The sequence below is a fragment of the Bradyrhizobium sp. ISRA430 genome (genome assembly GCF_029909975.1).
Lineage (GTDB): Bacteria > Pseudomonadota > Alphaproteobacteria > Rhizobiales > Xanthobacteraceae > Bradyrhizobium.
Window position 1 is genome coordinate 5,327,232 of sequence record NZ_CP094516.1, and the last position, 226,849, is coordinate 5,554,080.

Consider the following 226,849-nt stretch of genomic DNA (forward strand, 5'->3'; position numbering starts at 1 on the left):
TGGTCGGCCCATTTGGCGAGAACGACATGATTCCGCTGGATCAGTTGGAGGCTTTGTGCCATAGAGCCGCGTCCGGCGAGGGCAGCCTCGCCGACGCGCTTTTGCCCGTTGAGACCGCGCTGGACGACATCCCGGCACTGGCCGTCACTCGGGCTGATGCGGCAAGGCTCCACCGGGGCCAGGCCGTTGTGTTGCGCGGACGGGATGCGCCCAATTGTAGCGGCACAGTCTATGTCACGGTGGCAGGCCGGCTTCTCGCGCTTGCCGAAGTCGGCAATGGCGAAATCATCCCCAAGCGTGTGTTCAACCTGACCGGCCTGACTGCCAGCACCGGTCGCAACGAGAGAAATTGACGATGTCGATTACCGCCGATCGCAAAGCGGAAGTCATCAAGACGAATGCCACCAAAGCCGGCGACACCGGCTCGCCCGAGGTTCAGGTCGCGATCCTTTCGGAACGCATCAACAACCTCACGAACCATTTCAAGACCCACGTGAAGGACAACCATTCGCGCCGCGGCCTCTTGAAGCTCGTGTCGACCCGCCGCTCGCTCCTCGACTACCTGAAGAAGAAGGACGAGGCGCGGTACAAGGCGCTGCTCGAGAAGCACAACATTCGTCGCTAAGTGTTCCTGCGCGCGCCACTGGCGCGCGTTTTTGCGCGTGGTTTCGAACGAAAGCACTTTTTTCAAGGTTTTTGATCGAGGCTCACGCGCACGTCGGGTGCGGGCCAAAGACGATTCGCATCCGGGGCATGATCCCGAAAGCCGCAGTTGGGCATTCGGAATGAAGTTCATGCCGACTGACCAGTCCAGCAGCAATCCGGCGGCTGGGCGCAACGGGCAAGGTGCCCGTATGACCCGAAAGGATGGACGCCATCCGAAATCCAAAAACCATGGCAGGATCGCAGGACGCTGATCACCCGCTCGATCAGCGTCCCGCAATCTTGCGCATGGTTTTTGTTTTTCGAGGCGCACCTCTTTCGTGAACCCATGAAAGAAGACCTCTATGTTCACTAAGCATTCAGTCGAGATCGACTGGGGCGGACGCCCTCTCAAGCTTGAAACCGGCAAGATCGCACGCCAGGCCGACGGTGCCGTCATCGCGAGCTACGGCGAGACCGTGGTGCTCGCCACCGTCGTTGCAGCGAAGTCGCCGCGCGAAGGCGTCGACTTCCTGCCGCTGACCGTCGATTACCAGGAGAAGGCCTACGCTGCGGGGCGCATTCCCGGCGGCTATTTCAAGCGCGAGGGCCGTCCGACCGAGAAGGAGACGCTGGTCTCCCGCCTGATCGACCGTCCGATTCGCCCGCTGTTCGTCGACGGCTGGCGCAACGAGACCCAGGTGATCGTCACCACGCTCTCGCATGACATGGAAAACGATCCCGACATTCTGGCGATGGTCGCGGCCTCCGCCGCGCTGACGCTCTCCGGCGCGCCGTTCAAGGGCCCGATCGGCGCGGCCCGCGTCGGCTTCGCCAATGATGAGTACATCCTCAACCCGACCCTCGACGAGATGACCGACACCCAGCTCGATCTCGTCGTCGCCGGCACTGCGGATGCCGTGCTGATGGTGGAATCGGAGGCCAAGGAGCTCAACGAGGACATCATGCTCGGCGCGGTGATGTTCGGTCACCGTCACTTCCAGCCGGTGATCAACGCGATCATCGAGCTCGCCGAGAAGGCCGCGAAGGAGCCGCGCGAGGTCACCGCGATCGACAATTCGGCGATCGAGAAGGAGATGCTCGGCCTGATCGAGCAGGAGCTGCGCACGGCTTACGCGATCCCGGTGAAGCAGGAGCGCTACGCCGCCGTCGGCGCCGCCAAGGAAAAGGTGCTGGCGCACTTCTTCCCGGAAGGGCAGGAGCCGAAATACGACAAGCTGCGCGTCGCCGACGTGTTCAAGGAGCTGGAGGCGAAGATCGTTCGCTGGAACATCCTCGACACCGGCAAGCGCATCGACGGCCGCGACGTCAAGACCGTGCGCAACATCGTCGCCGAAGTCGGCGTGCTGCCGCGCGCCCACGGCTCGGCGCTGTTCACCCGCGGTGAGACCCAGGCGATGGTCGTGACCACGCTCGGCACCGGCGAGGACGAGCAGTACATCGACGCGCTGTCGGGGACGTACAAGGAAACGTTCCTGCTGCACTACAACTTCCCGCCCTACTCGGTCGGCGAGACGGGCCGCCTCGGCGGCACCAAGCGTCGCGAGATCGGCCACGGCAAGCTCGCCTGGCGCGCGATCCACCCGGTGCTGCCGCCGCATCACGAGTTCCCCTACACGATCCGCGTGGTCTCGGAGATCACCGAGTCCAACGGCTCGTCCTCGATGGCCTCGGTCTGCGGCGCCTCGCTCGCGCTCATGGATGCCGGCGTGCCGTTGAAGCGGCCGACCGCGGGCATCGCGATGGGTCTGATCCTCGAGGACAAGCGCTTTGCGGTTCTGTCGGACATCCTCGGTGACGAGGATCATCTCGGCGACATGGACTTCAAGGTCGCCGGCACCGACCAGGGCATCACCTCGCTCCAGATGGACATCAAGATCGAGGGCATCACCGAGGAGATCATGCGCGTCGCGCTTGGCCAGGCCAAGGAAGGGCGCATCCACATCCTCGGCGAGATGGCCAAGGCGCTGACCGCTGCGCGCGCCGAGCTCGGCGAATACGCGCCGCGCATCGAGACCTTCAAGATCCCGACCGACAAGATCCGCGAAGTGATCGGTACCGGCGGCAAGGTGATCCGCGAGATCGTCGAGAAGACCGGCGCCAAGGTCAACATCGAGGACGACGGCACCGTGAAGGTCGCTTCCAGCGACGGCGAAGCGATGAAGGCCGCGATCAAGTGGATCAAGTCGATCGCGTCCGAGCCGGAAGTCGGCCAGATCTATGACGGCACCGTCGTCAAGGTGATGGAGTTCGGCGCCTTCGTGAACTTCTTCGGATCCAAGGACGGCCTCGTCCACATCAGCCAGCTCGCGGCCAACCGCGTGCAGAAGACCACCGACGTCGTCAAGGAAGGCGACAAGGTCAAGGTCAAGCTGCTCGGCTTCGACGATCGCGGCAAGACCCGCCTGTCGATGAAGGTTGTCGACCAGACCACTGGCGAGGACCTCGAAGCCAAGCAGAAGGCCGCCGAAGGGCAGCAGGCTCCGCGCGAGGCGGCCGGCGAATAAGTCTCGCCGATACATCAGAAACACGAAGGGCGGCCTCTCGGCCGCCCTTTTTGTTTGAAGCTCGCTGATCGTCAGGACCGGACGATGTCGAACCGGTCGAGGTTCATCACCTTGGTCCAGGCCTTCGCAAAATCCTTGACGAACTGCTGCTTGGCGTCCGACGAGGCATAGACCTCGGCGAAGGCGCGGAGCTGCGAGTGCGAGCCGAAGATCAGGTCGACGCGCGTGCCGGTCCATTTGACCGCGTTGGTCTTGCGGTCGCGACCTTCATAGGTGCCGTCAGCGCCGGCCGGCGTCCATTGCGTGCTCATGTCGAGCAGGTTGACGAAGAAGTCGTTGGTCAGCGTCCCCGGCTTGGAGGTGAAGACGCCGTTCTTCGAACCATTCGCATTGGCACCGAGCACACGCAGGCCGCCGACGAGCACGGTCAGTTCGGGCCCGGTGAGCCTCAAGAGCTGCGCGCGATCGACGAGAGCCTCTTCGGGCATCAGGAACTGATGCTTCTTGCCGATGTAGTTGCGGAAACCATCGGCCCGCGGCTCCAGCGGCGCGAAGGACTCGACGTCGGTCTGCTCCTGCGAGGCATCCATGCGACCCGGCGTGAACGAGACCTTCACGTCGACGCCGGCATCCTTCGCGGCCTTCTCGACCGCGGCGGTGCCGCCGAGGACGATCAGGTCGGCGAGCGAAACCTTCTTCGCGCCGGCCGACGCATTGAACTCCTTCTGGATCGCTTCGAGCTTGCCGAGCACCTTCGAGAGCTGAGCCGGCTGGTTCACCTCCCAGTCCTTCTGCGGGCTCAGGCGGATGCGCGCGCCGTTGGCGCCGCCGCGCTTGTCCGAGCCGCGGAACGTCGATGCCGATGCCCAGGCGGTCGAGACCAGCTCCGAGACGGAAAGACCCGAGGCCAGGATCTTCGACTTCAGTGAGGCGATGTCCTGCTCGCTGACCAGCTCGTGATTCACCGCCGGAATCGGATCCTGCCAGATCAGTGTCTCCTTCGGCACCAGCGGGCCGAGATAGCGCTGGATCGGGCCCATGTCGCGATGGGTGAGCTTGAACCAGGCGCGGGCGAATGCGTCCGCGAACTGATCGGGATGCTCGTAGAACCGCCGCGAGATCTTCTCATAGGCCGGATCGAAGCGCAGCGAGAGGTCGGTCGTCAGCATGGTCGGCACATGCTTCTTGGACTTGTCGTAGGCGTCCGGAATGACCGCATCGGCCCCCTTGGCCGTCCACTGTTGCGCGCCCGCCGGGCTCTTCGTGAGCTCCCACTCATAATTGAACAGGTTCTCGAAGAAGTGGTTGCTCCACTTGGTCGGGGTCTGCGACCAGGTGACTTCCGGACCGCCGGTGATGGCGTCGGCGCCGACGCCGGTGCCGTGCCTGCTCTTCCAGCCGAGGCCCTGATCCTCGAGTGCACCGGCCTCAGGCTCCGGTCCGACAAGCGAGGGATCGCCCGCGCCGTGGGTCTTGCCGAAGGTGTGGCCGCCGGCGATCAGCGCGACGGTTTCCTCGTCGTTCATCGCCATGCGGAAGAAGGTCTCGCGGATGTCCTTTGCAGCGGCGATCGGATCTGGCTTGCCGTTCGGCCCTTCCGGATTGACGTAGATCAGGCCCATCTGCACCGCGCCGAGCGGCTCGGCAAGCTGGCGCTCGCCGCTGTAGCGCTCATCGCCCAGCCACGTGCCTTCTGGACCCCAGTAAAGTTCTTCCGGCTCCCAGACGTCGGCGCGGCCGCCGGCGAAGCCGAACGTCTTGAAGCCCATCGACTCCAGTGCGACGTTGCCGGCGAGCACCATCAGGTCGGCCCAGGAGATCTTGCGGCCGTACTTCTGCTTGATCGGCCACAGCAATCGGCGCGCCTTGTCGAGGTTGGCGTTGTCGGGCCAGCTATTGAGCGGCGCGAAGCGCTGCTGACCGGCGCCGGCGCCACCGCGACCATCGGTGATGCGGTAGGTGCCCGCGCTGTGCCAGGCCATGCGGATCATGAGGCCGCCGTAGTGACCGAAGTCCGCAGGCCACCACTCCTGCGAGTCGGTCATCAGCGCATTCAGGTCCTTGATGACGGCGTTCAGATCGAGCGACTTGAACTCCTTGGCGTAATCGAAGTCCTTGCCCATCGGATCGGACAGGTCGGAATTCTTGTGCAGCATCTCGATGCTGAGCTGAGTTGGCCACCAGTCGCGGTTCGCCGGCGTGCGTTTTCCGCCCGAAAACGGGCACTTCGAAGTGTCATCCATGAATACCTCCTCTGGTGGCGGTCAGACTTCGGCCTTTACCAGGTAGAAGCACTCTAAGCTTCACCTCCCATCAGGTGAAGTTGACTTTAATGATCGCTGCGATAGGATTTTCTGATGATCAACGTGACGCTGCGCCAGCTCCGATATTTCGACGCGCTGGCACGTCATGGCCATTTCGGGCGCGCGGCGGAGGCCTGCTCCATCTCGCAGCCGGCGCTATCGATGCAGATCAAGGAACTGGAGGAGGCGCTCGGCGGCCTGCTGCTGGAGCGCAGCGCCCGGCAGGTCGCGCTGACCCGGTTTGGCGAAGAGCTGGCGCAGCGCGTCCGCGACATTTTGCGCTCGGTCGATGAGCTCGGCGACTTCGCGCGGGCCTCGCAGGACCGGTTCGCCGGCCGCCTCCGCATCGGCATGATTCCGACCATCGCGCCCTACCTCCTGCCCAAGATCACCAAGAATCTCACGCGCATGCATCCCGAGCTCGACATCCGCGTGCGCGAAACTATGACGCCGAGGCTGATCCAGGAACTGGTGGAAGGCCGGCTCGACACCGCGATCGTCGCGCTGCCGGTGTCGGAGCCCTCGCTCACCGAAGTCGCACTTTTCGAGGAGAAGTTCCTGCTGGTCCGGCCGGGGGCAGACGAGGGAACACCTGTCCCCTCGCGGGAGATGATGCGGGAGATGCGGCTCTTGCTGCTCGAGGAGGGACATTGCTTCCGCGATCAGGCGCTATCGTTCTGCAACATGCAATCGGCGCCACCGCGGGAAATGCTGGATGCGAACTCCCTGTCGACACTGGTCCAGATGGTCAGCGCCGGCATCGGCGTCACCTTGATTCCGGAAATGGCCGTGCCGGTCGAGACTCGATCGGCCTCCGTCTCGGTCGCGCCGTTCCGCGACCCGCAGCCATCGCGCACCATCGGCATGGTCTGGCGCAAGACCAGTCCGCTGGCACGTCAATTGCTGCAGATCTCCGAAGTGGTCTGCCTGTCGGCCGGCAAGACGCGCGCGCGACCGCCCGTGCGCATTGCGCGGGCCTGAGCCGCCGATGTCGCATCCGATCATCCGCCCCGCCCGCGCCGACGAATATGATGAGATCGGCCGTGTCTGGATGGAGAGCTGGGTCTCGACGGGGCTTGCCGAGGCGAGCAACTTCCTGCTGGCAAACTTGCGCGCGCGCGTCCGGCGCGAGATCGAAGGTGGCTGGAGCCTGTTTGTTGCCGATGATCACGGCACGATCGCCGCGATGCTGGCGCTGCATCTGCCCAAACGTTATCTCGACATGCTTTTCGTCGCGCCCGCCTATCAGGGCCGATCGCTCGGCCGGCGATTGCTCGCCTTCACGCGAACGCAAATGCCGGATGAAATGTACCTGCGCTGCGTGCGTGAGAACGAGAAAGCCTGGCGCTGGTACGAGCGCGAAGGTTTTGTGTTCGAGAAGGAAGAGATCGAGCCATCGAACGGCTTCATGATGAAGTATTACCGGTGGACAAACAAAGGAAACGCACCATGATAAAACTCTACTGGTCGCCCCGCTCGCGCTCGTTCTCCACGATCTGGCTGATGGAGGAAAGCGGGCTGCCTTACGAGCGCGTGCTGACCGACATTACGACGGGGGCGCAAAAGGCGCCGGATTTCCTCAAGGTCAATCCGATGGGCAAGGTGCCCGCGCTCGCCGACGGCGATGCCGCGCTCGGCGAAGCCGCCGCGATCTGCGCCTACATTGCCGACCGCTATCCCAACACGAAGCTCGCACCCGAGGTGACCGATCCGCGCCGCGCGCGATATCTGCAATGGCTGTTCTTCTCGCCGAGTTGCATCGAGCCGGCCATCATCCAGATATTCACCAAGATCGAGGTGCCGACCTCGACCGCCGCCTGGGGCAGCGCCACGCAGGTGTTCGATGTGCTGGAAGGCGCGCTAGCCAAGGGGCCATGGATTCTCGGCGAGGACTTTTCCGCCGCCGACGTCACGATCGGCTCGGGCCTGAACTTCGCCGTGCGCCTGTTCAAGATGGTGCCGTCGCGCCCCGTTTTCGACGCCTATATCGCGCGCTGCATGGCGCGACCGGCATTCCAGCGCGCCGAGAAGATCGCCGCGGGGTGAGGCCGCGAACCCGCAAGAACGCTCTATTCCGCCTTCAGATTCTCCGGCTTCGGCATCAGGATGGTGTTGTAGCCGGAATCGACGTAGTGGATCTCACCGGTCACGCCGCCGGAGAGGTCCGACAGCAGATAGAGCGCCGAGCCGCCGAGCTCATCGAGCGTCACGCCGCGGCCGAGCGGGGAATGCTTCTGCTGGAATGCGAACATCGCGCGCGCCTCGCCGATGCCGGAGCCGGCGAGCGTCCGCACCGGGCCGGCGGAAATCGCGTTGACGCGGATACCGCGCGGCCCGAAATCGGCGGCAAGATAGCGCACGGATGCTTCCAGCGCCGCCTTGGCGACGCCCATCACGTTGTAGTTCGGCATCGCTCGCATCGAGGCGCCGTAGGTGAGCGTGATCATGCTGCCGCCCTGCGGCATCAGGTCCGCGGCACGCTTTGCGATTTCCGTGAAAGAGAAGCAGGAGATCACCATGGTACGCGAGAAGTTCTCGCGGCTGGTGTCGGCATAGCGGCCCTTCAGCTCGTTCTTGTCGGCAAAGCCGATCGCATGGATCACGAAGTCGAGCTGGCCCCATTTCGCGCGCAGCGCATCGAACGTCGCATCGACGCTGGCGATATCCTCGACGTCGCAAGGCAGCACCACGTCGACGCCGAGTGAGTCTGCCAGCGGCTTGACGCGCCTGCCCTGTGCCTCGCCCTGGAAGGTGAAGGCGAGCTCGGCACCGTGGGCATGCAGCGTCTTCGCCATGCCCCAGGCGATCGAATGATCATTGGCAATGCCCATGATCAGACCGCGCTTGCCCTTCATCAAACCTTCCATTGCCTGGCGGCTCCTATCATTCCGACGTCATCGCCCGCGCAGGCGGGCGATCCAGTATTCCGAGACAGTCATGGTAATCGCGAGACCGGGGCGTACTGGATGCCCCGCCTTCGCGGGGCATGACAGCGTCGCTGAAATTACGCGTCCAGCCGGCTGAACACCAGCGTGGCATTGGTGCCGCCGAAGCCGAAGGAGTTCGACAGCACGGTGCCGATCTTGGCGTTGTCGATGCGTCTGCGCACGATCGGCATGTCGGCGAACACCGGATCGAGCTCCTGGATGTGCGCGCTCTCGCAGATGAAGCCGTTGTTCATCATCAGCAGCGAATAGATCGCTTCCTGCACGCCGGTTGCGCCCAGCGAATGGCCGGTCAGCGCCTTGGTCGCCGAGATCGGCGGGCACTTTTCGCCGGTGCCGAACACCCTGCGGAGCGCCTCGATCTCCGGCGGATCGCCGGCCGGCGTCGAAGTGGCGTGCGGATTGATGTAATCGACCTTGGTCTTCACGGTCGACATCGCCATGCGCATGCAGCGCTCGGCGCCTTCGCCCGAGGGAGCGACCATGTCATAACCGTCCGACGTCGCGCCATAGCCGACGACCTCGCCATAGATGCGTGCGCCGCGCGCCTTGGCATGCTCGAGCTCTTCCAGCACCAGCACGCCGGCGCCGCCGGCGATGACGAAGCCGTCGCGGTTGACGTCGTAGGGGCGTGAGGCGGTGGCGGGCGTGTCATTGTACTTGGACGACATCGCGCCCATCGCGTCGAACAGCACCGAGAGCGACCAGTCGAGCTCCTCGCAGCCGCCGGCGAAAATGACGTCCTGCTTGCCGATCTGGATCGTCTCGTAGGCATTGCCGACGCAGTGGTTCGACGTCGCGCAGGCCGAGGAGATCGAATAGTTCACGCCCTTGATCTTGAACCAGGTCGCAAGCGTCGCGGAGGCCGTCGACGACATCGCCTTCGGTACCGCAAACGGTCCGACGCGCTTCGGTCCCTTGGTGCGGGTGATGTCGGCGGATTCAACGATGGTACGGGCAGACGGACCGCCGGAACCCATGATGATGCCGGTGCGGATGTTGGATACTTCGTCAGGCCCAAGCCCGGAATCCTGGATCGCCTGCTCCATCGCGATGTGGTTCCACGCCGCGCCTTGGCCGAGGAAACGCATCGCACGGCGATCGACAACCGTCGCAGGATCAATCGTCGGCGCTCCCTGCACCTGCGAACGGAAGCCGAGCTCGGCATATTTCTCCGCCCGCGAGATGCCTGATTTCGCCTCGTGAAGGCTCGCAAGCACTTCCTGGGTGTTGTTTCCGATGGACGAGACGATGCCCATCCCGGTGACCACAACCCGCCTCATGACAGCCTCGCCTAAATCGTTATCTTCTTCCTGATGTGCCTTAGCCCAGTGTCGTGCCCTGCTTGAACAGGCCGACCTTCAGATCCTTGGCGCGATAGATAATCGCGTCATCGACCGAAAGCCACCCGTCGGCAATACCGAGCACCAGCTTTGACCGCATCACGCGCTTGATGTCGACGTTGTACACAACCTTGCGCGCCTCGGTCAGCACCTGACCGCCGAACTTCAGCTCGCTCAGGCCGAGCGCCCGGCCGCGGCCCTCGCCACCGATCCAGCCGAGATAGAACCCGACCATCTGCCACAGCGCGTCCAGGCCGAGGCAGCCGGGCATGACCGGGTCATTCTTGAAGTGGCAGCCGAAAAACCAGAGGTCGGGTTTCACGTCGAGCTCGGCGCGCACCAGCCCCTTGCCGAATTCGCCGCCGGTGTCGGTAATTTCCGTGATGCGGTCGAACATCAGCATCGGCGGCAGCGGCAACTGGGCATTGCCGGGGCCGAACATCTCGCCACGGGCACACGCCAGCAAATCTTCATATTCGTAACCGTTGCGCCTGTTCAGCATGCGGAAGCCTCTGTTCAAAATGCCGATTGAGCGGCGTTTTTTGGCAAAAATGGGCCCCGTTTTGTTCGGAAAGCAACGTCAATTGCCGTCGTCAGGCGCGAATACCACGAGCCCGAATGGACTGCAGGCCGAGCCTCAATGCCCTGGCTGCGCCAATATCGGTTAAGCGGAACCGCGCGCTCTCTAACACACGCCATTTCGGGTAGCCAAGCATTCTCATGAAGGTAAAATGACGGGGATACGCGCCCGGTTCCCCGGTGACTTAGAACCACTCTAGTTGCGAGAAACTTGCATCTGCATCTATCTCTCCATATATTGCAGAGACATAGTGTTCACGCGTGCCCGAAATTGGAAATGAGCGAGAATAACGCGCCCCATCACGACGACGCCCATTCCGCGGCGCTTCTGTCAGGACGCCAGCCGGCCCTGACCGGCTGCCCGTGGCACGATGTCAACGAAATGCTCCAGGCTGCCGGCCTGCGCCCGACCCGCCAGCGCATGGCGCTGGGCTGGCTGCTGTTCGGCAAGGGTGCACGCCACCTGACGGCTGAAATGCTCTACGAGGAAGCGACGCTGGCGAAGGTCCCGGTGTCGCTCGCGACCGTCTACAATACGCTGAACCAGCTTACCGATGCCGGCCTGCTCCGGCAGGTCAGCGTCGACGGCACCAAGACCTATTTCGACACTAACGTGACGACGCACCACCACTACTACCTCGAGAACAGCCACGAGCTGGTCGACATCGAGGATCCGCATCTGGAGCTGTCCAAGATGCCGGAGGTGCCCGAGGGCTATGAGATATCGCGCATCGACATGGTGGTGCGACTGCGCAAGAAGCGCTGAGATCGTCCTACACGGCTGATTTAATCGTCATGGCCGGGCTTGTCCCGGCCATTTTCGTTGGCGGGCGCCGTCATTCCGGGGCGGCGTTAGTACCGAACTATGGTGCGCAGTTGCGCACCTGAGAATCCCGGGTCTGGCGCCTCGCGCCATCCCGGGATGACGGCCTGCGTCAGTTCACCTGCTCGTCGGCGTAGACGCCCCAGAGGCGTTCCTGCTGGATCCAACCGTCAAAGCCATTGCCAGTGATGTGGCACCAGTTTGCAGTGCACTTCTTCACTTGCGCGACGACGCCGACCTGGAGCTTTGCTGCAACCGCGCTGTCGGCATCCGCCCGATCATAGAGCGGCGCGAGCTCGTCCTTGTGCTTCATGGTGACCACCGCTGTGCGGCGGCCCGACAATAGCGAGTGATAGACCCAGCCCTCTGCGCCTTCGGAGTCGCGCACCCGGCGCCAATTCTCGAATTCGGCGGTGATTTCGACCGGCAGGCCGGCCCGGGTGTAGACCCAGGCCACATCATTGTCCTTGGTCGGGCCGGCGCGGACGTTCACATGATCCGACTTGAGGCTGACATAGCGGGGCACCGGCAGGCCGCTGGCGGTCTGGACATTGTTGTCCTTCGCCGAATGCGAGGGGCTGACCGAGGCGCTCAACCAGCCGCAAACGAGCGCCATCACCGAACAAAAACGCCCCAACGCCATTAACCCGTCTCCCGTCGAAGACCCGGCTGAGCCGGGTCCTCACCCCAAAGTCCAAAACCCTGCCGTGCGCCCTGTCCCGCCCCACGCGGGTGTTCCCGAAGCCTGGTCCGTGGTTCTTGTCTTGGCCCGGCCTTCTGCTAGAGAGGACGGGCACTTGAATAACCAGTTTGTCCCGATTTTCCGGCCGGAAATGTCGGGACAGCTTGGAGGAAACGCCGGGGACGACGCGGCAAGGGCAGTGTCGAACAACCGGGTTAATGAGGCCTGAACGGTCAGCCGCTGACGGCAGAGGCGGGCTGCAATGTCTCATGAGAGCAGGACATGTCGGTGAAGAAAAAGCCCCTCGTCGTCGTGACACGCAAGCTGCCGGACTCGATCGAGACGCGGATGCGCGAACTGTTCGACGCGCGGATCAATCTCGATGACACGCCGATGTCGCCGGAGCAGATCGCGGAAGCGGCGCGCACGGCCGACGTGCTGGTGCCGACCGTCACCGATCACATCACCGCCGACGTCGTCAATCAGCCCGACTGCAAGCTGCGCCTGATCGCGAATTTCGGCAACGGCGTCGACAATATCGATGTCGAGGCCGCCCATGCGCGCGGCATCACCGTCACCAACACGCCGAAAGTTCTGACCGAAGACACCGCCGACATGACCATGGCGCTAATCCTGGCGGTGCCGCGCCGGCTGATCGAAGGCGCCTCGATTCTGACGGAGGGAAAGCCCTGGGCGGGTTGGTCGCCGACCTGGATGCTCGGCCACCGCATCGGGGGCAAACGACTCGGCATCGTCGGCATGGGCCGCATCGGCCAGGCAGTGGCGCGCCGGGCCCGCGCCTTCGGCTTGCAGATCCACTACCACAACCGCCGGCCGGTGGCGCCGAAGATCGCCGATGAGTTAGGGGCGACCTATTGGGAAAGCCTCGACCAGATGCTGGCGCGGATGGACATCATCTCGGTGAACTGTCCGCACACGCCGGCGACGTATCACCTGCTCTCGGCGCGGCGGCTCAAGCTGATCCGCAAGGACGCCTACATCGTCAACACCGCGCGCGGCGAGGTGACCGACGAGGACACGCTGATCAAGCTGATCGAAGCCGGCGAGATCGGCGGCGCCGGCCTTGACGTCTACGAGCACGAGCCCGCGGTCAATCCAAAACTGGTGCGGCTCGCCAAGGCCGGCAAGGTGACGCTGCTGCCGCATATGGGCTCGGCCACGATCGAAGGCCGTGTCGAGATGGGCGAGAAGGTGATCATCAACATCCGCACCTTCCTCGACGCGCACAAGCCCCCGGATCGCGTGCTGCCGAGCATGCTCTGAGATTTATTTTCTGCGCGTCGCGCGCTTGCGCCAGTTCGCGACGAAATCGATGAAGGCGCGTAGCGCCGGCGGCACCTGACGCCGGCGACGACGTAACGGAAGGCAAATCACGTGCGATCGGCGCGGAGGTCGGTCATGACCGGCCCATCGCCGTTGAGCGGATTGGCCGGATCGCGCGTGTAGCGCAGCGTCTCGAAGCGCATCGCGCGCGCATCGATCATCAGGAGGCGGCCGACAAGGCCGTCGCCGAAGCCGACGATCTCGCGGATCGCCTCCAGCGCCATCATCGAGCCCAGCACGCCGGCAAGCGCGCCCATCACACCGGCCTCCGCGCAGGCCGGCACGGTGCCGGGCGGCGGCGCTTCCGGAAACAGGCAGCGGTAGCTCGGGTTGAACTCGCCGGCTTCGTTCCTCTCATGGGCGCGGATGGTGGTGAGCGAGCCGTCGAAAGTGCCGAGCGCCGCGGTGATCAGCGGCTTCTTCGCGAAGAAGCAGGCGTCCGAGACCAGATAGCGGGTCGAGAAATTATCGGAGCCGTCGAGCACCAGATCATAGTCGCCGATCAGCGACAGCGCGTTTTCGGCGTTGAGCCAGGTGGCATGCCCGACGAAGCGCACATGCGGATTGAGCGCCGAAATCCGCTCGGCGGCGCTCTCGACCTTGTGGCGGCCGATGTCAGGCGTCGTATGGATCACCTGGCGCTGAAGGTTGGACAGCGACACCACGTCGTCATCGACCACGCCGAGCGTGCCGACGCCGGCCGCAGCCAGATACATCAGGGCCGGCGCACCGAGCCCGCCGGCGCCGATCACCAGCACGGAGGCCCGTTTCAGCGCGGCCTGGCCCGGCCCGCCGACATCGCGCAGCACGATATGGCGGGCATAGCGTTCGAGTTCGTCCGGGCTCAGCATCGTCTTCGTCCCTTCAAGGTGCTTCCCCTCATGGTGAGGAACCATAGGGTCCGCGCAAAGCGCGGCCCGTCAACAAATACTAGGCGCGTCTCCGAACGATGCTTCGCATCGCCGGGTGAACCATGAGGTCCCACCGGGGCCTTCATCCTTCGAGACGCCGCTTGCGCGGCTCCTCAGGATGAGGCTTGAGGGCGTGGCGTTGCGGCCTCCGTTGCCACCTGAACCACCCTGAGATTGGTCGCGACCAACGAGATGTGCTTCGATGCCATCACGTTCAATGGGGCGGCTGGATTTGTCATGAGATCGATGCTTGCGGCAACACTGATGTTCGCGGCGGCCGCGGGCGCGAACGCCCAGATGGCAACGCCACAGATCCCCGGCGCCAAGCCGAAGACGGTCCAGGCCGTGCCGGTCCGCCCGGCGTTGCAGACGCCGTCGGAAACGGCGGATGCCATGGCGCAGGCGGAACGGTTGTCGCTCCAGTCCGACCTCGCCTGGATCGGCCAATATAACGGCGCCATCACCGGTGACGTCAGCGAGCGCATGGTCAACGCCATCAAGGAATATCAGAAGGCCAAGGGCGGCAAGCCGACCGGGACGCTCAATCCGCAGGAGCGCGCCGCACTCGCAGAGACTGCGCGCCGCAAGCAGGAGAGCGTCGGCTGGAAGATCGTGATGGAGCCGACCAGCGGCGCGCGGCTCGGCATTCCCGGCAAGCTGGTACCGCAGCAGGTGACCGATGCCAGCGGCTCGAAATGGACCTCGCCGAGCGGGACGGTGCAGGTGCAGCTCAGCCGTCGCAAGGAGGCGAGCCCGAGCACGGCAAAGCTCGCCGAGGTGGAGAAGAAGGGGCCGGCAGGACGCAGGGTCGACTACACCGTGGTGAAGCCCGACTTCTTCGTGCTGTCGGGACTCCAGGGGCTGAACAAGTTTTACGTGCGCGGCACCTTCAAGGGCGATGAAGTCCGCATCATGACGATCCTCTACGACCAGGCCATGGAAAACGCCGTCGAGCCGGTGGTGATCGCGATGTCGAGCGCCTTCAATGCATTTCCGTCGGGGCCGCTGGCGGGACCACCGCCACGGAAGACCGTCGAATACGGCACCGGCATCGTCGTCAGCGACGATGGCGCGATCGTCACCGATCGCCTGGTCACGGATAGCTGCCTGGCGATTACGATCGGCGGCTATGGCAGTGCCGACCTTATCGCCGACGACGAGGAGCATGATCTCGCGCTGCTGCACATCTACGGCGCGCGCGGCCTGAAGCCGCTCAATCTTGCAGGCGCCGCGGCGAAGACGAATGTCGATATCATCGGCATCGCGGATCCGCAGAACCAGGGCGGGGCGGCCGGCGTATCGAGCCTCAAGGCGGCGCTCGCGCCGGTCACGGTTAGCGAGTTCGCCCTGTCCCCGCCGCCGGCGATCGGGTTCTCCGGCAGCCCCGCGATCGGCGGCGACGGCAAGTTCGTCGGGATCGCGCTGTTGAAGCCGGCGATGGTCGCCGGACCCGCGACATCGGTGCCGGCATCACAAGCCGTGATGGTCTCCGCGGACGCGGTCCGCGATTTCCTGAAGGCCAATGATGGATGTCACGGCGAACGGCACGTCTATGGACGCGAAAGCCGCCGTCGTGCGCGTGATCTGCGTACGGAAGTAAATCAGCTCAACCTGAACCGTACGCCGCCACGCGCGAGTCCGCCGGATATCCCGACCGGCGTGCCGTCGGCGCGCCAGCAGGCGGCGCCAGTCATGGTGCCGTCCTCGTGGAAGGCGATGCCGTTCATGCCGCCGGCCACCGTCGCGACGACGTCGATCCTGTGGCCGAGGCTCGCGAGCTTCGCGCGCACGCTCTCGGGCACTGCCTGCTCGAGCTCCAGCGCATTGCCCTCGGTCCACACGCGCGGCGCCTCGACCGCCTCCTGCAAGCTCATGCCGTGGTCAATCAGGTTGACCAGCGCCTGCATCGCACTCGGGAAGATGCGCTTGCCGCCGGGCAGGCCGAGCGCATAACGCAGCTTGCCATCGTGCAACGCCATCATCGGCGACATCGAGGTGGTGACGCGCTTGCCCGGCGCCAGCGACAGCGCGTGGCCGGGACGCGGATCGAACAGGTTCATGTAGTTGTTGGCGATGGCCCCGAGGCCCGGGATCAGGATCTTCGCGCCGAACAGGTTGTTAATGGTCTGCGTGGTCGCGACCACGTTGCCGAACGAGTCCGCCGCCGTCATGTGCGTGGTGTGCGCGCCTTCGAGCGGCGACACACCGGCGCCCCACGCCTGCGCCCGCGCCGGATCGATGGCTTGGCGGCGCTCCTCGGCATAGGCCTTTGACGTGAGCCGCTCCACGGGCACGCCAACATAATCGGGATCGCCGCTGGCCGCGGCGCGATCGGCGAACGCGATCTTCAGGACTTCAGCGAGGTAGTGAATGGTCTCGGGTGTTCCGAAGCCGAGACCGCCGAGGTCGTAACCCTCCAGGATGTTCAGCATTTGCGCGATATGCACGCCGGAGGCCGCGGGCGGCGGCGGCCCAAAGATGGCCCAGCCGCGATAATCGGCGCGGATCGGCTGCCGCTCGACGGTCCTGTAATGGGTCAGGTCGGCGCGCCGGATGAAGCCGCCAGCCTCCTCCATGTAGTCGACGAGGATCTCGCCGAGCGGCCCCTCGTAGAGCGCCTTCTCGCCGTGGTCGGCGATGGTGCGCAGCGTCTCGGCATATTCGGCCTGCACCACGCGTTCGCCGACTTTCAAGGGCTCACCGTTCGGCAGGAAGATCGCGGCGATCGGCTTGTCCTTGCGCATCTCGGCCGCGCTCTCGCTGATGCATTCGTGCAGGTAGGGCGTCGCCGCATAGCCGCGCGCGGCGTGCTTGATCGCGGGCTGCATGACATCGGCGAGCGGCATGGTGCCGAACCGGCGCAGCGTCTCGCACCAGGCCTTCAGCGAGCCCGGCACCGCAACCGCCTTCGGGCCGTTGAGATTCTCATTGCCGACGGTGTCGAACACATCATGCGCTGAGCCGGGCTTGGACACGTAGGTGTCTTCGCGCACCGCTAAGGGCACCGTGCTCTGACCGTCGATGAACCGATGGCTGCCGTCGGCGAGGCGAATATGGGCCATGCCGCCGCCGATGATACCGACCATCATCGGCTCGACCACGGTCAGCGTGAACAGCGTCGCGATCGCGGCATCGATGGCGTTGCCACCGGCAGCCAGCATCTCGGCGCCGGCGCTGGAGGCCAGCGGATGGTTGCTGACCACCATGCCGCGGCTCGAAACCGCCGGCATTTTCTGGCATTCAAAGGTGGTTGCCGTCCGGTCCCGCCAATTGGTGCTCATGCCGCTCGTCCCTCTTGTTCGCAGCGGCGAGGACATCATACGTGGGACTACGGGTCCAGTATTGGTACGGATTAGCTGGCATTCCCGATTCCGTCATCATCGCTGGCGTTGATTCGGACATCCGCGATCCCCTTTGGATCGGGCTGGGCACGTCCTGAGCAAGAAGCGCTCAGCATCGAGAAGCGATGCACGTTCGCGTGGCGTATCCAGACCCAAGCACTCCAAAGGAAGCAATTTCCATGCACACGATCGTACTGGCCACCCAAAAGGGTGGCAGCGGCAAGAGCACGCTTGCCATCGGCCTTGCGCTGGCAGCCAGGCATGCCGGCTTCACCGTCCGCCTGATCGAGACCGACCCGCAGGGCACCCTGTCGAGCTGGCAGCGCCGCCGCGGCGATGCGGATCCCGTCGTCGAGCCGATCTATCACGCTGCCGACATCGCGCCGCGCCTGCAGATGCTGGCTGGCAGCGGCCTCCAGCTTGCGATCGTCGATACCGCGGCGGGCCTCAGCGCCGCGACCACCGCCGCGATCCGCCATTGCGATCTCTGCCTGATCCCGGCGCGCCCGAGCGTCGCCGACATCGAGGCCACCGCCTCGACGCTGAGCGTCGCGCGCGCCTGGAAGCGGCCCTTTGGCTTCGTCCTGAACCAGACCCCGATCCGCGGCCAGCGCATCGACAATGCGGCCAACAGGCTTGCCGACGAAGCGGCGCTCGACCTCGCCGACGTGCTCGCACGCCCGCTGATCGTGATGCGCAACGACCACCAGGATTCGCTCGCGGCCGGCCTTGCCGTCAGCGAGTTCGCACCGAACGGCAAGTCGGCGGACGAGATCCGCGGGCTATGGCGCTGGATCGAGACCCGGCTCGAGCTTTCGGCTGCGACCAATCCTCTGATCGACCAGGTCATTCCGGAGGCGGACGGAATGCTGCACGTCGCCGTCACCGAGCTCTCATCGAGCGAGACGACACTGGCGTCCTGAGCGGGGCGATCGCTCGAGACGCCGGCCGGGCGCGCTTCGCTATCCGGTCGCGAAGCACCCAAGCGGCGAAGCAATCCGGCCACCAGCCCGGCCGGATTACTTCGCTTCGTTTCTCGGAAGCTCCATCCATCCCGTCATTGCGAGCGCAGCGAAGCAATCCAGAATCTTTCCGCGGTGACAGTCTGGATTGTCTCGCTGCGCTCGCAATGACGTCCGTGGTGAGCTCGTCACGCTCACGGCCTTTCGGCCGCAAGTCCGATCCTCATTTCTGACATTTCGGACACCAGAAGGTCGAACGGCCGTTCTGGGTGAAACGCTCGACCGTGCCGCCGCAACCGGGCGTCTTGCAGACGCCGCCTTCGCGGTCATAGACCTTGAACGAGTGCTGGAAATAGCCGAGCTCGCCTGAGGTCTGGCGATGATCGCGCAGCGACGAGCCGCCGGCCTTGATCGCATCGTTCAACACGGTGTGGATCGCGCCGACCAGCCGCTTGGCATGATCGCTCGGCTCGCCCTTTTTGGTCGCGAGCGTGGCGGCGATCCGCCGCGGCGACAGATGCGAGCGATGCAGCGCCTCGCAGACATAGATGTTGCCGAGTCCCGCCACCACGCGCTGGTCGAGCAGCGCAGCCTTCAGGCTCGTGGTCTTGCCTGCGCAGGACCGCGCCAGCATCGCAGCATCGAATTCATTGCCGAGCGGCTCGGGGCCGAGTCCGCGCAGCAACGGCTCCTCGTCGAGCGCGTTGCGCGCAATCACTTTCATGTAACCGAAGCGGCGCGGATCGTTGAAGACGACGTCGGCGCCGGAGGACATCCGAAACAGCACGTGGTCGTGCGTGGTGTCCTTGCCGCGCGGATAGTGAAACTCGCCAGGCGCCACGTCGTTGTCGGGCTTGATGACACGGAATGAGCCCGACATGCCCAGATGCATCAGCAGCACATCGCCGGAGACGAGATCGGCCATGAGATATTTTGCGCGGCGGCCGAGCCCGGTGACGACCTGCCCTCGGAGCCGGGCCACGAAATCCGGCTGAAAGGGAAAGCGCAAGTCGGCGCGGCGGGCCTCCGCACTCAAGATCTTGGCACCCTCCATGACGGGCTGGAGGCCGCGGCGGACGGTCTCGACTTCGGGCAATTCAGGCATGGTCAGGCATTCACCTTACGAGGGCAGTGTGATAGCGCCATTGCGGCGGCCGCGCTATGGTCCGCCTCGCGGAGTAGAGTAATGGATCGGCCGGGCGATACCACGCATTTTGGCTTCAGGGACGTCCCGCTAGGGGACAAGCAGACGCTGGTGAACGATGTGTTTCACAGCGTGGCGTCGCGTTACGACCTGATGAACGACCTGATGTCGGGCGGCCTGCATCGGGTCTGGAAAGACATCATGATCAACACGCTCGATCCGCCGAGGGGCGACCGGCCGTTCGCGCTGCTCGACGTCGCCGGCGGCACCGGCGACATTTCCTTCCGCGCCGCCAAGGCGGCGGGCCCCGGCTTCCACGCCACCGTCTGCGACATAAACGCCGACATGCTGGCCGTGGGACGCGAGCGCGCCGCCAAGCAGCATCTGGAGACCCAGATCGACTTCGTCGAAGGCAATGCCGAAGCCCTCGCCTTTGCCGATCGCAACTTCGACGCATATACGATTGCTTTCGGCATCCGCAACGTGCCGCGGATCGATCTCGCCTTGCGCGAGGCCTATCGCGTGCTGAAGCCCGGCAGCCGTTTTCTGTGCCTGGAGTTTTCCACCGTCGAGGTGCCCGGGCTCGACCGGCTCTATGACCTGTTCTCGTTCAAGGTGATCCCGCCGCTCGGCCGCATGGTGACGGGCGACGCCGAGTCCTATCGCTATCTCGTCGAATCGATCCGCAAGTTTCCGAAGCCCAACGCCTTCGCCGACATGATCCGTGATGCCGGCTTCGCCCGGGTGAGCTGGCAAACCTTGTCCGGCGGCATCGTCGCACTGCATTCGGGCTGGCGTTTGTGATCTCTGCCATCCCCCACATTGCGCGCCTGATGCGCGCCGCGTTCGTGTTCGCGCGCGAGGGCGTGTTCGGTTCCGTCGATCCGAGCCTGGTCCCGCCGCCCGGGCAGCTTGCGCTGAAGCTCGCGCGCCTCATCGAGCGGCGCGGCCCCAAGCACGGGCCGCGCGTGTCGCGCGCGTTGACGCGGATGGGCCCGGCCTATCTCAAGCTCGGGCAATTCCTGGCAACGCGCCCCGACGTCGTCGGCGTCAACATCGCGCGCGATCTTGAAAGCCTCCAGGATCGCCTGCCGCCGTTTCGGCAAGAGGACGCCGAGGCCGCCATCGTGACCTCGCTGGAGCGTCCGCTCAAGGATGTGTTCGCAAGCTTCGGTCAGCCGGTCGCGGCCGCCTCGATCGCGCAGGTGCATCGCGGCGAGGTGTTGCGCGACGGTATCCGCAAGCCGGTCGCGATCAAGGTGCTGCGGCCCAATGTGGCCGGGCGCTTCCGCCGCGACCTCTCCGATTTCTTCTTCGTCGCGCACAAGGCCGAAGCCTACTCGGCCGAAGCGCGGCGCTTGCGCCTCGTCGAGGTCATCAACACCATGTCCCGCGCGGTCGCCATGGAGATGGACCTGCGGCTGGAAGCGGCTGCGTTGTCGGAGATGGCGGAGAACACGCGCGACGATCCCGACTTCCGCGTGCCTGCGGTCGACTGGGACCGCACCACGCATAACGTGCTGACGATGGAGTGGATCGACGGCATCGCGCTGAACGATCACGCCCGCTTGCAGGAGGCACAGGTCGACCTGCCCGATCTCGGCCGCAAGATCATCCAGAGCTTCCTGCGTCACGCGCTGCGCGACGGCTTCTTCCACGCCGACATGCATCCAGGCAACCTGTTCCTGGACGATACGGGCCGTCTCGTCGCGGTCGATTTCGGCATCATGGGCCGGCTCGGGCTGAAGGAGCGACGCTTCCTCGCCGAGATCCTGCTCGGCTTCATCACCCGCGACTATCGCCGCGTGGCAGAGGTGCATTTCGAGGCGGGCTATGTGCCCGCGCATCACTCGGTGGAGAATTTCGCGCAGGCGATCCGTGCCATCGGCGAGCCGATCCACAACCGTACCGCCGAGGAAATCTCGATGGCGCGGCTGCTTACGCTGCTGCTCGAGGTCACCGGCCTGTTCGACATGCGCACCCGGCCCGAACTGATTCTGCTGCAGAAAACCATGGTGGTGGTCGAGGGCGTGGCGCGCGGCTTCGATCCCAGGCTCGACATCTGGAAGACCGCCGACCCCGTGGTGCGCGAATGGATCCAGCGCAATCTCGGCCCAATCGGCCGGGTGCAGGGCGCGCTCGCCGGGACCGGCGACCTCGCCCGTGTGCTGGCGAATCTGCCCGACATCGCCGCCCGCTCGGCCAAAGTGCTGGAGCAGCTCGAGACCATGACGCGGGAGGGCCTGCGGCTGTCGCCGGAAAGCATCGCGGCGATGGGCCGCAGCGAGGGCCGCAAGAACCGCTGGCGCACTGTGGCGCTCTGGATCATCGCGGCGACCTTCATCGGCATCCTGATCGCGGTCCGGAATCTATGATTGCACTGCAATCATGTGGGTGATAGCATCGCTATCATTCGGGTGATAGCATCGCTATCATTCCGTGCTGGAGGGCGTCATGGCAAGCCTGACCATCCGCAAGCTCGACGAGAACGTCAAAACCTATTTGCGCCTGCGCTCGGCCAAGAACCGCAGATCGGTCGAGGAAGAGGTCCGGGTTATCCTGCGCGAGCTGATCGAGGGCCGCGAGGAGCCGCTGACGCCATTGGCGGCACCACCCGATGCCGCTCCAGCCCCGGCATCCCAGCGCACCAGCGCGCTTCCCGAGGCCAGCGTCACCCTGATCATCGGCGGCGGGATCGCGGCCTATAAATCGCTCGATCTGATCCGCCGGCTTAAGGAGCGGCGCATCGAGGTCCGGTGCGTGCTCACGAAGGCGGCGCAGCAGTTCGTGACGCCGCTTGCGGTGGGCGCGCTCTCGCATGAGCGCGTCTACACCGACCTGTTCGACCCGCAGAGCGAGTTCGATGCCGGCCATATCCGGCTGGCGCGCGATTGCGATCTGATCGTGGTGGCACCGGCCACGGCCGATCTGATGGCCAAGATGGCAGGCGGCCATGCCGATGATCTTGCCAGCGCCATCCTGCTCGCCACCAACCGGAAGATTCTGCTCGCGCCGGCGATGAATCCGTTGATGTGGAACAACGCGGCGACGCGGCGCAACGTCGCGCAGCTCCAGCGCGACGGCGTGGTGCTGATCGGGCCGAATTCCGGCGAGATGGCCGAAGCCGGCGAAGCCGGCGTCGGCCGCATGTCGGAGGCGATCGAGATCGCATCCGCCGTCGAGCGCATGCTGCGTCCGCCGGTGCCACGCCCGCTCGCCGGCAAGCGCGTGCTGATTACCGCCGGTCCCACGCATGAGCCGATCGATCCGGTGCGCTACATCGCCAACCGCTCCTCCGGCAAGCAGGGCTTTGCCATCGCGGCGGCCGCACAGGCTGCGGGCGCCGAGGTCATTTTGGTGAGCGGCCCGGTCGACCTCGACGATCCCGACGGAGTTGCGGTCAAGCATGTCGAATCGGCGCGGCAGATGCTGGAGCATGTCCAGGCCTCGCTTCCGGTCGACATCGCGATCTTCGCGGCGGCCGTCGCCGACTGGCGGGTTGCCAATGAAGGCGAGCAGAAGCTGAAGAAGACACCGGCAGGCATGCCGCCGCTCCAGCTCGTCGAGAACCCCGACATCCTCGCCACGATTTCGAAACTGACAGACAAGCGCCCGCCGCTCGTCATCGGCTTTGCCGCCGAAACCGAGCATCTCATCGATAACGCCAAGAGCAAGCTCGAGCGCAAGGGCTGCGACTGGATCGTGGCCAACGACGTCTCGCCTGCGACCGGCGTGATGGGAGGCGATCGCAACACCGTTCACCTCATCAGCCGCAAAGACGGCGAGATCGCAGTTGATTCCTGGCCGGTGATGACCAAGGAACAAGTCGCCACCGAATTGATCGCACATGTCGCAAAGAGCGTGGCCGACAAATCCCTGGAGCCCGCGTCTTGAGCACGAAAATCACAGTCGAACTGCAACGCTTGGCCCATGCCGACGGCCTGCCGCTGCCGGCCTATCAGACCCCTGAAGCCGCCGGCCTCGACCTGATGGCGGCGGTTCCCGAGGATGGGCCCCTGACGCTGGCACCCGGCAAACATGCGCTGGTGCCGACGGGACTGGCGATCGCCTTGCCGCCCGGACACGAGGCCCAGGTGCGGCCGCGCTCCGGGCTCGCCGCCAAGCACGGCGTCACCGTGCTGAACTCGCCGGGAACGATCGACGCGGACTATCGCGGCGAGATCAAGGTTATCCTGATCAACCACGGCGACGCGCCCTTCGTGGTCAAACGCGGCGAGCGCATCGCGCAAATGGTGATCGCACCCGTGGTGCAGGCCGCACTGGTTCCTGTCGCTGCGCTGTCGGCGACCGATCGCGGCGCCGGTGGTTTCGGCTCGACCGGCCGCTAACGTACGGCAATTCCAGCCGAACCACCGCAGAATGACATGGGCTGGAACCGCCTGACCGGCATTTTTGTGGGGCCGCCCTTGCGTTCACGATCTGGACTCTTACCGGTCGAGTCACGATGAGGATATTGTCGTTTGATTCGCGTGCGGCGGGGGAAAGTCGTCGCGCGTAAATTCGTGCGGTCTTGGGGCAATTATGTCAGGCGTGATCGTGTCGATGCGTCGGACGCTGTTGTCGTGCACATCGCTGGCGCGCAACGGCCTTATGGGAAGTGCGCTGGCGGCGTTGCTGCCGGCAGCGCCTGCTCAGGCCGCCGACCTCGTCGACGCCCTCTCTACGTTGCTCGACTTCAACCGGCAGGAAGTCGCGGTGCTGACCACCGCGCTGTCTCTGCTCGGCTTCTCGGTCGTGGCCGCGATCCTGTTGATGCGCACGCGCGTGCGCACGGCAAAGAACGAGGCGCGGCTGCGCGCGCGAATCGGCGAACTGCAGCTCCAGGCCGACCGCTTGAGTGCGTTGCTGTTTGCCGAGCCGCAGATCCTGATCTCCTGGCCGGCCGGCGACAGCCGCGCGCAAATCTCGGGCGACATCTCCATGGTGATGCCGCGCGACGCCTCGCCGCAGCGCGTGCTCGCTTTCGGAACCTGGCTGCCGCCAGAACCGGCGCTGTGGATGGACCGTGCGGTCGACGCGCTGCGCGACCATGGCGACGGGTTCCAGCTCACTCTGACCACCGCCAACGGTCACACGCTCGAGGCCATCGGCCGCGCCATCGGCGGCCAGGCCATTGTCAGGATTCGTGAACTGTCGGGCCTGCGACGCGAACTGGCCGAGACCAGCCTGCGCCACAAGGCGCTGCTCGACGAGACCGAGATGCTGCGCGGCTTCGCCGCGGCGGCCCCGTGGCCGATCTGGGCCAAAGCCGAGAACGGCGCGCTGGCCTACGCCAATGCTGCCTATGTGCGCGCGACAGAGGCGACGAGCATCATCGACGCCCAGGCGCGCAAGCTCGAGCTGCTCGACAGCGCCGACCGCACCGCCATGGAGCGGAGCCTGAAGGAGGCCGCTCACTTCGCCTCGCGGCTGCCGATCGTGATCGGCGGTGAGCGCCGCATCTACGACGTGCACGCCGTCAATGTCGGCGGCGGCAGTGTCGGGGTTGCTATAGACGCCAGCGAAGCGGATGCGCTGAGCTCGGCGCTGGTCCGGATGGCGGAAGCGCATCGCCGCACGCTCAATCAGCTCTCCTCGGGCGTTGCCGTGTTCGACGGCCAGCGACGCCTCGCCTTCTACAATGACTCCTATCGGCGCCTGTGGGACCTCGACCGCACGTTCCTCGACAGCAATCCCGACGATTCCAGCGTGCTCGACCAGCTTCGTGCCGCGCGCAAATTGCCGGAGCAGCCGGACTTCCGCGCCTGGAAGGCCAAGCTGCACGAGGCTTATCGCGCGGTCGAAACCGCAAAGGACACCTGGTTCCTGCCTGACGGGCGCGCGCTGTCCGTCGTCACCACGCCGAACCCGGAAGGCGGGGTCACTTATCTGTTCGACGACGTCACCGAGAGCCTCGATCTCGCCCGCCGCTTCGATGGCCTGATCCGCGTCCAGCGCGAGACGCTGGACAGCCTCGCCGAGGGCGTGGCGGTGTTCGGCAGCAACGGCAAGGCGCAGCTATTCAACCCGGCCTTTGCCAGGATGTGGAAGCTGTCGAGCGAGGCGCTGCGCGAGGCGCCGCATATCCAGACGGTCGAAGGCTGGTGCCACCAATTATTCGACGACCCCTTCGTCTGGCGGCAGATCCGCGAGGCCATCACCTCGATCGAGAACCGCCTCGACGTACCGCTGAAGCTGGAGCGAAAGGACGGCAGCGTGCTGGACGGCATGATCCGGCCGCTGCCGGACGGGGCGACCATGCTGACCTTCCAGGACATCACCGACACCGAGAACGTCGAGCGTGCCCTGCGCGAACGCAACGAGGCGCTGGAGGCGGCCGACCAGATGAAGGTGGATTTCGTCCACCACGTCTCCTACGAGCTGCGGGCGCCGCTCACCACCATCATCGGCTTCGCGCATTTCCTCAGCGATCCCTCGACCGGGCCGCTGACGCCGAAACAGGCCGAATATCTCGACTACGTCACCAAATCGACCAACGCGCTGCTCGCGCTGACCAACAACATCCTCGATCTTGCCACCATCGACGCCGGCGCCATGAAGCTGGAGCTCGGCCCGGTGGACGTCAGCAAGACCATTGAGCTAGCCGCCGAAGGCATCCAGGACCGGCTCGCCACCGACCGCATCCGCCTCAAGGTCGAGATCGCGCCCGATATCGGCAGCTTTATCGGCGACGAGAAGCGCGTGGTGCAGGTGCTCTATAACCTGCTCGCCAACGCCGTCGGGTTTTCTCCCCAGGATTCGGCCGTCGGCATCAGCGCGCGACGCACCGAGCGCAGCGTGGTCTTCACTGTGACAGATTCTGGGCCTGGAATACCTGCCGACATGAAGGACAAGGTGTTCAACTGGTTCGAAAGCCGCTCGCAGGGCTCGCGTCACCGCGGCGCCGGGCTGGGGCTGTCACTGGTGCGCTCCTTCGTCGAGCTGCATGGCGGCAAGGTGCGGGTGGATTCGATCGTCGGCAAGGGCACGGTCGTGATCTGCGACTTCCCGACCGACCAGGCGGCGCATCGCGACGCCGCCGAATGACCGCGCCGACCACATTCTCCGTCGCGCTTGCCAACGAGGCGGCCACCGCAAAGCTGATGGCCGATCTCGCGCTGCTGGTTGGTCCGGGCGACCTCATCGCGCTCTACGGCGATCTCGGCGCCGGCAAGACCGCGGCCGCGCGCGCCATGATCCGCTATCTCGCCGACGACGAAGCGCTGGAAGTGCCGAGCCCGACCTTCACACTGGTGCAGAGCTATGAGCTGTCGCCTTTCCCGGTGCTCCATGCCGATCTCTATCGCGTGGAGGACGAGAGCGAGCTCGAGGAAATCGGGCTGTCGCCGCTGCCGGAAGGCACGCTCGTGCTGATCGAGTGGCCGGAGCGCGCGCCCTCGGCGATGCCTGAGGATCGCATCGAGATAGTGCTGACGCACCGGCCGGCGCTGGGCTCGACCGCCCGCGCCGCCGACATCACCGGCTACGGCAAGGGCTCAGCCCAAGTCGCGCGGCTGAAGGCGCTGCGCGAATTCCTCGACGCGTCCGGCTATATCGACGCGACGCGACGGCGGATGGCCGGCGACGCCTCGACCCGCTCCTACGCGCGGCTGCTGCGCGACGACGGAATCGTCATCCTCATGAACTTTCCGCAGCGGCCGGATGGTGCCGCGATCTACAACGGAAAGTCCTATAGCGCTGCGGTGCATCTCGCCGAGAACGTCAAGCCCTTCGTTGCCATCGACGAGGGCCTGCGCGCGCAGGGCATCTCCGCGCCCGCAATCCACCACGCCGACCTCGACCACGGCTTCCTGATCACCGAAGATTTTGGCAGCAAGGGCGTGATCGAAGGCGATCCGCCGCGGCCGATCGTTGAGCGGTACGAAGTCGCGACCGACCTGCTGGCTGTGCTGCATGCCAAGATTCTGCCGGAGACGCTGCCGCTAGCAGGAGATACGACCTACGCCATTCCGGTCTTCGATACCGACGCGCTGCTGATCGAAATCGGATTGATGCCGGAATGGTATCTGCCCGACCGCAACGCTCCGCTCAGTGACGAGGCTCGCGCCGAATTCGTCGCGATGTGGCGCGAGCTGCTGCAGAAGCCGATGGCCGCGCCGAAGACCTGGGTGCTGCGCGACTTCCATTCGCCCAACATGATCTGGCTTGCCGACCGCGACGGCATCGCGCGCGTCGGGGTGATCGATTTCCAGGACACCGTGCTGGGACCGCAGTCCTACGATGTCGTGTCGCTGCTTCAGGACGCCCGGATCGACGTGCCCGAAAGCCTCGAGCTGACGCTGCTGTCGCGCTACATCAAGGCGCGCCGCACCCAGGATACGAGCTTCGATCCCGCCGGCTTCGCCGAACTCTACGCCATCATGTCGGCGCAGCGGAACACGCGCCTGCTCGGCACCTTTGCGCGGCTCAACCGCCGCGACGGCAAGCCGCATTACCTGCGTCACCAGCCGCGGATCTGGACCTACCTGCAGCGCTCGCTGGCCCATCCCGCGCTGGCGCATTTGCGCGACTGGTACCTCGCCAACGTCCCGCCTCCCCAATCCTGACGCGGGGTCCCGATTTACCGGCTGTTAGCCAAGACGCCAGTATTGTGGCGGCGAGGCAGCCGGATAACCACGGGGCTGGAGCAGGATAGATGGCGGTGAAGACGGATCAGCGCGGGAACAACAACCGGGTTGTTTTCGAGCGCGGGATTCCGGCCCACATGATGGGTATCGACGGCACCTGGCGGCGTGACTGCACCATGGAGGACGTCTCCGAGACCGGCGCCAAGCTGACCATCGAGGGCTCCGTCGAAGGCTTGCACCTCAAGGAATTCTTTCTGCTGTTATCGTCCACCGGACTTGCATACCGACGCTGCGAACTTGCTTGGGTGAATGGCGATCAGATCGGCGTCAATTTCCTCAAATTGGGCGACAAGAAGAAAAGGGCACGTTCCACATCCGTCGGCGCGTGACGGCAACACTCGTCGTACAAACGTCACGTCGGGTGATTAAGGCGGTCGATGAACCATACGGTCGGCTACGCTCCGTGATAGGATTGCTGCGACCGCGAATTTCGAGAGTCTGGGAAAGCCAGGAATGTCCGTCAAACCGACCAAAGCCATGGTGCTCGCCGCAGGGCTTGGCCTGCGCATGCGCCCCCTGACGGACAGGATGCCGAAGCCGCTAGTGTCGGTGGCCGGACAGCCCCTGCTCGATCATGTGCTCGACAAGCTCGATCAGGCCGGCGTGGCCGAGGCGGTGGTCAACGTGCACTATTTGCCGGACCAGATCGTCAACCACGTCGCGGGCCGCCAGCATCCGCGCGTGACCATTTCCGACGAACGCGACCAGGTGCTCGGCACCGGCGGCGGCGTGGTCAAGGCGCTGCCGCTGCTCGGTGATGCGCCGTTTTTCCACGTCAATTCCGACACGCTGTGGATCGACGGCGTGCGCTCGAACCTGGCGCGGCTTGCCGAAAACTTCGATCCCGCAAGGATGGACATCCTGCTCTTGATGGCGCCGACCGCCACCAGCATCGGTTACAGCGGCCGCGGCGACTACGGCATGCTGCCCGACGGCGCCCTGCGCAAGCGCAAGGAAAAAGAGGTCGTTCCGTTCGTCTATGCGGGCGCAGCGATCCTGTCGCCGTCGATCTTCGCCGGCGCGCCGAAGGGCGAATTCTCGCTGACGAAAATGTTCGATCGTGCCAACGAGCAGGAGCGGCTGTTCGGACTGCGGCTCGACGGCGTCTGGATGCATGTCGGCACGCCCGACGCCGTGCACGCCGCGGAAGAGGCGTTTCTGGAGAGCGTGGCGTAGGCCACCATCACGGACGTTGTCATGCCCCGCGCAGGCGGGGCATCCAGGTACGCCGCGGCCTCTCCATGGAATCTCCGGCGTCTCTGGAACACTTCATCATCCGCTTTCGCGGATGATGACAGCGGTGAGAAAGGCGCCAGAGTCGCCCATCCTACGAGATGCTGCGAACAACGGGGAACACCTCGCCCGCACGCATGACCATTTGAGGCTCTCTCCCTATATTGGCGCCTGATTCCGAATCAGGCAGCTCATGCGCGTTTTCAGTGTCCCCGTCTCAGTTCCATTCCTGCGCACGGTCGTGTCAGCTCTGCTCGACGGCCGGCTGGTCGAGGGATTCGAGGCGCGGAAGCAGCCGGCGCGGCTTGCGGACGCCACGCTGTACCTGCCGACCCGGCGCGCGATGCGCGTCGTCCGCGAGATCTTCCTCGACGAGATGACGGCTGACGCGGCGGTGCTGCCGCGCATCGTCGCGCTCGGCGATATCGACGAGGATGAGCTCGCCTTCGCCGACGAAGCCGAGCAGTTTTCGGCCGCGGCGCCGCTCGACATTCCGCCGCGACTGGGCGAGCTCGAACGGCGGCTGACGCTGGCGCGGCTGGTCGCGGCCTGGGCCAAGGGCCCGGTGCTGGCTCCGCTGGTGGTCGGAGGTCCGGCTTCGACGCTTGCGCTCGCCGGCGATCTGGCGCGCTTGATCGACGACATGGTGACGCGCGGCGTCGACTGGAGCGCGCTCGACGGACTCGTGCCGGACCAGCTCGACCAATATTGGCAGCACTCGCTCGAATTCCTGCGCATCGCGCGCATCGCCTGGCCAAGTCACCTCGCTGAAATCAACAGGATCGAACCCGCGGCGCGGCGCGATCTTCTGATCGCCGCGGAAGCGAAGCGGCTGACCGCGCATCCGCGCGGGCCCGTAATCGCAGCCGGCTCGACGGGCTCGATGCCGGCCACCGCAAAATTCCTGCATGCCGTCGCTTCGCTGCCGCATGGCGCAGTGGTATTGCCCGGACTCGACACTGATCTCGACGAGGACGCCTGGCGGACCATTGGTGGCGTCCGCGATGCACTCGGCAAGTTCGCTGAGCATCCGGCGTCGAACCATCCGCAATATGCCATGCACGCCTTGTTGCAGCGGTTCGGCATCAAGCGCAGCGATGTCGACATCCTCCGGCCGGCAGCGGAAGGCGGCCGCGATCTCCTGGCATCCGAATCGATGCGGCCATCCGCCAAGACCGAGATCTGGCACGACCGGTTAAAACAGCCCGATGTCGCCGCAAAAATCGCCGCCGGCATGACGAACGTCGCCGTCGTCGAGGCGCCCAACCCCGAGATGGAAGCGCTCGCGATCGCCATCGCGATGCGCGAGGCGCGCCACCTCGGCAAGTCGGCGGCGCTGGTGACGCCGGACCGCGCGCTGGCACGGCGGGTGATGGCCGCACTCACCCGGTGGGATCTCGCCTTTGATGATTCCGGCGGCGATGTGCTGATGGAAACCTCTGCCGGCATATTTGCGCGCCTCGCGGCCGAAGCGACCACGAAGGGATTGGAGCCGCCGACGCTGCTGGCGCTGCTCAAGCATCCGCTGTGCCGGCTTGGCCGTGCACCGGGCCAGTGGAAGGCGGCCATCGAGGGCCTGGAGCTTGCGGCGCTGCGCGGGACGCGACCGCCAGCGGGAACGGCGGGCCTAACCCGCGAATTCAACCGCTTTCGCGAGGAGCTCGCAAAGCTGTGGCAGAGCGAGGTCTCGTCGCTGCACCCCGCGGAACTCCGGGCGCGTCTCAAGGCCGAGGATCTCGATCGCATCCAGGCGCTGATCGCGGCCCTGCAAACTGCGTTGGCGCCGATCGAAAGTCTGGTACCAGCAAGGCCGTACGACTTCGCCGAGCTGGCGCATCGGCATCGCGAGATCCTGATCGGGCTGTCGCGCGACGAGCAGGGCATTCCGCTCGCCTTCGAGGAGCGCGACGGTTTCGCGCTCGCCGCCGCCTTCGATGATCTGCTGCGCGGCGGAACGACGAGTGGATTGATGGTGCCTATGCCGGACTATGCGGATGTGTTCCAGACCGCGTTCGGCGACCGCGCGGTACGCCGTCCGGACAAGCCGGGCGCGCGACTCCAGATTTACGGCCCGCTGGAATCGCGCTTGATGCAGGCTGATCGCGTCATCATCGGCGGACTGATCGAGGGCGTCTGGCCGCCGGCGCCACGTATCGATCCCTGGCTGAGCCGGCCGATGCGGCACGAGCTCGGCCTCGATCTTCCGGAGCGGCGCATCGGCCTCTCCGCCCATGACTTTGCGCAGCTACTCGGCGCGGACGAAGTCATCCTCACCCATTCCGCCAAGACCGGTGGCGCGCCGGCGGTGGCCTCGCGCTTCCTGCACCGGCTGGAAGCCGTCGCGGGCGATGCGCACTGGAAGGTCGCGAAACGCGCCGGCGAGAAGTACGTGCAGTTCGCGGGCGCGCTGGACCAACCCGAAATGGTCAAGCCGATCAAGCAGCCGGAGCCGCGGCCGCCGCGCGCCGCGCGGCCGCTCAAACTGTCGGTCACCGCGATCGAAGACTGGCTGCGCGACCCCTACACGATCTACGCCAGACACATTCTGCGGCTCGACGCGCTCGATCCCGTCGACATGCCGCTCTCGGCCGCCGACCGCGGCTCGGCGATCCACGATGCGCTCGGCGAGTTCACCGAAACCTATGCAGCACACCTGCCCGACGACCCCGCCCGCGTGCTGCACGCGATCGGCGAAAAGCATTTTGCGCCGTTGATGGAGCGACCCGAAGCGCGCGCGCTGTGGTGGCCGCGCTTCCAGCGCATCGCGCGCTGGTTCGGCGAATGGGAGACCGCGCGCCGCAATGTGATCGAGGCGATCACCGCGGAGACCCATGGTGAGATCTCGATTCTCCTCGACAATGAACGCAGCTTCCGCCTCTCCGCCCGCGCCGACCGCATCGAGCGGCGGCAAGGCGGCAGCTATGCTATCCTCGACTACAAGACCGGCCAGCCGCCGACCGCAAAGCAGGTCCGCATGGGCCTGTCGCCGCAGCTCACGCTGGAAGCGGCGATCCTGCGGGAGGGCGGCTTCCCCGACATCGACGCGGGCGCCTCGGTGAGCCAACTCGTCTATGTCCGCCTCAGCGGCAACAATCCACCGGGCGAGGAGCGCATCCTCGAGCTCAAGATCAAGCAAAGCGACACGCCGCAGCCACCGGACACCGCGGCCGCCGAGGCGAGGGTGAAGCTCGAGGCGCTGATCCGCGCCTTCGAGGACGAGAACCAGCCCTACACCTCGCTGAACCTGCCGATGTGGACCAACCGCTACGGCGCTTATGACGACCTCGCCCGGATCAAGGAATGGTCGGCGGCCGGCGGATTGGGAATCGAAGAATGGTGAAGGCGCCGCGTCCCATTCCCGACGCGGTGCGCGCGACGCAAGCACGCGCGTCGGACCCGACCGCCTCGGCCTTCGTGTCGGCCAATGCCGGTTCTGGCAAGACACATGTGCTGGTCCAGCGTGTGATCCGCCTGTTGCTGTCGGGCGTGCCGCCGGAAAAGATCCTCTGCATCACCTTCACCAAGGCGGCTGCCGCCAACATGGCCGAGCGCGTGTTCACCACGCTCGGCCATTGGGTGACGCTGGACGATGCCGCGCTCGACGAGGCAATCCGCGCGGCCGGCATCCCCTACCCCAACGCGAAGCTGCGCCGCGAAGCGCGAAAGCTGTTCGCCTGCGCACTGGAGACGCCGGGCGGGCTGAAGGTGCAGACCATCCACGCGCTGTGCACGCGCCTGCTCCAGCAGTTTCCGTTCGAGGCCAATGTGCCGGCGCGCTTCGCCGTGATCGATGAGCGCGACCAGACCGACATGATGGAGCGTGCCAATCTGAAGGTGCTGCTGGAGGCCGCGCGCGATCCGGAGAGCGTCACCGGCCGCGCGCTGCTGACCGCGATGGCGAACGCCGCCGATGTCACCTTCAAGGAGGTCGTGCGCGAAGCCTGTCTCAGCCGCGACCATTTCATGGCCTGGACCGACGAAGCCGGCAGCGCCCAAGCCGCGGCCGCGCAGATGGCGGCGGCGCTCGGCGTCGGTGCCGCCGACCGCATCGAGGACATCGAGCAGGAGATTCTCGATGGTCCGTTCCTGCCGCGATCGCGCTGGGACGACATCGCGTTTGCGCTGGAGGACGGCAGCAAATCCGACAACGATCAAGCCGGCCGTCTTCGCGAGGCAAAGGTATTCTCCGGCAGCACGCAGGTCGACGCCTATCTCGGCGTGTTCCTCACCGACGACAAGTTGCCGCGCAAGGCGGTGTTGACCAAGAAGTTTTGCGATCACAATCCCTCCGTCGCGCGCCTGTTCGAGGCCGAGGCGCAACGCCTTGGCGGGCTGATCGAGAAGCGCCGCGCGGTCACCGTCCGCGATCGCACCGAGGCCCTCTTGCACATCGCGACCGCTGCTGCAGCGAACTACCGGCGCGAGAAGCAGGAGCGCGGGCTGCTCGACTATGACGACCTGATCGACAAGACGCTGGCCATGCTGAACCGCGTCACCTCGGGTTGGGTGCATTACAAGCTCGACCGCGGCGTCGACCATGTGCTGATCGACGAGGCCCAGGACACGAGCCCGCGGCAATGGGACATCGTCGCGCACATTATCTCCGAGTTCACCGCCGGCGAAGGCGCGCGCGAAGGTCTGAACCGCACCATCTTCGCCGTCGGCGACGAGAAGCAGTCGATCTTTTCGTTCCAGGGGGCCGCACCCCACGAATTTGATGCGCGCCGGCGCGAGCTGCACCGCAAGTTCACCGCCGCGGGGCTGAAGTTCGATCCGGTCGCCTTCACCTATTCGTTCCGCTCGGGTGCAACGATCCTCCACTCGGTCGACCACGTCTTCCGCGCGCCGGAGATCTACAAGAGCATCCATGCGCTCGAGATCGGCCATCCCCTGCACAATGCGCTCGCCGATGCAGGTCCGAGCGTGATCGAGCTCTGGGACCTCGCCGAGGCCGACGACCGCCAGGATATCGAAGGCTGGCGCGCGCCGTTCGATGGCGTCTCCGTCACCAGTCCCGAAGTCAAGCTCGCCCGCCGCATCCAGGCCGAGATCAAGCGACTGGTCGAGAGCGGCACGCTGACCGGACACGAAGGCGAACGCCGGCCGCTGCGCTATGGCGATATGCTGATCCTGGTGCGCCGACGCGGCAACGCTTTCGACGCCGTCATCCAGGCATTGAAGCACGCCAATATTCCAGTCGCCGGCGCCGACCGGCTCAAGCTCACCGAGCACATCGCGATCATCGATTTGATGAACCTCGCCGATGCGCTGCTGCTGCCGCAGGACGATCTCGCGCTCGCGGTGGCGCTCAAGAGCCCGCTGTTCGGGCTCGACGAGGACGACCTCTTTACGCTCGCCTGGGAGCGCAAGGGATCGTTGCGCCGCGCACTCGGCGAGCACGCTGCAACACATGACAAGTTCAACGCGGCGCTGCGGCGCTTGGAAGCCTGCGAGGCGCGCGCGCGCGACGAGACGCCGTTCGCCTTCTATGCCTGGCTGCTCGGCGGCGACGGCGGCCGCGCGCGCATCCTGCGGCGGCTCGGCCACGAGGCCAACGACGCGCTCGACGAATTTCTGGAGCTCGCGCTGAACTATGAGCGCAAGGCGCCGGCCTCGCTGCAGGGCTTCATGGCCTGGCTGCGCTCGGCCGATACCGAGGTGAAGCGCGACATGGAGATCTCGCGCGACGAGGTGCGGGTGATGACCGTGCACGGCGCCAAGGGCCTGGAGGCCTCGGTCGTGTTCATGGTCGACACGACGTCCTCGCCCGCGGACACGCAGCGCCTGCGTCTGATCCATGTGCCGCGCGGAAATGGCCGCGAGGTGGTGGTTTGGGCCGGCCGCAAGGCGGATGATCCGGAGCCGGTCGTCGATGCGCGCAAAGCCATGCTCGAGGAGACCGAGGACGAATATCGCCGCCTGCTCTATGTCGCGATGACGCGAGCGGCCGACCGGCTGATCGTCGGCGGCTGCATGCCCGGCAACATGAAAACGGTCCGCAAGCTGAGTTGGTACGACCTGATCGACACGGGGCTCACCGGCTCCGGCCTGGAGAAGCAAACGGTCGAGACGCCGCTAGGCAAGGTGACCCGCTTCGCCCGGCCTGAAGATGTCGCGGCGCTGGGAACGCCCGCGACCTCGGTGGACCAGGCGATCGCGCTGCCGGCGTGGCTACAGACGCCGGCGCCGCGCGAAATCCTCGACGACGATGCGGTGCGCCCGTCCGGGCAGGCCGCCGACGAAGGCCGCGCGGTTCGGACCGGCGAATCGGTCCAGTCCCGTGCGCTGGCGCTGCAGCGCGGCACGCTGGTGCACCGTCTCTTGCAATCCCTCCCCGACATCGCCACTGAGCGCCGGCGCGAAGCCGCGCTTGGCTTCATGACACGGAACGCGGCGGATTGGACGGAGGCTGACCGCGCCGCACTGGCCGACAAGGTGCTCGCCTTGATTGCCGAGCCGCGCTTCGCACCGGTCTTTGCCGCCGGCAGCCGGGCGGAGGTGGCCATCGCCGGCCGGCTGGAGCGGCCCGGCCGGCCGCCGGCGCTGGTGTCCGGGCAAATCGACCGGCTTGTCGTCGGCCCGAACGAGGTTCTGATCGTCGATTTCAAGACCAATCAAGCGGCGCCCAAGAGCGCCGCTGAGGCGCCGGCGGCCTATGTCCGGCAGCTCGCGCTGTACCGGGCGGTGCTCGCCCGGCTTTATCCCCAGACGCCGATCCGTGCCGTCCTGCTCTGGACCGAGGCTCTTGAATACATGGAGATTTCAGCCCCCGCGCTGGACGCGGCGCTGGCATCCCTTCATGTCGGCGTGAGCATCCTTGACCCGGCAAGGGGCCGTTCATAGGTTGACGCCATGATCCCGGGCGCGATTCCACGTCGCGCCGATTCTCTTTCAACCGAGTGAGGTACTCCAATGGCCGTTAGCAAGGTTTCCGACGCCGATTTCGAAGCCGAGGTGCTCAAGGCGAACGGCCCTGTGGTCGTCGATTTCTGGGCCGAATGGTGCGGCCCCTGTCGCATGATCGCCCCCGCGCTCGACGAGATCGCCGGCGCGATGGGCGACAAGGTCAAGATCGTCAAGCTCAACGTCGACGAGAGCCCGAAGACCGCGTCGAAGTACGGCGTGATGTCGATTCCGACCCTGATGATCTTCAAGGGCGGCGAGATGGCCTCCCGCCAGGTCGGCGCGGCGCCGAAGGCGAAGCTGCAGCAGTGGATCACCTCCGCGGTCTGATCGTTTCGCGAGATACGATTATTTTCGAGAACGGCCGGCGAAATGCCGGCCGTTTGCGTTGAAGGGGCATGTCCTGCGCTGACGCGTTGATTCACGAGTCTCGCCCTTGCCCGCCACTCCCGCAAAACGCGTGCGAAAATCCAACCCCCTGGTTGCGATGGAGGCGCGGTCGGTCGATGCAATCCCGCGCGGCAAGGAATGGCAGTACGAACCCAAATGGGACGGCTTTCGCTGCCTGCTCTCGCGTGATGGCAGCCACGTCGATCTCCGCTCGAAATCCGGCGAGGATCTCGCGCGCTATTTTCCTGAAATTGTCGCCGCCGCTCTGGCGCTCAAGCCGCGGCGTTTCACGCTGGACGGCGAGATCGTCGTGCCGCAAGGCAAGGCCTTCTCCTTTGACGCGCTGCTGCAACGCATTCATCCCGCTGCAAGCCGCGTGAAAAAACTCTCACAGGAAACGCCGGCGCTTTATCTGACCTTCGACCTGCTCGCGACGGCCGGGCAGAAGCAGCTTGCCGAGAAGCCGCTGAGCGAACGAAGGCCGGCGCTGGAAGCTTTTGCGAAAGCCAACCTCCAAAGCAGCCCAGTCTTCCGCCTGTCGTCGACCACGACGAGCTATGCTACGGCCAAAAAGTGGCTGGCGCAGTCAGGCGGCGGCTCGGACGGCATCATCGCCAAGCGCATCGATCTGCCCTATCAGGCCGGCAATCGCGATGGCATGCAGAAGATCAAGAAATCCCGCAGCGCCGATTGCGTGGTCGGCGGCTTCCGCTATGCGACCAGCAGGATTGCGAACCGGAGAGTGGTCGGCTCGCTGCTGCTCGGGCTCTATGACGACAAGGGTCTCCTGAACCATGTCGGTTTCACCTCGGCGATCAAGGCGGAGGAGAAGCCGGCACTGACCGACCGTTTGGAGGCGCTGATCGCAAAACCCGGCTTCACCGGCAACGCGCCGGGCGGCCCGAGCCGATGGTCGACCGAACGTTCGGCGAAATGGTGCCCGCTCAAGCCGAAGCTCGTGATCGAGGTCTGCTACGATCATTTCAGCGGCGAGCGCTTCCGCCACGGCACCTCAATTCTGCGCTGGCGTCCCGACAAGGCGCCGCGGCAATGCACCTTCGAGCAGCTCAAGCAGAAGGTTGCCAATCCGATGAAGATGCTTGAGTGAAATTCGCGCTTACGCAGGAGGCGTGCCGTTGATCCCGAGCACATGGCCAGCCAGATAGAGCGAGCCGGTGATCAGGATGCGCGGCGGCACCTCGTAGGCGAGGATGGACAGCGCGCGTAGGGCGGCTTCGATGCCGGGAGCGATCTCGACGCGCATGCCGAAGCTGCGCGCGGCATCCGCGAGGCGGTCGACCGGCATGGCATTTTCGGTGTCCGGGATCGGCACCGCTATGATGTGACGGGTGAGGCCGGCAAAGTTGGCAAGGAAGCCTCGCGCGTCCTTGTTGGCCATCATGCCGGCGATGACGACGAGCGGCCGCGACACCCGCTCCTCGAGGTCGCCGAGCGCGGCCGCCGCGACGCGGCCGCCCTCGGCGTTGTGTCCGCCATCGAGCCAGATCTCGGAGCCCTGGGGTCCCCAGCCGAGCAGCTCGCCCGAAGTGATGCGCTGCATCCGCGCCGGCCATTCGGCGCCGACGATGCCGGCTTCGAACGCCGCATGATTGATCTTGAACGCGTTCGTCGCACGCAGCGTCGCGATCGCAAGGCCGGCGTTGTCGAACTGGTGGCGGCCGAACAGGCGCGGCGCCGCCAGATCCATCAGGCCGCGATCGTCGGAATAGACCAGCCGCCCGTGCTCGACATTGACGTGCCAGCTCTCGCCTGCAGCGAACAGCGGCGCGCGCATGCGCCTGGCCTGGGCCTCGATCACGGCCATCGCCTCCGGCGCCTGCTCGGCACAAACCACGGGCACGCCGCGTTTGATGATGGCGGCCTTCTCCGCGGCGATCGACGCCAACGTTTCGCCGAGGAAATCCGTGTGATCCATGCTGATCGGCGTGATGACGCACGCGAGCGGTGCATCGACGACATTGGTCGAATCGAGCCGGCCACCGAGACCAACTTCGAGCAGCACCACATCGGCCGGATTTTGCGCGAACAGATGGAACGCCGCGGCGGTCTTCAGCTCGAACACGGTCGCAGGCTCGCCTTCATTGACGCGCTCGACCTCCTGGAGCGCGTCACGCAATTCGTCGTCGCCAACGAGCACACCGCCGCCGATACGGCCAAGCCGAAAGCATTCGTTGATGCGCACGAGATAGGGCGAGGTATAGGCGTGAACGCGCAGGCTAGCCGCCTCCAGCGTCGCCCGCAGATACGCGAGCGTCGAGCCCTTGCCGTTGGTGCCGGCAATATGGATCACCGGCGGCAGCTTGCGCTCGGGATGGCCGAGCCGGTCGAGCAGACGGTGCATCCGCTCGAGCCCGAGATCGATGCGCTTTTGATGCAGGGCCGATAGCCGCCCGATCAGGTCGTCGAGCGACGGCTTTGCACTGGGTACAGAGGCGTTCACGCGTGCGGCGCGGCCGGCGCCACCTCGGGGGCCGATACGATCTGGGCCGGGCTGGCCACCGGCTGCGTCGGCTTCGATGCGCCCTCAAGCGCCGGCGACTTGGTCAGCAGGCGGCAGAGCCGCGCCAGGGTCGGACGGAGATCATGGCGATGCACGACCATGTCGACCATGCCATGTTCCTTCAGGTATTCGGCGCGCTGAAAGCCCTCGGGGAGTTTTTCGCGGATGGTCTGCTCGATGACGCGCGCCCCGGCGAAGCCGATCAGCGCGCCGGGCTCGGCAATCTGCACGTCGCCGAGCATCGCATAGGACGCCGTAACGCCGCCGGTGGTCGGGTTGGTCAGGACGACGATGTAGGGCTGCTTTGCCTCGCGCAGCATCTGCACCGCCACCGTCGTGCGCGGCATCTGCATCAGCGACAAGATGCCTTCCTGCATGCGCGCGCCGCCGCTCGCGGCGAATACGATGAAGGGCGACTTCTTCTCGACCGCGAGCTCGAGCCCGCGCACGATGGCTTCGCCTGCGGCCATGCCGAGCGAGCCGCCCATGAAATCGAAATCCTGCACGGCGACGACGACGGCGGCGCCCTCGAGCTTGCCGTACCCGACCTTGATCGCATCGTTCAAATTGGTGCGCGCGCGGGCATCCTTGATGCGGTCGACGTATTTCTTCTCGTCGCGGAACTTGAGCGGATCAGGGGTGACTTCGGGCAGCGCGACGTCGAACCAGGTCTCGTTGTCGAAGATCGATTTCAGACGCGCCACCGCGCCCATGCGCATGTGGTAGTTCGAGCCGGGGATGACGAACTGGTTGGCCTCGACGTCCTTGTAGAACACGAGCTGCCCGGAATCCGGACACTTGATCCACAGGTTCTCCGGCGTCTCCCGCCGCAGCATGTTGCGGATCTTCGGCCGGACCACATTGGTAAGCCAGTTCATGGTTTGCTCCGATTAGCGATCCCGCGCCGGGATCGCCTGAAGGGATATATGGCCGCCGGAACTTGGCCCGGCAAGCCGCCGTGTCGTCCGCCTTGGCAGCGGAATTATGGCCTACTCCGCGGCCTGCTGTGCGCCCCTGACACCCTGGGCCAGGGATGCCGTCAGCGCGGCCACGGCGCTAACGGTTTTGCCAGTCGCCCGTCCCTCGGCGTCGAGGCTGTTTTTGAGCGCATCGACCAGCGCGGTGCCGACCACCGCGCCGCTGGCATGCGAGGCGATGGCGCGGGCGGCCTCCGGCGTGCGGATGCCGAAGCCGACACAGACCGGCAGCTTGGTGTGCCGCTTGATCCGCGCGACGGCCTCGCTGACAGCCGTGCTGTCGGCAGCCGCCGCACCCGTGATGCCGGTGATCGAGACGTAGTAGACGAAGCCCGAGGTGTTGGCGAGCACGGCCGGCAGGCGCTTGTCGTCGGTCGTCGGTGTCGCCAGGCGAATGAAGTTGAGGCCGGCCTTCATCGCTGGCAGGCAGAGCTCGTCGTCTTCCTCCGGCGGCAGGTCGACGATGATGAGGCCGTCGATGCCGGCGGTCTTGGCGTCAGTGAGGAACTTGTCGACGCCGTAGATGTAGATCGGGTTATAGTAACCCATCAGCACGATCGGCGTCGCATTGTCGTCCTTGCGGAAGCCGCGCACCAGCTCGAGCGTCTTCTTCAGCGTCATGCCGGCCTTCAGCGCGCGCAGGCCCGCGGCCTGGATCGACGGCCCGTCGGCCATCGGATCGGTGAAGGGCATGCCGATCTCGATCACGTCGGCGCCCGCCTTCGGCAGCGCCTTGATGATCTCGAGCGAGGTCGCCGGATCGGGATCGCCGGCCATCAGGAAGGTGACGAAGGCCGAGCGGCCCGCTTTCTTCAGCTCGGCAAAACGGGTGTCGATACGCGTGCTCACTTGGTCTGGCCCTTCAGGATGTCGCCGACCTGCGGCACGTCTTTGTCGCCACGTCCGGAGAGGTTGACGACCATCAGGTGATCTTTCGGCCGCTTCGGCGCGAGCTCCATCACCTTGGCGATGGCGTGCGCGGGTTCGAGCGCCGGGATGATGCCTTCGAGGCGCGACAGAAGCTGGAAGGCGGCGAGCGCCTCATCATCGGTCGCGGAGAGATAGTTGACGCGGCCGATCTCGTGCAGCCAGGAATGTTCGGGGCCGATGCCGGGATAGTCGAGACCGGCGGAGATCGAATGCGCGTCCTGGATCTGGCCATCCTCGTCCATCAGGAGATAGGTGCGGTTGCCGTGCAGCACGCCGGGACGGCCACCGGCGATCGAGGCCGCATGCAGTTGCGTGAGCCCGTGGCCCGCAGCTTCGACGCCAAAAATCTCGACGCTGGCGTCATCGAGGAAGGGATGGAACAGGCCCATGGCATTCGAGCCGCCGCCGATGCAGGCCACCAGCGAGTCCGGCAGGCGGCCCTCGACCTCCTGCATCTGGACCTTGGTCTCGTTGCCGATCACCGACTGGAAGTCGCGCACCAGCGTCGGATAGGGGTGCGGCCCCGCGACCGTACCGATGCAGTAGAACGTGTTGTGGACGTTGGTGACCCAGTCGCGCAGCGCCTCGTTCATGGCGTCCTTCAGCGTGCGCGTGCCCGATTGCACCGGGAACACTTTTGCGCCCAGCATCTCCATGCGGATGACGTTGGGCTGCTGCCGCTCGACGTCGACGGCTCCCATATAGACCACGCATTCGAGCCCGAAGCGCGCGCAGAGCGTGGCAGTGGCGACGCCGTGCTGGCCGGCGCCGGTCTCGGCGATGATGCGCTTCTTGCCCATGCGCCGCGCCAGCATGATCTGGCCGAGCACGTTGTTCACCTTGTGCGAGCCGGTGTGGTTGAGCTCCTCGCGCTTGAGGTAGATCTTGGCGCCGCCGAGATGCTCGGTGAGGCGCTCGGCGAAATAGAGCGGTGAGGGCCGGCCGACATAGTGCTTGAGGTAGCCGTTCATCTCGGCCTGAAAGGCCGGGTCAGACTTGGCCTCGCTGTAGGCCTTCTCCAGATCGAGGATCAGCGGCATCAGGGTTTCGGCGACGAACCGTCCGCCGAAGATGCCGAAATGGCCGCGCTCATCGGGGCCGCTGCGATAGGAATTTGGCCTAGCGATATTCTTGGCAATACTCATCGAACGCTCAACTCTTGGCTAGCGCGCGCCGCGCGAATGAAGGCCTCGATCAGCTCCGGATCCTTGACGCCGGGGGCGCTCTCGACGCCGGAGGAAACATCGACGCCGCCGGCGCGGGTGATGCGCAGGGCGTCCGCGACGTTCTGGGCATGCAGGCCGCCCGAGACCATGTAAGGCAGCGCGAGCTGGAGGTTTTCAAGTAGATGCCAGTCGAAGGGCGCACCCAGTCCGCCCGGCCGCGTGGCATCCTTCGGCGCGCGCGCATCGAACAGGATACGATCCGCAACCGCGGCGTAGCCGGCCAGCGCCGCGAGATCCGCGGATGTCTCGACGGGAACGGCTTTCATCACCGGGCGGCCGAACCGCTGCTTGATGTCGCGCAGTCGCGCGACGCTCTCCTTGCCGTGGAGCTGGAGAATGTCAGGAGACAGCGCGTCCATGATGTTGTCGAGCGTCGCGTCATCGGCATCGACCGTAAGCGCCACCTTCAGCGCACGCTGCTTCACCTGCCGGCCGAGCTCGCGCCCCAATTCCAGCGAGAGGTGCCGCGGCGACGGCGGGAAGAACACGAACCCCACCATGTCGGCGCCCGCGTCGAGCGCCGTTTGAAGCGTCTCGCGCGTAGACAGGCCGCAGATCTTGACGAGCAGGGACATGGTCTCAAAGCAAATCGAGGCCGCGCATCCGCGGCCGGAAAACGGGGTTTTCGGTTGCGGCCGCTTCTACAACGTCGCGCGCTGCTTGTCTCGCCCGATGGGGCCATAGAGGCCGGCCCCGGAGGGGATCGGAAGGCGCTGCGGATCTTTACCCCGATCTTGCCGCGCCGCGGCGGCCTGGGCCCGCAGATCGGCCAGTTCGGCCCTGGCGGACCGCGCCTCAGCCTCGTTCCGGCGCGCCGCACGCCGCCAGCGCCCCTGGCCGAGCCAAACCGCGCAACCGCCCGCCAGCACACCCAGCACAGCGACGACGATCAGGAGCAGGAACAGCGGCAGTGTGACCGACAATGACGGGTCGGCCGAAATGAAGGGATCGAAGGAGACCGTGACGAAGTGCCGGTTGGCGACGGCGAAGTCGACCAGGATCAGGCCCAGCGGAATCACGATCAGCGCGGTCAGGAATTTTCGCATCACGCTTCGCTTGCCTTGAATCAAGAGCCCGGCCGCATCGCTGCGACCGCTGAAAACCCTGACGCCGGCCTCAGTCTGCCGCGCCAGGATCCGGACTGTCGCGGTTCAGCCGCTCGCGCATTTCCTTGCCGGTCTTGAAGAACGGAACGCTCTTCTGATCGACGGGCACATGGGCGCCGGTGCGTGGATTGCGGCCGGCGCGTGCCGGTCGATGTTTCACCGAGAATGCGCCGAAACCGCGCAGCTCGACGCGATCACCGCGCGCAAGGGCCGCGACGATCTCCTCGAGAATCGCATTCACAATGTTCTCGACATCCCGCTGGTAAAGATGCGGGTTGTGCTCGGCGATACGCTGAACAAGTTCGGATTTGATCATCGAGAGATAGGACCCGGGAGCGTGCGGACAACCATTTCCGTGAAAATACGTTGAACTGTCAAGACGCTAAATGAAGTTTGACGGACGTGAAAGTGCGTGACAAATGCCAAAAAAGCGGGCTGCCACGGCACTCGCGGAGCGGGTACATCCCAGAGAACACGCCTGGTTCCCGTCAATTCGACGCCGCCGGCTGCCAAAGGGCCAGCATTCCATCCATTCCGAACCGATCGACCGCCTGGACAACGCCAGTTTGCCCGATCTGGTGCGCAATCGAGCTGAATCCGAGGGCTTCGAGCGTGACAGCCGCCGTCGCCTTGAAGATCGACAGATCGCCAAAGCGCGGCTGCAGCTTATAGTCGCGGACCGGAAGGCCCTTCTTGACGCCCTTCTGCTCGACGAGCCAGTCCACGGCGGTCTTTTCGTCGCCGAGCTGATCGATGAGCTTGAGATCGATCGCCTGCCGACCGGTGAAGACCCGGCCATCGGCGACTTTCTCGAGTTGCGTGTCGTCCATGCCACGCCGTTCCTTCACCAATCCCCTAAACCAGGCGTAGGAGTCCTTCACCAGCGCATCGAGCGCGGCGCGCGCCTCGGGGCTGGTCGGCTCGAAGCCGTTGGGTGCGGCCTTCAACGGCGAGGATTTTACCTCCTCCACCTTGACGCCAAGGGTCTTCAACAGCTCGGCGACATTCGGATACTGGAACAGCACGCCGATCGATCCGACCAACGAGCTCTGCTGGGCAACGATGTGATCGCTCGCGATCGCCGTGATGTAGCCCCCGGAGGCCGCAAGGCCTTCGACCACCACAACCAGCGGCTTCTTGGCTTTCAGTCGCGTCAGGGCATCATAGAGCTGCTCGGAGCCGGCAGTGGTGCCGCCCGGCGAGTTGACATGCACAATGACGGCCGCGGCCTGCGAGTTCTCCAGCCGCTCGAGTGCGCGCGTGCGCTCGGAATCGCTGCGGATGAGACCATCGATCTGCACCCGCGCAATCGAGCCTGCGGATGCGAAGGTGCCACGCGCGCCGGGCGTCGCAATCAGCGCAAAGCCCGCAATCGACGCGATCGCGATCAGCGCGGCCAGGACGCGCCAGAACGTCAGCTTGCGGCGGATCCTGCGGCGATCGACGATGATGTCCGAATCGAGCGACATCGAAAAATCTCCAAATAAAGGTCAGGCGCGTTGTGCCGTCACAGCGTGACCATTTCATTATCTGGATACATCAATTGCGGCGCAATTTGAAGAAATGAAGGCTTGTCCCGGCGCAGACCAGGACCTGTCACACGCACTGTGTCGTCCCCGCGAAGGCCGGGACCCATACCCACAGGATGCAGTTGTGGCGCGAGATACTGGTTAGCAATGTTCGTCAAACCACTCCCTGGGGTTATGGGTCCCGGCCTTCGCCGGGACGACAGGTGATTAGACGCAAACAAAAAAGCCCCGGCGGATCGCCGGGGCTTTGATGCATGCGTAAGCGGTAGTCGGCTTACTTGTTCTCGCCGCGGTTCTTGAGCGCGGTGCCGAGGATGTCGCCGAGCGTCGCCCCCGAATCGGAGGAGCCGTACTGTGCGATGGCTTCCTTTTCTTCGGCGACTTCGAGCGCCTTGATCGACACCTGGACCTTGCGGGCCTTCTTGTCGAACTGGATCACGCGGGCATCGACCTTCTCGCCGACGGCGAAGCGTTCGGCGCGCTGGTCGTTGCGGTCACGGGCGAGCTCCGAGCGCTTGATGAAGGTGGTGAAGTCGGTACCGGCGATCTTCACCTCGATGCCGCTCTCCTTCACTTCGAGCACTTCGCAGGTCACGACCGCGCCCTTCTTGACATCGCCCGGCTCAGCGAACGGGTCGCCTTCGAGCTGCTTGATGCCGAGCGAGATACGCTCCTTCTCGACGTCCACATCGAGCACCACGGCCTTCACCATGTCGCCCTTCTTGTAGTTGTCGATCACCTGCTCGCCCGGAAGCTTCCAGTCGAGGTCGGAGAGATGGACCATGCCGTCGACGTCGCCCTCGAGACCGAGGAACAGACCGAACTCGGTCTTGTTCTTGACCTCGCCCTCGACCACCGAACCGGTCGGGTGACCTTCCACGAAGACCTCCCATGGGTTGCGCATGGTCTGCTTGAGGCCGAGCGAGATGCGGCGCTTGACGGAATCGACTTCCAGCACCTGCACTTCGACTTCCTGCGAGGTCGAAACGATCTTGCCGGGGTGCATGTTCTTCTTGGTCCACGACATCTCGGAGACGTGGATCAGGCCTTCGATGCCCGGCTCGAGCTCGACGAAAGCACCGTAGTCGGTGATGTTGGTGACGCGGCCGGTGAAGCGGGCACCCAGCGGGTACTTGGCTTCGATGCCCTGCCACGGATCGTCCAGGAGCTGCTTCATGCCCAGCGAGATGCGGTGCGTCTCGTGGTTGATCTTGATGATCTTGACCTTCACGGTCTGGCCGATCGAGAGCACCTCGGTCGGGTGGTTGACGCGACGCCAGGCGATATCTGTGACGTGCAGCAGGCCGTCGATGCCGCCGAGATCAACGAACGCACCGTAATCGGTGATGTTCTTGACCACGCCGTCGATGACCTGACCCTCTTCGAGGTTCTGCACCAGCTCCTGGCGCTGCTCGGCGCGAGTCTCTTCCAGCACCGTGCGGCGGGAGACGACGATGTTGCCGCGGCGGCGGTCCATCTTGAGGATCTGGAACGGCTGCGCGTTGTTCATCAACGGCGCGACGTCGCGGATCGGACGGATGTCGACCTGCGAGCGCGGCAGGAACGCCACGGCGCCGTCGAGGTCGACGGTGAAGCCGCCCTTGACCTGGTTGAAGATGACGCCCGTGACCTTTTCGTTGTTCTGGAACGCCTTCTCCAGCTTGCCCCAGCTCTCTTCGCGGCGCGCCTTGTCGCGCGACAGCACGGCTTCACCGAGGGCGTTTTCGATGCGATCGAGGAACACTTCCACCTCGTCGCCGACCTTGAGATCGCTTTCACGGCCTGGGCCCGAAAATTCGCGCAGCGCGACGCGGCCCTCGGTCTTCAGGCCGACATCGATGACGGCCATGTCCTTTTCAATTGCAACCACCTTGCCCTTGACGACGGAGCTTTCCTGCAAATTGCCGCCGGCAAAGGACTCGTCGAGCATCGCGGCGAAATCATCGCGCGAGGGGCTATAGGTATCAGCAGAAATCGAAGCCATTTGTTCTCCAGTTGCGGACGTCTCGCCGGCCAGCGGGTTTAAGGGCGTATCGTGCGTGCAGTGTCGGAAGGTCCGCAAAACCTTCAAGCGACCGCTCGTCGCCTCGGACATTCACCGAGAACAGCAAGAGCGGGCCGGCCAGGCCTGCACGTTCGATACGTGGAAAATCTTGATCCGGAGCCTGGATGTCGGTCCCAAACAGGGAACCGAGACATCGACCTCAAAGAGCGGGAGCGGGCGCTTCCTCCAATGACGGCCGCGGCTTAACCCCGCGGACGGCCCGCTCGGACGGCCTCGATAATGTCGATGGCGGCCCGGACGCCGCCTTCTATATCGAGTTGGGAGTTGTCTAGCAAGTAAGCATCCGGAGCCGGCCTTAAAGGCGCAATGGGGCGGTTCTTGTCGCGCTCGTCGCGCTGGATGATGTCGGCCAGCACCGCGGCCTCATCCGCCTCCTCGCCCCGTGCCTTCGCCTCCATGGTGCGGCGGCGGGCGCGGACCTTGGGGTCGGCGACGACGAAAATCTTCACATCGGCGTCCGGGCAGATCACCGTTCCGATGTCGCGGCCGTCAAGCACAGCACCCGGCGGATCGGCGGCAAATTGCCGCTGGAAGTTGACCAAGACCTCGCGGACCCTGGGGATAGCGGAGACGACGGACGCGCCCTCGCCAACCTTCTGGGTCTTCAGGACGGGATTGCCGAAATTCTCGGGATCGAGCTCCAGGGCGGCGGCAACTGCGGCCGCCTCGTCGCGAAGGTCATGGCCTGACTGCATCAGGGCATAGGCAACCGCGCGATAAATCACGCCGGTATCGAGGTGACGATAGCCGTAATGGTGGGCGAGGCGCTTGCCGAGCGTGCCCTTGCCCGAGGCCGCGGGTCCGTCGATGGCGATAATCATGAAAACTCCGCGCCAATCGAACGCATCATCGGAATGAAATCCGGGAAGCTGGTGGCAATGAAGGCGGTGTCATCGACCTTCACCGGTTGGTCTGAAGCGCAGCCCATCACCAGCGCCGACATCGCGATGCGATGGTCCATATGGGTGGCGACGAGGCCGCCGCCAGGGACATGGCCGCGGCCCTCGACGACCAGATCGTCGCCGGAAATCTCGACCTTCACGCCGTTGACGCGCAGCATGTCGGCCGTGGCCGCCAGACGGTCGGATTCCTTGACGCGCAGCTCGTGCAGGCCGCGCATAATCGTGGTGCCCTCGGCGAAGGATGCCGCCACCGCGAGCACCAGATATTCGTCGATCATCGAAGGCGCGCGCTCCGGCGGCACCTCGACGCCGCGCAGCTTCGATGCGCGCACGCGCAAGCGCGCCATCGGCTCACCGGCATCGCCCCGCACCTCGCTCTCCTCGATCGAAGCGCCCATTTCGCGCAGCGTCGTGAAGAGACCGGTGCGCAGCGGATTGGTCATGACGTCGGTCAGGATGAGATCGGACCCATCGGCGATCAGCGCAGCAACAATCGGAAAAGCGGCCGAGGACGGATCGGCGGGCACCACGACCTCGGCACCGTGCAGCTCGGGTTGCCCGACGAGGGTGATGCGGCGGCCATGCGTGCCTTCGACCGCCGAAGTGATGTCGGCACCGAAATGCTTCAGCATCAGTTCGGTATGGTCGCGGCTCGCCTCGGTCTCGATCACGGTCGTCGTGCCGGGCGCGGCCAGGCCTGCCAGCAGCACGGCCGATTTGATCTGCGCGGAGGCGACGGGGGTCCGGTAGGTGATCGGCAGGGGATCGCGCGCGCCCTGGATCGTCAATGGCAGACGTCCGCCCTCACCGCCGGAGATGACCTTGGCACCCATCTTTTCGAGCGGATCCAGGATCCGGCGCATGGGACGGCTGCGGAGCGAGGCGTCGCCGTCGAACACCGCGGAAATCGGACATCCGGCCACCGCGCCCATCACCAGCCGGCATCCGGTGCCGGAGTTCCCGAAATCGAGGGGCGCCTTGGGCTGGGCGAAGCCGGCGACGCCGACTCCATGCACCTTCCAGGCAAAATCGCCGGTGCGCTCGACCTTGGCGCCGAGGGCCTGCATGGATTTGGCGGTGTTGAGGACGTCTTCCCCCTCCAAGAGGCCGGAAATCCGGGTTTCGCCGACCGCGAGTGCGCCCAGGATCAGGGCACGATGGGAGATCGACTTGTCCCCGGGCACCCGTAGTTTCCCGGTCAGGACGCCGCTGGCGCGAGACTGGAGCGGCCTCGGTTGGTCGGAATGGGTCAAGATTGTGTCCTTGGATGTGCCCCTCGGGGGACAGGGGCGCAGGTACCACATGGCCCGCGCCCCGTCACGGGCATGTCTTTCTTCCGTAATGCGCTATTGACAGCGGGCCGCCAACTAGCCAAGTGAAGCACCGCTTTTCAGACATTCCCAGGATTCCTGCCGTGGCCAAGTCCGAACTCGGAACCAAACGCATTTGCCCGACCACGGGCAAGAAGTTCTATGACCTCAACAAGAATCCGGTGATCTCGCCCTATACTGGCGAGGTGGTGCCGATTGCCCCGGTCGCGCCGGTGCGTGCGACCCGCGGCGCCGAAGCGCGCAGCATGGCCCAGGACACCACGCCGGAGCCGGCGGAGACCGAAGAGATGGTCTCGCTCGAGGAGGCCGATGCCGAGGAGAACACCGGCAAGGTCAAGGCCGTCGTGCCCGAATCGGAGGACGATATCGAGGTCGATGAGACCCTTGACGACGACGATGACGACGATTCGACCTTCATCGCCGACGAGGAAGAGGGCGATGAGGACGTGACCGACATCATTGGTGATGTCGGAGGTGATGAAGAGACTTGAGATAATTCCAGAACTGTGGTTCTGGGTCTCTCCCGACGCGTCGCCCAAGGCGCGTCGGATGGTTAAGGGGCCATAGCTCAGCTGGGAGAGCGCTTGCATGGCATGCAAGAGGTCGGCGGTTCGATCCCGCCTGGCTCCACCAGCCTTCGCTCGCTTCGCGAGCTTCGGCTGGGCAAGCCAGTTCCGCTCCATCATAGCGAAGCTAGCGAAGGCTGCCGCGGCGTAGCCCGAAGGGCGAAGCCGGGCTCTGACGAAACTCCCTACTCCCCGATCACCGCATTGAGCCTGTCGCGCAGGGCGACGATCTCGTTCTTCATGCCGGTCAGCGCTGACACCGAGCAGTCGGACGCAGCGAGGATCGACTGCGGGACGCTGCGCGCCTTGTCCTTCAATGCGTGCCCCTGCGGCGTCAGGGCAATCAGCACCTGACGTTCATCCTCGCTCGAGCGCGTACGCCGGACCAGATGGGCCGCCTCGAGCCGCTTCAGGAGCGGCGTCAGGGTGCCGGAATCCAAGAACAGCTTCTCGCCGATGTCCTTCACCGGCACGTCGTCCTGCTCCCACAGCACCAACATCACCAGATACTGCGGGTAGGTCAGGCCGAGTCGGTCGAGCAGCGGCTTGTAGACGCGGTTGAAGGCATGGGCGGCCGAATAGACCGCAAAGCAGATCTGGTTATCGAGCCGCAGCGGCTGATCGGCCGCCAATTGTTTCCGGACCATGGAGAGCCTCAAGGGATTCGTCTTGGCATTGTGGGACGCGGCAGCCTCCGATTCAATTGCGAACAATTAAATGTGAGGCTGCTTAATTTCAATTGCACGCAATCTAATTGTTTGCAATAAAGATCGCGTCCCAACCGGAACCCCAGGAGACGAAGATGTCCGTGAATGTCCTCTACAAGACCAGCGCGAAGGCCACCGGCGGCCGCGATGGCCATGCCGCAACCCTCGACGGCGCCCTCGACGTCAAGCTCACCACGCCGAAGGAGCTCGGCGGCGGAGGCGGCGCCGGCAACAATCCCGAACAGCTCTTTGCGGCCGGATATGCCGCCTGCTTCATCGGCGCGATGAAATTCGTGGCCTCGCAGGGCGGCCCGAAGGTCCCCGCTGACACCTCCGTCACCTCAACGGTCGGCATCGGCCCGCGTTCCGAGGGCGGCTTCGGGCTCGACATCGATCTGGCCATCTCGCTGCCCGGCGTGCCGCGCGCGGAGGCCGAGGCGCTGGTCGAAAAGGCCCACCAGGTCTGCCCCTATTCCAACGCCACCCGCGGCAATGTCGACGTCCGCCTGAAGGTCGTCTGATCGACGTGGATCGGCCGGCCCGAGATCCCCCTCGGGCCGGCCATTCGCTCGATTTGCCACGCCGCGGGATTGGCGAGCGGCGGCGCATACGCCCCTACGCGGGACGCCATTGCTGGCGTGGGCGAACCTCGCTAGGCCTGTGCTCAACGATCGACACAGGGTTGAAGCGAAGGTTTGCTGCCATGACTTCCGAAGCCGCTAACGGCGCAATGAGCGGACTGCGCGTCATCGACCTCACGCGCGTGCTCGGCGGCCCCTACTGCACGCAGATCCTCGCCGATCATGGCGCCGACGTGATCAAGGTCGAGCCGCCGGCAGGCGACGAGGTGCGCGAGTGGGGCCCTCCCTTCCACGAGGAGGACGCGGCCTATTTCGTCGGCATCAACCGCAACAAGCGCTCGATCGGCCTCGACCTCGCCTCCGAGGGCGGCCGCGCCGTGCTGCTCAAGATGCTGGAGACGGCCGACGTCCTGATCGAGAATTTCAAGCCGGGCACGCTGGAGAAATGGGGCATCGGCAACGAGGTTCTGCGCGAAAAATTTCCGCGGCTCGTGCACTGCCGGATCTGCGGTTTCGGCGCCGACGGTCCGCGCGGCGGCAATCCCGGCTATGACGCCATCATCCAGGCCATGACCGGCATGATCGCGGCGACCGGCTCGCCGGAAAGCGGCCCGATGCGGATCGGCGTGCCGCTGGTCGACATCACCACCGGCCTCTATGCGGCGATCGGCATCCTGATGGCGCTGTCGGAACGGCAGCGCTCAGGGCTTGGCCAGTTCCTCGAGACCACGCTATACGAGACCGGCCTTGCCATCATGCATCCGCACACCGCGAACTATTTCATGCATGGCAAGCCGCCGGGCCTCACCGGCAACGAGCACCCCAATCTCGTGCCTTACGCGATCTTCCCGACCAAGACCGACGACATCTTCATCGGCGTCGGCAACGACGGAACCTTCCGCAAGTTGTGCAAGGAGATCGGCAAGGTGGAGCTCGGCACCGATCCGCGCTTTGCCCGCAACAAGGACCGCATCGCCAATCGCGAGGCGCTGCGCGCAGAGCTTGCCGCGGTGTTCAGCCAGCACGAGGCCGAGCCGCTCTGCAATCGCCTGCTCGCCGCGGGCCTTCCCGCCGGCCCGGTGCAGAAGATCGACCAGGCGCTGACCAACCCGCATACGATCTACCGCGGCGATGTCATCGAGAAGGACTGGTACAAGGGCGTCGCCTCGCCGATCCGGCTCGACCGCAGCAAGCCGAGCCTGCGCCGGCTGCCGCCGAAATTCAGCCAGCATTCCGCCGAGGTGCTCGGCGAGTTCGGATACTCCAGGGCCGAGATCGACGCGATGCTCGCCAAGGGCGTGGTCTGCGGCCCCGAGCGCAAGCGCTGAGGCCCGCACACCTCGCATCCGACAGCCGATGCCGCACTGCGGCGCGAGCACGATAGTGCGGCGCGAACGGCTGCGGCTGCCCCGGACGCGCATTCGCCTATTTGACAGCTTCCCTTTTCCAGCGCTTGCCGCTTTCGTTTCGGCCGCTTACACAGTCATGTGAACGTCATATGGCGCTGCTAGCGCAAGCGATCATTTTTGACGGCCCAAGGGAGGTTTTCTTGATGGCTCTTCGACCATTTGCTGCGGCTGCCGCTTTTGCGGTCACGTTCGGCTTTGCCGCCTCGCCGGCCTTGGCCGCGACCGAAATCCAGTGGTGGCACGCGATGACCGGCGCGAACAACGACGTCATCGTCAAGCTCGCCAACGACTTCAACGCGTCGCAGAGCGATTACAAGGTCATCCCGACCTACAAGGGCAACTACCCCGACACCATGAACGCCGGCATCGCGGCCTTCCGTGCCGGCAACGCGCCCCACATCATGCAGGTGTTCGAAGTCGGAACCGCGACCATGATGGCCGCGACCGGCGCAGTCAAACCGGTCTACAAGCTGATGGCCGAGACCGGCGAGAAGTTCGATCCGAAGGCCTATCTGCCTGCGATCACCGGCTACTACTCGACCTCGAAGGGCGAAATGCTGTCCTTCCCCTTCAACTCGTCGTCCACGGTCATGTGGGTCAACCTCGACGAGCTGAAGAAGGCGAACGTCGAGATTCCGAAGACCTGGCCCGAGGTGTTCGACGCCGCCAAGAAGCTCCACGCCAACGGCCATCCCACCTGCGGCTTCTCGAACTCCTGGGTCACATGGGTCAATCTCGAGCAGCTCTCGGCCTGGCACAACGTGCCGCTGTCCACGAAAGCCAACGGGCTCGACGGCTTCGACACCGTGCTGGAGTTCAACGGACCGCTCCAGGTCAAGCATCTCGAGAAACTGGTCGAGCTCCAGAAGGATAAGACCTACGATTATGCCGGCCGCACCAACACCGGCGAAGGCCGTTTCACCTCCGGCGAATGCCCGCTCTACCTGACCTCGTCGGCCTTCTTCGGCAACGTCAAGGCGCAGGCCAAGTTCAACTTCACCGCCGTGCCGATGCCCTATTATCCGGACGTCAAGGGCGCGCCGCAGAACTCGATCATCGGCGGCGCCTCGCTCTGGGTCATGGGCGGCAAGTCGGCCGAAGAATATAAGGGCGTCGCGAAATTCCTGGCCTTCCTCTCGGACACCGATCGCCAGGTGTATATCCACAAGGCTTCCGGCTACCTGCCGATCACCAAGGCGGCCTATGAGAAGGCCAAGGCCGAGGGCTTCTACAAGGATCAGCCCTATCTCGAGACCCCGCTGCTCGAACTGACCAATAAGGAGCCGACCGAGAATTCGCGCGGCCTGCGCCTCGGCAACATGGTTCAGCTCCGTGATGTCTGGTCGGAAGAGATTGAGCAGGCGCTCGCCGGCAAGAAGACCGCCAAGCAGGCGCTGGATGCCGCCGTCGAACGCGGCAACCAGATGCTGCGGCAGTTCGAAAAGACCGCGGTCAAGTGAGGCAATGAGCGGCAGGCCGCGGATGCGTGGCCTGCCGCTTCTGCTGACATCATGCAAAAGCAGGCCATCTTCCAGTCAAAGCTGTTGCCCTACGCGCTGGTTGCGCCGCAACTCGCGATTGTCCTGATCTTTTTCTACTGGCCGGCCGCGCAGGCGGTGATCCAATCGTTCCTGCTGCAGGATGCTTTCGGTCTGTCGACCAGCTTCGTCTGGGTCGACAACTACCTCGACCTGTTTCGGGAGCCCGCCTATTTCGAGGCGATCGTCCGGACGTTCTTCTTCTCGTTCGCCATCGCCGTCTCTTCGCTGTCCCTCGCGCTGCTGCTCGCCGTGATGGCGGACAAGCCGTTGCGCGGCGGCACGATCTACCGCACGCTGCTGATCTGGCCCTACGCGGTCGCCCCGCCCGTGGTCGGCGTGCTCTGGATCTTCATGCTGCACCCCTCGCTCGGCGTGCTCTCGCGCTATCTTCGCGCCGCCGGCATCGACTGGAATCCGCTGCTCGACGGCAACCAGGCAGCAACGCTGATCATCCTCGCCGCGGCCTGGAAGCAGATCTCCTACAACTTCCTGTTCTTCCTCGCCGGCCTGCAGAGCATACCGAGGAGCGTGATCGAGGCAGCCGCCATCGACGGTGCGCGCCCGATGCGGCGGTTCTGGACCGTGACGTTCCCGCTGCTGTCGCCGACCATCTTCTTCCTCCTGGTCGTCAACATCGTCTACGCCTTCTTCGACACCTTCGGCATCATCGACACCATGACCCGCGGCGGTCCCGGCAAGTCGACGGAAACGCTGGTCTACAAGGTCTATACCGACGGACTCCTGGGCGGAAACCTCGGCGGCTCCGCGGCGCAATCGGTCATCCTGATGGGCATCGTCATCGTGCTGACGGGGATTCAGTTCCGCTTCGTCGAACGCAAGGTGACCTACTGATGGTCGAGCAAGAGGGCTTTCGGCGCTATATCGCCCACATCATCCTCTGGATCGGGATCGCGATCGTCGCGTTCCCCGTCTATCTCGCCATCATCGCCTCCACCCAGGACAACGCGCTGATCGCGAACGGACAGATGTCGCTGCTGCCGGGCGGGCATTTCCTCGAGGTCTACTACCAGACGATCTTCATCGGCACGAGCGGCTCGACCCGCGAGCCGGTCGGCAACATGATGCTGAACTCGCTGGTGATGGCGATGCTGATCGCGGTCGGCAAGATCGCGATCTCGATCATCTCGGCCTATGCGATCGTCTATTTCCGCTTTCCGTTCCGGATGCCGATCTTCTGGATCATCTTCATCACGTTGATGCTGCCGGTCGAGGTGCGCATCTATCCGACCTACAAGATCGTCGCCGACCTGCACATGCTCGACAGCTATGCCGGCCTGTCGCTGCCGCTGATCGCGTCGGCCACCGCGACGCTGCTGTTCCGCCAGTTCTTCATGACCGTGCCGGACGAGCTTCTCGAGGCCTCCCGCATCGACGGCGCTGGCCCGTTCCGCTTCTTCTGGGATACGCTGCTGCCGCTGTCGCGCACCAACATGGCCGCGCTGTTCGTGATCCTCTTCATTCTCGGCTGGAATCAATATCTCTGGCCGCTTCTGATCACCACCCGCGACGACATGCAGACCATCCAGATCGGCATCCGCAAGATGATCACAACCACCGACGCGCTCACCGAATGGCCGGTCGTGATGGCGACGGCCGTGCTGGCGATGCTGCCGCCGGTGTTCGTCGTCGTCGCCATGCAGAAATTGTTCGTGCGCGGCCTGGTCGAGACGGAAAAGTGACGATGGCGAATTGCGAAGGGCGAGTAGCGAATGGGGTCGCTGCGTCTGCCTTGCGTGCTAACCATTCCCCATTCGCCATTCCCTACCCGCTATTCGCCGGTGCAACCCATGGCTAACGTCACCCTGCGCAATGTCCGCAAGACCTATCCCGGCGGCTTCGAGGCGATCAAAGGCGTCGACGTCGATGTCGCCGACGGTCAGTTCTGCGTGCTGGTCGGCCCCTCCGGTTGCGGCAAGTCGACGCTGCTCCGCATGGTCGCGGGGCTCGAGACCGTCACCGGCGGCGAGATCGACATCGGCGGACGCATCGTCAACCAGGTCGAGCCTGCCGATCGCGACATCGCGATGGTGTTCCAGAACTACGCGCTCTATCCGCATATGAGCGTCTACAACAACATGGCTTACGGCCTGCGCAACCGCGGCATGCCGGAAGCCGAGATCAAGACCCGCGTCGAGGAAGCTGCACGCATCCTCGAGCTTGCGCCGATGCTGGAACGCAAGCCGCGGCAGCTCTCCGGCGGCCAGCGCCAGCGCGTCGCCATGGGCCGCGCCATCGTGCGCCAGCCGAAGGTGTTCCTGTTCGACGAGCCGCTCTCCAATCTCGATGCCAAGCTGCGCATCGCTATGCGGGTCGAGATCCGCAAGCTGCAGCGCCGGCTAAGTACGACTTCGATCTACGTCACCCACGACCAGTTAGAGGCGATGACGCTCGCCGACGTCCTGGTCGTGATGAATGGCGGACAGGTCGAGCAGGTCGGCAATCCCCTGGCGATCTACGAGAAGCCGGCGACGACATTCGTCGCCTCGTTCATCGGCGCCCCGCCGATGAACCTTATGTCGACGCGGCCCGACGCGATCAAAGCTCAGCTCGGCAACGGCCGTGCGGCGGAAGCCGGCATCCTCGGCATCCGCCCCGAAGATTTCGCCATCACCGACCAAACGCCGGCCGGCGGCGTCGCGCTTCCGCTGACGGTGGAAGCGATCGAGCGCGTCGGCGCCGAAACCTTCGTCTATGGTTCGCGGCAGCAGGAGGAGCAGCGCGTGGCCGCCAATCCCGGCGAGCTGCCGCCCGGCGAGGTCATCGTCCGCATTCCCGGAACCGAGGCCCCCGCGATCGGCCAGAAAATCCGTGTCGCCGCGGTCCGCGAGAAGCTGCATCTGTTCAGCGGCGACGGCCGGAAGCGGGTCGAGGCCTGAAACTTCAGGGGCCGGTCGATAAAAAATCGAAAACAACCCCATGCAAAGTAGCCAAGGTGGGCTTTCCACCCGCGCGGGCCGCGAAATGACGGCTGTGCACGGTCCCTGCCAGGTGCTTGAACCTGCACGGGGATATGACCATATTGTTGACCAAGGGGTGCCGCTTTCGGGCCCTGAAACGTCAAAGTCGCTTTCCGCGAGGACTTTGTAAACTATGTCTCGTGTTCCCACGCTTTCCAGTCCGTTCCTACTGGGCTTCGACGAGATTGAGCGCGTGCTCGATCGCGTCGTTAAAGGCGCCGACGGTTACCCTCCCTACAATATCGAGAGGTGCGAACGGTCGGACGGCCAGCCCGAACGCTTGCGCATCACGCTGGCGGTCGCCGGATTCACCCGCGACCAACTCGATGTAACCATTGAGGAAAACCAGCTCGTGATCCGCGGGCGGCAGCAGGACGACAAGACCCGGCAATACATCCATCGCGGCATTGCCGCGCGCCACTTCCAGCGCACCTTCGTGCTGGCGGAGGGGATGCTGGTGCTGGGTGCGGATCTGAAGAACGGGCTGTTGTCGATCGATCTTGCCCGGCCGGAACCGGAAAGGATCGTTAAGACAATCGCTATCAATGAGCACGAATAATGGAACGAGTAGCGGACTCGACCGCTTAGTTTCCCAGAGGAGTCGAGACCATGAGTGAAGGTCACGTTGCGTTCGAATACGAAGCCAAGAACGTCTCGCCCGAGACGCTGGCGACCCTCGGCGAAGGCCATATCGCCTATGTGAAGCAGATCCGCTCCGAGGATGTGCCGGATTTGTTTCCCGAAGCCCCGAAGATTGCGCCGGGCTTGAAACTCTTCGCGCTCCATGCCGCCGACGGTACACCGATCATGCTGACCGACAGCCGTGAAGCCGCGATCGCGAATGCCTGGAGCAACGAACTGCAGGCGGTGAGCGTGCACTGAGCGCCACGCGCTTCGTAGCACACGGAATTCAAATGGGCCTGCCCTCAAGCGAGGGCAGGCCCATTTTACTATGTGCCTCGCGGTTGGTAGATCGTCGGCATGAACACGATGGCGCCCATCCCGGTCACCAGCTTCGAGATCTCGCCGGGCGAGCCGCTTTGCGACGCCCTCCTCTCGCTCAACAACAGCCACGCGGAGGAGTTGTCATGGCTTGAGCCCGAGCGGATGAAACATCTCGTCGCGCAAGCCTTCTACGCCCGGAGGATCGGCGACCTCGACGCGTTCCTGATCGCGCTCGATCAGGACGGACAATACGACAGTCCAAACTTTCTATGGTTTCGATCCCGCTACGCGCGCTTTGTCTATGTCGACCGAATCGTTGTCGCGCCATCCGCACGTGGCAACGGATGTGCGCGGCGGCTCTATGCCGACCTGTTCAATCGTGCAGCCGAGGCCGGACACGATCGCATCGTTTGTGAGGTCAACCTGCAACCGCCAAATCCGTCGTCGGATGCTTTTCATGCCGCGTTGGGATTTGTCGAGGTCGGCAGCGCCAGCATCCATGACGGACGCAAGACAGTGCGCTACCTGTCGCACTCGCTGTAGTGGGTGCTGCGGTCGACCTAAGCCGCGGTCGCGGGCGGCAGCGCGAGCACGGAATAGATCGCCTGCGCATCGCGCGAGGCGCGCAGCTTCTTGGCGATGTCCTGGTCGCGCAGCAGACGTGCGATGCGGGCCAGCGCCTTGAGATGATCGGCGCCGGCGCCTTCCGGCGCGAGCAGGAGAAAAACGAGATCGACGGGCTGGCCGTCCATCGCCTCGAAATCGATCGGGCGATCGAGCCGCGCGAACAGGCCGAAGATCTTCTCGAGCTTGGGCAGCTTGCCGTGCGGAATGGCAACGCCATATCCGACCGCGGTGGTGCCGAGCTTCTCACGCTGCAACAGCACTTCGAAAACCGCGCGCTCGTTCTGCCCGGTCAGTTCCGCGGCCTTGGCTGCGAGCTCCTGCAAGGCCTGCTTCTTGCTGTTGACCTTCAATGCCGGGAGAATCGCCTCGGGCGCGACCAGATCGGTAATCGGCATGAAAGTCTTCCGAGGTGAATTAAACCGTCAGGTTCCGAATTGGCCAGCTTAGCGAGAACCGAGCCGGGCCGGCGTCAAGAAGGTGAAGCAGGAGGCGGACTTAGCCCCAGTCCTGATGTGGGGCGCTTCTACTCCAACGCAATCCCGGTGCCAACTCCCGCGTGCGGCTTTGTCCCGGTCATTGTTAAGGGCGGCGGGGGGCGGGCCCGGGCCATCACTTGCCATCCGTCTTGCCCGCCGGCGGGTCGATCCAGCCCACATTGCCGTCTGCGCGGCGGTAAATGATGTTCACCCGGCCCGAGGAGCCGTGCTGGAATACCAGACAGGGGGCCCCGCTCAGGTCGAGTTCCATGACCGCCTCGCTCACCGACAGGACTTTCAGCGAGGTGCTGACCTCTGCGATGATTACGGGGTTGTACCCGGTCACCTCGTCCTCGCCCTCGCCCGGCGCCTCGAGGACGTAGCTCGTGGCATCGAGCGCTTCGAGCACAGCGGCGGCATGGGCCTTGCGGGCGGAACGGTCCTTGAGCCGGCTCTTGTAGCGGCGCAGCCGCTTCTCGATCATCAGCAACGCCTGATCGGCGCTGGCATAGGCGTCCGGCGCGTTCGAATCGGCCTCCAGCGTAATCCCCGAATCAAGATGCAGCGCACAGTCGGTGCGGAAGCCGAAGCCGTCCTTGCTCAGCGTAATATGGCCGGAATAATTGCCGTCGAAATACTTGCGCAAGACCTCGTCGGTGCGGTCGGCAACGCGGCCGCGCAAGGCTTCGCCGACGCTGATGCTTTTTCCCGAAATCCGGAGGGTCATGTGATGCCTCGCTTGGTTGGGGGCCTAGCTTGGACCGGTCTCGATGGAAGATTGAGAGTAGCGCGATTTGGCGCCGACGCAATCAGGCCGGCTCGGTGTTGCGCGAGCGATCGGACAATGCGGTGGAGAGGACGTTACCAAGAGCACTCTGCTTGTCGCGGCGGCGTTGCACCGAGGAGGGAATGCGCATGGCTTCGCGGTACTTCGCGACCGTGCGGCGGGCAATATCAATGCCCGAAGCGCGCAACCGTTCCACGATCGTGTCATCGGACAGGATCGCGGAAGGATCTTCCGAATCGATGAGCTGCTTGATGTGGTGACGGACGGCTTCGGCAGAATGCGCCTCGCCGCCGTCGGCGGACGCGATCGAGGCGGTGAAGAAATATTTCAGCTCGAACGTGCCGCGGTTGGTCGCCATGTACTTGTTGGCGGTCACGCGCGACACCGTGGATTCATGCATCTGGATCGCGTCAGCAACCGCCTTGAGATTGAGCGGCCTCAAGTGCGCCACGCCATGGGTGAAGAAGCCGTCCTGCTGGCGCACGATCTCGGTTGCAACCTTCAGGATGGTGCGGGCCCGCTGGTCGAGCGCGCGCACCAGCCAGGTCGCGTTCTGCAAGGCGTCGGTGAAATAGGATTTGTCGCCGTCCTTGCCGATCTTCTTCGACAGCTCAGAATAGTAAGTCTGGTTCACCAGCACGCGCGGCAAGGTGTCGCTGTTGAGCTCGACATGCCAACCACCATCGGGGCCCGGACGAACATAGACGTCGGGCACCATGGTCTGCAGGCGCGACGAGCCGAACTTCATGCCGGGCTTGGGATCCAGTCTGCGGATCTCGCCGATCATGTCGGCGATGTCCTCGTCGTCGACGCCGCAGAGCTTGCGCAGCCCCGCAATATCGCGCTTGGCGAGGAGGTCGAGATGCTCGACAAGCGCTTGCATCGCCGGATCGTAGCGGTCGAGCTCGCGGAGCTGGATCGCGAGACATTCACTCAGATTGCGCGCGCAGACGCCGGGCGGATCGAATTTTTGCAGCACGGCGAGAACGTCCTCGACATCCTGCTGCGATGCGCCAAGCCGCTCGGCAGCCTGGCCGAGATCCGGCGGCAGATATCCGGCCTCGTCGACGAGATCGATCAGATACTGCCCGATCATGCGCTGCGCGGGCGCGGAGAAGGCCACCGCAAGCTGCTCGGCGAGATGATCGGCGAGCGTAATCTCCGCCGCGACGAAGGCCTCGAGATTGTAGTCCTCGTCGCCGGACGCGCCGCCGCCCCATTCGGTATAGACGCTTGGCGCCGCATCCTGGGCGTTGCGCGCGGCGGCCTCGGCCGGCTCCTCGGAAAAGACGTTGTCGAGGCCGGTGTCCAGAGTCTGCTCGATCTCGGCGCGGGTTCCGAGATCACGGCTCATCCATTCTTCCTGGCCGGGCTCGAAGGCCTCGGCGGTGCCCGTCTCGTCACCAAGACTGCCACCGGATTCATCGGAATCGCTGAACTCACCGGCCTCGGCTGGGGCTTCGCCGCCGGCCGGCTCGTCACTGGCCCGTTCCAGCAGCGGATTGCGCTCGAGTTCTTCCTCGACGAACGTCGTGAGATCGAGATTGGACAATTGCAGCAGCTTGATCGCCTGCATCAACTGCGGCGTCATCACCAGCGACTGCGATTGCCGAAACTCTAACCTCTGCGTCAGCGCCATGAAGCAAGAACCGTTCCCAAAATTGGTCCGATTTTTGCTTATCCTACTCCAGGCCTGATGTACACGCCTTGACGAATGGGAAATTCGGGCTAGAGCCGGAACTCCTCGCCCAGATAAAGGCGGCGCACGTCCGGGTCGTTGACGATCTCGTCCGGACTTCCCTCAGTCAGGATTTGCCCCGCATAGACGATGTAGGCGCGGTCGGTGAGGCCAAGCGTCTCACGCACATTGTGGTCGGTGATGAGCACGCCGATGCCACGGTTGGTGAGATGGCGGACGAGGTCCTGGATGTCGCCGACCGCGATCGGATCGATGCCCGCGAAGGGCTCGTCGAGCAGCATGTAGTTCGGACGCGTCGCCAGCGCGCGCGCAATCTCGACGCGGCGCCGTTCACCGCCGGACAGCGCGATCGACGGCGATTTGCGCAGGCGCGTGATGTTGAATTCGTCGAGCAGGGCGTCGAGCTGCGCCTCGCGTTTCTTGCGTGACGGTTCGACCACTTCGAGCACCGCGCGGATGTTCTGCTCGACCGTGAGACCGCGGAAGATCGAGGCTTCCTGGGGCAGATAGCCGATGCCGAGCCGGGCGCGCTGATACATCGGCAGCTTCGTCACGTCGTGACCATCGAGCTCGATCGCGCCACGATCGGCCTTGATGAGACCGGTGATCATGTAGAACACGGTGGTCTTGCCGGCGCCGTTGGGGCCGAGCAGGCCGACTGCCTCACCGCGGCGCACATAGATGCTGACGCCGCGCACCACCTGGCGGCTGCCAAAGCTCTTTTCCACGCTGTGCACAGCCAGGAAGCCCGGCCGCCTCAGGAGCTGCGGACCGGCCGAACCGTTGGACCCGGCGCTGGCCCTGGCGGGCTGAGCCGGTTGTGGTCGCGGCCGGGGCGGTTCGGCGCGGAACTGGTCCGGCGCCGGGAGCGGCTGCTCGCGCGCAATCGGCGGCGCATCCCGCACAGGGCTGGTCATGAGACCACCTACGCTGTCGCCAAGGGCGGTGATGTCCTGACGCGCGAATCCTGGCCGGCCGCGTTTGGCAGGGCGCCGACGGAACATGCTGAGTATATCGACCATCCCCGCCTTCTAGCCTTTCACGGTGATCCCGCACGGTGATCCCGCGACCTGCCGCCTCGGCCTTGCGATCCGCCGGCGCAGCATGAGTGAAAGGATGCCCCCTGCCCAGTGAGACACCCTCGATAAGCGGCGGATCCCGCCTCGAAGCCCGTTGCGGTAAATACAGTCTTGTCGGGCCAGCTTCAACCTCGGATCGCCTGCGCCCGGTTTAAGTCATTGAATTTACATTCTGAATTTACTTTTGTTTACCTACGCCGGGCAATTGCAGGGGCGGACCAGCCCCGGGCTTGCCTTGGCCGCCGCAATCGCTGCCGCCGCCCTGCGGCAGGAGGGCCTGAACCCTGCCGCTGTCGGATTCGACGCGGGACACACCGGTGGTCATGTCGACCATCAGCCGGTCGCCGCGCAGCACGTTCTTGCACTGCGTCAGGACCACGCCGCCGAGCATGGTGATCAGGTTGGTCTTGGTGTCGAAGATGGCGGTCTCGCCGGTCACCACCTGATCCTTCTGGGTGACGACGACATTGCCGCGCGCCTCCAGCCGCTTGATCGAGGAACTGCCGCCCGGACCCGGCGTCGCCGACTGCATCGGCGCCGACTGTGTTGGCGCGGACTTGGCGCCTTTCGCAGCCGCAGGCTGCGGCGCTGATCCCGCTGATGAACCTTGGCCGCCGCTCGATTCGTAGAACACCACCAGCGTCTTCGAGGTCATGGTGGTGTCGCCCTGCACGACCTTCACATTGCCGGCGAAGGTCGCCTCCTTCTTCTTGTCGCGCATCTCGAGCGAGGCGGCTTCGATCTGGATCGGCTGATCGCGATTCTGCGAAAAGCCCTGCATCGCGTTGGGCACGCCCTGCATGCTGCTCTGCGCCTGCGCCGCACCCGCGGCGAGCAGCGCGACAGCGACGACGCGTGCGGCCGCGCCGGCCGTCACGCCAGCCTTGCCGTCCCTGCGCGGAAAAAACTTCGCCCTGGCAATCATCTTGAATCGGCAATCATCTTGAATTGGCAGACTTGTTCTGCGGCGTACGCGTTTTCGCCGGCGGCGCGGGCTCGACCGGCGCGGGCGGAGCCGCGGCCGGTTCGTCCGTGCTCAGCTTGTCCAGGTTCATGACGACATTGCCCTCGAAGCGGACGACGTCGCCGCCCTCGGTGATGCGCAGCCGGTCGGCGGACAGCGTTCCGTTGGTGAGCTTGACGTCGACATGGTCATCCGAGGAGACCGTGCCCTTGCCCATGTCGACGAAGGCCGAGTTCAGCCGCGCCTCATAGCCGGTCGAGGTGCGCAGGAAGATGTCCTTGTGCAGATCAAGCTGCTGCTGCTTGTTGTCGAACACGCCGGTGCGGGCATCGAGGAACAGGGTCGATTGATCTTCCATCAGGACCTTTGCGCGCAAGGTCGATAGCTCGACATGATCGGGATCGGTGATGTCCTGCGTTGCGGTTTTGGCCCAGAGCTCGTAGGGCCGCTGGTCCGGCGTGTAGCCGGCCAGATGCGGCGATTCCATGGTGATCTTGGTGCCCGACACCACCAGGTTTCCGGAATCGATCGGCAGCTTCGGCATCAGCATGCGAAACGGATTGAAGATCGATACGCCGACGATCGCGGCCATGGAGAGCAGCACCGCGCCCGGCACCGCGATGCGCAGAATCCGGACCAGGCGGCTGTGCCGTGCCGCGCTGGCAAACTTCGCCGCAAGCGCGGCGTCATAGGTTGGATTCTGGGCCGAGTTCACCAATGCTCCGGGACGTCGCTAGCCTTGTCCTGTCCAAGCCTTGTCCAGTAAGGCTCCAATCGAGGACGCCCATTGTATCCGCTAGCTTCGGAATATGCAGCCTGCGACAGGCCGCTACGACTGTGTCCGAAACGGGGCGGCTGGCCGGCCTGACGGCCGGACCGGGCCTTAGGAATGCGCGAAAATGTCCTCGGCCTCCCAGCCCTCGAGGTCGAGCCGGGCGCGCGTCGGCAGGAAATCGAAGCAGGCCTGGGCCAGCGTCGTGCGGCCCTCCCGCACCAGCATGGCGTCGAGCCGCTCGCGCAAGCCATGCAGATGCAGCACGTCAGAGGCGGCATAAGCGAGCTGCGGCTCGGTCAGGCTGTCGGAGCCCCAGTCGCTGGATTGCTGCTGCTTGGAGAGGTCGACATTGAGCACCTCGCGCACGAGGTCCTTGAGGCCGTGGCGGTCGGTATAGGTGCGCGCCAGGCGGGAGGCGATCTTGGTACAGTAGAGCGGCTGCGCCATCACGCCGAAGGCCTGGTACAGCACCGCGATGTCAAATCGCGCGTAGTGGAAGATCTTGGTGATCGCGGGATTGGCGAGCAGCGTCTTCAGGTTCGGCGCATCGGTGTGGCCCTTCGGGATCTGCACCACGTCGGCGCTGCCGTCGCCGGGCGAGAGCTGCACCACGCAGAGCCGGTCGCGATGCGGATTGAGCCCCATGGTCTCGGTGTCGATCGCCACCGCTCCGGTGTAGCGGGACAGGTCGGGCAGATCGCCGCGATGCAGGCGTACGGTCATGGCGTTTTCAAAACCTCACTCGAATCGGTGCCGGATGAAATTAAGGCCGGGAACGGGAACTGGCGAGGGCCGGCCGGACCGAATGCACCGCTCACAGGCTGCGGCCGATCGGCCGGGCTGTGGCCCGCGATGTACCCGCTGGGCAGGACCGGCGCAAGTACGGCCGCAGCCGGATGTCGAACTTTAACAGAGGCTTAAGCCGGGTATTCGGAAGAAACAGGGGCCCAATGCCCATGGTGGACGTCTATAGTCCGTTCTGCTTGACCCTGGCCGATGCAAGCCGGCCAGCCGATCAGGCCGATCCCATCGAGACGGAGCCTTCGCGCTGGAGCGACGTCAGATCGCCGCCAGCATGATGCAGATCATCGCCGCCACCGTGATGCGGCTGGCGCCATCGCGGAAGGTGTAGATGATGGGATCGTCGGGCATCTCGCGGCGATGCGCCATCATGAGGGCGCGGCCGAACCAGTAGAGCAGCAACGGATTCAAGAGCCACAGCATCCAGGGCCGGCTGTACAGCGGCGTCACCGCCGAGGACGACACGTACAGCGAGAAGACCGTCACTGCGTTCATGGCGCTCGCGGCCGCCATGGCAGCGATGACGTGCAGGTCGGTGATCCTGTAGTCGCGGTTGGAGGGATCGGCGAGCCCTGCGCCCTGACGCATGCTGAGCTCGCTGAAGCGCTTGATCAGCGCGAGCGAGGTGAACACGAACAGCGAGAAGATCAGCAGCCATTCCGACAGCACGACGCCGACGCCGACGGCGCCCGCGATGATGCGCAAGCTGTAGAGGCCGGCGAGCGTCACCACGTCAACCAGCATCTTGCGCTTGAGCACCAGCGAATAGGCGATCGTGGTGGCGAGATAGGCGCCGAGCACGCCTAGGAAAACGGCGGAGATGCAGAGGCTGGCGGCGACCGCGAAGCCCCACAGCGCGGGGATTGCGAGCAGCGCGGACGAGATCGGCAAATCACCCGCCGCGAGCGCGCGATGGCGCTTGGTCGGGTGCTGCCGGTCCGCGGCGAGGTCGAGCAGGTCGTTCATCAGATAGGCGCCCGACGCGCAGGCCGAGAACGCCAGAAACGCCAGCAGCGCGTAGCTCAGCGTCGCGAAATTCATCTGATGCGCGGTGATCGCCGGCACGAACACCAGCGTGTTCTTGGCGTATTGATACACGCGCAGCGCCTTCGTCCAAGTCTTCAAACTGGATGTCTTTAGGCTGGCACGACGGCTAGCGCGGTCGCTGATCCGCTCGATCGAGGCGCGATCGAACGGCACGGCGCCCGAGGCGAGATCGGCGGGCGCCACGACGCCATCGAATCCGAGATGCGCGGCGATGCCCCCGGCATGATGGGCCAAGCGGCCAGCGACGAGATAGATCTTCTCGCCGCGCGCCCGCGCCGCCAGAGCCTGGTTCAGCACATCGGCATCATAGGGCAGATGGCCGTAGTCGATCTCGGCCCGCGCCAGCACGTCCCCAAGCGCCGCCGGGCTCAGCGATCCCTTCGCGCGCAGGCGGGCGAGCGACCCACCGACATCGGCGAAAAGCGCCTCATAGGCCAGCTCCGAGCGCAGCAGCGCGCCTTCGAGATCAATGACAAGGGTGCGCGCAGGCGCCGGGGTCACCGACGGCCCGGCCATGCCAGACTCGTACTGCCAGACAGGCTGCTCCATACGAAAACGCTCGATTGAACCGCGACATGACCGGCCCATGGCCGGGGAGCAGGGAAATGGACAGTCAGACTCTAGGGATCATTCGCTAAGGGCGGCTTAATTCGAGCGGAGAGGGCGGGCGGCAGCCGTGCGATATCCGGAGCGACCGCCGCGAAATGGCAGCGAATTCGGACCGATTCGACGTCTCACACAGGCGCGGAGGCTCCGGCTATGATCGGTCCAAAACCGGTTGATCGACAAATATCCGAACGCGGCCGATGGTTTCAACTTCACGATAGTGTCTTAACTCCATTTGAACCTCGGGATCTAAATTGGCCCATGCCAGCCAATCGAACCGAAACATGCTCAGCAGGTAGGTATCCACCAGAATTACGTCCGGGCGACCGTTCCGCAGGTCCGCCAGCAACTGCCGTCGCTCGAAATGTATGATGCCATCCAGTTTTGCCTGTTCATCTTGAGTTGGATGCGAGGTTTGCTCGCGCAAAATTGCGCCGCCGGCTAAGAGTTGCGCGCAAGAGCTGCCCACCCAAGATCCATCGAGTTGACGGACGAGCGGATGCCCCAGACCGATGTGATCGGTAATCGTGAGCAGCCGCGGGTGCTTCACAAGCGCTTGGACACTCCGCTCGAGCGGCGGAAAGCCGGGCGCCGGTGACGATAAATAGAGGCCGATGAACGCAAGGACGGCGACGCCGGCGAGGACAATCGGCGGCCGCAGTGTCTTTGTGCAAAGATGCAGCAGTGGCGCGGCCATCGCAAACAGACAGAGAGCGAAAGCCGTGTATGGCCACCCCTTGCCTTGGACAAGGAAGGTCGCGGCTCCGCCGACCGATGCGGCCAACCAAGGGGTTGCGTCGCTCCACATTTTGAAACTCTCGGGAGCGACGAGGCGCAGGAACACGACAGAAGCGCCTATCACGGCGATTGGAATAGGAATTAAGCTAAGAAGCTCCTGCCTGATTGGTAGGTAGGCCTCGGCGACCATCGGGGCATAGACAAGGAGATAAGCAGGAAAGATGGCAACAAGGATCGCCCCGTAACTGATCGTGGTAGCGGCGGCTGTGAATGCTTCGGAAGTGAACAAAGGCCTAAGAGAACGTTGGCGGATGACGCGCAGGACGATCGGGAGACCAGCCACCAGAACAAAGAAGGGCTTGATGCACATAGCCAGCCCCGCGCCCAGTCCTGCGAGGATCGCGACTGGCCCCGGATCAAGGTCGCGCCAACGTATTGCGGTGATGGCGACAAAGGGCGTCAGGGCAATGACGGCTATGTGTTCACGTTGTCCGAATACGGCACCGGGAAGAATTGCGAGCAAGAGTGCGAGAGACCACGTTGAAACATCACGTTCTCTAACTCCCAGGTTTGCCGCCGCAGCCGCGCGATCGATGACAAAAAGCACGCCAACGATCTCGATAATCACCAAGATTATCACGATGAATTCGGGTGCAACGCCCGTTTCTCGCGCCAGCATCGCTGCCGGCATGTACATGTAGACCGATAAAGGCGGATTGGACTCGAAGAGGTCTACTCCGAGCTTTCGGCCGTCTAGAATCTTCTCATTTGCGGTGAGCAGCCAGCCCAAGTCGGCGTTGAGAACAATGGGTATCTGGACAAGCAAGGCCGTCACAAGGATGGCGGCCACAATGATCCAACGTTGCTTCATGCTGGAGTCGTTTCCAAATATGCGGGCCCGGTTGCTCGGAGCCTATGATCTCGCAGGAACCACGCACAGACGTTTCGTCCGGAACAGAACCTCGCCGCTCGTCGCAGCCGTCTGACAAAGATCGATCACGTAGTCGATCCCGTTACGCGACGCATAGGCCTTTCGCTCGGCAAGCGAGCTCAACTGCTCCGTATCGGCAAAGCGGCTCCACCAAATCTCGTAGTAGGATGATGTCCACATAGTAGCCGCCCCCCGCTTGAAATCGACATAGACCCGCCGATGGGACGCGTATTCGAAAACACCGGTCCGGGACAGCGCAACGTCGGCCGTGCTCGGCGCCGGCACGGCATCGTCGCGAGGCCTCAAGGGGACGAGGAAAATGGCCGTCGGCGGCGTCGAGCTTCGCGCCCAGTGGCCGACCTCCATCCATTCCCCGACGGCGTCCGCGAACGTCGCATTGAACGCGAGATTCTGCCAGGTCGAGTACGGCCAGGCGATCAACACCACGCTCGCCAGCACGAGATAACTCATCGTGCGAAGATAGGCCGGCTCACCGTCCCGTGCTTCCGGGATCGCTCTGGGCAGCAACATGATCGGGATGGCGAGCAAAATCGTCATGCGGCTCACACTCAAGGCGACGATCAGGCTGGCCAGCAGAACTGTTGTCGGCTCCTTACTCCGAAGCCAGTTCACTGCAAGCGCCGCCAGCGCAAGCGCAGCGAGCAGATGCACGATCGTGCTAGATCGGAGCAGGTGAAGGTTGAGCAGGAGAGGTGAGCCGGTCAGGTGGGGAAGAATGACGCCAGCCGCATAAATCAGCGCGACGCCAAGGTAGGCGGCGGCGATTTCCGCGGCTTGCGCTCCGAGCTGCCGGAGCGCAAGCGCGCCGACAAGCGCAACGCCTTCCAGCGCGAAGATCTCGCTGCGCGGGGTCGCATCGATCAGGACATGGCCGCCATAGTACTGATGCAGGTAGGTCACGAAATCGAAGGCGGTGGGCTTGCCGAATTCCGGGTTGCCTAGAACGGCATGAAGCACGGGAAGCGCGAGGGGAATGCACAGGACGGCGCCGAAAGCCACACCCGAACAGACCGCAGCGAGGCTCGTCCCCTGTTTCATCAAGAGGACGACCGCGATGAGCGCCAACAGCGGCGCAAGCCACACGGCGATGAAGGCGTTGACGAAGAAGGTTGCTCCCAAGGCAAGCGTAGCAGCAATGAAGCGCGCCTTCGCGGCGAAGTATATGGCGAGGAGGACCGTGCCGTTGGCGATCTCGGAATGGGTGAAGTATCGGATTAGCAATCCGCCTGCGCCAGCGTAGCTGTCGCCGTCGAGCAGAGAAGTGAAGCAGGCAATCAGAGCAAAGATGATCTTGTCGCGGCGCTCGACCACGCCGAGCAGCGAAGCGCAGCACAGGAACCCCAGAAAGCAGACCAGCCGCGACACATAGTCGAGGCCGAGGAAGAGCAATGCGACGTTGCCAAAATATCTTTCCGTGCTGTCCAGCAAGACCCAGACGCCGGATGCAAAATAGCGCAGCGACTGGATGAAGGAGTCGTCTTGGTACTGCGGCTCGTCGTAGAGCCCGGCAACGATCGGGAGATGAAACAGATTGTTCTCGACGCCGAACACAAAGCCGGAGTGAAGAAGCGACAGCGCGGCCGCGATTGCAGCGATCGCCAGCGTGTCGACCTGAGCATGCGAGAGGCTTAGCGCGCTTCTGCGGGTGTGGGCTTCGGAATTGAGGCTGATTTCTGCCATTCAAACTGCTGCGAATACGGCGCCCATCTTCGCGGCGACGGCGATGCTTCCGCTATTAATCTCTGGCCCATCCGAAATTCCTGTCCACGACTGGCGGAGTATCCGGCTCCATGCCTGGCGCAGCAGGGAAAATGGCCAAGGCAACACTACACGCCAGGTGTCAAGGGAAAGCTAATTCAGGCAGGTCACGTTTAGGGATCGCCGGGCCAGCCGGGGGGACGACATGGCGAAGAACGCCGCCAGTTCGGGCCGATTCGTGGGGACACTCACATCCGGCCGGGCGTCCCGGTCAGGCAGGCGCGGCATGAATGGCAGGGACGCACGGATTCTCTCGCCGCCAGGCTGTTGCATGGATCCCACAATTCGGCGCGAGCTCCATATTCCAGCGCAACTTGTGCATGCGCCCCGTGGAAATCCTCCCGGTCCATCCTATCTGTGGCCAGTTTCTCCGCTCCTTCCTCGTTCACCACATATCAAATGTCATGACCGAACAGACGCTCGCAGCGCCGATTGACGATCAACAGGAACGCCAGCGCGGCTTTTCGCGCTACCAGTCGCTGCTCATCGCGCTGCTCGCGTTCACCCAGTTCACGATCATTCTCGATTTCATCATCATGTCGCCGCTCGGCGCCATCCTGATGCCCTCGCTCAACATCACGGCCGGGCAATTCGGCGTCGCGGTTTCGGCCTATGCGTTCAGCGCGGGAATTTCGGGTATCCTGGCCGCCGGCTTTGCCGATCGCTTCGATCGCAAGCGCCTGCTGCTGTTCTTCTATGTCGGCTTCACGCTCGGAACCATGCTCTGCGCCGTGGCGCAGAATTACCATGTCCTGCTGCTCGGCAGGATCGTGACCGGATTGTTCGGCGGCGTGATCGGCTCCGTCGTGCTTGCCATCATCACCGACCTGTTCCCGTTGCATCTGCGCGGCCGCGTAATGGGATTCGTCCAAACGGCGTTCGCCGCGAGCCAGGTGCTCGGCATTCCGGCCGGGCTGTTTCTCGCCAATCACTGGAACTGGCATATCTGCTTCGTTGCGATCGTCGGTCTGTCGATCGTCGCAATTGCCGTCATCGCGCTGGCGATGGAGCCGGTCGATGCGCATCTGCGATTGAAGCAGGACAAGAACCCGTTCCACCACCTGATCGCGACCGTCGGTCAGCCGCGCTACACGCTGGCCTTCGCGGTCACGACGCTGCTGGCAACAGGCGGCTACATGCTGATGCCGTTCTCCAGCGCCTTTACCGTGCACAATCTCGGCATCGACATCGAGCACCTGCCGACGATCTATCTCGTCTCCGGCCTGTTCAGCATCGTCACGGGGCCGCTGGTCGGCAGGGCGAGCGATGCGTTCGGCAAATATCCGACCTTCGTCTTTGGCAGCGTGGTGTCGGTGATCATGGTGCTGATCTACACCCATCTCGGCCACGTCGCGCTCGCGACCGCGATCCTCGTCAACGTGCTGATGTTCGTCGGTATCTTTTCGCGCATGATCCCGTCGCAGGCGCTGATGTCGGCGATCCCCGACCCCAGTCAGCGCGGCTCGTTCAGCGCGATCAGCGCGTCACTGCAGCAGCTCTCCGGCGGGCTCGGCTCGGTACTCGCCGCAGGGATCATCGCGCAAGAGCCGGATGGGTCGCTGATCCATTTCGACCGGCTCGGATACATCGTCGTCGCGACGTCGATCGTCTCGCTGATCGCGATGTACTTTGTGCAGAAGTCGGTCGCGAACCGGGCCGGGAGGCGGGTCGTTTGACGGCGAGCGGGCCGATTTGGCGCGACAGGGGGCCGGTCGCAACGGCGATGCGTGGATCGCCGCTCGGCTACCGCCGCTGATCGGGCGGAGCCCCATTTTGCGTCGAAATCCTGCAAAATGGTGCCCAGGAAAGGACTCGAACCTTCACGGCCGTTAAGCCACTGGCACCTGAAGCCAGCGCGTCTACCAATTCCACCACCTGGGCATGCCGTCTAGGGCACGGAGGCGGTTACTACGGTTCGGTGACGCCGTTGTCAATTCATGCGTGGGGTTGCGGATTGCGCATTGCAAACCGGCCCGATACAAGCCTGACAAAACGCACTCTTCCCGCAGGAATGGACCGCCATGGCTACCAATCTGGACACGCTCGTCACGGTTTTCGGCGGATCAGGGTTTTTGGGCCGGAGCGTCGTCCGCGCGCTGTGCAAGCGTGACTACCGGGTCCGGGTCGCGGTCCGGCGGCCGGAACTGGCCGGCTTCCTGCAGCCGCTCGGCCGGGTCGGGCAGGTCCATACCGTACAGGCAAACCTGCGCTATCCGGCCTCGGTCGAGGCGGCGCTGCGTGATTCGCATGTCGCGATCAACCTGGTCGGCATCCTCACCGAGGGCGGCGGGCAGACCTTTGACGCCGTCCAGGCCAAGGGCGCCGAAACGGTCGCCAGGGCGGCGGCCGCCGCCGGCGCTGAGATGGTGCATGTCTCGGCCATCGGCGCCGACGAAGAGTCGCCCTCGCGCTACGCCCGGGCCAAGGCCGCCGGCGAGAAGGCGGTGCTATCAGCGGTGCCCTCGGCCACGATCTTCCGTCCCTCGGTAATGTTCGGCCCCGAGGACCAGTTCACCAACCGCTTTGCCGCGCTGGCGCGGATGTCGCCGGTGCTGCCGCTGGTCGGCGGGACGACCCGGATGCAGCCGGTCTATGTCGGCGACGTCGCGACCGCGATCGCGGATGCGGTCGACGGCAAGGCCAAGAAGAGCGCCACCTACGAGCTCGGCGGGCCGGAAGTGCTGACCATGCGCGAGATCATCGAGACCATCCTCCGCATTACCGACCGCCAGCGCATGCTGGTTCCGCTCTCGTTCCCCCTCGCCCGTTTCCAGGCCAACTTCCTGCAGTTCGCGCCGGGCGCGCTGAAGCTGACGCCGGACCAGGTCACATTGCTCGAGCGCGATAACATTGTGTCGGACGCGGCCAAGGCCGCAGGCCTGACGCTGGAAGGCCTCGGGATCGCACCCGATTCGCTCGAGGCGATCGCTCCGCAATATCTCTGGCGCTTCCGCGCCGCCGGCCAGTTCCAGCGCATGATCGTGTAGCGCGTCCTTCACCTCGCCGCGCTTGCGGGGAGCGCAGCTTCAGCGCGACAACGACGTCAGAACTTGAGCTTCTTGAAGATCGCTTCCGGCAGCGCCTTGATGATGAGCATCACGAGGCGCCATTTGCCGCTGACATAGACGACGTCGGTCCGCCGCTGCACGGCGTTGAGGATGGCATCGCCCACCACCTGTGCCTCGACGGTCAGGGGCCCGATCAGCTTCATGCCCTCGGTCATCTTGGTCCGGACGAAGCCGGGCTTGACGGTGACGATGTGAACGCCGCCGCGGCTCGCGCGGGCGCGCAGGCCCGACAGGAACGCGGAAAAGCCTGCCTTGGCCGAACCATAGACATAGTTCGAGGCGCGGCCGCGATCGCCGGCCACGGACGACACGCCGACGATCGTGCCATAGCCGCGCGCCAAGAACTTCTCCGCAAACAGGCCGAGGATCAGCGCGGGCCCCTCGTAGTTCGAGCGCATGATCGTCGTGGCGTGTTCGAGATCGCTCTGCGCGCTCTCCTGCGCGCCCAGCAAGCCGACGATCGAGATGACGACATCCGGCAACGCCGGAAGGCCGCTGGCAAAGGTTTCGAACGACGCCGTGTCCAGCACGTCGAATGTCCAGCGACTTGCCTCGACATTGTAGCGCGCGCGCAGATCCGCCGCGTCAGGCTCCAGCACGGCGGCGTCGCGGCCCGCGAGCTGCACATCGTATCCGGCCTTGGCGAAGGCGCGCGCGGTGGCGCGGGCGATATCGGAGGAGCCACCCAGCACCAGAACGGTCTTGCGCGAAGTCACGGCTGCACCTCATCAAACAGACGCTGCGAGAGCTTTGATCGGATCTTTCCGGCGAGATCGAGCGATTTGCGGATCGCCTTGAAGCGTTGCAGGGCGGGATAGCCGGCCTCGAAAGTCGCGCGCGACTGGCGCGCGTCCTTGGCAAGGTACAGCCGTCCGCCGGCGGCGACGACCAGCCGGTCGATCTCGTCGAGAAAATTCAGGATGTCGCCGCGCATCGGGAAATCCAGCGCTAGCGTATAGCCGGGCATCGGAAACGACAGGATACCGTCGCCCTGGCCGAGCTTCTTCAGCACCGCGAGGAACGAGGCGTCGCCGCGCTTGGTGACACGTTCGAGAATGTCGCCGAGCACGTCGCGCGCGCCGTGTTCCGGGATCACGCATTGATGCTGCAGGAAGCCGCGCCGGCCATAGATGCGATTCCAGGCACTGATGCTGTCGAGCGGAAAGAAATAGGGGAAGAGCGAGACCCGATGGCTTTCGCCGGCGCGCTTCGCACCCATGCGATAATAGAGCTCGTTGAAGGCGCGGATGCTATAGCGGTTGAGCGTGATGGACGGCAGGTCGACGGGCACGGCGAGGGCGGGATCCTTGCCAAGCGGAAATGCATCGGCACCGTCGGGAAGCTCGCCTGCGCGGGCGTGCTCGCCGAGATAGATCAGCGAGCGGCCGAGCTCGCTGCCGCGTGCCACGCAGTCGATCCACGCCACCGAATAGGTCGCGGAATCGCCGGCATCGAGCGCGCGCATGGCAGCACCCAGATCGGATGTCGAGACCACCCGCTCGCGGATCCAGCCGGTTTCGACCGGCCGCAGCCGCATCGTCGCTTCCAGAATGACCCCGGTCAGGCCCATGCCGCCGACGGTCGCGAAGAAGGCATCGGAATTCTCTTCGCGCGAGGCTTCGATGATCTCGCCCTGCCCGGTGCGCAGCAGGATGCTGTCGACATAGCGGCCGAAGCCGCCCTCGCAATGATGGTTCTTGCCGTGGACGTCGGCGGCGATGGCGCCGCCGACCGACACGAACCGCGTTCCCGGAACGACGAAGGGCAGGAAGCCGCGCGGACCAAAGGTGTCGATCAGGTCCGACAGCAGCACGCCGGCTTCCAGGCGAATGCGTCCGGTCACCGGATCGAACGACCTGACCCGGTCGAAACCGGTCATCGCGATGGTCCTGATGGCGCCGATGCCGGCGTCGCCATAGGCGCGCCCGTTACCCCTGGCCACCGTGCCGGACGCACCGGCGACGGCCTCGCCGATCGCCATAAACGACCGCGGCCGCAGGACATCGGTATCGACGACCGGGAAGCGCCCCCAGCCGCTGACGAGGGTCATCGTTCAGCTCCTTTGCCGGGCGTGCCTCGCCCTGGCTATAGAAACTGCCTACCGATCAAAAGCTTATATTACGTTGAGGCGGCGATGCGACTTTTGCGGGTATTACCGGCCAAGCGCCAGCGCGATCAGGCCGAGCGTGCCGACGATGACGCGCCACCAGGCGAACAGCACGAAGCCGTGGCGGGTGACGTATTCCAGGAACGTCTTCACCACGATGATCGCGGTGATGAACGACACCACGAAGCCGATCGCGACGATGTTCATGTGGTCCATCGTCATCTCGGACCGGTTCTTGTAGAAGTCGTAGGCGAACGCGCCGATCATGGTCGGGATGGCGAGGAAGAACGAGAACTCCGCCGCCGCGCGCTTGTCTGCGCCGAGCAGCATCGCCGCGACGATGCTGGCGCCGGAACGCGACACGCCCGGGATCATCGCCACGCATTGCGCGATGCCGATATAGAGATACATCAGCAGCGGAAACTTGGTGGCATCGTGCTCGCGCGGCTTCAGATTGAGCCGGTCGACCCACAGGAGAATGGCGCCGCCGACGATCAGCGTGAAGCAGACGACCCACGGATTGAACAGCACGCTCTTGATGTATTTGCCGGCGAGCAGGCCGACGATGACCGCGGGCAGGAACGCGACCAGCACACCGATCACGAAACGGCGCGCATAGACATCCCCGGTGAACATGCCGATCGAGACGTCCCACAACTTCCTGAAGTACAAGCCGACGATCGCGAGGATCGCGCCGAGCTGGATCAGGACGGTAAACGAATCCCAGAAGGCGCCTTCGCCAAGGCCGAAGAAGCGCTCCGCGAGCAGGAGGTGACCTGTCGATGAAACGGGAAGGAACTCAGTCACGCCCTCGATGATGCCGAGGATCACTGCCCGTATTGTGTCTGACATATTTACGGTCCATTTCGGCTGGAAAAGCGGGGTTCTTCTCGCCTATTCGTCCCGCTGCGGCAATCGCTAAATGCGATATCACGGGTTGTCTTGCGGTTTTGAGGGGCTAGTGTGGCGCCGAAGAAAACATTGATGGATTCTTAAGCACCATCAAATAGTCACAGGCTGCATGTTTACGCTGTTTCATCATCCGTTCTGTCCGCATTCGCGCTTCATCCGCCTGATCGTGGGCGAATACGGGCTCGAGCTGCGGCTGACCGAGGAACGCACCTGGGAACGGCGCGAAGCATTTCTGCTGCTCAACGCGGCGGGCACGACGCCGGTGCTGGTGGACGAAAAGGAGCCGCCGATTCCGGGCGCGGCGATCATCGCCGAATATCTCGACGAGGCCTATGGGCAAGGCATGGGCGTCAAGCGCTTGATGCCGAACACGATCACCGAGCGCGTCGAGGTGCGCCGGCTGATGGCCTGGTTCAACGAGAAATTCTTCGAGGAGGTCTCCCATCCGCTGGTGACCGAGCGCATCTACAAGCGCTTCATGAGCGAGGAGAACGGCGGCGGCCCGCCGTCGGCCGACGTAATGCGCGCCGCCAAGGCCAATGTGCGGTATCATCTGGCCTACATCGGCTGGCTGGCGCAGACGCGCAACTTCCTCGCCGGCGACCGGTTAACCTATGCGGATCTCGCCGCCGCAGCGCATCTTTCGGCGATCGACTATCTGGGCGACGTGCCATGGAGCGAGGACGACGCAGCAAAGGCGTGGTACGCGCGGGTGAAATCCCGCCCGTCGTTCCGCCCGCTGCTGAGCGAATGGCTGGCCGGCGTGCCGGCGTCGCGGACCTATGTGGATCTCGACTTCTGAACTCTGCGTCTGATCTGTCCGATCTGAAGGCTGCGCTTGCGCGCGAGGCGCAGGCGCTCGGCTTCGACTGCATCGGCATCACCGCACCCGGCACGATCGAGAATGCCGGAAAGTACTTCCTCGAATTCATCGCCTCGGGCGGCCATGGCGACATGGACTGGCTTGCTGCGCAGCCCGAGCGCCGGGTCGATCCGCGCGGGCTGTGGCAGGACGTGCGCTCGGTGATCATGCTCGGAGTGAACTACGGCCCCGACCAGGATCCACTGGCGATCCTGCAAGAGCGCACGCGTGCGGCGATCTCGGTCTATGCGAAAGGCGACGACTATCACGACCTGATCAAGAAGCGCCTGAAGGCGCTGGCGCGCTGGCTGGTTGCGACCGCGCCGTCCGAGGTGAAGGTGTTCGTCGACACCGCGGCCGTGATGGAAAAGCCGCTGGCGCAGGCGGCGCATCTGGGCTGGCAGGGCAAGCACACCAATCTCGTCTCGCGCGAATTCGGCTCATGGCTGTTCCTCGGCGCGATCTACACCACGCTTGAGCTGCCGCGCGACGACGCGGAGATCGATCATTGCGGCTCCTGCCATGCATGTCTCGACATCTGCCCGACCGCGGCATTCCCCGCGCCCTACAAGCTCGATGCGCGCCGCTGCATCTCGTACCTGACCATCGAGAACAAGGGACCGATCCCGCGCGAGTTTCGCAAAGCAATCGGCAACCGCATCTATGGCTGCGACGATTGCCTTGCCGCCTGTCCCTGGAACAAGTTTGCCCAAGAGGGCCGCGAAGCAAAGCTCGCAGCACGCGACGTGCTGCGCGCGCCAAAGCTTGCCGAACTGGCGCGCCTCGACGACGCCGCGTTTCGCGCGCTGTTCGCGAAATCGCCGGTGAAGCGCATCGGCCGCGACCGCTTCGTGCGCAACGTGCTGATCGCGATCGGCAACTCGAGTGATGTCGCATTGGCGGAAGAGGCGCGGCGTTCGCTGGATGATGCGAGCCCGCTGGTGCGTGGGGCCGCGGTGTGGGCGTTGGGGCAGTTGTTGTCGCGCGAGGAGTTTGCGGCGCTGGGCGCAAATGCAATCGCAAGCGAGTGCGATGAGAGTGTGTGTGAGGAGTGGCGGGCCGCTTCCTAACACTCCACTGTCATGCCCCGCGAAGGCGGGGCATCCAGTACGCCGCGGCTTCTCCGTACCCGTCACTGTCTCTGGAATACTGGATCACCCGCTTTCGCGGGTGATGACAGCGGAGGATGAGGGGAACGCGTGGCGCTCCTGACCCTCATCCTGAGGAGCGCGCTTGCGCGCGTCTCGAAGGATGAAGGCCGAGCTGCCGCAGCCGGGCCTGCATGGTTCGAGACGGCGCCTCGCGCCTCCTCACCATGAGGATCGGGCACCTTGATTTCCCCGCGCGATGCTTCAAGGTCGCGCATCATGACCAATATGCCTTTCTTCACCCGCGACGGCGACACATTCCATCCGACGGAAGTCGCCAATGGTCCGTGGGATCCGAAATCGCTGCACGGACGCGTCATCGTCGGCCTGCTCGGCTTCGCCATCGAGGAGCGCCATTCGAGCCAGGAATTCGTGCCGGCACGGCTCACCGTCGACATGTTTCGCCTGCCAACCATCGACAAGCCGATTCAAGTGACGACACGGCTGGTGCGCGACGGCCTGCGCATCCGCGTGGTCGAGGCGGAGCTCTTCTCCGGCGGCGTCAGCATGGCGCGCGCCTCGTGCCAGCTCCTGCGCCGGACGCAGAATCCGGATGGCAGCGTCTGGTCGCCGCCGAACTGGGATGCGCCAAAGCCCGCCGACATTCCGCCGCCGACCGACCCGCGGCTCGGCATGAACGGGAAATGGACGACGCGCCCGATCGTCGGCCACATGGGCTCGCTCGGTGCGCGCCGGCTCTGGATGAGCGAGGTGCGCGAGCTGATCGCGGGCGTTGCGATGACGCCATTCGTCCATGTCGCAACCGGCGCCGACTTCGCAAGCCCGTTCGCCAACGCCGGCGACAAGGGGCTCGGCTACATCAACAGCGACGTGACCATCTATCTGCATCGCCTGCCGGTGACGAGGTGGATCGGCTTCGAGGTGGTGAACCACCACGCCACCGACGGCGTCGCGATCGGTGAATGCTGGCTCTACGACGAACAGGGCCCAATCGGCACCGCAACGGTGGCGGCGCTGGCGCAGCGCAAGCCGATGGCGAAGCCACCGCCGCCGTAGCTCTCATCTCAAGTCGTCATTCCGGGGCACGCGAAGCGTGGGCCCGGAATCCATGCTCCCGATGGTGGTTATGGATCCGGGCCTGCGCTTACGGCGCATCCCGGAATGACGATGCGGAGAGAGCTCGCTTCCCACGACAAGAAGGAGCGAGTTACGCCAGATGCCGCTTCATCTCCGGTCTCGCCCTCAGCTCGGCGCCCTGCCTGGCGACGATCTTGGCGATGCGCTCCGGTGCGAACTTCAGGTCGACGAAGGCAGGCGCGGTATTGGCGACCTCGTGATAGCTGGCGATCTTGCCGTCGCGGAGCGTCATGATCGCCACGCCCTCGAACATCGCCCGCGCACCGTTCGCTTCAGGCAATGTCGAGCAATAGCTGAAGGTATAGCGCGCATAGAGCGTGGTGCCGTCGGAGACCGGCTCGTGCATGTCCCAGCGGAAATCCTTGGCCGTTCGATAGAACCAGTCGTCGATCATCCCCGCGATTTTTTCGCGGCCAGCGAACGCGCCGTAGAACACGTCGTGATAGACGCCATCCTCGGTGAACAGTTCGGCAAAAGCCTTGCCGTTGCGCTGCTCGACCGCGTCGCAGAAGGCACGCAGCATGGTGGTGGTCATCGGCGCTTCTCGCTCCCCATTCTCCGTCATGCCCCGCGCAGGCGGGCATCCAGCACGCCGCGGCCTCTCAGTTAGACACGTCCATCTCTGGGATACTGGATCGCCCGCCCCAGTGCGCAAGTGCGCACAAGGCGGGCGATGACACTGGTGTCTAGCAACACTTCACCCGATCTCAGCCACTGCGGCAAGGATGCGTGCGATGTCCTGCGGACGCGACAGGCGGTGATCGCCGTCCTGGATCATGGTCAGCACGACGTCGTCGGCCGGCAGGCGATGCGTCAGCGCAAACGCATGCTGCCACGGCACGTCCGGATCCTTGGCACCTTGCAGGATGCGGACGGGGCAGCCGAGGTCGATGGCGCTGCCGAGCACGAGGTGATTGCGTCCCTCCACGATCAGGTTCCGCGTGATCGGATAGGGCGAGCCGTCACCATACTCGGACGGCCTGAACCAGACGCCCTTGGTCTCGATCTCCTTCTTCACCGCGGCCGAGAAGTTCTTCCACATCAGCTCCTCGGTGAAGTCGGGCGCCGGCGCAATCAGCACGAGGCCCGCGAGCGACGCCTTCGCCTGCTGTTGCTCTGGCTCGTTCCCTTGCGCGTTCCCTTGTCGCTTCCTGATCTCGCGCGCGAGCAGAAGCGCCATCCAGCCGCCCATGGAGGAGCCGATCACAATCTGCGGGCCTTCGCAGAACTGCTCGAACACCGCCACGCTTTCCTCCAGCCAGCGTCCGATGGTTCCGTCGGCGAAATCGCCACCGGATTCGCCGTGGCCGGAATAGTCGAACCGCACCGAGGCGCGGCCGTGATCTTTGGCCCAGCCATCCAGCGCCAACGCCTTGGTACCCTGCATGTCTGATTTGAAGCCGCCGAGCCAGATCAACCCGGGGCCTTGCCCAGCGCGGCTGCGCACCGCGATCTTGCGCGCGGACGGACCTTCGCCCACATCGATGAAGCTCGGCGCGTCGGAAATCGCATTGGTCATGGAACGTTTACTCTGGTTGTGCGGTTTGAGCTGTTCGAGCATGTCCTGCAGCGCAATCCCATGTCGACATTGACCCTTTGGGACGCTTGCGGAACAGAAGCAAGGTGTCTATGTCGAGCACCGTGCCGATGGGCGTGACCAAAATGCCTCGCATTTGAGGGTTTTTCGCTTCTCGCACGAGCGACTTGCTTGCCGGCAAACGCATCTTCCTTCAAAATAGCTGCTTCCTTCACAACTTTGGAGAACCACCCATTCGTCGTCCCAATAGAGCCCCGGCCCCTGCCAGCAAAGACGGGCCGCGCATCAATGATGATATCCGCAATGCGCAGATCCAACTGATCGATCAGACCGGTGAGAACAAAGGCACGGTCGAGACCGTCGTGGCCATTCGGCTGGCCCAGGAAGCTGGCATGGATCTGGTTGAAATTTCGCCGAATACCAGCCCTCCCGTCTGCAAGATCATGGACTACGGGAAGTACAAGTATTCCGCTCAGAAAAAAGCCGCCGAGGCCCGCAAGCGGCAGAAGACCGTCGAGATCAAGGAGATCAAGCTCCGCCCGATGATCGACGACCACGACTATGACGTGAAGATGCGCGCGATGCAGCGGTTCTTCGAAGAGGGCGACAAGGTCAAGATCACGCTGCGCTACCGTGGCCGCGAGATGGCGCACCAGGAGATCGGCACCAAGCTGCTCGACAAGATCAAGAGCGACGTCGCCGAGCTCGCCAAGGTCGAGCAGGACGCCAAGTTCGAGGGCCGTCAGGTCGTCATGGTGCTGGCGCCGCGCTGACGGCAACTCTCGAAGGAATTCAACGGCCCGTCCGGATGTCCGGCGGGCCGTTTGTGTTTCAGGTCCGTGTCGCCTGCCAGGTGCCGCTGCAGCGGTCGCCGGAGATGATGCCGTGCCACGAACCAGCACCGTACACGCGAGCGAGGCGGCCGCCGCCGCTGGCGTGGGATGCGCCGACCGAGACCTGGACCGCGACGGCGCCGGCGCGATTGACCCTGCCGGAGACCCGACCGCCGCCGGCGGACGAGACGCGGCCGCCGATCACGGTGAAGGGAACACTGTAGCCAGAGCTGCAATTGCCGCGGGTGGTGGCGAAGGTGACGTTCCAGACCCCGTCGTAGCTGCCCACACGGGCGTCGGCGGCCGACAGCGGTACGGCCGCGGCGAGCGCGGCAAACAGCAGCAGATGGCGCGGGCGGGTCACGGCGGATAAAAACGAAAGCGATTGCGGGAAGTCGGCCATTTTGGTCCTCCTCTGGGCGGCGAGGCGTGGACATGGTAACCCAGAATAGTCGGCGAGCAGGTTCCGGCGGTTCATCGTTGCCATTTCGCTTCGGCTCTGCCATAAGCCCAGCCTTCATCGCCCGGCTGATTTAAGGGCTGCCGTGGCGATGTCCGTGCGGGTTTCTGCCACTGCGCAAAAACCTGAGCACAATCAACGCTCTAACGAGCATTTTTGACGGCCAGCCGCCTTCGCGGGCGGATTTCTATTGTGGCCATAGGAGAGCCAAATGCCCAAGTTGAAGACCAAATCGGGCGCCAAAAAGCGCTTCAAGGTGACTGCCACCGGCAAAGTGATGCACGCCCAGCGCGGCAAGCGTCACGGCATGATCAAGCGAACGAAGAAGCAGATCCGTCAGCTTCGCGGCACCCGCGTGCTGTTCAAGACCGACGGCGACAACGTCAAGAAGTACTTCTTGCCGAACGCCTGATCGCGTCCACGATCACATCAGCCGAGCCGCGTTTCGCGCGGTGATCCCGAACCTAAGTCATCTCTGAAGGATTTTTGTCATGTCTCGCGTCAAACGCGGTGTGACCGCCCACGCCAAGCACAAGAAAGTCTACAAGGCCGCCAAGGGTTTCTACGGCCGCCGCAAGAACACGATCCGCGCCGCCAAGCCGGCCGTCGAGAAGGCCCAGCAGTATGCCTTCCGTGACCGCAAGCGTCGCAAGCGCACCTTCCGCGCGCTCTGGATCCAGCGCCTCAACGCCGCCGTCCGTCCCTTCGGCCTGACCTACAGCCGATTTATCGACGGCCTCGCCAAGTCGGGCATCACGGTCGACCGCAAGGTGCTGTCGGATCTCGCAATCCGCGAGCCGGCTGCGTTCCAGGCGATCGCCGAGAAGGCCAAGGCTGCTTTGGCTGCCTGAAGCCTTTAGCGCTAGCGGGCCTTCGGGCCCGCGGCCTTGAGCGCCCGTTGCGAGTAACGCTGGGCGACCTCCGCCCGGCAGAACGCTGTGAACGATCGATACATGGTGCCGGATTGATTCCGGTATTTTCGGTCGCAGACGTGCATCTCGCGTTGGTAGGCCTGTTTCCGCGCACTCTTGAGGCCGGACATGAAGTCCGCCTCGCATTTCTTCTCGACGGCGGCGCCAAGCTGGACATCGCCGCTCGCGCCGTATTCGCAATCCTGGAACACCTTCATCGCGCTTTCGCAGCCCTTCTGGGCGTTGATCGTCTCGATGATCTCGTCCTGCGTCATGGATTTCTCCATGCAAACCGCGGCGCGCACGGAGGTCCCGGCGACCGACAAAGCGACGGCCAGAACGGCCAGACAGGATCTTGGAAGCATCGCGAAAGTCTCCTCGTATCCCTTGGTGCCGAGCCGATGCGCGAGGTTCAACCCAGCCGGTCGCAAGCCCGAAATGACCGGCTTTTTGCTTGACGTTACGGCCTTCGGGCGGCGACAACCCAGCCGAATTTTGGCAGCAGGGATTTGACTGTGTCTGACCTCGCAACGCTCGAAACCTCCATCCTCGACCAGATCGCCGGCGCCGGCGACGAAGCCGCCCTCGAGGCGGTGCGCGTCGCAGCGCTCGGCAAGAAGGGCTCGATCTCCGCGCTGCTTGCGACGCTCGGAAAGATGTCGCCCGACGAACGCAAGACGCAAGGAGCCGCGATCAACCAGGCCAAGGACAAGGTCATGCAGGCGCTTACTGCGCGGCGGGACGTCTTGAAGTCGGCCGCGCTCGATGCGCGGCTCGCCTCCGAGACCATCGACGTCACCCTGCCGCTGCGCGACGCGCCGGCCGAGGCCGGCCGTATCCATCCGCTCAGCCAGGTCTGGGACGAGCTGACGACCATCTTCGCCGACATGGGATTTTCGGTCGCCGAAGGTCCCGATATCGAGACCGACGACTACAACTTCACCAAGCTGAACTTTCCCGAAGGGCATCCCGCGCGCGAGATGCACGACACGTTCTTCTTCCATCCGAAGGAGGACGGCTCGCGCATGCTGCTGCGGACCCACACCTCGCCGGTGCAGGTGCGCACCATGCTGAGCCAGAAACCGCCGATCCGCGTGATCTGCCCGGGCCGCACCTACCGCATCGATTCGGACGCGACCCACACGCCGCAATTCCACCAGGTCGAAGGCCTCGTCATCGACAAGAGCTCGCATCTCGGCCACCTCAAGTGGATCCTGCACGAGTTCTGCAAGGCGTTCTTCGAGGTCGACCACATCAATATGCGCTTCCGTCCCTCGTTCTTCCCGTTCACCGAGCCGTCGCTGGAAGTCGACATTCAGTGCCGCCGCGACAAGGGCGAGATCCGCTTCGGCGAGGGTGAGGACTGGCTCGAGATTCTCGGCTGCGGCATGGTGCATCCGAACGTGTTGCGCGCTTGCGGCATCGATCCCGACGAGTACCAGGGCTTCGCCTGGGGCATGGGCATCGATCGCATCGCGATGCTGAAATACGGCATGAGCGACCTGCGCCAGCTCTTCGACGGCGACGTCCGCTGGCTGTCCCATTACGGCTTCAAGCCGCTCGAAGTCCCCACGCTCGCAGGAGGGCTGAGCTCGTGAAATTCACCCTCTCCTGGCTGAAGGAACATCTCGAGACCGACGAGCCGCTGGACAGGCTGGCCGACAAGCTCACCATGATCGGGCTCGAGGTCGAGAGCATCGAGGACAAGGCGAGGGCGCTGAAACCCTTCACCATCGCAAAGGTGATCTCCGCCGAGCAGCATCCGAACGCTGACCGTCTGCGCGTCTGCATGGTCGATACCGGAGGCGGTGCGGCGCCGGTGCAAGTCGTATGCGGGGCGCCGAATGCGCGCACCGGGCTCGTCAGCGTGTTCTCGCCGCCCGGCACCTACATTCCCGGCAAGGACATCACGCTCGGCATCGGCACCATCCGCGGCGTCGAGAGCCGCGGCATGCTGTGCTCGGCGGCCGAGTTGCAGATCTCGAACGACCACGACGGCATCATGGAATTGCCGGCCGATGCCCCCATCGGCGCTGCTTACGCCGAATGGGCGGGCCTCGGCGATCCCGTGATCGAGATCAACCTGACGCCGAACCGCCAGGACTGCACCGGCGTTCACGGCATTGCGCGCGATCTCGCCGCCGCCGACATGGGCAAGTTCAAGGACCCGACCATCAAGGTCGTGAAGGGCGAATTCCCCTGCCCGGTGAAGGTCACGGTCGAGGACGCCACGCTGTGCCCGGGCTTCGCGCTGCGCCTCGTGCGCGGGGTGAAGAACGGCGCGTCGCCGGAATGGCTGCAGAAGCGGCTGACCGCGATCGGGCTCCGTCCGATCAATGCGCTGGTCGACATCACCAACTTCATGACCTTCGACCGCGCGCGGCCGCTGCACGTGTTCGACGCCAAGAAGGTTAAGGGCAACCTCGTCGTGCGCCGCGCTCGCGACGGCGAAACGCTGCTCGCGCTCGACGGCCGCACCTACAATCTCGATCCCGCCGTCTGCGTCATCGCCGACGACCACGGTGTCGAATCGCTCGCCGGCATCATGGGCGGCGAGGCCTCGGGCTGTGACGAGAACACCACCGACGTGCTGATCGAATCGGCGCTGTGGAACGAAATCAACATCGCCCAGACCGGCCGCAAGCTCGGCATCAATTCGGATGCGCGCTACCGTTTCGAGCGCGGCGTCGATCCCGCCTTTATGGTTCCTGGCCTCGAGCTTGCGACCAAGCTCGTGATGGAGATGTGCGGCGGCGCGCCGTCCGAGACCGTCGTGGTCGGCAAGGCTTTTGGCGACGACCGCGTGATCGAATTCCCGCTTGCCGAGGTGAAGCGGCTGTCCGGCATCGAGGTGCCGCAGGTCGAGATGAAGCGCATCCTCAACCATCTCGGCTTCATGATGGCGGGCGCGGGGCCGGTGGTGAAGGTCGCGGTGCCGTCCTGGCGTACGGACGTGCACGGCAAGGCCGACATCGTCGAGGAGATCGTCCGCATCTTCGGCGTCGACAAGGTGCCGGAGACGCCGTTCGAGCGTGGCGAGGACGCGCGCAAACCCGTACTGACGCCGCTGCAGTTCCGCACGCGGCGCGTCAGGCGCGCGCTCGCGAGCCGCGGCATGGTCGAGGCTGTGACCTGGTCGTTCATCACCAAGCCGGCGGCGGAGCTCTTCGGCGGCGGCCAGCGCGAGCTCGAGGTCGCCAACCCGATTGCCGCCGACCTTTCCGATATGCGGCCGAGCCTGTTGTCGGGCCTGATCGCGGCAGCGCAGGCCAATGCCGATCGCGGTTTCGGCGATGTCGCGCTGTTCGAGGTCGGCCAGATCTTCAAGGGCGATCGTCCGCAGGATCAGTTCATGGCGGCAAGCGGCGTCCGCCGCGGCTTTGCCTCGTCCGAAGGTCTTGGGCGACACTGGTCGGGCTCGGCGATAGCGGACGTCTTCGACGCCAAGGCCGATGCGCTGGCGGTGCTGGCTGCGGCCGGCGCGCCGATGCAGGCGCTGCAAATCGTGCCCGGCGGCGCCGCGTGGCTGCACCCCGGACGTTCCGGAACGATCCAGATCGGGCCGCAGAACGTGCTCGGCTATTTCGGCGAGATGCACCCGCGCGCGCTCGAAGCGCTCGGCGCCGATGGGCCGCTGATGGCGTTCGAGGTGATCCTCGAGCGGATTCCCGAGGCTAAGAAGAGGCCGACCCGCGCCAAGCCCGCAATCGAGCTATCGGCATTCCAGCCGGTCTCGCGCGACTTCGCCTTCATCGTCGACCGTGGCGTGAAGGCCGGCGACATCGTGCGTACGGCACAAGCCGTCGACAAGAAGCTGATCGCTGGCGTCAACGTGTTCGACGTCTATGAAGGCAAGGGCATCGAGGACGGCAAGAAGTCGATCGCGATCGCTGTGACGATCCAGCCGCGCGAGAAGACCCTGACCGACCAGGAGATAGAGGCCGTCGCCGGAAAGATCGTCGCCGAAGTGACGAAGAAGACCGGCGGCACCTTGAGAGCATGATGCCGAAAAGTGTGAAGCGGTTTTCGGACAACATCATGCTCCAAGATCACAGAGCATGAGTTTTGGAGACTTTCTCCCCGGCGACGTCAGCCTCACCGTCGCGCTGGCGCTTTGCGCCATCGCTTTCGTTTCGGGCACTGCGCGCGGCTTCTCGGGCTTCGGCGCCGCGCTGATCTTCATGCCGCTCGCAAGCAGCGTCGCGGCACCGCGGCTGGTCGCCGCGCTGCTTCTCGTTATCGATTTCGTTGCGGCGGCGCCGCTTGTGCCAGACGCCTGGCGGAAGGCCGATCGCAGGGCCACTGCGGTGATCGTGCTGGGCGCGCTGATCGGCGTGCCCGTCGGCACCTATTTCCTCAGCGTGCTCGATTCCGTCACCACGCGCTGGATCATCTCCTGCTTCGTTGCCGCGTTGCTGCTTCTGCTGCTCTCGGGCTGGCGCTATCGCGGCAAGGATCACACCTGGCTGTCGGTCGGCATCGGCGGCCTCTCGGGCTTCTGCAGCGGGCTGGCGCAAACCGGCGGTCCGCCGATCGTCGGCTACTGGCTCGGCCGCCCGATTGCCCCGATTGTCGCGCGCGCCAATATCGTGCTGTTCTTTGGAGCGTCGGACTCCTTCTCGATGATCAGCTACGCGACGACGGGACTGATCTCGCGCGAATCGCTGGTGCTCTCGCTCATCGTCGGCCCGGTCTATGCCCTCGGCGTCGCCTTCGGCGCGTCCCTGTTCGGCCGCGCCAGCGAAAAGATGTTTCGCGGCATCTGCTACGTGTTGATTGCCGTGGCTGTGATCACCGGCCTGCCGGCACTGGATGGGATTTTGCGTTGAAAACTATCCAGTGTCGTCCTGGCGAAAGCCAGGACCCACTACCCCAGGATGTAGTTGTGGTGCGAAGTGGTAACCCCGAGTCTTCGTCAAACCACTCCCTGGGGTAATGGGTCCTGGAGCTGCGCTCCGCTTGTCCAGGACGACGAGCTGAGATCGGGGCGCTTGTCCGCGACGACGGCTAACGTTTTTTCCTTCGCTTGGTCGATTGCGTCGGCACGTCGGCGGGTTCGTCCCTGATCGCACCAATCCTGCGCAGCGCGGCATCAGCCGCGCGCTCGCCGCTGTCCCAGGCGCCATCGACCGTGCCCCACAGGGTCTCGTGGGTCGCCTCGCCCGCGAGGAACATACAGCCGATCGGCTCGGCGAGGACCTTTCGCGAGAGCTGGCCGCCGGGCGAGGCGGCCGACATCGCGCCCATCACGAAGGGCGAGGCATTCCAGCGCGTCGCGCTGGTCTTCTTGATCGCTGCAGACGCTTCGCCGCCGAACAGCTTTGTGATCCATTCCCGGGCAAAGGCCGCCATGGCCTGCTCGCCCTGTTCGGAAAGATCGCGGCCGAAGGAGCCGCCAACATCGATCGAACACAGCGAGGAGCCGCCGATATTGGCGAACATGAGCGCCGTGCGCGTCGAATTGCTCTGCTCGATGAGAATGTCGTCGCGCGCGAGCCCGAGCGGATTGCCCGGCAATTCCAGCATGATGTGATCGTAGCTGCCGAGCCCGAGCTTGGCCGCGGCATCGAGCGTCCGCTTCGGGATGTCGGGCGCGAACTTGATTGCTCCCGCGCTCAGCACGTTGGTCGAGACGGTGATGATGGCGGCGCGCGCCGTGATCTTGCCCGCGGGGGTCTCGACGCTGACGTCGCGATTGCTCCACGCCATCCGGCTTGCCGGCGTCGATAACGCGACCGGCACCTGTTCGCCGAGCTTGCTGATCAGCGTGCCCAGGCCCTGGCGGCAGGCGATCGCCGCGTTGCGGTCCTGCGCGCGTGCCTTGTCGATGGCCGAGAGTTCCTTGAGATCCTTGCCGGCGAAACTCGCGCCCAACAGGAACTCGGTAGCACCCGCCCAATCGCCGAGATCTTTTGGCAGTACGGCAGCGCAGGAGGTATCCAGCTTGCCGCGCGATGCCTCGTCGATCGCGCGATTGGCGCGCACCAGCGCCGCCAGAAACTCCTCGGTCTCGCCAGCGCGCGCATTGCGGCGGCCGATGCGCATCTTCTGACTGACAGGCGCAGGCGACACGTCGAGCCCGACGCCGCGCGCCAGGCGGATCATCGGGTTGGTCTCGGGATTGTGCATCCAGCGTGCGCCACGGTCGAACGGCACGCCGAACGTCGTACTATCGGTGATGCAGCGGCCTCCGATCCGGGATGCCGCTTCGACCACCACCACCTTGCGGCCCGTCGCCATGATCCGCCGGGCCGCAGCGATGCCGGCGACCCCCGCGCCGATCACGACAATGTCAGCCTCGCGTGGCAGAGGCGCGGCCATTGCGCGCAGGACCGGCGTTGCGGCAAAGGCCGCCGACGCCGATAGGAAGCTGCGGCGCGTGATCATCATGTCATGGTTTCCGGGGACTTGCGCGTAACGGGAACAGCTAGCGAACCTTGCCGTATCTGATGTTGCGCGGCAACCATCATGGTGAATCAATCGTGCTTGAGCTCACGGAACGATGAACCGAATTGCAACACGTTTCGACCATGATAGAGAAGGGAAAAAGACGGCCGGAAAAGGCCGTGGGGGGAGTTCGACATGGGGACCGTCCTAGACTCAGTCGGCAAGCTGATTGCCGCGTACCTCTCCAAGGAGGTGCCGGGCTACGAGCCGTTCACGCCGAGCGACCCCGAGCACCTGCGCGGCGTCATCCAGCAGGGCGACGTGCTGCTCGTCGAGGGCAACAATCGCATCTCCGGCATCATCAAGTATCTGACGCAGTCGACCTGGTCGCATGCCGCGCTATATGTTGGTCCGATCGAGGGCGCCGTTGAGCCCAGCGGCGAGCCGCATGTGCTGATCGAGGCCAATATCGGCGAAGGCGTCACCTCTGCGCCGCTGTCGAAATATTTCCCCTATCATACCCGCGTCTGCCGTCCGGTCGGGCTGTCCTATGAGGACCGCACCACGGTCTGCCGTTACGCGATCAACCGCATCGGCTTCGGCTACGACACCAAGAACATCGTCGACCTGATGCGCTTCCTGATTCCGCTGCCGGTGCCGCAGCGCTGGCGGCGCCGCATGATCGCGCTCGGCTCGGGCGATCCGACCAAAATCATCTGCTCGGCCCTGATCGCACAGGCCTTCGACGCAGTGCGCTATCCGATCCTGCCGAAGATCACCAAAGCCGGCAGCCGCGCAGCCCGCCGCGAGATCCTGCATATCCGCGACTCCTCGCTCTACATGCCCCGCGACTTCGACATCTCGCCCTATTTCGAAGTCGTCAAACCCACCATCGTGCACGGCTTCGACTACACAGCCCTGCACTGGGCCGACAAGCAAAAGCCGCTCGAGGAGGTGGCGGGCACGTTCAGTGTGTTTCCAGAAGCGATCAGTGCGCCGCCGCTCGTTCCTGAGGCGATTGACGAAGAAGCGCCGGTTGAAATTCCGGCTGAAGAAGTGATGACAGGCGAGGTGCCTGCACACGCCGCAAAAGATTGTCGAGCGCATAACGGCGTCCGAGCGGTTGCTGAAGAAGATCGCGATGTACCGTTCGAGGCGCCGCAGACGCGCGCGCAAGGTGGCGGCGTGAACGCCAGCCCGCGTCGTCCTGGCGAAAGCCAGGACCCATACCGCATGATCTATCGAGTTTGGGCGGTAGGAGTACCGAACGACGAGTCTTCGTCAAACTCCTCCCTGGGATAATCGCGACGAGCGCAAGCGTTCGCGCGGAGGTCCCGGCCTTCGCCGGGACGACGTGGGGGAGATATGTTGCTTGCTCTCCTCCGTCATTGCGAGCGTAGCGAAGCAATCCAGACTATCACCACGGAAAAAGATTCTGGATTGTTTCGCTGCGCTCGCAATGACGGCGAATGCGAAAACCTACCGCTCCGCCCTTCCGATCACCGCCATCAGCTCCGCGATCTTCTCGCGCTGATCTGCCTTGTCGCCGCTCGCGATCGCGTGCTCGACGCAATGGGCGACGTGATCCTTCAATATCTCTTCCTCGACCCGGCGCAGCGCCGCGCGCACCGCCGAGATCTGCGTGACGATATCGATGCAGTAACGGTCGTCCTCGACCATTTTCGACAGGCCGCGAACCTGGCCCTCGATCCGGCCGAGACGTTTTCCGACAGATGCCTTGATGTCCTTGCGCATAGGGTCTAAATACCCCTACCGGGTATAGGTTGCAAGGCCGGAGCACAGCAATGAACAACGCCGAACACAAGCATCATCACGACGCGGAAGGCGGTTCCGGATGCGGGTGCTCCGCGAAGGCGGCTCCGCCGGCCACCAGGCCTGCCGCATCCTCATGCTGCGGCGGACATGTCGATCCTGCCGGTCACGCCCATCATCATCACCACAGCGATGGTGGGGACGAGAAGGTTCGCGATCCCGTCTGCGGCATGACGGTCAATCCCGCGACCTCGAAGCATCGCTTCGAACATCAGGGCGAGACCTTCCATTTCTGCTCGGCCGGTTGCCGCGCCAAGTTCGCCGCCGATCCCGCCAAATATCTCGCCAAGGAAAAGGCGCCCGAGCCCGAAATGCCTGCGGGCACGATCTACACTTGCCCGATGCACCCTGAGATCCGCCAGGTCGGACCTGGAAGCTGCCCGATCTGCGGCATGGCGCTCGAACCGGAGGTCACGAGCCTCGATACCGGTCCCAATCCGGAGCTTGCCGACATGACGCGGCGATTCTGGATCGGCGGCGCGCTGGCGCTGCCGGCGGTGGTGCTGGAGATGGGCGGCCATCTCGCCGGTCCGCACAACTGGATCGATCCGACGCTGTCGAACTGGATCCAGCTCGTCTTTGCTACGCCGGTGGTGCTTTGGGCCGGCTGGCCGTTCCTGGTGCGCGGCTGGCAGTCGCTGATCACGCGCAATTTGAACATGTTCACGCTGATCGCGATGGGCACGGGCGTCGCCTATGTCTACAGCCTGATCGGCACCATCGCGCCCAACCTCTTCCCCGACACTTTCCGCGGCCATGAGGGCGCCGTCGCCGTCTATTTCGAGGCGGCCGCGGTCATCACGGTGCTGGTGCTGCTCGGCCAGGTGCTGGAGCTACGCGCCCGGGATGCGACGTCGGGCGCGATCAAGGCGCTGTTGCAGCTTGCGCCGAAGACCGCGCGTCGCATCGATGCCGACGGCAGCGAGCACGAGGTCGAGATCGAGGCGCTGCATGCCGGCGACCGCTTGCGCGTCCGTCCCGGCGAGAAGGTGCCGGTCGACGGCATCATCCTCGAAGGCCGCTCCTCGCTCGATGAATCCCTCGTCACCGGCGAATCCATGCCGGTCACCAAGGAGGCCGGCGCAAACGTGATCGCCGGCACGCTCAACCAATCGGGCGGCTTCATCATGCGTGCCGACAAGGTCGGGCGCGAAACGCTGCTGTCGCAGATCGTGCAGATGGTCGCCGACGCGCAGCGTTCGCGGGCGCCGATCCAGCGGCTCGCCGACCAGGTGGCAGGCTGGTTCGTACCGACGGTCATTCTCGTCGCAATCATCGCGTTCGCGGCCTGGGCCTGGTTCGGACCGGAGCCGCGGCTTGCTTTCGGCCTCGTCGCCGCGGTCAGCGTGCTGATCATAGCCTGCCCCTGCGCGCTGGGGCTCGCGACCCCGATGTCGATCATGGTCGGCGTCGGTCGCGGCGCGCAGGCCGGTGTTTTGATCAAGAACGCCGAAGCGCTGGAGCGGATGGAGAAGATCGATACGCTGGTGGTCGACAAGACCGGCACGCTGACGGAAGGCAGGCCCAAGGTGGTCGCGATCGTCCCGGCGGCAGGGTTTGCGGAGGACGAGATCCTTCGCCTCGCGGCCAGCGTCGAGCGCGCCAGCGAGCACCCGCTGGCCGACGCGATCGTCCGCGCGGCCAAGGAGAAGCAGCTCGCGCTCAGCCAGGTCGACGCGTTCGATTCGCCGACCGGCAAGGGCGCGACCGGCAAGGCCGACGGCAAGACCATCGTGCTCGGGAATGCAAGGTACTTTGCCTCGACCGGGATCGACACCAAGCAGCTCGATGCCGAGGCCGAGCGCCTGCGCCTGGATGGCGCCACCGCGATCAACATGGCCGTCGACGGCACAGTCGCCGGGCTGCTCGCGATCGCCGATCCAGTCAAGGCGTCGACGCCGGACGCGCTGAGGGCGCTCGCGGCCGAAGGCATCAAGGTGATCATGCTGACCGGCGACAACCGTACCACCGCGGAGGCGGTCGCGCGCAGGCTCGGCATCACTGAGGTGGAAGCAGAGGTCCTGCCGGATCAGAAGAGCGCGGTGGTCGCAAAGCTGCAGACGAGCGGCCGCAGCGTCGCGATGGCCGGCGACGGCGTCAACGACGCACCGGCACTGGCGGCCGCCGAGGTCGGCATCGCCATGGGCACCGGCACCGACGTGGCGATGGAGAGCGCCGGCGTCACCCTGCTCAAGGGCGACCTCACCGGCATCGTGCGTGCGCGAAAGCTGTCGCAGGCAACGATGCGCAACATCCGCCAGAACCTGTTCTTCGCCTTCATCTACAACGCCGCCGGCATTCCGATCGCGGCCGGCATCCTCTATCCGGCTTTCGGCATCCTGCTGTCGCCGATCATCGCGGCGGCGGCGATGGCGCTGTCCTCGGTGAGCGTCGTGGGCAATGCGTTGCGCCTGCGCGCGACGCGACTGTGAGCGCCGCGGAATCCGTGTAAAACGGCCGCGAGCGGCGCCACGCGAGGGAGGAGTCTGATGCAGCGAATTACGATCACGATCGAAGATGATCTCTTGGCGGAGATCGATGCCGCAGCGGAAGCGCGCGGCTACCAGAACCGCTCCGAGATCATCCGCGACCTTGCGCGCGCCGGGCTGCAGCAGAGCAGCGAAGGTACCGCGCAGACCGGCCCGTGCGTTGCCGGGCTCGTCTATGTCTACGATCATGCCGCCCGCGATCTCTCAAAGCGCCTGGTGCAGGAATTCCACGGCCATCACGATCTCGCGCTGGCGACGCTGCACGTCCATCTCGACGACAACAACTGCATGGAGATGACGGCGCTACGCGGCGACGCCGGTGAAGTCCGGCATTTCGCCGACCACATCATCGCCGAACGCGGCGTTCGCTATGGCCGCGTGGTGATGATCCCGACGGGGGAAGGAAGGCAGGCGAGGGCGCGAAAGCATGCGCATCGGCATGAGTAGTCGACGCGCGTGCGGTGCTTGCCCTCTACCCTTGTGGGAGAGGGTGGCTCGCCGCATAGCGGCGAGACGGGTGAGGGGTCTCTCGCCGAGAGTCTCACTCTAGATCTGAACTCGCGGAGAGAACCCCTCATCCGGCGCGCTACGCGCGCCACCTTCTCCCACAAGGGGAGAAGGGAGAGCAGCGCAGGAGTGGGCCCCTAGGCCGCTTTCGCTGCGCTCCCGCACGGCAGGCCCGCCCTCGCGACACCGCCATAGAGCGGCTCGTTCGGCATTTCCTCGCGCAGGATCTTGCGCACGGCGATCAGCTTCTCCAGATCGATCCCGGTGACAAAACCCTTGCTTTCGCAGAGAAACGCGAGGTCTTCGAACACGACATTGCCGGTCGCACCGGGCGCGAAGGGACAGCCGCCAAGGCCGCCGAGCGAGCCGTCGAGGATGCGAACGCCTTCGTCGAGCGCGGCCGCGGCGTTGGCGATGCCCATGCCGCGGGTGTCGTGGAGATGGATGCAGATCGGCTTCGACCCGGCGAGCTTCACCGCGGCGCGCGTCAGCTCGGCCACCTGCTTCGGCCCGGCATAGCCGACGGTGTCGGCGATCCCGACGAAATCGACGCCTGCCTCGAGGCATTTGTCGACCAGCCGCAGCACCTCGACAGGATCGACCGGGCCGGTGATCGAGCAGCCCAGCGCCATCGAGATTGCCGCATTGACGAGCGGCTTGTGCTGGCTGGCGTCGCGCATTTCGCAGAGGCGCCTGACGTTCGCGATTGCGGACTCGCGCGAGCGATGCGCGTTGGCCAGGCTGTGCTCCTCGGTCGCCGAAACAACCGAGGCGATCTCGCCGACGCCGGATTCAAGGGCGTCATTGACCCCGCGCTCATTGAGCGTGAGCGCGACGCCATGGGCGCCGCGCAGGCTCGCCACCGTCGCGATCACATCGCGAACATCGACGAACTGCGGAAAGGTCTTTGCGGGCAGGAACGAGCCGACTTCGAAATGCCGCGCGCCGGCAGCATATTCCTCGCGTACCCAGCGCTGCTTGGCTTCGGTTGAGGGAAACTTTTTCACGAGCTGAAGCCCGTCGCGCAGACCCACCTCGCGCAGGCTGACGCGACCCGAGGGATAAATCTCCTGAATGCGGCTCATGCGCGCCTCCCTGCGGCTTTCGACGTGGTGTCTTCATTGTCGATCTCGGCACGAACGGCCGACGTGTCGGCGCCGAGCGGCGCGACCTTCAAGCCTTCGCCGAGGTTGCGGCCGTTCCACTCGATCGGCAGCGCCGGCACACGGAATGGCTGTCCGTCGGTATTGGCGTTGTTGACGAGCCCGCCCGGCCGCAACACGTGAGGATCGGCGAAGAGATCCTCAGGGCGATTGATCGGCGAGAAGCAGATGTTGAGCGCATCGAGCTTTTGCGACAGCTCCGCCACGCTCCGCTGCGCGATCACCTCGGCAACGCGCGGAATGATCCGTGCGCGCGCCAGGATGCGGTCGGTCGTGGTCCGCAAGGCGGGGTCATCGAGGAACTCGGTGAGACCAAACTCGCGGCAAAAGCTTTGCCAATGGCCTTCGGTGACGACACCGATGAAAATGCGCTCGCCACCGGCGGCATCGAAGATGTCGTAGATCGGCCAGGCGTGCTCGCGCTCCGGCATCGAGCGCGGCTTGTTGCCGGTCATCTCGTATTCGACCATGTGTTGGGCCACCAGGAACAGGCAGTTCTCGAACAGGCCGATGCGGATGTCGGCGCCGTCGCGCTTGCCCGCGCGCTTCTGATAGAGCGCCGCGAGAATCGCGATCACGCCGAACATGCCACCCATGATGTCGTTGGCGGACGAGCCGACGCGCTGCGGTTTCTCGCGCGTGCCGGTCATCGCGGCGAGGCCTGACATCATCTGCACGACCTCGTCGAGCGCCGGGCGATGCTCGTAAGGGCCGGACAGAAAGCCCTTGTGGCCCGCGACGATCAGATGTGGATGGCGGCGGCGCAACTCGTCTGCGTCGAGCCCCTGCTTTTCGAGCAGACCGTCGCGGAAATTTTCCAGGAACACGTCGGCGGTCGCGAGCAGGCGGTGCATGGTGTCGCGATCCTCCGCCTTCTCGAAATCGAGTACGACACTGCGCTTGCCGCGATTGAACAGCGGAAAGAAGGAGGTGCCCATGCCCCCCAAGCTGCGGGTCTTGTCGCCGGCCGGCGGCTCGACCTTGATCACCTCGGCGCCCAATTGCGCGAGGATCATGCCGCAGGTCGGACCCATGACCATGTGGGTCATCTCGATGACGCGCACGCCTGCCAGCGGCAGTCCGGCCGCTGATCCTTCCCTCTCCATGCGCCACTCCCTGTTCGCTGGGCAGGCAGCCTAGGCCTTCACAAGCCTTCTGAAAAATATAATCTGTCGAAGACTCTCTTCACGGTTTTCGAACGCTGACCCCGACCTGATATGGATTCGCGCCAGCTCCGCTATTTCATCGCTGTCTATGAGCAGCGGAACCTGTCGCGCGCGGCCGACCCGGTCAATGTCGCGCAGTCGGCGCTGAGCCATCATATCTCCAATCTCGAAGCCGAGTTTGCGGCGCCCTTGTTCGAGCGCAAGTCGCGCGGCATGGAACCGACCGCTGCCGGAGAGCGGCTCTACGAGCACGCCCGCATCATCCTGCGCGCGATGGCAGAGGCCGAGACCGAGGTGCGCCAGGGCGCGCGCGTAATCGCGGGCGAAATCTCGATCGGCATGGCGAATTCCGGCGTCAAGGCGATCGGGGTGCCCTTGATGCGCACCGTGCTCGCCGACTATCCGAAGCTGAAGCTGTCGCTCACCGAGAGCCTGTCAGGCGCGACGCTGATGCATCTGATGGCCTCCGACGTCGATCTCGCGCTGGTCTACAACCCGCCGTCGGAAAAGGACCTGATCACCGAGCCGGTGCTCGAGGAGCAGATGTTCCTGGTCGGCACGACGAAGCTGGTAGGCAAGGCCAAGCTTCCGATCAGGTTCGAGGAATTGAGCCGGCTGCCGCTGATCCTACTGCGCCACGGCCTCTCGGCCCGAGCCTTGCTGGATGATCCGGTGCTGCTCAAGCGGCTCGAAGCCGGCGCCATCCTGCACGCCAACTCGATCAGCGGCATGACCGGCGCGCTGGTTGCGGGTCTCGGATGCACCATCGCGACCAAATTGTTCGCGCAGGAACAGCTTGCGGCGCGCCGCCTGGTCGCGCGCGAGGTGATCGAGCCGAAGCTGACCCGAACGCTCTATCTCTGCCGCCTGCGCAACCGGCCGATGACCTATGTCATGGAAGAGATGCGGCGCCTGATGCTCAAGCTGATCGCCGAGCAGGTGCGCGGCGGGCACTGGCAGGCGAAGCTGTTGGGCTGAAGGAAGACTGTCGCCGCGGAGACGATGCGCTCCCTCTCCCCGTTCTTACGGGGAGAGGGTTGGGGTGAGGGGCTGCCTTCGCAAAGACGGTAGCAAATGGACTCGTGGAGAGTCCCCTCACCCGGAATTTGCCGTCGTAAATTCCGGCCTCTCCCCGCTTGCGGGGAGAGGCGAAGAACACACGAGTTCGCGTTTCTCGAACGCTTCCATCGATATGTTCGTCTGGATTTCTGGCCAGCCGCCGCCAACATGGCGCGACCCGGCAGAGCTTCGGCAAGAAAGCCACCGGGACCGGCGCCGCGAGATGCGCGCGCTTCACGGGGAGGACATCATGAGCGTCGTGGGCATCGACACCGGCTTTGAGCTCGACACGGCAGCCGCAGCGCCGGACGAGATCTCGCGACGGCTGGAAGCCATGCCGGCCTCCGCCTACGTCTGGCGCCTCATCATCCTGCTTTCGCTCGGCGGCTGCTTCGAGATCTACGACCTGTTCCTGACCGGCTATATCGCGCCGGGCCTGGGCCGCAGCGGGCTATTGACCACGACGACGCAGGCTTTCTTCGGCTTCTCCGGCATCGGCGCCTTCGTCGCCGCGACCTTTGCCGGCCTGTTCGTCGGCACCTTCTTCCTCGGCTTCCTCGCCGACCGCTTCGGACGGCGCGCGATCTTCACCTATGCGCTGCTCGGCTATTCCGCGGCGTCCGTCATCATGGCGTGCCAGACCTCCTCTGAAGGCCTCCTGTTCTGGCGCTTCCTTGCGGGCATCGGCATTGGCGTCGAGGTCATCACCATCGATGCCTACATCACCGAACTCGTGCCGAGCTGGATGCGCGGGCGCGCCTTTGCGGTGAACCAGGCGATCATGTTCATCGCGGTGCCCGTCGTCGCCTTTCTGGCCTGGTGGCTGGTGCCGCTCACGCCCTATGGGGTCGACGGCTGGCGCTGGGTGGTGCTGATTGGCGCGGCTGCCAGCATGATCATCTGGGTGCTGCGGCTGTTCCTGCCCGAAAGCCCGCTCTGGCTGGCGCGGCATGGCCGCAACGAGGAGGCCTTCCGCGTCCTGGCGACGCTGGAGGCGGCAGCCGGGAGTAGGACCGCATCGCGTCCAGGCACCATCCCGGCACACTCCGCGACGCCGCCGGTTGCGGCGGTGGGCTTCGCCGATCTGTTTCGTCCGCCTTACCTCTCGCTCGTCGTGCTGTTCATGGTGTTCAACCTCTGTCAGGCCTTCGGCTTCTACGGGTTCGCCAACTGGGTGCCGACGCTGCTGGTCGAGAAGGGCATCACCGTCACCAAGAGCCTGCAATATTCCTTCATCGTCGCCTTCGCCTATCCGATCGCGCCGCTATTGGCCGCTAGCTTTGCCGACAAATTCGAGCGGCGCTGGATCATCGCGGGCGCCTGCATCGCCATCATCGTCTTCGGCATGGCGTTCGCGCAGCTCAGCGCGCCGGCGCTGCTGATCGTCTGCGGCGTGTTGCTGACGGCCTGCAATACGACGATGTCCTACGCCTACCATGCCTATCAGACCGAAGTGTTCCCGACGCAGATCCGGGCGCGCGCCTCCGGTCTCGTCTATTCGATGAGCCGGCTCAGCGCGACATTCTCGGGCTTCATCGTCGCCTACATGCTGAAGGAGGGCGGCGTCATCGGCGTGTTCGGCCTGATCACTGCGGCGATGCTGATCGTGGTGATCGCGATGGCGTTGTTCGGTCCGAACGTGCGCGGCAAGCCGCTCGACGCGGCGTAGCCGCCACTTGGCTCGTCCCGTTCCGGCTCGATCGCGCTTTACGCCGCAGGCGGCGACGGATCAGCATCCCTTGCCGAAGCAGCTTCTCGTGTCTACCTCTCGCGGGTGGTTTCGTGAGAGGTACTCCCATGCTGGATGCCGCCGTCAAGGCGCTGTCGCAAATGATCTCGCCGCCGATGCGCTCGATCCTGTGGCGCTCGATCGGCGTTGCCCTGGTGCTGATCACCGTGCTGGCGATCGGCTTGCAGCGGCTATTGAGCTGGTTTGCGACCTATGGCGAGGTCTGGCTCGAAGGGCTGCTCGGCCCCGGCTGGCACTCTGCGCTCGAGGTGTTGTCCTGGATTGTCTCGATTGCCGCTGGCCTCGGCGTCGTGTTCGGCGGCATTCTCTTGATGCCTGCGATCACCTCGCTGGTGGCGAGCCTGTTCGTCGACGACGTCGCCGACCATGTCGAGCGCGAGCATTATCCCGCCGAGCGTCCCGGCGTCGCGCTGCCGTTCACGCTCGCGATCCACGAGGGCATCAAGACCGCGCTGCTCACGATTCTGGTCTATCTGATAGTGCTGCCCTTCGTGTTCCTGGCCGGTGCCGGCTTCTTGATCTTCTTTCTCGCCACCGCCTGGCTGCTCGGACGCGAATATTTCGAGCTCGCGGCGATGCGCTTCCGGTCACCGGAGGAAGCCAAGGCGATGCGGCGCGACAACGCGTCGACCATCTTCGCCGCCGGCCTGATCATCGCGGCCTTCGTCTCGATCCCGGTGGTCAATCTGGCGACGCCGATCTTCGGCATGGCCTTCATGGTCCACATGCACAAGCGGCTGTCGGGGTCGCGGCCCGAGCTGATCGAGCCGGCGCGCTCGATGCGGTGACGGCGACTCAGACCGTCTTCTCCGGCCAGCGGCAGAGATCGTTGATCAGGCACACCTCGCAGCGCGGCTTGCGCGCGAGGCAAGTATAGCGGCCGTGCAGGATCAACCAATGATGCGCATGCAACATGAACTCCGCCGGGATCACCTTTTCGAGACCGAGCTCGACCTCGAGCGGCGTCTTGCCGCGCGCAAGCCCGGTGCGGTTGCCGACGCGGAAGACATGGGTGTCGACCGCCATGGTGTGCTCGCCAAAGGCCATGTTGAGCACGACATTGGCGGTCTTGCGGCCCGCGCCGGGCAGCGACTCAATCCCGGCGCGCGTGCGCGGCACTTCGCCGCCGAACTCCGCCAGCAGCTTTGCCGACAGCGCGATCACATTCTTGGCCTTGGTGCGGTAGAGCCCGACGCTCTTGATGTAGTCGCGCAAGCGTTCCTCGCCGAGGTCGAGCATCTTCTGCGGGCTGTCGGCGACCTTGAACAATTCCCGTGTCGCCTTGTTGACTCCGGCGTCGGTCGCCTGCGCCGACAGCACGACGGCCACGAGCAGCGTAAAGGGATTGAGGTGCTCCAGCTCCCCCTTCGGCTCAGGATTGGCCTTGCGGAAACGGCTGAAGACCTCATGGATCTCCGCCGGCGTCCAGGGCTTTGCAGGTTTGGTTTTGGTGGCTTTGAGCGAGGACTTCGCAGGCCGCTTTGGCCCGCCAGTGGCTTTTTTTGCCTTTTTCTTCGGCACGGCCGGTTTGCGCGGAGCCGGCTTGCGGGTGATTTTCGCCATGATCGGGATATACTGAGAGACGATGAGCACAGGCAACGAAATTGAGCGCGAGAGCGAGCCGCTGATCTTTTCCGCGTTGCTGACCCCGCATCGCTCGCTTAACCGCACCGGCTTTCTCGCCGTGATGCTGTTCTTGAGCGTCGTCAGTTTTGCGACCGGCATCGTCTTTCTGATGATGGGCGCATGGCCGGTGCTCGGCTTCTTCGGCCTCGACGTGCTGGTGATCTGGTGGGCGTTCAAGGTCAATTTCCGCAGCGCGCGGGCGAGCGAGGAGATCGTCGTCACGCCGTCGGAATTGCGCGTGCGGCGCGTCAGCCATCGCGGCGATGTCGCCGAATGGGTGTTCAACCCGCTCTGGGTCCGCCTCGACCAGGATGTCGATGAGGAGTACGGCCTCGAACACCTCTATCTGATCTCGCGGGGCCGCTGCCTGTCCATCGGCGGGTTCCTCGGACCCGAGGAAAAGGCAAGCTTCGCCAAGGCCTTAATCCAGGCGCTGAACGCGGCCAGGCGCGGCCTGACCTACAATCCGGTCACCTGATTTGCGAGTCGGAAATCGGGTGGTTTCAAGCGGTCCGCTCTCCTACATTTCCGGTCATGATGACACTCGCCATACATGACCAGCGCCTGGCCAGGCCAGGCTCCCAGAACGCCGCACTACGCGACTATGATTCGGTGCGCCGGGCGATCGCCTTCATTTCGGAGAACTGGCGCGCACAGCCAACCATCGAGGCGATGGCGGATGCCGCGGGGGTCACGCCGGATGAACTGCACCATCTGTTCCGCCGCTGGGCCTCGATCACGCCGAAGGCCTTCATGCAGGCGCTCACCCTCGACCATGCCAAGAGCCTGCTCCGGGATTCCGCGAGCATCCTCGACGCGGCACTCGATTCCGGTCTGTCGGGGCCCGGCCGGCTGCACGACCTCTTCGTCACCCATGAGGCGATGTCGCCGGGCGAATGGAAGAATGGCGGCGCGGGCCTGACGTTGCGCTATGGCTTCCATCCCTCCCCCTTCGGCACCGCGATCGTGATCGCGACCGAGCGGGGATTGTCGGGCCTCGCTTTCGCCGATCCCGGTGAAGAGAACATCGCGCTTGCCGATATGACCCGGCGCTGGCCGAAGGCAACTTACGTCGAGGATCACGAAGGCACGGCGCCACTCGCCCAGCGCATCTTCGACCCAAACCTCTGGCGACCCGACCAGCCGCTTCGCGTCGTGCTGATCGGCACCGATTTCGAGGTGCGGGTGTGGGAGACGCTGCTCAAGATCCCGATGGGGCGCGCGGTGTCCTATTCCGACATCGCCTGCAACATCAACAATCCGAAGGCCTCGCGCGCCGTCGGCGCCGCCGTCGGCAAGAACCCGGTCTCGTTCGTCGTGCCCTGCCACCGCGCGCTCGGCAAGGGCGGTACGCTCACCGGCTATCACTGGGGCATCACCCGCAAGCAGGCGATGCTGGGCTGGGAAGCCGGGCGGCTTGGGGTGCAGTAGATCCACATCGTCGTCCCGGCGAAGGCCGGGACCCATACCGCGCGCTCTATCGGCGGCAGACTGTATAAGTCCGACGCGAAGACAGGATAACTGCAAGTCTTCGCTAAACTTCTTCCTGGGGTTATGGGTCCCGGCCTTCGCCGGGACGACGCTGAATGTTTGGCGCGACCTAACCGCACCTCACGCTATCGAGCTTACCCCGCCAGGTCCAGCTTCGATGCCACCGTCGAATCCGCGTTGAGGCGGTAGATGATCGGCACGCCGGTGGCGAGCTCGCGCTTCAGGATGCCCTCGGGCGAAAGCTTCTCCAGCACCATGATCAGCGCGCGCAGCGAGTTGCCGTGGGCGGCGACCAGCGTGCGCTTGCCGTTGAGCACGGCGGGCAGAATCTCCTGCACGTAATAGGGCAGCGCGCGCGCCAGCGTGTCCTTCAGGCTTTCGCCGCCGGGCGGCGACACGTCGTAGGAGCGGCGCCAGATGTGCACTTGTTCCTCGCCCCATTTCTTGCGCGCGTCGTCCTTGTTGAGGCCGGAGAGATCGCCATAGTCGCGCTCGTTCAGCGCGAGATCCTTGGCTGTGGGCAGGCCTTCCTGGCCGAGCTCGCCGAGGATGAGGTCGAGCGTGTGCTGCGCGCGGGTCAGCACCGAGGTGAAGGCAACGTCGAAGACGAGCCCCTGCGCCTTCAGCTTGCGACCCGCTTCCCTGGCTTCCGCCACACCCTGCTCGGTGAGATCGGGATCCTTCCACCCCGTGAACAGGTTCTTCAGATTCCATTCGCTCTGGCCGTGGCGCACGAGCACGAGGAGACGTTCGCTCATTGACTGCTTTCCGTTACTTATCTTCGTTCAGATGTCGGCAAGACCCAGCACGTCGGCCATCGAGTAGTGCCCCGGCTTCTTGCCGTGCGCCCAGAGTGCTGCTCTCAGCGCGCCATGGGCGAACAGCATGCGGTCTTCGGCATGATGCGACAGCGTCAGGCGCTCGAAGGCTCCAAGAAAGCTGACGCTGTGGTCGCCCGCCGCGGTGCCGCCACGCAAGGAGGCAAAGCCGATGTCGCCGGGACGCCGTGCACCGGTGATGCCGTCGCGGCCACGTGCCGAATGCTTATCGAGCGAGATGCCGCGGCCGGCCGCAGCGGCTTGGCCCAGCATCAGCGCCGTGCCCGAGGGCGCATCGACCTTCATGCGATGATGGGTTTCGACAATCTCGATGTCGAAGGTTTCGTCGAGCGCCTTGGCGACACGCTTGACCACGGCAGCGAGCAAATTGACGCCCAGGCTCATATTGCCGGACTGCACGACGACGGCGCGGTTGGTGACGCTCTTGATCACGGCGTTGTCGGAGGCCGAAAGCCCGGTCGTGCCGATGACATGCACGAGGCCGCGCTCGGCCGCGATCGCGACATTGGCGATGGTCGCCGCCGGCACAGTGAAATCGAGGATGCCGTCGGCATCCTTCGACATCGCCCAGAGGTCGGCGGAGAGTTGTATGCCATTGGCCGGCAGCCCTGCGAGCACGCCGGCGTCCTTGCCGAGCAGTTCCGAGCCCGGCGCTTCCAGCGCGCCGACCAGCACCGCGCCTTTGGTTTCGGCAATCGCCCGCGTCAACGCGCGACCCATCCGGCCGCCGGCTCCTGCAACAATCAAGCGCATGTCGGACATGGTGTGATCCTCTTCGGGGCCGTTGTAGCGGCGGGATGGAGTTCCGGCAACCGAGGGTCATGGACCCGTCATGCCCGGGCTTGTCCCGGGCATCCACAAAGAGCCGTACGTGGGCAAGAAGACGTGGATGGCAGGGACAAGCCCGGCCATGACGATAGCGCCGCCCTAGGGCTGCGGGCCGTCGTAGCCCTCGATGATGATGAGGTCGGCGAGGGAGTGCGGCTGGCGCACCTTGATGTTGGCCTGATATTCCGGCGAGTTGTAGCAGGCGATCGCGGTCTCGTAGTCCGGGAATTCGATCACCACGTTGCGGGTGCGGCTCTGGCCTTCGACGGTGGTGAACCTGCCGGCACGGACGACGAAGCGGCCGCCAAATTTCTTGAAGATCGGGCCGTTGGCGACGGCGTAGGGCTTGTAGCCCTCGTCATTGTGCACGTCGACGCGTCCGATCCAGTAGCCCTTTGCCATTGTTCTTCTCCCTGTTGTGGCTGTCGATCTGAGCATGATCTTGTCGGAAAGCCGTTACACGCTTCGCTAAAGCGATCCTTCGGATCCGGATCATGCTCTAGCCGAGTGCTTGCGCAATCTCGGCCTGGATTGCATCGGCCGTTGCCTTCGGATCAGCGGCCTCCACCACCGGCCGCCCGACGACGAGATAGTCGGCGCCCGCGGCAATCGCGCGCCCCGGCGTCATGATGCGCTTCTGGTCGCCGGTCGCCGAGCCTGCCGGCCTGATGCCGGGAGTGACGAGGTTCATCTGGTGGCCGACGATCTTGCGCAGGCTGCCCACTTCCTCCGGCGAGCAGATGAGACCGTCGATGCCGAGCACCTGCGCCTGCTGGGCGCGCGCTTCGACCAGCTCGGAGACGCCGAGCCGGTAGCCGGCGGCGTGCAGATCGTCCTCGTTGTAAGAGGTCAGCACCGTGACGGCGAGGATCTTCAGGCTCGAGTTGCGGCGGCCTTCGACGGCGCCCTTCATGGTCTGCGGATAGGCGTGCACGGTGAGGAAGGTCGCTCCTAACCTGGTGATGCTCTCGACGCCCTGCATCACCGTGTTGCCGATATCGTGCAGCTTGAGATCGAGGAAGACCTTCTTGCCCCTGTCGGCGAGCTTGCCGACCAGCGGCAGACCACCAGCATAAGCGAGCCGATAGCCGATCTTGTAAAAGGTGACGCTGTCGCCGAGCCGATTGACCATCGCCTCCGCAAGCTCAAGGCTCGGCAAATCGAGCGCGACGATCAAGCGGTCCTTGGGGGCGATTTCAGCAGGCGTCATGTCACCTCACATCATGCGTTGGGAAACGTCGATCAACTGCCGCACCATCTCCTTCAGCGCGTCGATGTCGGACTGGTTCTTCAGCCTGTCCATATCGTCATAGGCCTGGTCGGCAAAGGCGAGCGCGAGCTGGCCGGCGATCACATTGGCGTGGCAGGAGGTCAGGATCAGCCGCAACGCCCCAAGCGCGCGGGACGCGCCGAGCCGGCTCTGCGAAGCACCGGCAAGCGCAAACACCCGATGGCGGAATACGTCGCCGCGCGCCTCGTGCGGATCCTGCACGCGGCTGACCCAGTCGATCGCGTTCTTGAGCAGCGGAGGCACCGAGGCATTGTATTCGGGCGTGACGATCAGAACGCCCTGGTGTGCGCCGATCATGCGCTTGAGATTGATCGCGTGCTTGGGCACCCCTGACTCGCCATCGTAGATCGGCAGCGGAAAATCGGCGAGCGAGATGCGGGTGACGTCGACGCCGGCCTGGGCGAATTCGTAAGCCGCAACCGCCGCCAGTTTCGCGTTGTGCGAGCCGGTGCGCAGCGAGCCGGGAATGACGAGGATCTTGGGTGCGGGCATCCAATCAAACGCGTTCGGCGAAACGAGCCCGCCGCGCATAGAGGAAAGCCGGCGGAATTAATCCTTGCGATACACCCAGACGCGGGCCGGCGGAAGGTTCATCCAGATCCGTTCCGAGGCCTCTGTGGACACGCCGGGGAGCGATTTCGGAATCGGCGGCACAACCGCGTAGGTGAATTGCACGAAGGGCGCGCCGGGCGCCAACGCCGTGAAGGCGTCGCGAATGAGCCGCAGCCGCGTCAGCATCGGTTTGGTCACCAGCGGCAGGCCGGAGACGACCGCGGAAGCCGGCGTGCTCAGCACATTCCAGAGCGTGTCACGCAGGCGATAGGCGTCGCCCTGGACGACCTTGGCCTGCGGATAGCGGTCGCGCAGCAGCGCGCAGAAGCCGGGATTATATTCGACGAGGACGAGACGCTTCGGATCGACGCCGCGCTCGATCAGCGCCGAAGTGATGGCGCCGGTGCCTGGCCCGAGCTCGACCACCGGTCCGTCTGAATCGACGTCGACGTAATGGGCCATGGTCCGGGCCAGCAGCTTACCCGAAGGCATCACCGCACCCATATGCAGCGGCTTTTCGATCCACGATCGGAGAAAACGAACCTCGTCGTCGAGACGGGGCTTCTTCAACGCACGCGCGGACGATTGCAATGGCATGTCAGGACCGGACGGGACCGCGTCGCCGCGGCGTGTCAGAAAATGGTCATAAAGACGTATAGGCCGCGGGCGGTACGGTCAAGCCGAGTCAATTCGCTCGATTGCCGAAGAAGTCCTTGACCTTGGCGAAGAAACCCACCGATTCCGGATGGGTCGCACCGGAAGAGAGCTTCTCGAACTCGGCCAGCAATTCCTGCTGCTTCTTGGTGAGGTTCTGCGGGGTTTCGACCACGACCTGGACGTACATGTCGCCCATCTGGCGCGAGCGCAGCACCGGCATGCCTTTTGATGCAATGCGGAATCGGCGGCCGGACTGGGTCCCGGCCGGGACCTTCACCTTGGTCTTCCCCTTGTCGATGGTCGGGACCTCGAATTCGCCGCCAAGAGCGGCGGTCACCATCGAGATCGGCACGCGGCAATGCAGGTCGGCGCCGTCGCGCTGGAAGAACTGGTGCTGGGCCAGCGACAGGAAGATGTAGAGGTCGCCGGGCGGGCCGCCGCGAACGCCGGCCTCGCCTTCACCGGCGAGCCTGATCCGGGTGCCGTCCTCGACGCCCTGGGGAATGTTGACCGACAACGTCCGCTCGCGCGTGACCCGGCCCTGGCCCGCGCAGGACGGGCAGGCATCCTCGATCATCTGACCACGGCCCTGACAACCGGGACAGGTGCGCTCGAGCGTGAAGAAGCCCTGCGACTGGCGCACGCGTCCGGCGCCACCGCAGGTCGAGCAGGTCTTGGGCTTGGTGCCGGCCTTCGCGCCGGTGCCCGAGCAGGCCTCGCAGGTGACGGAGACCGGGATCTCGATCTGCGCCGTCTTGCCGCCGAAAGCTTCCTCGAGCGTGATCTCCATGTTGTAGCGGAGGTCGGCGCCACGTTCGCGGCCACCGCGGCCGCGCTGTCCGGCCATGCCGAACAAATCCTCGAAAATGTCGGAGAAAGAGGACGCAAAGCCCGCGCCGAAGCCGGCACCACCACCGCCGAAGCCGCCCTGCTCGAAGGCGGCATGACCGTAACGGTCATAGGCGGCGCGCTTGTCCTTGTCCTTGAGGACCTCGTAGGCCTCGTTGATCTCCTTGAACCGGACTTCGCTCGTCTCATCCCCGGGATTGCGGTCGGGATGGAATTTCATCGCCAGCTTGCGGAACGACGATTTCAGCTTGGACTCGTCAGCGTCGCGTTCGACTTCGAGGGTTTCGTAGTAGCAGCGCTTGGTGGACATGTCGGACTCGGTCTATCCAATCGCGATTCAAGTCGGAGCGAAACAGCGTCGCCACGCGACAATATAGGCAGCCTTCCGCCTTGCGGCAGAGGGCAGCACGGCGGTGTTCAGGATAACGGCTGGGAATTGATTGATCGTAACGGGGAGGCGCCCCGCCCGTCCCGACACGAAAGCCTCCCCCCTGAGGGGGGAGGCTGGTAGAGCGTGTGGGGTCCAAGCCGTCCGCATGATGACCCTCTAAGGGCTTCAGGCGGACTTCTTGTTGTTCTTGTCGTCGTCGACTTCGGTGAATTCCGCGTCGACCACGTCGTCCTTCGCAGCGTCCTTGGCCGCGTCGGCCTCGGCCTGCTGCTTGTACATGGCCTCGCCAAGCTTCATCGAGGCCTGGGCCAGCGTGTTGGTCTTGGCCTTGATCGCCTCGGCATCGTTGCCCTTCAGCGCTTCCTTGAGATCGCTGACGGCATCCTCGATCGCCCTGCGCTCGCTCTCGCCGACCTTCGAACCGTGCTCGGCCAGCGCCTTCTCGGTGGAGTGCACCAGCGCATCGGCATGGTTCTTGGCGTCGACGGCCTCGCGGCGCTGCTTGTCGGCCGCAGCGTTGGCTTCGGCGTCCTTGACCATCTTGTCGATGTCGGCTTCCGACAGGCCGCCGGAGGCCTGGATGCGGATCTGCTGCTCCTTGCCGGTTGCCTTGTCCTTGGCCGAGACGTTGACGATGCCGTTGGCATCGATGTCGAACGTCACCTCGATCTGCGGCATGCCGCGCGGGGCCGGCGGAATGCCCATCAGGTCGAACTGACCGAGCATCTTGTTGTCGGCCGCCATTTCACGCTCGCCCTGGAAGACGCGGATGGTGACCGCGTTCTGGTTGTCCTCGGCGGTCGAGAACACCTGGCTCTTCTTGGTCGGGATCGTGGTGTTGCGGTCGATGATTCGGGTGAACACGCCGCCGAGCGTCTCGATGCCCAACGACAGCGGGGTCACGTCGAGCAGCAGCACGTCCTTGACGTCGCCCTGGAGCACGCCGGCCTGGATCGCGGCACCGATCGCCACGACTTCGTCCGGGTTCACGCCCTTGTGCGGCTCCTTGCCGAACAACTGCTTCACGACTTCCTGAACCTTCGGCATGCGCGACATGCCGCCGACCAGAACCACTTCGCCGATCTCACCGGCGGTGACGCCGGCATCCTTCAGCGCCTTGCGGCAGGGCTCGACCGTCTTCTGGATGAGGTCGTCCACCAGCGCCTCGAACTTGGCGCGGGTGAGCTTCATCGTCAGATGCTTCGGGCCGGTCTGGTCCGCTGTGATGAAGGGCAGGTTGATCTCGGTCTGCGTCGTCGACGACAGCTCGATCTTGGCCTTTTCAGCGGCCTCCTTCAGGCGCTGCAGCGCGAGCTTGTCGTTGCGCAGGTTGATGCCCTGCTCCTTCTGGAACTCGTCGGCCAGATAGCCCACGAGGCGCATGTCAAAATCTTCGCCGCCGAGGAAGGTGTCGCCGTTGGTCGACTTCACCTCGAACACGCCGTCGCCGATTTCGAGAATGGAGATATCGAACGTGCCGCCGCCGAGGTCGTACACGGCGATCGTGCCGGCCTTGGTCTTGTCCAGACCGTAGGCGAGCGCAGCCGCGGTCGGCTCGTTGATGATGCGCAGCACTTCAAGGCCCGCGATCTTGCCGGCGTCCTTGGTCGCCTGGCGCTGGGCGTCGTTGAAGTAGGCGGGAACGGTGATGACGGCCTGGTCGACCTTCTGGCCGAGATGGGCTTCCGCGGTCTCCTTCATCTTCTGCAAGATGAACGCCGAGACCTGCGAAGGCGAATAGGTCTGACCGTCAGCCTCGACCCAGGCGTCGCCGTTGGAAGCTTTGACGATCTTGTACGGAACGAGCTTCTTGTCCTTCTCGACCATCGGGTCGTCGTAGCGGCGGCCGATAAGGCGCTTCACTGCGAAGAAGGTGCGCTCTGGATTGGTGACGGCCTGGCGCTTCGCAGGCTGGCCGACGAGTCGCTCGCCGTCATCCGTGACCGCGACGATCGAAGGCGTCGTGCGCATGCCTTCCGAATTCTCGATAACTTTGGCGTTCTTGCCGTCCATTACGGCGACGCACGAGTTCGTCGTGCCGAGGTCGATGCCAATGACCTTTCCCATGGTCCTGATATCCTTCTTTATTGCGGCAGGTTGGTTGGGCCCAGAAGGCACCCGATCCAAAACCCCCTAAGATCAAACATCCGCGATATTGCGATGGTTGAGGCTCATATAGGAGGGGGGGAGGGGCCCGCAAGGACCGAACGCAAGTTTCGGCCGTGAAAACATTGGGTTTTGGAAGATCATATCCGGGTGCCACCGGCCTTGCAGGTGAGGAATTATTAACAGGTCCTGCCCTCGGGGCAGGCTGTCGTCCGGCCCTGTTGCCGGAAGGCCAAACCCGCTAAAAGGCGGGCCGCGGGACCTGCTCGCCATCGAGGCGGCCTGACGCGACAAAGGGGCCCGGTCGCCCACCATCGAACGGCCTCAATGTGAACCAAGTAGAGTGCCCATGAAGCTCATTCGTCCCCTCGCCGCGCTCGCTTTTCTCGTCGCCTCGGCGCTTCCGGCCATTGCCGCCGATGCCGTGTTTCCGCCCGGACTGCGCCTCGGCATGGTGCCGTTGATCGGCCTCAACAAGGCCAAGACCTTTCCGGGCTTCGAGAACGAGGACGGCAGCGTCAAGGTGCTGATCACCGAGCTGCCGCCAGAGGCCTATGGCGAGGTCGTGAGCGCCTTCAACGCCAATCCTGCGGGTACCGGCGGCGTCAAGCAGGACAAGATCGAGACGCCCGCGGGCCTTGCCTATTTCACCACCGAGAGCGGTAAGGCCGGCGATACCCCGGTGAAGCGCTATTCAATGATCGTGCCGGGCGCCGGCTTCTCCGGCTATGTCGCCGTGCAGATCCCGGAAAACGCCACCAAGATCTACACGGACGAGGCAGTGCGGCAGATGTTTGCGAGCGCCGTCACCCGCAGGGAGGTGTCGATCGACGAGCAGATCGCGCTGATGCCGTTCAAGATCACCGATCTCGCCGACTTCAAGAATATCCGCACGCTGGCGCCCGGGGTCAGCATCATCCTCGCCGATGGCGATGAGAGCTCCGGCCTCGAGCCGAAGCCGTTCATGATCCTCGGCTTGATCGGCGCGACGCCGCAGCAGGCCGACGATCGCGCCCGCTTCGCCCAGGAAGCAGCGCTCCAGATCCCCGGCGTGCGCGAATCGCGCGTCACCATGTCCGAGCCGATCCGGATCAACGGCCAGCAGGGCTTTGAGACCCGGATCGACGGCGTCAGCGGCAAGGACAAGACCCCCGTAACGGTAGTGCAGTGGATCCGCTTCGGCGGCAGCACCTCGCTGCGCATCATCGCCAGCGCCCCGCGCGATCAGTGGTCGAGCGCCTTCACCCGCTTCCGCGCCGTGCGTGACGGCATCCAGCCGAAGGGCTAGGATTTCAGGGCCGGCAAGCTCAAGCGCTGGACAGAACCGGCTGCATTTTCGGGCTTCTGTTCGCGCATTGGCGGAACTACGCTTCTCCCTCGTTGAGTTCATCCTGGAGGGAGGCGAACGATGCTGGATCGGCGGCAAATCTTGGCGGCGCTGGGGACGACGGCGCTTGTGGCGCTCGCGTCACATCCGGCTTTGGCGGCGACATCGATCAAGCCGGATGAGGCGTCCGCGCTGCTCGTCATCGACGTGCAGAACTGCTTCCTGCCCGGCGGCAGCCTTGCCGTGAAGGAAGGCGAGCAGGTGGTGCCGGTCATCAACAGGATCGCGAAGGCGTTTGCCAACGTGGTGATGACGCAGGACTGGCACACGCCCGGCCACGTCTCGTTCGCCTCGGTCCATTCCGGCAAGAAGCCGTTCGAGACCATCGACCTGCCCTATGGCAAGCAGGTGCTGTGGCCGGATCATTGCGTGCAGGGCACCGACGGCGCCGCGCTCTCGAAGGACCTCTCGATCCCGCACGCCGAGCTGATCATCCGCAAGGGCTTTCACAAGGAGGTCGACAGCTACTCGGCCTTCCTCGAGGCCGACGGCAAGACCTCGACCGGACTCGCCGGCTATCTCAAAGGGCGCAAGATCAAGCGCGTCTTCGTTGCAGGCCTGGCGACCGATTTCTGCGTCGCCTGGACTGCCCTCGACGCGCGCAAGGCGGGCTTCGAGGTCTATGTCGTGGAGGACGCCTGCCGCGGCATCGATACGCAGGGCTCGCTCGCCAAAGCCTGGGCCGACATGGCCAAGGCCGGCGTGAAGCGGATTCAGTCGAGCGATATCGCGGTGAGCGCGTAGATCGCGCAACACTCTCAACCCTCATGGTGAGGAGGCGCGAAGCGCCGTCTCGTCAGGATGAAGGTCTGCGCCTGTACGCGTACGGGAAGCGCGGCTTACACCGCGCTATTTGGCTCGTTGTTGTTAGCCGCGGGCGCGGCTTTGGCTCCGCCCTTGGCGACACCGACCAGCGCCGGCCGCAGCACGCGTTCGCCAATCGTGTAGCCGGCCTGCACGACCTGCACCACCGTGCCTGATGGCACTGACGGATCGGGCACTTCGAACATCGCTTGCTGGAAATTCGGGTCGAACTTCTGGCCCTGCGGATCGAACTTCTTCACGCCGTGTTTTTCGAGCGCATTGAGCAGCGAGCGTTCGGTGAGCTCGACACCCTCGATCAGCGATTTCAGGCCGGGATCGGCATTGGCGCGGTCCTCGGCCGGAACTGCATCGAGCGCGCGCTGGAGGTTGTCGGCAATCTCGAGCACGTCTCGGGCGAAGCCGGTGATGCCATAGAGACGGGCATCCGCGACCTCCTTGGTGGTGCGCTTGCGCAGGTTCTCCATCTCCGCCAGCGTCCGCAGCATCCGGTCGCGCACCTCGGCCGCCTCCTTCTGCAACGTCTCGACCGAGCCTGGCTCGGGATCGTCGGGCATCACATAGGGCTTCGACACCACGGGCTCGCCGGTCGGCGTGGCCGTGTCTTCGGGTTGCCGGTCTTGATCGGTCATCGGCTGCTGTCTCGAACTCATCTCTAGGGATTTGTTGGCTGGGATATCGTGCCTCGGAGCACGAAAATCAAGCGCCCGTGATCGGCCGAAAACGGGGTCAGCCACCCAGCAGGCGGCTGACGATGCGGGCGGCGTAGTCCACGGTCGGGATCACGCGGGCATAATTCAGCCGCGTCGGCCCGATCACGCCCAAGACGCCGACGATGTGGCCGGCGGCATCCCGATAGGGTGAGATGATGGTGGACGAGCCGGACAACGAGAACAGCTTGTTCTCGCTTCCGATGAAGATCCGCACGCCCTCGGCGGTCTCGGCACGGCCCAAAAGGTCGATCACACCGCGCTTGGTCTCGAGGTCGTCGAACAACAGGCGCACGCGCTCAAGGTCCTCCAGCGCATGCAGATCTTCAAGCAGATTGGCGTGACCGCGCACGATGAGCTGGCGATCCTCGCTCTCGCCGCCGGACCAGCTCGCGATACCGGCCGAAATCACCTTCTGCGTCAGTTGATCGAGCTCGGCGCGGGCCTGCCCCAACGCGGTCTCGAGCTCGAGTCGCGCCTCCACCAGCGTCCGGCCCCGGATCCGCGCATTGAGGAAATTGCTGGCCTCGGTGAGCGCCGAGGATGGAACCCCGGGCGGCAGCGACAGCACGCGGTTTTCGACCTGGCCGTCCTCGCCGACCAGGACCACCAGCGCCCGCTCCGGTTCCAGGCGGACGAATTCGATGTGTTTCAGCCGCGCATTGGATTTCGGCGTCAGCACGACCGCGGCGGCCCGGGTGAGCCCCGACAGCCGCGTCAGCGCCTGGTCCAGCGCCGCCTCGACCGATTGGGCCTGGCCGACGGAGGCAAGCTGGCTCTGGATCGACTGCCGTTCGGCCTCGTTGAGCTCGCCGACCTGCATCAGGGCGTCGACGAAGAAGCGCAGGCCGAGTTCCGTCGGCAGCCGGCCGGCGGAGGTGTGCGGGGCGTAGATCAGGCCGAGCTGTTCGAGATCGGCCATCACATTGCGGACGGAGGCCGGCGACAGCGGAACCGCGATCAGCCGCGAAATATTGCGCGAGCCAACCGGCTCGCCGGTCGCGAGGTAGCTTTCGACAATTTGACGAAAGATGTCGCGGGAACGCTCGTTGAGCTGGGCAAGGCCTGCGCGCGGCGCGATCAGATGGATCGGATCGTGGTGGGCCACAGACGTTAACTCCTCTCAGATACTTGTAATTTGTCTATCCTTGATGGTTCTGACAAGCGCGGCGTTGAGCGGCGGATATCGGGGCGAAAAAACCTTGCCGCCCACCCTTCCCGCTCCTACAAGCACCGCGAACAGCCTTTTCCCGCGAGTTTTGGAGGATTTCCCATGCGGCCAAGCCGCCGTGCGCCCGACGAGTTGCGCCCCGTGACGTTGGAGCGCGGCGTGGTCAAATATGCGGAAGGCTCCTGCCTCGTGAGATTCGGCGACACCCATGTGCTGGTCACCGCCACGCTGGAGGACCGCCTGCCACCGTGGCTGAAGGGCCAGGGCCGCGGCTGGGTTACCGCCGAATACGGCATGCTGCCGCGAGCGACGCTGGAGCGCACCCGCCGCGAAGCCTCCGCCGGCAAGCAGAGCGGCCGCACCGTCGAGATCCAGCGCCTGATCGGCCGCTCGCTTCGCACCATCATCGACCTCGAAGCGCTCGGCGAGCGCCAGATCACGGTCGATTGCGACGTGCTCCAGGCCGACGGCGGCACGCGTACGGCGTCGATTACCGGCGCCTGGGTCGCGCTCGCCGATTGCGTCAACTGGATGAAGGCGCGCAACATGATCAAGGCGAATGTGCTGCGCGACAACGTCGCCGCGATTTCCTGCGGCATCTACAACGGCACGCCGGTTCTCGACCTCGACTATGCCGAGGATTCGGAGGCCGAGACCGACGCCAATTTCGTCATGACGGGCGATGGCCGCATCATCGAGGTACAGGGCACCGCGGAACGCGAGCCGTTCACGGAAACCGAGTTCCTGGCGCTGATGGCGCTGGCACGCAAGGGCGTCTCGCGCCTCGTGGACTTGCAGAAACTGGCAGTGGCGTAGTCAATAGGCCATGCACCGCCGAATCACCGGAAAGCTCGTCATCGCGACCCATAATCCCGGCAAGCTCGCCGAGATGCGCGAGCTCCTGGCGCCTCACGGTGTCGAGGCGGTCTCGGCCGGTGAGCTCGGCCTCACGGAGCCCGACGAGACCGGCCACGATTTCCGCAGCAATGCCGCGATCAAGGCAATAGCCGCAGCGCGGGCGGCCAAGCTGCCGGCTTTCGCCGACGATTCCGGTATCGTGGTCGACGCGCTCGATGGCGCGCCGGGCATTTACAGCGCACGCTGGGCCGGTCCGACCAAAGACTTCACCGCGGCGATGGCGCAGATCGAACGCCTGTTGCAGGAGCGCGGCGCGACCACGGCCGACAAGCGCACGGCACACTTCGTCTCCGCGCTCTGCGTCGCCTGGCCGGACGGTCATCTCGAGGAGGTCGAAGCGCGCGTCGACGGCACACTGGTGTGGCCACCGCGCGGCACAGCCGGCTTTGGCTATGATCCAATGTTCCTGCCCAACGGCTACAGCCGCACCTTCGGCGAGATGACCAGCATCGAAAAGCACGGCGTGCCGCCGCTCGGCCTTGGCCTGTCGCACCGTGCCCGCGCTTTCGTGAAACTGGCGGAGATCTGCCTTGAGACGCGCTAAGGAAGCCTTCGGCGTCTACGTGCACTGGCCGTTCTGTCTGTCGAAGTGCCCCTATTGCGATTTCAACAGCCACGTTCGCCACGTCGCGATCGACGAGGCGCGCTTCGCCGCGGCCTTCGCGCGCGAGATTGCGACCACCGCCGAGCGCGCGCCCGGCCGCGAGGTCACCTCGATCTTCCTCGGCGGCGGCACGCCGTCGCTCATGCAGCCGGCAACGGTCGGCGCTGTGCTCGATGCGATCGGCAAGCACTGGCACGTCGCGGGCGACGTTGAAGTCACCCTGGAAGCCAACCCCACCAGCGTCGAAGCCACACGCTTCGCCGGCTATCGTACCGCCGGCGTCAACCGCGTCTCGCTCGGCGTGCAGGCGCTCGACGATGCCTCGCTGAAAGCGCTGGGCCGCCTGCACAGCGCACGCGAGGCCCTCGATGCGGTCGCTATCGCGCGCCGCTCGTTCGACCGCTACTCCTTCGACCTGATCTACGCCCGCCCCGACCAGACGCCGGCGATGTGGGCTGATGAGCTTCGCCACGCCATCGATGAAGCGGCCGAGCATCTGTCGCTCTATCAATTGACGATCGAGGAAGGCACGCCCTTCTTCGGCCTGCACCAGGCCGGCAAATTGAAGACGCCGGACGAAGCGGTCGCGCGCGCGCTCTATGACGTGACGCAGGAGACCTGTGACAAGCTCGGCCTGCCCGCCTACGAGATCTCCAACCATGCGCGGCGTGGCGCGGAGTGCCGGCACAATCTCGTCTACTGGCGCGGCGAGGAATATGCCGGCATCGGTCCCGGCGCCCACGGCCGCATTGACATCGACGGCATCAGGCACGCGACGGCCACCGAGAAGCGTCCCGAAGCCTGGCTGATGCGGGTTGAAGGCACCGGTCACGGCGTCGTCACCGACGACCTCCTCAACAGCGAGGAGCGCGCCGACGAATTTTTGCTGATGGGATTGCGTCTCGCCGAAGGCATCGACCCCGATCGCTACACCGCGCTCTCCGGCCGGCCGCTCGATCCCCGCCGCATCGCGCTGCTCCGCGAGGAAGGCGCGATCACGGTCGATGCAACGGGGCGGCTGCGCGTCACGAGCAGCGGATTTCCCGTGCTGGATGCAGTGGTCGCAGATCTGGCGGCGTAGGCTGTTCGCCTCGCCCCGCTTGCGGGGAGAGGCCGGAATTCGCGCGAAGCGCGGATTCCGGGTGAGGGGACTCTCCGCGAGTCCAACTCTCACCGCCCTCGTGGAGATTCCCCCTCACCCCAACCCTCTCCCCGCAAGCGGGGCGAGGGAGCGCAGCGACATGCGCGGCGAGAGCTAAGCCCCAAAGCTCTTCGGCGAGCCCGCCACCGCGACGCCGCCGCCTGTTGTCACCTTCATCACCGCAAGCCCGCGTTCATTCGTGCCATCCGCGCGGAAGCGGAATAGGCCGTCGATGCCGGCAAAGCCGGAGGGGTTGGTGAGCACGTCGGACGAGAAGCGCGTGGTGCCTTGCGTGCGCGCGAGCGCCGCGACGAGGGCCACCGCGTCATAGGCGAGCGTTGCGGTGCGCACCGGCTCGCCGCCGAATTTGGTGCGGTACCGGCCAGAGAAGGCGCGGAAGCCCGCAGGATCCGGCGCGGCGTAGAGGCCGCCCTGGAGCGCGGCGCTGGCATAGACCCGCGGATTGTCCCAGAGGCCGGTGCCGAGAAGCTGGATGTTGCGCAGGTTGGCGCCGGCCGCGGTCAGCGCATCCGCGACCGCGACGACGGCATCGCCATCGTCGGCAATGAACAGCGCATCCGCACTGCCGAGCTGCTGCGCCACGTTGCGCGCCGGTGTCGCGCGATCGGAGCCGTATTTCTCGAAAGCAACGAGACGGCCGCCGCGCCGCGGCACCGCCGCCTTCAACGCCGCCTCGACGACATTGCCATAGGCATTCTCGGGCACGAGCGCGGCGACGGAACGCTTTCCGATGCTCGCGGAATATTCGATGATGCGATTGACGTCGGACTCCGGCAGGAAGCTGAGCAGATACACGCCGCGGCCGGCGATGCTGGAGTCGGTCGAGAACGCGATCACCGAGATGCCGCGGGCGCGCGCCACCTGCGCCACCGCCGGGACCGACTGCGCGAACAGCGGTCCCAGAATGATCTCGGCGCCTTCCTCGACCGCCTGCTGCGCGCCCTGTTGCGCGCCTTGCGGGCTACCGTTGTCGTCCTTGATCAGGAGCTGGATGTTGGGGTTCTGGAACTCAGCCAGCGCCATCTCGGCGGCGTTGCGCATGGATTGCGCGGCGAGCCCGGCATTGCCGGCGGCCGAGAGCGGCAGAATCAGGCCGACCTTCACCCCGCCGGTGCCGGCGGTCGTGGCCTGCTGTGGCGGGCCGGCGGGCCCAGCCGGAGGCGACGAACTGCTGGACGGATTGGAGAACTGGCTGAGGCTCTGCTGCACGCCCGTGCAGGCCGACAGCAGGGGCGCGCCGAGCAACAGGCCAAGCGCGCTCCGACGGGTCGCCCCCGGCAACCGGGGTCCTGGAATAGAAGACTGCTCCGACATTTCGGAAGAGAATTTGGGATAACGCGGGCCCACCATGGCAGCTCTTCTTTTGACCGGCCGCTTGCCGCCCAGTCAGAACCAGTCTTGCCGCGACCGAGGCCACGGATTTCTGTATATTCTCGACAATTAGTTAACCAAAACAAAAGGATAATAAACGCCTAACACAGCTCATCCCCCGTCTCGGCCAACTGTTCGCCGTCCGTCGCGCAGCATCAAGGCGGCATTTCCGCCGCGAATATGGCACCAGCGCTTTGTTCCTCTCGAATGTGATCCTGCACGGATCACATTCCCGTCCTGTCTCAGTCGCGATCTTTTTCGGAGGACTGGTTCCCAGCCCTTCGGATCATGCCTAAGTTCACCTCATTATGCGCGCAAAGCCGGTCCCGATAAATACGCCTGAAGGTGCGGTGGACTCCGCCGCGCGCGGTTTCTCTATCGACGCCCACCGCCTCGCCGCGCCAAAGGCGCCGCCCGGGCTGCACCTGGTCGCGACCCCCATAGGCAATCTCGGCGACATCACGCTGCGGGCGCTCGAAACCCTGGCCGGTGTCGATGTGATCGCCTGCGAGGACACCCGCATCACGCGGCGCCTGACCGAGCGCTACGCCATCGCCGCGCCGCTCAAGCCCTATCACGAACACAACGCGGAAGCTGCGCGCCCAAAAATCCTGGAGGCGCTGGCGCAAGGCGGCTCGGTCGCGCTGGTCTCCGACGCAGGCACGCCCCTGATCTCCGATCCCGGCTTCAAGCTGGTGCGCGAGGTCTGCGCCGTGGGCCACGCAGTGTACGCCCTGCCCGGCCCGTCCTCGGTGCTGGCGGCGCTGTCGGTCGCGGCCTTGCCGACGGACCGTTTCTTCTTCGAGGGCTTTCTGCCCGCCAAATCGGTAGCCCGGCGCACGCGGCTCACCGAGCTCGCCCGCATCGATGCGACGCTGGTGATGTTCGAATCCGGCAACCGCGTGCAGAACACGCTCGCGGACCTCGCCGAGATCATGGGCGGCCGCGAAGCCGCAATCTGTCGCGAACTGACCAAGTTGCACGAGGAGATCACGCGCGCCCCGCTGCGTGAGCTTGCGCGCGAGGCAGGCACGCTCGAAACGCGCGGCGAATTCGTGCTGGTGATCGGCCCGCCTGCCGCCGATGCCGAGGTGCTGACGGCGGATGCTCTCGACGACCTCCTGCGCGAGCAGCTCGCCACGCACAGCGTCAAGGATGCAGTGGCGCATGCGGTCGGGCTATCGGGCCGGCCGCGCCGCGAGGTCTATGCACGCGCCCTCGAGCTCGCCAGGGATCTGCGGGGCAAGGATATGCGGGGCGACGATGGCGAAGACTGAGGGGGCGAACACCAATGGTGCCACGCCGACGGAACTAAAAGTCGCCTCGCCCGAGCGCGTCGCCGCGTTCCGCACCGGCATCTCCGCGGAGAGTCGCGCCGCCGCCTATCTGATGGCAAAGGGCTACCGGATCCTGGCCAAGCGTTACCGCACACCACATGGCGAGATCGACATCGTGGCGCGACGACGCAATCTGGTCGCCTTCGTCGAGGTCAAGGCCCGCGCGAGCCTGGATGACGCCGCCTTCGCGGTGACGCCGCGCCAGCAGCAGCGCATCATCGATGCCGCACAGGGCTGGCTGGCCGCGCATCCCGAGCATGCCGAATTCGAATTGCGATTCGACGCCATGCTGATTGCGCCGAAACGACTTCCGCGCCATGTGTTGGCGGCATTCGACGCCTCGACCTGAAAGGCAGCCCATGAAACTGAACGTCGCCGTCCAGATGGACCCCATCGCCCGCATCAACGTCCGCGGGGATTCCACCTTCGCACTGCTGCTGGAGGCGCAGAAGCGCGGCCATGGCCTGTCCTATTACACGCCGGACAAGCTCTCGATGGTCGGCGCCGAGGTGGTGGCTCCGGTCCAGCTCCTGACCGTGCGCGACGAGCCCGGTGACCACTTCACCCTCGGCGAGCCCAAGCGCGAGGCGCTGAATGGCTTTGACGTGGTGTTGCTGCGCCAGGATCCGCCGTTCGACCTCGCTTACATCACCTCGACGCATTTCCTGGAGGGCATCCATCCGAAGACGCTGGTCGTCAACGATCCCGCCTCCGTGCGCAATGCGCCGGAAAAGCTGTTCGTGATGAATTTTCCGCAGTTGATGCCGCCGACACTGATCTCGCGCGATCTCGACGAGATCAACGCCTTTCGCGAGCAGCATGGCGCCGTGGTGATGAAGCCGCTGCACGGCCATGGCGGCGCGGCGGTGTTCCGCGTGATGCCGCAGGACATGAACTTCGGCTCGCTGTTCGACATGTTCTCGGTGACCTTCAAGGAGCCCTGGGTGATTCAGCAGTTCATCCCCGAGGTGAAGCACGGCGACAAGCGTATCATCCTGGTCAATGGCGAGTTTGCCGGCGCAGTGAACCGCGTTCCGGCCGCCGATGACCTTCGCTCCAACATGGTGCGAGGCGGCGCGGCGCAGGCGACCGACCTCACCCCGCGCGAGCGCGAGATCTGCGAGACGGTCGGACCGGCGCTGCGCGAACGCGGCCTCTTGTTCGTCGGCCTCGACGTGATCAACGACCGGCTCACCGAGATCAACGTGACTTCGCCCACCGGCATCCGCGCAATCGCGCGGCTCGGCGGCCCCGATGTGGCGGCGAAGATCTGGGACGTGATCGAGCAGAAGCGGAAGAAGTAACGCTTCAAGCAGCAAGCCGCACGCTACTCCCCAATGTCGTCCTGGCGAAAGCCAGGAGGTGGATTCACACTCGAAGTGCAACAGTTGGGAGAAGGCCTCCGCCGGGGTTCTGAAGTCAAGACATTTGCGCGGCGTGTTGTTGTAGGCGGCGATGGACTGGCGGAGGCGTCGGGTTGGGAGTTTTGCGAGGTCGGTCTTGCGCGGGATGAAGCGGCGCATCCGGCCGATGGCGTTCTCGATACCGCCCTTTTGCCAGGGCGCGTGGGGGGCGCAGAAGAAGGTCTTGATCAAGAGGCTCTGCAAGGAAAGGTGACCGGCGAACTCGGTGCCGTTGTCGAAGGTGACGGTCCGCCGCAGCGGCCGTGGCAGGGCTTTGAACAGGCGCACAAGGTGGCCTGCGACACCGGAGGCGAGCTTGCTTTCGAGACGGACGCCGACCAGGAGGCGGGAGGTGCGCTCGTGGACGGCCAGGATCGCCTGACCGTATTTGGAGAACATCATCAGGTCGGCCTCCCAATGGCCGTGGGTCTTGCGATCGGCGGCCTCGATCGGGCGCTGATCCAAGGAAACACGGCCCTCGATGAAGCTTGCGGGGCTTCCGCCGCGCCTGCCACGACGGCCGCGCTTGCTCTTGCCGCGCGGCAGATAGCGCCGCCAGGCGAAGTCCGTGGTTCGAGCGATCTGGGCATAGATGAAGCGATAGATGCTCTCGTGAGAGATCACCTTGCGCCCCCGTTCGCGCGCGAGCCGGCCGGCGACCTGCTCGGGGGACCAGCCGCGGCTGAGGCCTGCCAAGACCGTGCCGCGCAGGCCGGCGTCGTGCTCGAGGCGAGAGCCTTTCCAGCGCCGCGCCCGCGTCTGTTGCTCGGCGTAGCCTGGCTTGTAGCCGACCTGAACGCCCCGGTTGCGCTTCAGCTCCCGAGAGATCGTTGATGGCGAGCGATCCAGAGCTGCCGCGATTTGCCGGATCGAGCTGCCATTGGCTGAAAGTCTGGCAATCTCGCATCGGTCGTCCAACGATAGCTGTCCGTAAGTCCGCCCCATGGCAACACCCCCTGCTGGAAGTGTTGCACTTCGTTTGTGAACTCAGGGGACCCATTACTTCAGGGAGTGGTTTGACGCGCATTGATAACCGCGAGTCCCTGTAGTCACGACTGCCTGTGGTTATGGGTCCCGGCTTTCGCCAGGACGACACACCGGTAAGGTGGCTGCCTGCACCCGCTTCGGCGACGCGGCTTCGAACTTCGCAAATCCCTAACCACCCATTCACCATGACGCCTCGCGCCGCATCTGCGAGCGTCTGCTGCCGTGCGTGAATCTACGGAGTTCATGGCTCTCTTGAATAACGCGGCGTTCACCATCCGCCCAAAACCCGCACCGTGACCGGCCATCACATTCGGGCCCGCAACACCCCTTATACTTTTACTGCCTACTCATCGACGCGGGGGAACCCGCCACGTGCGGTTCGAGTGTCCCGCGTAAGAGTAGAAGCGTATGAATACCGCACGCATAGTCGTTCTCGTTATTGCGCTGGGCGCCGGTGGCGTCGCCGCGTATCTGGCAAGCGGCTACGACAACAAGCCCGCTCCGGCCCTCCCGGTGGCTGAGAAGCTGCCGACGGTCGAGGTCCTCGTCGCCAAGTCCGACATCCAGCTTGGCCAAGCCTTGAAGCCCGAGGATCTGCAGTGGCAGATCTGGCCGGCGGCGACGGCGAGCGGCGCCTTCATCCGCCGCGACAGCAGGCCCGAGGCGCAGAACCAGATCGCAGGTTCGATCGCGCGCGTGCCGCTGATGCAGGGCGAGCCGATCCGCGAGCAGAAGCTGGTGAAGGCCGAGGGCTCCGGCTTCATGGCCGCAATCCTGCCGACGGGCATGCGCGCCGTCTCCACCGAAATTTCAGCCGAGACTGGCGCCGGCGGCTTCATCCTGCCGAACGACCGCGTCGACATCATCCTGACGCGGCGCCTGAAGAATCCCGACGGCGCCAACGGCAACAACGGCCAGACCAACGGCAACGACCTCATCCTCTCCGAGATCATCCTGACCAACATCCGCGTGCTCGCGATCGATCAGGCGCCGAAAGAAAAGGACGGCCAGAACGCCGTCGTCGGCAAGACCGTGACGCTCGAGCTCAGGCCCGACCAGGCCGCCGCGCTCGCAGCCGCGCGCCAGGGCGGCACGCTGCAGCTTGCGCTGCGGAGCATCGTCGACGCCAACGCATCGGAGGTCTCACTCGAGGACCAGGCAATCAAGCGTCCCGGCGGCGTCAGCGTGATCCGCTACGGCGTGCCGGCGCGGCAATTAACGTCACAGAAGTGATGGGAACACCCAAGATGAACTACGGGGATGATCAGACGTGCATGCGCATTCGGGGGAATGGCGCACGCGCGTTCTGGAGGGGAGCAATGCTAGTGCTGGGGCTCGTCACAGCCCCGAACTGGGCAAGCGGCGCGGACGCGCCGGTCGGCGACCAGGCGCCGATGCAAGCGCCCGATCTCGGCGTCGCGCCGGTCGCGACGATCGCACCGGCCCGGACACGCTTTCTGTCGCTCGGTGTCGGCAAATCGGTCGTCATCGACCTGCCGCGTGAGGTCAAGGACGTGCTGGTGGCCGATCCCAAGATCGCCAATGCGGTGATCCGCTCGGCACAGCGCGCCTATATCATCGGCGGCCAAGTCGGCCAGACCAACGTCGTTTTCTTCTCGGCCGACGGCCAGCAGGTCGCCTCCTATGACATCGCGGTGAAGCGCGACCTCAACGGCATGCGCGCCGCACTGCGCCAGTCGCTGCCGGGCGTGCAGATCGAAGGTGTCGGCGACAGCGTGATGCTGACCGGCTCGGTGTCGAGCCCGGTCGAAGCCCAGCAGGCGGGCGACGTCGCCGCGAAGCTGGTCGGCGGCTCGGAGAAGGTCGTCAACAATATCGTCGTGCGCGGCCGCGACCAGGTGATGCTCAAGGTCGTCGTCGGCGAGGTGCGCCGCGACATCGTCAAGCAGATGGGCGTCGATCTCAGCGCCAGCCTGAACGCCGGCACCGCCGTCGTGCAGTTCAACAATTCCAACCCCTTCTCGGTCAGCGGCGGTCCGCTCGTCAGCAACAACGGACTCGGCGTCGCCGGCCTCGCCAAGGGCGTGGCCACCGTCACCGCCACGATGCGCGCGATGGAAAGTGCCGGCGTGATGCGCACGCTGGCCGAGCCGAGCCTGACGGCAATCTCGGGTGAATCGGCGACCTTCATCGCCGGCGGCGAATTTCCAATCCCCGCAGGCTATTCCTGCGATCCGACCACGCATGTCTGTACCACCCAGATCACCTACAAGAAGTTCGGCATCTCGCTGAACTTCACGCCGGTGGTGCTCAGCGAAGGACGTATAAGCCTGCGGGTGATGACCGAAGTGTCGGAGCTGTCGAGCCAGAACGCAATCTCGGTGACGCAAGCGCTTTCCTCGGGCTCATCGAGCTCCATCACCATCCCGTCGATCCAGACCCGCCGTGCCGAGACGACGCTCGAGATTCCCTCGGGCGGCTCGATGGCGATGGCCGGCCTGATCCAGCAGCAGACCAAGCAGGCCATCAACGGCCTGCCCGGCGTCGACCAGGTGCCGATCCTCGGCGCGCTGTTCCGCAGCCAGGACTACGTCAACAACGAGACCGAACTGATGGTGATCGTGACGCCCTATGTGGTGCGCGCGGTCGCGCAGAAGGAATTGTCGCGGCCTGACGACGGCTTCGCACCCGCCTCGGATGCGCAGTCGGCGCTGCTCGGCCGCATGAACCGTCTCTATGGCATCGCGCGCCGCGCCGATCCCATCAGCGGCTACCAGGGCGATTTCGGCTTCATCATCGACTGAGACGAGCGGGCGGCTCGACGACGACAGCTTGGGGACGAGGGCAAGAGGGGGAAATCGATGGCGAACACAGCGGCCGATCATAGTGGCAGGCTGCGCCTCGCAGTCGCGCTGACGGGGCTTTCCGTCATGCTGGGCGCGTGCAATACCACCGGCGAGATCGTCACCCAGACGGTGCCGGCCGACTATCGCCAGCGTCATCCGATCGCGGTGCAGGAAGGCAAGCGCTCGATCGTGATCTTCGTCGGCAAGGCTCGCGGCGGCCTCTCGGCCGCACAGCACGCCGATGTCGTCGGCATCGCGCGGGACTGGGTGCGGGAAGGCACCGGCTCCGTCGTCGTCGATGTGCCGGTCGACACCGCCAATGCAAGGCCCGCAGCGGCGACCTATCAGGAGATTCATTCCGTGCTGATGGCCGGCGGCGTGCCGTCGCGCGCCATCGTCCAGCACCCTTACCGCCCCGAGGATCCCGGACTGCTGCCGACCATCCGTCTGAGCTATTCCAGGATCGCCGCCGTCGCAGGCCCATGCGGATTGTGGCCGGAAGACGTGGGGCCGTCTCTGCTCAACCCCGACTACAACGAGAATCGGCCGTACTTCAATCTGGGCTGCGCCAGCCAGCGCAACCTCGCGGCGATGATCGACAACCCCGCCGACCTCGAGCAGCCGCGGGCGGAGACGCCGGTCTATACCGCACGGCGCGACATCGCCTTCGACCGCTACCGCAAGGGTACGTCGACCGCGACTAGTTATCCCGAGGCTGACAAGGCCAAACTCAGCGACACAGGCAAATGACAAGCGGCCACGAAGACCAAGCGGACGATCCGCGGCACCCCGAGGAACACATTGCGCCGGTTCCGCGCATTTCGGTGCAGGCATTTTGCGAGACCGAGCAGACGCTCGCCGCGGTGACCGCGGCGGGTCAGGATCGCCGTCTCGCCAAGGCGCATCTCACCGCCAAGAGCGGCGGCCTTGCCGCAGCGATCGAAGCCTACGACTCGATGCCGACGCCGAACGTGATCGTGATCGAATCCGACGGCACGCGCGACATCCTCGAAGGGCTCGACGACCTCGCCGGTGTCTGCGATCCCGGCACGCGCGTGGTCGTGATCGGCAATCCGAACGATGAAGCGCCCTATCGCGAGCTCGTGCGCCGCGGCGTCAACGACTATGTGCTGGGGCCGGTCGAGACCATCGACGTGGTGCGTTCGATCTGCAGCCTGTTCTCGGCCTCGGAAGCCATCATCACCGGCCGCATCATCGCCGTGGTCGGCGCCAAGGGCGGCGTCGGCGCATCCACCGTCGCGCACAACGTGGCCTGGACCATCGCGCGCGACCTCGCGCTCGATTCCGTCGTGATCGATCTCGACCTCGCCTTCGGCACCGCCGGCCTCGACTACAATCAGGATCCGATCCAGGGCATCGCCAACGCGGTGCTGTCGCAGGAGCGGCCCGATACCGCGCTGATGGAGCGCCTGCTCGCCAAATGCACCGAGCATCTCAGCCTGCTTGCTGCGCCGGCGACGCTCGACCGCGTCTATGATTTCGGCGCGGAGGCGTTCGACGCGATCTTCGACACGCTGCGCATGACCACGCCTTGCATCGTGCTCGACGTACCCCATCAATGGTCGGGCTGGACCCGGCGCGCGCTCGTCAGCGCCGACGACATCCTGATCGTGGCCGAGCCCGATCTCGCCAATCTACGCAACACCAAGAACATGCTGAGCGTGCTGAAGGCGGCGCGGCCCAACGATCGGCCGCCGCTCTACTGCATCAACCAGGTCGGCATGCCCAAGCGGGCGGAGATCGAGGTCAAGGCATTCGCCAAGACGATGGAAAGCCAGCCGATGGCGGTGATTCCGTTCGATTCGAAGCTGTTCTCTGCCGCCGCAAACAACGGCCAGATGATCGCGGAGGTCTCCAAGAACCACCGCACCACCGAGCTATTCCAGAACATGGCCAACCGATTAGCCGGGCGCGGCGACGTGAAGAAGCCGAAACGCTCGCTGCTCGGACCGCTGCTGAAGAAGCTGAAGGGCAGGGGTGGGCGCAGCTCCGCGCCGCATCGCAAGGCGTCGTAACCCGAACGGGACGGCGGGCTATTTGTTGTCGGCGCGCTGCTGTTTCTTCGCCAGGAGCTGATGCAGCGCCGTGACCTTGGCTGCGGCTTCGGCCGGCGGCAGGTCGGCTTTCACGATGGCCTCGGCCTCGGACTGTTTTCCCTGCAGCCCCAGCACGAAGGCAAGATTGGTCCGGATGCGGGAATCGGCGGGACTGCGCTCATGCGCGCGGCGCAGCGTCTCCTCCGCCTTGGACAGATTGTTCTGAAGCACGTAGGACAGTCCGAGGTTGGACAGCACCGACGGCTCGTCGGGCACGATCTTGAGCGCGGTCGCGTAATATTGCTGCGCTTCCTCGTTGCGGCCGAGCTGGTCGAGCACCGCGCCCTGCGCCGACAGGATGTGCCAGTCGGGATCCTCGGGCGTATGCGCGCGGCTCAGGACATCGAACGCCTGTTGGAAATTGCCGTTGTCGGCGAGCGCACGGCCGTAGCCGGCGAGCAGCGCCTTGTTGCTGGGATGGGCGAGCACAGCCTGCTCCATCACCGCAACCGCCTGGGCGCGCTGGCCGGTCTCGCGTAGCGCCTTGCCGTATTCGAGCGAAACATTGGGATCGCTCGGCTTGGCGCGATAGCGCTCGCGCAGAGCGTCCATGTCCGGTTTGGCGTCGACCTTGCTCGCGGTTTCCGGCTGGCCGCCGAGCGCGCCGGTCACATCCTCGAGGCCCATGGTCTGGCAGCCGCCGAGGACCAGCACCAAGAGCGCCGGAAGGAGGAATCTCGCCAGGGGAGAGGCAGGGGACGAACGCTTGGACATACTCTGATCTACCGTCGGCGAATGATCAGAGATGCTTTGCCGATTAACCCTAAATTCCCGTTAAGGACGCGCCGTCCTCGTCGCGGCCTAGTCGACGAATTCGGCGCCGAACTCGCAACCGATACGCCAGCGCAGGCGGCATTGGCGCGAATAGTCGGGCGCAAAGATGATGGTGAATTGCGGCGGCACTTCCAGAAACTCCGCCACGACTTTCACGCCGCCATCGGAGATATCCGTGATCGTGCAGTCCCTCGGCAGCGAGCCGGCGCCAAAATGAATCTTGGCGAGCCGACTGCACACCCGACGTTCGCTTCTCCGGCGATTTACAAGCATTTCGATTGTTCACTTGTTAGATCACGGCCCATCCCGCGGCTCTAAACGTAGCGAACATTCGTTGGAATGTGCTGAGCGAAGCCGGTCGCATTCGAGGCGTAGTGTGCGCATCCCGTTTACGATTGGTTAGGGCTTGCCGGGTCGCCAAAATCGTTCCTGTATTGTTCTTGTCAGGCGCGCCGCGTCCTGCTACCCTCGATTGTACGAGGGAGCAGTCTGGGGCGCGCATGGTTCAGCGGGTTTCTACAGTCGCCTTTGAGGGGATCGAGGCGCGCGCGGTCGATGTGCAGGTGCAGGTCGCACCAGGCCTGCCGGCGTTTGCCATCGTCGGCCTCCCGGACAAGGCCGTGTCGGAGGCCCGCGAGCGGGTCCGCTCGGCGCTGATCGCCTCAGGCCTGGCGCTGCCGGCGCGGCGGATCACCGTCAACCTTGCGCCCGCCGATCTGCCCAAGGAAGGCAGCCATTACGACCTGCCGATCGCGCTCGGGCTGATGGCGGCGATCGGGGCGATCCCGCCGGATGCACTGACGGGCTTTACGGTGCTTGGCGAGCTCGGCCTCGACGGCTCGATCGCACCCGTTGCGGGCGTGTTGCCGGCCGCGATCGGCGCCAATGCGCGCGAGGAGGGGCTGATCTGTCCGGCCGCCTGCGGCTCGGAGGCAGCCTGGGCGAGCCCGGACATCCAGATCATTGCCGCAAGTTCGCTGATCCAGATCGCCAACCATTTCAAGGGCACGCAGGTGCTGTCGCGGCCCTCACCGAAGGTGCATGAGACGGCCGCTTCAAAGCTCGACCTGCGCGACATCAAGGGCCAGGAGAGCGCCAAGCGGGCGCTGGAGATCGCAGCCGCCGGCGGGCATCACCTGTTGATGATCGGCGCGCCCGGCGCGGGCAAATCGATGCTGGCGGCGCGCCTGCCCTCGATCCTGCCGCCGCTGTCGCCGGGCGAGCTGCTGGAGGTCTCGATGATCGCCTCCGTCGCTGGCGAAATTCAGGGCGGTGCGCTGACCTCGCGGCGGCCGTTCCGCTCGCCGCATCATTCCGCCAGCATGGCCGCGCTTACCGGCGGCGGCGTGCGCGCAAAGCCCGGCGAGATCTCGCTCGCGCATCAGGGCGTCCTGTTCCTCGACGAGCTGCCCGAGTTCGATCCGCGCGTGCTGGATTCGCTGCGCCAGCCCTTGGAGAACGGTGAGGTCGCGGTGTCCCGCGCCAATCATCGCGTGACGTATCCGGCGCGCTTCATGCTGGTCGCGGCGATGAATCCCTGCCGTTGCGGCAACGCGTTCGAGCCGGGCTATACCTGCAAGCGTGGCCGCATCGACCGCTGCACGGCAGACTATCAGACGCGCATCTCGGGTCCGCTGATGGACCGCATCGATCTGCGCATTGAGGTGCCGGCGGTGACCGCGGCCGATCTGATCCTGCCGCCGTCGGCGGAAGGCTCCGCCGAAGTCGCCGCGCGCGTGGCCGCGGCGCGCGACATCCAGCTCGCACGCTACGCGGCGGCCGGCCTGCCGCATGTCCGCACCAATGCCGAGGCGCCGGCCTCCGTGCTGGAGGAGATCGCGAGGCCCGACGCGCAGGGCCAGAAGCTGCTGCGCGATGCCGCCGAGAGCATGCGGCTGTCGGCGCGCGGCTATCACCGCGTGCTGCGCGTGGCGCGTACGCTCGCCGACCTCGACGGCGCCGAGAAGATCGGCCGGCTGCATCTCGCCGAGGCGCTGTCCTACCGTGCACTCGCGGAGGATGTGCGCCAGATGGCGTGACAGCCTCGCGTATCAACCCGGCGGTAACGAGTTTCCTTTACGCTCTGCAAACCATAAGGCCCGCAAGTGCCCCCGCGTGGCCTGGCGAGTAGCGTGTCATGTTGCGTTTCAAGATCCTGGCCTCGGTTGTTCCCCTCTTGGCGGCTGCGGTGTTCGCCCGCAGCGAGATCCGGTCGGTCTCCCATCCCTGCATTGCCCTTGGCGAGACCTCGGTCGAGCTCACATCCCTGTTCTGGACGGCCGGCATCCAGGTTGCCTTCACCGAAGATCCCACACAAGCCACCGTACGGGTCCAGATGACCGAGAACGCGGATGCCGCGGATTTTGCGGTAGTCGACGACGGCACCAGCGATGAGCCGGGCGCCTGCGAGGCCAACGCCGCGACGCGCCTTGTCGCGATCTCCGCGCACCCGAGCGATGGCCGTTCCGTGATCTATCTCTCCCCCGACGGGCCCGCTGACTACCGCATCTATGTACGCTCGAAGACGTTCTCGCCGCGCGAGGCCGCGGCATTGATCGTCGGGGCCCGCGGCGGCCACCGCCACCTCCAGGCCGCCTCGCTCTGAGGCGTTAACGCCTCGTCAACCCTGTTTGGAGGCGGCTTCCAAACCTCAAACTGTTCGCAACGCCGGCGGGGACATCGTCACTGGTGGCGATCACAGGGTTTCGGAAAGAGTCGGGGTCGGTAGCGATGGGTCGGACGTTCCGGATCAAGGTGCGCATGCGCCGCTTCAGGCGCCGTCATCCGAGGATCGCCTTCGCGATCCGCTCGTTCGTGATCTTCTCGGCGACGTTCGGCGCCGCCTACGGCTTCATCACCGGCAGCCGGGCCGAGCATTCCGGCTATGATCCGAACGCTTTCGCGATCGGTGCGAGCTTCCTGTTCGCGCTCGCCTGCCTCGGCTTGGCGACGCTGAGCATGCGGCTGCGCTTCGTCAACAAGCGCCTGCGCAAGCTGGCCGCGCATAACGAGGCGCTGATCGACCGCAATTGGGAACTCAAGGAAGCCGAGGAACGCGCCCGCAGCCTGTTCGAGTCGCAGGGCGATCTGATCGTGCTGCGCGACCATCAGGGCCGCATCACCTTTGCCAACGACGCCTATTGCGCGCTGGCGGGCGAGGCGCGCGCCGCGCTGGTCGGCACCCGCTTCGATTTCGACGTGCTGGAGCAGGGCGACAGCGCGCGCGAAAGCAGCGGCACGCGCATCCACGACCAGAAGATCGCAACGCATCTCGGCGCGCGCTGGATCGCCTGGCGCGAGGGCTTCGTGCGCCTCGATGCCGGCCAGCCCGCCGAATTGCAGAGCGTAGGGCGCGACGTCACCGACCGGACCGAGACCGAGCGCGCGCTGTCGGACGCGCGCGACCAGGCCGACGCCGCCAACCGCGCCAAATCGCGCTTCCTCGCGATGGCCTCGCACGAGATCCGCACGCCGCTGAACGGCATCATGGGCATGAGCGGGCTGCTGCTCGATACCATGTTGACGCCGGAGCAGGCGACCTATGCGAAGGCGGTGAAGACCTCGGGCGAGGCTTTGATGGCGCTGATCGAGGAGCTGCTCGACTATTCCAAGATCGAGGCCGGCAAGCTCGACCTCGAGCAACGTTCCTTCGCGCTCTCGACCCTCATCGAGGAGATCACCGAGCTGCTGGCGCCCCGCGCGCAGGCGAAAAATCTCGAGATCGCCGCCTATGTCGACGAGCGCCTGCCGCTCGAGGTCGCTGGCGACGCCGCACGGCTGCGCCAGGTGCTGCTCAACCTTGCCGGCAACGCCATCAAATTCACCGCGAGCGGCGGCGTCGCGCTGATCGTCGAGCCCGGCATCTGGCCGAACGAGATCAGCTTCCTGGTGCGCGACACCGGCATCGGCATCGCGCCGGAAGCGCAGTCGCGCATCTTCCGTGAATTCGAGCAGGCGGACGAACGCGTCGCGCGCACCTATGGCGGCACAGGGCTCGGCCTCGCCATCAGCGAGCGCATCGTCAAGCGCATGGGCGGCCGCATCACACTGGAGAGCGAGCCGGGCAAGGGCTCGACCTTCGAGGTCGCGATCCCGCTTGCGCCGTCGCAAGCCGGCGCGGGACAGACGGCCTTCCCAAGCCCCGACCTTTCAAACAAATCGATCCTCCTGGTCGCCGACGGCATCGAGGCCTCGCTGATCGCACGGCGGCTGGAGCGCTGGGGCAGCCAGACCTGCATGGTCGCGGACGCAGCGGTCGCCGAAGCGCTGCTGCCGGAGCGTTCATGGCATGCCGTGTTGATCGATCGTGCACTCGGCGTGGCCGCAGCGGATCGCCTGGGGGAGGTGGCCCGCAAGCATGCGACGCAGCGGCTGGTGCTGCTGACGCCGAGCTCGCGCCACGAAAAGCTCTCGCCCGCCTTCACAGGCTATCTGGTGAAGCCGCTGCGTGCGGCCTCGCTCGCCGCGCGGCTGGCGCTGACGCCGGAAGTCACGTCGCCCGATCTCGCGCCTGAGCCGCCAGTCGAACCGGCGGAGACAGCAGCAGCGCCGATGAAGGGCCTTTCGATTCTTGTGGCGGAAGACAACGAGATCAACGCGCTCTTGATGCGGTCGCTGCTGACCAAGCTCGGCCACCGCGTCGTCATCGCGGTTCATGGCGATGCCGCGCTGGAATCCTGGCTCGCCGCGGCATCTGCCGGCGCGCCCCATGACCTCGTGCTGATGGATATCCAGATGCCGCAGCTCGACGGCATCGAGGCGACCAAGCGCATCCGCGCGCATGAAGCCCGCGCAGGCGGCCGCCGCACGCCGATCCTGGCGCTTACGGCGAATACGCTGGTGGAGGATCGCTATGCCTGCTTCGAGGCGGGCATGGATGGGTTCTTGATCAAGCCGCTCGACCGCGAGAAGCTCGAGGAGGCGCTGGCGGGGCTCGCGGCGTCGCGGCATCTGGCGGTGTAGCGAGCTCTCTCCACTGTCATTGCGAGGAGCGCAAGCGACAAAGCAATCCAGAATCCCGCCGCGCAAAGATTCTGGATTGCTTCGCTTCGCTCGCAATGACGATGTGAGAAGGGCGGTCGTGACAATCGCAGGGTGGGTTAGCCGGTTAGCCGAAGGCGTAACCCACCACTGTTCGTCTCCGCGGAAACGAAAGAGGTGGGTTACGCTTCGCTAACCCACCCCACGAGCTAACCCATCCTACGAAGCCACTACAGCCGCCGCAGCGCCACGGTCTCCACCACATGGTCCGCGCCCTTCTTCAGGATCAGGGTCGCGCGGGGGCGGGTGGGCAGGATGTTATCCTCGAGATTGGCGAGGTTGGTGCGCTCCCAGATGGCGATCGCGGTGGCGGTGGCCTCTTCATCCGACAGCAGCGCGTAGCGATGGAAGTAGGATTTTGGATTGGTGAACGCGGTATCGCGCAGCGCCAGGAAGCGCTTGATGTACCACTGCCGCAGCGCCGCTTCATCGGCGTCGATATAGACCGAGAAATCGAAGAAGTCGGAGACGACCGGCACCGCCTTGCCGTCGCGCGGCAACTTGCCGGTCTGCAGCACATTGACGCCCTCGACGATCAGAATGTCAGGCTGGTCGATCTCGATCCATTGGTTCGGCACAATGTCGTAAGTCAAATGCGAATAGACCGGTGCGCGCACACGGCGGCGGCCAGCCTTGATGTCGGAGAGGAAGCCGAGCAGCAGCGGCAGATCGTAGCTTTCCGGAAAACCCTTCTTCTGCATGATGCCCTGGCGCTCGAGCACGGCGTTCGGATACAGAAAGCCGTCGGTCGTGATCAGGTCGACCTTCGGACGCGGCGACCAGCGCGCGAGCAGGGCCTGGAGCACGCGGGCCGTGGTGGATTTTCCGACCGCGACCGAGCCGGCGACGCCGATGATGTAGGGCATCTTCCGGTCGCGGATGTTGAGGAACTGACGCTGCGCATAATACAGGCGCTGCATGGCATCGACATAGATCGACAACAGGCGCGACAGTGGCAGGTAGATGTCTTCGACCTCCTGAAGGTCGAGGCGGTCGTGCATCGAGCGCAGCCGATCGAACTCGCCAGGCTCCAGCGTCATCGGCGTATCGTCACGCAATCGCGCCCACTGCTCGCGCGTGAAGATGCGGTAGGGATTATAGATCTGCTCGGGTGCGCGGATATCCATGACCGTTCCCACCTTGGCTAGTCGCCCTTGCGCGACGCTTTCTCTTCCAACCCAGACATCGACGTCCGCTTGTCCAGCGCCGCCTCGACCTCTTCCAGCTTTACGCCGCGTGCCTTGAGCAACACAAGGAAGTGGTAGAGCAGGTCGGCGCTTTCGGCGATCAGATGCGCGCGATCGTTTTCGACTGCTGCGATTACGGTTTCGACTGCTTCCTCGCCGAACTTCTTGGCGCAATGCTCCGCGCCCTTGTCCAGGAGCTTGCGGGTATAGGAGCCCTCGCCACCGGACGCCGCGCGGGCATCGATGGTCTGAGCCAGGTCGTGGATCGTGAAACGCGGCATACAGGATACTCGGAACACGCACCGGCTGGTGAGCCGGTCACTGCCAGCTATGTAGCAGTTTTATGAATGGGAGTCGTCAGGCATCGAGGCGCATGGCCAGCCCGCACCGGGCCATGTGCTCCTTGGCTTCGCGGATGGTGAATTCCCCGAAGTGGAAGATCGAAGCGGCCAGCACCGCGGTCGCGTGCCCGTCGCGGATACCGTCGACGAGATGATCGAGATTGCCGACGCCGCCCGAGGCGATGACGGGGACAGGAATGCTGTCGGCGATGGCCCGGGTCAACGGGATGTCAAAGCCCTGCCTGGTGCCGTCGCGATCCATCGAGGTGAGCAGGATTTCACCGGCGCCGAGCGACACCACCTCCTGGGCATATTCGATGGCATCGATGCCAGTCGAGTTGCGCCCGCCATGCGTAAAAATCTCCCAGCGGTCGGAGCCCCCCGGGCGCTTGACGCGCTTGGCGTCGATCGCGACGACCACGCATTGTTCGCCAAATTTCTCGGCAGCTTCCTTGACGAATTCGCGTCGCGAGACCGCGGCGCTGTTGATCGAGACCTTGTCGGCGCCGGAGCGCAGCAGCGTCCTGATGTGGTCAATGGTCCGCACGCCGCCGCCGACGGTGACCGGCATGAAGCAGGCCTCCGCCGTGCGCCGGACCACGTCCAGCATGATGCCTCGGTTCTCGTGGGTCGCGGTGATGTCGAGAAAGCAGAGCTCGTCGGCGCCCGCGGCGTCATAGGCGATCGCCGCTTCGACGGGATCGCCGGCATCGCGCAGGTCGACGAAGTTGACGCCCTTGACGACCCGGCCGTCCTTGACGTCGAGGCAGGGGATCACGCGCACCTTGAACATCTGTCGTCTCCTAAGCGGCGCGCGCGTTGCGGATCAAGGCGAGGGCAGCCGTGGGATCGAGCCTGCCGTCGTAGAGCGCACGGCCGGCGATCGCGCCAGCGAGCCTCGATGCCCGCGGCGTCAGCATCGCCTTAACGTCCTCGATCGAGGCGAGGCCACCGGAGGCGATCACCGGAATGGAGATGGCGTCGGCCAGCGCGATGGTCGCATCCAGGTTCAGCCCCTTGAGCAAGCCGTCGCGGGCGATATCGGTGAAGATGATGGCTGCGACGCCGGCGTCCTCGAAACGCTGCGCGATCTCCAGCGCGGTCACCTGCGAGGTCTCGGCCCAGCCTTCGACCGCGACCTTGCCGTCGCGGGCATCGAGCCCGACCGCGACGCGGCCGGGGAATTTCTTCGCCGCCGCCTTCACCAGTTCGGGATCGCGCACGGCGGCAGTGCCGATGATGACGCGGCTGATGCCCTTGGCGAGCCAGGCTTCGACGGTGGCGAGATCGCGAATACCGCCGCCGAGCTGCACGGGAATCTTGATCGCGTTAAGCATGGCCTCGACCGCCTGCGCGTTCACCGGCTTGCCGGCAAAGGCGCCGTCGAGATCGACGACGTGCAGATATTCAAAGCCCTGCGTCACGAAGCTCTGCGCCTGCGCCGCGGGATCGAGATTGAACACGGTCGCGCGCGCCATGTCGCCTTGCTCGAGGCGCACGCATTGGCCGTTCTTGAGGTCGATGGCAGGAAAGAGAATCACGGCTTCCATCGCAAAAAGTTCGAGATCAGGGCGAGGCCAAAACGCTGGCTCTTCTCGGGGTGAAATTGCGTGCCCACGGCGGTGTCCTTCGCGACGATCGCGGTGACCGGCCCGCCGTAATCGGCGCGCGCGAGCACGTCCGCCTCATTGGCGGGATTGAGGTGATAGGAGTGCACGAAATAGGCGTGCTGGCCCTTGGGGCCGAGCGGCAGCTTGTTCAGCACCGGGTGCTCGCGCAGCACATCGAGCGTGTTCCAGCCCATGTGCGGGATCTTCAGGCTCTCGTCGCGGGGCGTGATCTTCTCGACATCGCCGGCGATCCAGTTCAGTCCTTCGGTGATGACATGCTCCTTGCCGCGGGTGGCGAAGAGCTGCATGCCGACGCAGATGCCGAACATCGGCCGTGCCTTGACCCTGACAGCTTCGGTGATCGCCTCGACCATGCCGTTCACGGCATCGAGCCCGCGCCGGCAATCGGCGAAAGCACCGACGCCAGGCAGCACCAGGCGGTCGGCACCATAGGCCTGGTCCGGATCACTGGTAACGAAGACTTTTTGCGGATTCTCCAGGCTGCGCGCGGCGCGCTCGAACGCCTTGGCGGCAGAATGCAGATTACCGGAACCGTAATCGATGATGGCAACGCTCATCTTGACCCTCCCGGTTCTGGAAACAATCCGATGATGCCGCCCGCCGGCAGCGGCGGCGGGCTGGAGAATTGCTGACCCGGCACGTTGCGGGTCGGGGGCGGGCCACCGCGATCGACCGCCCATTGATCATTGACGATGCCGCGCTGCTTCTGGCTCCAGCGCTCGAAGAAGCGCCGCTCGGCGGTGTCCTCGTCATCGGCGACGACGACATCGAGCTGGCGCCAGTTACCGCGCGACAGGGTCCAGCGGCGCAGGCTCGAGGCCTCAAAGCCCATCAGCAGGGCAATGATAATGTCGGCGAAGAAGATCGAGATGCGGCCGAGTCCGAGGCTGGACAGCCCCGCATAGAACGCGGCGGCGAAGATCAGCCAGCCGATCAGCGCCAGCCAGAGCCGGTTCCAGAGCAGCCACAACGGGCCGAGCACCATCGCCCAGAAGTGAAAGCCGTCGCGCACGAACACGAACTTGTCGATCGCGCGCAGGTCGGCCCCGCCGGGGGAGGGAGCATGAACTGTGTAGACAGGCATTTTGGATGCCCCGTTCTTGAGGATTGAGTAGAAGCCGCCAGCACCGCCTTGGCACCGCCGAACGAAGAGGTCAGCCGCCGAGCGAGCCCTTGGTGGAGGGCACCTCGCCCGCCGCCCGCGGATCGATCACGACCGCCGCCCGCAGCGCCCGCGCCAGACCCTTGAAGCAGGACTCGGCGATATGGTGGCTGTTCTCGCCATATAGGGTCTCGACGTGGAGAGTCACGCCGGCATTCATGGCGAAGGCATGAAACCATTCGCGCACGAGCTCGGTATCGAACTCGCCGATCTTGTCGCGGGCGAAATCGACCTTGAACACCAGGACCGGCCGGCCCGAGATGTCGATCACGACGCGCGACAGCGTCTCGTCCATGGGCAGGTGGACGTCGGCATAGCGGGTGATGCCGGCCATGCTGCCGAGCGCCTGCTTGACGGCCTGCCCCAGCGCAATACCGGTGTCCTCGGTGGTATGATGATGATCAATGTGCAGGTCGCCCACCGCCTTGACCGAGAGGTCGATGCGGGAATGACGGGCGAGGAGATCGAGCATATGGTCGAAAAAGCCGATGCCGGTCGCGATGTTGGACGCGCCGGAGCCATCGAGGTTCACAGTCACCTCGATGTCGGTCTCTTTGGTCTTGCGCTTGATCGTCGCGGTGCGCATTGGTCCACCTAAGCCGGAAACGGCGGTCTTTTAACAGCCAAATGACGCCTTCGCTACTGCGGGAACGACCTAGCAGGGCGGCACTTGCGTCTATGGTGAGCGGAATTTGGGCCCGGAGCGGCCCGTTGTGCCGCCGCCTCCGACCCCCTAAATCAGGCCGGACAACGAGGTATTTCATGCAGGATTCCCGGAACAGCCTGCCGGTGTGGCACGGCACCACGATTTTGACGGTCCGCAAGGGCGGCAAGGTGGTGGTCGGCGGCGACGGCCAGGTTTCGATCGGCCAGACCGTCATCAAGTCCAACGCCAAGAAGGTCCGCAAGCTCGGCAAGGGCGACGTCATCGGCGGCTTCGCCGGCGCCACCGCCGACGCCTTCACCCTGTTCGAGCGGCTGGAGAGCAAGCTCGAGCAATATCCGGGGCAATTGACCCGGGCCGCGGTCGAGCTTGCCAAGGACTGGCGCACCGATCGCTATTTGCGGCGGCTGGAGGCCATGATGATCGTGGCCGACAAGGACGTCTCCCTGGTCCTGACCGGTACCGGCGACGTGCTCGAGCCGGAGGCCGGCGTGATGGCGATTGGCTCCGGCGGCAATTACGCGCTGGCCGCAGCCCGCGCCCTGCTCGACACCGACAAGGACGCCGAGACCATCGTCCGCCGCTCGCTCGATATCGCCGCCGAAATTTGCGTCTACACCAACCGCAACGTCACCATCGAGAGCCTGTCGAGCGGCTAGAGGATGGCGCCCGCCTACACCTTCCGTCCGATGACCCCGGCCGACCTGCCGCTGATCCGGCGATGGCTCGGCGAGGCGCATGTGCGGGAATGGTGGGGCGATCCGGACGAGCAGTTCGCGCTGGTGAGCGGCGACCTCACTGAGCCAGCGATGGATCAGTTCATCGTGTTGGCCGGGATGCGACCCTTCGGCTATCTTCAGTGCTATCGCCTGACCGCCTGGAATACGGGCTTTGGGCCGCAACCGGAGGGCACGCGTGGGATCGACCAGTTCATCGGCGAGAGCGACATGGTCGCGCGCGGCCATGGCTCGGCCTTCATCCGTCAGTTCGTCGACGCGCAGCTCCGGGACGGCCTGCCGCGCATGGTGACCGATCCCGACCCGCTCAATCTGCGCGCGCTATGCGCCTATGAGAAGGCGGGGTTCGTCCGCGACAGCATGGTGGAAACACCTGACGGACCCGCACTCTTGATGGTGCGCGAGCCGTGACGCTGGCGCACATCCACAAGACCAAGGCTGCTTTTCCGCCGCTTGCATGGGTCGCCATCGCGCTGTTGCTGCTGGCGCTGCAGGCCTCGATCCTGTTCGCGATGGGGCGGGTGCCGATCTGCACCTGCGGCTACGTCAAGCTCTGGCACGGCGTGGTGAACAGCTCGGAGAATTCCCAGCATATCGCCGACTGGTACAGTTTCTCGCACATCCTTCACGGCTTCCTGTTCTATGGGCTGACCTGGCTTCTGTTCTCGCGCCAGCCTTTGCTACCGCTCCCTCTTCCAAGTTTGTCTTGGCCGGCGCGGCTGATCGTCGCCATGTTGATCGAAGGCACCTGGGAGATCGTCGAGAATTCGCCGTTCATCATCGAGCGCTATCGCGCCGGCACGATCTCGCTGGACTATTACGGCGACAGCATCGTCAACTCGGTCTCGGACACGCTGTTCATGGTACTGGGCTTCCTTGCAGCCCGCGGTCTGCCGGTCACGGCCACTATCCTGATCGGGCTCGCCTTCGAGGTCATGATGGCGCTGCATATTCGCGACAATCTGACGCTGAACATTTTGATGCTGATCCATCCGATCGATGCCGTGAAACAATGGCAGTCGGGCCCGCCGATCATCTGACGACCAAAAAAGCGGCTTGTCCCGGCCTGCTTCTGACCCTAGCTAAGACCCATGACAGACTTCTCCCCCCGCGAAATCGTTTCCGAACTCGACCGTTTCATCGTCGGCCAATCCGAGGCCAAGCGCGCCGTCTCGATCGCGCTGCGGAACCGCTGGCGCCGCCAGCAGCTCCAAGGCTCCTTGCGCGAGGAGGTTCTGCCGAAGAACATTTTGATGATCGGCCCGACCGGCGTCGGCAAGACCGAGATCGCGCGGCGGCTCGCCAAGCTGGCCAACGCGCCGTTCCTCAAGGTGGAAGCCACGAAATTCACCGAGGTCGGCTATGTCGGCCGCGACGTCGAGCAGATCGTGCGCGACCTTCTCGAGGTCGCGATCACCCAAGTGCGCGAGCGCAAGCGCAAGGACGTGCAGGCGCGCGCGCAACTTGCCGCGGAGGAGCGCGTGCTCGACGCGCTGGTCGGCGCCAACTCCAGCGCCGCCACGCGGGAGTCCTTCCGCAAGAAGCTGCGCGCGGGCGAGCTTAACGACAAGGAAATCGAGATCGAGACGCAGTCGTCCGGCAGCGGTCTTCCGATGTTCGAGATTCCGGGCATGCCGGGTGCGCAGATGGGCGCGATCTCGATCGGCGACATTTTCGGCAAGTTGGGTGGCCGCAGCAAGACGCGGCGGCTGACCGTGGAGGGCTCGCACGAGATCCTCGTCAACGAGGAATCCGACAAACTCCTGGACAACGATCAGTTGACCCTGGAAGCGATCAGCGCGGTCGAGAATAACGGTATCGTGTTCCTCGACGAGATCGACAAAATCTGCGCACGCGACGGCCGCGTCGGCGGTGACGTCTCGCGCGAGGGCGTGCAGCGCGATCTCCTGCCGCTGATCGAGGGCACCACGGTGTCCACCAAGCACGGCACGGTGAAGACCGACCACATCCTGTTCATCGCCTCCGGCGCGTTCCATGTCGCAAAACCGTCCGACCTGCTGCCGGAATTGCAGGGCCGCTTGCCGATCCGCGTCGAGTTGCAGGCACTGAGCCGCGACGACATGCGGCGCATCCTGACCGAGCCGGAGGCCTCGCTGATCAAGCAATACGTCGCGTTGATGCAGACCGAGGGCGTGACGCTCGACATCACCGACGGCGCCATCGATGCGCTTGCCGACATCGCGGTGGCCGTGAACTCGTCCGTCGAGAACATCGGCGCGCGGCGGCTCCAGACCGTGATGGAGCGGGTGCTGGACGAGATCTCCTTCACCGCGCCCGACCGCAACGGCGACACCGTCCGGGTCGACGCGGATTACGTGCAGAAGCACGTCGGCGACCTCGCCAAGAACGCCGATCTGAGCCGGTTTATTTTGTAATTCCGGGCCAGCGCGCTATCTATGCCGCCGTCGTCCTGGCGAGAGCCAGGACCCACTACCCCCAGCGGTCCTTGTTGAATCAGATGGCGGCTCCGATCTTAGCTCGAACTACTTGCTGTGGTCATGGGTCCCTGATCGGCGCTCGCTCCAGACAACTCTGCGCGTTGCCAGGAGTTCGCTTGTCCGGGACGACGATGGAGACCGACGCACGGCAGGTGTGGCGTGCGCACTAGCTTTTGGCAAAATCCCTGGCGGCTCTTGCTTGGCATCAACGCTGTCGTCATCGCCGGCGTCTTCATTCACAAGATCCAGCTCCCGCCTTACGTCCCCTACGTCCACCTCCTCGTCGACTACCATTTCGGCTTCATCAAGCGCGCGCTGATTGGGGCGGTCGTCGCGCTGTTCACGGCGAAGGTGCCGGTGTGGCTGGTGTTCGCGCTCGGCGGCGCAACTTGGCTGGCGACGCTGGCGCTGTTCGCAAAGCTGTTTCACAAGGCCTTCGGCTTTGCCAGGAAGACGCTGCCGCTGTTCGTCTTCATGGCGGGCTCGCCGTTCTTTCTGAAGAACTTCATGCACACGCTCGGCCATTTCGACATCTATGGCTGTGCTCTGGCAATCGTCCTGCTGCTGGTACCTGCGGGCTCACTGCTGTTCGTCGCGCTCGCCGCGCTGTTCTCGATCATTCTCGTGCTGATCCACCACATTCATCTTCTCATGTATGTGCCGACGATCATCACCATCGTCACGATCAGGCACTATCTCGCCTACGGCCTCAACCGCGCCAACGTCGCCGTCGGGATCATCGCTTTCCTCATCATCTCCGTGCTGTTCTTCGCGGCGCAGTTTTTGGGGACGATGCCGATCCCGGAAGCGGATTTCGTGGAGCACCTGAAAACGCGTATGCCCGATCCCTCTCGTACCGATCTCCTGCAGTTCAGTTACATCTGGTATCAGCCGCTGGCGAAGGAGATTTCGGACACCTGGAGGTGGATGCCCCACAACATCCTCGGCGTGCCCGTTTTCGCGCTGCTGATCTGGCTGCACACGCCGCTGTGGCGCTATTTCGCCGGCCTGATCCGCGCGCTGGCAAGCGAGGCGCACCGCCGTCTCGTCGTCGCGGCTTTGATCGGCGTCAGCTTCGCCTACGTCGTGATGTTTGCGATGGTGTTCGACTATTCGCGCTGGATCTCGAACTGGGCGGTCTGCATGTTCCTGATCCTGCATGCGGTGAAGATGCTGCCGGCCAAACATGAAACGCCGCTGATTCCGGCGGAGGATCGTAAGATCAATATTTTCGGCTTGATCGTCACCCTGATCCCGCGCGTCGGAATCGTGCGACCGTTCTAAAATCTAGCGCGACGGATCCGGACATACAGCGCGCCCTCGCCGCCGTGGCCGATATGCGCCTCCTCGAAGCCGACGACGAAGGCGCGAAATTCCGGCAGGCTGAGCCACTCCGGCACCTGGCGGCGCAGCACGCCGCTTTCGCCGCCGCTGCGGCCCTTGCCGGTGATGACGAGCACGAAAGTGAGGCCGTCATGGTGCGCCCGTTGCAGGAAACCCGAGAGCGCGCGATGGGCCCGCATCTGGGTCATGCCGTGCAGGTCGAGCCGCGCCTCGATCTCGCTGCGGCCGCGCGACAGTTTTGTGCGCTCGCGCTTGCCGAGCGGCGCCAAAGGCGGCATGGCCGGTTTGGCCGCACGCGGCGACGGTGCTGCAGCAATGGGCCTCGCCGTCGGGGCAGGCTTGCCGACGGGTGCAGCGGGCGGTGGCTCGGAGCGCGGTGCCGGATGCGCCTTCGCCGCGCGATGCTTCCTCAACGGCTTCACCTGCCGCGCGACGAGGTCCCACAGCTCGCGCTCTTCCTCGCTGAGCGCACGACGGCGCGGCGGGGGACGCTGATCCAACACGGGCGGACGGGACGATCGCTTCATTGCCGGTTGGAACGACGATTCACCTGACGGCGCGGCTCGCGGGCGGGCCTGATGTTGGGACGCGGCTCCGGCAGCGGCACCGGGCTCGCCACCGCGACGGTGGCGTCCTTGGCTTGTGGCACGGCTGGTGAAGCCGCGCCAGCTTTCGCTGATTCAGCCGGCTTGGCCGCGGCCGCAGCGCCCTTCGAATCTGTCGCGGCATCGGTTTGCGGAAACAATTTTGCGATCTTTGCCGATGGCCGCGGATCCGGCACCGGCAACCTTTGGCCGCGCGCGACGGGATCGAGGCTCTTCGGCACCAGCATCACGAAATGCATGCTGTGGCGCAGCCGTCCGGAGACGCGGCCGGCCTCCTGGCCCGCGCCGAAATAGAGATCGGCGCGCGCCGGTCCAATGATGGCCGAGCCGGTATCCTGCGCGATCATCAGGCGATGGAACGGCGTCTTGGATCGTTCCGAATCGATCGGCAGTTCGCCTTCGATGAAGAAAGGCGTTCCGTAGACATGCAGGGATTTGTCGACCGCGATCGACCGGCCCGCCGTCAGCGGAATGCCTTGTGCGCCGACCGCCTCGTCCTTGTCGGACAGGTTGACCTCGCGGAAGAAGATGTAGGAGCGGTTCTGCCGGCGCAACTCCTTGGCGCCGTCAGGATTCTGGGCCATCCACTCCCTGATCTTCTGCATTGACATCTCCTCCTTCGGGATGATGCCACGCTCGATCAGGATGCGACCGACGGCTGTGTAGGGATAGCCGTTATACGCGTCGTAGTTGAGCCGGATGGTCGCGCCGTCGTCGAACTTGATTCGCGCCGAGCCCTGGATCTGCGCGAATAGGAGATCGGTGGGATCTTTCAGCCAGCAGATTTCGAGCCCGCGACCGGCGATAATGCCGTCCTCGATCTCGCCGCGATCGTAATAGGGCACGAGCTTGCGGCGGCCGATCTTGCGGTAGACCGGGCCCTTGTTGGGCAGACTGACCGAGTCCTGCTTGTAGCCGCGCACGAACAGGTTCGAAGGACGGCGATAGACCGGGACGTTGTAGACGTCGGTTTGGGTGCGCGAGCCCTCGAGCACCGGTTCGTAATAGCCTGTCACGAAGCCGTCGGGTTCGCCGAGCCGCGAGATGCGCAGGGGCGAGAAATTGTTCTCGAAGAACGTCTTCGCTTTGGCGTCGTCGGTGAGCTCGAGCGATCTGGCGACTCGGCAGGGTTCGCCCAGCGAGGCACCCAAGGCCTTCGGTTCTACTGTGCCGTTTTGCGCGTTGATCGAGCGGCAGCTCGCGCGAAACGTCTTGTAGGCAGCGAGATGATCATCATTGTTCCAGCCCTTCACGTCAGCCCAGGCCAGCGGCAGATATTGCGCGCCGGTAATTTCGAGCGGAAGGGCGAGCTGCGGATACGGCAAGGCCCGCACCGGCAGTGCGGTTTCGGGAGGTTGGTGGTGATGGCTGCGGTAATGACGTCGCGCCGCCTCGGCGCCAAGCGAAAACGACGATAGCGCGACGACACCTGCGCACAGCGCCGTCGCGCTATTCTTCAGGACAAGCTTAATTCGCGCTTCCGGTGCCAACCAACTTCCAGTTCGGATCGCGAGAGGTGGTGTCGCGGGCAAACGTCCAGATATCGGTGATGTCGGCAACCTTGTCGGGGTTGCCGTCGACGATGTTGCCGGCCTTGTCGCGAGTGACCGAGATCATCTGCGAGACGAAGCGCACGGTGAGCTGTGCAGTGCGGTCGCGCAGCTCGGCGCCCACGAGCTCGGCCTTGTCGATCGAGACGAAGCGTGTCTCGGTCTTCTGCTCGTTCTTCTCGCGCTCCTTGATCGCGGCGTCGAAGCTCTCATAGACCTCCGATGACAAGAGATCGCGCAGCGCTCGGCGGTCGCCATTGGCAAAGGCCAGCACGATCATCTCGTAGGCCCCGCGGGCACCCGACAGGAAGTGCCGGGGATCGAAGGCAGAATCCTTCTCGACGATCGCGTCCAAGCCCTGGGCCAGCGCGGTGCCGGGCTCGGTCAGACCTTTCCAGCGATCGGACGGCGGGTTCGGCTCAGCGGTCGGCGCCAGCGGGGCCTGATCGATCACCTTGCCCGGCATGGTCACGACGTTCTTGTCCTGGGCACCCTGGAGCGCATTGCGGGCGGGGCGATCGAAAGGTGGCCGCTCATTGCCCGTTCGCTGCCCCAGCACACTGCGCAGCCGCAGGAAGATAAAGACCGCCAGCGCTAGGAAGATGATGGTGTAGATATCCACGTGGTATTCGCTTTCTGGTCTGGTCTTCTAGAGAGGTGTTCGCCGGGAAAATCGCTCCGGCCAGTAGACCGTTCCACGCGGGAACGGCAAGATTTCATCGCCATTTTAGGTCCGGCTCTCGAGGGCCGACATCGGGCTCATCGGATGTAGGCACGAAATCTTGCCCGGCCAATGGCGCCTTTTGGCACAGCGCCGATTGTAGCGCGTTTTATGCTCGAGGGGAAACCCGATCCGGCCTGGAAATCGCGCATCTTCAATTGTTTAAGACGCGATTTCACCGCGGCCGGGCCGAGAGACGCTTCTACGAGCGATGTCCGCGACGGGGTATCCGGAGGCGTTCGTCCTTGTGGAACGAGGCGGGCTTATGTTAGCCAACCGCCGCGAAATTCAGCCCATTCGGGTAAGGAGAGACTTTCATGACCAACGGTAACGGCACCCCTCCCGAGGCGGCCCAGGCTCCCCAGCTCAACGTGCTGGCGCAGTATACCAAGGACCTCTCGTTCGAAAATCCGAACGCTCCGAGCTCGCTCCAGCAGCAGAGCCAACCACCGCAAATCAATATCCAGATCAACGTCAACGCCAACAACCTCAGCGAACAGGAATTCGAGGTGACGCTGTCGGTCGAGGGTAAGGCCGAGACCGCAGGCAAGGTGATGTTCTCGTTCGAGCTCGCCTATGCCGGCGTGTTCCGGATCGTCAACGTGCCGAAGGAAAACCTGCATCCGCTCGTTATGATCGAATGCCCGCGGCTGCTGTTCCCGTTCGCCCGCGAGATCATCGCCACCGCGGTCCGCGACGGCGGGTTCCCGCCTCTGATGCTGGATCCGGTCGATTTCGTCGGACTCTACCGCCAGAACATGGAGCGGCAAATGGCCGCCCAGGGTGGTCAAACCGGTCAGGCCTAACCGGCAGGACTGACCACTGGCGCGAGCAGGAATTCGTTCCAGATCGCCTTGTCGCCGAGCGTCGCGATGAAGGCCCGATGGGCTTCGCGCTCGGCGTCGGTAATCCGCGGCGTAAGCGGCGCCGGCCGTTGCCGCCGCGGCGCTTCGCCGCTCACACTGATGCGGATCTCCTCGGTCTCCGAGGCCAGGATGAGCTGCGACTGCCGCGCCCCGATCAGATCGACATAGACTTCGGCGAGCAGCTCGGCGTCGAGCAGCGCGCCGTGCTTGGTGCGGTGGGAATTGTCGATCGCATAGCGCGAGCAGAGATCGTCGAGCCGGTTGGAGACGCCTGGATGCTTGCGCCGCGCCAGCAGCAGCGTGTCGACCAGCCGTTCGCGTGGAATCGCAGCGCGCTTGATCCGGTCGAGTTCGGCATTGATGAAGCTGATGTCGAATGAAGCGTTGTGGATCACCAGCGGCGCATCACCGATGAACTCCAGGAACTCGTCGACGACCTCGTGAAACAGCGGCTTCGTCGCCAGAAATTCGCTCGACAGCCCGTGCACGGCAAAGGCCTCCGCCGGCATGTCCCTTTCGGGATTGATGTAGCGGTGGAAGGTCTGTCCGGTCGGCATGCGGTTGAATATCTCGACGCAGCCGACTTCGACCAAGCGATCACCGCGGAGGGGATCGAGACCGGTGGTTTCAGTGTCGAGAACGATTTCGCGCATGATCCAAGAGGCCGTGTGAGGCGGCGAATCAGGCTCGCCGCTGCGGCATCTTAACGGCCTCGGCCAGAATGTGCTTGATTTGGGCGCGCACCGGCTCGAGTCCGTGGGACGTATCCACCACGAAATCGGCGCGCTTGCGCTTCTCGGCGTCGGGCATCTGCTTTGCGATGATGGCGTCGAGTTTGGCCTCGTCCATCGTGCCGCGGGCGAGCACGCGCTCGCGCTGAAGTTCCGGCGATGTCGACACCACGACCACGGCATCGACTCGCTTTTCGCCGCCGGTCTCGAACAGCAGCGGAATGTCCAGCACCACGACGGGCGCCTTGGCGGCCTCCGCGTCGGCAAAGAATTTTTGGCGCGAGGCACCGAGCATCGGATGAACGATCTGCTCAAGCTGCTTGATGGCGGCGGGATCGTGCACCACGCGCGCGGACAGTTTTGTCCGATCGACCTTCCCGCCCGCGGTGGTGCCGGGGAAAACGGCCTCGATCGCCGGTGCCGCTTCACCCTCATACAATTGATGGACCGCCGCATCGGCGTCATAGACGGGGACACCGGCCTCCGCGAACAATTTCGCGGTGGTGGATTTCCCCATCCCGATCGAGCCGGTCAGTCCCAGGATCCGCATCAGCGTACAGCCATCTCTGCCATTTACACTGCAACTAGCCGCTCGCGCCGCAGGAACGCAAGCAGCGGCAGCAACGGCAGACCGAGAATGGTGAAATGGTCACCCTCGATGCGTTCGAACAGATGGATTCCCAGGCCCTCGAGCTGATAGGCGCCGACGCTGGAGGTCACGGCCTCGCCGGCCGCGTCGAGATAGGCCGAAAGCTCCACCTCGGTCATCGGCCGCATGGTCATGCACGCGACCGAAACGTCTTCGAAGACAATCTGGCCATCATGGGCCACGGCCACGGCGGAATTCAGCTCATGGCTGTTGCCGGCAAGCTCGCGCAGTTGCGCCATGGCCTGGGCACGGCCCGCGGGCTTGTTGAACAGACGCTCGCCCAGCGCCAGCGTCTGATCGGCCCCAATCACATAGGCGCCCGGATGATTCACCGAGACCGCCTTGGCCTTTTCGCGCGCCAGCAGCAACGCGATCTGGCGCGGATTTGAAAGGCTCGAAGCCGCCTGCACGCCGCGCTCGTCGATGTCGGCCAAAATCGCCTGGAAATCGAGGCCGGCATTGGCCAGCAGCATTTTTCGCGCGCTGCTCTGCGACGCCAAAATCAGGGGAGATTTGCCGCGCCAGAGGGCCATCGGACCTATTCCGAAGGTCGGTTGCGTTGCCGGTCTGAGTAGAGCTTCATGATTGCAGCGGCGGTTTCCTCGATCGAGCGCCGGGTGACGTCGAGCAGCGGCCAATTGTGCTTGGCGCTCAGCTTGCGGGCGAATGCGACTTCGTCGGCCACTGCCTGCTTGTCGATATAGGTGTCGTTGCCGGAGCCGGCGCCCATCGTGAGCAGGCGATTCTGACGCACCTGGATCAGCCGTTCCGGCGTCGCGTGCAGGCTGACGACGAGCGGGCTCGTCAGAGTCTCTAACTGACCCGGCACCGGAATGCCGGGCACCAACGGCACGTTGGCGGTGCGGATGCCGCGATTGGCGAGATAAATCGACGTCGGCGTCTTCGAGGTGCGGGAGACGCCGACCAGGACGACGTCTGCCTCCTCCAAGCCTTCGACGTGCTGACCGTCGTCGTGCATCATCGTGTAGTTCAGCGCATCGATGCGCTTGAAGTATTCGGCGTTGAGCACGTGCTGGGCGCCGACACGTCCGGTCGTAGCAGCACCGAGGTAAGCCTCGAAGAGCTGCATCACCGGACCGATGATGGAGAGACTAGGAACGTTGATCCCTTTGCACTTGTCCTCGAGGCGCGAGACCAGATCCTTCTCGAGCAAGGTGAACAGCACGATCCCCGGCGCTTCCTCAATCTCGTCGAGCACGCGGTCGAGCTGCTTCTGGCTGCGCACGAGCGGATAGACGTGCTCGACCGGAGTCACGTTGGCGTACTGGGCCGCGACCGCGCGCGCCACGGTGATCAGTGTCTCACCGGTGGAGTCGGAGACGAGGTGCAGATGGAAATAATTGTTCGAGGTCGGCACAAAAACTCTTTGAATTTCGACGGGGCCATTTGTGGATTTCTGTGGAGCTTAACCCCTCCGAAAGGGATGTGCGACACCAGGGGCGGGACAACGGCCAAGTTTCTTCACACCGCTGCCCAAAAGAACAAGTCGGACGCCGACGCGACCAGGAAGCGGGATTGCGCGGACAAGCCCCTTGATAAGCTGCCGACAGGTCAGCGCAAGCCCTTGACGACGGACGGCTTATCCGGACCGGCGGGATCCGCGCAGGATATGTTGATGGATGTGAACAAGCGCGTGTGAAGCGGCGGACGGCATTGCGTGAGTCCAATCCACCGTCATTCAGACTCAAACCTTAAGAATCTAAGATTCTAGATTTGAGAAGGGCGCTACGGACGGATATGTGTGCGCTGGAAGAACTTAACGAGTTCTTACTATCCCCAGCGACCTCTGCGCTGGGCGGAAATTCGGACGTTGGAAATGCTTGAAGAGCTCTATCCGTGGATCAAGGCGCTGCACGTGATCGCTGTCATTTCCTGGATGGCGGGCATGCTCTATCTGCCGCGGCTGTTCGTCTATCACTGCGAGGCTGAAATCGGCTCGAAGCAGTCGGAGACCTTAAAGGTGATGGAGCGCCGGCTGCTCAAGGCGATCATCAACCCTGCCATGGTCGTGACCTGGCTCGCCGGGCTCTATCTCGCGTGGTCCGGCCACTGGTTCGCTTACGGCTGGTTGCACGTAAAGCTGGCACTGGTGCTGACGCTATCCGCGGTCCACGGCTTTTTTTCGCGCTGGTGCAAGGATTTCGCTGCCGACCGGCGCCCGCGGTCACAGAAATTCTATCGTATTATCAATGAGGTGCCGACCGTCCTGATGATTTTCATCGTGATCATGGTGATCGTGAAGCCGTTCTAGGCAATCATCGTGATTGATCGCTCAGCGCTTCGGCTTGCGGAGTGAAGAGCGATTTTCTATATTGTGTTTATCCCACCCAACGCAGGCGGATGTGGTTGTGGCCGAGCTTTTGAAGGCCGGACACCGCATCAGGTTTGAAGCCCTCCGGCACTCACCTTGCTAGACCTGCGGACCTTACCTGCACCTGCTCGCGTCCGCATTTCTGAGCCTCCTCGCACCCCTCCCAAGGTTACCCCACAGGACCACCCCAATGCGGGAAATTAAACTCCAAGACCTTAAGTCCAAGACCCCGGCCGAGCTCGTCTCGTTCGCGGAAGAGAACGGGGTCGAGAACGCCAGCACCATGCGCAAGCAGGAGCTGCTTTTCGCCATCCTCAAGCAGCTCTCGCTCGCCGAAACCGACATCGTCGGCGAGGGCGTCGTCGAGGTGCTCTCGGACGGCTTCGGCTTTCTGCGCTCACCGGATGCCAATTATCTGCCGGGCCCGGACGACATCTACGTCTCGCCCTCGCAGATCCGCCGTTTCGGCCTGCGCACCGGCGACACCATCGAGGGCCACATCCGCAGCCCGAAGGAAGGCGAACGCTACTTCGCGCTGTTGAAGGTCAACACGCTCAACTTCGAGGATCCGGAAAAGGCCAAGCACAAGGTCAATTTCGACAATCTCACGCCGCTGTTTCCGAATCAGCGTTTCCGCATGGAGATCGACGATCCCACGCGAAAAGACCTGTCCGCGCGCGTGATCGACATCGTTGCGCCGATCGGCAAGGGCCAGCGTGCGCTGATCGTCGCGCCGCCGCGCACGGGTAAGACCGTGCTGATGCAGAACATCGCGCACTCGATCACCGCGAATCACCCGGATTGCTATCTGATCGTGCTGCTGATCGACGAGCGCCCGGAAGAAGTCACGGATATGCAGCGCTCGGTGAAGGGCGAGGTGGTGTCCTCGACCTTCGACGAGCCGGCGGTGCGCCACGTCCAGGTCGCCGAGATGGTGATCGAGAAGGCGAAGCGCCTGGTCGAACACGGCCGCGACGTGGTGATCCTGCTCGATTCGATCACGCGTCTTGGCCGCGCCTACAACACCGTGGTGCCGTCATCCGGCAAGGTGCTGACCGGTGGTGTCGACGCCAACGCGCTGCAGCGGCCGAAGCGCTTCTTCGGTGCCGCCCGTAACATCGAGGAGGGCGGTTCGCTGACGATCATCGCAACCGCGCTGGTCGATACCGGCAGCCGCATGGACGAAGTCATCTTCGAAGAGTTCAAGGGCACCGGTAACTCCGAACTGATCCTCGACCGCAAGGTCTCGGACAAGCGTACCTTCCCGGCGATCGACATCTCGCGCTCCGGCACCCGCAAGGAGGAGTTGATCACCGATCCGCAGGTGTTGAAGAAGATGTACGTGCTCCGCCGCATCCTGAACCCGATGGGCACGATGGACGCGATCGACTTCCTGCTCGACAAGCTGCGCTCGACCAAGAGTAACGCCGAGTTCTTCGACTCGATGAACACCTGAGCCGGTGCGCAAACGTCAGAATTCGAAAGGGCGCCTCGGGGGCGCCCTTTTCTTTTGTGCGGCTTTGCTGCGCGAAGGTGCAGCATGGCTGGTTTTCTGTTTCTCAGCATTACCGCAATTTAAGATATTGATTTTGCTAGTAAAAAGTAGAATATGGCCGAATCCGTTGGCCTGGAGTGGGGAGCTTTCGCAGCAAAAATGCTGCACTCTATCTTGCGGCGCAACACGCAGCACTTACTGCGACGGTAGAGCGACAAACAGAGCAATCGGCGACCGAAACGGTGTTTGCCTTTTCATCGGCACCCGGACAAATAGGCCATGCATCCGCGAGACCAGACCATCTTTGCACTGTCGTCCGGCCGACCGCCGAGCGCGATCGCCGTGGTGCGTGTCTCGGGGCCGCAGGCCGGTCTGGTGCTGACGACGCTCGCGGACAAGTTGCCGGCACCAAGGCTGGCGAGCCGCAGGCTGCTCCAAGACAGTGCGGGCCTGCCAATCGACGATGCCGTGGTGCTCTGGTTTCCGGGGCCGGCGAGTGCGACCGGCGAGGACGTTGCTGAATTTCATGTCCATGGCGGACGCGCGGTGCTGTCGGCCGTCTTCACAGCCATTTCTGCGATTCCGAATACGCGAGCGGCCGACCCCGGTGAGTTCACCCGGCGGGCGTTCGAGAACGGCAAGCTCGATCTCACCGAGGCCGAGGGCTTGGACGACCTCATTCATGCCGACACCGACCGGCAGAGGCGCCAGGCGCTGCGTCAGTTGCAGGGTCTGTTAGGCGATCGCGCGCGCGACTGGCGCGAGCGCATCATCGAGGCCTCCGCGTTGATCGAGGCCGGCATCGATTTTTCCGACGAGGGCGATGTACCGGTGGAGCTGATGGCGCCGGCGCTCAAGACAATCGGATCGCTCCACAGCGAAATTACAAAAGTGCTTGCGGCACAGGGTCATGCTGAACGTCTGCGCGAGGGCCTCGTGGTCGCCATCACCGGCCCGCCGAACGTCGGCAAGTCGACGCTGATGAATCAGCTTGCGCGCCGCGAGGTCGCGATTGTCTCGCCGCATGCCGGCACCACGCGCGACGTGATCGAGGTGCAGCTTGACCTCGACGGCTATCCGGTCACGGTGATCGACACCGCCGGCATTCGTGAGACCGATGATCCGGTCGAGCTCGAAGGCGTACGTCGGGCCAGGGCGCGCGCTGCGGATGCGGATCTCGTGCTGTGGCTGACCGGTCCTGGCGCCGAAGCGGACGGGCGGCAGGATGGCGCCGCACCGGTCTGGCTGATCCGCAACAAGATCGATCTTGGCGACGAGGCTTCGATCGCAACCGCGGCGGCGGACAGGACGTTCGCAATTTCGGCACGGCGTGGCGACGGTCTGACGGAGCTGATCGAGGCACTGGTGGGATTCGCCGCTGCGTTCTTCGCAACCGGTGAGGGGGCGCTGGTCACCCGCGCGCGCCAACGCGACCTGTTGCGCCAGGCGGCGGATTGTTTGCAGCGCAGTCTGGGCCTTGTCAAAGATGGTGAAGAATTGGTAGCCGAGGAGCTCCGCGCCGCCGCCTACGTGCTGGGTCGCCTGCTGGGCCGGGTCGACGTCGAGGATGTCCTCGGGGCCATCTTCCAGAAGTTTTGCATCGGAAAGTAGCGCTAGTTCTTCAATGTAGAATTAGCCCTTGTTCCAGTGCTTCGTTGTTTCACGTGAAACGTCGTTCCATATGGAACCTCGGCTACTTTGCATGGGGTTGTTTTGCCAAAAATGCGACGACGCCAGCATGCCGCGCATTTGTTTCACGTGAAACATTCGAGGGCCAGTTTCCGCTTCCGGCTTTTTCCCGGCTGAGCTAAAAGTTGCCCATGCGAACAGAGCGAGCGAGTTTCGACGTCATCGTCATTGGCGGCGGCCATGCCGGCTGTGAAGCCGCGGCTGCGGCTGCGCGGATGGGCGCGACAACCGCTCTGGTGACGCACCGATTTTCGACCGTAGGTGCGATGTCGTGCAATCCCGCCATCGGCGGCCTCGGCAAGGGTCACCTTGTCCGCGAGGTGGACGCACTCGACGGTCTGATGGGTCGTGTGGCTGATGTCGGTGGCATCCAATTCCGGGTTCTTAATCGTCGTAAAGGCCCGGCGGTCCGCGGTCCACGGGCCCAGGCCGACCGGAAGCTCTATGCCGCGGCGATGCAATCCGCGATCCGTCAGACCGACGGTCTTTCCGTGATCGAAGGGGAGGCCGACGAACTGATCATGGCCGACGGACGGGTGACCGGGCTTCGTCTGGCCGATGGCCGAAGCTTCCAGGCAGGAGCCATCGTCGTCACGACTGGGACCTTTCTGCGTGGTCTGATTCATCTCGGAGAGAAGAACTGGCCCGCGGGGCGCGTTGGTGAAGCGCCAGCGATGGGTCTGTCGAAGTCCTTTGAACGGGCCGGCTTCACCCTCGGGCGGTTGAAGACCGGGACGCCGCCGCGTCTGGACGGCACGACCATCGACTGGTCCGCGGTCGAAATGCAGCCCGGCGACGACCCGCCGGAGCCTTTCTCGGCACTGACAGATCGGATCACGACGCCGCAGATCCAGTGTGGGATCACCCGGACCACGTCCGCGACCCATGAGGTGATCCGGGCCAATGTCCATCGCTCGCCGATGTACTCCGGCCAGATCAAGAGCACCGGACCCCGTTATTGCCCCTCGATCGAGGACAAGATCGTCCGGTTCGGTGATCGCGATGGCCACCAGATCTTTCTTGAGCCGGAGGGGCTGGACGACACCACGGTCTATCCCAACGGCATCTCGACCTCGCTTCCGGAGGAGGTCCAGCTCGCGATTCTGGCCAGCATTCCTGGCCTGGAACGGGCGAAGATGGTCCGACCGGGCTACGCCATCGAATACGACCACATCGATCCCCGCGAGCTTGATCCGACCCTTCAGACCAAGCGGCTACGCGGCTTGTTCCTGGCCGGACAGATCAACGGCACCACCGGATATGAGGAAGCCGGCGGCCAGGGCATTGTCGCCGGGGTGAACGCTGCGCTTGCCGCCAGCGGCGCCGCGCTGACGGTGTTCGACCGGGCGGACGGCTATCTCGGGGTGATGATCGATGACCTCGTCACCCGCGGGATCAGCGAACCCTATCGAATGTTTACCTCGCGGGCCGAGTACCGGCTGACGCTGCGGGCCGACAATGCCGACCAGCGCCTGACCGAGAAGGGCATCGATTTGGGGTGCGTCGGCAGCGCGCGGACCCGGCATCATCGCGCCAAGATGGAGGCCTTGAACGCAGCACGGACGCTTGCGAAGTCCCTGGCCGTCACCCCGAATGAGGCGATCAAGCACGGGCTGTCACTGAACCGGGACGGCCAGCGCCGCTCAGCCTTCGAGCTGATGGCCTATCCGGACGTAGGCTGGAGCCAGGTGCGCGCGATCTGGCCGGAGCTGTCGGCCATCGATCCGGTCATCGCCACCCATCTCGAGATTGACGCCAAGTACGACGTCTATCTGGAGCGCCAGAGCGCCGATGTCGAAGCCTTCAGGCGGGACGAAGGGTTGGTGCTGTCCGAGGTTGACTACAAGCTGGTGCCGGGTCTCTCCAACGAGGTGCGCGCCAAGCTGGAGAAGGCCCGGCCGTTCACCGTCGGCCAAGCCGGTCGGATCGACGGGATGACGCCGGCGGCTTTGGGCATCCTCGCGGCCTATCTTCGCCGCGAAGCCCGCAAGACCTCGAAGGCAATCGCATAGGCGTTTCACGTGAAACAGCGCGGCGGCCCGGGCCGGGATAAATCATCATCACGGCAATCCAAGGCAGGCGAGGGTGGTGGCCGTCGATCCGGACCGGCCCCGACGAGCCCGAAGATCGATAGAGCCAGCGCGAACGATAAGTCGCTGGACTCTGTCCTGGCTACCGACAAGGTCACAGCACTCGAGCTCGCGCCGGTTTCACGTGAAACGGAAGTCCGGCTCGACCGCTACGTCGCGCTGCTCCGTGAATGGCAGGCCAAAACCAATCTGGTCGCGCCCTCGACGCTGCCGCACCTCTGGACCCGGCACATCGCCGATTCGCTTCAGCTCGTGGACCTCGCGCCGTCCGCAAAGCGCTGGGCGGACCTCGGCAGCGGCGGCGGTTTTCCCGGCGTGGTCCTGGCCTGCGCGATGGCGGAGACGGTGGGTGCGAGCGTCCATCTCGTCGAGCGAATCGCCAAAAAGGCGGCTTTCCTGCGCGAAGCGATTCGGATCACGGCGTCGCCGGGGGTCGTACATCTCGCCGAGATCGGGGATAATGTGGATAGAATCACCGGTCCGGTCGATTGCGTCACCGCCCGGGCGCTGGCTCCGCTACATCAACTCATCGGCTTTGCGGAGCCGCTGATGCGTAATGGGGCAAAAGCGTTGTTTCTCAAGGGTCAAGATGTAGAGGCCGAATTGACCGAAGCCGCTAAATATTGGAATATTCAGCCTCAGCTCCACCAAAGCCGCACGGGTGACGGCTGGATCGTGGAACTGACGTCCGTCGAACGGCGCGGGTGAGGGGGAGTGGGGAATTTGCGATGACCGTGATTGACGAGCCGCAGCAAGAACAAACCCAAGAACATACCGAAGTGGTGCCGCACGGCCACCCCCGCATCCTGGCGCTGGCGAATCAGAAGGGCGGCGTGGGAAAAACAACCACAGCGATCAATCTCGGCACGGCGCTCGCGGCAATCGGCGAGCGTGTCCTGATCGTCGATCTCGATCCGCAAGGCAACGCCTCGACCGGTCTCGGCATCGACCGCCGCAATCGCTCCTGCTCGACCTATGACGTGCTGGTGGGCGAAGCCAACCTGCGCGAAGCGGTGGTTGCGACCGCGGTGCCGCGGCTGCACATCGCGCCCTCGACCATGGACCTCTCCGGCCTCGAGCTGGAGCTCGGCCACACGCCCGGCCGGGCATTCAAGCTGCGTGATGCAATCGGCTCGCTCAACAACAACGTGTCGCCCGACGCCGACTACACCTATGTGCTGATCGACTGCCCGCCGTCGCTCAACCTGCTCACGGTCAACGCAATGGCCGCGTCGGACGCGATCCTGGTGCCACTGCAATGCGAGTTCTTCGCGCTCGAAGGCCTGTCGCAACTGCTGCAGACGGTCGAGCAGGTGCGCTCGACGCTCAATCCGAACCTGTCGATCCACGGCATCGTGCTGACCATGTTCGACTCGCGCAACAATTTGTCGAACCAGGTCGTCGCCGACGTCCGCCAGTTCATGGGCGAGAAGGTCTACAAGACCATGATCCCGCGCAACGTGCGCATCTCGGAGGCGCCGTCCTACGGCAAGCCGGTGCTGGTCTACGATCTCAAATGCGTCGGCAGCGAAGCTTATTTGCGGCTCGCCACCGAAGTGATCCAGCGCGAGCGCGAGCTGCGCACCGCGGATTGATACTGCCGTTCCGTAGGGTGGGTTAGCGAAGCGTACCCCACCAAGTGTCCCGCTCCGAGCAAACCAGTGGTGGGTTACGCTTCGCTAACCCACCCTACGAGTCTACGTTTCGAAATTCAGTTCTGGAGTGCTGCTAAGTGAATCCAAGGGAGCTGGCGATGGCCGACGAAGCGCGTTCGCGACTGGGCCGAGGTCTTGCGAGTCTGATCGGTGACGTCGGCGGCGAGGCGGCGCATGTCGAGCGTCCGCGCACGCAGCGCAAGGTGCCGATCGAATTCCTCAAGCCGAATCCGCGCAACCCGCGCCGCACCTTTCCGGAAGTCGAGCTCAAGGAGCTAAGCGACTCCATCAAGCAGCACGGCGTGATCCAGCCGATCATCGTGCGTCCGGTGAAGGGCACACAGGACCGCTATGAGATCATTGCCGGCGAACGGCGCTGGCGCGCCTCGCAGCTTGCTGGCCTGCACGAAGTGCCGATCGTGCCGGTCGACATCAGCGATAGCGATGCGCTGGAATTCGCGATCATCGAGAACGTGCAGCGCGAAGACCTCAACCCGATGGAAGAGGCGAAGGGCTATCACGCGCTCGCGGGTGAGTTCAAACGCAGCCAGGACGACATTGCCAAGGTCGTCGGCAAGAGCCGTAGCCACGTCGCCAACATGATGCGGCTGACAAAACTGCCGGCCGAGGTGCAGGCCTTCATCGCGAGCGGGGAGCTGACGGCCGGCCATGCCCGCGCGCTGATCGGCGTGCCCGATCCGCTCGCCGCCGCCAAGCGCATCGTCGAGGAGGGCCTCAACGTCCGCCAGGCCGAGGCGCTCGCGCATGAGGAGGGCGTGCCGGAGCGCAAGCCGCAGAAGGCGCGCGCCGGGGCCAAGGAGAAGGATCCCGATACGATCGATCTGGAGAAGCGCGTCAGCGACGCGCTCGGACTCAAGGTCACGGTGAACCACCGCGATCCCGGTGGCTCCGTGCAGATCAACTACCGCAACCTCGAGCAGCTTGATGAGGTGATGCGGCGGCTGGCGAAGGGCAATCTCTGACTCCGCCGTCATTCCGGGGCGCGCGACGGAATGACTGCGTTTTATCGTGCATCCATGTGCCCTCTATCACCCTCACCCTGAAGCGGCGTCTCGAAGGGCGAGGAGCACCGGCCGGGCCTTCATCCTTCGAGACGCGCGTTCCGCGCTCCTCAGGATGGGGAACCGACATCTCCACACATCGTCATTGCGAGCGCAGCGAAGCAATCCAGAATCTCCCCGCGGAGGGACTCTGGATTGCTTCGCTGCGCTCGCAATGACGTTTGGAGAGAGCGGAGCTCAGCTCCGCCGCTTCGCATTCGCGGCGATTGCCATCAGTGTGCGCTGGGCGATCGCGGCGGCAAGGGCCGGCTGCTTGCGCGTGTCGAGCGCGGCGGTTGCGAGCTGCTCGATGATGCCTGCGAGACGCGGTACGGTGAAATTGCGCAGCGCCGTCTCGACCGCGGGCTTTCGTGAAAAGTGCAGACGCGGAAATCCGCCGTCGAGCACGGCGGAGGCCGGCGTGCCGTCGGCGATCGCGAGCGCGGACTTGTGCAGCCAGGCGGCCTGACGCTGCGCCGCGGAGATGATCACGCCAGGATAGGTGCCGGCGATCATGGCTTTGGCGAACTCACTCTCGACGACATCCGGCCGGCCGGCGAAAGCGCCGTCGACGATCGGGTCGAGCTTCAGCTCGGAGGCGTCGGCGACGACGGCCATGACATCATCGAGCGTGATCTCGCCTCTGCCGTGCGCATAGAGCGTCAGCTTGCGCAGCTCGTTGCGCGAGGCCTGACGGTCGCCGCCGAGGAAGGACATCAGCGCGGCGCGGGCATCCTGCGCGATGCGCAGGTTCGCGATACGAAGCTCGTCCTCCATCAGCTTGGCGAGGTCGCGCTCGGTGTCGGGATAGCAGCCGATCGCCACGGCCGTCTTGGCGCGTTCGCAGGCCTTGCGCAGCGGCGACTCCGGCCGCAGCTCGCCGGCCTCGATTACGATGCGGCAATCCCTCACCTGCATCTCGGCCAGCGTGTCGATGCCGCTGGCAAAGCTGCGCGAGCCCGCACGCACGCGGATGGCGCGGCGGCCGCCGAACAACGGAACGGTCATGGCTTCATCGACAAGCCGTGATGGTTCGCCGGACAGCTCGTCGCCGTCGAGTTTCACGAGCGAGAAGGGATCATTCGGATCGTCGACGGCTGAGGCAATCAGCGCATCGGCGCGCTCGCGCACGAGGCCGGCGTCGGGACCGTACAGCAGGATGATCGGCCGGCCCGCATCGGGACGGGCGAGGAAGGCATCGATCTCTTTTCCGCGCAGCGCGACCATTTCGCCTCAGGACGTCATTCCGGGGCGCCTCGTCGGAGGCGAACTCCGGTACGCAATTGCGCACCAGAGAATCCAGAAGTTGCGGATCGAGATTCCGGCTTCGCCCTTCCGCCTTCGCTCCTTGAGCTTCGGCGGACACGTCGGGCGCCCCGGAATGACTGGAATGTGTTACGTGCCAGCCGTGAAGAACGAGGCGAGCCGGGTCGAGATATTCTCGGCGACCTCGTTGGCGGCGCGATCCTCGGCGTCGCGCACAGCGCGGTTGCGCGAGAAGCGCTGGTATGAGCCGGGCATATCGTACGACACTCGCGAGAACGTCGTGCCGGTCATCACCGACTTGTTGGTCGCGATCTCGATCAGATTGTACTGGACGTCGATGCCGTAATTCTCGCTGCTCGGCAAGCCCGTGTTGGGATCGATGATCAGAGACGAGCGGCTGGACGTGAAGCGCAGCACCAGGCGATGGGTTGGCGGCATCCCCGTGGCCGTGCCATAGAGCTTGAAGGCAAGGGCGTTGCGGACCTCGACCCCGACACGGGCCTCGCGGGAGGCGTTCGGCTTGTCGACCGGCGGGAGCTCGACCCCCATCAGCTTCTCGCGCAGGCCGGGGGTGCCGTCGGTATGCTCGGCATACATCGGCCGGAAGCAGCCGGCCGTCAGCGCCGCGAGGGCAGCGACCGCCAGCAAACGCGCTGCGATGCGGATCCTAGCCGACAACATTCACGATCCTCTTGGGGACGATGATCACCTTGCGGACGGGCTTGCCGTCCAGCGCCAGCTTTACCGCATCGAGGGCCAAAACGGCAGCCTCGATTTCCGGATTCTCGGCCGCTGTTGCAACCGTGATCTCACCCCGCTTCTTGCCGTTGACCTGGACCACCAGGATCACGCTGTCTTCAACCAGCAAATCGCGTTCGATTTGGGGCCAGGACGCCTCGGAAACCAGCCCCGTCAAGCCCAGGACCTGCCAGCACTCCTCGGCGAGATGCGGCATCATCGGGGAGAAGAGCTGGACCAGGATCTGGCTGGCCTCCCGGATCGCCCAGGCGAGGTCAGTAGCAGGCTGGCCGGGGCGCTGCAGCACCTCGGACAACGCGTTGGCGAATTCGCGGATATGGGCGAGGCAGACGTTGAAGTGCAGCCGCTCGATGCCCGTGGTGACCTTGTCCAGCGCGCCATGGGCGGCCTTGCGCAAGCCGGTCGCGTCGGGGCCGAAGCTTGCGGGCCGTGCCGCCGGCGCGGCCTTTCCGGCCTCGGCTGATTCGTTCACCAGCCGCCACAGCCGCTGCACGAAGCGAGAGGCGCCCTGGACGCGCTCGTCGCTCCAGATCACGTCGCGGTCGGGCGGGGAGTCCGAGAGCATGAACCAGCGTGCGACGTCGGCGCCGTAAGTCTCGATGATGTCGTCGGGGTCGACCGTGTTCTTCTTCGACTTCGACATCTTCTCGATGGCGCCGATCTGGATGGCTTCGCCGCTCGCCAGCAGCGTGGCCCGGCGGTCGTTGCCAGCGCCCTCGATCTTCACTTCGGCCGGCTGGACATAGGTGCCATCCGCCTTCTGGTAGGTCTCGTGCACCACCATGCCCTGCGTGAACATGCCGGCGAACGGCTCGTCCATTGCAATGTGGCCGGTTGCCTTCATCGCGCGCACGAAGAAGCGGCTGTAGAGCAGATGCAGGATCGCGTGTTCGACGCCGCCGATATACTGGTCGACCGGCATCATCCGGTTGGCGACCGCGGGCGTCGTCGGCGCGTTCTCGTTCCAGGGATCGGTGAAGCGCGCAAAGTACCAGGACGAGTCCACGAAGGTGTCCATGGTGTCGGTTTCGCGCTGCGCCTTGCCGCCGCACTGAGGGCAAGTCACGTGCTTCCAGGTCGGGTGATGGTCGAGCGCGTTGCCGGGACGGTCGAAGGTCGCGTCCTCCGGTAGTTTTACCGGCAGATCGGCATCCGGCACCGGCACCACATCGCACTTGGGGCAATGGATGACGGGGATTGGACAGCCCCAATAGCGCTGGCGCGAGATGCCCCAGTCGCGCAGGCGGAAATTGACCTGCCGCTCGCCGACCGGCGCGTTGCCACGCATCTCGGTTTCCAGGCGCTTTGCGATCTCTTCCTTGGCGTCGGCGATGGTCATGCCGTCGAGGAAGCGGGAATTGATCATGCGGCCGTCACCGTCATAGGCGGTGTCGGTGATGACGAAGCTCTTCGGATCCTGACCTTCGGGGCACACGACCGGCGTGTTGCCGAGATTGTATTTGTTGACGAAATCGAGGTCGCGCTGATCGTGCGCGGGGCACCCGAAGATCGCGCCGGTGCCGTATTCCATCAGCACGAAATTGGCGACATAGACCGGCAGCTTCCAGCTCGGATCGAACGGGTGGATCGCGCGGATGCCGGTGTCAAAGCCCTGCTTCTCCGCGGTGTCGATGATCTCTTGCGCGGTGCCGATCTTCTTGATCTCGGCGATGAACTCCGCGAGCTTCGGATTCTTTGCGGCGGCGGCGATCGCCAGCGGATGATCGGCCGAGATCGCCATGAACTTCGCGCCGAACAGCGTGTCGGGGCGCGTCGTGAAAATCTTCAGCTCGGTCTCGCCGGCCGGCGTCGTCGCCTGGTCCAGCGCGAAACGAATCAGCAGGCCCTCGGAGCGGCCGATCCAGTTGCGCTGCATCAGCCGCACCTTGTCGGGCCAGCGATCCAGCCCGTCCAGCGCCTCCAGCAGCTCCTGCGAATATTTCGTGATCTTGAAGACCCACTGGTTCATTTCCCGTTGTTCAACAACGGCACCCGAACGCCAGCCGCGGCCGTCGATCACCTGCTCGTTGGCGAGCACGGTCATGTCGACGGGGTCCCAGTTCACCTTGCGCTTCTCGCGCTCGGCGAGCCCCGCGCGCAGGAAATCCAGAAACATCTTCTGCTGGTGCTTGTAGTAGGACGGATCGCAGGTCGCTATCTCGCGGCTCCAGTCCAGCGACAGCCCGATCGAGCGGAGCTGCTTCTTCATCGCGGCGATGTTGTCGTAGGTCCAGGCCTTCGGCGCGACCTTGCGCTCGATCGCGGCATTCTCGGCCGGCAGGCCGAACGCGTCCCAGCCCATCGGGTGCAGCACGTTGAACCCCTTGGCGCGCATGAAGCGCGCCAGCACGTCGCCGAGCGTGTAATTCCGGACATGGCCGATATGGATGCGCCCGGACGGGTAGGGGAACATCTCGAGCACGTAGTATTTCGGCCGCGGATCATCGTTCTTGGAGACGAAGATCGCCTGTTCGTCCCATTGGCGCTGCCAGCGCGGTTCGGCGTCGCGGGCGTTGTAGCGTTCGGAGGTCATGGAATCGTTGGGTTTTCTTGGATTCGGCCGTCTAAAGACGGCGGACTAGGCCATAGAAGTCCTCAAGGGGTCAATGGGTTGCGACGGGCCGGATCCGCAGGGCCGACCCCCGCATAAATACTGAGACGGCCGTTGGGAAGCGATTAAGGGGTCGGTGCGAGGTTGCGGCCGGACAGAACCCCACAATACGCCCGATGGATACCAGCTTCGATGATCTCGATTTCGACTATGCCGCGTCGATCGCCCAACGGGCGATGCGGGGCATGGTGGAGCAGCGGATTCCGCCGACGCCGAACAATTTTGCCGTCTGGTTCCATTATTTTGCGGGGGATCATGACGATCTGCGTAACGCCGTCGACCTCCTGATCGACCACAACCGACCCTTCGACGCCCGGACCAATCAGGACCTGTTCACAACCTATGTCGCGCCCAATGCGGGCGTTGTCGCCCTCGAGACGTCCGAACGCCTGCATGCGCTGATGGGAACGGCGAAAGAATTTCTGGCCACCGTGATCGCCGACAACCGTTCCCAGATGCAGGTGATCAGCGACGTTGCCGATCAGAGCCAGGCCGGCGTCGACCCGAGGACCCTGGTCGCGCAGCTCATGAACGAGCTGGCACGCGCCGCCACCCGGGCGACGCGGTTGGAGGCGGGCTTTGCCGAAAAGACCCGCGAGCTCGACGTGATCCGCGATTCCCTCTCCAAATCGGAAGAGCGCGCCCGGACCGACACGCTGACGGGCCTGGCGAACCGGCGTGCGCTCGACGAATTCCTGCGCAAGGCGCAGGCGAATGCGATGAAGCAGGGCACGCCGCTCAGCGTGCTGATGCTCGACATCGACCACTTCAAGGCCTTCAACGACAATTTCGGCCATGGCGTTGGCGACCAGGTGCTGCGCCTGATGGCAAAAGTCTTGCGCGAAAAGGTTCGCGATATCGATCTGCCGGCGCGCTATGGCGGCGAAGAGCTGGTCGCGGTGATGCCGGATGCGGATCTTGCAGCCTGCGCGGCGATCGCCGAGCGTATCCGGCGTTCGATCGCGGCGTGCACCATCACGCGCCGTTCGACCGGGGAGGTGCTGCCCAACATCAGCATATCGATTGGCGTGGCGCAGTACCGGGCAGGCGAGCCGATCGCCGACCTCATCGAGCGCGGCGACCGCGCGCTGTATCTCGCCAAGGGCCGCGGCCGTAATCGCGTCGTGACGGAGAGAGAGCTCGACCGCGTCTGGGCCGCAGGTTAGCGCGCCGAATCAGCCCGCCATCGCCATCGTGCCGTCCTCGATTGGCGCGATGCCATGCTCGGCGACGGTGTTGCGGCCGCGATGCTTGGCGGCGTAGAGCGCGGCGTCGGCCGCCTCGATCAGATCGCCGGGACGCAAGCTCTCGTTCGGCCGCGTTGCGGCAACGCCGATCGATACGGTGACGATCATGTGGTTCGACGTGATGTGCGGCAGGCACAGCTTCAGCACCGCCGCGCGCACCTGCTCGCCGATCTCGACGGCGCGCGCCACGTCGGTGTTCGGCAGCAACAGGCAGAATTCTTCGCCGCCATAGCGCGCTGCAAAGCCCATCGTGTCGGCGGCGATACCGGACAACGTCTCGCCGAGCCGGGTCAGGCAGGAATCGCCCTCGAGATGGCCGTAGGTGTCGTTGAACAGCTTGAAATGGTCGACGTCGATCATCAACAGCGCGAGATCGCTGCCATATTGCTGCGCGCGCATCCATTCGAAATCGAGCCGGCTCTGGAAACCTCGGCGGTTGGCGAGCCCCGACAGCATGTCGATCGAGGCCATCACCATCAGCCGGTCGTTGCTCGCGATCAGCTCGCGCTCGCGTTGGCTGAGCTGCGCCGCCATCGCATTGAACGCGCGCGCCAGCGGCACGAATTCGGACGGCAGGCTCTTGCGCGCAGCGCGCGCCGACAGATCGCCCTCGCCGAGCCGCTTGGCCATGTCGGCGAGCATCTCGATCGGCTTGATCACGAGCTTCTCGGCAGCGATCAGCGCGCCGAGCAGGACGAACACGACGACGAAAGCGAGCTGGAGATAGGCGGTGCGGATGTCGCGGCTGACCGCCGCGGACACCTTGTCCTCATCGATGCTCGCAATCAGGCGAGCATTGGTGCCGGCGATGCGAATGAAGCTGACCGCGCGGCGCGAGCCGTCCGCGGCCAGGAAAGACAGCGAGCCTTCGTCCTGGTCCGAACGCAAGGCCCGATCCGCGATCGCGGACATCAGCGGCATGTTGTCGAGCGGACGTCCGACCGCGCTGTGCTGGTCCGCGGGCGCCGCCAGCACAGTGCCGGCACTGTCGACCAGCACCGCCGTGATGCCGGCGCGGCCGCCGAGATTGCTCATCACCTTCGACATCCAGTCGAGGTTGACGGTCGCGAGTACCACGGCGTCGGATACGCCGCTGAGCGCCGACACCGGGTAGACCGCCATCACGGTCGGCGACTGCACCGGACGCGAGAGCAGGAAGTCGGAGAGCACGAACCGGCCCGTCTCCTGCGCCTGCTGGAAATATGGCCGATCGCTGAGATCGAGGCCGACATACATGTTGTTGGTGGCGCACTGGATGCGCCCGTCCTCGCCCGCGATCAGAAGCGTGCGAATCCAGGGAAGGCTGGAGGGAAGGCTCGCCCGCAGCACATCGCAGCTTCGGCTGATGCCGCCGACCGATGCACGGATGAAGGCCTCCGATTTCAGGATGGTCTCGACCGATGAAATCACTTCGCGCTGCGCATCGGCACTGTGCCGCGCAATGGTGGTGAATTCGCCGGTGGCCTGCGCGATCTGCCGGGCGCGCGTCTCTTCGAGCGAGCGGATGCGCTCGAGCATCAAGGGCGCCACCAGAATCACCGCAAGCAACGCAAGCCGCGCCCGGATTCCGAGAACCTGCTTGAGTTTCGCTCGTTTGCGGTTGAAACTGACGTTTGCCATCTTCGCTACCACCCCAGGCGGCAAGGTAAAGCGAAGGGTTCAAAAACCCTTTCTTGAACTTGGTAAAATTGGAATTACCTCCGTCAGCATCAGCGACGGGTCAATTTCATGACAGACGAAAACGCCGCCCCGCTAACCGGGCATTCACCAAATGCGCTCGCTGCAGTCGAAGCGGAAATCGCGCGCGCCTGCAAGGACGCGCGGCGCGATCGCGCCTCGGTCACGCTGATTGCGGTGTCCAAGACCTTCGCTGCGGACGCAATTACGCCGATTATCGCCGCCGGACAGCGCGTATTCGGCGAGAATCGCGTGCAGGAGGCGAAGGGCAAGTGGCCAGCGTTAACGTCCGCTTACCCGGATATCGCGCTGCATCTGATCGGGCCGCTGCAGTCCAACAAGGCGAAGGAGGCGGTCGCGCTGTTCGATGCCATCCATTCGGTCGATCGCCCGAGCATTTGCCAGGCGTTAGCCAAAGAAATCGAATCCCAGAACAAGCACCCGCAGCTCTTCGTCCAGATCAATACCGGCGAGGAGCCGCAGAAGGCCGGCGTTGCGCCTGGCGAGGCCGATGCCTTCATCGCGAGTTGCCGCGACACCTACGGGCTGACGATTTCCGGGCTGATGTGCATTCCGCCGGTGGACGAGCCGCCGGCGGCGCATTTCGCGCTGACCGCCAAGATCGCCGCGCGCAACGGATTGAAGAATCTGTCGATGGGCATGAGCGCGGATTTTGCCACCGCCATCATGCTCGGTGCCACGCATGTGCGCGTCGGGAGTGCGATCTTCGGGCACCGCTAGGTTACCGGCGAAGTTGCTCCTGGTCGTCCTGGCGAAAGCCGAGGCTTGGACAAGCTCGCAATGACGGCGAAGTGTGAGCCGCGCTAGGCGAACCTGACCGACACTTTTCCCAGCGTACCAAAATCCGCGGCAAAATGATCGCCGGCCTGGATCGGCAATGGCGGATGGCACGTGCCTGTCGTCACCACCTCCCCTGCCCTCAAGGTGATGCCGAGTTCGCGCAGCTCGTTCGCGAGCCAGGCGAGCGCGATTCGGGGATCGCCGAGCACGTTCTTGCCGTGGCCGATGTAGCGCTTGTCCCGCAACGTAATCTGCGGCCGCTCCTCGACGAGATCCATCGCGCGCCAGTTGGCCGTGGTCGATGCGCCTAGCACGAACAGATGCGCGCAGGCATTGTCGGCGATGAGCTGGGCTTCGCCGGCGCTGACGAAATCGGCGAAGCGCGAATCAGGAATTTCGATCGCGGGATGCAAGCTGTCGACCGCGGCAAGCACCTCATCGACGCCGAAAGGCGCAGAGCGCGGCGGCAAATCGCGCCCCATGCGGAAGGCAAATTCCGGCTCGCCGACCCGCATCTCATTGCCCTCCATCGAGGCCGTGCCGCCATCGGCAATGACGGTGTCGTTCAATATGCGGCCGGCCATCGGGCCTGCGACATTGATGTGCTTCTGTCCGGCCTCGCTCGTTGCGGCGATCTTCCAGCCGAATAATTGTCCGGCCGAATGTGCTTCGAGCGCGGCCTGCACGGCGTAGCCTTCGGTGCGGCTCTGCGGCCGCAAGCGTGCCTCCAGCGCATCAAGCTTGGTACCGTCGCGCCAATGTTTGACGAGCACGCGCGATGCGGCGGCGATCTGATCTCTGTCGAGCATGGTCCCTCACCCGATGATGATTCTGGTTCGTGGTCCCAATCGTCGGAGCAACTGAAGCATCGCCGGTTTGGTCATGGAGACGCAGCCCGCAGTCGGACCGAAATTGTCGCGGGCCAGATGCAGGAACACCGCGCTGCCGCGACCGGCGATGCGCGGCTTGGTGTTGTGGTCGATCTCGACGATGAAATCGTAGAGGTGGTCGGCTCGCTTGAGCCGGTCGCCGCCCTGCTCCCGCCGGAGCCGGACCGGCTGATTGTAATGGCGGTCCTTCGGGTCTTCGCACCAGGCATCCTCATCGCCGATGCTCCGGGCCGACAGGAATGTCTGCGGACGGCTGTGGCGATCGCCTCGCCACCACAATTGCCGCGGCCGGAAGCTCCCCCTTGGGGTGCCGCCATCGCCCTCGCGCTTGTTGGCCAGGATGCCGCCGCGGCCTAGTGCTACCGGAATCGTCAGCGGTCCCGCCGTCAGCCAGCCCCGGCGCGGGTTACCGGCGGCCGGCCTGATGCGGATCGCCGAAAGCGGGCCCGCGCGCCGATTTTTGAGGTAACTATCTGAAATCGCGCTGTTTTTCATGTGAACGTGCAATGTCGGGTTCATTACAGGACATTCATCAAAACGCCCTGTTATTCTGAGCTAGAGTAATTCTGGCTTGTGAATCGGTAACAGCCCACTACTTCAACACGAACAACAATAAAAACGGCGACCTCTAAACTTTACCATCGCGGCTGGGCGCGGCATCCGTGCGCGTCGAGCCGGACTCCAAAAGGATGATCCCCAATGCCCAATGCCCGCAAGATCCTGATCGTGGATGACGATTCCGATCTGCGCGATACGTTGGTGGAGCAATTATCGCTGCACGAAGAATTTGAAGCTTCCGCCGTGGATACCGGCGCCAAGGGAGCCAGCGCCGCAAAGGCCAACTCCCCCGATCTCGTCCTCATGGATGTCGGCCTGCCCGACACCGACGGCCGCGAAGTGGTCCGCTCCTTACGCAAGGGTGGATTCAAGGCCCCGATCATCATGCTGACCGGCCACGACACCGATTCCGACACCATCCTGGGCTTGGAATCCGGCGCCAACGACTATGTCGCAAAGCCCTTCCGCTTCGCCGTGCTGCTTGCACGCATCCGCGCCCAGCTCCGCCAGCATGAGGCCAGCGAGGACGCAGTGTTCTCGGTCGGCCCCTACAGCTTCCGCCCCGGCTCGAAGATGCTGACGGCCGCCAACGCGCGCAAGGTGCGCTTGACGGAAAAGGAAACGGCGATCCTGCGCTTCCTCTACCGGGCCGGCCAGATGCCGGTCTCGCGCGAGACCCTGCTCCAGGAGGTCTGGGGCTACAACTCCGGCGTCACCACCCACACGCTGGAAACCCACATCTACCGCCTCCGCCAGAAGATCGAGAAGGACGCCGCCAACCCGGAAATCCTGGTCACGGAAGCCGGTGGCTACAAGCTGGTGCCGTGATACGCTTTGGGGGCGTGCGAATCGTTTCAAGTCGCACGCCTTTAAGTCTCGGACCTGAATGTCAATCGACGACGACGTAGCGCTGCTCGAGCGTGTCCCGACACTGCGCCTGTTGGGAGACGCTTCGTTGCGCATGCTGGCGATCGGGTCCGAGCAGCGCGACTTCGTCCGTGGCGATGTCCTGTTCAATCTTGGCGACGACGCCGACGCCGGCTTCGTGGTCCAGCGCGGCGCCTTTCGCGTCGATGACGGCGCCGGCGCCGAGATGATCGCGGGTCCCGGCGCTCTGATCGGCGAGCTCGCGCTGGTGGTGCCGATGAAGCGGCCGTCGAGCGCGATCGCGCTGGAGCACTCCACCGTCATCCGTGTCGCCCGCAGCCTGTTCCAGCGCGTGCTGGAAAGCGACCCCGCCGCCGCCCGCCGCCTGCGCGACGAATTCGCCATTCGCTCCAGCCAGATCGCCAGTGATATCTTGATGGCGGGTGCGAAGTTGACGTCCTGATCGTTTCCTCCCGCTCTCCCCGTTCTTGCGGGGAGAGGGTTGGGTGAGGGGCTCTATCCACGCAAACGGCGAGCAGTGAGTACACGGAGACTCCCCCTCACCCGCACACGCGGCGTGAGCTACACCTCCAGCGTCACCGACACCGGGACGTGGTCGGACGGCCGCTCCCAGCTCCGCGCGTCGCGCAAAATCCTGAAATCGCTGACCGTATCCTTCAGCGCGCGCGAGACCCAAATGTGGTCGAGCCTGCGACCGCGGTCACCGACGGTCCAGTCGGCGGCGCGGTAGCTCCACCACGTATAGACCTTCTCCGACATTGGGATGCGCTCGCGCGCGACGTCGATCCATTCGCCGGCGTTGAGCGCCGCCAGCAACTTTTCGCATTCGATCGGCGTGTGCGAGACGACTTTCAGGAGCTGCTTGTGCGACCACACGTCGTTCTCGTGCGGGGCGACGTTGAGATCGCCGACCAGGATGTGGCGATCCTCACCCCGCGGGTGCAGCGGCTCGCAGGCCTTCATCTCGTCGAGGAAGCGGAGCTTGTGGTCGAACTTCTCGTTCAGCGCGGGATCGGGAATGTCGCCGCCGGCAGGAACGTAGAAATTATGCAGCACCAGTGGTTTTGCGATGTTGGCCTTTTCGCCGAACGACACAGAGATATGGCGCGAATCCAGCTTGTCGCAGAAAGTGCGGATGTCCTTGGATTCGAACGGCAGCTTCGAGACGATGGCGACGCCGTGATAGCCCTTCTGCCCGTTCAGCGCGACGTGCTCATAGCCGAGCCGCTTGAAGCGCTTCAGCGGAAAGGCGTCGTCGATGCACTTGGTCTCCTGCAGGCACAGCACGTCCGGCCGCGCGCTCTTGAGAAATTTCGCGACGAGATCGATGCGCAGCCGCACCGAGTTGATGTTCCAGGTTGTCAGGGAGAGACGCATGGGAACTGCGTCTTAGCACGGATTGGCCTGGGGAAACCGCTTGTCCACAGGGTCAGAAGCGTAGGTGGGTTGGCGCAGCGTAACCGATCATCTCAATCCGCCTGCTGAGGCTTGGTGGGTTACGCTTTCGCTGACCCACCCTACGATTCTCAACCCGGCGCCGGGCCGTAATTGGTGAAGTCGATCTTGAACATGCCGGGATCGAGCTTCTTGGTCGAATCGAGATTGTAGACCGCGATCGTGGTGTCGTAGCCCTGCGGGTCGGTGACGGTCCACTGCTTGAGCTGGCCGTCCTTGGCACCGAACATCAGTAGCAGGCGGCTGGTCCCGACCAGCGCCTGTTTCTCCTCGATGGTGACGCTGACGAAGACGTCGTCGGCGGTGACATTGACGACGTTGGTATCCTTCATCAGGTCGATCCGGTCCGACAGCAGGAAGCGTAGCGGCGTCTGCGACAGCGGATAGACATCCTGCGTCGCGAGCTTGCGGTCGCGCACGACCAGCGACGAGCCGTCGGCGATGATGTCGATCGGGCTCGGCGGATCGTATTCGAAGCGCACCTTGCCCGGCTTCTGGATGTAGAAGTCGCCCTGCGTCTTGCTGCCGTCGGGACCGACCTGGACGAAATTCCCGACCAGCGTCTGCAACGACGACAGATAGGCGCTCACCTTGGCGGCTTGGGCTTTCTGGTTCGCATCGAAAGTCTGGAAGATGCTGCTCGGCACGTTGCGGCGCGGATCCGGGATTACCGGATTCGGCGGCGTGTGCGTCGCGCCCGTCGTCGTCGGCCCACGCTGGGCATCGGAGCCAGATCCGCCATCGCGGCCCTTCGGCGCAGGCTTTGGAACAGGCACATTCTGCGCAAACGACGTCGCGGTCGCCATCGCGGCGGTGACGAGAAGCACGCCCACGACGCGCACGCTTCGCGCAGCGACGGAGGCAGCGAATCGAATGTCCGGATGTCTGGTCAACACGTCGTCCTGTTTGGCTGGGCGCCCTTTTACCGTGATTTTGGGCAAAAGCGGAGATCGTTTTTGCGTGAAAATAGCATTCCGAGGCGGCTTGCCTCACATATGGCTGTCTTCTTCCTCGACCAGAATCTCGCGCTTTCCCGCGTGGTTGGCGGGTCCGACAATGCCTTCCAGTTCCATGCGCTCCATCAGCGATGCAGCGCGGTTATAGCCAATTTGCAGGCGGCGCTGGATGTAGCTGGTCGAGGCCTTGCGGTCGCGTTTGACGATCGCAACTGCCTGCGCGAACAGGTCGCCGCCGCCATCCGCGCCCATGCCGGTGGCATCGAACACCGCGCCATCCTCGTCCTCTGTGGGCTCTTCGGCGGTGACCGCCTCGAGATATTCCGGCTGTCCCTGGGTCTTGAGGTGACGCACCACCTTCTCGACCTCCTCGTCGGACGCGAACGGGCCGTGCACGCGGCTGATGCGGCCGCCGCCGGCCATGTAGAGCATGTCGCCCTGGCCGAGCAGTTGCTCGGCGCCCATCTCGCCGAGAATGGTGCGGCTGTCGATCTTCGAGGTGACCTGGAAGGCGATGCGGGTCGGGAAGTTCGCCTTGATGGTACCGGTGATGACGTCGACCGATGGACGCTGCGTGGCGAGGATCACGTGCAGGCCGGCGGCACGCGCCATCTGCGCGAGACGCTGGACAGCGCCTTCGATGTCCTTGCCCGCGACCATCATCAGGTCGGCCATTTCGTCGACGATGATGACGATATAGGGCAGCGGCTCGAGCGAGAGCTTCTCTTCCTCGTAGATCGCCTTGCCGGTCTCCTTGTCGAAACCGGTGTGGACCGTGCGCGTCGGCTCCTCGCCTTTGGCTTTCACTTCGAGCAGGCGTGCATTGTATCCGTCGATGTTGCGCACGCCGAGCTTGGCCATGTTCTTGTAGCGCTCTTCCATCTCGCGCACGGCCCATTTCAGCGCGACCACGGCCTTCTTCGGATCGGTCACGACGGGCGTAAGCAGATGGGGGATGCCGTCATAGACGGAGAGTTCGAGCATCTTCGGGTCGACCATGATCAGCCGGCACTGGTCGGGACGCAGCCGGTAGACCAGGCTGAGGATCATGGTGTTGATGGCGACAGACTTACCGGAGCCGGTGGTACCGGCGATCAGCATGTGCGGCGTGCGCGCCAGATCGATGATGACGGGATCGCCGCCGATGGTCTTGCCGAGGCAGAGCGGAAGCTTTGCCACCGTCTCGGTCGCCTCCTTCGCGACGAGCAATTCGCGCAGGTAGACCTTTTCGCGATGCGCGTTCGGCAGTTCGATGCCGATGGCGTTGCGGCCGGGAACGACGGCGACGCGCGCCGACAGCGCGCTCATCGAGCGGGCGATATCATCGGACAGGCCGATCACGCGTGAGGATTTGATACCGGGCGCAGGCTCCAGCTCGTACAGCGTGACCACCGGACCCGGATTGGCCTTCACTATCTCGCCGCGCACGCCGAAGTCCTGGAGCACGCCTTCGAGCGCGCGCGAATTGGCCTCGAGCTCGGCTTTGCTGAGCGGCTGGCGATCGGCAGCCTTCGGCGCCGCCAGCATGGAGACGGACGGAAGGTCGAACTTGTCGGAAGATTTCTTCGCTGGCGTCTTCGGCGCGGCCTTCTTGCGCGGGCCACGCGCGGCCGGCGCCTCCTCTTCCTCTTCCTCGTCTTCTTCCTCTTCGTGCTCGTCCTCGTAGTCCTCCTCGTCGTCTTCGGACTGCGGCGAGATCGAGGGGGCGGCGCGGCCGCCGCCGAGATTGGGCTCCTGACGCTCGAACGAGGCGGCGCGGGCCTTGGGCCCACTCGAGACCAGCGCGCGATAGGCGGTGCCGAGCAACCAGATCAGCCGCGCCTTCGTGCTCATCAGCGCATGGAACAGCCAGCCCAGCGAGACCGAGCCGCGATCGGACTCCTCTTCGTCATCGAGCGGCGTATCGTCGTTCTCGATCGGCCCGAGCTCTTCGTCATGCTCGCGCGCGCCGAGGCCGCAAGCGATCAGGAAGGTCGCGGTCATCGCGACGAACAGGATGACACCGAGCACCATGCGGTAGATCACGCCGGGCGGTCCGAAGATCACGGCGGGCGCACGCACCAGCGCATCGCCGACGACGCCGCCGAGCCCGGTCGGCAGTGGCCACGCGCCGCCATGCGGCCAGCAGCTCGCGAAGCCTGCCCCAATCGCCGTGCAGAGAATCCAGCAGCCGAGCCGCAGCGCCTCGCGGTCGAACGGACGATGGGTCAGCATGCGCCAGCCCCAAACCGCGACGGTGAGGACCAGCATGATCGCGCCGAGCCCGAGGATCTGCATCGCAAGGTCGGCGCCGATCGCGCCGGCATAGCCGAGAATGTTGCGGATCGGTCGCGAGGTCGCGTGACTGAGGCTGGGGTCCTGCACCGACCACGTCATCAGCGCGGTCGCGGCGACGCCCGACAGGGCGATCAGGCCGAGGCCGGTGAGCTCGCGCAGGCGCCGCGTCAGCGCCTCGCGGATCGAGGGCGGCAGATGGCCCACCAGTGGAATGACACGTTCGATTGCCGACATGCTCATGGGCCCCGCCTAACCCAGAGTCTCGACCAGGCGGTGCAGTGCCGCCGCCGTGGTCTCACCATCCTGTACCAGCGCGAGGCGAATGAAGCCTGCACCCGGATTGAAGCCGTCGGGCTGCAGCCGCGCCAGATAGCTGCCCGGCACCACGCGCACGCCGGCTTCTTTGAAGAGCTTGACGGTCACGGCCACGTCGTCGCCGAGCTCGGACGTGTTGAGCCAGACGCAAAAGCCGGCGTCGGGCCGGCGATAGCCGTAACGATTGCCGATGATCTGGTCGGCGAGATCGAACTTGATCCGGTAGAGCCTGCGGTTCTCCTCGACATGCGCCTCGTCGCCATAGGCGACCGCGCCGACATGCTGCAGCGGCACCGGCACCTGCGGCGCCGCGACGTTGCGGAGCTCGAGGAACATGCTGATGAATTTCCTGTCGCCGGCGGCGAAGCCGACGCGCATGCCCGGCAGGTTCGAACGCTTCGACAGCGACTGGAACGCGACCACGCGGGTGAAGTCGGGGCCGGCGCATTCGAGGGCGCTGCCCGGCGCGTCGCGGGTGTAGATCTCCGAATAGCACTCGTCGCTCAGGATCACGAAACCATGGCGATCGGCGAGCTGCTTCAAGCGAATGAAATAGTCGCGCGAGGCGACCGAGCCCTGCGGGTTGGCGGGCGAGGCCAGGTAGAACGCCACCGTGCGCGCCAGCGTCGCCTCGTCGATCGCATCGAGATCCGGCAGGAAGCCGTTCTCGACCGTGGTCGGCAGATAAATCTGCTCGCAAGCGGCCGCGCGGGCGCCGGCGCCATAGACCGGGTAGAACGGGTTCGGCATCAGGATCGCGGGTTTGCCGGGACGCGGCCCGACATAGCGCGCGGCCGTGATCGCGGCGAAGAACAGCCCTTCGCGGCTGCCATTGAGAACGAGGATCTCGCTCTCGGGGTCGATCGGGCGCGGCAGATTGAAGCGCGCCGACAGCCAGGCGCTGGCGGCTTTGCGGAACGGCTCGATGCCCTTGGCAAGGGGATAACGGCCGAAATCGGCGGTATGCTTTGCCAGGACTGGGCCGACGAAGTCCGGCACCGGGTGCTGGGGCTCCCCAACTGCCAGCGTAATCAGTGGCTTACCCGGCTGGTACGGCGCCAATAGTTCGTTCAGCCGGATGAACGGCGAGCGTTCGGTATCGGAGCTTCCACCGCCCAGCGGCGCACGGGATGAAGCGGTCATAGCCATTCGTTGGGCGCCAGCACTCTTGGAACTGCCGGTCACGGAAAAGGCGCCGGCGGGAAGCGGTTCAGTTCACCATAGATAGGGCGAGGTTAAGACGCGATTAACCATCGGCGGGTGGGTCCGTCCAGACCGGAATAATTAGACCGGAACAAGAGGATGCGCCCTTGGCGAGGACCGCCGGTTCCCGATGGCGGGATGCTGTCGCGTGGCACGCAGGGCCGTCGCCGAGTATATCCGCGCCGTCTGACCGGGCTTGTCCCGGCCATCCACAACCCTTCCCGTTGCCCCAAGATGCCCGGGACGAGCCGGGCACGACGAGAGACGCGAACGGCTAATGGCCGGGCAGCTTCTCGAATGTCGGGATGCCTGTCGGGATCTGATGGAATTCCTGCTTGTCGCAGGTGTAGATCGCCATCTGCGGCTTGAATTGCGCGGGCTCATCCAGCGTGCCGACTTTCAGGATCGCGGCGGGAAGGCCTGGAACCTTGGTGACCAGATGGGTGCCGCACTCGGCGCAGAATTCGCGCGTGACGGCGCGTTCAATGTCCTTGCGGGTGAACTGCTTGGGCTGTCCGGTGATGTAGCTGAATCCGGCCGCTGGCATCGCGATGAAGGTGTTGGGCGCACCGCCCGAGATGTACTGGCACTCGCGACAATGACACTGCGCCTGCATCATGGGGTCGCCCTCGGCGACATAGCGCACCTCGCCGCAATAGCATCCACCTTCCAGTCGCATGGCGACCTCCCTTTAGTTGTTCGTTGAGGTCGATATTTCTGCGCCGCCTGCTCCGAATGGCAATCCCTTTCTTTCGCGCGTGCCGGCAAAAAAGACATCGCCCCGCAACGGTCCTGTGGCAGCTATCTCCTGGCAAGCCCGCAGCCGCTGAACCCTCGGCCATACCAGCATCCGCTGCTCATGCACTCTGCTTCCAGCCGCGGGCAAGCGGTTGAAGCACAATCCGCGCGGCCACCGAGACTGACACACGCCACGGCGCACCTGCTTCGCATCGCCGAGCAGCTCAGCCCGCCACCGGTCTGCCGGGCCTTTCCACCTTCCCGCTGTTCGGGCGAGACCACGGCCGTCTTGTCGTCGCGCTTTGTGGCCCGTTTCGGATCAGTCTGAGCCGGGTTTGCATTCGGGCCCTGGGGTGCCAGTTTCGACAATTCCATCCGGCAGGGCCGCGCAGTCTCGGTGCGAACGCCGGCTCCGCTCGCCTCCTTCAGCGCGAGGACGATCTTGTACTGGTAGGGACTGCCGGCGGGACGGCGCAGCGGATCGTTCTCGCCAAAGAGACCATTGACAGTGATGCTCGCGCTGCCATCGGCCTCGATCCTTCCATCATAGACGGACGAGCCGGGCTTGCCTTCGTCGCCAAAGACGGCGTGAAGCACCCCATCCTTGATACGCAGGGCGTACTGGTAATAGCCCTCCGGGAATGGTGGCTTGCTCTCGCAGGTCTCCTTGCCGATCCAGGTTCCGTCGAAGGCGGCGCTGCGCTTTACGTCATCTGCGGATTTTGTCAGCGCTGCGATACGGGATTTCGCGAGGTCGGCGAATGCGCAAGCCGGGAAGCGTACGAGGTGGTCCTTGAATGCCGCAAGCGTGCCGAGGGCTTCCGCGCTGCGCCAATGATCTCCGGCATCCGCACAGGGATCGGACTGGGGCGGCGCCGATGGGGCTAGCGCCGCGGTCTCGGGCTTGCCGTTCAGGTAGTACTCGCCAAAGAACGACAGCGAAAGCTCGGGCACCTGCGAGCCTTTGGTGCGCTGGTAGACGCCGGCGCTGATGGTCTGAAACACCGTATTGATGTTGTCCCTGTCGCGGATATGCTCGAGGAACGCGCTGGTATAGGGACTGTTACGGCCGTCGCCGTCATCGGCGGTCCGCCCGGCCTGGGTTGCATAGGAGATGATCGTGCCGTCCGGGCTCTCCATCTTGGCCAGCCCGCGTGCCACCGTCACGCCGCGGCCCTGCCCCACGTTCCGCCGCAGCTCGTCGGCAAAGGGGTTGTCGCGGCAGGCGTCGAGCACAAGGATCCGCAGGTTCTTCGCCTGCTGCAGATCCGCAAGGATTTCGTCAGCACGCACCAGACGCCGCAGATCGACCTCGTCACGGACGACGGCATCGACAGGTACAAGATAATTGACGCCGGCGAACTGGAGCGCGTGCCCGCTGTAATAGAACAGGGCCACGTCGGCACCGCGGGCCTCACGCGCAAAGCGAAGCACGGTGTCCTGCATTGCGGCCTGATCGAGATCGGTCGCGACCAGGGGCTCGAATCCCGCTCGCTTCAGTGCCGCTCCGACGTCAGCCGCATCATTGGTCGGATTGGTCAGGGCGGGAACGTTCCTGTAGGCGCCGTTGCCGATCACCAGCGCGACGCGCTTGTCCGCGTGGGCATCAAGGGCCGACAGAGCAAGCAACAGGAAGCAAAAAGCCAGGAATTGCAACAAACGCATGAAATTCCGCTCCAAATCGGGAGCATGATATTCGCCAATCTTGGCATTATGCAATTTGGCTTACGGCAGTTCATCTGCCGGGACTGTGCGGCGCGTCAAAAAGAAAGGGGCTCCAACTTGCGCTGGAGCCCCTCAACGGTCGGGGCATTGCCGGGTATGTGCCCAAACCGTAGTTCTGGGCGCGATTTCCGAGGAGATCGCGCCCGGGAGGAGAGTTACATGTTGTAGGCGCGCTCGGTGTGCTCGGTGATGTCGAGGCCTTCGCGCTCGCTCTCGACGTTGGTACGCAGACCAACGATCACATCGACGACCTTGTAGAGGATCGCCGAACCGATGCCCGACCACACCAGCGTGGTGCAGACGCCGGTAGCCTGCGCGATCATCTGCGCCGCGAAGTCGTAATCGGCAACCTTCGGCGGGATCGCCGTGTAATCGACGATGCCTGCACCGCCGAGGGCGGGGTTGACCAGGATGCCGGTGCCGAGGGCGCCGACGATGCCGCCGATGCAGTGCACGCCGAACACGTCGAGAGAGTCATCGTAGCCGAGCGCGTTCTTCACGACGGTGCAGAAGAACAGGCAGACCACGCCGACCACGAGGCCGAGGACGATCGCGCCCATCACGCCGGAGTAGCCGGCCGCCGGAGTGACCGCGACGAGGCCCGCGACCGCGCCGGAGATGACGCCGAGCACCGACGGGTGGCCCTTCACGATCCACTCCGCGAACATCCACGACAGCGCGGCGGCTGCGGTGGCGACGAAGGAGTTGGTCATGGCGAGGGCTGCGCCGCCATTGGCTTCGAGGTTGGAGCCGGCGTTGAAGCCGAACCAGCCGACCCAGAGCAGCGAAGCGCCGATCATCGACATGGTCAGCGAGTGCGGCGCCATCAGGTCCTTGCCGTAACCGATGCGCTTGCCGATCAGGAGAGCGCCGACCAGGCCGGCGATACCGGCGTTGATGTGAACGACGGTGCCGCCCGCGAAGTCGATCGCGCCCTTCTTGAAGATCCAGCCGGCGTCGGCGCTGATCTCGTCGAGCTTGGCCTGCGCCGCGGTCTTCGCCGCCGCATCACCCGCCGCAGCGAGCGCCTTGGCCGCATCCTGGATCGCGTCCGGGCCGGGCCAGTACCAGACCATGTGCGCGATCGGGAAGTAGATCAGCGTGACCCAGAGCGGGATGAACAGGGCGATCGCCGAGAACTTCATGCGCTCGGCGAAGGCGCCGACGATGAGGGCGGGCGTGATCGCCGCGAAGGTCATCTGGAAGCACATGTAGATGAGCTCCGAGATGTTGGCGTCCACGCTGAAGGTTGCGGCCTTCGAGTCGGTCGTGACGCCCATCATGAAGGCCTTGGAGAAGCCGCCGATGAAGTCGGAACCGCCGGTGAAGGCGAGGCTGTAGCCGTATACGGCCCAGATCACGGTGACGACGCAGACGGTGTAGAACACCTGCATCAAGACCGAGAGCATGTTCTTGGAGCGGACGAGGCCGCCATAAAACAGCGCGAGGCCCGGGATCGTCATCAACAGCACGAGCACTGTCGATGTCAGCATCCAGGCGTTGTCTCCCTTGTTGACCGTTGGCTCGGCGTAGGCTGCGGTCGCAGCGAACATGCCGACTGCGAGAGCCGCCAATCCCGCGCCATAGGGACGCTTAAACGTCATTGTATTCACTCCTGATTGGATAAGGTTGAGCGCGAAATCAAAGGGCCGCGGCGTCGGCCTCGCCGGTGCGGATGCGGACCGCATGGTCGAGGTTGATGACGAAGATCTTGCCGTCGCCGATCTGTCCGGTTTTCGCGGCGGACGTGATGGCGTCGATGGTCTTGTCGACCTGCCCGGAGGCGACAGCGACTTCGATCTTGATCTTGGGCAGGAAGCTCACGGCGTATTCGGCGCCGCGATAGATTTCCGTATGGCCTTTCTGACGGCCGTATCCCTTGACTTCCGTCACCGTAAGACCGTGAACGCCGATGGCGGTCAGGGCGTCACGGACTTCTTCCAGCTTGAATGGCTTGATAATCGCCATAACAATTTTCATGGGTCCTATCCCCGCTTGGGCCCGGTCCGGACATGGCCGGGCGTTTCTCGACTGGTTCGCCACGAGGAGAAGTTTCACTACGCGGGCACAGCCAGGACCCTTAGAATCAAATGCCGTGCCAGATCGTCCGCCTTGCCTAACCGACTATGAATGCGGGGCTTTCCGCGTTTGGCGGGTGGTGTGCCGCAGTGCGCTATTACGTCGCGCTCAAAACGTAATCATGCCTGCTCAAAGTGCAGGCATGACAGGCTGCCGACACAATGTTGCTCACGTGTCGGGCAGCAGCACGGTATTTTAGTGTGGGTAAGGGTAGGCGCTACCGCAGGGCCTTGGCATGTTGCGAAATGTCGAGCCCTTCGAGCTCGTGCTCACGGGACACGCGCAATGGCATTCGAGAGCGACCAGCTTGAGCAGGACAAAGCCCACGCCGGCGGTGAGGCAGCCGAATGGTATTCGGTGGAAGGTCGACCATCAGGCGGCGTCGCGTTCCGCGAAAACCCTGTCGATCAGTCCCCATTCGACCGCTTGCTGCGCGGTCATGAAGTGGTCGCGGTCAAGGGTCCGTTCCACCTCCTCCTCGGGGCGCCTGCAATGTTGCGCATAGAGCCGGATGATGCGCCGCTTCGTTTCCTGCATTTCGGTGGCATGGATCATGATGTCAGACGCCTGGCCTTGAAATCCGCCGAGTGGCTGGTGCACGTGAAGGCTCGCGTTGGGCAGGGCGGCGCGGTGACCGGGCTCGCCGGCCATCAGCAGGAAGGACCCCATGGAGCGCGCGGTGCCCATGCATAGCGTATGGACCGGCGCCTTGATGAACTGCATGGTGTCGTACATCGCAAGTCCGCTGGTAATCACGCCGCCATAGGAGTTGATGTAGAGATTGATCGGCTTGTTCGGGTTCTCTGCCTCCAGGAACAGGAGCTGCGCGCAGACGAGTCCGGACATTGCATCATTGACTTCGCCATTGAGGAAGATGATGCGCTCGCGCAAGAGTCGGGAGTAGATGTCGAAGGATCGCTCGCCGCGGCTGGACTGTTCGACGACCATAGGCACGAGTTGCAGCATGTCGCGCATCTGCGACCTCCGTTTCTACAGGGGATGAAGTCGTATTATCGCTAAAGCGCGATCAGGCCGCGCGCATCAGGCGGCAATTGGTGTTAGCCGGCCGCGGCAGCTTTTCGTTGACGTCGCAGGCTTGTTGGATGATGCGAAACCGAGTGCCGCCGGACTCGTTCGGTTCGATCCTGAAGGTGACGTGGCTTTCTCGAAAAGGGGGCTCGGAATCGCGGAGCCGGTAACGCACCTCTTCGCCCGCGACCGATGATTCGAGCTCGGCGCCCGCAAGGTCGGCATCCGGCAGCCAGCGCTCGCGCAGGGCCGGAATGGTGACGGCACGCCAGACCTTTGCTGGCGGTGCATCGAGGTCATATTCGAGAACCAGGGCTGCGTCGGGCTGATCCGGCTTCACTGCGTCGCTCATTGATCCATATCCTTCAAGAGATCGGCGAGCGCTTCCACGCGTTTCGGCCAGTAGGCTCGGTAGCGCGCAAGCCATGTCCCGATGGTGGCGATGCCGTTCGGATCGACCTCGTAGTTCACAAAGCGGCCCTGCCGCTGTTCGCGCACGAGACCTGCTGCACGCAGAACCGCGAGATGCTGCGACATCGCCGGTTGGCTGATCTCCAATCCGTCGCGCAAAGCGCTGGCATTCAGGCTTCCGCCAGCGAGCCTTTCAAAGACCTTTCGGCGCGTCGGGTCGGCCAGCGCCCTGAAGATGTCGGCTTCGATCATGACAACACATAAGCACACACTTATGTGTTGCGCAAGCCCCGAGAATCTGAGGCTGTCCGGTGCTTGGAGCGACCGGCAGGAAGCGCACCGAACTACTGCAATGCCTCACCGTGCTGGGAAATGTCGAGACCTTCCAATTCGTGCTCACGCGAGACGCGCAAGGGCACGAACAGGGCGACCAGCTTGAGCAGGATGAAGCTCACGCCCGCCGACCACACGAAGGTGACGGCAACGCCATAAAGCTGGATCAGAAGCTGCTGCGGGTGACCCTCGAGCAGGCCGGCGGCCCCGCCGATGGCGCTGGTCGCGAACACGCCGGCAAGCAGGGTGCCGGTCAGCCCGCCGATGCCGTGGACGCCGAACACGTCGAGCGAGTCGTCATATTTGAAGCGGTGCTTCAGCCAGGTGCAGGCCCAATAGCAGACCGCTCCGGCAATTACGCCGATGACGATGCCGTGCCAGGGCGCGACGAAGCCCGAGGCCGGCGTAATTGTGCCGAGCCCGGCGACCGCGCCCGAGATCATGCCAAGCACCGAGGGCTTGCGCCGCGTCGACCATTCGATCGCGCCCCAGGTTACTGCGCCGGAGCAGGCCGCAAGATGCGTCGCGATGATCGCCATCACCGCGCGCGCGTTGGCCGCGCCCGCCGAGCCGCCGTTGAAGCCGAACCAGCCCACCCACAGCAGGCCGGTGCCCATCACGGCGAGCGAGAGATCGAACGGCGAGAGATTGTCGGTGCCGTAGCCATGACGGCGTCCCATCACCTTCGCCGCGACGAGGCCGCCCGTGCCGGCCGACAGATGCACCACGAGGCCGCCGGCGAAATCCAACACGCCCGTGCTGGCGAGGAAGCCGCCGCCCCAGACCCAATGCGCCAGCGGAATGTAGACGAAGATGAACCAGGCGATGGAGAACAACAGATAAGCGGAGAAGCGCATGCGGTCGGCGACCGAGCCCGCCACCAGCGCCACAGTGATGATGGCGAAGGTCATCTGGTAGAGCATGAACAGCGCTTCCGGAATCGTCTTCGCGGCCGGATTGACGCTGTCCAGCGTCATGCCGGCAAGGAACCAGCGGTCGAGCGTACCGAGCCACGGGCCGTCGCCGACGAAGCAGAGCGAATAGCCGAACGCGACCCAGAGGATCGAGATCAGCGTCACCGCGGCGAGGCTCTGCGCCATGGTGGCAAGCACGTTCTTCTTGCGCACCATGCCGGAATAGAACAGCGCGAGCCCTGGGATCGTCATCATCAGCACCAGGGCGGTGGCGACGATCATCCAGGCGGTGTCGGCGGTATTGATGTCGCTCGTCGCCGCGCGCGCCGGCGAGGCAATGACGGACAGAAGTCCAATCGGCGCAGCAATGCCCGCTGCGCGGCGCAAATTTACCGCCATGTCGTTTTCCCCAGCTCATAGGTCAGGTCGAACGCTGTGGCGTCGTTGCCGGTGCGTTTCGAAGAAAGAGTCAGTCGCAACTGTGTCACAAGCATTTCACCCCCTCATCCTGGGGAGCGCGCCTATGCGCGTCTCGAAGGATGGCCGCGGGCAAGATCCGGGCGACGCGGTCGATCAGAGCGCGTCGCTGTCGGTCTCGCCGGTGCGGATGCGCAGCGCGTGGTCGATCGGCGTGACGAAGATCTTGCCGTCGCCGATCTGCCCGGTCCGCGCGGTCGCGGTGATCACGCTGACCGCCTTGTCGGCGATGTCGGAGGGGACTGCGATCTCGATCCGCAGCTTCGGCAGGAAGTTCACGACATATTCGGCGCCGCGATAGATCTCGGTGTGACCCTTCTGGCGGCCATAACCCTTCACTTCGGTCACGGTCATGCCGTGGACGCCGATCGCTGTCAGTGCCTGACGGACCTCATCGAGCTTGAAGGGTTTGATGATCGCGACGACGAGTTTCATGGTCAGGCCTTATTTTCCCGGGCTTCGCAGCGCTGCATGCGAACGGCGCTGCGTCAATCTGGCATCTTTCCGGGCAAATGGCACAAAAAAGTTGCAGATTGAAGGGGAAAAACGCGCGCGGCCCGCGGCCGTCGCCTCTGTACAGGGCAGCCGTCCACCCTTCACAATGCACTTTTGGTGTGGAGGCGGTGAACCTGCGCGTGCCGGACGGTACATAAGTATTTTGGGACTAAAGGGGGCGCTTCATGGCGAGTTGGTTCTACGCATCCGAGGGCAAGCAGCAGGGGCCCTATCCCGAAGCGCAATTCCGCGATCTCCTCGCCCAGGGCATCGTCCGTCCCGACACGCTGGTATGGACCGAAGGCATGGCCGGCTGGCAGAAGGCGGCCGAAATCCCCGGCTTGATCGGCGGCGTCGGTGCGCCGCCGATGGTCCCTGCGGCCGGTGGTTCCCCCGTGCGAGCCGGGGCCGGTGGACCGTTGACGAGCGATTTCAGCGTCTTTGGACTTCTCGGCCGCAGCATCGTGTTCATAATCGGCACGTTGCTGGTGATCCCCGCACCATGGGTTGCCGTCTGGTTCTACAAATGGGTCGCGTCCCAAATCCAGGTGCCGGGCCGGCCGAATTTCGGCTTTGTCGGCCAGCCGATGGACATCTGGTGGGTGTTCATGGCGTCCGCGCTTCTGACCTATGCCGGTGTGACCGGCATTTCGATCGCGCCGCTGATTGGCCTCGTCATCCAGTCGTTGCTGGCCTGGATGATCATCCGCTGGATCGCCGTCAATCTCACCTCGAACGGCGAGCGGCTGCCGATGTCGTTCCAGGGCAGCGCGATCGGTTACATCGGCTGGTATCTGCTGATGTTCATCTCCACTATCACCATCATCGGCTGGGCCTGGGTGATCGCGTTCTGGATGCGATGGATCTGCAGCAACATCGAGGGCACGCGGCGCGAGGTCGTGTTCAACGGAAGCGGCTGGCAGATCCTGTGGCGAACGGTGGTGTTCTCCCTCGCCTCGAGCTTCATCATTCCGATTCCGTGGATGCTGCGCTGGTACGCGCGCTGGTACGTGTCGCAATTCGCGCTTGTCGATCGCGGCGCCGTAGTCAACCACGGGTTCTGAACTACTTCCGCTCGCGCACGGAGCCTTCCTGCGCGACGGAGGCCACCAGCGTGCCGTCGGGCTTGAAGATCAGGCCGCGGGTCAATCCGCGGCCGCCCTGCGCGCTCGGCGAATCCTGCGCGTAGAGCAGCCATTCATCGGCACGGAAGGGGCGGTGAAACCACATCGCGTGATCAAGGCTCGCCGGCATCATCCGCTTGTCGAACAGCGTGCGGCCATAGCGCGCCATCACCGCGTCCAGCAGTGAGAAGTCCGACGCATACGCGAGCGCGCACATGTGCAGCGCCGGATCGTCAGGCAGTTTGGCTGCGGTCCTGATCCAGACATTGATGCGCCCGTCGTCGATCTTCTGGCCGAAATAGCGGCCGAGCTCGACCGGACGCAGCTCGATCGGACGATCGGATTCATAGTAGCGGCGGATGAATTCCGGCATCTCCCGGAACATCGGCTGCTTGGCGACCTCCTCCGCCGTGAGTTTTTCCGGCGGCGGCACGTCGGGCATTTTGTCCTGGTGGTCGAAGGCGCCCTCCTCCTCGGCATGGAACGAGACCATGATCGAGAAGATCGCGTTGCCGTGCTGGATCGCGGTGACGCGGCGCGTCGAATAGCTCCTGCCGTCGCGCAACCGCTCGACCTGATAGATGATCGGAATCTGCGGATCGCCCGGCAGGATGAAATAGCAATGCAGCGAGTGCGGCAGCCGGCCCTCGACCGTGCGGCAAGCCGCAACCATCGCCTGCCCGATTACCTGCCCGCCGAACACCCGCTGCCAGCTTGTCTTCGGGCTGTTGCCGCGGAACAAATTGACCTCGAGCTGCTCGAGGTCGAGGATCGAAATGAGGTCGATCAGGCTTTTGGACATTGGTCGAGCTTTCGCATTGTCGTCATTCCGGGACGCGAGTTAGCGCGAACCCGGAATGCGGAAGTTTATTGCGCGAGATTCCGGACTTCGCCTCTGCGATGTGCCGCGGAACGATACATTGCGGAACAGGCCCGCCCTTGTTTCACAGCACTGTTTCGCCCACCTCAAGTCTGCTAGCAAGACCCACGAGTTGGCCGGGAAATTTGGGTATGTCGGTACAGGGTAGCATTGTCATTTGCGGCGGCGCGTTTGCCGGCCTGGCGCTGGCGCTGGCGCTGCGTCAGGGCCTCGGGCCTGACGTGCCCGTTATCGTCGCCGACCCCGCGCTGGCGACGCGCCCGAGCCGCGATGCGCGCGCCACCGCGATCGTTGCGGCCTGCCGCCGCCTGTTCGAGGCGATCGGCGCCTGGGATGACGTCAGAGGCGAGGCGCAGCCGATCCTCGACATGGTCGTCACGGATTCGAAGCTGGAGGACGCCACGCGCCCGGTGTTCCTGACCTTCGCCGGCGACGTTGAGCCGGGCGAGCCCTTCGCGCATATGATCGAGAACCGCCGCCTGATCGATGTGCTGGTGGCGCGCACGGCAGCCGAGGGCGTCGATCTCCGCGCCACCGCGGTAACGTCCTACGACGCGCGTCCCGACGGCATCGACGTGACGCTGGGCGATGGCAGCGTGATCGCCGCGGGCCTTTTGATCGCCGCCGATGGCGCACGATCGAGGCTGCGCGAGCGCGCCGGCATCGCCACCCACGGCTGGGAGTACGATCAATCCGGCATCGTCGTCACCGTCGGCCATGAGCGCGATCACGAGGGGCGCGCCGAAGAGCACTTCTTACCCGCAGGTCCCTTCGCGATCCTGCCGCTTACGGGAAAACGGTCCTCGCTTGTCTGGACCGAGCGCCGCGCGGAAGCCGCGCGCATTGTTGCCTTGAGCGAAGAGGAATTCCACGGCGAGCTCGAGCAGCGTTTTGGCCTGCATCTCGGCGAGGTGAAGGCGCTCGACAAGCCGCGCGCGTTCCCGCTGTCCTATTTCGTGGCGCGTTCCTTCGTCGCCGAGCGCCTGGCGCTGGTCGGCGATGCCGCCCATGTCATCCATCCCATCGCCGGCCAGGGCCTCAACATGGGGCTGAAGGATGTCGCGGCGCTGGCCGAGGTGATCGTCGACGCCGCGCGGCTCGGCATGGATATCGGCGCGGCCGACGTGCTCGAACGCTACCAGCGCTGGCGGCGTTTCGACACCATGGCGATGGGGGTCGCGACCAATTCGCTGAACTTCCTGTTCTCAAACAAGTCGACGCTGCTGCGCACCGTGCGCGATATCGGCCTCGGCATCGTCGACCGCGCGCCGCCACTGAAGAATCTCTTCATCCGCGAGGCCGCCGGTCTGACGGGCGAAGTGCCGCGGCTGTTGAAGGGCGAGGCGTTGTAAGGAGGCGAATTGTGCGTGGCGAATAGCGAGTAGGTCCATTCGCTACTCATCATTCGCTATTCGCCATCCTCAATCGATCTTCCGCGCCTCCTCAGGCAGCATGATCGGGATGCCGTCGCGGATCGGATAGGCGAGCTTGGCCGACCGCGAGATCAGCTCCTGCCGCGCGGCATCGAATTCGAGCGGGCCTTTGGTCAGCGGGCAGACCAGGATCTCCAGCAGTTTGGGATCGACGCTGTTTTCGGGGCGTTCGGTGGTCGCGTTCATTGTTGTCTCCGGTGATCGGGTGCCTGTAGCACAGAACGCGGCCGCCGCCCAAACTCCGTATATCGGGAATGGTGCGCTGCCCTAGGCGGAGACCATGCGCAAGAGCTCATCGAGCTGAGCTTTGAGCCGTGCGGCCGGCACTGGCACGCCCGACAGGGCGAAGCCGAGAAACGTCCAGTACAGGATTTGCGCGCGGGCCTCTGCCGTCGCCGGGCCAAGCCCCCGCTTCGCCAGCAGCGTCTCGATATAGTCGAGCCGCCGGCGGTCGATGGCGCGGACCGCTGCCTGCGCGGCCGGATCGAACGCCGCCCAGTTGCGCACCGAACGCTCGAGGTCGAGTCGCGCCCCAAAGGACCTGCGCAGCAGGGATTTTAGCGGCTCGTTGCTGTCGGCCTCGACGTCGGCGATGATCTGCTCGGCCGCGATCTCGCGCCAACGCTTCAGCACGGCCGCGTGGAACGCACCGAGATCGGCAAAATGCCAGTAGAAGCTGCCGCGCGAGACGCCCATGGCTCTCGCCAGCGGATCGGCCTTCAGTGCGGTGAAGCCGTCCTTGGCCAGCGCCTTCAGGCCCTGATTGATCCAGTCGTCGGCGGAGAGCTGTTCGGCCATGTCCGGTTCCAAATACCCGACCATACACTAGTGTATTGACAGACGCTGCGCCAGCGTCTACCCCACCATACATATCTGTATGGTAAGAATTGTTGGGAGACTTGGCGATGCGCGATCTCTTGCTCCAATGTGCCGGACTTGCCGTGATCATCGCGGCCCTCGTTCACGGAATCCTCGGTGAGACCAAGGTTTTCGCGCGCGCCCGCATCGAGCCGGAACGTCTGCGCACCCTGATCCGCCTGGTCTGGCAGACCTCGACAGTCGCCTGGATCGGCGGCGGCGTGTTGCTCATCGCGACCCCCTGGATGGCCTCGGAGCCGGCCCGTCACTGGATCATCACCACGCTGGCCTGCGTGTTCGCCTTCGCGGCCTTCGCCAATGCCTTCGCCACACGCGGCCGGCATTTCGGCTGGATGGCGCTCAGTGCCGTCGTCGTGATGGCGGTCGCCGGCTACTAGCGTTGTGACTCCGACAGTCCATTCCGTCATCCCGGGGCCTGAGCGGAGCGAGGGAGCCCGGAATCCATAGGGCCGCAGAGCACGTGGATGAATGGATTCTCAGATGCGCAGTTGCGCATCATAGCTCGCGACTTCGTCGCGCCCCGGAATGACACTGAGTGAATCAGATGTCAGAGACGCAACACTTGCGGCCGTGCATCCGAGAACGCGGCCGATCCGAACTCATGAGGCGTAAGGCCGCAGCGGCGCATCAAACGCGCGCTGCATGCGGAGAGCGCTGATCTTTTCGCCGACGTTAGAATATATCTAAAGCCATTCAGCGTTGAACCCGATTGACTCCGCCGTCACCTCTGCTTCCTTCGATCGCGCTTCGCGCAAGATCTTGCGCACACGAAACAGGAGGAGATTTTCGTGAGAGTCATTCGTGTTGTTGCCATTGCACTTTCGATCGGGATGAGCATGGGGTCGGCGGCCATGGCCGACGGCTTCAAGAACTGCACCAAGCTCGACAAGGCGTCCTGGAAGCCGGCCGGCGATGCCGAAGCCAAGGCCAAGGCGGCCGGCTATGAAGTGCGGCGCTCCAAGATCGAAGGTTCGTGCTACGAGGTCTACGGCGTGAAGGAAGGCAAGCTCTACGAGCTGTTCTACAGCCCGGAGGATCTCAGCCTGAAGCACACGATCGCGAAGTGACGTTTAGAGTGATCCTGGCTTGATGGAAGAGGCGGTGTCAGAAGCGCGCAGGACGTCCACACCGAACTCCGCGGATCGAACCGTTTCGCGGACAGTGGGGGTCTGGGACCTCCCGTTGCGCCTCTGGCACTGGTTACTGGCCGGCTTTGTTCTGGTCGCCTGGTTCACGCCCAATGTTTATGACGGGCTTCACCGCATCGCCGGCTACACCGTGATCGGGCTATTGGCCTTCCGCCTGATCTGGGGGGCCTATGGAAGCCGCTACGCGCGCTTCCGCATGGTCGGGGTCAGGCTTCGCGCCGCGCCGCGCTATCTCTGGAATCTGCGCCGCGGCATGACCGGACGCTATATCGGGCTCAATCCCGCCGGCACGTTGATGCTGGTGGCTCTGCTCCTGACCCTCGCCGTCTCCGCGATATCAGGCGCGATGGCGGTCACCGTCACCTTCTTCGGCGTCTGGTGGGTCGAGGACACCCACGCCTATTCCTCGGACGCCGTCATCGTCCTGGTCGTGTTGCACGTGGCTGGGGTGATCTTGATGAGCATTCTCCAGCGCGAGAACCTGGTGAGCGCGATGTTCACGGGCCGGAAGCGCATCCGCAATCGTCTCTAGACGTTCGTGCCCTTCCCTGCGGGCGCCTCCCAACTCGGCCCTGATGCCGATGGCACTATCCCCTCGCCCAAACATTCCGCCAATCTCAGATTGTGCGGGCAGTTTTTACCTGCCGATAAGCATGCAACCGGGAATTGCACGAAATTAACGCGAACAACGCTTAGCCCGTTCACAATCAGGAACATTGACGATGGAGCGGCTTTGAATGTTCCGCGTTTTTACCTGCGTTACCGCAGAGCATGATTGGCGGCTCGTCATGCTCGCCGGACTGGTTTGCTTCACCGCAAGCATTGTTGCGGTGAGCATCTTTCATCGCGCAATCGCGTCGCAAGCCAGAACGCGGCTGATCTGGATCGCGATCGCCGGCGCTGCCATCGGATACGGCATCTGGGCAACGCATTTTGTTGCAATGCTGGCCTACGCGCCCGGCGTCTCGACCGGTTACGGCATCGTTCTGACCGCGCTGTCGCTGGCCGCGGCGATGATCCTGACGTCGGGAGCCTTTGGTTTTGCCGCAAGCAACTCCGGCCGGTGGCGGGCGGCTGCCGGCGGCGCCATCATCGGCGCGGGCATCGCGAGCATGCACTATCTCGGTATGTGGGCGCTCGAGGTGCCGGGTCGCGTGACCTGGGCGCCGGAGCTGGTGCTCGCCTCGATCGTCCTCGGCGTGGTCCTGGGCTATGCTGCACTTGCGGTGGCCCTGCACCACCAGCACAAATGGGGGACCTTCGCCGCCGCGCTGTTGCTGACGCTCGCCATCGTGTCGCATCATTTCACGGCCATGGGGGCCGTACAGATCGTTCCGGACCCGGCGCTGACAATCGATACCTTGTCGCTTTCGCCCACCTTCCTCGCCGTGGCAATTGCGGGCGCGGCCCTGTCGGTGCTCGGCATGAGCCTCGTCGGCGTGATCGCGGATCGGCGCCTTGCGACCAGAACCAGCAAGTTCGAGGAAATCATCAGCCAGTTATCGATTGCCCGGCAGCAAGTCGAAGGCTCGCAAAGAGCGCTGCACGAGCAAAAACTCAGGCTGGATACGGCCATCAACAATATGGTTGAAGGCCTTTGCATGTTCGATGCGGAGAAGCGACTTGTCGTCTGCAACGAGCGTTATGCCCGACTTTATCGGCTACCGCCGGAACTGCTGAGGACAGGAACACCGCACACCGACATCATCAGGCATCGCATCGCGAACGGCATTCTCAAGGGAGACACCAGCGAGGGCGCTGCCGAGCAGCTCATCTCGAAATTGGGTGCGCTGCCGGTCGACACGGTCTCGAGCAGGATCGACGAGTTCGCGGATGGCCGGTTGATCTGCGTGACGCGACAGCCGATGGCGGGTGGCGGTTGGGTCGCCACGCATCTCGATGTCACCGAGCAACGGCGGTCCGAGGCCAAGATCACTCATATGGCGCAACACGACGCGTTGACCGATCTGCCAAATCGGGTGCTGCTCAGAGAGCGGATGGAGCATGCGCTTGCCGTGACGCGCAATGGCGGCCTCGATCTGGCCGTGCTCATGCTCGACCTCGATCGCTTCAAGGAAGTCAACGACACGCTCGGACATCCGGCGGGCGATACTCTGTTGCGTGCCGTCGCGGCGCGTTTGCGCGAATGCACCACGGATACGACGTTGATCGCCCGACTGGGCGGCGACGAGTTCGCCGTCATCGACTATGTCACCAACCCGGCCGTGGAGGCCGCCGCCCTCGCCGAGAACATTAGAAAGGTGCTTTGCGAACCTTTCGACCTCGGCGATCACCGGGTTACAGTGGGCACCAGCATCGGCATTGCCATTGCGCCGCGCGATGGCACCGATTCCGACATGATCATGAAGAGCGCGGATCTCGCCCTCTACTCGGCCAAGAGTGGCGGGCGCGGTGCATACCGTTTCTTCGAGCCGGAGCTCGACCAGCTCATGCATGCCCGGCGCAACCTCGAGCGCGATATGCGGGCCGCGCTTGCCGGCCGCGAATTCGAGCTCCATTACCAGCCCTACGTCAATGCCGTGACCGGTGAGACCAGCGGCTTCGAGGCCTTGCTACGCTGGCATCACCCGCAGCGAGGTCTGGTCATGCCTTCCGACTTCATCCCGCTTGCAGAGGAAACCGGCCTCATCGTGCCACTCGGAGAATGGGTCCTGAGGACCGCATGTGGCGAAGCCGCCAAATGGCCGGCCCATCTCAAGATCGCGATCAACCTGTCTCCCGCTCAATTCAGAAGCAAGGAGCTCGTTCCGGTCGTTCTCGGCGCGCTGGCGAACTCAGGGCTGGCGCCGCACAGGCTCGAGCTCGAGGTCACCGAGACGGTGATCATGCACGACAGCGAAGCTGTATTCGCAGCGCTCGGCCAACTGCGCGAACTGGGCGTCCGAATCGCCCTGGACGACTTCGGCACCGGCTATTCATCGCTAAGCTTTCTGCAGAAATTTCCGTTCGACAAGGTCAAGATCGACCGCAGTTTCGTCAACGAACTGTGCAGCACGAGGCAAGAGGCGAGCCATCTCGCGAAAGCGGTGGTTCGTTTCGCGGTCAGCCTCGGCAAGACGACAACCGCTGAAGGCGTCGAAACCCAGGAGCAGCTCGACATCCTGCGTGAAGAGGGGTGCGCCGAAACGCAAGGCTACTATTTCAGCCGGCCGATGCCCGCATCGAGGATCGCGAAAATGCTGCGGCGAAGAACCAAGGCGGCCGTCTGCGCTGCCTGAGCAATCAGGCCATCACCGCAGCGGGGGATCGCCGCTGGCGCGCTTCTTGGCGAGGTGGGCCGGCATTCTGGCTAGATGCGATTCCGCGCAGTGATGGCGATGGCGCAGCTTGAGGCCTTGGGCAGCCAATCCGCCATGCATGAGGGCGTCTCCTAGTCCCAATCGTCTGCTTCTGTAGGGATTCCAGTCATATCAACTGCTCACGCTCCGGCTCGGGGCGAGTTCTTTTTATTTATTCTAATTCTAAGCTGGAGTGATTCTAGTCACGAACTTCCCTCTTCTGCTTCCCAAGAATGCCATTGCCTGTTTTTCCTGCGGCAGGATGTCGCAATTCTTGGGGGCACACATGTCACTGCACGTTTCCGCTGACCCGTTTGCATTTCGATTCGAACGCCGATGCCCCAGCCGATCAGCTCTGCTGGCGGCGACCGCGATATCGTTCTTGAGTTCTAGTGGAGCTCTTGCAGCGGATGGTGACGCGAACGCCGCGTTGCTGAAGAAGCTCGAGAAGATGGAGCAGCGCATCCAGCAGCTCGAATCCGAGCTGAAGCAGAAGCAGGATCGCCCGGCCGCTGATGCAGACGCAAAGCGGGCGGCCAAAACGGCATCGCTGACGAGCGCCAATGCGCCCGCGCCGTCCGCCGAAGCAAAGGACGCGCCAGCCAAGCCTGAGAACCATAAGCCCGAAGCCCAACCGTCCGAGAAATCGGCCAAGTCGAAGTCGAAAGACTCCATCCCTCTACCCCCACCGCCGTCAGCGTCGGACAAACCGATCCTCGGGCTGTCGGATTCTCCGGTCTCCGGTCTCAGCATCGGGGCATATGGTGAGATCAACTTCGGTACCATGCAAAATCCTGCTGCCGGCGGCCAGTGGCAGAAGGGTTTTGACGCGGCCAGGTTCGTCCTCCTGCCCACCTATGCGATCACCTCGAACATCATCTTCAATGCGGAAATCGAGTTCGAGCACGCGGGCTCTGGATTTGACAACGACGACAAGCTGCACGGCACTGCCGAGATCGAGCAGCTCTGGGTCGACTTCAAGATCATCGACCAGTTCAACTGGCGTTCGCCGGGCATTGATCTCGTGCCGATCGGCTACATCAATCAGCATCACGAACCCACGCAATATTACAGCGTGCTCCGGCCCGCACTCTACAACGGCCTCATTCCGTCGACCTGGAAGGTTCCATCCACCAGCGTCTATGGGACGATCACCGAGGATCTCAAATATCAGGTCATGGTCAGCACCAGTAACGAGGATTTTGGCGACTCCTTCGACAATCGCACTGAGGCAAAGACTGTCCCGCTTCCCGGGACGGCGTACATCGCCGGCATCGACGGCGTAACCGCGCTCGCATTCTCCAGGCCCCCGCTCGGCGACTTCCAGCAACTCAACAACGCCACGGCCGTGTCCGGCCGGCTCGACTTTACGCCGACATTCTGGCCAGGATTCGCCGGAAGCGTCAGCGCCTATTTCTCACCGAACACGACGCCGCGAGGCGCGCATGACGATTTCGGTAACTTCCTCGGCAGGTCCAGTCTCGCAATGTTTGACGCCGAATTCCGCTATAGGGTGCCCGACACGGGTCTTGAGTTTCGCGGTGAATATGTCCGCGCCGATTTCGGGCACCCGGAAAACCTGCGCGCCAACAACGACTCGGATCCGACCAACAATGTCGGCAAGTCGATGTACGGCTATTCCGGCGAGATTGCCTATCATGTCCCGCTAGGCACGATTCTCAACAGCGAGTGGGAGGCTGTGCCGTTCTACCGCTACACCTATCAGAACCTGCAGACCGGCGGCTTCGCGGGAACCGATGCCAATCTGCCGACCGGTCAGGGTCAGCGGCAGTATCACACGGCCGGTTTTGCGGTGTTTCCATCGCCGAAGGTCGTGCTCAAGGCAACCTATCAGCATGTGATCGACAAGAGCGCCACGGGCGCGCTTTCGGATTCGTTCCTCGGCGGCGTCGGCTTCTTCTTTTGATGCCGACAGGGTCGCCTAGGATATCGCTGCAAGACCTGATGACACGACCAGGAGCGAGGTGACTATGAATTGGGTTCGATACACCCTGCCGGCGGCAGCGATCTTGTCTGCCGCCTCTCCCGCCTATGCCGTTCGGTATCTGTCGATCGAGGACGCGCAGAAGGCGGCATTTCCGTCCGCAACGCATTTTTCCGAGGTCCAGGCGGGCCGGGTCTGGAAAGCCGAGGCCGGCGGCAAGGTTGTCGGCTTCTTCGTGTTCGACCGGGTCGTCGGCAAGCACCTTTTCATCGACTACGCAGTGGCGCTGACCCCGGCGGGTGCCGTCCACAGAGTCGAGATCCTGGAATATCGGGAATCCTATGGCGGCGAAATCAGGAGCCCGAGCTGGCTCGCACAGTTCGTCGGTAAGACCAGCGGCAGTGCGCTCAAGATCAACGGCGATATCAGGAACATCGCCGGCGCGACGCTGTCGTCGACCCATGTTACCGAAGGCGTGAAAAGAATACTGGCGGCTTATGGCAATCGCATCCGATAGAATCCGTCGCGCAAGGCCACTGCTCGGCACCTTCGTGGAGATCGAGGTTGCGGGCGCTCGCAGATCCGACCTGGACGGTGCCATCGACGCCGCATTCGATGCCATTGCGCAAGTGCATAGGCTGATGAGCTTTCATGAGCCGGATAGCGACGTCAGCCGGCTCAACCGCGAAGCCGGCATTCGTCCGCTGAATATACATGCGTGGACGTTCGAAGTGCTCAAGACCGCCGTTGAGCTGCATCGCCGCTCCGGCGGGCTTTTTGATATCACGATCGCACCGGCGCTGCAGACCATGGGGTTGCTGCCGCTTCTGAAGGGTCAGCCGGTGGCGGCGCCGATTGGGCGCCCCACCGACGCGATTGAGCTGCTTCCGGACCAAGAGGTTCGCTTTCGATCGACCGAAGTCACGATTGACCTTGGTGGCATAGCGAAGGGCTTTGCCGTCGACCGCGCCGTTGCCGCGCTGCGCGATTTTGGCATTCCAGCCGGCATGGTGAACGCCGGTGGCGACCTTCGGGCCTTTGGCACGGAGTCGCACGCGGTTCACGTCCGCGATCCCCGCGGTCCCGGCCGATCGATCTGCCGCATCGATGTGGCCGACGAAGCGCTGGCCTCAACGGCGCGCCGCGTCGAGCTGTTCGACAGCAGTGAGCCGGGCTGTTCGGTGGTGATTGATCCCGCAACTCAGAGGCCGGCAAGCCTGATCGACGGCGTCACGGTTCGCGCGCCCTCCTGCATGGTTGCCGACGGTTTGACCAAGATCGTCATGATCTCCGGGACGGATGCGGGCAAACTGCTCGAATGTTACCAGGCCGGCGCCTTGTTGATCTCGGCCGACGGCGACGTTCAGATCACCTCCGACTGGCAGCACGCGGTGCACCTTGCGGCTTAGAACATCGTTTCGCTACTCGCTCTACGCGGCGTTCGCGGCGCTGTTTCTGACCGGCGCCGGTTGGCTCGCGGCCGACTGGCAGAAGGACGTTGCCGGCGACGATATCTGGCAGCAGATCGCGGCCAACATGCTGATGGTCCATGGCGGCATCGCGATGCTGGCGCTGTTGCTGCTGGGCGCCCTCGTTCCGGTGCACCTGCGGCGATCGTGGCGAGGCGGCAAGAATCTCGTTTCCGGATCGGTCATGGCGGCGTTCAATGCGGTCCTGATCGCGACCGCATTCGGGCTCTATTATCTGGGATCGGAAGCGGTACGGCCCTGGATGAGCTGGATCCACCTGGGCACCGGATTCTCGTTGGCCCTGATGCTTCCGCTTCATATCTGGCTGGGTCGACGGGAGTCGCGATAGCGTCCTGCAGGCTCGTGCTATTGCAGCGGCGGATCGCCCGAGGTGCGCTTCTTGGCGAGATCCATCTCGGTCACCGCGATCAGGATTTCGGCGCGGGTCTTCAGGTCCGGCGCCTCCAACATGGCCTGCTTCTCGGCCGGGCCATAGGGCGACATCATTGCCAGCGCATTGACGAGGGCCTCATTGGGCGCGCTCTCGACGCCCTCCCAATCGACCTTGAGGTTGTTGGCCTTCAAAAAGTCCGCCAGTGCCGCGAGCAGCGCCTCGCGATTGACGTCATCCTCGCCCTTGCGGGCGGTGAAGTCGTCGGCGAACGCGAAGAAATCCACCTTGCACTGCCGGTAGGCCGTGAGCACGTCGAGCTCCTCGACCACCTTGAAGCGCGCAATGCCGGTGAGCTCGAGGATGTAGCGGCCGTCGCCGGATTCGGCGAGCTGGGTGATGCGGCCGACGCAGCCGACACGGAACAGCACCGGCTTGTCGGCATTCTTCGGCGAATGCGCCACGTCCGGCTGGATCATGCCGATCAGGCGATGGCCGTCGCGCAAGGCGTCGTCGACCATCGCGAGGTAGCGCGGCTCGAAGATGTTGAGCGGCATCTGGCCGCGCGGCAACAACAGCGCGCCGGGCAGGGGAAACACCGGGATGATCTCCGGAAGGTCCGCGGGCCCGCGATATTCGATATTGATCGGCATCTTGCCCGGTCCCCGCTCGCCGGCTGGCGCCTATGAAAACAGGATTGTCGATAAGCGCTTTCGTCCCTCGACGGTCGCATCGTCGGTGCTGCCCCAGGCCTCGAAGAACTGCACGAGCTGCTTGCGGGCGCCGTCATCGTTCCATTTGCGGTCGCGCTTGACGATATCGAGGAGCTGGTCCGTGGCGGCCGCGCGATTGCCTTGCGCATTGAGGGCCGTCGCAAGGTCGAATCGTGCCTGATGATCGAGCGGGTTTGCGGCGACTTTCTGTTCCAGCTCGGCGATCGGCCCGAGCGACTTGGCCTGCTCGGCGAGATCGATCGCGGCCTGCACGGCCTTTACCGCGGGCTCGTTGCGCTTGGATTCCGGGACCATGGCGAGCGTCTGCTTGGCCTGCTCCATGGCGCCGGACACGGCGTAGCACTTCGCGAGCCCGGCAAGGGCCGCGATGTTCGTCGAATCATGATGCAGCGCCTCGGCATAAATCTGCGCCGCCGCCGCCGCGTCGCCCTCCGCGAGCACCGCCTCGGCCTCCTTCACGATCTCGTCGACATTGACCTCGCCTGGCGCGGTCACGCCCTTGGTCAGCCGCTCGATGAAGGCGTTGACCTGGCTCTCCGGCACCGCGCCCATGAAACCGTCGGCCGGCTGGCCGTTGACGAAGGCAATCACGGCAGGGATCGACTGGATGCCCATCTGGCCCGGGATCGCCGGATGCTGGTCGATGTTCATCTTGACCAGCTTGACCTTGCCCTTGGCTGCACGGACCGCCTTTTCCAGCACGGGGGTGAGCTGGCGGCAGGGGCCGCACCATTCCGCCCAGAAATCGATCAGCACCGGTTGGCGCTTCGATTCCTCGATGACGTCCTTCACGAAGGTCTGGGTGGTCGTGTCCTTGATCAGATCGGCGGCCGCCGGGCCCGCTGCTCCGTTACCCTGGTCGATGATCGTCACGGGATCCCCTCGTCTGATGTCTGGAATGGCGGCTCTTTAGCATGTTGCCAATGCCGATGCCTTGCTGTCGGCTCCTAAAATTGGGCCGTGACGGCCGAATTTCAATCCACAGGCGTCGATTCGGCGGTTCCTGGCCGTTTCGGGTCGATTCGACCGGGATTGGGGGTCTATGTGGGGCTCCAAATGCGAATCTATGCCGCCGGTAGCTGTTGCATTCGGCTCCCGCTTTTGGCATACGACAGCCGTTGCCGGCGCGTCATGCGACCGACACAGGATGCGGGTGTAGCTCAGTGGTAGAGCACGACCTTGCCAAGGTCGGGGTCGAGGGTTCGAGCCCCTTCGCCCGCTCCAATCTTTCCCAGAGCATCCAGCCAAACCGGCACGGATCGTGGTTCGCCAGCGCCGCTGGCGGCTGGTCGGGATTTGCAATGACAATACTGGTCACGGGCAGCGCAGGCCACCTCGGGGAGGCCATCGTCAGGACGTTGCGGGGGCGCGGTTCTACTGTGCATGGGGTTGATTTGAAGAAATCAGCCTTCACCGATGCGGTCGGTTCCATTGTCGATCCCGGCTTCGTCCGAAGCCAGATGGACGGCGTCACCGCCGTCATCCACACCGCGACGCTGCACAAGCCGCATGTGGCGACTCACGCCAAGCAGGATTTCATCGACACCAACGTCACCGGCACGCTCAACCTGCTCGAGGCGGCCGTTGCCGCCGGCGTGCGCAGCTTCGTCTTCACCAGCACCACCAGCGCATTCGGCTCGCAGCTCCGGCCGGGGGCGGGAGAGGCTGCGGTGTGGGTCACCGAGCATCTGCCGTCGGTGCCGAAGAACATCTACGGCACGACAAAACTGATGGCCGAGAACCTGTGCGAGCTGTTCTTCCGCGAGCATCGTCTTCCGGTCCTCATCTTGAGGACGTCCCGCTTCTTTCCCGAAGACGATGACGATCCCGCGCTGCGGGCGGCTTACGCGCAGGAGAACGCGCAGGCCAACGAGCTGCTCTATCGCCGGCTGGATATAGCGGATGCCGTGAGCGCCCATCTGCTCGCGAGCGAGAAGGCCGCCGCGATCGGCTTCGCGCGCTACATCGTCTCGGCCACGAGCCCGTTCGAGCCGCACCATGTCGCAGCACTGGCCCGTGACGCGGCCGGCGTGGTGCGCGCGCTCTATCCCGATTGCGAGCAGCTCTTCGCCGCGCGTGGCTGGCGCCTGTTTCCGGCGATCGACCGCGTCTACGTCAACGAGCGCGCGCGCCGTGAACTCGGCTGGCGGCCCGAATTCGATTTTGCCCATGTCCTCAACTGCCTTCGCGATGGCATGGACTTTCGCAGCGCGCTGGCGCGCGAGGTCGGATCGAAGGGCTATCATGAAACGGTGTTTGCGGATGGACCGTATCCCGTCTTGTCGTAGATCGTCTGTTTGATTCCGCGTTGCAGCGAGGACGTTGTCACAGCGTTACTTGTGATTCCGTCTCAATTTTGATCGAGCCCGATTGCAGCGCGCGTGCCGCGCTTCTCAGTGTTCGCAGATGTGCTAACCTTTTTCGGTCTGATCTCTCGACAGACTCCGAACTTCGCCTACCCGACTAGCAAAACAAAATAATGCGCAGCCTGGACGGCTGCCTTAGGGGAGTGACGCGATGAAATTCCATCGATCCGTTTTCGCGTTTGCAGCGGTTGCCCTTCTCGCAGGGACGAGCGTTGTCAATGCGCAGCAGCAGCAGGACAAAGGCCGCGCGCTGAAGAAATACGAGTCAGGCACCAAGGAGTTCTGGACCCATCCGCCGGACGACTGGTTCCTGGGCGATGAGACCGAGGCGCAGAAGGGTCTGGCGCCGCCCTCGGGGCCGCCGACGGGTGCATCGGACGCCGAGCTCGCGGCGATGATGAAGAAGATCAAGCTGCCGCCGGGCTTCAAGATCGAGGTGTGGGCGTCGGGTGTGCTCGCCGCGCGGCAGATGGCCTGGGGCGACAAAGGCACGCTGTTCGTCGGCTCGTTCGGTCTCGGCAATGTCTATGCGATCAAGGACAACAATGGGAAGAAGGAGGTCAAGACCGTCCTCAAGGGGCTGAACATGCCCACGGGTCTGGCCTTCAGGGACGGCGCGCTCTACGTCATCGCCGTCGACAAGCTGATCCGCTATGACGATGCTGAAGCCAAGCTCGATAATCTCGGCGAGGGCAAGGTCGTCTATGACGACATGCCGTCCTACGCCGCGCATGGCTGGAAGTACATCGCCGTCGACAAGGACGGCTGGTTCTACATTCCGTTCGGACCGCCCTTCAATATCGGCATTCCTCCGACCAGTGTCTCGCAGATCCGGCGCGTCGATCCCAAGACCGGCAACGCCGAAGTCTGGGCGCTCGGCGTTCGCAATTCGGTCGGCGGCGACGTCGATCCGCGCACCGGCAAGTACTGGTTCACCGAGAATGCCCGCGACTGGGTCAGCGACGATCTGCCGTCAGACAAGCTCAACATGATTAACAAGATCGGCGAGCACTTCGGCTATCCCTACTGCCACCAGGGCGACCTGCCCGATCCAAAGTTCGCGATGGGCCACAAGTGCTCCGAGTTCACGCCGCCGGTGCTGAATCTCGGCGCCCACGTCGCTCCGCTCGGCATGAAATTCTATACCGGCGATCAATTCCCCGCCGAGTACAAGAACAACATCCTGATCGCCGAGCACGGCTCCTGGAATCGTCACAAGTACCAGGGCGGCCGCATCATGCGCGTGATCGTCGGGCCCGACGGCAAGAACGCCAAGCAAGAGGTGTTCGCCTCCGGCTGGATCGAGGGCGACCAGGGCTATCTCGGCCGCCCCGATGACATCATCCTCGCCAAGGACGGCTCAATCCTCGTCGCCGACGACTGGGCCGGCGCGATCTACCGCATCAGCTACGGCAAGAAGTAGCGCGACATGAAAGAGAGGCCGCGGCCAGGAGATGGCCGCAGCCTCTTTGCCTTCAACCTCAATGTCGTTCCGGATCGCGCGTCAGCGCGAGTCCAGAACCCATAACCCCGATCGTGGTTATGGATTCCGGGCTCGCGCCAAGTGGCGCCCCCATTGCGCAATTGCGCAATGTGGAATGACGAGCCTCTCTCACAGTGGAATTTTCAAACATGCGCCGGCAGTTCATCTCGCACGCAATCAGCGCGCTTGCGCTTCTTTCGCTCGGCGTCGATCCGACCCACGCCGCCGATGCGGCCGCCGTCAAGGAAAAAGCCGCAGCCTGCGCCGGCTGCCATGGCGAGAATGGCATCTCGCAAACCGAGAACATCCCCTCGATCGCCGGCCAGCCCGATCAGTTCCTGCAATGGCAGCTCGTGTTCTTCCGCGCCGGCTCGCGCAAGAACGAGCAGATGCAGCCGATCGTCGAGGAGCTCAACAACGAGGACATCCGCAATCTGGGGGCCTATTTCGCCGCATTGACGCCGCCGAAGGGACCGGAGGACAAGGACCCCGATCTGTCGAAGAAGGGCGAACAAGCTGCCGCCGGGCGGCGCTGCGCCTCATGCCACACCGACACTTATGCCGGCACCAAGGCCGTCGCGCGTCTCGCTGGCCAGCGCGAGGAATATCTCGTGAAGGCGCTGCACGACTACAAGGCGGGCTTGCGTGTCGGCGGCGGCGTTGCCGCAATGGCCGACATCGCCTATTCGCTGAGCGAGGACGAGATCACCGCGCTCGCGCACTATCTGGCGCACTTGCAGTAAATATCTCTCGTCGTCCCGGACAAACGTAGCGAAGCGGAGCGCAGATCCGGGACCCATAACCACAGGACGTGGTTATGCGAAGGCTCGGGTTGCCAGCTCGCGCCACAACCGTTCCCTGTGGTTGTGGTTATGGGTCCCGGGCTCGCGCTTCACGCGCCCCGGGACGACACCCAAATAGACGCCCTACCCCGCCCGCTGCTTCTCATACGCCTTCAGATGAGTATAGGCGATGCGCAGCTTCGGCACCGGTACCTTGGCGGCATCGCCGCGTGCGATGAGATCGCCGATGACGTGATCGGCCTCGACCGGAAGGCCCGCCTTGATGTCGCGGAACATGGACGCCGTCATCGGCGAGCCCTCGGTGGTCAGGTTGCCCTTGACGCGCGCGAAGAACGGCCCGCCCGGAGGGTAGCCTGAGGCGGCGGCGATCGCGCTGGTTTCATCCAGCATGCCGAGCAGGAAATCCTTGCCGCCGGGGGCGGCGAGGATATTGCCGACGGATGTCCGCATCAGGCTGGTGGAAGCAGCAAGCGTTGAGAGGAACACCCACTTCTCCCACATGTCCTGCATGATGTTCTGGCTGGCAGTAGCGCCATTGATGCCGCCCTTGAAGGCCTCGTCGATCGCCTTGACGCGCTCGGACAGCTTACCGTCGCGCTCGCCGTAATTGATCGACTGGATCGGCTGGAGCTGCACGACTTCGCGCTTCTCGTTCAGCGTGGCGGCGATGGCGCACAGCCCGCCGAGCACGCGTTCGGCGCCGAATCTCCGGTCGAGCACATCAAGATGTTTCATGCCGTTGAGCATCGGAATGATCGCCGTGTTCGGGCCGACCCCTGCCGCAAAAGACGTGATGGCGTCATCGAGATCGAACGCCTTGCAGCTCAAGAGCACGACGTCGAACTTGTCCTTGAGCTTGTCGGCCTCGACCCGCGGCGGATCCTTCAGCGTCACGTCGCCGTTCGGGCTCTTGATGACGAGGCCGGCGCTCGCAAGCTCGCTGGCGCGGCGCGGCCGGACCAGGAAGGTGACATCGCGGCCGGCCTGCAACAGCCTGCCACCAAAATAGCCGCCGATGGCGCCGGCGCCGACCACGAGGATACGCATTGGACGCTCCATTATTATTCTTGGCGAATAGGGAGTAGCGAATAGCGATTGAGATTTCCACTCGCTATTCGCTACCCACCATTCGCGCCCTTCACTTTCCCGACACCATCTCCTCGACCTCGCGGAGTTGCTCCTTGCCGAAGAACATCTCGTTGCCGACGAAGAAGGTCGGTGAGCCGAACGCGCCGCGCGCCACCGCCTCCTCGGTGTTCTTGATCAGCTTGGCCTTCACCTCCGGCTCTTGGGAGCGGGCGAGCAGCTTTTGCGCATCGAGCCCGGATGATGCCAGCGCCTTCATCGCGACCTCGGGATCGTCCATCTTCTTCGGCTCGCGCCACATATGGTGGAAGGCGGCCTCGACATATTTCTCGAAGACGCCCTCTGCCTGCGCCGCTATCGCCGCGCGCATCAGGTTCAGCGTGTTGACGGGAAAGTGCGGATTGAAGACGTAGGGCTGGACGTGAAAGCGCTTGATGAATCGCTCGGTCTCGATCGCCTGGAATTCGCGCTTGTTCTTGACGCCCGCGAGCGTCTCGGCCGGCGATTTGTTGTTGGTTGCCTTGAAGATGCCGCCGAGCAGGATCGGCACGTACTGGAATTTCACGCCAATCCGCTTTTCGATCGCCGGGATCGCCTCATGGCTGAGATAGGCGTTGGGACTGCCGAAATCGAACAGGAATTGCGGGGCTGTGCGGGTCAAAATCGTCCTCCCTGACGGCTCTTTTCGGCATTGTGGCGCAGGGCGCGCCGCAGGTCCACCGTTTAATGATGGTCATAATACTTTGATGATCCGGTCAGATCAGACGCCGGATCGCGCGCTTGCGCCAGACCAGCACGTAATAGCCCATCTGCAAAATGAACATGGCGCAGAACACGATCGGATAGGCGGCCCACACGCCCTGAATGCCGACGGTCCGGCTCAAGATCACCGCGGATGGCAGTTCGATCGCGACGATGGCGAAGATCGACAGCAGCATCGGCGTCAGGGCGACGCCGGCTGCGCGCATTGCGCCGGAAAATACCGTCGCCATGCCGAACGGCACCGAGCTCCACAGCGCGACGTGCAGCAATCCCGTCGCAAGATCGCGCACGGCGCCGTCGGTGATGAAGATACCGAGCACCGGGCGCGCCGCCAGATAGCTCACCGCGACCAGGCCGCCTGTCAGAACGAGGTTGAATTTGAGGCCGGTGCGCACGATGCCGTCGAGCCGGGTTCTGTCACCGCGGCCGACGGCTTGAGCCCCGAGGATCGAGACCGCGATCGAAATCGACATCGCCGTGAACTGCGTATACCCCATCACCTGATTGACGGCGCCGTAGGCGGCGGTTGCATTCGACCCGAAGCCGTTGACGAGGCCGAGCAGCACCAGTTCGGCGATCGCCATCACCACCATGCCGATCGCGCTCGGTAGGCCGATGCCGAGGATCTTGCCGAGCATGGCAGGGTCGATCCGAAGATGGCGCAGAAGCGCATCGTCAGGCGCCAGCGCATGCTTTTTCCGGCGCAGATAGACAGCCAGCATAATCAGCGTCAGCGCGTTGGCAATCGCCGACGCCCAGGCGGGGCTGGTGATGCCCGCGGCCGGTAATCCGAATGCGCCGTGGATCAGAATCGGCGTGAGCGTAAGCCCGATCGCGGTCGACAGCGCCAGCGCCAGCAGCGGCGTGAGCGTGTCGCCGACGCCGCGGATCATGGCCGTCTTCAGCAGGAACACGAAGCCGAGCGGCATCGTCACCAGCATGATGCGGGCATAGGCGCTGGCCTGGTCGAGGATGTCGGAAGGGGTAGCAAGCGCCGTCATCAATTGCCGGCTGAAGAGCCCGCCGGCGGCCGCCACCGCGATTGCGAGCAGCAGGCCGACCGCGAGCGTCGTGCCTACGATGATCTTGATCTTGTTGTGCTCGCCCGCGCCGAAAGCCTGGCCGATCAGCACGGTGGCGCCGGTGCTCAGGCCCATGACGAAGGCGAACAGGAAGAACATCACCGGAAAGAACGCCGCCGCCGCCGCGAGCGCGTCGACGCCGATCATCTGGCCGAGATAGACGTTGCTGACGGTCCCGAACAGCGACTGCAGCGCGTTGCTCAGCATCAGCGGCGCGAGGAAGCGGAGGAAAATCGTCCAGAGCGGTCGGGGAGCGGACATGGATGGCCTTTCTTCAGGGCGTGCGAAGCCGTTGCCACGCAAGGTGCGTGGCTCGGCCGTCGATGGGTTGAGAGAAGCGGTGCGCGGTTTAAGCGCGATCGCTGTAGGCGAGCTTGACGATGTGGTCGCGGATGTCGGCGGGCCAGTCGGCGATCAGACCGGTGAAGCGTCGCCGGTCATCCGCAAACAGCGCTCGCGAGGCTTCCTCGAAACGCGCGAAGTTGCCCGCCATCGTCGACATGAAGTGGTAGGCGGCATCGCGCGCCTGCCGCTCGCGATCCTTGTCGCCGCTCGCACGCCGCGACTCGTCGACGAGCTTGCGCAGCGCCACCGAAGCGCCGCCGGGCTGAGCGTTGAGCCATTCCCAATGCCGCGGCAGCAGCGTCACCTCGCGCGCGACCACGCCGAGCTTCGGCCGCCCGCGGCCGCGTGGCTCGCTTGGCGGCGCCTCCTCTGCCGAGGGCGGCGGAGCAAGCTTCGCCACCCGAGCCAGCACCTCGTGATCCTCGCCGCGCAGGTCGAAATCGATGGTACGCCCGGTCCCGTCGTCAAAGATGACGATCGGCTCGTCCGGCCGAGGCGGCGCGCGCTTGACGGCGAGCGCGACGTCGCCCGCCGGGCCGGAGGCGAGCCGGCGCTGGCCGATGAAGGCTGTAAAGGTCCCTTGCATTGGAATCATTGCCAGATTTTTCGATCTCGGCTTTTAATACCCGGGTAAATTGCTCGCGTCAATATACCCGGGTGAAAACATGGTCCGGATCGCTCGACATTGTGTTCCCGGACTGGCACGAACTTCCGGCCAAGTGACCAAGCCGGGGACCATGCGATGCTGACCGTTCATCACCTCAACAATTCCCGCTCGCAGCGCGTGCTGTGGCTGCTCGAAGAGTTGGGCGTGCCCTATGAGATCGTGCGTTATCAGCGCCAGCCCGACCTGCGCGCGCCGAAGGAGCTGCGCGCCATCCATCCGCTCGGCAAGTCGCCCGTCATCACCGACAACGGCAATACCATCGCCGAGTCCGGAGCGATCATCGAATATCTCATCGGCACCTACGGCAATGGCCGATTGATTCCGCCGCCGAACACACCGGAGCGGCTGCGCTACACCTATTGGCTGCACTATGCGGAGGGGTCGGCGATGCAGCCGCTGCTCCTGAAGCTGTTGTTCACGCTGATGCCGAAGCGCGCGCCCGCTCTACTGCGCCCGCTGGTGCGCAAGGTCTCGAACCAGGCACTCACGGCACTGGTCAATCCGCAGCTCAAGCAGCACATGGATTATTGGGAGGGCGAGCTGGGAAAAAGCGAGTGGTTCGCCGGCAGCGAGTTCACTGCGGCCGACATCCAGATGAGCTTCCCGCTCGAAGCCGCCCAAGCGCGCGGCGGGCTGGAGACGGGGCATCCCAAGGCGATGGTGTTCCTCGATCGCATCCATGCGCGGCCCGCGTATCAGCGCGCCCTTGAGAAGGGCGGGCCGTACCAGGTGGGACGGTAAGCCTCCACGCCATCGTGAACCCCATTGTGCAATGTGTAATGTCGCGCCGTAATCTCCGGATTCTCTGGTGCGAAATTGCCACCAGAGTTCGCCCTTCGGGCGCCCCGTACTAATCCGCGTGCAGTATTCGCCCGCGCGTTTCCGGCAGCGCGAATGCGGCGGTGAAGAACACCGCATAGGCCACGACCGCGAAGATCGCGATCGCGTTGGCGAGCGTCGTCGTCGCCGACAGCGCGCCGACGAGATAGGGAAACAGCGCGCCGATGCCGCGGCCGAAATTGTAGCAAAAACCCTGGCCCGAGCCGCGCAGCCGCGTCGGATAGAGCTCGGTCAGGAACGCGCCGACCCCGGAGAAATAGCCCGAGGCGAAGAAGCCGAGCGGGAAACCGAGCACCCACAGGATCTCGTTGTTGAGCGGCAACTGCGTGTAGAGCAGCACCACAGCGATGGCGCCGAGCGAGAAGATCAGGAACAGGTTGCGCCGTCCGATGCGATCGGCGAGCCAGGCGCCGACGAGATAGCCGGCGAAGGAGCCGATGATCAGCGCCGACAGATAACCGGTCGAGCCGACAATCGACAAATGCCGATCCTTGGTCAGGAACTGCGGCACCCAGAATGTGATGGCGTAATAGCCGCCCTGACAGCCCGTCACCATCAGCGACGCCAGGATCGTGGTCTTGAGGATCGGGCCGGAGAAGATCTCCCACAGCGCTGGACGGTCGCCGCTGGCCGCCTGCTTTGCACGCGCCTCGGCAGCGATCTCCGGCTCGGTGACGGAGCGGCGGATGTAGAACACCAGGAGCGCCGGCAGCGCGCCGATCACGAACATCCAGCGCCAGGCGATGTCGGCCGGCATCAGCGAAAACAGGATCGCCTGCGACAGCACCGCGAGACCCCAGCCGACTGCCCAGCCCGACTGCACCGAGCCGACCGCGCGTCCGCGATATTGCGGCCGGATCGCCTCGCCCATCAGCACCGCGCCTGCCGCCCATTCGCCGCCGAAGCCAAGGCCCAGCACTGCGCGCGCGATCAGGAGCTGATCGAAATTCTGCACGACGGCGCAGACCAGCGAGAAGAACGAGAACCAGATGATGGTGATCTGCAGCGTCCTGACCCGGCCGATATGGTCGGAAAGATAGCCGCCGAGCCAGCCGCCGATGGCGGACGCAAGCAGTGTCACGGTGCCGGCAAGACCCGCCGCGCCGGGGTCGACCTTCCACAGCGCGATGATGGTGCCGATCACCAGCGGATAGATCATGAAGTCCATGCCGTCGAGCGCCCAGCCCGCGGCGCACGCCCAGAACGTCCGGCGCTCCGGCGGATTCATGTCGCGATAGAAGGCGAGAAGGCTGGTGTCCTCGATCTCGGCGCGTTCGATGCGCTCGGTCGGATCGGCTGCGGTCATGTGCGTATCCTAAAGGCCCGTCGTTGGCCGGGCACGCGCCTCGCACGTGCACCAGCGTCGGCAAACTGCCGCGCTTAGGTGCCGATGTCATCCGGCAAATAGGTCTACTCTGCGCTGCACAAAGCGTAGGGATTACTGTCCCGCTGCCTCCGCACCGCGGGTGCGCGGATCCGGCGCGCCGAGCGGCCCGTTCGCCGTCACCGCGATGGAATTGGCCGATGTCTGTCCCATCGGCTCGACCACAAGATGTCCCATCGCTTTCAGCTCGGACAGAACGTCATCGGGAAAGCCGCGCTCGACGCGCACTTCATCCGGCAACCATTGGTGATGCAGCCGCGGTGCTGCCACGGCGGCGGCGACATCCATCTTGTAGTCGAGGACGTTCACGACCACCTCGAGCACCGTCGAGATGATGCGGCTGCCGCCGGGCGAACCCGTGATCAGCACCGGCTTGCCGTCTTTGAGCACGATGGTCGGCGACATCGAAGACAGCGGTCGCTTGCCGGGTCCGGGCAGGTTGGCCTCAAAGCCGACGAGGCCATAGGCATTGGACGCGCCGGGTGCGGCGGTAAAATCGTCGAGCTCGTTGTTGAGGAGAACGCCGGTGCCGTCGGCGACGAGACCAACGCCATAGCTGAAGTTCAGCGTAAAGGTGTTGCTGACGGCATTGCCGTGGGCATCGACCACGGAGAAATGCGTGGTGTTGCTGCCTTCGCGCGGCGCGGTGGCGGCCGAGGCGATTTTGCTCGACGGCGTGGCCCGATCGGTCAAGATGCCGCTGCGCAGCTTGGCGGCGTAGTCCTTTGCGATGAGCGTCTCGATCGGCGCCTTGACGAAAGCGGGATCGCCGAGATAGCGCGCCCGGTCGGCATAGGCGCGCTTCATCGCTTCGATCAAGAGATGAAGCGAGGCGGGCGAGCCCTGCTTCAGCTCCGCAAGCTGAAAGCCTTCGAGCATGTTGAGCGTCTCGATCAGCACCACGCCGCCCGATGAGGGGAGCGGCATCGAGACGATGTTGTAGCCGCGATAGGTGCCGCGCAGGGGCTGGCGGGCGATCGCCTCGTAGGATCTGAGATCGGCGGGAGTCATGATGCCGCCGGCGTCGGACACGGCCTTGGCGAGCCTCTCTGCCACCGCACCTTCATAGAAGCCGCGCGGTCCTTGCGTTGCCACAGCCGACAGCGTGTCGGCAAGATCGGTCTGCACCAGACGATCGCCTTCGCGCAGCGGCGTGCCATCGGGCCTCGAGAAGATCCTGGCCGAGGACGGCCAGCGCGCGAGCCGTCGGTACCAGCCTGGCAGCGTGTCGGCGATGTCATCGTCGACGACGAATCCATCGCGTGCGAGAGCGATCGCGGGATCGAGGAGTTGCGCCAGCGTGAACTTGCCCGAGCCGTATTTCTCCAGCGCAAGTGCGAGACCTGCGACCGTGCCGGGCACGCCGATGCCGAGCGCGGAATCGCGCGACTTCGCGGCATCGGGCTTGCCGTCGGCGCCGAGGAAGATTTGCGGCGTGGTTGCCGCTGGCGCGGTCTCGCGATAATCGATCGCGATGTCCTCGTTCCGTTCGGCCGAATGGATCACCATGAAGCCGCCGCCGCCGATATTGCCGGCGCGTGGATAAGTCACCGCCATGGCAAAGCCGGTGGCGACCGCGGCATCGACCGCATTGCCGCCGCGCCGCAGGATATCCGCGCCGACCTGGGCGGAGAGCTTCTCCTGCGCCACCACCATGCCATGGTCGGCGGCGACGGAATGAACCGTGTCGAGCGCAGGCGGCGTGTAGTCGCGCCGCGCGTCCTGCGCTATGACGGGGGCGAGACCAACTGCCAGTGCGGCGATGGATACGAGAAACGTCCGCCGCGTCAAAAATAGCGACATCATCAAACTTCCGCCGTGCCTTGGGCCAATTCACACGCGTCACTGCAATGCTATACGGTTTGCGCTAAGAGAGGCAAAACTGTTCGTGATGGGGACCGGATGATGACGACGATCGCCTCGGACGTGCGCATGGCAGGCGCGGCACGGACCTATCCGTCGCGCGCCGCCGTCGTGAGTTGGATCTTCTTCGATTGGGCCGCGCAGCCCTATTTCACGCTCATCACGACCTTCGTGTTCGCGCCCTATTTTGCGACCAGCGTCGCGCCGGATCCTGCCACCGGGCAATCGCTGTGGGGCTTTGCGATGGCCGCCGCGGGCATGGCGATCGCGCTGTTGTCGCCGGTGCTCGGCGCCATCGCGGATGCCTCCGGCCGCAGGAAGCCGTGGATCGCCATGTTCGGCGCGCTCCTGGTGCTCGCCTCCTCCACGCTGTGGATCGGCAAGCCCGGTAATCACACCGTCATTCCGCCGCTGCTCACCGCAGTCGCGCTCGCCAGCGTGGGCGCGGAATTTGCCACCGTCTTCAACAATGCGATGATGCCGAGCCTGGTGCCGCCCGAACGCATCGGCCGGCTCTCCGGCACCGGCTGGGCCACCGGCTATGTCGGCGGCATCGTCAGCCTGATCATCGTGCTCGGCTTCCTCGCCGCCAACCCCGAGACCGGACGCACGCTGCTCGGATTCACGCCGCTGTTCGGGCTCGATCCCGCCACGCACGAGGGCGATCGCATCACCGGACCGTTGACCGGGCTCTGGTTCATCATCTTCGTCACGCCGATGTTCCTGTTCACGCCGGATTATCCGGCCAAACGCCCGGTTCGCGCGGCGCTGCGCGAGGGCCTGTCGGAGCTGAAACAATCGCTCGGCGCGCTGCCGAAACAGAAATCGCTCGCGGCGTTCCTCCTCGCCAACATGATCTACACCGACGGCCTGGTGTCGCTGTTCGCCTTTGGCGGCATCTATGCGGCCGGTACCTTCGGCTGGCACACGATCCAGATCGGCACCTTCGGCATCATGCTGGCGATCGCCGGCACTTTCGGCGCATGGCTGGGCGGCAAGCTCGATGATTTCCTCGGACCGAAGCGCGTGATCGCCGGCAGCCTGCTGATCCTCTTGCTCTCGGTGGCGGCGATCCTTCTGGTCGACAAGGACAGCGTGTTGTTCGTCAAGGTCGCGCCGCCCGAGCCGGGCGCTGCACTGTTCTCGAGCGCGGCCGAGCGCGCCTATCTAGTGCTGGGCTGCCTGATCGGCGCCGCGGGCGGGCCATTGCAGGCTGCCTCGCGCACGCTGCTCATCCACCTCGCGCCGAAGGATCGCATCGCGCAGTATTTTGGTCTGTTCGCGCTGACGGGAAAGGTGACGTCCTTCATCGGCCCGCTGCTGATCGGTGCGATTACGGCGGCGACTGCAAGCCAGAAGGCCGGCATGGCCGTGTTGGTGGTATTCTTCGTCGCGGGTTTGGCTTTGTTGATGCGGGTGCGGGATTAGCTCTTAGCCCGGATGGAGCGAAGCGCAATCCGGGGGCCGTCATTGTGAGGGTTGCGAAACCCGGATTTCGCTGCGCTCCATCCGGGCTACGCAATCGCGTTAGTGCCTAAAGTGCCGCGTCCCCGTGAACACCATCGCGATGCCGTGCTCGTCGGCGGCCTTGATCACCTCGTCGTCGCGCATGGAGCCGCCGGGCTGCACCACGGCGGTGGCGCCGGCCTCGATGCAGGCGAGCATGCCGTCGGCGAAGGGGAAGAACGCGTCCGAGGCCACCACCGAGCCCTTGGTGAGCGGCTCCGCGAGCTTCAGCTCGTTCGCGGCATCCTGCGCCTTGCGCGCCGCGATCCGCGCCGAATCCACCCGGCTCATCTGGCCCGCGCCGATGCCGACGGTGGCGAGATCCTTGGCGTAGATAATGGTGTTGGACTTGACGTGCTTGGCGACGCGGAATGCGAATTTCAGGTCGCGCATCTCGGCGTCGGTCGGCGCACGCTTGGTGACGACCTTGAAGGTCATGTCATCGACCACGGCGTTGTCGCGGCTCTGCACCAGAAGGCCGCCCGCGACCGTCTTGGCGGTGAGGCCCGGTGCGCGCGGGTCGGGCAGGCTGCCAGCGAGCAGCAGCCGCAGATTCTTGCGCGCGCCGATGATGGCGATCGCTTCCTCGCTGGCATCGGGCGCGATGATCACCTCGGTGAAGATTTTCGTGATCTCGCGCGCGGTGTCGGCATCGAGCGCGCGGTTCATCGCGATGATGCCGCCGAAGGCCGAGGTGGAATCGCAGGCAAGCGCCTTGCGATAAGCGCTGACCAGATCCGGTCCTTCCGCGACGCCGCAGGGGTTGGCGTGCTTGACGATGACGCAGGCCGCGGTGCGCTTCGCGTCGAACTCGCCGATGCATTCATAGGCCGCGTCGGTGTCGTTGATGTTGTTGTAGGAAAGCTCCTTGCCCTGCAACTGCCGCGCGGTCGACACGCCTGGCCGCTTGTCGGGCGTCGCATAGAACGCCGCGGTCTGGTGCGGGTTCTCGCCGTAGCGCAGCGACTGGATAAGCTTGCCGCCGAAGGCGCGGAAATCGGGTGCGTCGATCTCGAGCTGCCGGTTGAACCAGTTCGAGATCGCGGCGTCATACGCTGCAGTGCGCGCATAGGCCTTTGCAGCAAGCCTCCGACGCAGCGCCAGCGTGGTCGCGCCATTGTTGGCAGCGAGCTCGTCGAGCACCGCCTGATAGTCCTTGGCTTCGACCACGACCGCGACATCGTCATGATTCTTCGCTGCGGCGCGGATCATTGCGGGGCCACCGATATCGATGTTCTCGATGCACTCCTCGAAATCAGCGCCTTTGTCGACGGTGGCCTCGAACGGATAGAGATTGACGACGAGAAGATCGATCGGCGAGATGCCGTGCGCCTTCATCGCTTCTGCATGTTCCTTGTTGTCGCGGATCGCGAGCAGGCCGCCATGTACCTTCGGATGCAGCGTCTTGACGCGGCCATCCATCATCTCCGGAAAGCCGGTCAGCTCGGAGACGTCTTTCACTTTCAAGCCGGCGCTCGCAATCGCCTTGGCGGTGCCGCCGGTCGAAACCAGTTCGACGCCGCGGGCGACAAGCGCCTGGGCGAACTCGATCAGACCGGTTTTGTCGGAAACGGAAAGCAGGGCGCGGGTGATACGACGGCGATGGTCAGCGTCAGTCATGAGCAAGATCCTCTGTTTAAGGGAGTACCTATGCCCAGGCGCGCGGCAGCTATGTCCCGCGCTTCCCGATGGTGCTCCATCCAAGGTCGCCAGTTGCGCGAGCGCGTGCTCGTTAGCAGCTTTCGGCGCTCTTCACAACGACCAGATGGGGCTGAGAGATGCGCATCTACAGCGGAAGTTCCGGCTCCCGCCGCGCATTGCGGCGGGCATTGGTGGCCGCGGGCGAGGCGGTGGAGCGGACAAAGCTCCAGCGGATCGATGGCGCCTGGCGGGCGTCCTGCCGGATCACGATCTGCGCGGTGCGGCGCGGGCCGTCATTGCCGGCCAGGAACACGCTGTCCTCGAGATCGACCCTGTCGTCGAGCGCCTCGAAAGTCCAGACGTCGCGGTTCGGCAGCACCAGCATGACGCCGCGGGCGTCCGACAGCCGGCTCGCCTTCACCGCCGGATGCAAATGGAAGCGCAAGGCGTAATCAGCGCCACCGCCCCTGAGGCGTCCGCCGTGTGGTGGCGACAGCGTGTCCTCGCCGTCGATCCGCGAGCCGTCATTGGCGACCATCAGCACGCGGCGATGGATCACGCCGAATTTGCCGAGATAGCCATCATGCGAGGTCGTGAGCAGCGTGCCGTTCTGCACGATCTCGCGATAGCTCTCGACCTCGACGGGTCCGCTGACGACGGGGGCGCCGCGCAGCAGCCGCTTCATCGCCGACATCTCGACGAACTGGCAGGATGAGGTGTCGTGATAGGTCAGCGTCGAATGCGCAGGCGTCCCGCGCGCAAACGGCCGCCAATTGTCGCGGCCGGTGGTCGGCATGCCGCAATTGGTGACGATGCGGCTGATGCCCGATGACAATTCGAACGACAAACAGCCGGCATGGGCGTCGTGGCTGACATTGGCCGGCGGCGGCGGGCCGGTGTCGATGATCAGCGTGGTCTGGCCGGCATCGAGACGCTGGAAGCCGGTATGCGGCATGTTCGCCATCGGCGCGCCATGGGTGTCGTCATAGGCGAGCAGGGTGGCGAGCTGGTCCGAAGGCGTCGCGCTCATGCCGTTGAATAGCGCGAAATTGCCGTCGCCGTGGCGGAAGAAGCGCAGCATCGGCATCATGCGGTCGATCGCGTTGAGCAGCGCCGGCGGAGGCGCGATGTTGCGCGCGGCAAAGGTCTGCCGCAGCGGCAATAGGTCGATCAGCAGTTCGATCAGCGCGCCGGGATTGCGGGAGACATGCCCGCCGTCGGGCAGGATCTGCCGCTGCAACTCCTCGGAGAGCTTTCGCGAGGCGCTGCGGATGTGACGCGCCTGGTTGGCAAGGCAGAGTGCCGTGTAGCATAGCGCGATCAGGACCTGGAGCTTCGGCACCCCGTCCGGAATGTTGACCATGGTGTAGCGGAGAAAACGGATCTCGCGCGCCAGCGCCCGCAAATAGCGGCGGTAGAACTTGTTGTCGGTGTCGTTGAGCACCAGCGGCGCCTGCGACAGCAGCGAGATCACGCGCCGCGCCAGCACGTCGGCGCGGCGAGCGACCGGACGTTTGTTGGCCGGGTTGGAGATCCAATCCTCGACCAGCGCGCGCGCATTCGCCCGCGTCAGTGCGGTGTCGGCGGCGCGCAGGTGGCGCAGCCAGCCGAAGCCGAGCAGGGCGACTTCCCAGTCCTCCGAAGGCGGCTCGAGGTCGAAGATCGAGCGGCCATGGCAGTTAACGATCTTGCCGGCGAAGACGAAGCGGCCAGCATAGATCTCGGCGGCGCGGGTCGCGTCCGCCGTGCGCAGATCGTGGGGCGCGATGATCAGCCGGTCGGTGCGGCCCGGCCAGACCCGCGACAAGGCGACCGAGCCACCACTCGCGCGCGCAAGCATGTTCCGCGCGAAGCGGTTCATGACCAGCGTCGAGATACGTCTGCGTTGAGCGACCGACACGCCTTGCCTTGAAGGGGGAGAGGATTCCGACGAATCCTTTTAATCCCAAAATCGGACGCCTTGCACCACCTTGAAAGGGCGCGAATCAGCGTCGCGATCGCGAAATCCGGTGCAAAATCAGGATTTAACGAGCCGGGCGGCGAAAAATCCGTCAAGCCCGCCGAGCCTCGGGTCGGCGTGCGGCAGGTGGCTGGGCAGGGTGCGCAGGTCGCCCTCGGGCGTGAGGATCTCGCTGAGGCCGGCGACCTCGGACGCCGCGATCGGCACGCGCCGGAGCGCAGACTCCGAGTCCAACAGCGTGGCGATGGCGTGCTCGCCCTCTTCGGGTTCCAGCGAACAGGTGCAATAGACCAGCATTCCACCCGGCCTCAGCAGCGAGACCGATTTGCGCAGCAGCCGTTGCTGGATCGCGGTGAGCGGCGCGATGTCCGTCTCCTGCCGGAGCCACGCCACGTCGGGGTGGCGGCGGATCGTCCCGGTCGAGGTGCAGGGGGCATCGATCAGGATGCCGTCAAAGCCGTCCGCTGGACCGGCCCATTCCACGGCGTCAGCGACGACAGTTTCGGCCTGAAGCGACAGCCGCGCCAGGTTTTCACGCAAGCGCGCCACCCGGGCGGGCGAGCGGTCGATCGCCGTGACCTGCGCGCCGGCCTGCACCAGTTGCGCGGTCTTGCCGCCGGGGGCGGCGCAGAGATCCGCAATGGATTTGCCGGCGATATCGCCGAACAATCGGGCCGGCAGCGCGGCGGCTGCGTCCTGCACCCACCATTGGCCCTCGGCGAAGCCGGGCAGCATCATTACCGAACCATGCAGCAGCGTGCGCACCGTTCCGGTCGGGAGCACCTCGCCATGCAGGCGGCTCGCCCATTGCGCAGCGTCGGACTTCACGGTCAGATCGAGCGAGGGCTCGTGGCCAAGCGCAAGCGCCATGTCGCGCGCGGTTGCCTCGCCATAATGCGCACTCCAGCGCGCGAGCAGCCAGGGCGGCAGGTCGAGCGACTGCGTGGCGACCTCGTCCACCAGCGCCTTGCCCTCGCGCGCACAGCGGCGCAGCACGGCGTTGACGAGTCCGGCATAGCGCGCCGCGCGACGGTCGGATTGCACCAGCCGCACCGAGAGGTCGACCGCGGCGTGATCGGGAACGTCCATCCAGAGGATCTGCGCGGCGCCGATCAGAAGCGCGCTCTGTGCGCGGGGTGCGTCGGCCGGAATGCCCTTGTCGAGCAGGCGTGAGAGCACATGGCCGAGCGTGCCGAGCCGGCGCAAGATCGTCGCGACCAGCCGTCGCATCAGCGCGCGATCGCGATCAGCGAGCGTCTTCAGTCCGGGATGAGCGCCGGCGCCGTCGAGCTGGTCGTCGAGCGTACGGTGCTTGTGCAGCACGCCGTCGAGGATGTCGGCGGCGATCCGCCGCGCCGCAAGACCGGGGACTTCAGGCGGAGGAGCGAAACGTTGAGATGGCATGCGTAGGCAAGGTTCTGAGCGAGCGGCAGTTCCGCCACGATAGGCGCATGCCTTAAGAAGCCCCATCTCTGGCATGCGAATATGCCAAATGTAAGAATCGTCCCTGGCGATTTCAGCCTTTCGAAGCCATTTCAGGAATGCGTTATTGGACGTCGCGTGCGGCGCGATACTGCGCTAGGAAGCCAGACGATGAGTGATCAGCCTTCCGTTCCCGATCGCAAGCCGTTGCCGCCGGCCGCCCAGCGCGCGCTGGCCGAAGCCGAGGCGCGCCGGCAGGCTGCGGCGGCGGCCGACAAGGCCAGGCCGAAGGAGTTGCAGGGACCGAAAGGTCCGGAGCCGACTCGCTACGGTGACTGGGAGCGCAAGGGCATCGCCTCGGACTTCTGAGGCTGTGGTTTTTCAGGTTCTCTTGCCGGCTTGGCCGACTCAGCCATAGCGTGCGCGGATGTCGCGCTTCGACCCAGGCAATTCATATCGGCCGTCATACAGTCATTCACCATTCGGCCGTCGATTCTCCGGACTGCTGCCATGGATGTTCGTTGTCGGCGTGGTGATGGTCGTCGTGCTCACGTTTCGGCACGGAACAAACTGGCCGTTGCCGCATGCAGCCGATGAGCGAGCGCAGGATGCCGAGATCATCCTGCAGCAGGCGGGCAATCCCGACATGCGCCAGTCCGTCGACGTCATCCGCACCATCGACGGCGACACCTTTCTGGCGCGCGTGCATCAGCGCGACGGGCGCGCGCTCGTCGCGCGGGTTCGCCTGCGCGGCATCGATGCGCCTGAAATGAAAGCATCCTGCCGGCAAGAGTTGGACAAGGCCGAGGCCGCCACGGACGCGCTGCGCAGCCTGCTCGGCCAGGGCGGCGTGACGATCTACAATCTTGGTCCTGACAAATACGGGCGCGTGCTCGCCGACGTCGCCACCAGGCACACCGCCAACGTCTCGGCCGCGCTGCTCGCGGGTGGCTATGCGCGCAGCTACAACGGCGGCCATCGCGACGGCTGGTGCGCGCGCGGCTGGCGCTGGTGGCAATGAAAGCCGCGTCGAAACGCGGCTCTTGCTAGTCTGCTGCGAACTTGGGCGTCAGCGCGTCACGACCACCGTCGTGCCGACCGAGACGCGGCTGTAGAGATCGGTGATGTCGTCATTGAGCATGCGGATGCAGCCATAGGAGACGAAGCCGCCGACCGAGCCCGGCACGTTGGTGCCGTGGATCGCATATTCACCGCCGGACAGCGTCATCGCCGCGACGCCCATGGGATTGCGCGGCGAGCCGCCCGGGATCACGTCGGGAAGCTGCGGCTTGTCGCGCTTCACCTCGGCGGGCGGCGACCAGGCCGGATAGCGGTACTTGCCTTCGATGTGCGTGGTGCCGGCCCACTGCTTGCCGGATTTGCCGACGCCGACCGGATAGCGCATGGCGTGGCCATCATCGAGGATGAGATAGAGCCGGCGCTCGTTGGTGCGAACCACGATAGTGCCCGGCGAATAGTCGCCTGCGTGCAGCCCCACCATCTCGGGCCGCGCTTGCGCCGCCGTCGACATCAAGAACCCTGCTCCGATGGTGGCAGCCAGCGCCACCGCAATTCTCATCGACATCAATGCTTCCCCTGCCCCGAGCGGGTCGTCCAAATCTACGCAAACCGGCAATCGCCGCCTCGCCCACATATTCTTAACCGCGCTTGTTAACCGGATGGTTTCCGCGCGCGGCCGCCGCGGGCCAGTCAGCAGGGGGAACAAAGGAAATGTTCAAAATAAAGTAAATGACTTGGAAACAACACCCGATGGGAAAGATACGGGCGCGCAGGCACACACGCTGACAAATGCGTGAGGGTCGCGGGCTACCCGGGGACGAAATGATTTGGAGATGGGAGCAATCTCGTGTCCCGGACGCGGCGCGGCACGCAAGTGACGCGACGCAGAGCCGGGACCCACGTCGCAAGAATTGACCACGATAAGATGGGCCCCGGCTCTGCAGCGCACCGCCGAAGTGGCGCTGCGCTGTGTCCGGGGCACGAGACGGCGTCTTACGCCGACTTCCTGTTCTGCCGGTTCTTGACGAGGTCGTCGACCACGGCGGGATCGGCCAGCGTCGAGGTGTCCCCCAGGCTGCCCGGCTCGTCCTCGGCGATCTTGCGCAGGATGCGGCGCATGATCTTGCCCGAGCGGGTCTTGGGCAGGCCCGGCGCGAACTGGATCTGGTCCGGCGAGGCGATCGGGCCGATCTCCTTGCGCACCCAGGTGACGAGTTCTTTCCGCAGATCCTCGGTCGGCTCGACGCCTGACATCAGGGTGACATAGGCATAGATGCCCTGGCCCTTGATGTCGTGCGGGAAGCCGACCACGGCGGCCTCCGAGACCTTCTCGTGCGCCACCAGTGCGCTCTCAACCTCGGCGGTGCCCATGCGGTGGCCGGAGACGTTGATGACGTCATCGACGCGGCCGGTGATCCAGTAATAGCCGTCGGCGTCGCGCCGGCAGCCGTCACCGGTGAAGTATTTGCCCTTGTAGGTCGAGAAATAGGTCTGCTCGAACCGAGCGTGGTCGCCGTAGACCGTGCGCATCATGCCCGGCCATGACCGGGTGAGGCAGAGATTGCCGGTGGTCTCGCCTTCCAGCACCTTGCCGTCGGCATCGACGATCTCCGGCACCACGCCGAAGAACGGCAGCGTTGCCGAGCCCGGCTTCAGCTTGGTCGCGCCCGGCAGCGGCGTGATCAAAATGCCGCCGGTCTCGGTCTGCCACCAGGTGTCGACGATCGGGCAGCGGTCGTCGCTGACAACGCGGTGATACCACTCCCAGGCTTCCGGATTGATGGGCTCGCCGACCGAGCCGAGCAGGCGAAGCGAGGCGCGCGAGGTCTTCTTCACGGGCTCGTCGCCGCCCTGCATCAGGGCGCGGATCGCGGTCGGCGCGGTGTAGAAGGTGTTGACCTTGTGCTTGTCGATGACGTTCCAGAAGCGGGAATTGTCGGGATAGTTCGGCACGCCCTCGAACATCAGCGTGGTCGCGCCGTTGCAGAGCGGTCCGTAGAGAATGTAGCTGTGGCCGGTGACCCAGCCGACGTCGGCGGTGCACCAGTAGATGTCGCCATCGTGATAGTCGAAGACGTATTGATGCGTCATCGCGGCGAACACGAGATAGCCGGCGCTGGTATGCAGGACCCCCTTGGGTTGGCCGGTCGAGCCCGACGTGTAGAGGATGAACAGCGGGTCCTCGGCGTGCATGTGCTCGGCCGGGCACTCCGTGGTCACCATCTTGGCGGCGTCGTGATACCAGAGATCGCGCGACGGACTCATCTCGACCTTGCCGCCGGTGCGCTTGACGACCACGACCCAGTCGACGCCTTCGGTCTTGGCGAGCGCCGCGTCGACATTGGCCTTGAGCGGCACCTTCTTGCCGCCGCGCAGGCCTTCGTCCGCGGTGATGATGACCTTGGATTGGCAGTCGTTGATGCGCTGGGCGAGGCTGTCCGGCGAGAAGCCCGCGAACACCACGGAGTGGATGGCGCCGATCCGCGCGCAGGCCAGCATCGCGTAGGCCGCTTCCGGGATCATCGGCAGATAGATGGTGACTCGGTCACCCTTCTTGACGTTGCGGGTGCGCAGGATGTTGGCCATCCGGCAGACCTCGTCGTGCAGCTCCTTGTAGGTGATGTGCCGGGACTGCGAGGGATCGTCGCCCTCCCAGATGATGGCGGTCTGGTTGGCACGCTTGGCGAGATGGCGGTCGATGCAGTTCCAGGCGACGTTGAGGACGCCGTCCTCGAACCATTTGATCGAGATGTTGCCAGGGGCGAACGAGGCGTTCTCGATCTTGGTGGGCGCCTTCATCCAGTCAATGCGCTTGGCCTGTTCGGCCCAGAATGTGTTCGGGTCCGAGATCGAGCGGGCGTACATCTCCTTGTACTTGGCCTGGTCGACCCAGGCTCGCTTCGTCCACTCCGCAGGTACGTCGTAGATCTTCTCGGACATGCTTTCCTCCACCATGCGGCTCGCCGAACACAAGCAACGGCAAGCCGACTTGATCGTTGCGCCGATTATGCGTCGGGCTAACCGCGCCCGACAAGGAGCACAAGCTGGACCTTCGACGGGCGGGGGGCCATGCGGCCGATCACGCAGGGTCGTTCTGACTGTCGCAGGACCGAAACAGGTGGCGTCGGCGTCTTTACCCAAATTGCAGACCCGGCCCCGCGCAAGGGACCTATGTTCCCTGCGGCGGTATCCAAAAACCGTCGGTCACTGATTCGGGACTCGCAATGTGGTTCGGAACACCCTAAATGGCCTCCCCGGGCCCAAAGCGGCCCCTCGGAACAAACATCAGAATAACAGCATTGATCGATAACAGGCAGGGCTAAAGGCGTAAGGCTATGATGGATCAGCGGAATTTCGGGGGCACGCGACCCGCTTCAGCCGATCCCGCCGCCGTTGCGCTGGCCAAAGCGCTGGGACAATGGCCGAAACCGCCCGCCCTGGGGCGTCCCAGCCCGAAAAAAACGTTCGATACGGCTCCCGCGAGGTCGGTGGAGGCACTGGCCAAGGAACTGGGTCTGCGGCTCGGCGACCAGAACGAACTTACGATCCGGCGCATCAAGCGCGGTAAGGGCTACTTCTTCGTCCGCCCCAATGGCGCGCATATCCGCGACGCCCGCACCATCCGCCGGTTGCACGCCATGGCGGTGCCGCCGGCCTACCGCGAGGTGCGCTACTCGGCCGATCCGAACTCGCACCTCCAGGCGGTGGGACGCGATGCCGCGGGCCGGCTGCAATACCGCTATCACGCCGACTGGGAAAAGGTCCGCGAGCACCGCAAGGCGCATCGCCTCGAAAAACTCGTTGGCGCACTGCCAAAGATCCGGCGCAAGGTGTCGATGTTCCTGTCGGGCGATGAGCCGACGCGCGAATTTGCGCTTTCGGCGGTGATCGAGCTGATCGCCCGCACCGCGATCCGTCCGGGCAATGAATCATATGCCCGCCTCAACGGCACGCGCGGCGCCACCACGCTGCTCAAGTCCAACGTCACGCTGGAAGACGACTGCTTCGTGCTGACCTTCAGGGCGAAGGGCGGCAAGGCGGTGCGGAAGGAATGCGACGCGGCCAAGCTCGTACGCGCCATCGGCATCCTGCGGAGCGTCCCGGGCAAGCGCATGTTCCAGTATCGCGATGCTTCCGGCATCGTGCGTGCGGTCAATACGACGCAGGTGAACGCGTTCCTGCGCGAGATCGCCGGCATCAAGATCTCACTGAAGGACTTTCGCACGCTGATGGCGTCGGCGGTGGTCGTGGAATCGCTGTCGCGGATCACGCCGGCGACAAGCCAGCGCGGCCGCAAGAAGCAGGTGCTGGAAGCGATCCGTGCAGCGGCCGACAAGCTCTCCAACACGCCCGCGATCTGCCGCAGGAGCTACGTCCACGACACCATCGTCACCGCGTTCGAGGACGGCATCCTCGAGCGCTTCGCCGCGACCATGAAGGGCCAGCGCTCGCAGGCCAGGCGCGAGCAGCTCCTGGCGCAGGTGGTGGCGACCGCAGCGGTCTGACCACCCAAACCTCGTCATCGCTACGCCTTGTCTGACGGACCCTTGTCGGGCCCCGGATCTCGGCCCGCGGCCGCGATCGTGAGCCGGCCAAGATAGTGGGTCCAACCCTTGTCGTGGGCAGCCACCTGCTCCGCGGTCGGCAGGCCGCTATGGGTCATGCGCAGCAGCGTGCCACCATCGCGCTCGATCAGGTCGATCTCGATCAGGCTCGAGCCGGGCGGCACTTCCTGGCCGCCTTCCCACCCGAACGTGTAAGCGAGCCGATGCACCGGGACGACCTCGCGGAAGGCGCCACGGGCAACGCCGCCGCGCGCGCCGATACCCCTAAGCAGGTAGACCCCGCCGGGATGCGGCTCCATTGTGGCGTTGGACCCCATCCAGCTCAGGATTTTGTCGGGGTCGGTCAGGTAAGCGAAAACGGTGGCACGCGGGGCCGCGATCTGGGTCTCGCGTCGCAGTATGAACGGCTCGGTCATCGGCGATCTTCCCTGGGCTGACACTCGCACATGGCGGCGCCGACGCGGCCCGTCAAGGATTGCCCGTGACAAAGATGGCCTGCCTTCGCCATCATTGGCCCATGCAACTCGCCCCCACGCTCGCCTGGCTTGTCGACGCCGCCTCAGATAGCCCCGGAGCCGACCGCCTGCTCGCTGAACTCGGCGCACATCTGGTCGCCGACGGCGTGCCCCTTGCGGCCGGAGCCTTGACGCTTGCGGTGCCGCACCCGCTGATCGCGCGTCGCACCTGGTTGTGGCGCGCGGAGAGCGGCGAGGTCATCGAGGCGCTCGGCTTCGCGCCGGCTGGATGGGCGCCCGACCCGCCGGATGACGCCGGTCGCCGCTTGCTTGCGGACATAGCCTCGGGCCCCCTGCATGAGGATACGGTGGGGCAGGCGCAGAATGCGCCGCTGCTCGCCTGGGCCGGCGCGCGCCCGTTTACGTCTCGAGAAACCGATACACTGCGCCAGGCTGCTCGCTTCGCCGCGGCGCCGCTTGCGGCGCTGGCCGCACGTGCGACGCTGGCGGTATCGCTCGAAGCCTATCTGGGCCGTCGCAGCGCGGCGCGGGTGTTGTCAGCGCCGCTGCGTCGCGACGTCGGCGAGACCATTCAGGCGGCGTTGCTCTATGCGGACTTACGCGATTTCACCGCGCTCTCGGAAACCTCCCCTCCTGATGTCGTCATCGCGGCGCTCGATGCCTGGTTCGATCGCATCGCCGGCGCGGTTCATGCCTTCGGCGGCGAGGTGCTGAAATTCATTGGCGACGGCATGCTTGCGATATTTCCGGTAGCCGGCGAGGCGCGCCGCGGCGCATGCGATGCGGCCCTGAAGGCGGCGTCCGCCACGCGCGCCGGGATGGCACATCTTAATGAGGAGCGGCGCGCCCAGGGCCTGCCGCCGCTGTCGTTCGGCCTGGCCTTGCATCTTGGCGAGATGCTGTGGGGCAATATCGGCGCCGCCAATCGTCTCGATTTCACTGCGATCGGGCCGGCGGTCAATCTCGTGAGCCGGTTAGAAGGACTGTGCAAGCCGCTTCGCGAGACCGTGCTCGTATCCGGCGCGCTCGCTGCGGAGACTGACCTTCCGCTCGTCCCGCTCGGGATGCATCCGCTTCGCGGGATCGTCTCGCCCTGCACGGTGTACGCTCTGCCGGAAACGTGACCGTCACTGTCTTTCGAGGGTCGCGGACGTGATGCCTACACCCCGCCCATCTTGCAGACGAGCTTCCACTCTTCCGTCGTCACCGGCTGCACCGACAGGCGCGAATATTTCACCAGCGCCATGTCGGCGAGCTTCTTCTCGGCCTTGATCGCGGCCATCGTCACCGGGGTCTGCAAAGGCTTCTCGGCCTTGATGTCGACGCAAACGAACTTGCCGGTCTTGTCGGTCGGATCGGGATAGGCTTCCTTGATAACTTCCGCGATGCCGACGATCTCCTTGCCTTCGTTGGAATGATAGAAGAACGCCTTGTCGCCCTTCTTCATGTTCACGAGATTCTGGCGCGCGGTGAAATTGCGCACACCGGTCCAGGCTTCGCCCTTGGCGCCTTTAGCCACCTGCTGGTCCCAGGACCACACCGACGGTTCGGATTTCACCAGCCAGTATGCCATGTTCATTCCTCTGCCTTGAAGGGGCGCGTCAGAAGTCCCGAGATCGCGGCGTCGATCGTGCTCCTGCCGCTCAGGATCGCCGCGACCGCTTCTGATACCGGCATCTCGATGTTTTGCGAAGATGCGATTTCGATCAGCACCGGTGCGGTGAACTCGCCCTCGGCGAGCTTGCCGGCGGGCGGCTGCTCGCCGCGTCCGAGCGCCAGGCCAAGCGCGAAGTTGCGCGACTGCAAGCTCGAACAGGTCAGGATCAGATCGCCCAGACCGGAAAGACCCGTGAGTGTCTCGCTCCGCGCGCCGAGCGCGCGGCCGAAGCGGGCGAGTTCGGCGAAGCCGCGGGTCGTCAGCGCGGCCTGGGCCGAGGCGCCGAGTTTGCGGCCGACCGCGATGCCGACTGCGATCGCCAGCACGTTCTTGGCTGCGCCACCGATCTCGACGCCGCGGACATCGGTCGAGTGATAGGGACGGAATGTCGGCGAGCCCAGCGCCTGCACCAGGCTGCTTGCCAGTGCCTCGTCCTTCGCTGCCAGCGTTACCGCCGTCGGCAGGCCGCGCGCGACGTCGTCGGCAAAGCTCGGCCCCGACAGGATCGCCGGCTGCGCGAACGGCGCGGCCTCCGCGATCACATCGGTCATGAATTTGTGCGTTCCGTGCTCGATGCCCTTGGCGCAAGCGACGACCGGCGTCGGCTTTGTCAGATACGAGGCCAGCATGTTGACGGCGCCACGAAGATGCTGCGCCGGGGTTGCGATCAGCAGCATGTCGGCGCGCGCCGCCAGGGCTACCTCGCTCGTCACGACGAGCTCCGCGGCAAGCCGTACGCCGGGCAGCCGTGGGTTTTCGCGGGTCGACGCAATCCGCGCCGCATGCTCGGCATTGCGCGCGCAGAGCGTCACGGCGCGTCCGGCTCGTGCCGCTACGGTCGCAAGCGCCGTGCCCCAGGCGCCTGCGCCGATCACCGCAACGGATTGGAACGCGGTCATGACTAGAATCCAGCGCGGGTGTTGGTGAAGCCGGCTGGTGCCGTGGCATTGGCGTCGAGCAGCCAGCGCGCGCGGGGCTGTGCTTCCATCGTGTCGGTCATGCCGAGTGCGAGGCGTTCGGCGCCCGCCCAGGCGATCATCGCGCCATTGTCGGTGCAGAGCGAAGGCGGCGGCATGATCAGTCGCGTGTTCGCGTGCCTGGCGACGTCATGCAGAGCGCCACGGATCGCCTGGTTGGCGGCGACGCCGCCGGCGGCCACCAGCGCGCACGGCGCGCCGAACTGCTCGCGGAAGAGTTTTAAGCCGACACTCAAGCGGTCGGCCGTCGACTCCAATACAGCGGCCTGGAAGCTCGCGCAGAGATCGCTGATGTCCTGCGGTGTGAGCGGTGTGATCCGGCTTGCCTCGTTGCGCACGGCCGTTTTCAGTCCCGACAGCGAGAAATTCGCGTCCGCGCGGCCCTGCATCGGCCGCGGAAGAGCGAAACGCGCCGCATCGCCGTTTGCCGCTGCACGTTCGACCTGCGGCCCGCCCGGATAGGGCAGGCCCAACATTTTCGCGACCTTGTCGAAGGCTTCGCCGATCGCGTCGTCGACGGTGGTGCCGAGCCGCACATACCGGCCGACGCCGATCACCGCAACGATCTGGGTGTGGCCACCGGAGGCAAGAAACAGGCAGTAGGGAAATTCGATGCCGTCGGTCAGGCGTGGCGTCAGCGCATGCGCTTCGAGATGATTGACCGCGACCAGCGGCGTGTCGTGCACCATCGCAATCGCCTTCGCGGTGGTGAGCCCGACGATGACGCCGCCAATCAGCCCCGGGCCCGCGGCCGCCGCGACACCGTTGAGCTGCGCGAAACCGATGCCGGCCTCGCCCATGGCGCGGTCGATGATCCCGTCGAGCAGATCGACGTGGGCGCGCGCGGCGATCTCCGGCACGACGCCGCCGAAACGGGCATGCTCCTCGACCTGCGACCGCACGATGTTGGACAGGATCTTGCCGCGGCCGTCGGGCGCGCGCTCGATCACCGCTGCGGCGGTCTCGTCGCAGGTGGTTTCGATGCCCAGTACCAACATTGGCGAATCGTTATCCAATTTGCGCCCTTGCGCTCATCCGTAAAGCAGAGTTCTGGTACGTCCGGTAGCATTCCGGGGTCGCCCAGCGCAATCGCCGTGCGCGAGCCGTCCTCTTGAAAGCTTGAGGCGCCGGGGAACACAGAGCCATGTCCATTCTTGTCACGCGGCCGCATCCTGACAATGAGGCGACTGCGGAAAGTCTGCGCGCGCGAGGTCATGTGGTGCTGCTTGCACCGGCGCTCAAGTTCGAGCCGGTCCCTTTCCGTGATGAAAGCGATGCTGATTACAGCGCCATCATCATCACCTCTGCCAACGCGATCCGCGCCGTGGCGCCGCTGCTAAGGGATCTCGATCTGCTGAAGCTGCCATTGTTTGCGGTCGGCGAGCACACCGCTGCCGCGGCGCGCGACGCCGGCTTCACTGACGTGATCGTTGCCGGCGGCGATGCCGCGGCCTTGCGCGACAAGGTGATGCAGGGCGCGCGCGACAAGGTGTTGAAGAAGAAAAGCACCCTGCTCTATCTGGCCGGCGCGGACACCTCGCGCGATCTCGGCGGCGAGCTTGGTGCGGAGGGGTTCAACGTGGTCACGCAGACCACCTATCGCATGGCCCCGGTCAGGCATCTGCCGCGCGAGGTCTGCGAGGGCTTTGCCGCCCACGGCATTAGAGCGGTGCTGCACTACTCCCGGCGCAGCGCCCGCGCCTTCCTGGACGCGGCCCGCGACGAAGGCGTCGAAATCTCGGCGCTTTCGATCCCGCAATGCTGCCTCTCCGAGACGGTTGCGGCCGTGTTGCGCGAGGCCGGTGCGTCGCAGGTCCTGGTGGCCGCCAGGCCGGACGAAAATGCCTTAATTGAGACCTTGGAGCGTGCTTTGCGCACCCGTTTGGCGTAAGAGGACGGGCCGAATCCGACGAAATCGGTCCGAAGGCAGGCAAGTTTGAGGAACCGTCACGATGGCCGACGACAAGGCTGAAGACGCAGGATTGGCCCCCGAATCCGGCCGAGCCAAGCGCACCCCGCCCACCATCGACCTCGAGGCGACCGAAATCTCCACCCAGCCGCAACAGCCGGCGGGCGACCCGGAGGCTCAGCCGACGCCCGAGCAGGCGCAGACGGAAGAAGCCCAGCCCGAGGAGACCAAGTCGCAGCCCCAGCCCGAGCGAGCCGAGGCGCAAGCCGCCGCCGCGGCGCCGGCGGTTTCGCCGCCAATTTCACCCTGGATCATCGCGCCGTTCTCCGGCGCGGTGGCGGCGGCGATCGTGATCGCGGTCGGCTGGATGCTGGGCTGGCCCGCCGTGCAGGCGCCGCCGGCCGCTCCCCAAGTCACCAGCGCGACGGTCGATGCACTGAGCGGGCGCGTCGCAGCCGTCGAGACCAAGGTCGGCAGGTCCGCCGCCGACCCGGCAATGGCGGCGCGCATCGACGCGCTGGAAAAATCCGCGGGCAGCCTGCGCAGCGATATCGCCAATCTGCGCGCGCAATCCGACAACACCGCGAGCGCGCTGAATGATGTGAAATCCGCGCCGCGTGATGCCGCCGCGCCTGCCGATCTTGCCGCCATCAACGAACGCATCGCGCAGCTCGAGCGCAGCATCAGGAACGAGCGCGCCGAGCTTGCGCAGCAGGGCGAGAAGATTGCCGACGCGAAGCCGGCCGACGACAAGCCGCTGCGCCACGTCGTGGCGGCCGCGCTGCT

211 protein-coding genes, 3 tRNA genes, 2 pseudogenes and 1 riboswitch (2 of these 217 only partly in view) are annotated in these 226,849 nt (G+C 64.6%); of the genes and pseudogenes, 106 read left to right on the top strand and 110 right to left on the bottom strand.

Annotated features, from left to right (window positions below):
* The 3 genes from truB to pnp form a co-directional block, all read left to right on the top strand.
* Positions 1-353 carry the 3' portion of a tRNA pseudouridine(55) synthase TruB gene (gene truB / locus MTX21_RS25280; RefSeq protein ID WP_280967392.1) on the top strand. Its footprint begins 754 nt before the window's first position, so 353 of the gene's 1,107 nt are visible here — the last part of the coding sequence; the start codon falls outside the window, past its left edge; its stop codon occupies positions 351-353.
* Positions 354-355: 2 nt separating this feature from the next.
* Positions 356-625 (top strand): 30S ribosomal protein S15, encoded by a 270-nt coding sequence (gene rpsO / locus MTX21_RS25285; protein ID WP_280967393.1) that lies wholly within the window; start codon positions 356-358, stop codon positions 623-625.
* A gap of 382 nt (positions 626-1,007) precedes the next feature.
* Positions 1,008-3,170, top strand: a complete 2,163-nt coding sequence (gene pnp / locus MTX21_RS25290; RefSeq protein ID WP_280967394.1) for a polyribonucleotide nucleotidyltransferase — start codon at positions 1,008-1,010, stop codon at positions 3,168-3,170.
* Positions 3,171-3,241: 71 nt separating this feature from the next.
* On the opposite strand, the gene katG is transcribed toward pnp, so the two are convergent.
* Positions 3,242-5,413: a catalase/peroxidase HPI gene (gene katG / locus MTX21_RS25295; protein WP_341510421.1), complete on the bottom strand. Its 2,172-nt coding sequence runs from the start codon at positions 5,411-5,413 to the stop codon at positions 3,242-3,244.
* A 114-nt stretch (positions 5,414-5,527) separates the two neighbouring features.
* Between katG and MTX21_RS25300 the strand changes: the two genes are divergently transcribed.
* The 3 genes from MTX21_RS25300 to MTX21_RS25310 are packed head-to-tail and all read left to right on the top strand — an operon-like array spanning position 5,528 to position 7,519.
* Positions 5,528-6,454, top strand: a complete 927-nt coding sequence (locus tag MTX21_RS25300) for a hydrogen peroxide-inducible genes activator (protein WP_280967395.1) — start codon at positions 5,528-5,530, stop codon at positions 6,452-6,454.
* 7 nt (positions 6,455-6,461) lie between these two features.
* A complete protein-coding gene (locus tag MTX21_RS25305) occupies positions 6,462-6,926 on the top strand; it encodes a GNAT family N-acetyltransferase (RefSeq protein WP_280967396.1) in 465 nt (154 codons plus the stop codon).
* A complete protein-coding gene (locus tag MTX21_RS25310; protein WP_280967397.1) occupies positions 6,923-7,519 on the top strand; it encodes a glutathione S-transferase family protein in 597 nt (198 codons plus the stop codon). Before MTX21_RS25305 ends, MTX21_RS25310 begins: the two co-directional genes overlap by 4 nt.
* Before the next feature lie 23 nt (positions 7,520-7,542).
* On the opposite strand, the gene fabI is transcribed toward MTX21_RS25310, so the two are convergent.
* The 3 genes from fabI to fabA form a co-directional block, all read right to left on the bottom strand.
* Positions 7,543-8,340, bottom strand: a complete 798-nt coding sequence (fabI, locus tag MTX21_RS25315) for an enoyl-ACP reductase FabI (RefSeq protein ID WP_280967398.1) — start codon at positions 8,338-8,340, stop codon at positions 7,543-7,545.
* Positions 8,341-8,477: 137 nt separating this feature from the next.
* Positions 8,478-9,701: a beta-ketoacyl-ACP synthase I gene (gene fabB, locus MTX21_RS25320; RefSeq protein WP_280967399.1), complete on the bottom strand. Its 1,224-nt coding sequence runs from the start codon at positions 9,699-9,701 to the stop codon at positions 8,478-8,480.
* 40 nt (positions 9,702-9,741) lie between these two features.
* Positions 9,742-10,263 carry a bifunctional 3-hydroxydecanoyl-ACP dehydratase/trans-2-decenoyl-ACP isomerase gene (gene fabA / locus MTX21_RS25325; protein ID WP_280967400.1) on the bottom strand — a complete coding sequence of 174 codons (522 nt, stop codon included), beginning with the start codon at positions 10,261-10,263 and terminating at the stop codon, positions 9,742-9,744.
* A gap of 354 nt (positions 10,264-10,617) precedes the next feature.
* Between fabA and irrA the strand changes: the two genes are divergently transcribed.
* The gene (gene irrA, locus MTX21_RS25330) at positions 10,618-11,106 is read left to right on the top strand and encodes an iron response transcriptional regulator IrrA (RefSeq protein ID WP_280967401.1); all 489 of its coding nucleotides are present in this window, start codon (positions 10,618-10,620) and stop codon (positions 11,104-11,106) included.
* A 169-nt stretch (positions 11,107-11,275) separates the two neighbouring features.
* Here irrA and MTX21_RS25335 read toward each other — a convergent pair whose 3' ends face one another.
* A complete protein-coding gene (locus MTX21_RS25335; protein WP_280967402.1) occupies positions 11,276-11,806 on the bottom strand; it encodes an SH3 domain-containing protein in 531 nt (176 codons plus the stop codon).
* 321 nt (positions 11,807-12,127) lie between these two features.
* Between MTX21_RS25335 and MTX21_RS25340 the strand changes: the two genes are divergently transcribed.
* A complete protein-coding gene (locus MTX21_RS25340; RefSeq protein ID WP_280967403.1) occupies positions 12,128-13,129 on the top strand; it encodes a D-glycerate dehydrogenase in 1,002 nt (333 codons plus the stop codon).
* 107 nt (positions 13,130-13,236) lie between these two features.
* On the opposite strand, the gene moeB is transcribed toward MTX21_RS25340, so the two are convergent.
* Positions 13,237-14,040: a molybdopterin-synthase adenylyltransferase MoeB gene (gene moeB / locus MTX21_RS25345; RefSeq protein WP_280967404.1), complete on the bottom strand. Its 804-nt coding sequence runs from the start codon at positions 14,038-14,040 to the stop codon at positions 13,237-13,239.
* Positions 14,041-14,337: 297 nt separating this feature from the next.
* Here moeB and MTX21_RS25350 point away from each other — a divergent pair.
* Positions 14,338-15,700: pseudogene (locus MTX21_RS25350) on the top strand (serine protease).
* 1 nt (position 15,701) lies between these two features.
* Here MTX21_RS25350 and ggt (MTX21_RS25355) read toward each other — a convergent pair.
* On the bottom strand, positions 15,702-17,381 hold the full coding sequence (ggt, locus tag MTX21_RS25355) for a gamma-glutamyltransferase (RefSeq protein ID WP_280967405.1): 1,680 nt from the start codon (positions 17,379-17,381) through the stop codon (positions 15,702-15,704).
* 239 nt (positions 17,382-17,620) lie between these two features.
* On the opposite strand from ggt (MTX21_RS25355), the gene MTX21_RS25360 reads away from it, so the two are divergent.
* Positions 17,621-18,364, top strand: a complete 744-nt coding sequence (locus MTX21_RS25360) for a ParA family protein (RefSeq protein WP_280967406.1) — start codon at positions 17,621-17,623, stop codon at positions 18,362-18,364.
* 262 nt (positions 18,365-18,626) lie between these two features.
* On the opposite strand, the gene mutM is transcribed toward MTX21_RS25360, so the two are convergent.
* On the bottom strand, positions 18,627-19,508 hold the full coding sequence (gene mutM / locus MTX21_RS25365; protein WP_280967407.1) for a bifunctional DNA-formamidopyrimidine glycosylase/DNA-(apurinic or apyrimidinic site) lyase: 882 nt from the start codon (positions 19,506-19,508) through the stop codon (positions 18,627-18,629).
* A gap of 81 nt (positions 19,509-19,589) precedes the next feature.
* On the opposite strand from mutM, the gene ubiE reads away from it, so the two are divergent.
* The 12 genes from ubiE to MTX21_RS25425 all read left to right on the top strand — a co-directional run bounded on the left by ubiE (position 19,590) and on the right by MTX21_RS25425 (position 37,829).
* Entirely contained in the window at positions 19,590-20,351 is a 762-nt protein-coding gene (ubiE, locus tag MTX21_RS25370) for a bifunctional demethylmenaquinone methyltransferase/2-methoxy-6-polyprenyl-1,4-benzoquinol methylase UbiE (protein WP_280967408.1), read from the top strand.
* Entirely contained in the window at positions 20,348-21,922 is a 1,575-nt protein-coding gene (gene ubiB, locus MTX21_RS25375) for a 2-polyprenylphenol 6-hydroxylase (RefSeq protein WP_280967409.1), read from the top strand. The genes ubiE and ubiB overlap by 4 nt, the downstream gene beginning before the upstream one ends.
* A gap of 79 nt (positions 21,923-22,001) precedes the next feature.
* Positions 22,002-23,441: a bifunctional phosphopantothenoylcysteine decarboxylase/phosphopantothenate--cysteine ligase CoaBC gene (gene coaBC / locus MTX21_RS25380; protein WP_280967410.1), complete on the top strand. Its 1,440-nt coding sequence runs from the start codon at positions 22,002-22,004 to the stop codon at positions 23,439-23,441.
* The gene (gene dut, locus MTX21_RS25385; protein ID WP_280967411.1) at positions 23,438-23,896 is read left to right on the top strand and encodes a dUTP diphosphatase; all 459 of its coding nucleotides are present in this window, start codon (positions 23,438-23,440) and stop codon (positions 23,894-23,896) included. Before coaBC ends, dut begins: the two co-directional genes overlap by 4 nt.
* Before the next feature lie 193 nt (positions 23,897-24,089).
* Positions 24,090-26,594 (top strand): PAS domain-containing sensor histidine kinase, encoded by a 2,505-nt coding sequence (locus MTX21_RS25390; RefSeq protein ID WP_280967412.1) that lies wholly within the window; start codon positions 24,090-24,092, stop codon positions 26,592-26,594.
* Complete coding sequence (gene tsaE / locus MTX21_RS25395; protein ID WP_280967413.1) at positions 26,591-28,114, top strand: tRNA (adenosine(37)-N6)-threonylcarbamoyltransferase complex ATPase subunit type 1 TsaE; 1,524 nt, start codon at positions 26,591-26,593, stop codon at positions 28,112-28,114. Before MTX21_RS25390 ends, tsaE begins: the two co-directional genes overlap by 4 nt.
* 89 nt (positions 28,115-28,203) lie before the next feature.
* Positions 28,204-28,524 carry a PilZ domain-containing protein gene (locus MTX21_RS25400; RefSeq protein WP_280967414.1) on the top strand — a complete coding sequence of 107 codons (321 nt, stop codon included), beginning with the start codon at positions 28,204-28,206 and terminating at the stop codon, positions 28,522-28,524.
* 124 nt (positions 28,525-28,648) lie between these two features.
* Complete coding sequence (locus MTX21_RS25405) at positions 28,649-29,371, top strand: nucleotidyltransferase family protein (RefSeq protein WP_280967415.1); 723 nt, start codon at positions 28,649-28,651, stop codon at positions 29,369-29,371.
* A gap of 250 nt (positions 29,372-29,621) precedes the next feature.
* Complete coding sequence (addB, locus tag MTX21_RS25410; RefSeq protein WP_280967416.1) at positions 29,622-32,768, top strand: double-strand break repair protein AddB; 3,147 nt, start codon at positions 29,622-29,624, stop codon at positions 32,766-32,768.
* Complete coding sequence (gene addA / locus MTX21_RS25415; RefSeq protein ID WP_280967417.1) at positions 32,762-36,271, top strand: double-strand break repair helicase AddA; 3,510 nt, start codon at positions 32,762-32,764, stop codon at positions 36,269-36,271. Before addB ends, addA begins: the two co-directional genes overlap by 7 nt.
* 69 nt (positions 36,272-36,340) lie before the next feature.
* Positions 36,341-36,661, top strand: a complete 321-nt coding sequence (trxA, locus tag MTX21_RS25420; protein ID WP_008540017.1) for a thioredoxin — start codon at positions 36,341-36,343, stop codon at positions 36,659-36,661.
* A gap of 106 nt (positions 36,662-36,767) precedes the next feature.
* Complete coding sequence (locus MTX21_RS25425; RefSeq protein ID WP_280971315.1) at positions 36,768-37,829, top strand: ATP-dependent DNA ligase; 1,062 nt, start codon at positions 36,768-36,770, stop codon at positions 37,827-37,829.
* Between the two features lie 9 nt (positions 37,830-37,838).
* On the opposite strand, the gene MTX21_RS25430 is transcribed toward MTX21_RS25425, so the two are convergent.
* From MTX21_RS25430 to aroA, 11 genes are all read right to left on the bottom strand, one after another.
* The gene (locus MTX21_RS25430) at positions 37,839-39,182 is read right to left on the bottom strand and encodes a folylpolyglutamate synthase/dihydrofolate synthase family protein (RefSeq protein WP_280967418.1); all 1,344 of its coding nucleotides are present in this window, start codon (positions 39,180-39,182) and stop codon (positions 37,839-37,841) included.
* Positions 39,179-40,120: an acetyl-CoA carboxylase, carboxyltransferase subunit beta gene (accD, locus tag MTX21_RS25435; protein ID WP_280967419.1), complete on the bottom strand. Its 942-nt coding sequence runs from the start codon at positions 40,118-40,120 to the stop codon at positions 39,179-39,181. The genes MTX21_RS25430 and accD overlap by 4 nt, the downstream gene beginning before the upstream one ends.
* Positions 40,121-40,231: 111 nt before the next feature.
* On the bottom strand, positions 40,232-41,068 hold the full coding sequence (gene trpA, locus MTX21_RS25440; RefSeq protein WP_280967420.1) for a tryptophan synthase subunit alpha: 837 nt from the start codon (positions 41,066-41,068) through the stop codon (positions 40,232-40,234).
* Positions 41,065-42,294: a tryptophan synthase subunit beta gene (trpB, locus tag MTX21_RS25445; RefSeq protein WP_280967421.1), complete on the bottom strand. Its 1,230-nt coding sequence runs from the start codon at positions 42,292-42,294 to the stop codon at positions 41,065-41,067. Before trpB ends, trpA begins: the two co-directional genes overlap by 4 nt.
* The gene (locus MTX21_RS25450) at positions 42,291-42,950 is read right to left on the bottom strand and encodes a phosphoribosylanthranilate isomerase (protein WP_280967422.1); all 660 of its coding nucleotides are present in this window, start codon (positions 42,948-42,950) and stop codon (positions 42,291-42,293) included. Before MTX21_RS25450 ends, trpB begins: the two co-directional genes overlap by 4 nt.
* 66 nt (positions 42,951-43,016) lie before the next feature.
* Positions 43,017-43,421, bottom strand: a complete 405-nt coding sequence (locus tag MTX21_RS25455) for a LapA family protein (RefSeq protein WP_280967423.1) — start codon at positions 43,419-43,421, stop codon at positions 43,017-43,019.
* A 70-nt stretch (positions 43,422-43,491) separates the two neighbouring features.
* Positions 43,492-43,797 carry an integration host factor subunit beta gene (locus MTX21_RS25460; RefSeq protein ID WP_280967424.1) on the bottom strand — a complete coding sequence of 102 codons (306 nt, stop codon included), beginning with the start codon at positions 43,795-43,797 and terminating at the stop codon, positions 43,492-43,494.
* 172 nt (positions 43,798-43,969) lie between these two features.
* Positions 43,970-44,950: a signal peptide peptidase SppA gene (gene sppA, locus MTX21_RS25465; RefSeq protein ID WP_280967425.1), complete on the bottom strand. Its 981-nt coding sequence runs from the start codon at positions 44,948-44,950 to the stop codon at positions 43,970-43,972.
* A gap of 334 nt (positions 44,951-45,284) precedes the next feature.
* Positions 45,285-46,994 carry a 30S ribosomal protein S1 gene (gene rpsA / locus MTX21_RS25470; protein ID WP_280967426.1) on the bottom strand — a complete coding sequence of 570 codons (1,710 nt, stop codon included), beginning with the start codon at positions 46,992-46,994 and terminating at the stop codon, positions 45,285-45,287.
* Between the two features lie 263 nt (positions 46,995-47,257).
* Positions 47,258-47,896 carry a (d)CMP kinase gene (gene cmk, locus MTX21_RS25475; protein WP_280967427.1) on the bottom strand — a complete coding sequence of 213 codons (639 nt, stop codon included), beginning with the start codon at positions 47,894-47,896 and terminating at the stop codon, positions 47,258-47,260.
* A complete protein-coding gene (gene aroA, locus MTX21_RS25480) occupies positions 47,893-49,230 on the bottom strand; it encodes a 3-phosphoshikimate 1-carboxyvinyltransferase (protein ID WP_280967428.1) in 1,338 nt (445 codons plus the stop codon). The genes cmk and aroA overlap by 4 nt, the downstream gene beginning before the upstream one ends.
* A 161-nt stretch (positions 49,231-49,391) precedes the next feature.
* On the opposite strand from aroA, the gene MTX21_RS25485 reads away from it, so the two are divergent.
* Positions 49,392-49,799, top strand: coding sequence for a TIGR02300 family protein (locus MTX21_RS25485; protein WP_280967429.1), 408 nt, complete (start codon positions 49,392-49,394; stop codon positions 49,797-49,799).
* Between the two features lie 66 nt (positions 49,800-49,865).
* Positions 49,866-49,941 (top strand) — tRNA-Ala (locus tag MTX21_RS25490).
* Between the two features lie 118 nt (positions 49,942-50,059).
* Here the strand turns inward: MTX21_RS25490 and MTX21_RS25495 are convergent.
* Positions 50,060-50,521, bottom strand: a complete 462-nt coding sequence (locus tag MTX21_RS25495; protein ID WP_280967430.1) for a MarR family transcriptional regulator — start codon at positions 50,519-50,521, stop codon at positions 50,060-50,062.
* Positions 50,522-50,676: 155 nt separating this feature from the next.
* Between MTX21_RS25495 and MTX21_RS25500 the strand changes: the two genes are divergently transcribed.
* The 9 genes from MTX21_RS25500 (at position 50,677) to MTX21_RS25540 (ending at position 58,578) form a co-directional block, all read left to right on the top strand.
* The gene (locus MTX21_RS25500; RefSeq protein ID WP_280967431.1) at positions 50,677-51,102 is read left to right on the top strand and encodes an organic hydroperoxide resistance protein; all 426 of its coding nucleotides are present in this window, start codon (positions 50,677-50,679) and stop codon (positions 51,100-51,102) included.
* Positions 51,103-51,284: 182 nt separating this feature from the next.
* Complete coding sequence (locus tag MTX21_RS25505; RefSeq protein ID WP_280967432.1) at positions 51,285-52,490, top strand: CaiB/BaiF CoA-transferase family protein; 1,206 nt, start codon at positions 51,285-51,287, stop codon at positions 52,488-52,490.
* Between the two features lie 224 nt (positions 52,491-52,714).
* Positions 52,715-54,031 (top strand): sn-glycerol-3-phosphate ABC transporter substrate-binding protein UgpB, encoded by a 1,317-nt coding sequence (gene ugpB / locus MTX21_RS25510; RefSeq protein WP_280967433.1) that lies wholly within the window; start codon positions 52,715-52,717, stop codon positions 54,029-54,031.
* Between the two features lie 51 nt (positions 54,032-54,082).
* Complete coding sequence (ugpA, locus tag MTX21_RS25515) at positions 54,083-54,964, top strand: sn-glycerol-3-phosphate ABC transporter permease UgpA (RefSeq protein ID WP_280967434.1); 882 nt, start codon at positions 54,083-54,085, stop codon at positions 54,962-54,964.
* Positions 54,964-55,812, top strand: a complete 849-nt coding sequence (gene ugpE, locus MTX21_RS25520) for a sn-glycerol-3-phosphate ABC transporter permease UgpE (protein ID WP_280967435.1) — start codon at positions 54,964-54,966, stop codon at positions 55,810-55,812. The genes ugpA and ugpE overlap by 1 nt, the downstream gene beginning before the upstream one ends.
* 108 nt (positions 55,813-55,920) lie before the next feature.
* On the top strand, positions 55,921-57,009 hold the full coding sequence (locus tag MTX21_RS25525; protein WP_280967436.1) for a sn-glycerol-3-phosphate import ATP-binding protein UgpC: 1,089 nt from the start codon (positions 55,921-55,923) through the stop codon (positions 57,007-57,009).
* A 214-nt stretch (positions 57,010-57,223) separates the two neighbouring features.
* A complete protein-coding gene (locus MTX21_RS25530; RefSeq protein ID WP_157334657.1) occupies positions 57,224-57,649 on the top strand; it encodes an Hsp20 family protein in 426 nt (141 codons plus the stop codon).
* Positions 57,650-57,699: 50 nt separating this feature from the next.
* Positions 57,700-57,972, top strand: coding sequence for a DUF1150 domain-containing protein (locus MTX21_RS25535; RefSeq protein ID WP_035704148.1), 273 nt, complete (start codon positions 57,700-57,702; stop codon positions 57,970-57,972).
* 108 nt (positions 57,973-58,080) lie between these two features.
* Positions 58,081-58,578 carry a GNAT family N-acetyltransferase gene (locus MTX21_RS25540; RefSeq protein WP_280971158.1) on the top strand — a complete coding sequence of 166 codons (498 nt, stop codon included), beginning with the start codon at positions 58,081-58,083 and terminating at the stop codon, positions 58,576-58,578.
* A 17-nt stretch (positions 58,579-58,595) separates the two neighbouring features.
* Here the strand turns inward: MTX21_RS25540 and ptsN are convergent, their stop codons facing one another.
* From ptsN to MTX21_RS25590, 10 genes are all read right to left on the bottom strand, one after another.
* Positions 58,596-59,057, bottom strand: coding sequence for a PTS IIA-like nitrogen regulatory protein PtsN (gene ptsN / locus MTX21_RS25545; RefSeq protein WP_063681444.1), 462 nt, complete (start codon positions 59,055-59,057; stop codon positions 58,596-58,598).
* A gap of 214 nt (positions 59,058-59,271) precedes the next feature.
* Positions 59,272-59,865: a ribosome-associated translation inhibitor RaiA gene (raiA, locus tag MTX21_RS25550; protein ID WP_280967437.1), complete on the bottom strand. Its 594-nt coding sequence runs from the start codon at positions 59,863-59,865 to the stop codon at positions 59,272-59,274.
* 82 nt (positions 59,866-59,947) lie between these two features.
* Complete coding sequence (rpoN, locus tag MTX21_RS25555; RefSeq protein ID WP_280967438.1) at positions 59,948-61,564, bottom strand: RNA polymerase factor sigma-54; 1,617 nt, start codon at positions 61,562-61,564, stop codon at positions 59,948-59,950.
* Positions 61,565-61,653: 89 nt separating this feature from the next.
* Positions 61,654-62,646, bottom strand: coding sequence for an LPS export ABC transporter ATP-binding protein (lptB, locus tag MTX21_RS25560; protein WP_280967439.1), 993 nt, complete (start codon positions 62,644-62,646; stop codon positions 61,654-61,656).
* Between the two features lie 235 nt (positions 62,647-62,881).
* Complete coding sequence (locus MTX21_RS25565; RefSeq protein ID WP_280967440.1) at positions 62,882-63,628, bottom strand: LptA/OstA family protein; 747 nt, start codon at positions 63,626-63,628, stop codon at positions 62,882-62,884.
* A 13-nt stretch (positions 63,629-63,641) separates the two neighbouring features.
* Positions 63,642-64,382: an LPS export ABC transporter periplasmic protein LptC gene (lptC, locus tag MTX21_RS25570; protein ID WP_280967441.1), complete on the bottom strand. Its 741-nt coding sequence runs from the start codon at positions 64,380-64,382 to the stop codon at positions 63,642-63,644.
* Between the two features lie 168 nt (positions 64,383-64,550).
* Complete coding sequence (locus MTX21_RS25575; protein WP_280967442.1) at positions 64,551-65,165, bottom strand: ribonuclease D; 615 nt, start codon at positions 65,163-65,165, stop codon at positions 64,551-64,553.
* A 336-nt stretch (positions 65,166-65,501) separates the two neighbouring features.
* A complete protein-coding gene (locus MTX21_RS25580) occupies positions 65,502-66,806 on the bottom strand; it encodes a UbiA family prenyltransferase (RefSeq protein ID WP_280967443.1) in 1,305 nt (434 codons plus the stop codon).
* 241 nt (positions 66,807-67,047) lie between these two features.
* The gene (locus MTX21_RS25585) at positions 67,048-68,505 is read right to left on the bottom strand and encodes a hypothetical protein (RefSeq protein WP_280967444.1); all 1,458 of its coding nucleotides are present in this window, start codon (positions 68,503-68,505) and stop codon (positions 67,048-67,050) included.
* Positions 68,506-68,547: 42 nt separating this feature from the next.
* On the bottom strand, positions 68,548-70,266 hold the full coding sequence (locus MTX21_RS25590) for a DUF6798 domain-containing protein (RefSeq protein WP_280967445.1): 1,719 nt from the start codon (positions 70,264-70,266) through the stop codon (positions 68,548-68,550).
* Positions 70,267-70,748: 482 nt separating this feature from the next.
* On the opposite strand from MTX21_RS25590, the gene MTX21_RS25595 reads away from it, so the two are divergent.
* The gene (locus MTX21_RS25595; protein WP_280967446.1) at positions 70,749-72,020 is read left to right on the top strand and encodes an MFS transporter; all 1,272 of its coding nucleotides are present in this window, start codon (positions 70,749-70,751) and stop codon (positions 72,018-72,020) included.
* 118 nt (positions 72,021-72,138) lie between these two features.
* On the opposite strand, the gene MTX21_RS25600 is transcribed toward MTX21_RS25595, so the two are convergent.
* Positions 72,139-72,225, bottom strand: a tRNA-Leu gene (locus tag MTX21_RS25600).
* Between the two features lie 140 nt (positions 72,226-72,365).
* Here MTX21_RS25600 and MTX21_RS25605 point away from each other — a divergent pair.
* Positions 72,366-73,331, top strand: coding sequence for a complex I NDUFA9 subunit family protein (locus MTX21_RS25605; RefSeq protein WP_280967447.1), 966 nt, complete (start codon positions 72,366-72,368; stop codon positions 73,329-73,331).
* 56 nt (positions 73,332-73,387) lie between these two features.
* Here the strand turns inward: MTX21_RS25605 and MTX21_RS25610 are convergent, their stop codons facing one another.
* The 3 genes from MTX21_RS25610 to MTX21_RS25620 form a co-directional block, all read right to left on the bottom strand.
* Positions 73,388-74,128, bottom strand: coding sequence for an SDR family oxidoreductase (locus MTX21_RS25610; protein ID WP_280967448.1), 741 nt, complete (start codon positions 74,126-74,128; stop codon positions 73,388-73,390).
* On the bottom strand, positions 74,125-75,462 hold the full coding sequence (locus MTX21_RS25615; RefSeq protein ID WP_280967449.1) for an FAD-binding oxidoreductase: 1,338 nt from the start codon (positions 75,460-75,462) through the stop codon (positions 74,125-74,127). The genes MTX21_RS25610 and MTX21_RS25615 overlap by 4 nt, the downstream gene beginning before the upstream one ends.
* A gap of 102 nt (positions 75,463-75,564) precedes the next feature.
* Entirely contained in the window at positions 75,565-76,371 is an 807-nt protein-coding gene (locus tag MTX21_RS25620; RefSeq protein ID WP_280967450.1) for an undecaprenyl-diphosphate phosphatase, read from the bottom strand.
* A gap of 169 nt (positions 76,372-76,540) precedes the next feature.
* Here MTX21_RS25620 and MTX21_RS25625 point away from each other — a divergent pair, with 169 nt between their 5' ends.
* The 3 genes from MTX21_RS25625 to MTX21_RS25635 all read left to right on the top strand — a co-directional run bounded on the left by MTX21_RS25625 (position 76,541) and on the right by MTX21_RS25635 (position 79,458).
* Positions 76,541-77,233 carry a glutathione S-transferase family protein gene (locus MTX21_RS25625; protein ID WP_280967451.1) on the top strand — a complete coding sequence of 231 codons (693 nt, stop codon included), beginning with the start codon at positions 76,541-76,543 and terminating at the stop codon, positions 77,231-77,233.
* A complete protein-coding gene (gene queG / locus MTX21_RS25630; protein WP_280967452.1) occupies positions 77,182-78,363 on the top strand; it encodes a tRNA epoxyqueuosine(34) reductase QueG in 1,182 nt (393 codons plus the stop codon). Before MTX21_RS25625 ends, queG begins: the two co-directional genes overlap by 52 nt.
* A 297-nt stretch (positions 78,364-78,660) precedes the next feature.
* Entirely contained in the window at positions 78,661-79,458 is a 798-nt protein-coding gene (locus MTX21_RS25635) for an acyl-CoA thioesterase domain-containing protein (protein ID WP_280967453.1), read from the top strand.
* Between the two features lie 151 nt (positions 79,459-79,609).
* Here the strand turns inward: MTX21_RS25635 and MTX21_RS25640 are convergent, their stop codons facing one another.
* Positions 79,610-80,074: a nuclear transport factor 2 family protein gene (locus tag MTX21_RS25640; RefSeq protein ID WP_280967454.1), complete on the bottom strand. Its 465-nt coding sequence runs from the start codon at positions 80,072-80,074 to the stop codon at positions 79,610-79,612.
* 162 nt (positions 80,075-80,236) lie between these two features.
* Entirely contained in the window at positions 80,237-81,058 is an 822-nt protein-coding gene (locus tag MTX21_RS25645; protein WP_280967455.1) for an alpha/beta hydrolase, read from the bottom strand.
* Positions 81,059-81,309: 251 nt separating this feature from the next.
* Here MTX21_RS25645 and infC point away from each other — a divergent pair, with 251 nt between their 5' ends.
* Positions 81,310-81,849, top strand: a complete 540-nt coding sequence (infC, locus tag MTX21_RS25650) for a translation initiation factor IF-3 (protein ID WP_082905765.1) — start codon at positions 81,310-81,312, stop codon at positions 81,847-81,849.
* Positions 81,850-81,907: 58 nt separating this feature from the next.
* On the opposite strand, the gene MTX21_RS25655 is transcribed toward infC, so the two are convergent.
* Entirely contained in the window at positions 81,908-82,312 is a 405-nt protein-coding gene (locus tag MTX21_RS25655; RefSeq protein ID WP_280967456.1) for a hypothetical protein, read from the bottom strand.
* 268 nt (positions 82,313-82,580) lie between these two features.
* On the opposite strand from MTX21_RS25655, the gene rpmI reads away from it, so the two are divergent.
* Positions 82,581-82,781: a 50S ribosomal protein L35 gene (gene rpmI / locus MTX21_RS25660; RefSeq protein ID WP_008539890.1), complete on the top strand. Its 201-nt coding sequence runs from the start codon at positions 82,581-82,583 to the stop codon at positions 82,779-82,781.
* A gap of 79 nt (positions 82,782-82,860) precedes the next feature.
* Positions 82,861-83,220: a 50S ribosomal protein L20 gene (gene rplT / locus MTX21_RS25665; RefSeq protein ID WP_027550107.1), complete on the top strand. Its 360-nt coding sequence runs from the start codon at positions 82,861-82,863 to the stop codon at positions 83,218-83,220.
* Positions 83,221-83,231: 11 nt separating this feature from the next.
* Here the strand turns inward: rplT and MTX21_RS25670 are convergent, their stop codons facing one another.
* Positions 83,232-83,645, bottom strand: a complete 414-nt coding sequence (locus MTX21_RS25670) for a hypothetical protein (protein ID WP_280967457.1) — start codon at positions 83,643-83,645, stop codon at positions 83,232-83,234.
* Between the two features lie 150 nt (positions 83,646-83,795).
* On the opposite strand from MTX21_RS25670, the gene pheS reads away from it, so the two are divergent.
* Genes pheS through MTX21_RS25685 form a run of 3 tightly spaced genes read left to right on the top strand, consistent with a single transcriptional unit; the run spans position 83,796 to position 88,109 of the window.
* The gene (pheS, locus tag MTX21_RS25675; protein ID WP_280967458.1) at positions 83,796-84,878 is read left to right on the top strand and encodes a phenylalanine--tRNA ligase subunit alpha; all 1,083 of its coding nucleotides are present in this window, start codon (positions 83,796-83,798) and stop codon (positions 84,876-84,878) included.
* Positions 84,875-87,283 (top strand): phenylalanine--tRNA ligase subunit beta, encoded by a 2,409-nt coding sequence (gene pheT, locus MTX21_RS25680; protein WP_280967459.1) that lies wholly within the window; start codon positions 84,875-84,877, stop codon positions 87,281-87,283. The genes pheS and pheT overlap by 4 nt, the downstream gene beginning before the upstream one ends.
* Before the next feature lie 55 nt (positions 87,284-87,338).
* On the top strand, positions 87,339-88,109 hold the full coding sequence (locus MTX21_RS25685; protein ID WP_280967460.1) for a sulfite exporter TauE/SafE family protein: 771 nt from the start codon (positions 87,339-87,341) through the stop codon (positions 88,107-88,109).
* Positions 88,110-88,287: 178 nt separating this feature from the next.
* Here MTX21_RS25685 and MTX21_RS25690 read toward each other — a convergent pair whose 3' ends face one another.
* Positions 88,288-89,670, bottom strand: a complete 1,383-nt coding sequence (locus MTX21_RS25690) for an NAD(P)/FAD-dependent oxidoreductase (protein WP_280967461.1) — start codon at positions 89,668-89,670, stop codon at positions 88,288-88,290.
* A gap of 192 nt (positions 89,671-89,862) precedes the next feature.
* Between MTX21_RS25690 and MTX21_RS25695 the strand changes: the two genes are divergently transcribed.
* Positions 89,863-90,969, top strand: a complete 1,107-nt coding sequence (locus MTX21_RS25695; protein WP_280967462.1) for a YiiX/YebB-like N1pC/P60 family cysteine hydrolase — start codon at positions 89,863-89,865, stop codon at positions 90,967-90,969.
* 177 nt (positions 90,970-91,146) lie between these two features.
* On the opposite strand, the gene MTX21_RS25700 is transcribed toward MTX21_RS25695, so the two are convergent.
* A complete protein-coding gene (locus MTX21_RS25700) occupies positions 91,147-91,422 on the bottom strand; it encodes a metal-sensitive transcriptional regulator (RefSeq protein WP_280967463.1) in 276 nt (91 codons plus the stop codon).
* Between the two features lie 50 nt (positions 91,423-91,472).
* Between MTX21_RS25700 and MTX21_RS25705 the strand changes: the two genes are divergently transcribed.
* A complete protein-coding gene (locus MTX21_RS25705; RefSeq protein WP_280967464.1) occupies positions 91,473-93,932 on the top strand; it encodes a heavy metal translocating P-type ATPase in 2,460 nt (819 codons plus the stop codon).
* Between the two features lie 57 nt (positions 93,933-93,989).
* Positions 93,990-94,436, top strand: coding sequence for a nickel-responsive transcriptional regulator NikR (nikR, locus tag MTX21_RS25710; RefSeq protein WP_280967465.1), 447 nt, complete (start codon positions 93,990-93,992; stop codon positions 94,434-94,436).
* Positions 94,437-94,633: 197 nt separating this feature from the next.
* On the opposite strand, the gene MTX21_RS25715 is transcribed toward nikR, so the two are convergent.
* Both MTX21_RS25715 and MTX21_RS25720 read right to left on the bottom strand, forming a co-directional pair.
* Positions 94,634-95,581, bottom strand: a complete 948-nt coding sequence (locus MTX21_RS25715) for a hydroxymethylglutaryl-CoA lyase (protein WP_280967466.1) — start codon at positions 95,579-95,581, stop codon at positions 94,634-94,636.
* On the bottom strand, positions 95,578-96,765 hold the full coding sequence (locus MTX21_RS25720) for a CoA transferase (protein ID WP_280967467.1): 1,188 nt from the start codon (positions 96,763-96,765) through the stop codon (positions 95,578-95,580). Before MTX21_RS25720 ends, MTX21_RS25715 begins: the two co-directional genes overlap by 4 nt.
* Before the next feature lie 111 nt (positions 96,766-96,876).
* Here MTX21_RS25720 and MTX21_RS25725 point away from each other — a divergent pair, with 111 nt between their 5' ends.
* From MTX21_RS25725 to MTX21_RS25735, 3 genes are all read left to right on the top strand, one after another.
* Positions 96,877-97,803: a LysR substrate-binding domain-containing protein gene (locus MTX21_RS25725; protein WP_280967468.1), complete on the top strand. Its 927-nt coding sequence runs from the start codon at positions 96,877-96,879 to the stop codon at positions 97,801-97,803.
* Between the two features lie 331 nt (positions 97,804-98,134).
* A complete protein-coding gene (locus MTX21_RS25730; RefSeq protein ID WP_280967469.1) occupies positions 98,135-99,553 on the top strand; it encodes an MFS transporter in 1,419 nt (472 codons plus the stop codon).
* Between the two features lie 128 nt (positions 99,554-99,681).
* Entirely contained in the window at positions 99,682-100,422 is a 741-nt protein-coding gene (locus MTX21_RS25735; RefSeq protein ID WP_280967470.1) for a sulfate transporter family protein, read from the top strand.
* Between the two features lie 7 nt (positions 100,423-100,429).
* Here MTX21_RS25735 and nth read toward each other — a convergent pair whose 3' ends face one another.
* Positions 100,430-101,197 (bottom strand): endonuclease III, encoded by a 768-nt coding sequence (gene nth / locus MTX21_RS25740; protein WP_280967471.1) that lies wholly within the window; start codon positions 101,195-101,197, stop codon positions 100,430-100,432.
* Between the two features lie 22 nt (positions 101,198-101,219).
* Between nth and MTX21_RS25745 the strand changes: the two genes are divergently transcribed.
* Complete coding sequence (locus MTX21_RS25745; RefSeq protein WP_280967472.1) at positions 101,220-101,738, top strand: DUF2244 domain-containing protein; 519 nt, start codon at positions 101,220-101,222, stop codon at positions 101,736-101,738.
* Positions 101,739-101,794: 56 nt separating this feature from the next.
* A complete protein-coding gene (locus MTX21_RS25750; protein ID WP_280967473.1) occupies positions 101,795-102,691 on the top strand; it encodes a bifunctional helix-turn-helix domain-containing protein/methylated-DNA--[protein]-cysteine S-methyltransferase in 897 nt (298 codons plus the stop codon).
* A gap of 194 nt (positions 102,692-102,885) precedes the next feature.
* Here MTX21_RS25750 and MTX21_RS25755 read toward each other — a convergent pair whose 3' ends face one another.
* The 8 genes from MTX21_RS25755 to dnaK form a co-directional block, all read right to left on the bottom strand.
* Positions 102,886-103,509, bottom strand: a complete 624-nt coding sequence (locus MTX21_RS25755; protein WP_279373925.1) for a 2,3-bisphosphoglycerate-dependent phosphoglycerate mutase — start codon at positions 103,507-103,509, stop codon at positions 102,886-102,888.
* 27 nt (positions 103,510-103,536) lie between these two features.
* Complete coding sequence (dapB, locus tag MTX21_RS25760; RefSeq protein ID WP_280967474.1) at positions 103,537-104,352, bottom strand: 4-hydroxy-tetrahydrodipicolinate reductase; 816 nt, start codon at positions 104,350-104,352, stop codon at positions 103,537-103,539.
* A 165-nt stretch (positions 104,353-104,517) separates the two neighbouring features.
* Entirely contained in the window at positions 104,518-104,820 is a 303-nt protein-coding gene (locus tag MTX21_RS25765; protein WP_280967475.1) for a DUF1330 domain-containing protein, read from the bottom strand.
* Positions 104,821-104,917: 97 nt separating this feature from the next.
* Complete coding sequence (gene pyrF / locus MTX21_RS25770) at positions 104,918-105,628, bottom strand: orotidine-5'-phosphate decarboxylase (RefSeq protein WP_280967476.1); 711 nt, start codon at positions 105,626-105,628, stop codon at positions 104,918-104,920.
* 6 nt (positions 105,629-105,634) lie between these two features.
* A complete protein-coding gene (locus MTX21_RS25775; RefSeq protein ID WP_280967477.1) occupies positions 105,635-106,201 on the bottom strand; it encodes an NAD(P)H-dependent oxidoreductase in 567 nt (188 codons plus the stop codon).
* 57 nt (positions 106,202-106,258) lie between these two features.
* Entirely contained in the window at positions 106,259-106,858 is a 600-nt protein-coding gene (locus MTX21_RS25780) for an rRNA adenine N-6-methyltransferase family protein (RefSeq protein WP_280967478.1), read from the bottom strand.
* 88 nt (positions 106,859-106,946) lie between these two features.
* On the bottom strand, positions 106,947-108,077 hold the full coding sequence (gene dnaJ / locus MTX21_RS25785) for a molecular chaperone DnaJ (RefSeq protein WP_280967479.1): 1,131 nt from the start codon (positions 108,075-108,077) through the stop codon (positions 106,947-106,949).
* A gap of 246 nt (positions 108,078-108,323) precedes the next feature.
* Positions 108,324-110,225 (bottom strand): molecular chaperone DnaK, encoded by a 1,902-nt coding sequence (gene dnaK / locus MTX21_RS25790; RefSeq protein WP_280967480.1) that lies wholly within the window; start codon positions 110,223-110,225, stop codon positions 108,324-108,326.
* A 388-nt stretch (positions 110,226-110,613) separates the two neighbouring features.
* On the opposite strand from dnaK, the gene MTX21_RS25795 reads away from it, so the two are divergent.
* Positions 110,614-111,552, top strand: coding sequence for a hypothetical protein (locus tag MTX21_RS25795; protein ID WP_280967481.1), 939 nt, complete (start codon positions 110,614-110,616; stop codon positions 111,550-111,552).
* Between the two features lie 120 nt (positions 111,553-111,672).
* Positions 111,673-112,395, top strand: coding sequence for a bifunctional nicotinamidase/pyrazinamidase (pncA, locus tag MTX21_RS25800; protein ID WP_280967482.1), 723 nt, complete (start codon positions 111,673-111,675; stop codon positions 112,393-112,395).
* Between the two features lie 95 nt (positions 112,396-112,490).
* On the opposite strand, the gene grpE is transcribed toward pncA, so the two are convergent.
* Both grpE and hrcA read right to left on the bottom strand, forming a co-directional pair.
* Positions 112,491-113,126 (bottom strand): nucleotide exchange factor GrpE, encoded by a 636-nt coding sequence (grpE, locus tag MTX21_RS25805; RefSeq protein ID WP_280971316.1) that lies wholly within the window; start codon positions 113,124-113,126, stop codon positions 112,491-112,493.
* Positions 113,127-113,202: 76 nt separating this feature from the next.
* Positions 113,203-114,291, bottom strand: a complete 1,089-nt coding sequence (hrcA, locus tag MTX21_RS25810) for a heat-inducible transcriptional repressor HrcA (protein WP_280967484.1) — start codon at positions 114,289-114,291, stop codon at positions 113,203-113,205.
* A 165-nt stretch (positions 114,292-114,456) separates the two neighbouring features.
* Here hrcA and rph point away from each other — a divergent pair, with 165 nt between their 5' ends.
* Genes rph through hemW form a run of 3 tightly spaced genes read left to right on the top strand, consistent with a single transcriptional unit; the run spans position 114,457 to position 116,957 of the window.
* Complete coding sequence (gene rph / locus MTX21_RS25815) at positions 114,457-115,170, top strand: ribonuclease PH (RefSeq protein WP_280967485.1); 714 nt, start codon at positions 114,457-114,459, stop codon at positions 115,168-115,170.
* A 10-nt stretch (positions 115,171-115,180) separates the two neighbouring features.
* On the top strand, positions 115,181-115,816 hold the full coding sequence (gene rdgB, locus MTX21_RS25820) for an RdgB/HAM1 family non-canonical purine NTP pyrophosphatase (RefSeq protein WP_280967486.1): 636 nt from the start codon (positions 115,181-115,183) through the stop codon (positions 115,814-115,816).
* The gene (hemW, locus tag MTX21_RS25825) at positions 115,803-116,957 is read left to right on the top strand and encodes a radical SAM family heme chaperone HemW (RefSeq protein ID WP_280967487.1); all 1,155 of its coding nucleotides are present in this window, start codon (positions 115,803-115,805) and stop codon (positions 116,955-116,957) included. Before rdgB ends, hemW begins: the two co-directional genes overlap by 14 nt.
* Before the next feature lie 174 nt (positions 116,958-117,131).
* Here the strand turns inward: hemW and MTX21_RS25830 are convergent, their stop codons facing one another.
* Positions 117,132-118,352, bottom strand: a complete 1,221-nt coding sequence (locus MTX21_RS25830) for a penicillin-binding protein activator (protein WP_280971159.1) — start codon at positions 118,350-118,352, stop codon at positions 117,132-117,134.
* Positions 118,353-118,717: 365 nt separating this feature from the next.
* Between MTX21_RS25830 and rsmI the strand changes: the two genes are divergently transcribed.
* From rsmI to gshB, 3 genes are read left to right on the top strand one after another with little or no spacing between them, the layout of a single operon-like run.
* The gene (gene rsmI, locus MTX21_RS25835) at positions 118,718-119,686 is read left to right on the top strand and encodes a 16S rRNA (cytidine(1402)-2'-O)-methyltransferase (protein WP_280967488.1); all 969 of its coding nucleotides are present in this window, start codon (positions 118,718-118,720) and stop codon (positions 119,684-119,686) included.
* A complete protein-coding gene (locus MTX21_RS25840) occupies positions 119,673-120,095 on the top strand; it encodes a YraN family protein (RefSeq protein ID WP_280967489.1) in 423 nt (140 codons plus the stop codon). Before rsmI ends, MTX21_RS25840 begins: the two co-directional genes overlap by 14 nt.
* Positions 120,096-120,105: 10 nt before the next feature.
* Positions 120,106-121,050 (top strand): glutathione synthase, encoded by a 945-nt coding sequence (gene gshB, locus MTX21_RS25845; RefSeq protein WP_280967490.1) that lies wholly within the window; start codon positions 120,106-120,108, stop codon positions 121,048-121,050.
* Positions 121,051-121,233: 183 nt separating this feature from the next.
* On the opposite strand, the pseudogene MTX21_RS25850 reads toward gshB, so the two are convergent.
* Positions 121,234-122,094: pseudogene (locus MTX21_RS25850) on the bottom strand (IS30 family transposase); the annotation flags it as partial.
* A gap of 450 nt (positions 122,095-122,544) precedes the next feature.
* Here MTX21_RS25850 and cpaB point away from each other — a divergent pair.
* From cpaB to MTX21_RS25870, 4 genes are read left to right on the top strand one after another with little or no spacing between them, the layout of a single operon-like run.
* Positions 122,545-123,369 (top strand): Flp pilus assembly protein CpaB, encoded by an 825-nt coding sequence (gene cpaB / locus MTX21_RS25855; protein WP_280967491.1) that lies wholly within the window; start codon positions 122,545-122,547, stop codon positions 123,367-123,369.
* Positions 123,370-123,383: 14 nt separating this feature from the next.
* The gene (locus MTX21_RS25860) at positions 123,384-124,901 is read left to right on the top strand and encodes a type II and III secretion system protein family protein (protein ID WP_280967492.1); all 1,518 of its coding nucleotides are present in this window, start codon (positions 123,384-123,386) and stop codon (positions 124,899-124,901) included.
* 57 nt (positions 124,902-124,958) lie between these two features.
* Complete coding sequence (locus MTX21_RS25865; protein ID WP_280967493.1) at positions 124,959-125,693, top strand: CpaD family pilus assembly protein; 735 nt, start codon at positions 124,959-124,961, stop codon at positions 125,691-125,693.
* The gene (locus MTX21_RS25870; protein WP_280967494.1) at positions 125,690-126,979 is read left to right on the top strand and encodes an AAA family ATPase; all 1,290 of its coding nucleotides are present in this window, start codon (positions 125,690-125,692) and stop codon (positions 126,977-126,979) included. The genes MTX21_RS25865 and MTX21_RS25870 overlap by 4 nt, the downstream gene beginning before the upstream one ends.
* A gap of 18 nt (positions 126,980-126,997) precedes the next feature.
* Here MTX21_RS25870 and MTX21_RS25875 read toward each other — a convergent pair whose 3' ends face one another.
* Both MTX21_RS25875 and MTX21_RS25880 read right to left on the bottom strand, forming a co-directional pair.
* Entirely contained in the window at positions 126,998-127,774 is a 777-nt protein-coding gene (locus MTX21_RS25875; protein WP_280967495.1) for a tetratricopeptide repeat protein, read from the bottom strand.
* A gap of 87 nt (positions 127,775-127,861) precedes the next feature.
* Positions 127,862-128,107, bottom strand: coding sequence for a PilZ domain-containing protein (locus MTX21_RS25880; RefSeq protein WP_028145870.1), 246 nt, complete (start codon positions 128,105-128,107; stop codon positions 127,862-127,864).
* Positions 128,108-128,334: 227 nt separating this feature from the next.
* On the opposite strand from MTX21_RS25880, the gene MTX21_RS25885 reads away from it, so the two are divergent.
* From MTX21_RS25885 to MTX21_RS25895, 3 genes are all read left to right on the top strand, one after another.
* On the top strand, positions 128,335-129,873 hold the full coding sequence (locus MTX21_RS25885) for a YifB family Mg chelatase-like AAA ATPase (RefSeq protein ID WP_280967496.1): 1,539 nt from the start codon (positions 128,335-128,337) through the stop codon (positions 129,871-129,873).
* Between the two features lie 98 nt (positions 129,874-129,971).
* The gene (locus MTX21_RS25890; RefSeq protein ID WP_280967497.1) at positions 129,972-130,439 is read left to right on the top strand and encodes a hypothetical protein; all 468 of its coding nucleotides are present in this window, start codon (positions 129,972-129,974) and stop codon (positions 130,437-130,439) included.
* 125 nt (positions 130,440-130,564) lie between these two features.
* Entirely contained in the window at positions 130,565-132,796 is a 2,232-nt protein-coding gene (locus MTX21_RS25895) for an ATP-binding protein (protein WP_280967498.1), read from the top strand.
* A 248-nt stretch (positions 132,797-133,044) separates the two neighbouring features.
* Here MTX21_RS25895 and coaA read toward each other — a convergent pair whose 3' ends face one another.
* From coaA to hisB, 7 genes are all read right to left on the bottom strand, one after another.
* The gene (gene coaA / locus MTX21_RS25900) at positions 133,045-134,001 is read right to left on the bottom strand and encodes a type I pantothenate kinase (RefSeq protein ID WP_280967499.1); all 957 of its coding nucleotides are present in this window, start codon (positions 133,999-134,001) and stop codon (positions 133,045-133,047) included.
* A gap of 17 nt (positions 134,002-134,018) precedes the next feature.
* Positions 134,019-134,342, bottom strand: a complete 324-nt coding sequence (locus MTX21_RS25905) for a phosphoribosyl-ATP diphosphatase (RefSeq protein WP_280967500.1) — start codon at positions 134,340-134,342, stop codon at positions 134,019-134,021.
* A 76-nt stretch (positions 134,343-134,418) separates the two neighbouring features.
* Positions 134,419-135,195 carry an imidazole glycerol phosphate synthase subunit HisF gene (gene hisF, locus MTX21_RS25910; protein WP_280967501.1) on the bottom strand — a complete coding sequence of 259 codons (777 nt, stop codon included), beginning with the start codon at positions 135,193-135,195 and terminating at the stop codon, positions 134,419-134,421.
* Between the two features lie 10 nt (positions 135,196-135,205).
* The gene (hisA, locus tag MTX21_RS25915) at positions 135,206-135,943 is read right to left on the bottom strand and encodes a 1-(5-phosphoribosyl)-5-[(5-phosphoribosylamino)methylideneamino]imidazole-4-carboxamide isomerase (protein WP_280967502.1); all 738 of its coding nucleotides are present in this window, start codon (positions 135,941-135,943) and stop codon (positions 135,206-135,208) included.
* Positions 135,940-136,590 (bottom strand): imidazole glycerol phosphate synthase subunit HisH, encoded by a 651-nt coding sequence (gene hisH, locus MTX21_RS25920; protein ID WP_027554055.1) that lies wholly within the window; start codon positions 136,588-136,590, stop codon positions 135,940-135,942. Before hisH ends, hisA begins: the two co-directional genes overlap by 4 nt.
* The gene (locus tag MTX21_RS25925) at positions 136,587-137,117 is read right to left on the bottom strand and encodes a DUF2628 domain-containing protein (RefSeq protein WP_280967503.1); all 531 of its coding nucleotides are present in this window, start codon (positions 137,115-137,117) and stop codon (positions 136,587-136,589) included. The genes hisH and MTX21_RS25925 overlap by 4 nt, the downstream gene beginning before the upstream one ends.
* Positions 137,118-137,187: 70 nt before the next feature.
* Entirely contained in the window at positions 137,188-137,781 is a 594-nt protein-coding gene (hisB, locus tag MTX21_RS25930; RefSeq protein ID WP_280967504.1) for an imidazoleglycerol-phosphate dehydratase HisB, read from the bottom strand.
* 176 nt (positions 137,782-137,957) lie between these two features.
* On the opposite strand from hisB, the gene hslV reads away from it, so the two are divergent.
* The 5 genes from hslV to MTX21_RS25955 all read left to right on the top strand — a co-directional run bounded on the left by hslV (position 137,958) and on the right by MTX21_RS25955 (position 142,339).
* Positions 137,958-138,518: an ATP-dependent protease subunit HslV gene (gene hslV, locus MTX21_RS25935; protein ID WP_280967505.1), complete on the top strand. Its 561-nt coding sequence runs from the start codon at positions 137,958-137,960 to the stop codon at positions 138,516-138,518.
* A 3-nt stretch (positions 138,519-138,521) separates the two neighbouring features.
* Positions 138,522-139,007: a GNAT family N-acetyltransferase gene (locus MTX21_RS25940; protein ID WP_280967506.1), complete on the top strand. Its 486-nt coding sequence runs from the start codon at positions 138,522-138,524 to the stop codon at positions 139,005-139,007.
* Positions 139,004-139,636: a DUF2585 domain-containing protein gene (locus MTX21_RS25945; RefSeq protein WP_280967507.1), complete on the top strand. Its 633-nt coding sequence runs from the start codon at positions 139,004-139,006 to the stop codon at positions 139,634-139,636. Before MTX21_RS25940 ends, MTX21_RS25945 begins: the two co-directional genes overlap by 4 nt.
* Positions 139,637-139,687: 51 nt before the next feature.
* Entirely contained in the window at positions 139,688-140,992 is a 1,305-nt protein-coding gene (gene hslU, locus MTX21_RS25950; protein WP_280967508.1) for an ATP-dependent protease ATPase subunit HslU, read from the top strand.
* A gap of 222 nt (positions 140,993-141,214) precedes the next feature.
* Positions 141,215-142,339 (top strand): hypothetical protein, encoded by a 1,125-nt coding sequence (locus tag MTX21_RS25955; RefSeq protein ID WP_280967509.1) that lies wholly within the window; start codon positions 141,215-141,217, stop codon positions 142,337-142,339.
* On the opposite strand, the gene MTX21_RS25960 is transcribed toward MTX21_RS25955, so the two are convergent.
* The 3 genes from MTX21_RS25960 to MTX21_RS25970 are packed head-to-tail and all read right to left on the bottom strand — an operon-like array spanning position 142,336 to position 145,176.
* A complete protein-coding gene (locus tag MTX21_RS25960) occupies positions 142,336-142,926 on the bottom strand; it encodes a Smr/MutS family protein (RefSeq protein WP_280967510.1) in 591 nt (196 codons plus the stop codon). The genes MTX21_RS25955 and MTX21_RS25960 overlap by 4 nt on opposite strands.
* Positions 142,923-144,494, bottom strand: a complete 1,572-nt coding sequence (locus MTX21_RS25965) for an MltA domain-containing protein (RefSeq protein WP_280967511.1) — start codon at positions 144,492-144,494, stop codon at positions 142,923-142,925. Before MTX21_RS25965 ends, MTX21_RS25960 begins: the two co-directional genes overlap by 4 nt.
* Positions 144,472-145,176 carry a Tim44/TimA family putative adaptor protein gene (locus tag MTX21_RS25970; RefSeq protein ID WP_280967512.1) on the bottom strand — a complete coding sequence of 235 codons (705 nt, stop codon included), beginning with the start codon at positions 145,174-145,176 and terminating at the stop codon, positions 144,472-144,474. The genes MTX21_RS25965 and MTX21_RS25970 overlap by 23 nt, the downstream gene beginning before the upstream one ends.
* A gap of 416 nt (positions 145,177-145,592) precedes the next feature.
* Here MTX21_RS25970 and secB point away from each other — a divergent pair, with 416 nt between their 5' ends.
* Positions 145,593-146,081 (top strand): protein-export chaperone SecB, encoded by a 489-nt coding sequence (gene secB, locus MTX21_RS25975; protein WP_280967513.1) that lies wholly within the window; start codon positions 145,593-145,595, stop codon positions 146,079-146,081.
* Here the strand turns inward: secB and dnaQ are convergent.
* Genes dnaQ through MTX21_RS25995 form a run of 4 tightly spaced genes read right to left on the bottom strand, consistent with a single transcriptional unit; the run spans position 146,078 to position 148,899 of the window.
* Complete coding sequence (gene dnaQ, locus MTX21_RS25980) at positions 146,078-146,794, bottom strand: DNA polymerase III subunit epsilon (protein ID WP_280967514.1); 717 nt, start codon at positions 146,792-146,794, stop codon at positions 146,078-146,080. The genes secB and dnaQ overlap by 4 nt on opposite strands.
* A gap of 28 nt (positions 146,795-146,822) precedes the next feature.
* On the bottom strand, positions 146,823-147,422 hold the full coding sequence (gene coaE, locus MTX21_RS25985; protein WP_280967515.1) for a dephospho-CoA kinase: 600 nt from the start codon (positions 147,420-147,422) through the stop codon (positions 146,823-146,825).
* Positions 147,423-147,445: 23 nt separating this feature from the next.
* A complete protein-coding gene (locus MTX21_RS25990) occupies positions 147,446-148,054 on the bottom strand; it encodes a Maf family nucleotide pyrophosphatase (RefSeq protein WP_280967516.1) in 609 nt (202 codons plus the stop codon).
* 5 nt (positions 148,055-148,059) lie between these two features.
* The gene (locus MTX21_RS25995; RefSeq protein WP_280967517.1) at positions 148,060-148,899 is read right to left on the bottom strand and encodes a pyruvate, water dikinase regulatory protein; all 840 of its coding nucleotides are present in this window, start codon (positions 148,897-148,899) and stop codon (positions 148,060-148,062) included.
* Positions 148,900-149,358: 459 nt separating this feature from the next.
* Here MTX21_RS25995 and hemJ point away from each other — a divergent pair, with 459 nt between their 5' ends.
* The 7 genes from hemJ to MTX21_RS26030 all read left to right on the top strand — a co-directional run bounded on the left by hemJ (position 149,359) and on the right by MTX21_RS26030 (position 157,765).
* A complete protein-coding gene (hemJ, locus tag MTX21_RS26000) occupies positions 149,359-149,793 on the top strand; it encodes a protoporphyrinogen oxidase HemJ (RefSeq protein WP_280971160.1) in 435 nt (144 codons plus the stop codon).
* Positions 149,794-150,043: 250 nt separating this feature from the next.
* Positions 150,044-151,309: a transcription termination factor Rho gene (gene rho, locus MTX21_RS26005; protein WP_027525104.1), complete on the top strand. Its 1,266-nt coding sequence runs from the start codon at positions 150,044-150,046 to the stop codon at positions 151,307-151,309.
* Positions 151,310-151,627: 318 nt separating this feature from the next.
* Positions 151,628-152,959 (top strand): tRNA uridine-5-carboxymethylaminomethyl(34) synthesis GTPase MnmE, encoded by a 1,332-nt coding sequence (gene mnmE, locus MTX21_RS26010; protein ID WP_280967518.1) that lies wholly within the window; start codon positions 151,628-151,630, stop codon positions 152,957-152,959.
* Between the two features lie 209 nt (positions 152,960-153,168).
* Positions 153,169-155,049, top strand: coding sequence for a tRNA uridine-5-carboxymethylaminomethyl(34) synthesis enzyme MnmG (gene mnmG, locus MTX21_RS26015; protein ID WP_280967519.1), 1,881 nt, complete (start codon positions 153,169-153,171; stop codon positions 155,047-155,049).
* A 144-nt stretch (positions 155,050-155,193) separates the two neighbouring features.
* On the top strand, positions 155,194-155,835 hold the full coding sequence (gene rsmG, locus MTX21_RS26020) for a 16S rRNA (guanine(527)-N(7))-methyltransferase RsmG (protein WP_280971161.1): 642 nt from the start codon (positions 155,194-155,196) through the stop codon (positions 155,833-155,835).
* A gap of 20 nt (positions 155,836-155,855) precedes the next feature.
* Positions 155,856-156,722, top strand: a complete 867-nt coding sequence (locus MTX21_RS26025; RefSeq protein WP_280967520.1) for a ParA family protein — start codon at positions 155,856-155,858, stop codon at positions 156,720-156,722.
* 158 nt (positions 156,723-156,880) lie between these two features.
* Positions 156,881-157,765, top strand: a complete 885-nt coding sequence (locus MTX21_RS26030) for a ParB/RepB/Spo0J family partition protein (protein WP_280967521.1) — start codon at positions 156,881-156,883, stop codon at positions 157,763-157,765.
* A 276-nt stretch (positions 157,766-158,041) separates the two neighbouring features.
* Here MTX21_RS26030 and holA read toward each other — a convergent pair whose 3' ends face one another.
* The 3 genes from holA to leuS form a co-directional block, all read right to left on the bottom strand.
* The gene (gene holA / locus MTX21_RS26035; protein WP_280967522.1) at positions 158,042-159,070 is read right to left on the bottom strand and encodes a DNA polymerase III subunit delta; all 1,029 of its coding nucleotides are present in this window, start codon (positions 159,068-159,070) and stop codon (positions 158,042-158,044) included.
* A 168-nt stretch (positions 159,071-159,238) separates the two neighbouring features.
* Complete coding sequence (gene lptE, locus MTX21_RS26040; protein ID WP_280967523.1) at positions 159,239-159,790, bottom strand: LPS assembly lipoprotein LptE; 552 nt, start codon at positions 159,788-159,790, stop codon at positions 159,239-159,241.
* A complete protein-coding gene (leuS, locus tag MTX21_RS26045; protein ID WP_280967524.1) occupies positions 159,777-162,401 on the bottom strand; it encodes a leucine--tRNA ligase in 2,625 nt (874 codons plus the stop codon). The genes lptE and leuS overlap by 14 nt, the downstream gene beginning before the upstream one ends.
* A gap of 194 nt (positions 162,402-162,595) precedes the next feature.
* Here leuS and MTX21_RS26050 point away from each other — a divergent pair, with 194 nt between their 5' ends.
* Positions 162,596-163,645, top strand: a complete 1,050-nt coding sequence (locus MTX21_RS26050) for a GGDEF domain-containing protein (protein ID WP_280967525.1) — start codon at positions 162,596-162,598, stop codon at positions 163,643-163,645.
* Positions 163,646-163,654: 9 nt separating this feature from the next.
* On the opposite strand, the gene MTX21_RS26055 is transcribed toward MTX21_RS26050, so the two are convergent.
* Complete coding sequence (locus MTX21_RS26055) at positions 163,655-165,346, bottom strand: diguanylate cyclase (protein ID WP_280967526.1); 1,692 nt, start codon at positions 165,344-165,346, stop codon at positions 163,655-163,657.
* A gap of 108 nt (positions 165,347-165,454) precedes the next feature.
* On the opposite strand from MTX21_RS26055, the gene MTX21_RS26060 reads away from it, so the two are divergent.
* A complete protein-coding gene (locus MTX21_RS26060; protein WP_280967527.1) occupies positions 165,455-166,144 on the top strand; it encodes a YggS family pyridoxal phosphate-dependent enzyme in 690 nt (229 codons plus the stop codon).
* Between the two features lie 83 nt (positions 166,145-166,227).
* Here the strand turns inward: MTX21_RS26060 and MTX21_RS26065 are convergent, their stop codons facing one another.
* Complete coding sequence (locus tag MTX21_RS26065) at positions 166,228-167,013, bottom strand: fumarylacetoacetate hydrolase family protein (protein WP_280967528.1); 786 nt, start codon at positions 167,011-167,013, stop codon at positions 166,228-166,230.
* A gap of 6 nt (positions 167,014-167,019) precedes the next feature.
* Positions 167,020-167,589: a L,D-transpeptidase family protein gene (locus tag MTX21_RS26070; protein WP_280967529.1), complete on the bottom strand. Its 570-nt coding sequence runs from the start codon at positions 167,587-167,589 to the stop codon at positions 167,020-167,022.
* Positions 167,590-167,793: 204 nt separating this feature from the next.
* Here MTX21_RS26070 and MTX21_RS26075 point away from each other — a divergent pair, with 204 nt between their 5' ends.
* Together MTX21_RS26075 and MTX21_RS26080 are read left to right on the top strand one after the other, a co-directional pair.
* The gene (locus MTX21_RS26075) at positions 167,794-168,480 is read left to right on the top strand and encodes a response regulator transcription factor (RefSeq protein ID WP_027554029.1); all 687 of its coding nucleotides are present in this window, start codon (positions 167,794-167,796) and stop codon (positions 168,478-168,480) included.
* 58 nt (positions 168,481-168,538) lie between these two features.
* Positions 168,539-168,982, top strand: a complete 444-nt coding sequence (locus tag MTX21_RS26080; RefSeq protein WP_280967530.1) for a cyclic nucleotide-binding domain-containing protein — start codon at positions 168,539-168,541, stop codon at positions 168,980-168,982.
* A 119-nt stretch (positions 168,983-169,101) separates the two neighbouring features.
* On the opposite strand, the gene MTX21_RS26085 is transcribed toward MTX21_RS26080, so the two are convergent.
* The 13 genes from MTX21_RS26085 to MTX21_RS26145 all read right to left on the bottom strand — a co-directional run bounded on the left by MTX21_RS26085 (position 169,102) and on the right by MTX21_RS26145 (position 182,887).
* Positions 169,102-169,917, bottom strand: a complete 816-nt coding sequence (locus MTX21_RS26085; protein WP_280967531.1) for an exodeoxyribonuclease III — start codon at positions 169,915-169,917, stop codon at positions 169,102-169,104.
* A gap of 149 nt (positions 169,918-170,066) precedes the next feature.
* On the bottom strand, positions 170,067-170,801 hold the full coding sequence (locus tag MTX21_RS26090; protein ID WP_280971162.1) for an outer membrane lipoprotein carrier protein LolA: 735 nt from the start codon (positions 170,799-170,801) through the stop codon (positions 170,067-170,069).
* 183 nt (positions 170,802-170,984) lie between these two features.
* Positions 170,985-173,468 (bottom strand): DNA translocase FtsK, encoded by a 2,484-nt coding sequence (locus MTX21_RS26095; RefSeq protein ID WP_280967532.1) that lies wholly within the window; start codon positions 173,466-173,468, stop codon positions 170,985-170,987.
* Positions 173,469-173,477: 9 nt separating this feature from the next.
* Entirely contained in the window at positions 173,478-174,692 is a 1,215-nt protein-coding gene (locus MTX21_RS26100) for an aminotransferase class I/II-fold pyridoxal phosphate-dependent enzyme (protein ID WP_280967533.1), read from the bottom strand.
* A 328-nt stretch (positions 174,693-175,020) separates the two neighbouring features.
* On the bottom strand, positions 175,021-175,425 hold the full coding sequence (locus tag MTX21_RS26105; RefSeq protein WP_280967534.1) for a GFA family protein: 405 nt from the start codon (positions 175,423-175,425) through the stop codon (positions 175,021-175,023).
* Between the two features lie 122 nt (positions 175,426-175,547).
* Positions 175,548-177,149: a caspase family protein gene (locus tag MTX21_RS26110; protein ID WP_280967535.1), complete on the bottom strand. Its 1,602-nt coding sequence runs from the start codon at positions 177,147-177,149 to the stop codon at positions 175,548-175,550.
* Positions 177,150-177,364: 215 nt separating this feature from the next.
* Positions 177,365-178,813 (bottom strand): ammonium transporter, encoded by a 1,449-nt coding sequence (locus MTX21_RS26115; protein ID WP_280967536.1) that lies wholly within the window; start codon positions 178,811-178,813, stop codon positions 177,365-177,367.
* Positions 178,814-178,850: 37 nt separating this feature from the next.
* Positions 178,851-179,189, bottom strand: coding sequence for a P-II family nitrogen regulator (locus MTX21_RS26120; RefSeq protein ID WP_280967537.1), 339 nt, complete (start codon positions 179,187-179,189; stop codon positions 178,851-178,853).
* A gap of 471 nt (positions 179,190-179,660) precedes the next feature.
* Entirely contained in the window at positions 179,661-180,263 is a 603-nt protein-coding gene (locus tag MTX21_RS26125; RefSeq protein ID WP_280967538.1) for an ATP-dependent Clp protease proteolytic subunit, read from the bottom strand.
* Between the two features lie 52 nt (positions 180,264-180,315).
* A complete protein-coding gene (locus tag MTX21_RS26130) occupies positions 180,316-180,669 on the bottom strand; it encodes a hypothetical protein (protein WP_280967539.1) in 354 nt (117 codons plus the stop codon).
* Positions 180,666-180,980, bottom strand: coding sequence for a metalloregulator ArsR/SmtB family transcription factor (locus tag MTX21_RS26135; RefSeq protein ID WP_280967540.1), 315 nt, complete (start codon positions 180,978-180,980; stop codon positions 180,666-180,668). The genes MTX21_RS26130 and MTX21_RS26135 overlap by 4 nt, the downstream gene beginning before the upstream one ends.
* 92 nt (positions 180,981-181,072) lie before the next feature.
* The gene (locus MTX21_RS26140) at positions 181,073-182,374 is read right to left on the bottom strand and encodes an ammonium transporter (protein ID WP_280967541.1); all 1,302 of its coding nucleotides are present in this window, start codon (positions 182,372-182,374) and stop codon (positions 181,073-181,075) included.
* Between the two features lie 174 nt (positions 182,375-182,548).
* On the bottom strand, positions 182,549-182,887 hold the full coding sequence (locus tag MTX21_RS26145; RefSeq protein WP_027554019.1) for a P-II family nitrogen regulator: 339 nt from the start codon (positions 182,885-182,887) through the stop codon (positions 182,549-182,551).
* Between the two features lie 245 nt (positions 182,888-183,132).
* Here MTX21_RS26145 and MTX21_RS26150 point away from each other — a divergent pair, with 245 nt between their 5' ends.
* A complete protein-coding gene (locus MTX21_RS26150; protein ID WP_280967542.1) occupies positions 183,133-184,011 on the top strand; it encodes a DUF4339 domain-containing protein in 879 nt (292 codons plus the stop codon).
* A 1-nt stretch (position 184,012) separates the two neighbouring features.
* Here the strand turns inward: MTX21_RS26150 and tesB are convergent, their stop codons facing one another.
* A complete protein-coding gene (gene tesB, locus MTX21_RS26155; protein ID WP_280967543.1) occupies positions 184,013-184,873 on the bottom strand; it encodes an acyl-CoA thioesterase II in 861 nt (286 codons plus the stop codon).
* 209 nt (positions 184,874-185,082) lie between these two features.
* Between tesB and MTX21_RS26160 the strand changes: the two genes are divergently transcribed.
* Entirely contained in the window at positions 185,083-186,303 is a 1,221-nt protein-coding gene (locus MTX21_RS26160) for a ubiquinone biosynthesis hydroxylase (RefSeq protein ID WP_280967544.1), read from the top strand.
* A 69-nt stretch (positions 186,304-186,372) separates the two neighbouring features.
* Here MTX21_RS26160 and MTX21_RS26165 read toward each other — a convergent pair whose 3' ends face one another.
* The gene (locus MTX21_RS26165; protein WP_280967545.1) at positions 186,373-186,570 is read right to left on the bottom strand and encodes a Trm112 family protein; all 198 of its coding nucleotides are present in this window, start codon (positions 186,568-186,570) and stop codon (positions 186,373-186,375) included.
* Between the two features lie 81 nt (positions 186,571-186,651).
* Positions 186,652-187,182, bottom strand: a complete 531-nt coding sequence (locus MTX21_RS26170) for a TetR/AcrR family transcriptional regulator (protein WP_280967546.1) — start codon at positions 187,180-187,182, stop codon at positions 186,652-186,654.
* 107 nt (positions 187,183-187,289) lie between these two features.
* On the opposite strand from MTX21_RS26170, the gene MTX21_RS26175 reads away from it, so the two are divergent.
* The 8 genes from MTX21_RS26175 to MTX21_RS26210 all read left to right on the top strand — a co-directional run bounded on the left by MTX21_RS26175 (position 187,290) and on the right by MTX21_RS26210 (position 195,473).
* On the top strand, positions 187,290-187,640 hold the full coding sequence (locus MTX21_RS26175) for a hypothetical protein (RefSeq protein ID WP_280967547.1): 351 nt from the start codon (positions 187,290-187,292) through the stop codon (positions 187,638-187,640).
* A gap of 411 nt (positions 187,641-188,051) precedes the next feature.
* Positions 188,052-188,330, top strand: coding sequence for a PepSY domain-containing protein (locus tag MTX21_RS26180; RefSeq protein ID WP_279373844.1), 279 nt, complete (start codon positions 188,052-188,054; stop codon positions 188,328-188,330).
* Positions 188,331-188,349: 19 nt separating this feature from the next.
* Positions 188,350-188,943: a cytochrome b/b6 domain-containing protein gene (locus MTX21_RS26185; protein ID WP_280967548.1), complete on the top strand. Its 594-nt coding sequence runs from the start codon at positions 188,350-188,352 to the stop codon at positions 188,941-188,943.
* Positions 188,944-189,148: 205 nt separating this feature from the next.
* Positions 189,149-191,650, top strand: a complete 2,502-nt coding sequence (locus MTX21_RS26190; RefSeq protein WP_280967549.1) for an EAL domain-containing protein — start codon at positions 189,149-189,151, stop codon at positions 191,648-191,650.
* Positions 191,651-192,092: 442 nt separating this feature from the next.
* Positions 192,093-193,637, top strand: a complete 1,545-nt coding sequence (locus MTX21_RS26195; protein ID WP_280967550.1) for a hypothetical protein — start codon at positions 192,093-192,095, stop codon at positions 193,635-193,637.
* 64 nt (positions 193,638-193,701) lie between these two features.
* Positions 193,702-194,172 carry an FMN-binding protein gene (locus tag MTX21_RS26200; protein WP_280967551.1) on the top strand — a complete coding sequence of 157 codons (471 nt, stop codon included), beginning with the start codon at positions 193,702-193,704 and terminating at the stop codon, positions 194,170-194,172.
* On the top strand, positions 194,153-195,064 hold the full coding sequence (locus MTX21_RS26205) for an FAD:protein FMN transferase (protein WP_280967552.1): 912 nt from the start codon (positions 194,153-194,155) through the stop codon (positions 195,062-195,064). Before MTX21_RS26200 ends, MTX21_RS26205 begins: the two co-directional genes overlap by 20 nt.
* Entirely contained in the window at positions 195,054-195,473 is a 420-nt protein-coding gene (locus MTX21_RS26210; protein ID WP_280967554.1) for a hypothetical protein, read from the top strand. Before MTX21_RS26205 ends, MTX21_RS26210 begins: the two co-directional genes overlap by 11 nt.
* 17 nt (positions 195,474-195,490) lie before the next feature.
* On the opposite strand, the gene MTX21_RS26215 is transcribed toward MTX21_RS26210, so the two are convergent.
* Together MTX21_RS26215 and trxA (MTX21_RS26220) are read right to left on the bottom strand one after the other, a co-directional pair.
* A complete protein-coding gene (locus tag MTX21_RS26215) occupies positions 195,491-196,168 on the bottom strand; it encodes an LON peptidase substrate-binding domain-containing protein (RefSeq protein WP_280967555.1) in 678 nt (225 codons plus the stop codon).
* A gap of 30 nt (positions 196,169-196,198) precedes the next feature.
* Positions 196,199-197,122: a thioredoxin gene (gene trxA / locus MTX21_RS26220; RefSeq protein WP_280967556.1), complete on the bottom strand. Its 924-nt coding sequence runs from the start codon at positions 197,120-197,122 to the stop codon at positions 196,199-196,201.
* Between the two features lie 276 nt (positions 197,123-197,398).
* On the opposite strand from trxA (MTX21_RS26220), the gene MTX21_RS26225 reads away from it, so the two are divergent.
* The 4 genes from MTX21_RS26225 to MTX21_RS26240 all read left to right on the top strand — a co-directional run bounded on the left by MTX21_RS26225 (position 197,399) and on the right by MTX21_RS26240 (position 200,841).
* A tRNA-Gly gene (locus MTX21_RS26225) sits at positions 197,399-197,473 on the top strand.
* 77 nt (positions 197,474-197,550) lie between these two features.
* On the top strand, positions 197,551-198,537 hold the full coding sequence (locus MTX21_RS26230; RefSeq protein ID WP_280967557.1) for an NAD(P)-dependent oxidoreductase: 987 nt from the start codon (positions 197,551-197,553) through the stop codon (positions 198,535-198,537).
* Positions 198,538-198,766: 229 nt separating this feature from the next.
* Positions 198,767-200,038: a PQQ-dependent sugar dehydrogenase gene (locus tag MTX21_RS26235; protein WP_280967558.1), complete on the top strand. Its 1,272-nt coding sequence runs from the start codon at positions 198,767-198,769 to the stop codon at positions 200,036-200,038.
* 209 nt (positions 200,039-200,247) lie between these two features.
* Positions 200,248-200,841: a c-type cytochrome gene (locus MTX21_RS26240; protein WP_280967559.1), complete on the top strand. Its 594-nt coding sequence runs from the start codon at positions 200,248-200,250 to the stop codon at positions 200,839-200,841.
* Positions 200,842-201,024: 183 nt separating this feature from the next.
* Here MTX21_RS26240 and panE read toward each other — a convergent pair whose 3' ends face one another.
* The 4 genes from panE to MTX21_RS26260 form a co-directional block, all read right to left on the bottom strand.
* A complete protein-coding gene (panE, locus tag MTX21_RS26245) occupies positions 201,025-201,948 on the bottom strand; it encodes a 2-dehydropantoate 2-reductase (protein ID WP_280967560.1) in 924 nt (307 codons plus the stop codon).
* 91 nt (positions 201,949-202,039) lie between these two features.
* The gene (locus MTX21_RS26250; protein ID WP_280967561.1) at positions 202,040-202,648 is read right to left on the bottom strand and encodes a 2-hydroxychromene-2-carboxylate isomerase; all 609 of its coding nucleotides are present in this window, start codon (positions 202,646-202,648) and stop codon (positions 202,040-202,042) included.
* Positions 202,649-202,742: 94 nt separating this feature from the next.
* On the bottom strand, positions 202,743-204,092 hold the full coding sequence (locus MTX21_RS26255; RefSeq protein ID WP_280967562.1) for an MATE family efflux transporter: 1,350 nt from the start codon (positions 204,090-204,092) through the stop codon (positions 202,743-202,745).
* A gap of 88 nt (positions 204,093-204,180) precedes the next feature.
* Positions 204,181-204,762 carry a DUF2239 family protein gene (locus MTX21_RS26260; protein ID WP_280967563.1) on the bottom strand — a complete coding sequence of 194 codons (582 nt, stop codon included), beginning with the start codon at positions 204,760-204,762 and terminating at the stop codon, positions 204,181-204,183.
* 156 nt (positions 204,763-204,918) lie between these two features.
* On the opposite strand from MTX21_RS26260, the gene MTX21_RS26265 reads away from it, so the two are divergent.
* Positions 204,919-205,584, top strand: coding sequence for a glutathione S-transferase (locus MTX21_RS26265; RefSeq protein ID WP_280967564.1), 666 nt, complete (start codon positions 204,919-204,921; stop codon positions 205,582-205,584).
* Positions 205,585-205,693: 109 nt separating this feature from the next.
* Here the strand turns inward: MTX21_RS26265 and MTX21_RS26270 are convergent, their stop codons facing one another.
* On the bottom strand, positions 205,694-206,989 hold the full coding sequence (locus MTX21_RS26270) for an MFS transporter (RefSeq protein WP_280967565.1): 1,296 nt from the start codon (positions 206,987-206,989) through the stop codon (positions 205,694-205,696).
* Between the two features lie 132 nt (positions 206,990-207,121).
* The gene (gene ggt, locus MTX21_RS26275) at positions 207,122-208,873 is read right to left on the bottom strand and encodes a gamma-glutamyltransferase (RefSeq protein WP_280967566.1); all 1,752 of its coding nucleotides are present in this window, start codon (positions 208,871-208,873) and stop codon (positions 207,122-207,124) included.
* Positions 208,874-208,972: 99 nt separating this feature from the next.
* On the opposite strand from ggt (MTX21_RS26275), the gene MTX21_RS26280 reads away from it, so the two are divergent.
* Positions 208,973-210,358, top strand: coding sequence for an MFS transporter (locus MTX21_RS26280; protein ID WP_280967567.1), 1,386 nt, complete (start codon positions 208,973-208,975; stop codon positions 210,356-210,358).
* A gap of 99 nt (positions 210,359-210,457) precedes the next feature.
* On the opposite strand, the gene purH is transcribed toward MTX21_RS26280, so the two are convergent.
* From purH to MTX21_RS26295, 3 genes are all read right to left on the bottom strand, one after another.
* Positions 210,458-212,056: a bifunctional phosphoribosylaminoimidazolecarboxamide formyltransferase/IMP cyclohydrolase gene (gene purH / locus MTX21_RS26285; RefSeq protein ID WP_280967568.1), complete on the bottom strand. Its 1,599-nt coding sequence runs from the start codon at positions 212,054-212,056 to the stop codon at positions 210,458-210,460.
* 25 nt (positions 212,057-212,081) lie between these two features.
* Positions 212,082-212,163, bottom strand: a riboswitch (ZMP/ZTP riboswitch).
* Positions 212,164-212,222: 59 nt separating this feature from the next.
* Entirely contained in the window at positions 212,223-213,938 is a 1,716-nt protein-coding gene (locus tag MTX21_RS26290; RefSeq protein ID WP_280967569.1) for a heparinase II/III family protein, read from the bottom strand.
* Between the two features lie 156 nt (positions 213,939-214,094).
* Positions 214,095-215,441 carry a transcription antitermination factor NusB gene (locus tag MTX21_RS26295; RefSeq protein ID WP_280967570.1) on the bottom strand — a complete coding sequence of 449 codons (1,347 nt, stop codon included), beginning with the start codon at positions 215,439-215,441 and terminating at the stop codon, positions 214,095-214,097.
* 189 nt (positions 215,442-215,630) lie between these two features.
* On the opposite strand from MTX21_RS26295, the gene MTX21_RS26300 reads away from it, so the two are divergent.
* Together MTX21_RS26300 and MTX21_RS26305 are read left to right on the top strand one after the other, a co-directional pair.
* A complete protein-coding gene (locus tag MTX21_RS26300; RefSeq protein WP_280967571.1) occupies positions 215,631-215,828 on the top strand; it encodes a DUF1674 domain-containing protein in 198 nt (65 codons plus the stop codon).
* Positions 215,829-215,886: 58 nt separating this feature from the next.
* On the top strand, positions 215,887-216,480 hold the full coding sequence (locus MTX21_RS26305) for a thermonuclease family protein (protein WP_280967572.1): 594 nt from the start codon (positions 215,887-215,889) through the stop codon (positions 216,478-216,480).
* A gap of 48 nt (positions 216,481-216,528) precedes the next feature.
* On the opposite strand, the gene MTX21_RS26310 is transcribed toward MTX21_RS26305, so the two are convergent.
* Positions 216,529-217,044 (bottom strand): L,D-transpeptidase, encoded by a 516-nt coding sequence (locus tag MTX21_RS26310; protein ID WP_280967573.1) that lies wholly within the window; start codon positions 217,042-217,044, stop codon positions 216,529-216,531.
* A 428-nt stretch (positions 217,045-217,472) separates the two neighbouring features.
* Complete coding sequence (gene acs, locus MTX21_RS26315; RefSeq protein ID WP_280967574.1) at positions 217,473-219,419, bottom strand: acetate--CoA ligase; 1,947 nt, start codon at positions 219,417-219,419, stop codon at positions 217,473-217,475.
* A gap of 395 nt (positions 219,420-219,814) precedes the next feature.
* Here acs and MTX21_RS26320 point away from each other — a divergent pair, with 395 nt between their 5' ends.
* Complete coding sequence (locus MTX21_RS26320) at positions 219,815-220,984, top strand: DNA topoisomerase IB (RefSeq protein WP_280967575.1); 1,170 nt, start codon at positions 219,815-219,817, stop codon at positions 220,982-220,984.
* A 20-nt stretch (positions 220,985-221,004) separates the two neighbouring features.
* Here MTX21_RS26320 and MTX21_RS26325 read toward each other — a convergent pair whose 3' ends face one another.
* The gene (locus MTX21_RS26325) at positions 221,005-221,460 is read right to left on the bottom strand and encodes an SRPBCC domain-containing protein (protein WP_280967576.1); all 456 of its coding nucleotides are present in this window, start codon (positions 221,458-221,460) and stop codon (positions 221,005-221,007) included.
* A 101-nt stretch (positions 221,461-221,561) separates the two neighbouring features.
* Between MTX21_RS26325 and MTX21_RS26330 the strand changes: the two genes are divergently transcribed.
* The gene (locus MTX21_RS26330; RefSeq protein ID WP_280967577.1) at positions 221,562-222,644 is read left to right on the top strand and encodes an adenylate/guanylate cyclase domain-containing protein; all 1,083 of its coding nucleotides are present in this window, start codon (positions 221,562-221,564) and stop codon (positions 222,642-222,644) included.
* Positions 222,645-222,679: 35 nt separating this feature from the next.
* Here the strand turns inward: MTX21_RS26330 and MTX21_RS26335 are convergent, their stop codons facing one another.
* From MTX21_RS26335 to tsaD, 3 genes are read right to left on the bottom strand one after another with little or no spacing between them, the layout of a single operon-like run.
* Positions 222,680-223,093: an EVE domain-containing protein gene (locus tag MTX21_RS26335; RefSeq protein ID WP_280967578.1), complete on the bottom strand. Its 414-nt coding sequence runs from the start codon at positions 223,091-223,093 to the stop codon at positions 222,680-222,682.
* A 2-nt stretch (positions 223,094-223,095) separates the two neighbouring features.
* Positions 223,096-224,076, bottom strand: a complete 981-nt coding sequence (locus tag MTX21_RS26340) for an NAD(P)H-dependent glycerol-3-phosphate dehydrogenase (RefSeq protein ID WP_280967579.1) — start codon at positions 224,074-224,076, stop codon at positions 223,096-223,098.
* Positions 224,077-224,078: 2 nt separating this feature from the next.
* Entirely contained in the window at positions 224,079-225,152 is a 1,074-nt protein-coding gene (gene tsaD / locus MTX21_RS26345; protein ID WP_280967580.1) for a tRNA (adenosine(37)-N6)-threonylcarbamoyltransferase complex transferase subunit TsaD, read from the bottom strand.
* 146 nt (positions 225,153-225,298) lie between these two features.
* Here tsaD and MTX21_RS26350 point away from each other — a divergent pair, with 146 nt between their 5' ends.
* Together MTX21_RS26350 and MTX21_RS26355 are read left to right on the top strand one after the other, a co-directional pair.
* Complete coding sequence (locus MTX21_RS26350; RefSeq protein ID WP_280967581.1) at positions 225,299-226,045, top strand: uroporphyrinogen-III synthase; 747 nt, start codon at positions 225,299-225,301, stop codon at positions 226,043-226,045.
* Positions 226,046-226,106: 61 nt separating this feature from the next.
* Positions 226,107-226,849: the 5' portion of a hypothetical protein gene (locus MTX21_RS26355; protein ID WP_280967582.1), read on the top strand. The gene runs 481 nt beyond the window's last position; 743 of the gene's 1,224 nt are visible here — the first part of the coding sequence; its start codon is at positions 226,107-226,109; its stop codon lies off the right edge, out of view.

What these genes read in the sequence shown, in the direction of transcription:
- MTX21_RS26270 (WP_280967565.1), bottom strand. Translation starts at nt 206,989, where the DNA reads ATGACCGCAGCCGATCCGACCGAGCGCATCGAACGCGCCGAGATCGAG.
- MTX21_RS26305 (WP_280967572.1), top strand. Translation starts at nt 215,887, where the DNA reads ATGTCGCGCTTCGACCCAGGCAATTCATATCGGCCGTCATACAGTCAT.
- purH (WP_280967568.1), bottom strand. Translation starts at nt 212,056, where the DNA reads ATGACTGACGCTGACCATCGCCGTCGTATCACCCGCGCCCTGCTTTCC.
- queG (WP_280967452.1), top strand. Translation starts at nt 77,182, where the DNA reads ATGGCTGGCCGGCGTGCCGGCGTCGCGGACCTATGTGGATCTCGACTT.
- MTX21_RS26090 (WP_280971162.1), bottom strand. Translation starts at nt 170,801, where the DNA reads ATGGCGACCGCGACGTCGTTTGCGCAGAATGTGCCTGTTCCAAAGCCT.
- mutM (WP_280967407.1), bottom strand. Translation starts at nt 19,508, where the DNA reads ATGCCTGAATTGCCCGAAGTCGAGACCGTCCGCCGCGGCCTCCAGCCC.
- MTX21_RS25580 (WP_280967443.1), bottom strand. Translation starts at nt 66,806, where the DNA reads ATGGCCGGGCCGTCGGTGACCCCGGCGCCTGCGCGCACCCTTGTCATT.
- rpsA (WP_280967426.1), bottom strand. Translation starts at nt 46,994, where the DNA reads ATGGCTTCGATTTCTGCTGATACCTATAGCCCCTCGCGCGATGATTTC.
- MTX21_RS26080 (WP_280967530.1), top strand. Translation starts at nt 168,539, where the DNA reads ATGTCAATCGACGACGACGTAGCGCTGCTCGAGCGTGTCCCGACACTG.
- dnaK (WP_280967480.1), bottom strand. Translation starts at nt 110,225, where the DNA reads ATGGGAAAGGTCATTGGCATCGACCTCGGCACGACGAACTCGTGCGTC.
- MTX21_RS25795 (WP_280967481.1), top strand. Translation starts at nt 110,614, where the DNA reads ATGAAGCTCATTCGTCCCCTCGCCGCGCTCGCTTTTCTCGTCGCCTCG.
- MTX21_RS25960 (WP_280967510.1), bottom strand. Translation starts at nt 142,926, where the DNA reads ATGAAGCGATCGTCCCGTCCGCCCGTGTTGGATCAGCGTCCCCCGCCG.
- MTX21_RS26100 (WP_280967533.1), bottom strand. Translation starts at nt 174,692, where the DNA reads ATGGCTATGACCGCTTCATCCCGTGCGCCGCTGGGCGGTGGAAGCTCC.
- MTX21_RS26095 (WP_280967532.1), bottom strand. Translation starts at nt 173,468, where the DNA reads ATGAGCATGTCGGCAATCGAACGTGTCATTCCACTGGTGGGCCATCTG.
- MTX21_RS26280 (WP_280967567.1), top strand. Translation starts at nt 208,973, where the DNA reads ATGACGACGATCGCCTCGGACGTGCGCATGGCAGGCGCGGCACGGACC.
- hslV (WP_280967505.1), top strand. Translation starts at nt 137,958, where the DNA reads ATGCAGGATTCCCGGAACAGCCTGCCGGTGTGGCACGGCACCACGATT.
- MTX21_RS26260 (WP_280967563.1), bottom strand. Translation starts at nt 204,762, where the DNA reads ATGCAAGGGACCTTTACAGCCTTCATCGGCCAGCGCCGGCTCGCCTCC.
- panE (WP_280967560.1), bottom strand. Translation starts at nt 201,948, where the DNA reads ATGCGTATCCTCGTGGTCGGCGCCGGCGCCATCGGCGGCTATTTTGGT.
- MTX21_RS25870 (WP_280967494.1), top strand. Translation starts at nt 125,690, where the DNA reads ATGACAAGCGGCCACGAAGACCAAGCGGACGATCCGCGGCACCCCGAG.
- MTX21_RS26215 (WP_280967555.1), bottom strand. Translation starts at nt 196,168, where the DNA reads ATGCCGATCAATATCGAATATCGCGGGCCCGCGGACCTTCCGGAGATC.
- MTX21_RS26145 (WP_027554019.1), bottom strand. Translation starts at nt 182,887, where the DNA reads ATGAAACTCGTCGTCGCGATCATCAAACCCTTCAAGCTCGATGAGGTC.
- MTX21_RS25895 (WP_280967498.1), top strand. Translation starts at nt 130,565, where the DNA reads ATGGGTCGGACGTTCCGGATCAAGGTGCGCATGCGCCGCTTCAGGCGC.
- MTX21_RS25765 (WP_280967475.1), bottom strand. Translation starts at nt 104,820, where the DNA reads ATGGCAAAGGGCTACTGGATCGGACGCGTCGACGTGCACAATGACGAG.
- MTX21_RS26050 (WP_280967525.1), top strand. Translation starts at nt 162,596, where the DNA reads ATGGATACCAGCTTCGATGATCTCGATTTCGACTATGCCGCGTCGATC.
- holA (WP_280967522.1), bottom strand. Translation starts at nt 159,070, where the DNA reads ATGGTCGCGCTGCGCGGAAAAGAGATCGATGCCTTCCTCGCCCGTCCC.
- pncA (WP_280967482.1), top strand. Translation starts at nt 111,673, where the DNA reads ATGCTGGATCGGCGGCAAATCTTGGCGGCGCTGGGGACGACGGCGCTT.
- MTX21_RS25940 (WP_280967506.1), top strand. Translation starts at nt 138,522, where the DNA reads ATGGCGCCCGCCTACACCTTCCGTCCGATGACCCCGGCCGACCTGCCG.
- tesB (WP_280967543.1), bottom strand. Translation starts at nt 184,873, where the DNA reads ATGTCCAAAAGCCTGATCGACCTCATTTCGATCCTCGACCTCGAGCAG.
- MTX21_RS26105 (WP_280967534.1), bottom strand. Translation starts at nt 175,425, where the DNA reads ATGCGACTGGAAGGTGGATGCTATTGCGGCGAGGTGCGCTATGTCGCC.
- MTX21_RS25905 (WP_280967500.1), bottom strand. Translation starts at nt 134,342, where the DNA reads ATGCCGCGTTTCACGATCCACGACCTGGCTCAGACCATCGATGCCCGC.
- MTX21_RS25625 (WP_280967451.1), top strand. Translation starts at nt 76,541, where the DNA reads ATGTTTACGCTGTTTCATCATCCGTTCTGTCCGCATTCGCGCTTCATC.
- pnp (WP_280967394.1), top strand. Translation starts at nt 1,008, where the DNA reads ATGTTCACTAAGCATTCAGTCGAGATCGACTGGGGCGGACGCCCTCTC.
- fabI (WP_280967398.1), bottom strand. Translation starts at nt 8,340, where the DNA reads ATGGAAGGTTTGATGAAGGGCAAGCGCGGTCTGATCATGGGCATTGCC.
- MTX21_RS25640 (WP_280967454.1), bottom strand. Translation starts at nt 80,074, where the DNA reads ATGACCACCACCATGCTGCGTGCCTTCTGCGACGCGGTCGAGCAGCGC.
- rsmI (WP_280967488.1), top strand. Translation starts at nt 118,718, where the DNA reads ATGCGCGCAAAGCCGGTCCCGATAAATACGCCTGAAGGTGCGGTGGAC.
- MTX21_RS25300 (WP_280967395.1), top strand. Translation starts at nt 5,528, where the DNA reads ATGATCAACGTGACGCTGCGCCAGCTCCGATATTTCGACGCGCTGGCA.
- nikR (WP_280967465.1), top strand. Translation starts at nt 93,990, where the DNA reads ATGCAGCGAATTACGATCACGATCGAAGATGATCTCTTGGCGGAGATC.
- MTX21_RS26075 (WP_027554029.1), top strand. Translation starts at nt 167,794, where the DNA reads ATGCCCAATGCCCGCAAGATCCTGATCGTGGATGACGATTCCGATCTG.
- MTX21_RS25500 (WP_280967431.1), top strand. Translation starts at nt 50,677, where the DNA reads ATGTCCGTGAATGTCCTCTACAAGACCAGCGCGAAGGCCACCGGCGGC.
- ggt (WP_280967566.1), bottom strand. Translation starts at nt 208,873, where the DNA reads ATGATGTCGCTATTTTTGACGCGGCGGACGTTTCTCGTATCCATCGCC.
- coaE (WP_280967515.1), bottom strand. Translation starts at nt 147,422, where the DNA reads ATGCGGATCCTGGGACTGACCGGCTCGATCGGGATGGGGAAATCCACC.
- MTX21_RS25670 (WP_280967457.1), bottom strand. Translation starts at nt 83,645, where the DNA reads ATGCTTCCAAGATCCTGTCTGGCCGTTCTGGCCGTCGCTTTGTCGGTC.
- MTX21_RS25405 (WP_280967415.1), top strand. Translation starts at nt 28,649, where the DNA reads ATGTCCGTCAAACCGACCAAAGCCATGGTGCTCGCCGCAGGGCTTGGC.
- MTX21_RS26175 (WP_280967547.1), top strand. Translation starts at nt 187,290, where the DNA reads ATGCGCGATCTCTTGCTCCAATGTGCCGGACTTGCCGTGATCATCGCG.
- ugpA (WP_280967434.1), top strand. Translation starts at nt 54,083, where the DNA reads ATGCAAAAGCAGGCCATCTTCCAGTCAAAGCTGTTGCCCTACGCGCTG.
- MTX21_RS26135 (WP_280967540.1), bottom strand. Translation starts at nt 180,980, where the DNA reads ATGATCGAAGCCGACATCTTCAGGGCGCTGGCCGACCCGACGCGCCGA.
- hslU (WP_280967508.1), top strand. Translation starts at nt 139,688, where the DNA reads ATGACAGACTTCTCCCCCCGCGAAATCGTTTCCGAACTCGACCGTTTC.
- MTX21_RS25925 (WP_280967503.1), bottom strand. Translation starts at nt 137,117, where the DNA reads ATGCCTGTCTACACAGTTCATGCTCCCTCCCCCGGCGGGGCCGACCTG.
- MTX21_RS25840 (WP_280967489.1), top strand. Translation starts at nt 119,673, where the DNA reads ATGGCGAAGACTGAGGGGGCGAACACCAATGGTGCCACGCCGACGGAA.
- MTX21_RS26110 (WP_280967535.1), bottom strand. Translation starts at nt 177,149, where the DNA reads ATGCGTTTGTTGCAATTCCTGGCTTTTTGCTTCCTGTTGCTTGCTCTG.
- MTX21_RS26025 (WP_280967520.1), top strand. Translation starts at nt 155,856, where the DNA reads ATGACCGTGATTGACGAGCCGCAGCAAGAACAAACCCAAGAACATACC.
- MTX21_RS25535 (WP_035704148.1), top strand. Translation starts at nt 57,700, where the DNA reads ATGAGTGAAGGTCACGTTGCGTTCGAATACGAAGCCAAGAACGTCTCG.
- MTX21_RS26055 (WP_280967526.1), bottom strand. Translation starts at nt 165,346, where the DNA reads ATGGCAAACGTCAGTTTCAACCGCAAACGAGCGAAACTCAAGCAGGTT.
- MTX21_RS26125 (WP_280967538.1), bottom strand. Translation starts at nt 180,263, where the DNA reads ATGCGCGACATGCTGCAACTCGTGCCTATGGTCGTCGAACAGTCCAGC.
- MTX21_RS25780 (WP_280967478.1), bottom strand. Translation starts at nt 106,858, where the DNA reads ATGCCATTGCAATCGTCCGCGCGTGCGTTGAAGAAGCCCCGTCTCGAC.
- MTX21_RS26230 (WP_280967557.1), top strand. Translation starts at nt 197,551, where the DNA reads ATGACAATACTGGTCACGGGCAGCGCAGGCCACCTCGGGGAGGCCATC.
- leuS (WP_280967524.1), bottom strand. Translation starts at nt 162,401, where the DNA reads ATGACCTCCGAACGCTACAACGCCCGCGACGCCGAACCGCGCTGGCAG.
- MTX21_RS25890 (WP_280967497.1), top strand. Translation starts at nt 129,972, where the DNA reads ATGTTGCGTTTCAAGATCCTGGCCTCGGTTGTTCCCCTCTTGGCGGCT.
- MTX21_RS25880 (WP_028145870.1), bottom strand. Translation starts at nt 128,107, where the DNA reads ATGCTTGTAAATCGCCGGAGAAGCGAACGTCGGGTGTGCAGTCGGCTC.
- MTX21_RS25735 (WP_280967470.1), top strand. Translation starts at nt 99,682, where the DNA reads ATGCTGGATGCCGCCGTCAAGGCGCTGTCGCAAATGATCTCGCCGCCG.
- cpaB (WP_280967491.1), top strand. Translation starts at nt 122,545, where the DNA reads ATGAATACCGCACGCATAGTCGTTCTCGTTATTGCGCTGGGCGCCGGT.
- fabA (WP_280967400.1), bottom strand. Translation starts at nt 10,263, where the DNA reads ATGCTGAACAGGCGCAACGGTTACGAATATGAAGATTTGCTGGCGTGT.
- MTX21_RS26060 (WP_280967527.1), top strand. Translation starts at nt 165,455, where the DNA reads ATGACAGACGAAAACGCCGCCCCGCTAACCGGGCATTCACCAAATGCG.
- MTX21_RS26130 (WP_280967539.1), bottom strand. Translation starts at nt 180,669, where the DNA reads ATGAGCGACGCAGTGAAGCCGGATCAGCCCGACGCAGCCCTGGTTCTC.
- MTX21_RS25745 (WP_280967472.1), top strand. Translation starts at nt 101,220, where the DNA reads ATGAGCACAGGCAACGAAATTGAGCGCGAGAGCGAGCCGCTGATCTTT.
- MTX21_RS25450 (WP_280967422.1), bottom strand. Translation starts at nt 42,950, where the DNA reads ATGTCCCTGCTCGTCAAGATCTGCGGCCTGTCTACGCGCGAGACGCTT.
- MTX21_RS25310 (WP_280967397.1), top strand. Translation starts at nt 6,923, where the DNA reads ATGATAAAACTCTACTGGTCGCCCCGCTCGCGCTCGTTCTCCACGATC.
- moeB (WP_280967404.1), bottom strand. Translation starts at nt 14,040, where the DNA reads ATGCTGAGCCCGGACGAACTCGAACGCTATGCCCGCCATATCGTGCTG.
- MTX21_RS25860 (WP_280967492.1), top strand. Translation starts at nt 123,384, where the DNA reads ATGAACTACGGGGATGATCAGACGTGCATGCGCATTCGGGGGAATGGC.
- coaBC (WP_280967410.1), top strand. Translation starts at nt 22,002, where the DNA reads ATGGCAAGCCTGACCATCCGCAAGCTCGACGAGAACGTCAAAACCTAT.
- lptE (WP_280967523.1), bottom strand. Translation starts at nt 159,790, where the DNA reads ATGTTGTCGGCTAGGATCCGCATCGCAGCGCGTTTGCTGGCGGTCGCT.
- MTX21_RS25755 (WP_279373925.1), bottom strand. Translation starts at nt 103,509, where the DNA reads ATGAGCGAACGTCTCCTCGTGCTCGTGCGCCACGGCCAGAGCGAATGG.
- MTX21_RS26350 (WP_280967581.1), top strand. Translation starts at nt 225,299, where the DNA reads ATGTCCATTCTTGTCACGCGGCCGCATCCTGACAATGAGGCGACTGCG.
- MTX21_RS25360 (WP_280967406.1), top strand. Translation starts at nt 17,621, where the DNA reads ATGCACACGATCGTACTGGCCACCCAAAAGGGTGGCAGCGGCAAGAGC.
- hisF (WP_280967501.1), bottom strand. Translation starts at nt 135,195, where the DNA reads ATGTTCAAGGTGCGCGTGATCCCCTGCCTCGACGTCAAGGACGGCCGG.
- MTX21_RS26265 (WP_280967564.1), top strand. Translation starts at nt 204,919, where the DNA reads ATGCTGACCGTTCATCACCTCAACAATTCCCGCTCGCAGCGCGTGCTG.
- mnmG (WP_280967519.1), top strand. Translation starts at nt 153,169, where the DNA reads ATGCGAACAGAGCGAGCGAGTTTCGACGTCATCGTCATTGGCGGCGGC.
- MTX21_RS25305 (WP_280967396.1), top strand. Translation starts at nt 6,462, where the DNA reads ATGTCGCATCCGATCATCCGCCCCGCCCGCGCCGACGAATATGATGAG.
- MTX21_RS25505 (WP_280967432.1), top strand. Translation starts at nt 51,285, where the DNA reads ATGACTTCCGAAGCCGCTAACGGCGCAATGAGCGGACTGCGCGTCATC.
- coaA (WP_280967499.1), bottom strand. Translation starts at nt 134,001, where the DNA reads ATGGATATCCGCGCACCCGAGCAGATCTATAATCCCTACCGCATCTTC.
- MTX21_RS26290 (WP_280967569.1), bottom strand. Translation starts at nt 213,938, where the DNA reads ATGAACCGCTTCGCGCGGAACATGCTTGCGCGCGCGAGTGGTGGCTCG.
- MTX21_RS25635 (WP_280967453.1), top strand. Translation starts at nt 78,661, where the DNA reads ATGACCAATATGCCTTTCTTCACCCGCGACGGCGACACATTCCATCCG.
- MTX21_RS25400 (WP_280967414.1), top strand. Translation starts at nt 28,204, where the DNA reads ATGGCGGTGAAGACGGATCAGCGCGGGAACAACAACCGGGTTGTTTTC.
- raiA (WP_280967437.1), bottom strand. Translation starts at nt 59,865, where the DNA reads ATGACCCTCCGGATTTCGGGAAAAAGCATCAGCGTCGGCGAAGCCTTG.
- MTX21_RS26065 (WP_280967528.1), bottom strand. Translation starts at nt 167,013, where the DNA reads ATGCTCGACAGAGATCAGATCGCCGCCGCATCGCGCGTGCTCGTCAAA.
- hisH (WP_027554055.1), bottom strand. Translation starts at nt 136,590, where the DNA reads ATGAGCGTTGCCATCATCGATTACGGTTCCGGTAATCTGCATTCTGCC.
- MTX21_RS25390 (WP_280967412.1), top strand. Translation starts at nt 24,090, where the DNA reads ATGTCAGGCGTGATCGTGTCGATGCGTCGGACGCTGTTGTCGTGCACA.
- ugpE (WP_280967435.1), top strand. Translation starts at nt 54,964, where the DNA reads ATGGTCGAGCAAGAGGGCTTTCGGCGCTATATCGCCCACATCATCCTC.
- MTX21_RS25595 (WP_280967446.1), top strand. Translation starts at nt 70,749, where the DNA reads ATGACCGAACAGACGCTCGCAGCGCCGATTGACGATCAACAGGAACGC.
- MTX21_RS25875 (WP_280967495.1), bottom strand. Translation starts at nt 127,774, where the DNA reads ATGTCCAAGCGTTCGTCCCCTGCCTCTCCCCTGGCGAGATTCCTCCTT.
- MTX21_RS25335 (WP_280967402.1), bottom strand. Translation starts at nt 11,806, where the DNA reads ATGGCGTTGGGGCGTTTTTGTTCGGTGATGGCGCTCGTTTGCGGCTGG.
- MTX21_RS25530 (WP_157334657.1), top strand. Translation starts at nt 57,224, where the DNA reads ATGTCTCGTGTTCCCACGCTTTCCAGTCCGTTCCTACTGGGCTTCGAC.
- secB (WP_280967513.1), top strand. Translation starts at nt 145,593, where the DNA reads ATGACCAACGGTAACGGCACCCCTCCCGAGGCGGCCCAGGCTCCCCAG.
- hisB (WP_280967504.1), bottom strand. Translation starts at nt 137,781, where the DNA reads ATGCGCACCGCGACGATCAAGCGCAAGACCAAAGAGACCGACATCGAG.
- grpE (WP_280971316.1), bottom strand. Translation starts at nt 113,126, where the DNA reads ATGAGTTCGAGACAGCAGCCGATGACCGATCAAGACCGGCAACCCGAA.
- rho (WP_027525104.1), top strand. Translation starts at nt 150,044, where the DNA reads ATGCGGGAAATTAAACTCCAAGACCTTAAGTCCAAGACCCCGGCCGAG.
- MTX21_RS25655 (WP_280967456.1), bottom strand. Translation starts at nt 82,312, where the DNA reads ATGGCCGACTTCCCGCAATCGCTTTCGTTTTTATCCGCCGTGACCCGC.
- ptsN (WP_063681444.1), bottom strand. Translation starts at nt 59,057, where the DNA reads ATGCCGATTACCGATCTGGTCGCGCCCGAGGCGATTCTCCCGGCATTG.
- accD (WP_280967419.1), bottom strand. Translation starts at nt 40,120, where the DNA reads ATGAACTGGCTTACCAATGTGGTCCGGCCGAAGATCCGCAACATGCTG.
- MTX21_RS25575 (WP_280967442.1), bottom strand. Translation starts at nt 65,165, where the DNA reads ATGACCGTACGCCTGCATCGCGGCGATCTGCCCGACCTGTCCCGCTAC.
- MTX21_RS26335 (WP_280967578.1), bottom strand. Translation starts at nt 223,093, where the DNA reads ATGGCATACTGGCTGGTGAAATCCGAACCGTCGGTGTGGTCCTGGGAC.
- irrA (WP_280967401.1), top strand. Translation starts at nt 10,618, where the DNA reads ATGAGCGAGAATAACGCGCCCCATCACGACGACGCCCATTCCGCGGCG.
- fabB (WP_280967399.1), bottom strand. Translation starts at nt 9,701, where the DNA reads ATGAGGCGGGTTGTGGTCACCGGGATGGGCATCGTCTCGTCCATCGGA.
- MTX21_RS26240 (WP_280967559.1), top strand. Translation starts at nt 200,248, where the DNA reads ATGCGCCGGCAGTTCATCTCGCACGCAATCAGCGCGCTTGCGCTTCTT.
- acs (WP_280967574.1), bottom strand. Translation starts at nt 219,419, where the DNA reads ATGTCCGAGAAGATCTACGACGTACCTGCGGAGTGGACGAAGCGAGCC.
- MTX21_RS26300 (WP_280967571.1), top strand. Translation starts at nt 215,631, where the DNA reads ATGAGTGATCAGCCTTCCGTTCCCGATCGCAAGCCGTTGCCGCCGGCC.
- MTX21_RS25830 (WP_280971159.1), bottom strand. Translation starts at nt 118,352, where the DNA reads ATGTCGGAGCAGTCTTCTATTCCAGGACCCCGGTTGCCGGGGGCGACC.
- lptB (WP_280967439.1), bottom strand. Translation starts at nt 62,646, where the DNA reads ATGGTCGATATACTCAGCATGTTCCGTCGGCGCCCTGCCAAACGCGGC.
- katG (WP_341510421.1), bottom strand. Translation starts at nt 5,413, where the DNA reads ATGGATGACACTTCGAAGTGCCCGTTTTCGGGCGGAAAACGCACGCCG.
- MTX21_RS25615 (WP_280967449.1), bottom strand. Translation starts at nt 75,462, where the DNA reads ATGACCCTCGTCAGCGGCTGGGGGCGCTTCCCGGTCGTCGATACCGAT.
- rph (WP_280967485.1), top strand. Translation starts at nt 114,457, where the DNA reads ATGCGGCCAAGCCGCCGTGCGCCCGACGAGTTGCGCCCCGTGACGTTG.
- ugpB (WP_280967433.1), top strand. Translation starts at nt 52,715, where the DNA reads ATGGCTCTTCGACCATTTGCTGCGGCTGCCGCTTTTGCGGTCACGTTC.
- MTX21_RS25685 (WP_280967460.1), top strand. Translation starts at nt 87,339, where the DNA reads ATGAGTTTTGGAGACTTTCTCCCCGGCGACGTCAGCCTCACCGTCGCG.
- rpoN (WP_280967438.1), bottom strand. Translation starts at nt 61,564, where the DNA reads ATGGCGCTGACGCAGAGGTTAGAGTTTCGGCAATCGCAGTCGCTGGTG.
- MTX21_RS25865 (WP_280967493.1), top strand. Translation starts at nt 124,959, where the DNA reads ATGGCGAACACAGCGGCCGATCATAGTGGCAGGCTGCGCCTCGCAGTC.
- gshB (WP_280967490.1), top strand. Translation starts at nt 120,106, where the DNA reads ATGAAACTGAACGTCGCCGTCCAGATGGACCCCATCGCCCGCATCAAC.
- MTX21_RS26190 (WP_280967549.1), top strand. Translation starts at nt 189,149, where the DNA reads ATGTTCCGCGTTTTTACCTGCGTTACCGCAGAGCATGATTGGCGGCTC.
- sppA (WP_280967425.1), bottom strand. Translation starts at nt 44,950, where the DNA reads ATGTCGCTCGATTCGGACATCATCGTCGATCGCCGCAGGATCCGCCGC.
- rplT (WP_027550107.1), top strand. Translation starts at nt 82,861, where the DNA reads ATGTCTCGCGTCAAACGCGGTGTGACCGCCCACGCCAAGCACAAGAAA.
- MTX21_RS25525 (WP_280967436.1), top strand. Translation starts at nt 55,921, where the DNA reads ATGGCTAACGTCACCCTGCGCAATGTCCGCAAGACCTATCCCGGCGGC.
- ubiE (WP_280967408.1), top strand. Translation starts at nt 19,590, where the DNA reads ATGGATCGGCCGGGCGATACCACGCATTTTGGCTTCAGGGACGTCCCG.
- MTX21_RS25590 (WP_280967445.1), bottom strand. Translation starts at nt 70,266, where the DNA reads ATGGCAGAAATCAGCCTCAATTCCGAAGCCCACACCCGCAGAAGCGCG.
- MTX21_RS25605 (WP_280967447.1), top strand. Translation starts at nt 72,366, where the DNA reads ATGGCTACCAATCTGGACACGCTCGTCACGGTTTTCGGCGGATCAGGG.
- MTX21_RS25455 (WP_280967423.1), bottom strand. Translation starts at nt 43,421, where the DNA reads ATGCGAAAATTCCTGACCGCGCTGATCGTGATTCCGCTGGGCCTGATC.
- MTX21_RS26340 (WP_280967579.1), bottom strand. Translation starts at nt 224,076, where the DNA reads ATGACCGCGTTCCAATCCGTTGCGGTGATCGGCGCAGGCGCCTGGGGC.
- MTX21_RS26325 (WP_280967576.1), bottom strand. Translation starts at nt 221,460, where the DNA reads ATGACCGAGCCGTTCATACTGCGACGCGAGACCCAGATCGCGGCCCCG.
- MTX21_RS25775 (WP_280967477.1), bottom strand. Translation starts at nt 106,201, where the DNA reads ATGCCCGCACCCAAGATCCTCGTCATTCCCGGCTCGCTGCGCACCGGC.
- ggt (WP_280967405.1), bottom strand. Translation starts at nt 17,381, where the DNA reads ATGAGCACCAATTGGCGGGACCGGACGGCAACCACCTTTGAATGCCAG.
- MTX21_RS25725 (WP_280967468.1), top strand. Translation starts at nt 96,877, where the DNA reads ATGGATTCGCGCCAGCTCCGCTATTTCATCGCTGTCTATGAGCAGCGG.
- MTX21_RS26330 (WP_280967577.1), top strand. Translation starts at nt 221,562, where the DNA reads ATGCAACTCGCCCCCACGCTCGCCTGGCTTGTCGACGCCGCCTCAGAT.
- MTX21_RS25540 (WP_280971158.1), top strand. Translation starts at nt 58,081, where the DNA reads ATGGCGCCCATCCCGGTCACCAGCTTCGAGATCTCGCCGGGCGAGCCG.
- trpB (WP_280967421.1), bottom strand. Translation starts at nt 42,294, where the DNA reads ATGAGTATTGCCAAGAATATCGCTAGGCCAAATTCCTATCGCAGCGGC.
- MTX21_RS25990 (WP_280967516.1), bottom strand. Translation starts at nt 148,054, where the DNA reads ATGGCCCTCTGGCGCGGCAAATCTCCCCTGATTTTGGCGTCGCAGAGC.
- trxA (WP_008540017.1), top strand. Translation starts at nt 36,341, where the DNA reads ATGGCCGTTAGCAAGGTTTCCGACGCCGATTTCGAAGCCGAGGTGCTC.
- MTX21_RS25585 (WP_280967444.1), bottom strand. Translation starts at nt 68,505, where the DNA reads ATGAAGCAACGTTGGATCATTGTGGCCGCCATCCTTGTGACGGCCTTG.
- rpsO (WP_280967393.1), top strand. Translation starts at nt 356, where the DNA reads ATGTCGATTACCGCCGATCGCAAAGCGGAAGTCATCAAGACGAATGCC.
- cmk (WP_280967427.1), bottom strand. Translation starts at nt 47,896, where the DNA reads ATGATTATCGCCATCGACGGACCCGCGGCCTCGGGCAAGGGCACGCTC.
- hemJ (WP_280971160.1), top strand. Translation starts at nt 149,359, where the DNA reads ATGCTTGAAGAGCTCTATCCGTGGATCAAGGCGCTGCACGTGATCGCT.
- MTX21_RS25730 (WP_280967469.1), top strand. Translation starts at nt 98,135, where the DNA reads ATGAGCGTCGTGGGCATCGACACCGGCTTTGAGCTCGACACGGCAGCC.
- MTX21_RS25750 (WP_280967473.1), top strand. Translation starts at nt 101,795, where the DNA reads ATGATGACACTCGCCATACATGACCAGCGCCTGGCCAGGCCAGGCTCC.
- MTX21_RS26310 (WP_280967573.1), bottom strand. Translation starts at nt 217,044, where the DNA reads ATGTCGATGAGAATTGCGGTGGCGCTGGCTGCCACCATCGGAGCAGGG.
- MTX21_RS26160 (WP_280967544.1), top strand. Translation starts at nt 185,083, where the DNA reads ATGTCGGTACAGGGTAGCATTGTCATTTGCGGCGGCGCGTTTGCCGGC.
- MTX21_RS26205 (WP_280967552.1), top strand. Translation starts at nt 194,153, where the DNA reads ATGGCAATCGCATCCGATAGAATCCGTCGCGCAAGGCCACTGCTCGGC.
- MTX21_RS25695 (WP_280967462.1), top strand. Translation starts at nt 89,863, where the DNA reads ATGGGGACCGTCCTAGACTCAGTCGGCAAGCTGATTGCCGCGTACCTC.
- pyrF (WP_280967476.1), bottom strand. Translation starts at nt 105,628, where the DNA reads ATGACGCCTGCTGAAATCGCCCCCAAGGACCGCTTGATCGTCGCGCTC.
- MTX21_RS26150 (WP_280967542.1), top strand. Translation starts at nt 183,133, where the DNA reads ATGGCGAGTTGGTTCTACGCATCCGAGGGCAAGCAGCAGGGGCCCTAT.
- tsaE (WP_280967413.1), top strand. Translation starts at nt 26,591, where the DNA reads ATGACCGCGCCGACCACATTCTCCGTCGCGCTTGCCAACGAGGCGGCC.
- nth (WP_280967471.1), bottom strand. Translation starts at nt 101,197, where the DNA reads ATGGCGAAAATCACCCGCAAGCCGGCTCCGCGCAAACCGGCCGTGCCG.
- MTX21_RS26320 (WP_280967575.1), top strand. Translation starts at nt 219,815, where the DNA reads ATGATGGATCAGCGGAATTTCGGGGGCACGCGACCCGCTTCAGCCGAT.
- MTX21_RS25340 (WP_280967403.1), top strand. Translation starts at nt 12,128, where the DNA reads ATGTCGGTGAAGAAAAAGCCCCTCGTCGTCGTGACACGCAAGCTGCCG.
- MTX21_RS26070 (WP_280967529.1), bottom strand. Translation starts at nt 167,589, where the DNA reads ATGAAAAACAGCGCGATTTCAGATAGTTACCTCAAAAATCGGCGCGCG.
- rdgB (WP_280967486.1), top strand. Translation starts at nt 115,181, where the DNA reads ATGCACCGCCGAATCACCGGAAAGCTCGTCATCGCGACCCATAATCCC.
- MTX21_RS26120 (WP_280967537.1), bottom strand. Translation starts at nt 179,189, where the DNA reads ATGAAAATTGTTATGGCGATTATCAAGCCATTCAAGCTGGAAGAAGTC.
- MTX21_RS25700 (WP_280967463.1), bottom strand. Translation starts at nt 91,422, where the DNA reads ATGCGCAAGGACATCAAGGCATCTGTCGGAAAACGTCTCGGCCGGATC.
- mnmE (WP_280967518.1), top strand. Translation starts at nt 151,628, where the DNA reads ATGCATCCGCGAGACCAGACCATCTTTGCACTGTCGTCCGGCCGACCG.
- tsaD (WP_280967580.1), bottom strand. Translation starts at nt 225,152, where the DNA reads ATGTTGGTACTGGGCATCGAAACCACCTGCGACGAGACCGCCGCAGCG.
- MTX21_RS26165 (WP_280967545.1), bottom strand. Translation starts at nt 186,570, where the DNA reads ATGAACGCGACCACCGAACGCCCCGAAAACAGCGTCGATCCCAAACTG.
- MTX21_RS25620 (WP_280967450.1), bottom strand. Translation starts at nt 76,371, where the DNA reads ATGTCAGACACAATACGGGCAGTGATCCTCGGCATCATCGAGGGCGTG.
- MTX21_RS25705 (WP_280967464.1), top strand. Translation starts at nt 91,473, where the DNA reads ATGAACAACGCCGAACACAAGCATCATCACGACGCGGAAGGCGGTTCC.
- addA (WP_280967417.1), top strand. Translation starts at nt 32,762, where the DNA reads ATGGTGAAGGCGCCGCGTCCCATTCCCGACGCGGTGCGCGCGACGCAA.
- MTX21_RS26115 (WP_280967536.1), bottom strand. Translation starts at nt 178,813, where the DNA reads ATGACGTTTAAGCGTCCCTATGGCGCGGGATTGGCGGCTCTCGCAGTC.
- addB (WP_280967416.1), top strand. Translation starts at nt 29,622, where the DNA reads ATGCGCGTTTTCAGTGTCCCCGTCTCAGTTCCATTCCTGCGCACGGTC.
- MTX21_RS25460 (WP_280967424.1), bottom strand. Translation starts at nt 43,797, where the DNA reads ATGATCAAATCCGAACTTGTTCAGCGTATCGCCGAGCACAACCCGCAT.
- MTX21_RS26200 (WP_280967551.1), top strand. Translation starts at nt 193,702, where the DNA reads ATGAATTGGGTTCGATACACCCTGCCGGCGGCAGCGATCTTGTCTGCC.
- MTX21_RS26295 (WP_280967570.1), bottom strand. Translation starts at nt 215,441, where the DNA reads ATGCCATCTCAACGTTTCGCTCCTCCGCCTGAAGTCCCCGGTCTTGCG.
- MTX21_RS26140 (WP_280967541.1), bottom strand. Translation starts at nt 182,374, where the DNA reads ATGGCGGTAAATTTGCGCCGCGCAGCGGGCATTGCTGCGCCGATTGGA.
- MTX21_RS26255 (WP_280967562.1), bottom strand. Translation starts at nt 204,092, where the DNA reads ATGTCCGCTCCCCGACCGCTCTGGACGATTTTCCTCCGCTTCCTCGCG.
- rpmI (WP_008539890.1), top strand. Translation starts at nt 82,581, where the DNA reads ATGCCCAAGTTGAAGACCAAATCGGGCGCCAAAAAGCGCTTCAAGGTG.
- MTX21_RS25645 (WP_280967455.1), bottom strand. Translation starts at nt 81,058, where the DNA reads ATGACCAATGCGATTTCCGACGCGCCGAGCTTCATCGATGTGGGCGAA.
- MTX21_RS25690 (WP_280967461.1), bottom strand. Translation starts at nt 89,670, where the DNA reads ATGATGATCACGCGCCGCAGCTTCCTATCGGCGTCGGCGGCCTTTGCC.
- MTX21_RS25495 (WP_280967430.1), bottom strand. Translation starts at nt 50,521, where the DNA reads ATGGTCCGGAAACAATTGGCGGCCGATCAGCCGCTGCGGCTCGATAAC.
- dapB (WP_280967474.1), bottom strand. Translation starts at nt 104,352, where the DNA reads ATGTCCGACATGCGCTTGATTGTTGCAGGAGCCGGCGGCCGGATGGGT.
- MTX21_RS26235 (WP_280967558.1), top strand. Translation starts at nt 198,767, where the DNA reads ATGAAATTCCATCGATCCGTTTTCGCGTTTGCAGCGGTTGCCCTTCTC.
- MTX21_RS25720 (WP_280967467.1), bottom strand. Translation starts at nt 96,765, where the DNA reads ATGGAGAGGGAAGGATCAGCGGCCGGACTGCCGCTGGCAGGCGTGCGC.
- dnaJ (WP_280967479.1), bottom strand. Translation starts at nt 108,077, where the DNA reads ATGTCCACCAAGCGCTGCTACTACGAAACCCTCGAAGTCGAACGCGAC.
- MTX21_RS26030 (WP_280967521.1), top strand. Translation starts at nt 156,881, where the DNA reads ATGGCCGACGAAGCGCGTTCGCGACTGGGCCGAGGTCTTGCGAGTCTG.
- MTX21_RS25565 (WP_280967440.1), bottom strand. Translation starts at nt 63,628, where the DNA reads ATGATTGCCAGGGCGAAGTTTTTTCCGCGCAGGGACGGCAAGGCTGGC.
- MTX21_RS25885 (WP_280967496.1), top strand. Translation starts at nt 128,335, where the DNA reads ATGGTTCAGCGGGTTTCTACAGTCGCCTTTGAGGGGATCGAGGCGCGC.
- MTX21_RS26085 (WP_280967531.1), bottom strand. Translation starts at nt 169,917, where the DNA reads ATGCGTCTCTCCCTGACAACCTGGAACATCAACTCGGTGCGGCTGCGC.
- MTX21_RS25715 (WP_280967466.1), bottom strand. Translation starts at nt 95,581, where the DNA reads ATGAGCCGCATTCAGGAGATTTATCCCTCGGGTCGCGTCAGCCTGCGC.
- dnaQ (WP_280967514.1), bottom strand. Translation starts at nt 146,794, where the DNA reads ATGCGCGAAATCGTTCTCGACACTGAAACCACCGGTCTCGATCCCCTC.
- MTX21_RS26170 (WP_280967546.1), bottom strand. Translation starts at nt 187,182, where the DNA reads ATGGCCGAACAGCTCTCCGCCGACGACTGGATCAATCAGGGCCTGAAG.